The organism is Bradyrhizobium sp. Arg816 (assembly GCF_029989365.1).
Classification (GTDB): Bacteria; Pseudomonadota; Alphaproteobacteria; order Rhizobiales; family Xanthobacteraceae; genus Bradyrhizobium.
Genome location: NZ_JAPRAQ010000004.1, coordinates 173,015 through 400,275, shown reverse-complemented (window position 1 = coordinate 400,275; position 227,261 = coordinate 173,015). Strand labels below are relative to the sequence as shown.

Annotated in this window: 214 protein-coding genes, 2 tRNA genes and 2 pseudogenes (1 of these 218 cut by a window edge); 115 read left to right on the top strand and 103 right to left on the bottom strand. The window is 64.0% G+C overall.

Features of this window, described 5'->3' with window-relative positions; all coding sequences use genetic code 11:
* Window positions 1–53 precede the first annotated feature (53 nt).
* Both OWC48_RS13320 and OWC48_RS13315 read left to right on the top strand, forming a co-directional pair.
* Complete coding sequence (locus OWC48_RS13320; protein ID WP_282520396.1) at window positions 54–2,570, top strand: glycogen/starch/alpha-glucan phosphorylase; 2,517 nt, start codon at window positions 54–56, stop codon at window positions 2,568–2,570.
* A 230-nt stretch (window positions 2,571–2,800) separates the two neighbouring features.
* Window positions 2,801–3,616, top strand: coding sequence for an acyl-CoA thioesterase II (locus OWC48_RS13315; RefSeq protein WP_282520395.1), 816 nt, complete (start codon window positions 2,801–2,803; stop codon window positions 3,614–3,616).
* Window positions 3,617–3,826: 210 nt separating this feature from the next.
* On the opposite strand, the gene OWC48_RS13310 is transcribed toward OWC48_RS13315, so the two are convergent.
* The 3 genes from OWC48_RS13310 to OWC48_RS13300 all read right to left on the bottom strand — a co-directional run bounded on the left by OWC48_RS13310 (window position 3,827) and on the right by OWC48_RS13300 (window position 9,131).
* Window positions 3,827–5,443, bottom strand: a complete 1,617-nt coding sequence (locus tag OWC48_RS13310) for a phosphoenolpyruvate carboxykinase (protein WP_166345764.1) — start codon at window positions 5,441–5,443, stop codon at window positions 3,827–3,829.
* Between the two features lie 283 nt (window positions 5,444–5,726).
* Window positions 5,727–8,318 carry a CHAT domain-containing tetratricopeptide repeat protein gene (locus OWC48_RS13305; protein ID WP_282520394.1) on the bottom strand — a complete coding sequence of 864 codons (2,592 nt, stop codon included), beginning with the start codon at window positions 8,316–8,318 and terminating at the stop codon, window positions 5,727–5,729.
* 78 nt (window positions 8,319–8,396) lie between these two features.
* Window positions 8,397–9,131 (bottom strand): HugZ family protein, encoded by a 735-nt coding sequence (locus tag OWC48_RS13300; RefSeq protein ID WP_282520393.1) that lies wholly within the window; start codon window positions 9,129–9,131, stop codon window positions 8,397–8,399.
* 241 nt (window positions 9,132–9,372) lie between these two features.
* Here OWC48_RS13300 and OWC48_RS13295 point away from each other — a divergent pair, with 241 nt between their 5' ends.
* The 5 genes from OWC48_RS13295 (at window position 9,373) to OWC48_RS13275 (ending at window position 13,364) form a co-directional block, all read left to right on the top strand.
* Window positions 9,373–10,074 (top strand): response regulator transcription factor, encoded by a 702-nt coding sequence (locus OWC48_RS13295; RefSeq protein ID WP_038952081.1) that lies wholly within the window; start codon window positions 9,373–9,375, stop codon window positions 10,072–10,074.
* Between the two features lie 117 nt (window positions 10,075–10,191).
* A complete protein-coding gene (locus OWC48_RS13290) occupies window positions 10,192–11,994 on the top strand; it encodes a sensor histidine kinase (protein ID WP_282520392.1) in 1,803 nt (600 codons plus the stop codon).
* Window positions 11,991–12,515, top strand: a complete 525-nt coding sequence (locus OWC48_RS13285; protein ID WP_282520391.1) for an HPr kinase/phosphorylase — start codon at window positions 11,991–11,993, stop codon at window positions 12,513–12,515. The genes OWC48_RS13290 and OWC48_RS13285 overlap by 4 nt, the downstream gene beginning before the upstream one ends.
* Window positions 12,516–12,648: 133 nt before the next feature.
* Complete coding sequence (locus tag OWC48_RS13280) at window positions 12,649–13,050, top strand: PTS sugar transporter subunit IIA (RefSeq protein WP_007597752.1); 402 nt, start codon at window positions 12,649–12,651, stop codon at window positions 13,048–13,050.
* Window positions 13,047–13,364 carry an HPr family phosphocarrier protein gene (locus OWC48_RS13275; protein WP_014498546.1) on the top strand — a complete coding sequence of 106 codons (318 nt, stop codon included), beginning with the start codon at window positions 13,047–13,049 and terminating at the stop codon, window positions 13,362–13,364. Before OWC48_RS13280 ends, OWC48_RS13275 begins: the two co-directional genes overlap by 4 nt.
* 7 nt (window positions 13,365–13,371) lie before the next feature.
* On the opposite strand, the gene OWC48_RS13270 is transcribed toward OWC48_RS13275, so the two are convergent.
* On the bottom strand, window positions 13,372–14,997 hold the full coding sequence (locus tag OWC48_RS13270) for a glycosyltransferase family 39 protein (RefSeq protein WP_368860659.1): 1,626 nt from the start codon (window positions 14,995–14,997) through the stop codon (window positions 13,372–13,374).
* A 126-nt stretch (window positions 14,998–15,123) separates the two neighbouring features.
* On the opposite strand from OWC48_RS13270, the gene lepA reads away from it, so the two are divergent.
* A complete protein-coding gene (gene lepA, locus OWC48_RS13265; RefSeq protein WP_071916919.1) occupies window positions 15,124–16,935 on the top strand; it encodes a translation elongation factor 4 in 1,812 nt (603 codons plus the stop codon).
* 679 nt (window positions 16,936–17,614) lie between these two features.
* Here the strand turns inward: lepA and OWC48_RS13260 are convergent.
* The 3 genes from OWC48_RS13260 to OWC48_RS13250 all read right to left on the bottom strand — a co-directional run bounded on the left by OWC48_RS13260 (window position 17,615) and on the right by OWC48_RS13250 (window position 23,300).
* Window positions 17,615–19,192 carry a winged helix-turn-helix domain-containing tetratricopeptide repeat protein gene (locus OWC48_RS13260; RefSeq protein ID WP_282520389.1) on the bottom strand — a complete coding sequence of 526 codons (1,578 nt, stop codon included), beginning with the start codon at window positions 19,190–19,192 and terminating at the stop codon, window positions 17,615–17,617.
* A gap of 656 nt (window positions 19,193–19,848) precedes the next feature.
* Window positions 19,849–21,171: an epoxide hydrolase family protein gene (locus OWC48_RS13255; RefSeq protein WP_282520388.1), complete on the bottom strand. Its 1,323-nt coding sequence runs from the start codon at window positions 21,169–21,171 to the stop codon at window positions 19,849–19,851.
* Window positions 21,172–21,719: 548 nt separating this feature from the next.
* Window positions 21,720–23,300 (bottom strand): winged helix-turn-helix domain-containing protein, encoded by a 1,581-nt coding sequence (locus tag OWC48_RS13250; RefSeq protein ID WP_282520387.1) that lies wholly within the window; start codon window positions 23,298–23,300, stop codon window positions 21,720–21,722.
* Window positions 23,301–23,638: 338 nt separating this feature from the next.
* Here OWC48_RS13250 and OWC48_RS13245 point away from each other — a divergent pair, with 338 nt between their 5' ends.
* Window positions 23,639–24,643: an ABC transporter substrate-binding protein gene (locus tag OWC48_RS13245; protein WP_282520386.1), complete on the top strand. Its 1,005-nt coding sequence runs from the start codon at window positions 23,639–23,641 to the stop codon at window positions 24,641–24,643.
* A gap of 184 nt (window positions 24,644–24,827) precedes the next feature.
* Here the strand turns inward: OWC48_RS13245 and OWC48_RS13240 are convergent, their stop codons facing one another.
* The 3 genes from OWC48_RS13240 to OWC48_RS13230 all read right to left on the bottom strand — a co-directional run bounded on the left by OWC48_RS13240 (window position 24,828) and on the right by OWC48_RS13230 (window position 28,328).
* Window positions 24,828–25,364: a hypothetical protein gene (locus OWC48_RS13240; protein WP_282520385.1), complete on the bottom strand. Its 537-nt coding sequence runs from the start codon at window positions 25,362–25,364 to the stop codon at window positions 24,828–24,830.
* 754 nt (window positions 25,365–26,118) lie between these two features.
* On the bottom strand, window positions 26,119–26,337 hold the full coding sequence (locus tag OWC48_RS13235; protein ID WP_404979739.1) for a DUF1127 domain-containing protein: 219 nt from the start codon (window positions 26,335–26,337) through the stop codon (window positions 26,119–26,121).
* A 320-nt stretch (window positions 26,338–26,657) separates the two neighbouring features.
* Window positions 26,658–28,328, bottom strand: a complete 1,671-nt coding sequence (locus OWC48_RS13230; protein ID WP_282520384.1) for a glycosyl hydrolase family 17 protein — start codon at window positions 28,326–28,328, stop codon at window positions 26,658–26,660.
* Window positions 28,329–28,746: 418 nt separating this feature from the next.
* On the opposite strand from OWC48_RS13230, the gene OWC48_RS13225 reads away from it, so the two are divergent.
* Window positions 28,747–30,120 carry a (Fe-S)-binding protein gene (locus tag OWC48_RS13225; protein ID WP_282520383.1) on the top strand — a complete coding sequence of 458 codons (1,374 nt, stop codon included), beginning with the start codon at window positions 28,747–28,749 and terminating at the stop codon, window positions 30,118–30,120.
* 203 nt (window positions 30,121–30,323) lie between these two features.
* On the opposite strand, the gene OWC48_RS13220 is transcribed toward OWC48_RS13225, so the two are convergent.
* A complete protein-coding gene (locus tag OWC48_RS13220; RefSeq protein WP_282520382.1) occupies window positions 30,324–30,740 on the bottom strand; it encodes an SRPBCC family protein in 417 nt (138 codons plus the stop codon).
* Between the two features lie 308 nt (window positions 30,741–31,048).
* On the opposite strand from OWC48_RS13220, the gene OWC48_RS13215 reads away from it, so the two are divergent.
* Both OWC48_RS13215 and OWC48_RS13210 read left to right on the top strand, forming a co-directional pair.
* A complete protein-coding gene (locus OWC48_RS13215) occupies window positions 31,049–31,258 on the top strand; it encodes a hypothetical protein (protein ID WP_282520381.1) in 210 nt (69 codons plus the stop codon).
* 84 nt (window positions 31,259–31,342) lie between these two features.
* Window positions 31,343–31,633 (top strand): hypothetical protein, encoded by a 291-nt coding sequence (locus OWC48_RS13210; protein ID WP_282520380.1) that lies wholly within the window; start codon window positions 31,343–31,345, stop codon window positions 31,631–31,633.
* Between the two features lie 59 nt (window positions 31,634–31,692).
* On the opposite strand, the gene OWC48_RS13205 is transcribed toward OWC48_RS13210, so the two are convergent.
* From OWC48_RS13205 to OWC48_RS13195, 3 genes are read right to left on the bottom strand one after another with little or no spacing between them, the layout of a single operon-like run.
* Window positions 31,693–32,709: a methyltransferase gene (locus tag OWC48_RS13205; RefSeq protein WP_282520379.1), complete on the bottom strand. Its 1,017-nt coding sequence runs from the start codon at window positions 32,707–32,709 to the stop codon at window positions 31,693–31,695.
* Window positions 32,710–32,733: 24 nt separating this feature from the next.
* Entirely contained in the window at window positions 32,734–33,708 is a 975-nt protein-coding gene (locus OWC48_RS13200) for a tripartite tricarboxylate transporter substrate binding protein (RefSeq protein ID WP_282520378.1), read from the bottom strand.
* A gap of 46 nt (window positions 33,709–33,754) precedes the next feature.
* Window positions 33,755–34,672, bottom strand: coding sequence for a DUF1127 domain-containing protein (locus OWC48_RS13195; protein ID WP_306664289.1), 918 nt, complete (start codon window positions 34,670–34,672; stop codon window positions 33,755–33,757).
* Between the two features lie 417 nt (window positions 34,673–35,089).
* Here OWC48_RS13195 and OWC48_RS46895 point away from each other — a divergent pair, with 417 nt between their 5' ends.
* Window positions 35,090–36,205, top strand: coding sequence for a winged helix-turn-helix domain-containing protein (locus OWC48_RS46895; protein ID WP_306664288.1), 1,116 nt, complete (start codon window positions 35,090–35,092; stop codon window positions 36,203–36,205).
* A 159-nt stretch (window positions 36,206–36,364) separates the two neighbouring features.
* Window positions 36,365–37,585, top strand: a complete 1,221-nt coding sequence (locus OWC48_RS13185) for an MFS transporter (protein ID WP_282520377.1) — start codon at window positions 36,365–36,367, stop codon at window positions 37,583–37,585.
* 135 nt (window positions 37,586–37,720) lie between these two features.
* On the opposite strand, the gene OWC48_RS13180 is transcribed toward OWC48_RS13185, so the two are convergent.
* On the bottom strand, window positions 37,721–38,140 hold the full coding sequence (locus tag OWC48_RS13180; protein WP_282520376.1) for a RidA family protein: 420 nt from the start codon (window positions 38,138–38,140) through the stop codon (window positions 37,721–37,723).
* Between the two features lie 104 nt (window positions 38,141–38,244).
* Window positions 38,245–38,934: an aspartate/glutamate racemase family protein gene (locus OWC48_RS13175; RefSeq protein WP_282520375.1), complete on the bottom strand. Its 690-nt coding sequence runs from the start codon at window positions 38,932–38,934 to the stop codon at window positions 38,245–38,247.
* A gap of 251 nt (window positions 38,935–39,185) precedes the next feature.
* Between OWC48_RS13175 and OWC48_RS13170 the strand changes: the two genes are divergently transcribed.
* Window positions 39,186–40,337 (top strand): acyl-CoA dehydrogenase family protein, encoded by a 1,152-nt coding sequence (locus OWC48_RS13170; RefSeq protein WP_282520374.1) that lies wholly within the window; start codon window positions 39,186–39,188, stop codon window positions 40,335–40,337.
* 198 nt (window positions 40,338–40,535) lie between these two features.
* Here the strand turns inward: OWC48_RS13170 and OWC48_RS13165 are convergent, their stop codons facing one another.
* The gene (locus OWC48_RS13165; RefSeq protein WP_282520373.1) at window positions 40,536–42,695 is read right to left on the bottom strand and encodes an EAL domain-containing protein; all 2,160 of its coding nucleotides are present in this window, start codon (window positions 42,693–42,695) and stop codon (window positions 40,536–40,538) included.
* 161 nt (window positions 42,696–42,856) lie between these two features.
* The gene (locus OWC48_RS13160; protein ID WP_282520372.1) at window positions 42,857–43,006 is read right to left on the bottom strand and encodes a hypothetical protein; all 150 of its coding nucleotides are present in this window, start codon (window positions 43,004–43,006) and stop codon (window positions 42,857–42,859) included.
* 156 nt (window positions 43,007–43,162) lie between these two features.
* On the opposite strand from OWC48_RS13160, the gene mepA reads away from it, so the two are divergent.
* From mepA to modC, 5 genes are all read left to right on the top strand, one after another.
* The gene (gene mepA / locus OWC48_RS13155) at window positions 43,163–44,107 is read left to right on the top strand and encodes a penicillin-insensitive murein endopeptidase (protein WP_282520371.1); all 945 of its coding nucleotides are present in this window, start codon (window positions 43,163–43,165) and stop codon (window positions 44,105–44,107) included.
* 212 nt (window positions 44,108–44,319) lie between these two features.
* Window positions 44,320–44,823 carry a hypothetical protein gene (locus OWC48_RS13150; protein ID WP_282520370.1) on the top strand — a complete coding sequence of 168 codons (504 nt, stop codon included), beginning with the start codon at window positions 44,320–44,322 and terminating at the stop codon, window positions 44,821–44,823.
* A gap of 247 nt (window positions 44,824–45,070) precedes the next feature.
* Window positions 45,071–45,856, top strand: a complete 786-nt coding sequence (gene modA / locus OWC48_RS13145) for a molybdate ABC transporter substrate-binding protein (RefSeq protein WP_282520369.1) — start codon at window positions 45,071–45,073, stop codon at window positions 45,854–45,856.
* A gap of 19 nt (window positions 45,857–45,875) precedes the next feature.
* The gene (modB, locus tag OWC48_RS13140; protein WP_282520368.1) at window positions 45,876–46,571 is read left to right on the top strand and encodes a molybdate ABC transporter permease subunit; all 696 of its coding nucleotides are present in this window, start codon (window positions 45,876–45,878) and stop codon (window positions 46,569–46,571) included.
* Between the two features lie 2 nt (window positions 46,572–46,573).
* The gene (gene modC, locus OWC48_RS13135; RefSeq protein ID WP_282520367.1) at window positions 46,574–47,236 is read left to right on the top strand and encodes a molybdenum ABC transporter ATP-binding protein; all 663 of its coding nucleotides are present in this window, start codon (window positions 46,574–46,576) and stop codon (window positions 47,234–47,236) included.
* 145 nt (window positions 47,237–47,381) lie between these two features.
* On the opposite strand, the gene OWC48_RS13130 is transcribed toward modC, so the two are convergent.
* Window positions 47,382–49,175 carry a potassium/proton antiporter gene (locus OWC48_RS13130; protein ID WP_282520366.1) on the bottom strand — a complete coding sequence of 598 codons (1,794 nt, stop codon included), beginning with the start codon at window positions 49,173–49,175 and terminating at the stop codon, window positions 47,382–47,384.
* A 209-nt stretch (window positions 49,176–49,384) separates the two neighbouring features.
* Between OWC48_RS13130 and OWC48_RS13125 the strand changes: the two genes are divergently transcribed.
* Both OWC48_RS13125 and map read left to right on the top strand, forming a co-directional pair.
* The gene (locus OWC48_RS13125; protein WP_282520365.1) at window positions 49,385–50,701 is read left to right on the top strand and encodes a mechanosensitive ion channel family protein; all 1,317 of its coding nucleotides are present in this window, start codon (window positions 49,385–49,387) and stop codon (window positions 50,699–50,701) included.
* 107 nt (window positions 50,702–50,808) lie between these two features.
* On the top strand, window positions 50,809–51,627 hold the full coding sequence (gene map / locus OWC48_RS13120; RefSeq protein WP_014498584.1) for a type I methionyl aminopeptidase: 819 nt from the start codon (window positions 50,809–50,811) through the stop codon (window positions 51,625–51,627).
* Window positions 51,628–51,644: 17 nt separating this feature from the next.
* Here the strand turns inward: map and OWC48_RS13115 are convergent, their stop codons facing one another.
* Entirely contained in the window at window positions 51,645–52,253 is a 609-nt protein-coding gene (locus tag OWC48_RS13115; RefSeq protein ID WP_282520364.1) for a bifunctional transcriptional activator/DNA repair enzyme AdaA, read from the bottom strand.
* Window positions 52,254–52,386: 133 nt separating this feature from the next.
* On the opposite strand from OWC48_RS13115, the gene OWC48_RS13110 reads away from it, so the two are divergent.
* Window positions 52,387–53,325: a DMT family transporter gene (locus OWC48_RS13110; RefSeq protein ID WP_282520363.1), complete on the top strand. Its 939-nt coding sequence runs from the start codon at window positions 52,387–52,389 to the stop codon at window positions 53,323–53,325.
* A 50-nt stretch (window positions 53,326–53,375) separates the two neighbouring features.
* On the opposite strand, the gene OWC48_RS13105 is transcribed toward OWC48_RS13110, so the two are convergent.
* A complete protein-coding gene (locus OWC48_RS13105) occupies window positions 53,376–53,816 on the bottom strand; it encodes an antibiotic biosynthesis monooxygenase (RefSeq protein WP_282520362.1) in 441 nt (146 codons plus the stop codon).
* 309 nt (window positions 53,817–54,125) lie between these two features.
* Here OWC48_RS13105 and radC point away from each other — a divergent pair, with 309 nt between their 5' ends.
* The gene (gene radC, locus OWC48_RS13100; RefSeq protein ID WP_282520361.1) at window positions 54,126–54,839 is read left to right on the top strand and encodes a DNA repair protein RadC; all 714 of its coding nucleotides are present in this window, start codon (window positions 54,126–54,128) and stop codon (window positions 54,837–54,839) included.
* A 110-nt stretch (window positions 54,840–54,949) separates the two neighbouring features.
* Here the strand turns inward: radC and OWC48_RS13095 are convergent, their stop codons facing one another.
* A complete protein-coding gene (locus OWC48_RS13095; protein WP_282520360.1) occupies window positions 54,950–55,222 on the bottom strand; it encodes a hypothetical protein in 273 nt (90 codons plus the stop codon).
* Window positions 55,223–56,075: 853 nt separating this feature from the next.
* On the opposite strand from OWC48_RS13095, the gene OWC48_RS13090 reads away from it, so the two are divergent.
* Window positions 56,076–56,864 (top strand): DUF4239 domain-containing protein, encoded by a 789-nt coding sequence (locus OWC48_RS13090; RefSeq protein ID WP_282520359.1) that lies wholly within the window; start codon window positions 56,076–56,078, stop codon window positions 56,862–56,864.
* A gap of 26 nt (window positions 56,865–56,890) precedes the next feature.
* On the opposite strand, the gene OWC48_RS13085 is transcribed toward OWC48_RS13090, so the two are convergent.
* The 7 genes from OWC48_RS13085 to OWC48_RS13055 all read right to left on the bottom strand — a co-directional run bounded on the left by OWC48_RS13085 (window position 56,891) and on the right by OWC48_RS13055 (window position 65,050).
* Window positions 56,891–57,754, bottom strand: coding sequence for a hypothetical protein (locus OWC48_RS13085; RefSeq protein WP_282520358.1), 864 nt, complete (start codon window positions 57,752–57,754; stop codon window positions 56,891–56,893).
* A gap of 104 nt (window positions 57,755–57,858) precedes the next feature.
* Window positions 57,859–58,197: a glycine zipper domain-containing protein gene (locus tag OWC48_RS13080; RefSeq protein WP_404979737.1), complete on the bottom strand. Its 339-nt coding sequence runs from the start codon at window positions 58,195–58,197 to the stop codon at window positions 57,859–57,861.
* A 76-nt stretch (window positions 58,198–58,273) separates the two neighbouring features.
* Window positions 58,274–58,990 carry a hypothetical protein gene (locus OWC48_RS13075; protein ID WP_282520356.1) on the bottom strand — a complete coding sequence of 239 codons (717 nt, stop codon included), beginning with the start codon at window positions 58,988–58,990 and terminating at the stop codon, window positions 58,274–58,276.
* A gap of 143 nt (window positions 58,991–59,133) precedes the next feature.
* On the bottom strand, window positions 59,134–61,362 hold the full coding sequence (locus OWC48_RS13070; protein ID WP_282520355.1) for an HAD hydrolase-like protein: 2,229 nt from the start codon (window positions 61,360–61,362) through the stop codon (window positions 59,134–59,136).
* 61 nt (window positions 61,363–61,423) lie between these two features.
* Window positions 61,424–62,737: a hypothetical protein gene (locus tag OWC48_RS13065; RefSeq protein ID WP_282520354.1), complete on the bottom strand. Its 1,314-nt coding sequence runs from the start codon at window positions 62,735–62,737 to the stop codon at window positions 61,424–61,426.
* A gap of 11 nt (window positions 62,738–62,748) precedes the next feature.
* Window positions 62,749–64,419 (bottom strand): S8 family peptidase, encoded by a 1,671-nt coding sequence (locus OWC48_RS13060; protein ID WP_282520353.1) that lies wholly within the window; start codon window positions 64,417–64,419, stop codon window positions 62,749–62,751.
* Between the two features lie 256 nt (window positions 64,420–64,675).
* Window positions 64,676–65,050 carry a hypothetical protein gene (locus tag OWC48_RS13055; RefSeq protein ID WP_282520352.1) on the bottom strand — a complete coding sequence of 125 codons (375 nt, stop codon included), beginning with the start codon at window positions 65,048–65,050 and terminating at the stop codon, window positions 64,676–64,678.
* A 267-nt stretch (window positions 65,051–65,317) separates the two neighbouring features.
* On the opposite strand from OWC48_RS13055, the gene OWC48_RS13050 reads away from it, so the two are divergent.
* Complete coding sequence (locus OWC48_RS13050; RefSeq protein ID WP_282520351.1) at window positions 65,318–66,706, top strand: peptidoglycan-binding protein; 1,389 nt, start codon at window positions 65,318–65,320, stop codon at window positions 66,704–66,706.
* Between the two features lie 14 nt (window positions 66,707–66,720).
* Here OWC48_RS13050 and OWC48_RS13045 read toward each other — a convergent pair whose 3' ends face one another.
* The 7 genes from OWC48_RS13045 to OWC48_RS13015 all read right to left on the bottom strand — a co-directional run bounded on the left by OWC48_RS13045 (window position 66,721) and on the right by OWC48_RS13015 (window position 72,920).
* Entirely contained in the window at window positions 66,721–67,989 is a 1,269-nt protein-coding gene (locus tag OWC48_RS13045) for an RNA polymerase sigma factor (protein ID WP_282520350.1), read from the bottom strand.
* Window positions 67,990–68,020: 31 nt separating this feature from the next.
* Entirely contained in the window at window positions 68,021–68,440 is a 420-nt protein-coding gene (locus OWC48_RS13040; RefSeq protein ID WP_282520349.1) for a YciI family protein, read from the bottom strand.
* Between the two features lie 135 nt (window positions 68,441–68,575).
* Window positions 68,576–69,268 (bottom strand): AprI/Inh family metalloprotease inhibitor, encoded by a 693-nt coding sequence (locus OWC48_RS13035; protein WP_282520348.1) that lies wholly within the window; start codon window positions 69,266–69,268, stop codon window positions 68,576–68,578.
* A complete protein-coding gene (locus OWC48_RS13030; RefSeq protein WP_282520347.1) occupies window positions 69,268–70,257 on the bottom strand; it encodes a 2-hydroxyacid dehydrogenase in 990 nt (329 codons plus the stop codon). The genes OWC48_RS13035 and OWC48_RS13030 overlap by 1 nt, the downstream gene beginning before the upstream one ends.
* On the bottom strand, window positions 70,257–71,075 hold the full coding sequence (locus OWC48_RS13025) for an ABC transporter permease (RefSeq protein ID WP_038942786.1): 819 nt from the start codon (window positions 71,073–71,075) through the stop codon (window positions 70,257–70,259). Before OWC48_RS13025 ends, OWC48_RS13030 begins: the two co-directional genes overlap by 1 nt.
* Entirely contained in the window at window positions 71,072–71,887 is an 816-nt protein-coding gene (locus tag OWC48_RS13020; protein WP_282520346.1) for an ABC transporter ATP-binding protein, read from the bottom strand. The genes OWC48_RS13025 and OWC48_RS13020 overlap by 4 nt, the downstream gene beginning before the upstream one ends.
* A gap of 10 nt (window positions 71,888–71,897) precedes the next feature.
* Window positions 71,898–72,920: an ABC transporter substrate-binding protein gene (locus tag OWC48_RS13015; RefSeq protein ID WP_282520345.1), complete on the bottom strand. Its 1,023-nt coding sequence runs from the start codon at window positions 72,918–72,920 to the stop codon at window positions 71,898–71,900.
* A 138-nt stretch (window positions 72,921–73,058) separates the two neighbouring features.
* Here OWC48_RS13015 and OWC48_RS13010 point away from each other — a divergent pair, with 138 nt between their 5' ends.
* The 6 genes from OWC48_RS13010 (at window position 73,059) to OWC48_RS12985 (ending at window position 81,128) form a co-directional block, all read left to right on the top strand.
* Window positions 73,059–73,865 (top strand): creatininase family protein, encoded by an 807-nt coding sequence (locus OWC48_RS13010; protein WP_282520344.1) that lies wholly within the window; start codon window positions 73,059–73,061, stop codon window positions 73,863–73,865.
* Between the two features lie 139 nt (window positions 73,866–74,004).
* Complete coding sequence (locus OWC48_RS13005; protein ID WP_063980696.1) at window positions 74,005–74,268, top strand: hypothetical protein; 264 nt, start codon at window positions 74,005–74,007, stop codon at window positions 74,266–74,268.
* A gap of 433 nt (window positions 74,269–74,701) precedes the next feature.
* Complete coding sequence (locus OWC48_RS13000) at window positions 74,702–76,633, top strand: carbohydrate porin (RefSeq protein WP_282520343.1); 1,932 nt, start codon at window positions 74,702–74,704, stop codon at window positions 76,631–76,633.
* Window positions 76,634–76,661: 28 nt separating this feature from the next.
* Window positions 76,662–78,395 (top strand): ABC transporter permease subunit, encoded by a 1,734-nt coding sequence (locus OWC48_RS12995; protein ID WP_282520342.1) that lies wholly within the window; start codon window positions 76,662–76,664, stop codon window positions 78,393–78,395.
* A 13-nt stretch (window positions 78,396–78,408) separates the two neighbouring features.
* Window positions 78,409–79,722 (top strand): AAA-associated domain-containing protein, encoded by a 1,314-nt coding sequence (locus OWC48_RS12990; RefSeq protein ID WP_282520341.1) that lies wholly within the window; start codon window positions 78,409–78,411, stop codon window positions 79,720–79,722.
* Between the two features lie 110 nt (window positions 79,723–79,832).
* Window positions 79,833–81,128, top strand: a complete 1,296-nt coding sequence (locus tag OWC48_RS12985; protein WP_282520340.1) for a hemolysin family protein — start codon at window positions 79,833–79,835, stop codon at window positions 81,126–81,128.
* Between the two features lie 62 nt (window positions 81,129–81,190).
* On the opposite strand, the gene OWC48_RS12980 is transcribed toward OWC48_RS12985, so the two are convergent.
* From OWC48_RS12980 to OWC48_RS12965, 4 genes are all read right to left on the bottom strand, one after another.
* Window positions 81,191–81,430, bottom strand: a complete 240-nt coding sequence (locus OWC48_RS12980) for a PilZ domain-containing protein (protein ID WP_028159962.1) — start codon at window positions 81,428–81,430, stop codon at window positions 81,191–81,193.
* Window positions 81,431–81,532: 102 nt separating this feature from the next.
* On the bottom strand, window positions 81,533–83,158 hold the full coding sequence (locus OWC48_RS12975) for an FMN-binding glutamate synthase family protein (RefSeq protein ID WP_282520522.1): 1,626 nt from the start codon (window positions 83,156–83,158) through the stop codon (window positions 81,533–81,535).
* A 202-nt stretch (window positions 83,159–83,360) separates the two neighbouring features.
* On the bottom strand, window positions 83,361–84,230 hold the full coding sequence (locus OWC48_RS12970) for a patatin-like phospholipase family protein (protein WP_282520521.1): 870 nt from the start codon (window positions 84,228–84,230) through the stop codon (window positions 83,361–83,363).
* A 376-nt stretch (window positions 84,231–84,606) separates the two neighbouring features.
* Window positions 84,607–85,380, bottom strand: coding sequence for a ferredoxin--NADP reductase (locus tag OWC48_RS12965; protein ID WP_282520339.1), 774 nt, complete (start codon window positions 85,378–85,380; stop codon window positions 84,607–84,609).
* Window positions 85,381–85,754: 374 nt separating this feature from the next.
* On the opposite strand from OWC48_RS12965, the gene OWC48_RS12960 reads away from it, so the two are divergent.
* Window positions 85,755–86,687 carry a RimK family alpha-L-glutamate ligase gene (locus OWC48_RS12960; protein ID WP_282520338.1) on the top strand — a complete coding sequence of 311 codons (933 nt, stop codon included), beginning with the start codon at window positions 85,755–85,757 and terminating at the stop codon, window positions 86,685–86,687.
* Window positions 86,688–86,899: 212 nt separating this feature from the next.
* Here the strand turns inward: OWC48_RS12960 and OWC48_RS12955 are convergent, their stop codons facing one another.
* Window positions 86,900–87,820: an amino acid ABC transporter substrate-binding protein gene (locus OWC48_RS12955; RefSeq protein ID WP_282520337.1), complete on the bottom strand. Its 921-nt coding sequence runs from the start codon at window positions 87,818–87,820 to the stop codon at window positions 86,900–86,902.
* A 12-nt stretch (window positions 87,821–87,832) separates the two neighbouring features.
* The gene (locus tag OWC48_RS12950) at window positions 87,833–89,128 is read right to left on the bottom strand and encodes a dicarboxylate/amino acid:cation symporter (protein ID WP_282520336.1); all 1,296 of its coding nucleotides are present in this window, start codon (window positions 89,126–89,128) and stop codon (window positions 87,833–87,835) included.
* Between the two features lie 210 nt (window positions 89,129–89,338).
* Here OWC48_RS12950 and OWC48_RS12945 point away from each other — a divergent pair, with 210 nt between their 5' ends.
* The 5 genes from OWC48_RS12945 (at window position 89,339) to OWC48_RS12925 (ending at window position 94,665) form a co-directional block, all read left to right on the top strand.
* Window positions 89,339–90,340 carry an NADP-dependent oxidoreductase gene (locus OWC48_RS12945; RefSeq protein WP_247316385.1) on the top strand — a complete coding sequence of 334 codons (1,002 nt, stop codon included), beginning with the start codon at window positions 89,339–89,341 and terminating at the stop codon, window positions 90,338–90,340.
* Window positions 90,341–90,576: 236 nt separating this feature from the next.
* On the top strand, window positions 90,577–91,386 hold the full coding sequence (locus tag OWC48_RS12940; RefSeq protein ID WP_282520335.1) for a cysteine rich repeat-containing protein: 810 nt from the start codon (window positions 90,577–90,579) through the stop codon (window positions 91,384–91,386).
* Window positions 91,387–91,511: 125 nt separating this feature from the next.
* On the top strand, window positions 91,512–91,727 hold the full coding sequence (locus OWC48_RS12935) for a hypothetical protein (protein ID WP_282520334.1): 216 nt from the start codon (window positions 91,512–91,514) through the stop codon (window positions 91,725–91,727).
* 188 nt (window positions 91,728–91,915) lie between these two features.
* Window positions 91,916–93,055, top strand: a complete 1,140-nt coding sequence (locus OWC48_RS12930; protein WP_282520333.1) for an FAD-dependent monooxygenase — start codon at window positions 91,916–91,918, stop codon at window positions 93,053–93,055.
* Window positions 93,052–94,665, top strand: a complete 1,614-nt coding sequence (locus tag OWC48_RS12925; RefSeq protein WP_282520332.1) for a benzoate-CoA ligase family protein — start codon at window positions 93,052–93,054, stop codon at window positions 94,663–94,665. Before OWC48_RS12930 ends, OWC48_RS12925 begins: the two co-directional genes overlap by 4 nt.
* A 168-nt stretch (window positions 94,666–94,833) precedes the next feature.
* Here the strand turns inward: OWC48_RS12925 and OWC48_RS12920 are convergent, their stop codons facing one another.
* Window positions 94,834–95,346, bottom strand: a complete 513-nt coding sequence (locus OWC48_RS12920) for a MarR family winged helix-turn-helix transcriptional regulator (protein ID WP_282520331.1) — start codon at window positions 95,344–95,346, stop codon at window positions 94,834–94,836.
* A complete protein-coding gene (gene maiA, locus OWC48_RS12915) occupies window positions 95,336–95,968 on the bottom strand; it encodes a maleylacetoacetate isomerase (RefSeq protein ID WP_282520330.1) in 633 nt (210 codons plus the stop codon). Before maiA ends, OWC48_RS12920 begins: the two co-directional genes overlap by 11 nt.
* A 143-nt stretch (window positions 95,969–96,111) precedes the next feature.
* Between maiA and gtdA the strand changes: the two genes are divergently transcribed.
* A complete protein-coding gene (gene gtdA / locus OWC48_RS12910; protein WP_282520329.1) occupies window positions 96,112–97,152 on the top strand; it encodes a gentisate 1,2-dioxygenase in 1,041 nt (346 codons plus the stop codon).
* 108 nt (window positions 97,153–97,260) lie between these two features.
* On the opposite strand, the gene OWC48_RS12905 is transcribed toward gtdA, so the two are convergent.
* The 4 genes from OWC48_RS12905 to OWC48_RS12890 all read right to left on the bottom strand — a co-directional run bounded on the left by OWC48_RS12905 (window position 97,261) and on the right by OWC48_RS12890 (window position 101,549).
* Entirely contained in the window at window positions 97,261–98,079 is an 819-nt protein-coding gene (locus OWC48_RS12905; RefSeq protein WP_282520328.1) for an ABC transporter permease, read from the bottom strand.
* Window positions 98,072–98,845 (bottom strand): ABC transporter ATP-binding protein, encoded by a 774-nt coding sequence (locus OWC48_RS12900; protein ID WP_282520327.1) that lies wholly within the window; start codon window positions 98,843–98,845, stop codon window positions 98,072–98,074. The genes OWC48_RS12905 and OWC48_RS12900 overlap by 8 nt, the downstream gene beginning before the upstream one ends.
* Window positions 98,846–99,131: 286 nt before the next feature.
* Window positions 99,132–100,136, bottom strand: a complete 1,005-nt coding sequence (locus OWC48_RS12895) for an ABC transporter substrate-binding protein (RefSeq protein WP_282520326.1) — start codon at window positions 100,134–100,136, stop codon at window positions 99,132–99,134.
* Window positions 100,137–100,181: 45 nt separating this feature from the next.
* The gene (locus tag OWC48_RS12890; RefSeq protein ID WP_282520325.1) at window positions 100,182–101,549 is read right to left on the bottom strand and encodes an FAD-dependent oxidoreductase; all 1,368 of its coding nucleotides are present in this window, start codon (window positions 101,547–101,549) and stop codon (window positions 100,182–100,184) included.
* Between the two features lie 110 nt (window positions 101,550–101,659).
* Here OWC48_RS12890 and OWC48_RS12885 point away from each other — a divergent pair, with 110 nt between their 5' ends.
* A complete protein-coding gene (locus tag OWC48_RS12885) occupies window positions 101,660–102,544 on the top strand; it encodes a LysR family transcriptional regulator (RefSeq protein ID WP_282520324.1) in 885 nt (294 codons plus the stop codon).
* Between the two features lie 44 nt (window positions 102,545–102,588).
* Here the strand turns inward: OWC48_RS12885 and OWC48_RS12880 are convergent, their stop codons facing one another.
* Together OWC48_RS12880 and OWC48_RS12875 are read right to left on the bottom strand one after the other, a co-directional pair.
* On the bottom strand, window positions 102,589–104,625 hold the full coding sequence (locus tag OWC48_RS12880) for a methyl-accepting chemotaxis protein (RefSeq protein WP_282520323.1): 2,037 nt from the start codon (window positions 104,623–104,625) through the stop codon (window positions 102,589–102,591).
* A gap of 17 nt (window positions 104,626–104,642) precedes the next feature.
* A complete protein-coding gene (locus OWC48_RS12875) occupies window positions 104,643–105,632 on the bottom strand; it encodes a TRAP transporter substrate-binding protein (RefSeq protein ID WP_282520322.1) in 990 nt (329 codons plus the stop codon).
* 199 nt (window positions 105,633–105,831) lie between these two features.
* Here OWC48_RS12875 and OWC48_RS12870 point away from each other — a divergent pair, with 199 nt between their 5' ends.
* On the top strand, window positions 105,832–106,080 hold the full coding sequence (locus OWC48_RS12870; RefSeq protein ID WP_282520321.1) for a hypothetical protein: 249 nt from the start codon (window positions 105,832–105,834) through the stop codon (window positions 106,078–106,080).
* Between the two features lie 11 nt (window positions 106,081–106,091).
* Here OWC48_RS12870 and OWC48_RS12865 read toward each other — a convergent pair whose 3' ends face one another.
* Window positions 106,092–106,895, bottom strand: a complete 804-nt coding sequence (locus OWC48_RS12865) for an enoyl-CoA hydratase-related protein (RefSeq protein WP_282520320.1) — start codon at window positions 106,893–106,895, stop codon at window positions 106,092–106,094.
* Window positions 106,896–107,054: 159 nt separating this feature from the next.
* Here OWC48_RS12865 and OWC48_RS12860 point away from each other — a divergent pair, with 159 nt between their 5' ends.
* Entirely contained in the window at window positions 107,055–108,029 is a 975-nt protein-coding gene (locus tag OWC48_RS12860) for a ketopantoate reductase family protein (RefSeq protein WP_166353464.1), read from the top strand.
* 82 nt (window positions 108,030–108,111) lie between these two features.
* Here OWC48_RS12860 and OWC48_RS12855 read toward each other — a convergent pair whose 3' ends face one another.
* Window positions 108,112–108,789 carry an alpha/beta family hydrolase gene (locus OWC48_RS12855; RefSeq protein ID WP_282520318.1) on the bottom strand — a complete coding sequence of 226 codons (678 nt, stop codon included), beginning with the start codon at window positions 108,787–108,789 and terminating at the stop codon, window positions 108,112–108,114.
* 126 nt (window positions 108,790–108,915) lie between these two features.
* On the opposite strand from OWC48_RS12855, the gene OWC48_RS12850 reads away from it, so the two are divergent.
* Window positions 108,916–110,061, top strand: a complete 1,146-nt coding sequence (locus tag OWC48_RS12850; protein ID WP_282520520.1) for an acyl-CoA dehydrogenase family protein — start codon at window positions 108,916–108,918, stop codon at window positions 110,059–110,061.
* 21 nt (window positions 110,062–110,082) lie between these two features.
* On the opposite strand, the gene OWC48_RS12845 is transcribed toward OWC48_RS12850, so the two are convergent.
* Complete coding sequence (locus tag OWC48_RS12845) at window positions 110,083–111,063, bottom strand: helix-turn-helix domain-containing protein (protein ID WP_282520317.1); 981 nt, start codon at window positions 111,061–111,063, stop codon at window positions 110,083–110,085.
* Between the two features lie 159 nt (window positions 111,064–111,222).
* Here OWC48_RS12845 and OWC48_RS12840 point away from each other — a divergent pair, with 159 nt between their 5' ends.
* Window positions 111,223–111,948: an alpha/beta fold hydrolase gene (locus tag OWC48_RS12840; protein ID WP_282520316.1), complete on the top strand. Its 726-nt coding sequence runs from the start codon at window positions 111,223–111,225 to the stop codon at window positions 111,946–111,948.
* 198 nt (window positions 111,949–112,146) lie between these two features.
* Window positions 112,147–113,757, top strand: coding sequence for an ABC transporter substrate-binding protein (locus tag OWC48_RS12835; protein ID WP_282520315.1), 1,611 nt, complete (start codon window positions 112,147–112,149; stop codon window positions 113,755–113,757).
* 162 nt (window positions 113,758–113,919) lie between these two features.
* On the opposite strand, the gene OWC48_RS12830 is transcribed toward OWC48_RS12835, so the two are convergent.
* Window positions 113,920–115,059: an amidohydrolase/deacetylase family metallohydrolase gene (locus OWC48_RS12830; RefSeq protein WP_282520314.1), complete on the bottom strand. Its 1,140-nt coding sequence runs from the start codon at window positions 115,057–115,059 to the stop codon at window positions 113,920–113,922.
* 354 nt (window positions 115,060–115,413) lie between these two features.
* Between OWC48_RS12830 and OWC48_RS12825 the strand changes: the two genes are divergently transcribed.
* Both OWC48_RS12825 and OWC48_RS12820 read left to right on the top strand, forming a co-directional pair.
* Window positions 115,414–116,289, top strand: a complete 876-nt coding sequence (locus OWC48_RS12825) for a hypothetical protein (protein WP_282520313.1) — start codon at window positions 115,414–115,416, stop codon at window positions 116,287–116,289.
* Between the two features lie 69 nt (window positions 116,290–116,358).
* On the top strand, window positions 116,359–116,922 hold the full coding sequence (locus OWC48_RS12820; RefSeq protein ID WP_282520312.1) for a hypothetical protein: 564 nt from the start codon (window positions 116,359–116,361) through the stop codon (window positions 116,920–116,922).
* Here the strand turns inward: OWC48_RS12820 and OWC48_RS12815 are convergent.
* Window positions 116,885–119,665 carry a patatin-like phospholipase family protein gene (locus tag OWC48_RS12815; RefSeq protein ID WP_282520311.1) on the bottom strand — a complete coding sequence of 927 codons (2,781 nt, stop codon included), beginning with the start codon at window positions 119,663–119,665 and terminating at the stop codon, window positions 116,885–116,887. The two genes, OWC48_RS12820 and OWC48_RS12815, sit on opposite strands and share 38 nt — an antisense overlap.
* A gap of 632 nt (window positions 119,666–120,297) precedes the next feature.
* Between OWC48_RS12815 and OWC48_RS12810 the strand changes: the two genes are divergently transcribed.
* Together OWC48_RS12810 and OWC48_RS12805 are read left to right on the top strand one after the other, a co-directional pair.
* A complete protein-coding gene (locus OWC48_RS12810) occupies window positions 120,298–120,777 on the top strand; it encodes a hypothetical protein (protein ID WP_282520310.1) in 480 nt (159 codons plus the stop codon).
* Window positions 120,774–121,601: a hypothetical protein gene (locus OWC48_RS12805; protein ID WP_282520309.1), complete on the top strand. Its 828-nt coding sequence runs from the start codon at window positions 120,774–120,776 to the stop codon at window positions 121,599–121,601. Before OWC48_RS12810 ends, OWC48_RS12805 begins: the two co-directional genes overlap by 4 nt.
* 234 nt (window positions 121,602–121,835) lie before the next feature.
* Here the strand turns inward: OWC48_RS12805 and OWC48_RS12800 are convergent, their stop codons facing one another.
* Entirely contained in the window at window positions 121,836–122,015 is a 180-nt protein-coding gene (locus tag OWC48_RS12800; protein ID WP_282520308.1) for a hypothetical protein, read from the bottom strand.
* A 1,334-nt stretch (window positions 122,016–123,349) separates the two neighbouring features.
* On the opposite strand from OWC48_RS12800, the gene OWC48_RS12795 reads away from it, so the two are divergent.
* The 19 genes from OWC48_RS12795 to OWC48_RS12705 all read left to right on the top strand — a co-directional run bounded on the left by OWC48_RS12795 (window position 123,350) and on the right by OWC48_RS12705 (window position 136,546).
* Entirely contained in the window at window positions 123,350–124,039 is a 690-nt protein-coding gene (locus tag OWC48_RS12795; protein WP_282520307.1) for a recombinase family protein, read from the top strand.
* A gap of 34 nt (window positions 124,040–124,073) precedes the next feature.
* Window positions 124,074–124,565 (top strand): hypothetical protein, encoded by a 492-nt coding sequence (locus OWC48_RS12790; RefSeq protein ID WP_282520306.1) that lies wholly within the window; start codon window positions 124,074–124,076, stop codon window positions 124,563–124,565.
* Window positions 124,562–125,077: a hypothetical protein gene (locus tag OWC48_RS47045; protein ID WP_282520305.1), complete on the top strand. Its 516-nt coding sequence runs from the start codon at window positions 124,562–124,564 to the stop codon at window positions 125,075–125,077. Before OWC48_RS12790 ends, OWC48_RS47045 begins: the two co-directional genes overlap by 4 nt.
* Window positions 125,041–125,442 carry a DUF2934 domain-containing protein gene (locus tag OWC48_RS46890; protein WP_308776727.1) on the top strand — a complete coding sequence of 134 codons (402 nt, stop codon included), beginning with the start codon at window positions 125,041–125,043 and terminating at the stop codon, window positions 125,440–125,442. The genes OWC48_RS47045 and OWC48_RS46890 overlap by 37 nt, the downstream gene beginning before the upstream one ends.
* A gap of 286 nt (window positions 125,443–125,728) precedes the next feature.
* The gene (locus OWC48_RS12775; RefSeq protein ID WP_282520303.1) at window positions 125,729–126,094 is read left to right on the top strand and encodes a hypothetical protein; all 366 of its coding nucleotides are present in this window, start codon (window positions 125,729–125,731) and stop codon (window positions 126,092–126,094) included.
* 178 nt (window positions 126,095–126,272) lie between these two features.
* The gene (locus OWC48_RS12770) at window positions 126,273–128,021 is read left to right on the top strand and encodes a terminase TerL endonuclease subunit (RefSeq protein ID WP_282520302.1); all 1,749 of its coding nucleotides are present in this window, start codon (window positions 126,273–126,275) and stop codon (window positions 128,019–128,021) included.
* Entirely contained in the window at window positions 128,018–128,422 is a 405-nt protein-coding gene (locus tag OWC48_RS12765) for a hypothetical protein (RefSeq protein WP_282520301.1), read from the top strand. The genes OWC48_RS12770 and OWC48_RS12765 overlap by 4 nt, the downstream gene beginning before the upstream one ends.
* Entirely contained in the window at window positions 128,419–129,870 is a 1,452-nt protein-coding gene (locus OWC48_RS12760) for a phage portal protein (protein ID WP_282520300.1), read from the top strand. The genes OWC48_RS12765 and OWC48_RS12760 overlap by 4 nt, the downstream gene beginning before the upstream one ends.
* A gap of 13 nt (window positions 129,871–129,883) precedes the next feature.
* Entirely contained in the window at window positions 129,884–130,234 is a 351-nt protein-coding gene (locus OWC48_RS12755) for a hypothetical protein (protein ID WP_282520299.1), read from the top strand.
* Window positions 130,234–130,542 carry a hypothetical protein gene (locus OWC48_RS12750; protein WP_282520298.1) on the top strand — a complete coding sequence of 103 codons (309 nt, stop codon included), beginning with the start codon at window positions 130,234–130,236 and terminating at the stop codon, window positions 130,540–130,542. Before OWC48_RS12755 ends, OWC48_RS12750 begins: the two co-directional genes overlap by 1 nt.
* 579 nt (window positions 130,543–131,121) lie before the next feature.
* Window positions 131,122–132,306, top strand: coding sequence for a hypothetical protein (locus tag OWC48_RS12745; protein WP_282520297.1), 1,185 nt, complete (start codon window positions 131,122–131,124; stop codon window positions 132,304–132,306).
* Window positions 132,306–132,944: a hypothetical protein gene (locus OWC48_RS12740; protein WP_282520296.1), complete on the top strand. Its 639-nt coding sequence runs from the start codon at window positions 132,306–132,308 to the stop codon at window positions 132,942–132,944. Before OWC48_RS12745 ends, OWC48_RS12740 begins: the two co-directional genes overlap by 1 nt.
* Window positions 132,945–132,955: 11 nt before the next feature.
* A complete protein-coding gene (locus tag OWC48_RS12735) occupies window positions 132,956–133,225 on the top strand; it encodes a hypothetical protein (protein WP_282520295.1) in 270 nt (89 codons plus the stop codon).
* A gap of 209 nt (window positions 133,226–133,434) precedes the next feature.
* Complete coding sequence (locus tag OWC48_RS12730) at window positions 133,435–133,926, top strand: hypothetical protein (RefSeq protein ID WP_282520294.1); 492 nt, start codon at window positions 133,435–133,437, stop codon at window positions 133,924–133,926.
* A 264-nt stretch (window positions 133,927–134,190) separates the two neighbouring features.
* Window positions 134,191–134,367 (top strand): hypothetical protein, encoded by a 177-nt coding sequence (locus OWC48_RS12725; protein ID WP_282520293.1) that lies wholly within the window; start codon window positions 134,191–134,193, stop codon window positions 134,365–134,367.
* The gene (locus OWC48_RS12720) at window positions 134,364–134,567 is read left to right on the top strand and encodes a hypothetical protein (protein ID WP_282520292.1); all 204 of its coding nucleotides are present in this window, start codon (window positions 134,364–134,366) and stop codon (window positions 134,565–134,567) included. The genes OWC48_RS12725 and OWC48_RS12720 overlap by 4 nt, the downstream gene beginning before the upstream one ends.
* A complete protein-coding gene (locus OWC48_RS12715; protein WP_282520291.1) occupies window positions 134,558–135,229 on the top strand; it encodes a hypothetical protein in 672 nt (223 codons plus the stop codon). Before OWC48_RS12720 ends, OWC48_RS12715 begins: the two co-directional genes overlap by 10 nt.
* Before the next feature lie 10 nt (window positions 135,230–135,239).
* Complete coding sequence (locus OWC48_RS12710) at window positions 135,240–135,428, top strand: hypothetical protein (RefSeq protein WP_282520290.1); 189 nt, start codon at window positions 135,240–135,242, stop codon at window positions 135,426–135,428.
* Complete coding sequence (locus OWC48_RS12705) at window positions 135,425–136,546, top strand: hypothetical protein (RefSeq protein WP_282520289.1); 1,122 nt, start codon at window positions 135,425–135,427, stop codon at window positions 136,544–136,546. Before OWC48_RS12710 ends, OWC48_RS12705 begins: the two co-directional genes overlap by 4 nt.
* 13 nt (window positions 136,547–136,559) lie before the next feature.
* On the opposite strand, the gene OWC48_RS12700 is transcribed toward OWC48_RS12705, so the two are convergent.
* A tRNA-Arg gene (locus tag OWC48_RS12700) sits at window positions 136,560–136,636 on the bottom strand.
* A 142-nt stretch (window positions 136,637–136,778) separates the two neighbouring features.
* Here OWC48_RS12700 and OWC48_RS12695 point away from each other — a divergent pair.
* Window positions 136,779–137,132, top strand: a complete 354-nt coding sequence (locus OWC48_RS12695; RefSeq protein WP_282520288.1) for a VOC family protein — start codon at window positions 136,779–136,781, stop codon at window positions 137,130–137,132.
* A 124-nt stretch (window positions 137,133–137,256) separates the two neighbouring features.
* On the top strand, window positions 137,257–137,550 hold the full coding sequence (locus tag OWC48_RS12690; protein ID WP_282520287.1) for a GYD domain-containing protein: 294 nt from the start codon (window positions 137,257–137,259) through the stop codon (window positions 137,548–137,550).
* Window positions 137,551–137,619: 69 nt separating this feature from the next.
* Here the strand turns inward: OWC48_RS12690 and OWC48_RS12685 are convergent, their stop codons facing one another.
* The 5 genes from OWC48_RS12685 to OWC48_RS12665 all read right to left on the bottom strand — a co-directional run bounded on the left by OWC48_RS12685 (window position 137,620) and on the right by OWC48_RS12665 (window position 141,007).
* A complete protein-coding gene (locus OWC48_RS12685; RefSeq protein WP_282520286.1) occupies window positions 137,620–138,576 on the bottom strand; it encodes a tripartite tricarboxylate transporter substrate-binding protein in 957 nt (318 codons plus the stop codon).
* A gap of 47 nt (window positions 138,577–138,623) precedes the next feature.
* A complete protein-coding gene (locus tag OWC48_RS12680) occupies window positions 138,624–138,995 on the bottom strand; it encodes a dimethylsulfonioproprionate lyase family protein (protein WP_282520285.1) in 372 nt (123 codons plus the stop codon).
* A 25-nt stretch (window positions 138,996–139,020) separates the two neighbouring features.
* Window positions 139,021–139,659, bottom strand: a complete 639-nt coding sequence (locus OWC48_RS12675) for an RraA family protein (protein ID WP_282520284.1) — start codon at window positions 139,657–139,659, stop codon at window positions 139,021–139,023.
* A 23-nt stretch (window positions 139,660–139,682) separates the two neighbouring features.
* Window positions 139,683–139,826: a hypothetical protein gene (locus OWC48_RS12670; RefSeq protein WP_282520530.1), complete on the bottom strand. Its 144-nt coding sequence runs from the start codon at window positions 139,824–139,826 to the stop codon at window positions 139,683–139,685.
* 152 nt (window positions 139,827–139,978) lie between these two features.
* Window positions 139,979–141,007: an alpha/beta hydrolase gene (locus OWC48_RS12665; RefSeq protein WP_282520283.1), complete on the bottom strand. Its 1,029-nt coding sequence runs from the start codon at window positions 141,005–141,007 to the stop codon at window positions 139,979–139,981.
* Between the two features lie 209 nt (window positions 141,008–141,216).
* On the opposite strand from OWC48_RS12665, the gene OWC48_RS12660 reads away from it, so the two are divergent.
* Window positions 141,217–141,843, top strand: a complete 627-nt coding sequence (locus tag OWC48_RS12660) for a hypothetical protein (RefSeq protein ID WP_282520282.1) — start codon at window positions 141,217–141,219, stop codon at window positions 141,841–141,843.
* Between the two features lie 122 nt (window positions 141,844–141,965).
* On the opposite strand, the gene OWC48_RS12655 is transcribed toward OWC48_RS12660, so the two are convergent.
* A complete protein-coding gene (locus OWC48_RS12655; RefSeq protein WP_282520281.1) occupies window positions 141,966–142,181 on the bottom strand; it encodes a hypothetical protein in 216 nt (71 codons plus the stop codon).
* 18 nt (window positions 142,182–142,199) lie between these two features.
* Window positions 142,200–143,207 carry a 2-dehydropantoate 2-reductase gene (locus OWC48_RS12650; RefSeq protein WP_282520280.1) on the bottom strand — a complete coding sequence of 336 codons (1,008 nt, stop codon included), beginning with the start codon at window positions 143,205–143,207 and terminating at the stop codon, window positions 142,200–142,202.
* A 167-nt stretch (window positions 143,208–143,374) separates the two neighbouring features.
* Between OWC48_RS12650 and OWC48_RS12645 the strand changes: the two genes are divergently transcribed.
* Together OWC48_RS12645 and OWC48_RS12640 are read left to right on the top strand one after the other, a co-directional pair.
* Window positions 143,375–143,977 (top strand): YidB family protein, encoded by a 603-nt coding sequence (locus OWC48_RS12645; protein ID WP_282520279.1) that lies wholly within the window; start codon window positions 143,375–143,377, stop codon window positions 143,975–143,977.
* Window positions 143,978–144,019: 42 nt separating this feature from the next.
* Window positions 144,020–144,292, top strand: coding sequence for a GlsB/YeaQ/YmgE family stress response membrane protein (locus OWC48_RS12640; protein WP_083636342.1), 273 nt, complete (start codon window positions 144,020–144,022; stop codon window positions 144,290–144,292).
* A gap of 127 nt (window positions 144,293–144,419) precedes the next feature.
* On the opposite strand, the gene OWC48_RS12635 is transcribed toward OWC48_RS12640, so the two are convergent.
* The gene (locus OWC48_RS12635; protein WP_282520278.1) at window positions 144,420–145,205 is read right to left on the bottom strand and encodes an SDR family NAD(P)-dependent oxidoreductase; all 786 of its coding nucleotides are present in this window, start codon (window positions 145,203–145,205) and stop codon (window positions 144,420–144,422) included.
* Window positions 145,206–145,465: 260 nt separating this feature from the next.
* Between OWC48_RS12635 and OWC48_RS12630 the strand changes: the two genes are divergently transcribed.
* Genes OWC48_RS12630 through OWC48_RS12620 form a run of 3 tightly spaced genes read left to right on the top strand, consistent with a single transcriptional unit; the run spans window position 145,466 to window position 148,534 of the window.
* Entirely contained in the window at window positions 145,466–146,527 is a 1,062-nt protein-coding gene (locus tag OWC48_RS12630; protein ID WP_282520277.1) for an acyl-CoA dehydrogenase family protein, read from the top strand.
* 18 nt (window positions 146,528–146,545) lie between these two features.
* Entirely contained in the window at window positions 146,546–147,706 is a 1,161-nt protein-coding gene (locus OWC48_RS12625) for an acyl-CoA dehydrogenase family protein (RefSeq protein WP_007599295.1), read from the top strand.
* 15 nt (window positions 147,707–147,721) lie between these two features.
* Window positions 147,722–148,534 (top strand): enoyl-CoA hydratase/isomerase family protein, encoded by an 813-nt coding sequence (locus OWC48_RS12620; RefSeq protein WP_282520276.1) that lies wholly within the window; start codon window positions 147,722–147,724, stop codon window positions 148,532–148,534.
* Window positions 148,535–148,586: 52 nt separating this feature from the next.
* Here the strand turns inward: OWC48_RS12620 and OWC48_RS12615 are convergent, their stop codons facing one another.
* From OWC48_RS12615 to OWC48_RS12605, 3 genes and pseudogenes are all read right to left on the bottom strand, one after another.
* Complete coding sequence (locus OWC48_RS12615; protein WP_282520275.1) at window positions 148,587–149,336, bottom strand: hypothetical protein; 750 nt, start codon at window positions 149,334–149,336, stop codon at window positions 148,587–148,589.
* 2 nt (window positions 149,337–149,338) lie between these two features.
* Window positions 149,339–150,127: an enoyl-CoA hydratase gene (locus OWC48_RS12610; RefSeq protein ID WP_282520274.1), complete on the bottom strand. Its 789-nt coding sequence runs from the start codon at window positions 150,125–150,127 to the stop codon at window positions 149,339–149,341.
* Between the two features lie 133 nt (window positions 150,128–150,260).
* Window positions 150,261–151,468, bottom strand: a pseudogene (locus OWC48_RS12605) (ABC transporter substrate-binding protein).
* A gap of 367 nt (window positions 151,469–151,835) precedes the next feature.
* Here OWC48_RS12605 and OWC48_RS12600 point away from each other — a divergent pair.
* Both OWC48_RS12600 and OWC48_RS12595 read left to right on the top strand, forming a co-directional pair.
* Window positions 151,836–152,606 carry a thermonuclease family protein gene (locus OWC48_RS12600; protein ID WP_282520273.1) on the top strand — a complete coding sequence of 257 codons (771 nt, stop codon included), beginning with the start codon at window positions 151,836–151,838 and terminating at the stop codon, window positions 152,604–152,606.
* A 135-nt stretch (window positions 152,607–152,741) separates the two neighbouring features.
* Window positions 152,742–154,133 (top strand): M48 family metalloprotease, encoded by a 1,392-nt coding sequence (locus tag OWC48_RS12595; protein ID WP_282520519.1) that lies wholly within the window; start codon window positions 152,742–152,744, stop codon window positions 154,131–154,133.
* A gap of 113 nt (window positions 154,134–154,246) precedes the next feature.
* On the opposite strand, the gene OWC48_RS12590 is transcribed toward OWC48_RS12595, so the two are convergent.
* Entirely contained in the window at window positions 154,247–155,575 is a 1,329-nt protein-coding gene (locus OWC48_RS12590) for an MFS transporter (RefSeq protein WP_282520272.1), read from the bottom strand.
* Window positions 155,576–155,757: 182 nt separating this feature from the next.
* Between OWC48_RS12590 and cyoA the strand changes: the two genes are divergently transcribed.
* From cyoA to OWC48_RS12550, 8 genes are all read left to right on the top strand, one after another.
* Window positions 155,758–156,918, top strand: a complete 1,161-nt coding sequence (gene cyoA, locus OWC48_RS12585) for a ubiquinol oxidase subunit II (protein WP_282520271.1) — start codon at window positions 155,758–155,760, stop codon at window positions 156,916–156,918.
* 11 nt (window positions 156,919–156,929) lie between these two features.
* Entirely contained in the window at window positions 156,930–158,927 is a 1,998-nt protein-coding gene (cyoB, locus tag OWC48_RS12580; protein WP_282520270.1) for a cytochrome o ubiquinol oxidase subunit I, read from the top strand.
* Window positions 158,928–159,557 (top strand): cytochrome o ubiquinol oxidase subunit III, encoded by a 630-nt coding sequence (gene cyoC / locus OWC48_RS12575; protein WP_282520269.1) that lies wholly within the window; start codon window positions 158,928–158,930, stop codon window positions 159,555–159,557.
* Window positions 159,554–159,934: a cytochrome o ubiquinol oxidase subunit IV gene (gene cyoD / locus OWC48_RS12570; RefSeq protein WP_028151376.1), complete on the top strand. Its 381-nt coding sequence runs from the start codon at window positions 159,554–159,556 to the stop codon at window positions 159,932–159,934. Before cyoC ends, cyoD begins: the two co-directional genes overlap by 4 nt.
* Window positions 159,931–160,782, top strand: coding sequence for an SURF1 family protein (locus OWC48_RS12565; RefSeq protein WP_282520268.1), 852 nt, complete (start codon window positions 159,931–159,933; stop codon window positions 160,780–160,782). Before cyoD ends, OWC48_RS12565 begins: the two co-directional genes overlap by 4 nt.
* Window positions 160,754–162,133 carry an ATP-binding protein gene (locus OWC48_RS12560; protein WP_282520267.1) on the top strand — a complete coding sequence of 460 codons (1,380 nt, stop codon included), beginning with the start codon at window positions 160,754–160,756 and terminating at the stop codon, window positions 162,131–162,133. Before OWC48_RS12565 ends, OWC48_RS12560 begins: the two co-directional genes overlap by 29 nt.
* A complete protein-coding gene (locus OWC48_RS12555) occupies window positions 162,123–162,656 on the top strand; it encodes a response regulator transcription factor (protein ID WP_282520266.1) in 534 nt (177 codons plus the stop codon). Before OWC48_RS12560 ends, OWC48_RS12555 begins: the two co-directional genes overlap by 11 nt.
* A 140-nt stretch (window positions 162,657–162,796) precedes the next feature.
* The gene (locus OWC48_RS12550) at window positions 162,797–164,188 is read left to right on the top strand and encodes an adenylate/guanylate cyclase domain-containing protein (protein ID WP_282520518.1); all 1,392 of its coding nucleotides are present in this window, start codon (window positions 162,797–162,799) and stop codon (window positions 164,186–164,188) included.
* A gap of 83 nt (window positions 164,189–164,271) precedes the next feature.
* On the opposite strand, the gene OWC48_RS12545 is transcribed toward OWC48_RS12550, so the two are convergent.
* The 5 genes and pseudogenes from OWC48_RS12545 to OWC48_RS12525 form a co-directional block, all read right to left on the bottom strand.
* On the bottom strand, window positions 164,272–165,066 hold the full coding sequence (locus OWC48_RS12545) for a CarD family transcriptional regulator (protein WP_282520265.1): 795 nt from the start codon (window positions 165,064–165,066) through the stop codon (window positions 164,272–164,274).
* 344 nt (window positions 165,067–165,410) lie between these two features.
* The gene (gene fdxA / locus OWC48_RS12540; RefSeq protein WP_063980643.1) at window positions 165,411–165,749 is read right to left on the bottom strand and encodes a ferredoxin FdxA; all 339 of its coding nucleotides are present in this window, start codon (window positions 165,747–165,749) and stop codon (window positions 165,411–165,413) included.
* Between the two features lie 132 nt (window positions 165,750–165,881).
* Window positions 165,882–166,163: pseudogene (locus tag OWC48_RS12535) on the bottom strand (RNA-binding S4 domain-containing protein); the annotation flags it as partial.
* Between the two features lie 10 nt (window positions 166,164–166,173).
* Window positions 166,174–169,560 (bottom strand): helicase-related protein, encoded by a 3,387-nt coding sequence (locus OWC48_RS12530; protein ID WP_282520264.1) that lies wholly within the window; start codon window positions 169,558–169,560, stop codon window positions 166,174–166,176.
* A 780-nt stretch (window positions 169,561–170,340) separates the two neighbouring features.
* Window positions 170,341–171,231, bottom strand: coding sequence for a DUF3108 domain-containing protein (locus tag OWC48_RS12525; protein WP_282520263.1), 891 nt, complete (start codon window positions 171,229–171,231; stop codon window positions 170,341–170,343).
* Window positions 171,232–171,727: 496 nt separating this feature from the next.
* Here OWC48_RS12525 and rpmB point away from each other — a divergent pair, with 496 nt between their 5' ends.
* Window positions 171,728–172,039, top strand: a complete 312-nt coding sequence (gene rpmB / locus OWC48_RS12520; protein ID WP_063980641.1) for a 50S ribosomal protein L28 — start codon at window positions 171,728–171,730, stop codon at window positions 172,037–172,039.
* Between the two features lie 104 nt (window positions 172,040–172,143).
* Here the strand turns inward: rpmB and OWC48_RS12515 are convergent, their stop codons facing one another.
* Window positions 172,144–173,439, bottom strand: coding sequence for a beta family protein (locus OWC48_RS12515; RefSeq protein WP_282520262.1), 1,296 nt, complete (start codon window positions 173,437–173,439; stop codon window positions 172,144–172,146).
* Between OWC48_RS12515 and OWC48_RS12510 the strand changes: the two genes are divergently transcribed.
* The 3 genes from OWC48_RS12510 (at window position 173,425) to ftsZ (ending at window position 175,660) form a co-directional block, all read left to right on the top strand.
* Window positions 173,425–173,536: transfer RNA gene (locus tag OWC48_RS12510), tRNA-OTHER, on the top strand. The two genes, OWC48_RS12515 and OWC48_RS12510, sit on opposite strands and share 15 nt — an antisense overlap.
* A 238-nt stretch (window positions 173,537–173,774) precedes the next feature.
* Complete coding sequence (locus tag OWC48_RS12505; protein WP_282520261.1) at window positions 173,775–174,347, top strand: hypothetical protein; 573 nt, start codon at window positions 173,775–173,777, stop codon at window positions 174,345–174,347.
* Between the two features lie 59 nt (window positions 174,348–174,406).
* A complete protein-coding gene (ftsZ, locus tag OWC48_RS12500) occupies window positions 174,407–175,660 on the top strand; it encodes a cell division protein FtsZ (RefSeq protein WP_282520260.1) in 1,254 nt (417 codons plus the stop codon).
* A gap of 276 nt (window positions 175,661–175,936) precedes the next feature.
* On the opposite strand, the gene OWC48_RS12495 is transcribed toward ftsZ, so the two are convergent.
* A complete protein-coding gene (locus tag OWC48_RS12495) occupies window positions 175,937–176,575 on the bottom strand; it encodes a hypothetical protein (RefSeq protein WP_282520259.1) in 639 nt (212 codons plus the stop codon).
* A gap of 197 nt (window positions 176,576–176,772) precedes the next feature.
* Here OWC48_RS12495 and OWC48_RS12490 point away from each other — a divergent pair, with 197 nt between their 5' ends.
* On the top strand, window positions 176,773–178,149 hold the full coding sequence (locus OWC48_RS12490; RefSeq protein WP_282520258.1) for a DUF2235 domain-containing protein: 1,377 nt from the start codon (window positions 176,773–176,775) through the stop codon (window positions 178,147–178,149).
* 275 nt (window positions 178,150–178,424) lie between these two features.
* On the top strand, window positions 178,425–178,670 hold the full coding sequence (locus OWC48_RS12485; protein WP_282520257.1) for a PilZ domain-containing protein: 246 nt from the start codon (window positions 178,425–178,427) through the stop codon (window positions 178,668–178,670).
* Window positions 178,671–178,727: 57 nt separating this feature from the next.
* Here the strand turns inward: OWC48_RS12485 and OWC48_RS12480 are convergent, their stop codons facing one another.
* The 7 genes from OWC48_RS12480 to cobS all read right to left on the bottom strand — a co-directional run bounded on the left by OWC48_RS12480 (window position 178,728) and on the right by cobS (window position 185,669).
* Window positions 178,728–179,135, bottom strand: coding sequence for a hypothetical protein (locus OWC48_RS12480; protein ID WP_282520256.1), 408 nt, complete (start codon window positions 179,133–179,135; stop codon window positions 178,728–178,730).
* Window positions 179,136–179,250: 115 nt separating this feature from the next.
* Window positions 179,251–180,363 carry an NADH:flavin oxidoreductase/NADH oxidase gene (locus OWC48_RS12475; RefSeq protein ID WP_282520255.1) on the bottom strand — a complete coding sequence of 371 codons (1,113 nt, stop codon included), beginning with the start codon at window positions 180,361–180,363 and terminating at the stop codon, window positions 179,251–179,253.
* Between the two features lie 119 nt (window positions 180,364–180,482).
* Complete coding sequence (locus tag OWC48_RS12470; protein WP_282520254.1) at window positions 180,483–181,205, bottom strand: hypothetical protein; 723 nt, start codon at window positions 181,203–181,205, stop codon at window positions 180,483–180,485.
* A gap of 80 nt (window positions 181,206–181,285) precedes the next feature.
* Window positions 181,286–182,356 carry an esterase-like activity of phytase family protein gene (locus tag OWC48_RS12465; RefSeq protein ID WP_282520253.1) on the bottom strand — a complete coding sequence of 357 codons (1,071 nt, stop codon included), beginning with the start codon at window positions 182,354–182,356 and terminating at the stop codon, window positions 181,286–181,288.
* The gene (gene cobT / locus OWC48_RS12460) at window positions 182,353–184,260 is read right to left on the bottom strand and encodes a cobaltochelatase subunit CobT (RefSeq protein ID WP_014490393.1); all 1,908 of its coding nucleotides are present in this window, start codon (window positions 184,258–184,260) and stop codon (window positions 182,353–182,355) included. The genes OWC48_RS12465 and cobT overlap by 4 nt, the downstream gene beginning before the upstream one ends.
* Entirely contained in the window at window positions 184,257–184,667 is a 411-nt protein-coding gene (locus tag OWC48_RS12455) for a GNAT family N-acetyltransferase (RefSeq protein ID WP_282520252.1), read from the bottom strand. The genes cobT and OWC48_RS12455 overlap by 4 nt, the downstream gene beginning before the upstream one ends.
* A 3-nt stretch (window positions 184,668–184,670) precedes the next feature.
* Complete coding sequence (cobS, locus tag OWC48_RS12450; protein ID WP_282520251.1) at window positions 184,671–185,669, bottom strand: cobaltochelatase subunit CobS; 999 nt, start codon at window positions 185,667–185,669, stop codon at window positions 184,671–184,673.
* A gap of 298 nt (window positions 185,670–185,967) precedes the next feature.
* On the opposite strand from cobS, the gene OWC48_RS12445 reads away from it, so the two are divergent.
* Window positions 185,968–186,627, top strand: coding sequence for a DedA family protein (locus OWC48_RS12445; RefSeq protein WP_282520250.1), 660 nt, complete (start codon window positions 185,968–185,970; stop codon window positions 186,625–186,627).
* Window positions 186,628–186,810: 183 nt separating this feature from the next.
* Here the strand turns inward: OWC48_RS12445 and OWC48_RS12440 are convergent, their stop codons facing one another.
* The gene (locus OWC48_RS12440; RefSeq protein ID WP_282520249.1) at window positions 186,811–188,040 is read right to left on the bottom strand and encodes a citrate synthase family protein; all 1,230 of its coding nucleotides are present in this window, start codon (window positions 188,038–188,040) and stop codon (window positions 186,811–186,813) included.
* Window positions 188,041–188,119: 79 nt separating this feature from the next.
* Between OWC48_RS12440 and OWC48_RS12435 the strand changes: the two genes are divergently transcribed.
* Entirely contained in the window at window positions 188,120–189,223 is a 1,104-nt protein-coding gene (locus OWC48_RS12435) for a citrate synthase/methylcitrate synthase (RefSeq protein ID WP_282520248.1), read from the top strand.
* A 186-nt stretch (window positions 189,224–189,409) separates the two neighbouring features.
* Window positions 189,410–190,456, top strand: a complete 1,047-nt coding sequence (locus OWC48_RS12430) for a sensor histidine kinase (RefSeq protein WP_282520247.1) — start codon at window positions 189,410–189,412, stop codon at window positions 190,454–190,456.
* Here OWC48_RS12430 and OWC48_RS12425 read toward each other — a convergent pair.
* Window positions 190,453–191,085 carry a J domain-containing protein gene (locus tag OWC48_RS12425; RefSeq protein ID WP_014490400.1) on the bottom strand — a complete coding sequence of 211 codons (633 nt, stop codon included), beginning with the start codon at window positions 191,083–191,085 and terminating at the stop codon, window positions 190,453–190,455. The genes OWC48_RS12430 and OWC48_RS12425 overlap by 4 nt on opposite strands.
* 158 nt (window positions 191,086–191,243) lie before the next feature.
* Between OWC48_RS12425 and OWC48_RS12420 the strand changes: the two genes are divergently transcribed.
* On the top strand, window positions 191,244–191,513 hold the full coding sequence (locus tag OWC48_RS12420) for a BolA family protein (RefSeq protein ID WP_404979752.1): 270 nt from the start codon (window positions 191,244–191,246) through the stop codon (window positions 191,511–191,513).
* 118 nt (window positions 191,514–191,631) lie between these two features.
* Here the strand turns inward: OWC48_RS12420 and OWC48_RS12415 are convergent, their stop codons facing one another.
* The 3 genes from OWC48_RS12415 to OWC48_RS12405 form a co-directional block, all read right to left on the bottom strand.
* Window positions 191,632–192,936, bottom strand: a complete 1,305-nt coding sequence (locus OWC48_RS12415; protein ID WP_063980627.1) for an HlyC/CorC family transporter — start codon at window positions 192,934–192,936, stop codon at window positions 191,632–191,634.
* A gap of 87 nt (window positions 192,937–193,023) precedes the next feature.
* A complete protein-coding gene (aroB, locus tag OWC48_RS12410) occupies window positions 193,024–194,172 on the bottom strand; it encodes a 3-dehydroquinate synthase (protein WP_282520246.1) in 1,149 nt (382 codons plus the stop codon).
* The gene (locus OWC48_RS12405) at window positions 194,169–194,795 is read right to left on the bottom strand and encodes a shikimate kinase (protein WP_282520245.1); all 627 of its coding nucleotides are present in this window, start codon (window positions 194,793–194,795) and stop codon (window positions 194,169–194,171) included. The genes aroB and OWC48_RS12405 overlap by 4 nt, the downstream gene beginning before the upstream one ends.
* A 170-nt stretch (window positions 194,796–194,965) precedes the next feature.
* Between OWC48_RS12405 and OWC48_RS12400 the strand changes: the two genes are divergently transcribed.
* The 4 genes from OWC48_RS12400 to OWC48_RS12385 all read left to right on the top strand — a co-directional run bounded on the left by OWC48_RS12400 (window position 194,966) and on the right by OWC48_RS12385 (window position 199,291).
* On the top strand, window positions 194,966–195,112 hold the full coding sequence (locus OWC48_RS12400) for a hypothetical protein (protein WP_035730492.1): 147 nt from the start codon (window positions 194,966–194,968) through the stop codon (window positions 195,110–195,112).
* Between the two features lie 17 nt (window positions 195,113–195,129).
* On the top strand, window positions 195,130–196,086 hold the full coding sequence (gene xerD, locus OWC48_RS12395) for a site-specific tyrosine recombinase XerD (protein ID WP_282520244.1): 957 nt from the start codon (window positions 195,130–195,132) through the stop codon (window positions 196,084–196,086).
* A 272-nt stretch (window positions 196,087–196,358) separates the two neighbouring features.
* Entirely contained in the window at window positions 196,359–197,321 is a 963-nt protein-coding gene (locus tag OWC48_RS12390; RefSeq protein ID WP_282520243.1) for an acetyl-CoA carboxylase carboxyltransferase subunit alpha, read from the top strand.
* Between the two features lie 428 nt (window positions 197,322–197,749).
* Complete coding sequence (locus OWC48_RS12385; protein ID WP_282520242.1) at window positions 197,750–199,291, top strand: murein L,D-transpeptidase family protein; 1,542 nt, start codon at window positions 197,750–197,752, stop codon at window positions 199,289–199,291.
* A gap of 198 nt (window positions 199,292–199,489) precedes the next feature.
* Here the strand turns inward: OWC48_RS12385 and OWC48_RS12380 are convergent, their stop codons facing one another.
* The 7 genes from OWC48_RS12380 to OWC48_RS12350 all read right to left on the bottom strand — a co-directional run bounded on the left by OWC48_RS12380 (window position 199,490) and on the right by OWC48_RS12350 (window position 207,067).
* Complete coding sequence (locus tag OWC48_RS12380) at window positions 199,490–200,185, bottom strand: ABC transporter ATP-binding protein (RefSeq protein WP_282520241.1); 696 nt, start codon at window positions 200,183–200,185, stop codon at window positions 199,490–199,492.
* Window positions 200,178–200,912, bottom strand: a complete 735-nt coding sequence (locus OWC48_RS12375) for an ABC transporter ATP-binding protein (RefSeq protein ID WP_282520240.1) — start codon at window positions 200,910–200,912, stop codon at window positions 200,178–200,180. The genes OWC48_RS12380 and OWC48_RS12375 overlap by 8 nt, the downstream gene beginning before the upstream one ends.
* Window positions 200,899–202,032, bottom strand: a complete 1,134-nt coding sequence (locus tag OWC48_RS12370) for a branched-chain amino acid ABC transporter permease (RefSeq protein ID WP_282520239.1) — start codon at window positions 202,030–202,032, stop codon at window positions 200,899–200,901. Before OWC48_RS12370 ends, OWC48_RS12375 begins: the two co-directional genes overlap by 14 nt.
* 6 nt (window positions 202,033–202,038) lie before the next feature.
* Entirely contained in the window at window positions 202,039–203,256 is a 1,218-nt protein-coding gene (locus tag OWC48_RS12365; protein WP_282520238.1) for a substrate-binding protein, read from the bottom strand.
* Window positions 203,257–203,258: 2 nt separating this feature from the next.
* On the bottom strand, window positions 203,259–204,116 hold the full coding sequence (locus OWC48_RS12360; protein WP_282520237.1) for a branched-chain amino acid ABC transporter permease: 858 nt from the start codon (window positions 204,114–204,116) through the stop codon (window positions 203,259–203,261).
* 99 nt (window positions 204,117–204,215) lie between these two features.
* Complete coding sequence (locus OWC48_RS12355) at window positions 204,216–205,730, bottom strand: amidase (RefSeq protein WP_282520236.1); 1,515 nt, start codon at window positions 205,728–205,730, stop codon at window positions 204,216–204,218.
* Between the two features lie 152 nt (window positions 205,731–205,882).
* On the bottom strand, window positions 205,883–207,067 hold the full coding sequence (locus tag OWC48_RS12350) for a substrate-binding domain-containing protein (protein ID WP_282520235.1): 1,185 nt from the start codon (window positions 207,065–207,067) through the stop codon (window positions 205,883–205,885).
* Between the two features lie 179 nt (window positions 207,068–207,246).
* Here OWC48_RS12350 and OWC48_RS12345 point away from each other — a divergent pair, with 179 nt between their 5' ends.
* The gene (locus OWC48_RS12345) at window positions 207,247–207,681 is read left to right on the top strand and encodes a MarR family winged helix-turn-helix transcriptional regulator (RefSeq protein ID WP_014490415.1); all 435 of its coding nucleotides are present in this window, start codon (window positions 207,247–207,249) and stop codon (window positions 207,679–207,681) included.
* Window positions 207,682–207,810: 129 nt separating this feature from the next.
* On the opposite strand, the gene OWC48_RS12340 is transcribed toward OWC48_RS12345, so the two are convergent.
* On the bottom strand, window positions 207,811–208,788 hold the full coding sequence (locus OWC48_RS12340; RefSeq protein WP_282520234.1) for a hypothetical protein: 978 nt from the start codon (window positions 208,786–208,788) through the stop codon (window positions 207,811–207,813).
* A 1-nt stretch (window position 208,789) separates the two neighbouring features.
* Between OWC48_RS12340 and OWC48_RS12335 the strand changes: the two genes are divergently transcribed.
* The 5 genes from OWC48_RS12335 to OWC48_RS12315 all read left to right on the top strand — a co-directional run bounded on the left by OWC48_RS12335 (window position 208,790) and on the right by OWC48_RS12315 (window position 212,671).
* Window positions 208,790–209,761 (top strand): hypothetical protein, encoded by a 972-nt coding sequence (locus OWC48_RS12335; RefSeq protein ID WP_282520233.1) that lies wholly within the window; start codon window positions 208,790–208,792, stop codon window positions 209,759–209,761.
* 22 nt (window positions 209,762–209,783) lie between these two features.
* The gene (locus OWC48_RS12330; RefSeq protein WP_282520232.1) at window positions 209,784–210,236 is read left to right on the top strand and encodes a hypothetical protein; all 453 of its coding nucleotides are present in this window, start codon (window positions 209,784–209,786) and stop codon (window positions 210,234–210,236) included.
* A gap of 146 nt (window positions 210,237–210,382) precedes the next feature.
* Window positions 210,383–210,856 carry a hypothetical protein gene (locus OWC48_RS12325; protein ID WP_282520231.1) on the top strand — a complete coding sequence of 158 codons (474 nt, stop codon included), beginning with the start codon at window positions 210,383–210,385 and terminating at the stop codon, window positions 210,854–210,856.
* Between the two features lie 47 nt (window positions 210,857–210,903).
* Window positions 210,904–212,001, top strand: coding sequence for a tetratricopeptide repeat protein (locus OWC48_RS12320; protein ID WP_282520230.1), 1,098 nt, complete (start codon window positions 210,904–210,906; stop codon window positions 211,999–212,001).
* A gap of 13 nt (window positions 212,002–212,014) precedes the next feature.
* Window positions 212,015–212,671: a hypothetical protein gene (locus OWC48_RS12315; protein WP_282520229.1), complete on the top strand. Its 657-nt coding sequence runs from the start codon at window positions 212,015–212,017 to the stop codon at window positions 212,669–212,671.
* On the opposite strand, the gene OWC48_RS12310 is transcribed toward OWC48_RS12315, so the two are convergent.
* Together OWC48_RS12310 and secA are read right to left on the bottom strand one after the other, a co-directional pair.
* Window positions 212,654–213,166 (bottom strand): hypothetical protein, encoded by a 513-nt coding sequence (locus tag OWC48_RS12310; protein ID WP_282520228.1) that lies wholly within the window; start codon window positions 213,164–213,166, stop codon window positions 212,654–212,656. The two genes, OWC48_RS12315 and OWC48_RS12310, sit on opposite strands and share 18 nt — an antisense overlap.
* Before the next feature lie 69 nt (window positions 213,167–213,235).
* Window positions 213,236–216,076: a preprotein translocase subunit SecA gene (gene secA, locus OWC48_RS12305; protein WP_282520227.1), complete on the bottom strand. Its 2,841-nt coding sequence runs from the start codon at window positions 216,074–216,076 to the stop codon at window positions 213,236–213,238.
* Between the two features lie 354 nt (window positions 216,077–216,430).
* Here secA and OWC48_RS12300 point away from each other — a divergent pair, with 354 nt between their 5' ends.
* From OWC48_RS12300 to OWC48_RS12290, 3 genes are all read left to right on the top strand, one after another.
* Entirely contained in the window at window positions 216,431–217,351 is a 921-nt protein-coding gene (locus OWC48_RS12300) for a peptidylprolyl isomerase (protein WP_282520226.1), read from the top strand.
* 100 nt (window positions 217,352–217,451) lie between these two features.
* Complete coding sequence (gene argJ / locus OWC48_RS12295; RefSeq protein WP_282520225.1) at window positions 217,452–218,693, top strand: bifunctional glutamate N-acetyltransferase/amino-acid acetyltransferase ArgJ; 1,242 nt, start codon at window positions 217,452–217,454, stop codon at window positions 218,691–218,693.
* A 10-nt stretch (window positions 218,694–218,703) separates the two neighbouring features.
* Window positions 218,704–219,114 (top strand): (deoxy)nucleoside triphosphate pyrophosphohydrolase, encoded by a 411-nt coding sequence (locus OWC48_RS12290; protein WP_038959663.1) that lies wholly within the window; start codon window positions 218,704–218,706, stop codon window positions 219,112–219,114.
* 136 nt (window positions 219,115–219,250) lie between these two features.
* On the opposite strand, the gene OWC48_RS12285 is transcribed toward OWC48_RS12290, so the two are convergent.
* Window positions 219,251–220,117: a methyltransferase domain-containing protein gene (locus tag OWC48_RS12285; RefSeq protein ID WP_282520224.1), complete on the bottom strand. Its 867-nt coding sequence runs from the start codon at window positions 220,115–220,117 to the stop codon at window positions 219,251–219,253.
* A 95-nt stretch (window positions 220,118–220,212) separates the two neighbouring features.
* Between OWC48_RS12285 and OWC48_RS12280 the strand changes: the two genes are divergently transcribed.
* From OWC48_RS12280 to OWC48_RS12265, 4 genes are read left to right on the top strand one after another with little or no spacing between them, the layout of a single operon-like run.
* A complete protein-coding gene (locus OWC48_RS12280) occupies window positions 220,213–220,980 on the top strand; it encodes a ComF family protein (RefSeq protein WP_282520223.1) in 768 nt (255 codons plus the stop codon).
* A 35-nt stretch (window positions 220,981–221,015) separates the two neighbouring features.
* Entirely contained in the window at window positions 221,016–221,291 is a 276-nt protein-coding gene (grxC, locus tag OWC48_RS12275; RefSeq protein ID WP_071908487.1) for a glutaredoxin 3, read from the top strand.
* Complete coding sequence (locus OWC48_RS12270; RefSeq protein ID WP_282520222.1) at window positions 221,288–222,178, top strand: carbon-nitrogen hydrolase family protein; 891 nt, start codon at window positions 221,288–221,290, stop codon at window positions 222,176–222,178. Before grxC ends, OWC48_RS12270 begins: the two co-directional genes overlap by 4 nt.
* Window positions 222,175–222,657: a DUF1178 family protein gene (locus tag OWC48_RS12265; protein WP_071908489.1), complete on the top strand. Its 483-nt coding sequence runs from the start codon at window positions 222,175–222,177 to the stop codon at window positions 222,655–222,657. The genes OWC48_RS12270 and OWC48_RS12265 overlap by 4 nt, the downstream gene beginning before the upstream one ends.
* A 13-nt stretch (window positions 222,658–222,670) precedes the next feature.
* Here the strand turns inward: OWC48_RS12265 and OWC48_RS12260 are convergent, their stop codons facing one another.
* The 4 genes from OWC48_RS12260 to OWC48_RS12245 form a co-directional block, all read right to left on the bottom strand.
* A complete protein-coding gene (locus OWC48_RS12260) occupies window positions 222,671–223,570 on the bottom strand; it encodes an EamA family transporter (protein ID WP_282520221.1) in 900 nt (299 codons plus the stop codon).
* Between the two features lie 265 nt (window positions 223,571–223,835).
* Window positions 223,836–224,117 (bottom strand): GIY-YIG nuclease family protein, encoded by a 282-nt coding sequence (locus OWC48_RS12255; RefSeq protein WP_282520220.1) that lies wholly within the window; start codon window positions 224,115–224,117, stop codon window positions 223,836–223,838.
* 94 nt (window positions 224,118–224,211) lie between these two features.
* Window positions 224,212–224,985: a bifunctional 2-polyprenyl-6-hydroxyphenol methylase/3-demethylubiquinol 3-O-methyltransferase UbiG gene (gene ubiG, locus OWC48_RS12250; protein ID WP_282520219.1), complete on the bottom strand. Its 774-nt coding sequence runs from the start codon at window positions 224,983–224,985 to the stop codon at window positions 224,212–224,214.
* 14 nt (window positions 224,986–224,999) lie between these two features.
* Window positions 225,000–225,467, bottom strand: a complete 468-nt coding sequence (locus OWC48_RS12245; RefSeq protein WP_282520218.1) for a PH domain-containing protein — start codon at window positions 225,465–225,467, stop codon at window positions 225,000–225,002.
* Between the two features lie 173 nt (window positions 225,468–225,640).
* On the opposite strand from OWC48_RS12245, the gene OWC48_RS12240 reads away from it, so the two are divergent.
* Both OWC48_RS12240 and ptsP read left to right on the top strand, forming a co-directional pair.
* Window positions 225,641–226,897: an aspartate kinase gene (locus OWC48_RS12240; RefSeq protein ID WP_282520217.1), complete on the top strand. Its 1,257-nt coding sequence runs from the start codon at window positions 225,641–225,643 to the stop codon at window positions 226,895–226,897.
* Between the two features lie 288 nt (window positions 226,898–227,185).
* Window positions 227,186–227,261: the beginning of a phosphoenolpyruvate--protein phosphotransferase gene (gene ptsP, locus OWC48_RS12235; protein WP_282520216.1), read on the top strand. It continues 2,192 nt past the right edge of the window; 76 of the gene's 2,268 nt are visible here — the first part of the coding sequence; it begins with the start codon at window positions 227,186–227,188; its stop codon lies beyond the right edge, outside the window.

The window sequence follows — 227,261 nt, the reverse complement described above, 5'->3', positions numbered from 1 at the left end:
CGTGGCAAGACGCGTAGAGTTAGTGGTGTTCTCGCGACCAGGAAGTGACGGCCTTGCAAGATCAATCGTTCCAGCCAAGTTTGCCGGCCTCCAGCCAGCCCATCGACGAGCTCGCGCTGGCTGACGTCAAGGGCGCGATCCTGGCGAAGCTGCGCCTTGCCATCGGCAAGGATGCGGGCATGGCGACCAAGCACGACTGGTACCAGGCCGCAGCGCTCGCGCTGCGCGACCGCATCGTGCATCGCTGGCTCACGGCCGAGAAGCACAGCTACGATGCGGGACGCAAGCGCGTCTATTATCTCTCGCTCGAATTCCTGATCGGCCGTCTCTTCACCGACGCGCTGAACAACATGGGGCTGCTCAAGATCTTCGAGGTCGCGCTCGGCGATCTCGGCGTGTCGCTGCCTGAGCTCCGCAAATGCGAGCCGGATGCCGCGCTCGGCAATGGCGGCCTGGGACGGCTCGCCGCCTGCTTCATGGAGAGCATGGCCACGCTCTCGATCCCCGCGATCGGCTACGGCATCCGCTACGATTACGGCCTGTTCCGCCAGATCATCAATCAGGGCTGGCAGCAGGAATATCCGGACGAATGGCTGAGCTTCGGCAATCCCTGGGAATTGCAGCGGCCCGAGGTGATCTATCACGTCCATTTCGGCGGTGGCGTCGAGCATGTCGACGACAAGGGCCGCGACCGCGCAATCTGGCATCCGGCCGAGACCGTGCAGGCGATCGCCTATGACACGCCGATCGTCGGCTGGCGCGGCCAGCACGTCAACGCGCTCCGCCTGTGGTCGGCACGCTCGCCCGATCCGTTGAAGCTCGACGCCTTCAACAAGGGCGACTATGTCAGCGCCAGCGCCGAGCAGTCGCGCGCGGAAGCGATCTGCAAATTCCTCTATCCGAACGACGAGAGCCCGGCGGGACGCGAGCTGCGGCTGCGCCAGGAGTATTTCTTCGTCTCCGCCTCGCTGCAGGACCTGGTCAATCGCCACCTGACCTCCGACGGCCAGCTTCGCAGCCTCGCGATGAAGGTCGCGGTCCAGCTCAACGACACGCATCCGAGCCTCGCCGTCACCGAGCTGATGCGCATCCTGGTCGACCTGCACAATTTCCGCTGGGACGAGGCCTGGAAGATCACGGTCGCGACGCTGTCCTACACCAACCACACGCTGTTGCCCGAGGCGCTGGAGACCTGGCCGGTCGAACTGTTCGAACGGCTGTTGCCGCGCCATCTCGAGATCATCTACCGCATCAACGTGCAGCATCTCGCGCTGGCCGAAGCGCGCGCGCCCGGCGACATCGATTTCCGTGCCTCGGTTTCGCTGATCGACGAGAGGAGCGGACGCCGCGTGCGCATGGGCCAGCTCGCCTTCGTCGGCTCGCACCGCATCAACGGCGTCTCGGCGATGCATTCGGACCTGATGCGCGAGACCGTGTTCCACGATCTCAACCATCTCTATCCCGGCCGCATCACCAACAAGACCAACGGCATCACCTTCCGCCGCTGGCTGATGCTGGCGAATCCGAAGCTGACCGACCTCTTGCGCGAGACCTGCGGCGAAGCCGTGCTCGACGATCCGACCCAGCTCAGCCTGATCGAAGCCCGCGCCAGTGACGTCGAATTCCAGAAGAAGTTCCGCAGCGTCAAGCTTCACAACAAGACCGCGCTGGCACGCCTGATCGGCGAGCGGCTCGGCATCAAGGTCGATCCGACCGCGCTGTTCGACGTGCAGATCAAGCGCATTCACGAATACAAGCGCCAGCTCCTCAACGTCATCGAGACGGTCGCGCTGTACCAGTCGATCAAGGACGATCCGAACGGCAATTGGGTGCCGCGGGTGAAGATCTTCGCCGGCAAGGCGGCGGCGAGCTACCGCTACGCAAAATTGATCATCAAGCTGATCAACGACGTCGCGGAGGTCGTCAACAACGATCCCGCGATCGGCGGCAAGCTCAAGGTCGTCTTCCTGCCCGACTACAATGTCAGCCTCGCGGAGGTGATCATTCCCGCGGCCGACCTGTCCGAGCAGATCTCGACCGCCGGCATGGAGGCCTCCGGCACCGGCAACATGAAGCTGTCGCTGAACGGCGCCCTCACCATCGGCACGCTCGACGGCGCCAACATCGAGATCCGCGACCATGTCGGCGCGGAGAACATCGCGATCTTCGGCATGGAGGCCGGCGACGTGATGATCCGCCGCAAGCAGGGGCTGGACGCCTCCGACGTGATCCGCAATTCGCCAAAGCTCCAGCGCGCCATCAATGCGATCGGCACCGGCGAGTTCTCGCCCGGCGATCCCGGCCGCTTCGAATCCATCGCGCACGCGCTGCGCTATCTCGACCACTACATGGTCAGCGCCGATTTCGATTCCTATTACGAAGCGCAGCGCAGCGTCGACGCACGCTGGCAGGTGGCGCCGGCCTGGACGCGCGCCTCCATCCTCAATGTCGCGCGCATGGCCTGGTTCTCCTCGGACCGCACCATCCGCGAATATGCCGAGGAAATCTGGAACGTGCCGGTCAATCCGACCACGCCGTTGCTGCCGGATCTGCGCGACGTCGCGGGTTGATTTTTCCGTAGCGCGGACTTCCATTATCTGCGACGTCATTGAACAAGACGGTGCCGACTGTCATATGATGACCGTCAGCGCACACCGCTCGTCATTGCGAGGAGCGCAGCGACGAAGCAATCCAGACTTTTTCTGCGGAAGGACTCTGGATTGCTTCCGCCTTCGCCAAGGCTTCGGCGGACAAGTCGCTTCGCTCGCAATGACGAACGGGGAGACACCGAGGACCAACAATGCACGCCAAGCTCCCGCACCCGTTCGACGACGCCACCCGCATCAGCGCCGGTAACTCCAGCTGGCAGGGGCATACCAGCGACGACTACTGGGCCTTTGTCGGCCCGTTCGGCGGCGCCACGGCCGCGACCATCCTGCGTGCGCTGATCGACCATCCACAGCGTGCCGGCGATCCGCTGGCGCTGACCGTCAATTACTGCGCGCCGATCGCCAAGGGGCCGTTCGATCTGGACGTGCGGCTGGTGAAGGCCAATCGCTCCAGCCAGCACTGGAGCGTCGAACTGTCGCAGGGCGGCGGAGAGGTCGCAACGCTCGCCACCGCCGTGTTCGCCGAGCGCCGGCCCTCCTGGGAGCACAGGGTGGCGCAATATCCGGACGCCACGGCGTTCGAGGCAACGCTGCCCTTCCCCAAGATCGCGGCGTCCTGGGCCAACCAGTATGAATTCCGCTTCGTCGAGGGCGAGATGCGGATTGGCCCACCGCAGACCGAGCTCGCTGGCACCTATTCCAAGCTCTGGATTGGCGACCGCACGCCGCGCAAGCTCGACATGCTGTCGCTGATGTCGATGTCGGACGCCTTCTTCGGCCGCATCTTCCACGTCAGGCGCGAGCTGGTGCCGTTCGGCACGGTGTCGCTGACGACGTATTTTCATACCGACAGCGAGGAGCTCGCGGCCGAAGACATCACGCGCGTGCTCGCGACGGCCGATTCGAAAATCATGCACAAGAGCTATGCCGATCAGAATGCGGAGCTGTGGTCGCCGAACGGCAGGCTGCTCGCGACCACCACGCAAATCGCGTATTTCAAGGCGTGACTCTCTTCTCCCTCTCCCCGTTCTTACGGGGAGAGGGTTGGGGTGAGGGGCCGCTTCCGCGGGCCCGGTGAGAGACGGATTCGCGGAGAGTCCCCTCACCCGCCGCGCTACGCGCGTCGGCCTCTCCCCGCACGCGGGGAGAGGCGGAGATCCACAAACAAAAAGGGCGGCCTCGCGGCCGCCCTTTTGCATTTCGAATGATGCGAGCGATTACTCCGCCGCGAGCTTCACGTCCGGCGCGGCTGCGCGCACCTCGGCGTCGACCTGGGCTTCGAACTTGGCAAAGTTCTTCTGGAACATGCCGACCAGCGCGCGGGCGGTCTTGTCGAACTCGTCCTTGTCCTTCCAGGTGTTGACCGGGTTGAGGATCTCGGCCGGCACGCCTGGCAGCGCGGTCGGGACCGCGAAGCCGAAATATTTGTCGGTGCGGAATTCGACGTTGCGAAGCGAGCCGTCGAGCGCGGCGGTGAGCAGCGCGCGCGTCACCTTGATCGGCATGCGCGAGCCTGTGCCATACTTGCCGCCGGTCCAGCCGGTGTTGACCAGCCAGCAATCGACATTGTGCTGGGCGATCAGGTCGCGCAGCATGTTGCCGTAGACGCTCGGATCGAGCGGCAGGAACGGCGAGCCGAAGCAGGTCGAGAATTCCGGCTGCGGCTCGTTGCCGAGACCGCGCTCGGTGCCGGCGACCTTGGCGGTGTAGCCGGACAGGAAGTGATACATCGCCTGCGCCGGCGAGAGTTTTGCGATCGGCGGCAGTACGCCGAAGGCGTCGGCGGCGAGCATCACCACGTTCTTCGGCTGCGGCGCGCGGCCGGTGCGCGAAGCATTCGGGATGAAGTCGAGCGGATACGCGGAGCGCGTGTTCTCGGTCTTGGAGCCGTCGTCGAAATCGACTACGCGGGTATCCTCGTCGAGCACGCAGTTCTCGAGCACCGCGCCGAAGCGCGTCGATGCCGCGTAGATCTGGGGCTCGGCTTCCTGCGAGAGCTTGATGCACTTGGCGTAGCAGCCGCCTTCGAAGTTGAAGACGCCGTTCGGGCCCCAGCCATGCTCGTCGTCACCGATCAGCGTGCGGTTTGGATCGGCCGACAGCGTGGTCTTGCCGGTGCCTGATAGCCCGAAGAAGATCGCGGTGTCGCCATTGGCACCGACATTGGCCGAGCAGTGCATCGGCATCACGCCGCGCTCGGGCAGATAATAGTTCAGCGTGGTGAAGACCGACTTCTTCATCTCGCCGGCATAATAAGACCCGCCGATCAGGACGATCTTGCGGGCGAAATCGATCGCGACGACGTTCTCCGACTTGCAGCCGTGGCGTTTCGGATCGGCGCGGAAGCTCGGCATATCGATGATGGTGAGCTCCGGCGTGAAGCTCGGCAGCTCGACCGCCTCGGGGCGGATCAGCAGCGTACGGATGAACAGCGAGTGCCAGGCGAGCTCGGTGAAGACGCGGGTCTTGATCCGGTAGGCCGGATCGGCGCCGCCATAGAGATCCTGCGCGAACAGGCTCTTGCCTTCAGCGTGCTTGAGGAAGTCCTGGTAGAGCGTCTCGAACTGTTCGGCGGTGATCGACTGGTTGCCCGCCCACCACATCTTCTTGTCGGTGGTGGCGTCACGCACCGTGAACTTGTCCTTCGGGCTGCGACCGGTGAACTCACCGGTGTCGGCGCAAAGCGAACCGTCTGCCGACAGCACCGCCTCGCCCGCGGAAAGCGAGTATTGATAGAGTTGCGGCGCGCCGAGGTTCCAGTGAACCCGTTTGAGATTCTTTAAGCCGAATTTGTCGGCACCGAAGGCACCGTTGCGCACGCCCGTCTCTTGCACGAAAAATCCTCCTAGAACCCGCGACACTCAGCGCGACCAAGCTTTGGCGCCATCGCGGTCACCGTGAATTATAGGCCGTCCGGCCTCGGTTGAACGACGTAATAATGGTGAACGCTGGCGTTGCCAAGCCGATCCCGCAGGATTTGGTTTATTCAAGGACCGCGCCAAACGTCGCGCATGTCAGCTCTGAGCGAGCGCATCAAAAAAATACGAATGATCGCGCAACCAAATGCGCAATTCGGCGTTTCCTGTGGTTATTGCGACGCACAATCGCAGGGCCGTCCTATCGTACCTCGCCTTCGCCGATGAGCGCGAACGGGCCCCACATCGCGGGATAGGCGTTGCGCGGTGACGAGGTGTCATCGACGTACGTTAACATCGCGCGGCGCAAGGCTTCGGCACGGCCGATTTTTGGTTCGTTCTTGAGCAGTTCGAAAGTCGAAATGGTCAAGCGGGTGGCAGCTTCCGAATCCACGGCCCAATGCGAAACCAGCAGCGCGCGTGCACCCGCGTAGAAGAACGAGCGCGCCAGTCCCGACAGGGCCTCGGCGCCGGGCTTGTCGCCGGCGATGGTGTTACAGGCCGACAGCACAACCCAATCCGCGTTGAGCTTGAGCTGAGCGACTTCACTTGCCGTGAGCAAGCCGTCATCCAGCTCGGTCGGCCGATCGGGAATGGAGAGCGCAAGCGAGGGCTCGCCCAATCCCTTGATATCGCCGGCGACGAGACCGTGGGTGGCAAAGTAGATGATGCTGTATTGAGCAAGCGCTGCACGCTTCAGCGTCGTTTCGCTGGCATCGCGGCCGAGATGGATGTCGGCCTCGGCCGCGCCGACATCCTTGGCCACGGCGTTCAACTCGTCCGCGGTATCCGGCAGTTGCGGCAGCGCCTGCGCAAGCCGCGCGCGGTCGACGCCGGCACCGCGCCAAAAATCGCTATAGGCAATTGTTGCAATGTTGCGTGCGGCGACCTTGCCGCCTGCCGCGCGACGATCGGCCGGCCCTTCCAGCGCGGGATTGAACACGGGATCGCCAAAGCCGGTCATCGGCTTCACGCCCTGCTCCCGACGCGCGACGGCACGCAGCGATTTCAGGCTGACCACCGAGGGCAGCACCGACACCGCCTGACGCCGCAACAGCCAGGCGGCGCTGCGATAGCCTTCGAGCGTGTCCGGGATCGCGGCTTGCGGCGTCTCCGTGACGAGCAGATGAAACGGCAACGCCGTCAGCGCGGCCGACGGCACCACCAGCAGGTTGCGCTTGTCCTTCGTCAGCGCTTCGACCGGGCCGAGCAGCGCGACATAGAGCTCGTTGGCGAGCCCGAGATCGAACAATCCTGATTTGCCGGAGGCATCGCGCGCCTTGCCGACATCGAGCCCCTTGCGGAAGGCAGTCACCTTCTGCGTCAGCGCATCCGCGCCGAGAGGAATCTCCTTCCATTCGACGCCTTCGCGCGTGATCGCGACGACATAGCTCTGCTTGTCGACGACGGAGTAGAGCACCATCGCCTCGTCGGGCGACAGCAAGGGCTGGATATCCTTGACCGCCAGCGGCAGGGGGTTGGAGAGCGACGCGTAGTCGGGAAACTCGACCGCGAGCGTCTTCTGCAAGCCCGTGCGCTCGTTCGCTATCGCCGCGATCCGCACCCGGCTGCGCTGCTCGGCCGCGACGTCGCGCTGGGCCGATTGCTTCGACACCGCGGCGATGATCGCCTTGTCGAGCGCCTCGGACTCGGCCGCAAGATCCTGGTCCCGGCGCACGAGCTCGGCGAGCCGGTCGCTGCCGGCAGCAAGGCGCACGGCCAGCTTGTTCACGGCGGACGCGGCGGAGGATTGCGTGCCGCGCTGGATCGCGGCGAGCGCCTCGTCCAGCGCCTTGTCGTCAGCCAGCAGATATTGCTCTCGCGCGGCGAACAGAACCGGCAGCACGACGCGCAGCTGCGCGCGATTGCTCGCAAGCGTCTTTTCCGCGAGCGGCAGCGCGTCGGCGTTCCGCCCGGAGACGTAGAGGAAATAAGCGAGATTGCTGGTCGAGGTCGCGACATCAGGATGATCGGGACCGAGCGCACGTTCGCGGATCGACAGCGCACGGCGATACAGCGGCTCCGCATCGGCATAGCGCCGCTGGTGCTCGTAGAGACCGGCGAGATTGTTCAGCGAGCGCGCGACGTCGGGATGGTCCGGTCCCAGCACCTTTTCGCGGATCGCGAGCGAGCGCCTGATCGGCGCCTCGGCATCCGCATCGCGGTTGAGGTCGCGATCGAGCTGGCCGAGATTGTTCAGGAGCGTCGCGACCGCCGGATGCTCGGGGCCACCGGCCTTCTGGTAGATCGCAAGCGCGCGCTGAAACAACGGCTCGGCTTCGACCTGACGCTGCTGCTTGACATAGTATGTGGCGAGATTGTTGAGGGACTGACCGACGTCGGGATGCTCGCGCGACAGCGCCTTCTCACGAACGGCGAGCGCACGCTTGAACAGCGGCTCGGCCTCTGCAAAGCGGCTCTGCCTCTGATAAAGCGCGGCGAGATTGTTCAGCACCGGTGCGATCTCGACGCTGTCGAGACCGGTCCCCTTCTCCATCAGTGCAATGGCGCGCTTGTAGAGCGGCTCGGCCTGGTCGTCGTGACCCTGATCGGCGTAGATCTGCGCGAGGTTGTTGAGCGCGCCCGCGAGATCACGATTGTTGGTGGTCTTCTCGAGAGACGCCACCATGGCCTGCGCCAGCGGCAGCGCCTCCGAATATTTGCCGGCGCTTCGGAGTGCGTTGATCCGCGCGCTCTCCGCGGCGAGACCCTTCTGGGCAAAGCTGGGCGTGGCAAGCGATGCGGTGATCGCGAGCGCCAAACCCGCAACCAGCGTCAAACGACGGCGTCTCATGAACCCTCTCGCTGCCGACTTCGAACCATTACGGTCTTGGGTCGCAGCGATGGGGGGCGGCGTTCAAATTGTTGCGCGCTAGTCCACCTTCGCGCGCGCTTCGCCAGCAAGACGGACCAGCATCTTGCGCAGCGCCGTGCCGTCAGTTACCCGCTCCGGGAAGTCCAGCCGCAGCGCAGTCTGGCCATCCTGCATGTCGAGGCCTTCGGGGTCGCAGCCGGTGCAGCGCCAGTCGCCCTCCGCCGCGCCGAGGAGTTTTGTTGCATAGAGGCCCATGGCGTCGCGGTGGTCGGCATTCATGTGCGCGACCGCCCCCTCCTCGGCCGCCAGCAGATCCTCGGCGCCGGTAAGGTCCGTCAGGAACTGCTCGGGCTTGAGATCGACGATGCGGCCGAAGCCGGCCACCAGATGGGTTCCCGTGGGCCGAATTCTGAAGAAAGAGAAATCCTTAAACGAAACAAAGGCCTCGGCCGATGGATGGGCATTGAGATACCGCCGCTGGAGCAGATCCTTGTCGGCATCGGCCTGTTCCGCCCGGCCGGACAGCATGATTCGGGCGCCCTCCAGCGGATCGCCGGCCGCGCGTTCGTCCAGCATCAGGGAGACCCGGTGATCTGCCAGGATGTTCCTGGTGTGCACGGCGAGGCCCGAGATCAGCAGGATCGGCGAGCCGTCGGGGTGGCTCGCCAGATTGACCAGGGAGCAATAGGGATCGCCACTGCCGGCCATCAGCGTTGCCAGCGCCCCCTGGCGCGAGCGCCTGAGCAGCGATTTGGCGAGCGTTCCGGGGTCGAAATCGGGGGTCGGTTGCATCGGCTTTCTCGGGTCAGGTGGTTGCAAGGGAGGTCTTTTTTCGGGTAAACGGGGGTCAGGTTATGGGTCGAAACGCGGCGAATCTGCCGCGCTTCGTGGAACTTGGTCACACTTCAGCCCAGCTTGCATTGCTCGGTGACAAGGTTCGACCGCCGACTTCGGCACCCATGTATGCGGCGCATCAGTGGATTGCTCGCCGTTTCAAGCCACGACCCAAACGGAAAGCAGAAAGCAGAGGCTCATGCCCACAATCGCTTTGGTCGACGACGACCGCAACATTCTCACATCCGTCTCGATCGCGCTGGAGGCCGAAGGCTACCGCATCATGACTTACACCGACGGCGCCTCCGCGCTCGACGGCTTCCGCACCACCCAGCCCGATCTTGCCATTCTCGACATCAAGATGCCGCGCATGGACGGCATGGAAACGCTGCGCCGTCTCAGGCAGAAGTCCGACCTGCCGGTGATCTTCCTGACCTCCAAGGACGAAGAGATCGACGAACTGTTCGGCCTCAAGATGGGCGCCGACGACTTCATCCGCAAACCGTTCTCGCAGCGCCTGCTGGTCGAGCGTGTCAAGGCCGTGCTGCGCCGCTCGGCGCCGAAGGACCCGACCGTCGCGCCGAAGGAGAACGATGCCAAGGCGCTCGACCGCGGCCTGCTGCGCATGGACCCCGAACGGCACACCTGCACCTGGAAGAACGAGCCGGTGACGCTGACCGTCACCGAATTCCTGATCCTCCAGGCGCTGGCGACGCGGCCCGGCGTGGTGAAGAGCCGCAACGCGCTGATGGACGCCGCCTATGACGACCAGGTCTATGTCGACGACCGCACCATCGACAGCCACATCAAGCGGCTGCGCAAGAAGTTCAAGGTGACCGACAACGAGTTCGAGATGATCGAGACGCTCTACGGCGTCGGCTACCGCTTCAAGGAAGCCTGAGGCTCACGCGCCTTCACGAAAGACTGAGAGCATCGCCGGTTCTCGTTCCATCGGGACCGGGATGGCTCTAGGATGCGGGGACCCTTCGCACGAGATGTCCTAACGCGGGCGTAAGCATTGCTTGACCGAACGCAGCCTGACGAGAACCAGAACGCCGGGGATGTCGCATCCGACGGCGTTTCGGAGCACGTCGCCGACGACAAGCCGTCCGCGCAAGGCTGGCGACCGTTCTCCTGGCTGACGCGCGCCGGTCAGTATTTCTTCGCGCTCTCCTTCTCGAGCCTGACCCGCCGCATCGTCTCGCTCAACCTCGCCGGCCTCGTCGCGCTGGTCGCGAGCATTCTCTATCTCTCGCAGTTCCGCGCCGGCCTGATCGACGCGCGTGCGCAGAGTCTGCTGGTGCAGGCCGAGATCATCGCCGGTGCCATCGGAGCCTCGGCGACCGTGCAGACCAACGCGATCACGGTCGATCCTGACCGCCTGCTCGATCTGAAGCTCGGCGACAGCTATGGCGAATCCGACGATTATTCGGCGCTGAACTTCCCGATCAGCCCAGAGCGCGTCGCCCCCGTGCTGCGCACGCTGATCTCGCCGACCAAGACCCGCGCGCGGATATTCGATCCGAACGGGACGGTGCTGCTCGACAGCCGCGACCTCGAGAACGTGCTGATCTTCCCGTTGCCGCCGCCATCGCAGAAGCCCGGCGTGATCGAGCGCGGCCTGACCTCGGTGCGCCTCTGGATCAACCGCGGTGACCTGCCGCTGTATCGCGAGCTCGGGCGCGAGAACGGCAATGGCTACGCGGAAGTGGGCGACGCGCTCCAGGGCCAGAAACGTTCGATGGTGCGGGTCAATTCGCGCGGCGAGGTGATTGTATCGGTCGCAGTCCCCGTGCTGCGCTCGCGCGCCATCCACGGCGCCCTGATGCTGTCGACGCAGGGCGACGACATCGACCAGATGGTCACCGCCGAGCGCCTGGCGATCCTGAAGGTCGGCGGCGTCGCTGCCGCGGTCATGATCATGCTGTCGCTGCTGCTCGCCAGCACGATCGCAGGTCCGGTGCGCCGGCTCGCCGACAGCGCCGAGCGTGTCCGCCGCCGTATCAAGGCGCGCATCGAGATTCCCGACTTCACCCGGCGCCGCGACGAAATCGGTCACCTTTCCGGCGCCCTGCGCGACATGACCAGCGCGCTCTACAGCCGCATCGAGGCGATCGAGATGTTCGCCGCCGATGTCGCGCATGAACTGAAGAACCCGCTGACCTCGCTGCGCTCCGCGGTCGAGACGCTGCCGCTGGCGCGCAACGAGACCAGCCGCGCGCGCCTGCTCGAGGTGATCGAGCATGACGTCAAGCGGCTCGACCGCCTCATCTCCGACATCTCCGACGCCAGCCGGCTCGACGCCGAATTGCAGCGCCAGGATGCGGTCCGGGTCGACCTGCGCCGCCTGCTGACGACGCTCGTATCGGTCGCCAATGAAACCAAGCTCGGCCATGACGTCGCGGTCGAGACCCGCTACGAGGGCCGCAGCGCGACCGACGCGTTCTCCGTGACGGGCCACGATTCACGGCTCGGGCAGGTGGTCTCCAACCTGCTCTCCAACGCGCAGTCGTTCTCCGAGCCCGGCAGCAAGGTGCGCCTCACCTGCCGCCGCGTCCGCTCCGAGATCGAGATCGTGGTCGACGACGACGGCCCCGGCATCCGCGACGACGCGCTGGAGCGCATCTTCGAGCGCTTCTACACCGACCGTCCGCACCAGGGCTTTGGCCAGAACTCCGGCCTCGGCCTGTCGATCTCCAAGCAGATCGTCGATGCCCATGGCGGACGCATCTGGGCCGAGAACCGCCCGGGCCCGGCGGACGAGGACGGCGCGCCTACGGTTGTCGGCGCGCGTTTCGTGGTGCGGCTGCCGGCGCTATGAGCGGCGGTGGCCCCAGCGTTCACGCCTCCGCAGTCAAGGTCGGGACTCTGGCGGTGCTGATCCGCGGACCCTCAGGCTCCGGCAAGTCGCGCCTTGCCTTCGATTTGATCATGGCGGGGCGCGCCGGCGTGGTCGAAAGAGCCGTTCTGGTCGGCGATGACCGTGTCCATCTGGCGACAGTCGGCGATGAAATTGAAGTCCGCCCCGCGCCGCTGTTGGCCGGCCTGATCGAGATTCGGGGACTGGGAATCCGCCGCTGCGACTTCGTGGAGCATGCGACCGTCGGTCTCGTGGTCGATCTGGACGCCGCCGACGCGGAACGCCTGCCTGCGGCGGAATCGCTGAAAACAAGCATTTCTGGTGTCGAAATACCGCGAATCCCCGTCGGGCGCGACTATTCGCCCCTCCCTTTGGTTGTTGCGGCCTTGACCACTACCAAGAGTTCATCTTCCGTTAACCCTTCAGGCGATTGTTTGAAGGGAAATGGTAACCATATGAACCCCACTATCGCGACCGAATAGACCGGCGCAGCTCCCCTCATCCATCCGTCTAGATTCAGGGAGATACGCAACATCCCCTCTTGCGCGGGGGCTCTGGATGGTCAAAGTGGCGCGTTCGTGCGGTGCACCAAAAGCGCCCGCGAGGAGTTTTCCGATGATTGGTCTAGTACTTGTGACCCACGGGCGCCTTGCCGACGAATTCAAGGCAGCGCTTGAACATGTCATGGGCCCACAAAAGCAAATCGAAGCGATCACGATCGGTGCCGAAGATGATTCCGATCTCTGCCGAAGCGACATCATCGAGGCGGTCAACCGCGTCGATTCCGGCGACGGCGTTGCGATCCTCACCGACATGTTCGGCGGCACGCCGTCCAACCTTGCAATATCCTGCATGAGCCGGCCGAAGGTCGAGGTGCTCGCGGGCATCAACCTCCCCATGCTGGTGAAGCTTGCCAAGGTGCGCGAGGAGCGTCCGCTGCCCGACGCGATCGCGATGGCCCAGGAAGCGGGCCGCAAATACGTCACCATTGCCAGCCGCGTGCTCGCCGGCAAATGAGCGACGACGCGCCGCAAGCCGGGACGGGCGTGCCCGCGGGCGCGATCTCCAAGGAGCTCCTGATCATCAACAAGCGCGGCCTGCATGCGCGGGCTTCCGCGAAGTTCGTGCAGGCGGTCGAGCGCTTCGACGCGCAGGTGTGGGTGACGCGCGGCGGCGAGACCGTCGGCGGCACCTCGATCATGGGCCTGATGATGCTCGCCGCGGGTCCCGGCACGACGATCACGGTCGCCGCCGCCGGCACCGAAGCGGAAGCCGCGCTTGCGGCGATCACCGAGCTCGTTGAAAGCAAGTTCAACGAGGAAGGGATTTAATCCTCGGTCACTTCGCCGGCGGCGCGATGTAGATGTTCCAGCTCATCGCCGGGCCGGCCTTGCCGTGGGTGAAGCGGCGCGTCGTCATCACGATGCGCTCAGCGTTCGGCGCGATCTCCGCGACCCATTTCTCGAACGCCGGCAGGCGGCCATCGGTTGGATCGAACACGCCGATGAAGCCGTATTTCCTGGCATCGTCGCGCGACGTCAGCCCGGAATCCCAGGCTTCGAGCGGCATCAGCGCGGCCGGATGATCCGGGCTGTAGAACACCATCGGCTGGATCGACTCCATGGTGCCGGCGACGACCGCCCAACGCGAGCCGAAACGCGTGTGCCAGGCCTGCGTCAATTCATGCGCCAGCTCCGAGCGCGCGCCGTAGGTCGCCGTGTTGCCGGCATTGGCCGCCATCTCGCGCGCGGCGATCCAGGGCGAGGCGGCGAGCGTGGCGACACTGAGCACGAGCCAGATCGCGGCGATGTTGAACAGGGCCGCACTCTGCACCCGCAGCGCCGGAATCGCGACCAGCGCCAAGGGCACCAGGAAGAACAGCGAGATGCCCCAATCGGTCTTCATGTAGATGCTGAAGGCCAGCGCGCCGAGCGGCGGGCCGATCGCGACGATGATCTGGATGATCCAGACGTTCAACGCCTGCGCAACATTGACGCTCGCGTTGGCGCCGCGCCCCCAGGCGCGCGTGACGATGCGTATCGGTGCGCGCAGCAGCAGGGTGAACCAATGCGGCACCAGCGCCATTGCGAGCGCGGCCAGCGCCACCGGCAGCGCCAGCAGCGCGAAATTATGCAGGGCGTAGCCAGCCACGAGTTGATGGACCTGGCGGCTGTCATCGAGGCTGTAGGTATCGCCGGCATAGGTCAGCGGCACGAAATGCACGCCCGCAAGCCAGACGATGTGCGGGATCATCGCCACGGCCATCGTCGCAATCGCCACCCACGGCGCCGGCGACAGCAGGAATCGCAGCCGGTCGGGATGGATCAGCGCGGCAAGGCCGATGGCGCCGATCATGGTCAGCACCCAGTATTTGGTCATCAGCGCCAGCGCGCCGGCGAGCCCGAACCAGATGCCGGATTGCCAGGTCCGCTTCTCGAAGGCGTTGAGATAGGCGAGCACGAGCAGCGGCAGCGTGACGAGCTGGAGCAGGTCGGGGTTGTACTTGAAACCCTTGAAATTGAAGATCGGGTAGAGCGCGACCATCACCACGACCAGGAACGCGCGCCGCGCGTCCACGACGCGCAAGCTCAGCAGCCAGCAGATCACCATGCCGACGCCGACGGTCGCCATCGCCAGCGCATAGGTCGCCCAGTCCGCCGCCGGGAACACCTTGAACCAGAGGCCGGCGACCCAGCCCGACAGCGGCGGGTGCTTGCCGTAGCCCCAGAGGAATTGCTGGCCCCAGCCATAGGCTTCTGCGACGTCCATGTGAACGTCCTGCGCTGCCTTGAGATTGATCAGGATGAAGGTCCAGATCACCGCATGCAGGATGGCGAGCTGGATCACCAGCCAGAGCCGCGCTTCGGGGCGGATCGCGCAGGCGACCAGCCAGGCCCGGAAGCGGTTAAAGCTCACCCGGGCTTTTACGCGTGTTCGGGCGGAGGGGATCGAGGTCGTGGACATGAGCCTGGACATGGGCCGTTGCGTAGCGCGTTTTGGGCCCTCGTGGAATCAGCTTGGCGTGAAGAAAGGCCCTGAAAATACAGCAATATGGTTGCCGCACGGGGATGTGAGTGGTATCCCGCGCCCATGACGACCGTCCCCATTTCCAACATCCGCAATTTCTCCATCGTCGCCCATATCGACCATGGCAAGTCGACGCTGGCCGACCGCCTGATCCAGATGACCGGCGGCCTCACCGACCGCGAAATGGCGGGCAAGGAGCAGGTGCTCGATTCCATGGACATCGAGCGCGAGCGCGGCATCACCATCAAGGCGCAGACGGTGCGCCTCGCCTACCACGCCAAGGACGGCAAGGACTACATCTTCAACCTGATGGACACGCCCGGCCATGTCGACTTCGCCTACGAAGTCTCGCGGTCGCTGGCGGCCTGCGAGGGTTCCCTGCTGGTGGTCGACGCCAGCCAGGGCGTCGAAGCGCAGACGCTCGCCAACGTCTACCAGGCGCTCGACAACAATCACGAGATCGTCCCGGTCCTGAACAAGGTCGACCTTCCCGCGGCCGAACCCGAGAAGATCAAGCAGCAGATCGAGGACGTCATCGGCATCGATGCCTCCGACGCCGTGATGATCTCGGCCAAGACCGGCCTCGGCGTCCCCGACGTGCTGGAAGCCATCGTCACCCGCCTGCCGCCGCCGAAGGGCGACCGCGACGCGACCTTGAAGGCGCTGCTGGTCGACAGCTGGTACGACGTCTATCTCGGCGTGGTCGTGCTGATCCGCGTGGTCGACGGCGTCATGAAGAAGAACCAGCGCATCCGCATGATGGGCACGGGCGCGGCCTATGACGTCGAGCGCGTCGGCTTCTTCACCCCGAAGATGGAGCAGGTCGACGAACTCGGCCCCGGCGAGATCGGCTTCATCACCGCGGCGATCAAGGAAGTCGCCGACACCCGCGTCGGCGACACCATCACCGACGACAGGAAGCCCGTCACCGAAATGCTGCCGGGCTTCAAGCCGGCGATCCCGGTGGTGTTCTGCGGCCTGTTCCCGGCCGACGCCAATGACTTCGAAACGCTGCGCGGGGCGATGGGCAAGTTGCGCCTCAACGACGCGAGCTTCTCCTACGAGATGGAAACCTCGGCGGCGCTGGGCTTCGGCTTCCGCTGCGGCTTCCTCGGGCTGTTGCACCTCGAGATCATCCAGGAGCGGCTGTCGCGCGAATTCGACCTCAACCTGATCGCGACCGCGCCAAGCGTGATCTACAAGATGCACCTGACCGACGGCCAGGAGATCTCGATCCACAATCCCGTCGACATGCCCGACGTGGTCAAGATCGCCGATATCGAGGAGCCCTGGATCGAGGCCACCATCCTCACTCCAGACGAATATCTCGGCAGCGTTTTGAAGCTGTGCCAGGACCGCCGCGGCGCGCAGAAGGAGCTGACCTATGTCGGCTCCCGCGCCATGGTGAAGTACGATCTGCCGCTCAACGAAGTCGTGTTCGACTTCTACGACCGCCTGAAATCAGTCTCGAAAGGCTACGCCTCGTTCGACTATCACTTGACCGACTACAAGGTGGCCGATCTCGTCAAGATGCAGATCCTGGTCAACAACGAGCCGGTCGATGCGCTGTCGATGCTGGTGCATCGCACCCGCGCGGAGGGGCGCGGCCGCGCCATGGTCGAGAAGATGAAGGAGCTGATCCCGCCGCACATGTTCCAGATCCCGATCCAGGCGGCGATCGGCGGCAAGGTGATCGCGCGCGAGACGGTGCGCGCCCTGCGCAAGGACGTCACCGCCAAGTGCTACGGCGGCGACATCACGCGTAAGCGGAAACTTCTGGAGAAGCAGAAGGAAGGCAAGAAGAAGATGCGGCAGTTCGGCAAGGTCGACATCCCGCAGGAAGCCTTCATTGCCGCGCTGAAGGTGGACAGCTGAGGCGAATGCTCAGGCCACTCCGGACCCGACGAGATCGGGGGCCCGGCCCGGATATCCGGGGCCGACAAACAAGATTCGCGAAAACAACCCCATGCACAGTAGCCGGGCCCTTGTCGGCATTGGGCTTTTCCGATTTTACGAAATCTATTTGACCCGTCGGGCAAAACACCGGCAGAATGTCATCATGGCAGCGGGTGTGCAGCAGGCGTCCATCAAGACGCACCATCTCGACCGCCGACCGGTTGGCAACCTCTGAATTCGATATCCAGGCGCCATGTCGGTGACGGCTTGCGTCGGCTTCTGGCCCGTCAACCGACCTGCCAAGCACTGCTCCTCGAAGTCCGCTTTTGGCCGATTGTGTTGCAAAAGTCGAAAGTTGCAGGGCTCAAGAATTTTCGCGAAAATACTAAGCAGCGAGCGATCGCTGATTCGTATGACCTCAATCGCGTTACCGAAGTCGCCTGTGAATTTTGCGTTGGGCCGTGAGGTCCCTCGCATCTTGTACGCGAAACTCGCGCCCACGGCCCGTAGAATATTGGTCATCGGCGAAAATCGACTTTTGCAACAATATCGGCCCTTCGCGGACCTGAACCGCGGATCCGGTGATGTCCGCTCACAGTGGCAGAGCAGACCATCTACCATGGACCCGCCGACTTCCGAGCTTGACCCATCTGGGACATCACCCCTTGGGCACCCCGGCCATGCGCAGGCCCTCATAGGTACGCTCGCGCCCGGCGAGGTAAGTCGGATGGTCACCCAATGCGCCGGCGCGGAAGCGGCGGATGGTGAAATTTGGATTAAGCGTAAGCCCCGCTTGGACCGCGGACCGCGCCTCATCAAGCCGACCGAGATGCGCCAGCGCGGCGGCGAGAAAGAAATGCGTACGTGGATGATTTCGGTTGATCTCGACCGAGCGAAGAAACCGCACGACCGCCTCGTCGTCGGCCCCTATCTGCAGCTTGGCGAGGCCCGCGAACATCATCCAAACAAAGGCGTCCGTATCGCGAGGACTGAGGCGGAGTGCCTCTTGGACATGAGCCTCGGTCTCCGCGCCGCGACCAAGAAAATACTTAGCGTGACCGATCTCCCCGTGCGCGTTGGCCAAGTTTCGATCCAGCGCCAATGCCTGCTCGCAGTCAGCAATGCCTTGGACCGCGCGGTTGGTGAACATCTTGACGCGTCCCAGGAGCCAGTGGGCCCGCGCGTGCTGTGGAGCCAGCGACAGAGCCTTGATCAAGGCCGTCTCAGCCGCCGCGAAGCGTGCGGCCCGGTCATCGGCCAAAAAACTGGTACCAGTTGCTTCATCAACCTCCGCCATGGTGACCAGCGCCTCGACATTTTTGGGATCGAGCGCCAAGGCACGTTCAAAAAAGCCACGCGCCCGTGTCGTGTATTCGGCGGTCCTTCCCTTGTTAAAGCAAGCCATGCCTTGGAAATACAACTCCATCGCGTCGGGATGTAGCGAACGTTCCGCCCGTCTTGCCTCAGCCTCAACGAGTTGGGCGTCCAGCGAATTGGCGAGCCGCGACACGATTTCGTCTTGCATATCGAATAGATCGGCGATCGGCTTATCGAAGCGTTCGGCCCAAAGGTGATTACCGCTTTCGGTATCAACAAGTTGGACGTTGACCCGAAGCCGATTGCTGCTGCGCTGTACAGAGCCTTCCAGCACGTAGCGAACGTTCAATTCGCGACCGATTTGTTTGAGGTCAGCCGCCTTGCCCTTGTAGGTGAACGCGGTGTGTCGGCCAATGACGAACGAGCCGCTGATACGGGAGAGGTCCGTGGTCAGGCTCTCGGTCACACCATCGACGAAGTAGTCTTGCCCTTGATCGCCACTCAGGTTGGAGAACGGCAAGACAACGATGGAAAGGCGAGGCGGTGAAGTTAACGTGGGCGGGTTGTGGCTGTGCTCACTCAGGACGCCGAAGTGGGTTGCAGGCCCCCGCATTTCTTGGACCGAACCAATGAAGCGGAAGCCCTTGCGCGGCAAAGTTTTGATCAGGCGCTGCTCCTCGCCCGTGTCGCCAATGGCGCTGCGAGCGGCATTCAGACGGGTTGTCAGCGCGGAATCGGAAACGATACGTCCGTTCCAAACGGCGTTGATGAGGTCGTCTTTGCTAACGACGCGCTCCCTGTTGCGGATCAGGTAATCGAGCACGTCGAATACCTGCGGCGCGACGAAGACGACCTCGGCCCCGCGACGCAGCTCGCGCAGGCTGGTGTCGAATGTGTACTCCTCAAACAGATACCGCAAGCTGCCAATTCCTTGGGTGGCCGCCGACCGTCCAGCGTTTGAAACATCCTAGATGATCGGGTGCTGTAAGGCGATGTCGCCTGTTGGGCCCTTCGCGGACCTGAACCGCGGATCCGGTGATGTCCGCTCACAGTGGCAGAGCAGACCATCTACCATGGACCCGCCGACTTCCGAGCTTGACCCGAAGCTGACGATGGGCAGTGCACCGGCTGAGGGCAGCTTTTGGGTAGTGGGTCGGTTTGATTATGGCAGCCGGACGGGCTGGAAACGGGGCGACTCCAAGCGCATATTGATAGGATATGACGCGGAGCAACCCCGTGGCCTTGATCAGATGGGTGTTAGGCGCAGCCTTGGTTGGAATTACATTCGGTGGCTACCCCGCTAAATGGTGGTCCGCCTCCATTGCCGTCGCGCTCTGTGTCGCGGCTGCCTTTGCCCTTCACTTCGTCGCGCCCTAGTCCCCGCAACAAACTTGTTTCAGTTGACTTGAGCCGGACGTCCGCTGTTAGAATCTGCAGACATGCATTCCTGCCGCCTAGCCGGGCGAACTTCCTGTGCAAGACGCTGCCGAAGGTCGCCACGGAGATGGCGCGGTGTGCGCTGACCTACAATCTGACGCGCGTGCTCAACATCGTCGGCGTCGAGCCTCTGGTCCGTTATTTGCGCAATGATCGGAAGGCTGCGCATACCTCATCTGAAAACAGCTTCGGCTCCTCCCAGGCGGCGAAATGTCCGCCACGTTCGACCTCGCTGAAGTAGGCGAGGCCGGGATACATAATCTCGACCCAACTTCGGGGCGCAGCAAAGATTTCGCCGGGGAACGTCGTAAATCCCACGGGAACCGCGACCGCTGGAGGAGACTTGCCGGCCGCACGAATTGCGGCCTGTCCGGCCTCCCAGTACCACCGTGCGGCCGAGGCCCCAGTGCCCATCAGCCAGTACAGCGTGATGTTGTCGAGGATGCTGTCCCGGGTGAGACTGCCCGCGGGCATACCCTCCACGAACGCTCGGGAAATCTTGTAGTAGCTGTCCGTGTCATGGTCGAGCATCCAGCTCGCGAGCCCGAGGGGTGAATCCAGCAGGGAGTAGCCGATCGTCTGTGGCCGCGTCGACTGCTCCAGGAAGTAGCCAAAGCCACTCGCCCTAAACGTCGCGGCTGCCTTCTGCGCCGCGCGTTCCTTCTCGGATTCTGCGGGCAGCTTGTCGGACATTGCCGCCACACCCGCGAGCAAGTTGACGTGGATGCCGAGAAGTCCCTTGGGTGCCTGGCGCCCCATCGCATCCGTTACTGCGGCTCCTACGTCGCCACCCTGGGCGACGTAGCGCGTGTAGCCGAGGCGATCCATCAGCATCGCCCACGCACGCGCGATGCGGGCGGTTTCCCAGCCAAGTTCGGTCGGCTCACCCGAGAAGCCGTAGCCAGGCAAGGACGGCAGCACCAGGTGAAATGCATCGTCGGGAGTGCCACCATACTTGGTCGGGTCAGTCAGGGGACCGACGGTATCGAGGAGTTCGATGACCGAGCCAGGCCAGCCGTGCGTCGTGATCAGCGGCAGCGCGTTCTCATGCCGGGACTTGACGTGGATGAAATGGATCTTCACCCCGTCGATCACGGTCGTGAACTGTGGCAGCGCGTTCAGCCGTGCCTCGCACTTGCGCCAGTCATACTCAGTCGACCAGTAGCGGGCGAGCGCTCGCAGCGTCGCCAGCTGCACACCCTGCGACCGATCCTCAACGAGCTCTTTGGTGGGCCAGCGCGTGGACGCGAGGCGCCGGCGGAGATTAGCGAGGTCTTCACCCCGGACATTGATGCGGAAGGGAAGAATTGCGTCGGCTTTGGTCGTACCAAGCGGGGACCCTCCTTGCTTCGATTGCGCGCGTGCGGCGACGAAATGTATTGGAAGCAAGCTGACGGCACCAGTTGCTGCTGACCCTGCGAGGAGGCTTCGCCGGGTGGGTGAGGAGGAGATTGCAGTCATGTTCGGCCTCCTTGTCTACAAGCCCGCTCCTAGACCAGTGAACTGCGATGCGTCGGCCAGCTTCGAACTTTAAAAATGATTGCAGCTGTGCCTAGGGCCAAGCGTATGAGCGACTATTCGGATGATACTGCCCAGTGACCGTGCTACGAACGGTATATAACAGGGACCGTGCTACAAGCAGTATATAGTAGAATCCATCCACCATCTGATGACGTTGGGGGCAATATCTTTCGAAGAGATTGCCGCCTTGGGCTGCGCTGGGCCACCCAAGCGTTACGCATGGTCGCCTCAAATAAATGACGTCGAGTATTTGGAGACTCAATAGTCACCCGCTTTCCTAAGCGGCAGTGTCGCTTCGGGACTGATCTCAAGTATCGTGCAACGCGTTTTCGGTTCTGGCCCAAGCGGACCCAGCATGGGGCGCGCGGGAAGTCCGGTTCTGGCCCATCAGCGAAGTGGCGACACCTTTCATTGAGGTCCGCTTGGTGGGGCGGAGCGGACTGACTTTGCTCACTCTGAGTTCTTCGCCTTTTGCCTCATCGCCGGCATCACCCCTCCGGTACTCCGGCGATGTACAATCCCCTAACCAAGCGCCTGGCTCCTGCAACGAAATTCGCGTCGCCGCGCACTGGAACGTTTCTGACGCGACGGATCGTAAATGTTGGATCAAGTGCAAGTCCGGTTTTGGCGGCCACTTGCGCCTCGTCCGGCCTCCCAAGAAGCGCGAGCGCTGCAGCGTACCCGAAATGCAGCAGCGGATAGTTTCGGTTGGCCTCGATTCCTCGGGCACACCAAGCGGCCGCTTCAGCGTCTGCTGCGATCTGGAGCTTGGCAAAGCCCGCCGTATTCATCCATCGGAAGGCGGAGATATCGCGAGGGGAAAGGCGCAGTGCTTCGTTGACGTGGAACTCGGTATCCGCACCGCAACCCATATAAAATTTGGCCTGACCCATCATCTCGTGAGCGTCAGCCAAATTGCGATCCAGGGCCAAGGCTCGCTCGCACTCAGCCACGCCTTGGGCCGTCCGGTTCGTATAGATGAGCACCGTGGCCAAGGTGAAATGAGCCCAGGCATGGTCCGGAGCGAGGCGGAGCGCCTCCAGCACCATGGTCTCTGCCGCTGCCAAATACGGAGGCCCGTTGTCTTTCAAGAACGCCGCGACAAGCACTGTCTCGACCAACGCTCTCCAACTCATGGCGTCAACATTTTGCGGATCAGTCGCCAGAGCCCGTTCAAAAGAATTGCGGGCTTCTGTCAAATTCTCGAGTGTCACCCCCCTATTGCAAGAATGGCGGCCTTGGAAATAGAGATCCATGGCATCGGGATTCAACGTTCTCGCCGCGCGACGCGCCTCGGCCACGATGAGCTGGTTGTCTAAGGTCCGCGCAATCCTGGCTACGATTTCGTCCTGCATATCGAGCAGATCGGCGAACGGCTTGTCGAAGCGGTCGGCCCACAGATGATTGCCCGTCGTCGCGTCGATCAATTGAACATTCACCCGGAGACGATTATCACAACGCTGCACCGAGCCTTCAAGCGCGTAGCGAACATTCAACTCACGACCAATCTGCCTGACATCGACCGATTTGCCTTTGTAGGTGAACGCGGTGTGTTGGCCGATAACAAATGAGCCACTGATGCGTGACAAATCCGTGGTGAGGCTCCCGGTTACACCATCGACAAAGTAGTCCTGCTCGGGGGCGCTGCTGAGATTGACGAAGGGCAACACAACGATGGAAAGGCGAGGTGGTGAAAGCGACCTCTGTGCTGCATCATCGTTCTGCGCCACATCGCCAAGGGGGACGGTTATGGGCCTTTGCGCCTCCTGCACCGCGCCAACGAAGCGGAAACCCTTGCGGGGCATCGTCTTGATCAGGCGCTGTTTCTCGCCCGTGTCGCCAATTGCGCTGCGAGCTGCATTCATGCGCGTCGTGAGCGCGGCATCCGAGACGATGCGACCACTCCAGACAGCACCGAGGAGGTCGTCCTTGCTGACAACCCGCTCCCTGTTGCGAATGAGGTATAGGAGCAAGTCAAACGTTTGTGGCGCAGTCGCAATCAGCTCGGTTCCGCAGCGCAGCTCGCGCTGGTCCGTGTCCAATGCGTAATCCTCGAAGAGATAGCGCACGGCCGTCTTCTCCGCCCGATAGACCTCATTTCATCGCAAACACGCTCATCGCAGAACGACGCCAAGAATAGGCCGGAGACGAGAGAAAAGTAAGCTGTTCGTTCAGAGATGACCGACGGCGGCCGATATGGAGCGGCTAGGCACTTCCGCTCGTGCCCCATCGCTTCCGTTGACGCGGTGCAGCTATATCGGGTGATGGCGGCAGAGCGGAAGTTTGCCCCTGAGCGCCAAACCGACGCTTTTGACCCAACCCGGACATCGCAGAGCCACCTTTGATTTTCAGTATCGCCTCTTAGACGCTAAGATGCGTTGACCTAGACTCTAGCTAGGGGGCGAACATGAGGCGGCGTGCTTTTCTCGGTGCCGTTTGTGGTGCGGTAGCATTGCCGCGGCTGGCTGCGGCGGCGGAGAGCGCCAAGAAGAAACGTCTTGCTATTTTCGTGCCGTCAGAGCCGAGCGCGGACTGGCACGAGCTTAGCGGGAAAAGGTATCCTCGAGCCCTCTTCGCCGAGCTGCGACGGTTGGGACAGATCGAGGGACAAAACCTCAAAGTCGAAAGTTATGGACGAGAGCAAAACACGTCCGGCCTCGAGGCCTTGGCGATGGAAATCGTTAGCAGCAACCCGGACGTCATTCTCCTCGGTGGTCCTGGCGCACTCATCTTCAAAAAACTGACATCGCGTATTCCAATCGTAACAATAACTGCCGACCCCGTTCGACTGGGGATTGCCGAAAGTCTGGCTCGCCCGGGCGGAAATTTCACGGGAGCCAGCATCGACGCCGGTCCATCAATTCATGGAAAGCGGATTGCACTGCTGCGCGAAATCTTTCCTTCAATATCAAAACTTGGCTTGCTCGCTCTTCACATCCAATACAGCGGGCTCGTCAAGGGTTCGCCTATCCCCGCAGCGGCCCAGGAGGCTGGCCTACCTATCGCGGTGTCGCTACTGGATGTTGGTGCTCAAGAAAATGACTGGCGGGCAGCGATAGAGAGCCTTTCCGGCGAAGGCGCAAATGCAGTCATGGTGGTCGACTCCCCTGAAACTTTTCAAAACAGCGCTTTGATCGCCAAGTTGCTGACCGACGCGAGACTTCCGGCGATTTTCGCGTTCACCGAATCCGTCGAAGCCGGGGGCCTAATGGCCTACTCCTTTGATCTAGTCGAATTGTATAAGCGCGCTGCCAACAACATCGACGCAATTTTCCGCGGAGCAAAAGCTGGCGATATTCCATTCTACCAAGTGACCAAATTCGATCTGTCCATCAACTTGAAGACGGCCAGGCAGCTGGGCCTTTCCGTCTCTCCTGCACTCTCGGCCAGTGCCGACAAGGTCATCGAGTGAACAGGTCCGGTTATGGCCCGCGGGTGACATGCCGGTGCAGTCTGACGATTTCCGTTCACAGGGGTAGACCGGAAGAAAGCAGCACGCGGCCATAGCATACGCGATTGACCCGAAGGCGACATACGGCAAGCTTCAACTTCGGGACGTCAACCCCTATTGGCCAATGGTAGTTCGACCGCGAAGATTACTGAACCTGCCTCAAGTAGGCTTCAACCTCGCGCAGGTCGTTCTGCGGAGGAAATGACAGGAGAGCCTGGGACGGACTGCACCACGGATAGGGAAGCGAAGATAGCCAGCGCATCACGCCATCGAGTTCGGCGCCCGATAAGACTTTCATGACTTCAATGGTGATCACCAGCCTCACCACTTTTCCGTGCTCGTTGAAATGCCAGTCGTAACGCCCGCACCCAACGCGCAGCGGTTGCCCGCTGGCCTTAGCGGACATCCCCACCAACCAATGGCACTGAAAGCGCGCTCGGTCAGTCTCGGAAGGCTGCGACAGGCAGAACGTGTAGATGTTCTCGTATTCGATCCCAAAACGACGCACCAGAATTTCTTCCACGGCGTTCAAGCCGGAAGCCGTGTTGGGGAACGAAATGGCGTCGGTCTTGACCACCATTTCGAGTGCAACGTCTTCAGAGAACGCCTGCCTCATCAAGAACGGTCGGTTGCCGTCCTTGGCCAAGATGTAGGTTCTTACGGCTTCGGCAGGTGTGGGCATGGTGCCTCAGGCTAGCACACTCAGGCTACGAACGGGAATGTCCGCTTCTGACCCATCAGCGAAGTGGCGACACCTTTCATTGAGGTCCGCTTGCTGGGGTAGAGCGGACTGACTTTGCTCACTCTGAGTTCTTCGCATTTTGACCCAGACCGGACCACCCGTTCGCCGCGCAGGCATTGGGCTTAGGCTCGACTGGTCCTCGCGCTAGTTTGAAGGACCTCGTATTGCCAGACGGAGCGGTCGTCCCCATCGTATAGTGATCAGAAACCGCCAGCCACGAAAAGACCAGACTACTGGCGATTGCCGCGCTTGCGCCGCCTGCTTGGGCGGAAGGGCGCAATGGTCAAACGCGAGCCAGGGCGAGCCCCTGGTACGGTATTGCAATCATCCCTCGACCATGGCCGATGAGTGCCGGTCATGCCAGTCCCGTGGATTATCGAAGAGCTGATCTATGGCCAAAGGCATTCTTGTCATCGTTGCTATTCTCGCAATTTCTACTTCTGGCGCTTTGGCCGCACAGAGGACCCATCATGGCCACGCGTCGCCTGCGCCGTCGCCGAGCGAGGGGTCGAGGGGGCTGAGCCCATATGCTGTGGGCCCAGGTAATTCCAACGACCGCGACATGTACATCAAGAACCTGCGCGACTCCGGGTATAATCCGGAGAACAACTTCAACAGGTTCGGGAACGTGCAGGCAGTACCTTATGGGGGCGGCTAAACCTCGAATCCCCTTAACCCGGCCCGGCTGCCGTTGCTAGGCCCGCCAAAACGGCTTTTCGAACTCGTGCGCGATGTCGCTCCGGGAGACGCGGATATCGTGCAGGTCGGGCTCGGTCCAGCGTGCGAGTTCCCGGCGATCGCGATAACGCTGCCGCCAGAGATGAAGGGTCGCGCCAACGCTGGCCCAAACCTCGTAGAGGTTGACGAGAGCCTCGATATCAGCGGAGATCAGGCGTGTTGAAGCAAACTTCACAGCTTTATCTCCCCCTATAAGTTCGGGAGGACTGTATCGCTGTGCTACTGACAGCATACTGTCAGCAGCGGGTAGCATCTCTGGCCCGAGGAACGGAGATGCCCCGGCTTCGGCTGGCAATCACTTTGCGTCATGTCTTCTTGGGAAGTCCGATGTTGGCCCATCGCGACAATTGTGGGAGGCTTGCCGAGGTCCCCTGTCAGAGGCGGAGCGGACTTGATTTGCTCACGGCAGTATTACTGCTCGACACCCATACTTTGAGGAGCACTCCGAGTTCTTCGCATTTTGACCGAAAACGGAAGTCGGCCGGCCAGGTTTTCTCAAGCGCGCGCCCGCCACAGCGTAACCGCAAGCAGCATATAGGCGGCACAAGTCCACAGCGACTGCCAATTGGCCGGTCCTTCGCTCAGCGCCGCATAGATGGCTGCCACCAGGAATACGCCGGCAAATATCGCTTCCGCCATGGGGCGGATTCCTTTCTTCGGGCGATTGAGCTGCGTCATAGCCGCAAAAGGGACCGCCGCCATAGTGAGGGCCGCAAAGGGAAAATCCCTTTCGCGCGGGTCGAACATAAAGCCCAGCGCGGTCGCCGTGCCGATCACGATGGTTACGATCAGGATCAATCCGTGCATGATCGCCAGCCCCGATGGGGTCCGGTAGTCCTTCGGACCCAGCAATTCCAGAAATGTGGGCGGTGCGCGCCCGGACATCAAGGCGTTGGCGCCGAACAGCGGCGAGGCAGTTGCCGCCACCAGAAGTGCGCCCCACAGAAGCCAGCTGCCCGCGTCGTTGCTTTCATAGAACATCTTTTGAGCGGCCACTCCAAACAGGACTCCGGCGGTGGTTGCCGATATTCCGACCGCAAGCCATGAGACGAGCCGGGGCGGCGAGAGCTTCCGGCGCGAGGTCAGCCATGCAGCGCCGAACACCAGGATCGCGAGCGCCATTCCGCCGCTCATTTGCAGTTTCCAGAGCGGATAATTGCTGACGGGGATGCCGGGCGGATATTTCAGCGCGCGCTGCGCGGAATCGAATAAGCCCCACGATCCGCCGACGGTGCCCTCGAACTGATGCTTCCACAATTCATCATACGCCTCGAACAGGTTGACGCGGAAATGCTCGCGCCGGGCAAGATCGAGGACCTCAGAGATCACTCGCGCCTGATTGGTGCGCGATGGCAGCGCCGAATCGCGCATCCGCCCTTCGCTCGGCCAACCTGTTTCTCCAATCAGGATTTCCTTGCCCGGAAACGCCGACGCTACCTGCTTTCGGACGGCGTCGACGTGAGCAGCGGCAGATTTCGCCGGGACCGGGACATTTTCCCAATATGGCAGGATATGAACGGTGACGAAATCGACCGCGTCATCGAGCTCCCGATAGCGCAGCCAGTACTCCCAGACGTCGGAATAGGTGACGGGGACCGGCACTTGTGCCTTGACCGAGCGGATCAAGGCAGCAAGGTCGGAAGGCGTCATCTTCCGATGCAACAGAACCTCATTGCCGACCACGAGTGCGGTGATGGTTTCCGGATATTGCCGGGCGAGGCGTATGCCCGTGGATATCTGCGTCGCGTTCTTCTGTCGGTCCCTATCGAGCCAAATTCCCTGAATGACTTTCAGCCCCACCGTGGACGCAAGTTCGGGGATCTGATCGAGACCAAGATCCGTCGCATAGGTACGGATACAGTGGGTTATCCTGGCAAGTTGGGCGAGATCTTCCGCGATCTGGTCCCGCGGCACCGGTGTCGGCGACTCCGACGTTTGGTTGTTGCGGAAGGGCGCGTAGGATATGCATTGCAGTTTGGCATTCGGATCGATCGGTGCGCGCGCCAAGTTGATCGGTATGGCCAGCCACCACCACACCGCGGCGATCGCACCCAGGGATATGATGAGAAGCGCCAGAGGCGTGCGAGGCGAAATAGTTCGACCCTCCAACGTAGAGATCGTCGGTCCACCGGCATGTTGTCGTGACCCGACAACAACAGAAATCATCGTCCGCCGGTACCTGCCTGACCTGTGAAAGCTGGTGCCGGAGCGTCCGTGCCGCAAGAGGCGAGCCAACATCCAACGAGGGCCTTAGGGCTACCGCAGGGCGGGTAGAAATAATCTTCCCCATCTCCCGAGATGGCCTTCCGGGACCGGCAGCAGAGCGGCCTTGCTCTGGCGGTCGCCGTGCCGGCCAACGAACGTCGCCTGTCGGCCCGAATACGAAGTCCAGGTCGGTCACGGGTGGTCCGTTAGTAAGGGCACACCGACAGCGGGCTCACCCAGCGCGTAGCAGACGCGTTGCCTCGAAGGCGACAAATCCCGATTGCGGCCTGCTCGTGTACAGCCCGCCAATTGTGGGCTAGGTTCCGGCGCTGTCGTGTGCCGCACATAGCTGATCCTCCAGCAGGCCTGGGAGTTGGTCATGCAGCCGATGAACGAGGTCCCCTTCGAGACGTCCCTGGCTGAATATGCCGGAAACATGCTCGACGCCTGTACGCGATGCGGGAAATGCGTCGAGGCTTGTCCGAGTGTCGAGCCGGCCGGCATCTCGAGGACGACAAAGTCCGAAGACATCATCGGCGGCATTCTCGAACTGGTCCGTACCGGCAACGGCCCGGAAGCGTCGCGCAAATGGGCGCAGTCCTGCATGCGGAGCGGGGCATGCATCAAGGCGTGCGCCTATGGCGTCAATCCGCGCTTCCTGCTGAGCATGGCGCGGCTTGGCATCGCAAAGTCGGACAATGAGCTTGCCGAACGGCGCCGGCGGGGTGTCGAGAAGTACCGCGACGGCAGTCGTGGTGTGAACGTGCTTTCGCGCCTGCAACTCGACGCGGACGTGCTCGAACGACTGGGTCAGAGTTCGGCGTCGGTCGCCACGCCCGTTGAGACGCCGGATTTCGTGTTTTACACCGGCTGCAATGTGCTCAAGACGCCGCACATCGCCTTGCTTGCCCTCGATATCATGGACGCGCTCGGCGTCAGTTACCAGGTGATGGGCGGACCGAGCCATTGTTGCGGCATTCTCCAGCTCAAGTCTGGCGACGCAGAGATGGCCGGTCGCATGGGATCGAGTACGATGGAAAAGCTGTCGCACTCGAACTCGGGGCATGTGATCTCCTGGTGCCCGTCGTGCTACGTCCAGTACACGGAGACCATCCTGCCAACGGTGGAGCGACAGCAGGGGTCGCGCCCGTTCGAGATGAGCCCATTCATGCGCTTTCTCGACGACCGGCTGGCGCAGCTCAAGCCGCACCTTCAGCGCAGGGTCGAAATGCGGGTCGCGCTGCACAAGCATCCCGGCGTGGCCGGCGTCGTGGAAGCCGCCGCTGAAATCTTGACGGCGGTACCCGGTATCGAACTGATCGATCTGAACCAGCCGGCGGTGGGTTTGCAGAGCGTGGATGTCGGCGTGCTTCCAAACTTCAAGCGCGAATTGCAACTCATGGAGCTTGAGGCGGCGCGCGATGCAGGTGTCGATGCACTGGTCGCGGTCTATCATTCCGACCATCGCGAACTGTGCGCGCACGAGCGCGACTGGCCATTCCGTATCGTAAATATCCTTGAAGTGGTCGGCGAAAGCATGGGCCTGCATCGGCACGATCGCTACAAAGAGCTCAAGATCCTGCAGGACGCCGACCAGATCGTCGCCGACTGTAGCGACCTGATCGCAAAGCACTCGCTTGATCCCGGCAATGCGCGTGACATGGTGGTGAGGGTGTTGCTTGGCGACCAGCCGCTTCCCCTAAAGCGTGGCGCGCCCCCAGAGACGCGCGCGGGGGGTGTGGCGCCGTCGTAGCAGCTTGACGTCGCCTGTTGGCCCGTTGCGTCGGTGAGCGCAACGCAGCGGCATGTCCGGATCCCGGTGTAAACCGGAGGTCGCCGGCTGAGGGGTCTCACCCGAAGCCGGCTATTCCTTGACTGTTCAGTTTCCGTCAGATGCTCCGCGCGGAAAGCCGACGACGCCCGCCGGGGACATCCATCTCCTGCCCCCGCACGGCTTCACGACGTCTTCTGCTTCGCCTGCACGTGTTGTGCGAACTTGTCGAGGATGGCCTGCCAGCCGCCCTGCTGCTGCTCGACCGAGTGCGTCGTTTCAGCATCGAAGACGACGCGGACGACGACGCCCTTCGCCCCGGGCACGAACTCGACTTCGGCCTTGCGATCGCCGAATGCATATTCGATCAGCTTGTGTTCGACGATCGTCGTGTAAGTCCCGGCGAAGTCAAAGCCCATGCTGCCGTCCTTGGCCTCCATGCGCGACGAGAAGAGCCCGCCTTCGCGCAGGTCAACCGTCGCCTTGGTCGTATGCCAGTCGTCGGACGGGGCGTTCCACTCCACGATGTCAGCAGGTGTCGTATAGGCACGCCAGACCTGATCGATGGGGGCTGCGACGGTGGTTTCGACGGTAATCCTCATGAACATGAGCTCCTGGTTCGATTTTCGAGGTGACGGCATCACTGACGTGTGCGGGGTCGATCCAAGGACGATCGAGACTGGTCCATGCCGACACGGTCGAGCCGTCAAAGCGTTGAAAACACAAAAAAGTCAAAACGTCTGTTGGCCACCCACCAGCGGCCGCGAACAAATCGGGGATGAGGGTCACATTTGTCGGCTGGATCTAGAGCCCGCTGTTTCGATTGAACCCGACCCGGGCTCGACGACACTATCTCCCTGCGTCCTGAACCGCCCCGCCCATCCGTGGGCGATAAGGGGGAGTGTCTGTCATGCGAAAGCGAAACTGGCGATTGATTGCCGCGGGCTCGGTGCTGCTGGTGCTCGCCGTCCTGTTCTTCCTCTCGATGCGGGACATGACGCCGTGGTCCAATGATCCTGCCGCCCTGATGCGCACGGTCGGAGAGATCTCGGGCGCTGTCGGCGGCATCAGCCTCGTCATGATCGTCTTCGGTCTGATCGGCAGGAAAGCGCCGGTCTGACCAACGTCGTCCCGGAAGGCCCGACCACGGCGGTATCACGCCTGCGCGATGACAGGGAATAGCAGGTCCTCGATGCAAATCTGAATGTCTGAACCGCACATGCAGGGCGGGATGCATTTGGAGACACCTATGATCACCTCAAGGATGCTGATTGTGGTTACGATCGTATCGACGATGGGCGCAGCTTCGGCGCAACCCTTCCACCCGTCGCTGCCTGGAAAGGAAACGACCACCAGGCCGTGGACGGCCCCGGTCGGTCACCGCCAGCCCCACGCCTCCGACGTGCCTTCGGCAGGTTTGGGATCGCTGGAATTCCTCGACCAAGAGGATGCCAACGTCGATCGCAAGATCTCCGGCGTCTGCCGGGGCTGCTGATCGAAGCAGCGCCAAGGCCTGATGGGATCAGATTCGACTGCCGTCCCAACGGACGGCAGTCAGTGTCCGACCTTTCGGAATTCGACCAGGCTGAACGAGCCGATACCGCTGGTCCAGACAAAGGCGAAGCCGGCCAGGACGCCAAGCCTGCGGTACTCGGCTTCCGTCCGCTCGCGGCCGCCAGCTCCCCTCAGCATATTGAGGTCGCTCATGACGCAGGACCGGTCCTGAGTCTCGGTCGTCGCGGGTTCCGGCATGATCCGTTCGATCACGATCAACGTTCCGCTGGCCGGCAGCGCGTCCCGGCAGTTGCGCAGAATGAGCTCGCAACGATCGTCTTTCCAATTGTGCAGGATGCTCTTCATCAGGATCGTGTCGGCGCCGCCCGGGATCTTCTCGAAGAAACTGCCGGCGACGAACCGGCAGCGATCGGCGATGCCAAGCCGATCAAAATGCGCATACGCTCCTGCCTCGCAGCGCGCGAGGTCGAAGGCGATGCCCTCGAGATGCGGGTTGTGCTGGAGCACGCCGCCGATCAATTCGCCGGTACCGCCACCGAGATCCATGACAACGCGCGCGGTCGCGAAGTCGTGGGCCGCGACGATCCTTGGAACGATGCTCCGCGTCAGGCTGACCATCGCGGCGTTGAAGCGGCGGGTGAATTCCGGCGCATTGCTCGTCGCCGCATAGCGATCGTCGCCATCGCCGCGCAGCTCGCCCGCGCTCTTGCCCGAGCGAACCGACTCGACCAGTCCGATCCAGGATTGCGCGAGCATCTCGCCCTCGAAGAGAACCCAATCCTTGAAGGAGGGGTCGGCGGTCTCGTCGAGCTGCCGGCCGAGCTCGGTCATGGCAAAGCGGTCGCGGTCGGGCTGCCTGCACAGGCCAAGTGTCGTCAGGCCAACCAGCAATCTGCGCAGCGCGCTTTCATCGGCGGACACCAGCCGGGCGAGCTCGGCCACCGATTTCGCCTCATCGCCGATGGTCTCGGCGAGATTGAGCTTCGCCGCCGCATAGATCACCGCGGTGATGCGATGCGACTGCACGAGATCATGCACGGATGCCGGCCCGCTCATGTGTTGCCTCCTGTCAATGCTACTTCAATCGGTCGGGACGAACCCCGTTGCCTGCACGATCGCCTTCCACCGGTCGGATTCGGATGCGATCAGCCGGGCGAAGTCTTCCATGGCGATCGCGTCGGGCTCGACGGCCAGCTTTGCCATGCCGGCCTTGACCTCGTCAGTGCGCAAGGCCGCCTGGATCGCGGTGTTGAGCTTATCGACGATCGGCGCCGGCGTCTTCGCCGGAACGTAGAACGCAAACCATGTGAGGTCCTCGAGCGACGGATATCCGGCCTCCCGCACCGTCGGCACCGCCGGAACAAACGGGCTGCGGCGCGGTCCGGTGGTCGCCAGCGCGCGAAGATCGCCGGACTGGACGAGTCCGAGCGAGCTGCCGATCGGCATGACGGTCGCGGCAATCACGCCCTTGACCAGATCCTGAATCGCACCACCGCCCTGATAGGACACGTGAAGAAAATCGAAGCCAGCGGTGCGGCCCAGCATCGCACCGAGAAAATGCAGCGTGGTTCCGGCGCCCGGCGAGCCAAAGGTGGCTTGCTTCGGATTGGCGCGGCACCAGGCCACGAAGTCCGCCAGCGTCTTGACGTCGGCCGGTACCCTGGGACCGACCGTCAGCAAGGTCGGGGTCGAGGCGACAGTCGATACAGGTGTGAAATCCCGCGGATGGTATCTCAGCGTCTTGTAGACGTGCGGAAAGAACATCATGAAGCCGAGCGGCGCGAACAGCATGACCGACCCGTCGGCGTCGGCGCTCTTCACCGCCTCCACCGCGATGCGCCCGCCCGCGCCCGGCCGGGTCTCGACCACGATGGTTTCGGCATAGCCGCTCATCTGGCCGGCCACGAGCCGCGCCAACCCATCCTGCAGCCCGGGCGTGAAGCCGGTCAGGATATGCGCGGTTCTCGCGATCGGCTGCGCGAGAGCCCGCGGTGAAATATGCGTAGCGGCGAACGCGGCAGCGGCCGCCGAAAACACATCACGACGCGTGATCATCACCCGTCTCCCTGATCGAGCCCAGACCAAATGAGATCGCGGCATGCTACCTGGCCATCGCTGCGGTCTCCGGAGCCATGGATGTCTTGGGCCGCACGAACACGAAACGGGATATCGCAGATATCTGCGCGTCCTCACGGCCATCCTGGCCGATCAGGATGAGGCCTGCTCCGCCGTTCGCTACCGTCAGGACGACCGCTTCACCCGCCCACGTCCCGATGGGCTCCATCCCGATGGTGAGAAATTCACCGATCGGCTGGTCCAAATACTGGAGCCTCAGCTGGGGCGCGATTTCGGCGGGCGCCAGCGCAAGACCGAGCTGTTGCGCACGCAGATAGATCGACCGCAGCGAAGCCTCGCCTTGAAAGCCGAGCTCGGCAACCGACACGGCAACAAGCTCAACCTCCGCCCTCTTGCGACTTAGGGTAAAGGCCGGTCGAGCGAGTATCTCATCGGCCGCGTTTCCGAGGCCGCATCCCATTGCACTCATCGCGCTGCGAAGAGCGAAAGTATCCGTGAATGTTCCTATCCGGATCGTCTTCCACACCAGGATATCTGCAGCGGAGCTGACCGGAATCTCCGATCTGGGAGCCGGCGGATCGACCTTGACCGCCAGCTGTCTCCGCAAAACATCCTGCGCCGTGCATTGAGCCTCGGTGCGATTGACCGAAATCAAGCTGAAGAGGTTGACGAGCAACCAGATCGCAAGCGCACTAGCAATGCGCCAGGGTGCCGGACGATCGGGCTTTGCGCGGCCCTGCTGCAAGGCAATGTAATCAATCTCGGCGCGCGTCGCGCCGATATCCATCAGCTCCCGATCGCTGAGGGCACAGAGAGCGGTTTGTACCTTCAGCCGTCTTCGGCGCTTCTGCCATGCGCTCCAGACCCGCAGGAAAAGGCTGGTGGCTTGCTGCAGGGATGTGGCAGTCCGTCGCATCTGCGTAGAGCCGTAGATGATGCTCATCGGCGATTTCCCTTCCCTCTCCTGGTGGCAGGCTGTCAGGACTTCGCCGCGCACGCTTGACGTGCGGCTTACATTTTCCTTACCGACGGCTTATTTTTTTGGCCCAACCCGTGCAGAGGCAGCGTCATCCGGCGGATGTGTGTCTGCAGGAGTGGCAAGTTGCGCCATCTCATTGATGACTACATGCTCGACACAGATCGGGGAGCCATGGCTGATGCGCATTTTCTGGCGGGCCGCTATGACGCGGTAGCATCATGCGCTGCGAGAGCGGGCCTTCCGGAAAAGCACGGCTCTGCCACCCCCTGACGGGGTGGATCGATGTTCGCGGCTTACATTTTCGCGACCGAAGGCTTATTGTCTACGGATAATTGCCCCCGCGCCCTCGGAGGATAGAGGGCAGGCTTGGAGAATGGTGCCATGCGCTATTTCTTCGAGGACTGTGCGTTGGACACCGAGCGGCGCGAATTGCGGCGCGGGCTCGATGTGGTGCCCACGACACCCCAGGTTCTCGATCTGCTCGAACATCTGATCCGCAGCAGGGATCGCGTCGTCAGCAAGGACGATCTCGTCAACGCGATTTGGAATGGCCGGATCGTATCCGATGCGGCGCTGACGACCCGGCTGAACGCCGTCCGGCGCGCGATCGGTGACTCCGGTCAGCAACAACGTCTTATCAAGACATTTCCACGAAAGGGCTTTCGTTTCGTGGGCGCCGTGCACGATGAGGATCGGCAACCAGGAACCGCGGCAGCAGTTGCGGTCCCGGTTGCCGCTTCAAACGCTGTTGGCGAACGGCGATCCGCCGGCCGGCTGGAGGACCTCAGAGGCCGTTTCAGGCTCGTCGGCAGCGTGCTGGCGTCGGTCGCCGCCATCGGCGCAATTGCCGGTGGCGTTGCCGGATACTGGAATGCCTGGAAGACGGTCCGTACCGACGCACAACGGGAAGCTCAAAATATCCAGGCACAGCCGACAGTCAGGCCCGAGATCGCGCCTCGCCTCTCTCTCGTGGTGTTGCCTTTCGCCAGCCTCAACGACGGTCCGGCGCAGGACTCCTTTGCCGACTCCGTCTCGACAAGCTTGACGACTGACCTCGCGCGAACGCCCGCCACTCTCGTTGTTGGACGCGACACCGCCTTGACCTACAAGAAGAAGGTGATCGATTTGCAGCAGCTCGGGACGGATCTCCGCGTCCGCTGGGCCGTGCGGGGCGCGGTGAGACGCAACGGAGACCAGGTGCGGGTCAACGTATCTCTGACCGACCTTCAGACCGCCCGCGACATCTGGTCGGATCGGTTCGACGGCGACCTCGCAAACCTGGCCGTCCTGCAAGATACCATCGCGGCGCGGCTTCTCTGCGTCGCACACTTGCACCTCCGTCAATATGAGGAAGCCCTCCAACAGTGCAGCCGCTCCCTCAATATGACCGGCACGGATGTTGACGCCTATATGAGCCTGATCTCGGCTTACGGGTGGCCGGGGCAAATGGACCTGGCACGCGGGGGCAGCGAAACTGCGGCACAAAACACCTCCTAAGTCGACGTTGCGGCGGCCCATGGCGCGCGCCAATGCTCAAGGCGCCGCAAGGTAACGAGCTCTGTACCCGCGCATTGCGCGTAACCTTGCCCTCCGCCGACAGATGGGCCACCATCCCCGCGCGCACCATCAACAAGAGCAAAAGCGCAGAGGAAACGCATGAGCAAGCCGTCAGGGTTCGACTATGGCTGGGTCGTGGTCGCCGCGGGAGCGCTGATGACCTGCGTCGGCTTCGGCACGATGCTGTCGCTTGCGGTCTTCCTGCAGCCGATCTCCGAAGCGATGGGCTGGTCGCGCGCCGGCGTGTCGGCGGCGGCGACGCTGGATTTCCTCTGCATGGGCGTTGCCGCGTTCTTCTGGGGCACGCTGTCGGATCGATTTGGCACCCGCATCGTGGTGCTTGCCGGAAGCCTGCTGCTGGGCCTCGGTCTCGTCACCGCGAGCCAGGCGACCAGCCTGTGGCAATTCCAGCTGTTCTTCGGCGTGCTGATCGGCGTCGCCGCCGGCAGCTTCTACGCGCCGATGATGGCACTCGCGAGCGCCTGGATCGAAAAGAACCGCAGCCTCGCGGTGGCACTGGTCTCCGCCGGCATGGGCGTGTCGCCGGTGACGATCGCGCCGACCGCAAGCTGGCTGATCACGGCCTATGACTGGCGCACCGCGATGCTGGTGATCGGCATCGCCGCATGGGCGCTGCTGATCCCGGCCTGCTTCCTGGTGCGGCCGGCGCCGCAAGCGACTGGCCCGGCAAGCACCGACGCGGCACCGGCGATCGAGCTGACCGCGGCGCAGGCGCTGCGCACGCCGCAATTCATCGCGCTCGCAGCCGCGCATTTCGCCTGCTGCGCGGCGCATTCCGGTCCGATCTTCCACATGGTGTCCTATGCGATGGTGTGCGGCATCGCCCCGCTCACCGCGGTGACGGTCTACAGCGTCGCCGGCGTCTCAGGGCTCGGCGGACGGCTGCTGCTGGGCGCGGCTGCCGATCGCATCGGCGCCAAGCCCGTGCTGGTCGGCGGCCTGTTCGTGCAGGCGATGTGCATCGCGACCTATCTCGCGGTGGCGCAACTCGGCGAATTCTACGCGCTCTCGGTCGTGTTCGGCCTCGCCTATGGCGGGGTGATGCCGCTCTATGCGGTGCTGGTCCGCGAGTACTTCGGCGCGCGCATCATGGGCACCGTGTTCGGCGCGGTGTCGGCCTTTGCCAGCCTCGGCATGGCGCTCGGTCCATGGGCCGGCGGGCTCGTGTTCGACAATTTCCAGCAATACACATGGCTGCACGCCGGCTCCTTCGCGATCGGGCTCGCCGCCGTCGCGGTGGCGCTGAGTTTTCCGACAAGACGCAGGCAGCCGTTCGACCTTGGCCGCGCTGCGGCCTGACGAGGTCACGCAGGAACACACTGCAACGCTCAGGCCGCGACGCTCGAGCTGCTTCCGATGCAGGACGTCTGATGCCGCCGGTCCAAAATTCGTAGGATGGGCAGAGCGAAGCGAAGCCTATCCTGCGAACTGCCATCAGCCGCTTCGCGCAAGGAAAACCGCAGAAGGCTCCACCTCGATGAGGAACTCGTCCCTGGCGAGGCTTGGCACTCCAATCCAGGTGGTACACGGCGGGTTATCGCCGAACGCCGCTTTGAGAGCATCGCCGATGGCCTTGCCCTCGTGCATGTGGCTTTGCCTGATGTAGAGCCGCAATGCACCGACCTGATCGAGTTTCGCACCAACCGACGCCAGCGCAACGCCAAGATTTTCGAGGCTCTTGCCGAGTTGAAGACCGACGTCGCCGGCGCCAACGACGTTCTGATCTGCGTCCCAAGCAACCTGGCCGGACACATACACGATGTCACCGAACGGTGTGGGGACGGTAGCAACCTGCGCGAAACCGTAGCGCAAGCTATCGAAGATTCCGCTAGGAACATGCATCGTTCGGCTCATGAGAGCTCCCTTGGCCAGCCCGTCAGTCAGCGGACGCTGACACCAATAGAGCAGAAAGCCGGCAGGGAGAAAATCGACCTGTCGAGCGTCCGCCGGGACCACCCTCACCCGATCGCGAAATCGGCCGCCGTCTCCGCATGGATCGCCGTCGTGTCGAACGTCTCGACCGACGTGTCGTGCGCGCCGACCAGCATCGTGATCTCGGTGCAGCCGAGGATGATGCATTCGGCGCCCGCGGCGACGAGTGCGGCCATCACCTCCTGATAGCGGCGGCGCGAGGAAGCGGTGACGTTGCCGAGGCATAGCTCGTCGTAGATGATGCGGTTCACGTCAGCCCGCGCATCCGCCGGCGGAACGAGGACATCGAGGCCGTGGGCGCGCAGCCGGTCGATGTAGAAATCTTCCTCCATCGTGAATTTCGTGCCGAGAAGCCCGACTCGCCGGTATCCCCTTGACCGGATGCGTTCCGCCGTTGCGTCGCCGATGTGAATGAAGGGAATGGTCAGCTTCGCAACGATGTCGGGCGCAAGCTTGTGCATCGTGTTCGTGCACAGCACGATCGCGCGCGCACCGCCGCTTTCGAGCCGCCGCGCGACTTCGGCAAGGCTGGCCGCGGCCTCGTCCCAGCGGCCGGCATATTGCATCTCCTTGATCGCCTGGAAGTCGTAGGAATACATCAGCAACGGGGCCGAATGCAGCTTGCCGACGCGATCGCGGACGCGCTCGTTGATGAGCTTGTAGTAGAGCGCGGTGCTCTCCCAGCTCATGCCTCCGATCAGGCCAATCGTCTGCATTCCGGCATCTCCACAAATTGCGCGCGCAAATCGTAGACGAAGACGCCGACGCCCGCCATCGCGATCGAAGCGCAATCCGGGTTCGTCGCCACGGACATAAAGGCCCCGGATTTCGCGTCGCTCCATCCGGGCTACGAGGAATTGCAGGACCGGGATGCGGATCGCGCCCGCATGCGATCTTGATCCTCTCCGCCAAATGGCCCACCATCGCCTCTCTGACCGCTCACGACAGAAGGGGCGAGGAAACGCGCATGGACGCAACTCCCGGAGTTGACCTCGTCGAACGTGCCCGCGCCATCGCGCCGCTCATCGCGCGCGAGGCGGATGAGATCGAGCGCACCCGTCGACTGACGCCGGCTGTCGTCTCAGCACTGATTGAAAATGGGTTCTATCGCGCGCTGCTGCCGCAAAGCCTCGGCGGTGCGGAAGCCCCCATCGAAACCTTCATGCAGATGCTGGAGGAGATCGCGAAGGCAGATGCCTCGACGGCCTGGTGTCTCGGCCAATGCAGTGTCTGCGCCATGATCGCAGCCTCGCTCGACCACCACACCGCGCATGAGATCTTCAACACCGCGCCCGGCATTCTCGCCTGGGGCGCGATCGCGCATGAGGCGCGGGCAGTCGAGGGCGGCTATCGCGTCACGGCGCGCTGGGATTTCGCCTCGGGCTCGCGGCAGGCGAGCTGGCTGGGGGCGCATGTTCGCATCGTCGGAGCCGACGGGACGCCGCGGAAAAATGCCGACGGTTCGCCGGAGGTTCGCACTATCCTGTTTCCCGTTGCGAGCGCGGTGCTGCATGACGTCTGGCAGGCCATCGGCCTCGCCGGCACCGGCACGGATTCCTATGAGGTGAGCGACCTCTTCATCCCCGAGCGTTTCACAGCGTTTCGTGACGTGCCGTCCGCGCTACGCGAGACGGGCCCGCTCTACAGGATCGGCACCGGCTCGACCTTCAGTCTTGGCTTCGCCGCGGTCTCGTTGGGCGTCGCGCGCGCGACGCTGGATGCCGCCATCGCCTTGTCGCGGTCAAAGCACCAGTCGCTGGCAGCGAGCGCCATGCGCGACAACCAGGCGGTCCAGGGCCTGATCGGCCGCACCGAGGGGGACTTACGCGCTGCGCGCGCCTATCTCTATGCGACGGCGCATGCGATGTGGCACGACCTCTGCGCGACCGGCCAATTCAGCGCCGCACATCGCAGCGCCGTTCGCCTCGCCGCGACCTGGACCATCCATCAATCGGCCAAGGTGGTCGACACCGCCTATCACATGGCCGGCGCGACCGCCGTATTCCGCAACAATCCGTTCGAGCGGCGGTTTCGCGACATGCACGCCATCGCGCAGCAGATCCAGGCGCGGGATACGCATTATGAGGATGTGGGGAAGGCGATTTTGGCGGGCAACTGACACGGAGCGCCGATGCGCTCCCTCGCCCCGCCCTTCGCGGGGCCGCGACGAGCTTCGCTCGCGCTGAGAGGGTTAGGGTGAGGGCCTCTCTCCACAGATGAGATCATCGAGGGACCTGTACCCCCTCACCCGGAATCCGCGCTACGTGCGCATTCCGACCTCTCCCCGCAAGCGGGGCGAGGTAAGGGGCAGCCCGCCTTACGCCACCATCGCGGTCTCGCCGTCGATCCCGCGCTGGGCAGCGAGCAGGCTGATGATCTCGGCGTTGGGCCGGGCCTTGCTGAACAGAAAGCCCTGGCCCTCGTCGCAGCCCTCAGCGCGGAGGCAGCTCAATTCGGCTTCGGTCTCGACGCCCTCGGCGGTGATGGTGACGCCAAGGCCTTTGCCGAGGCTAACGATGGAGCGGATGATCGCCTGGGCCTCGCGGTTGGCGGCGAGATCGCGCACGAAGGACTGGTCGATCTTGATCTTGTCGAAGGGGAAGCTGCGCAGATAGCTGAGGCTGGAATAGCCGGTGCCGAAATCGTCCATCGAGATACGGACGCCGAGCGTGCGCAGCGCATGCAGCGTCGCCAGCACCTGCGCGCTTTTCTCCAGCAGCAGCGTCTCGGTGATTTCGAGCTCGAGCCGCCGCGGCGGCAGGCCGGAATGCTTCAGCGCGTCCGTGACCACCGAGAGCAGGTTGCCGCTGCGGAACTGAAGCGGCGACAGGTTCACGGCGACGCGGACATCGTCGGGCCAGGTCGCGGCGTCCAGGCACGCCCGGCGCAGCATCAGGCCGCCGAGCGGATTGATCAGGCCGGTTTCCTCGGCGACCGGAATGAACTCGGCCGGCGAGACCATGCCGCGCTCGGCATGCGGCCAGCGCACCAGCGCCTCGAAGCCGGTGATGCGGCCGCTCTGGAGGTCGACCAGCGGCTGGTAGTACGGCCGCAGCACGTCGTTCTGGATCGCGTCGCGCAGCTCGACCTCGATCTTGCGCCGGCTCTGTGCCTTGGCATCGAGCGCGGCCTCGAAGAACGCAAAAGTGCCACGCGCATCAGACTTGGCGCGCGACAGCGCCATGTCGGCGTTCTTGAGCAGCTTTTCGGAATCATCGCCGTCGCCGGGCGCCATCGCGATGCCGATGGAGGCGCCGATCACCACCGAATGGCCGTCGAGCAGATAGGGATCGGAGATGGCTTCCAGCAAGCGTTTTGCCAGCATCACCGCGTCCTCGGGCCGTGTCAGGCCGCTCTGGACGATGGCGAACTCGTCGGAGTTGAGCCGCGCCAGCGCGTCTTCCTCGCGCAAGGTCGAGCGCAGCCGCTTGGCGACGCCGCGCAGCAGCTTGTCGCCGACCGCGTGTCCCAGCGTGTCGTTGACCGCCTTGAAATTGTCCAGCCCCAGCATCAGCAGCGCGACCTTGTCGGAACTGCGCCGCATATGCAGCAGCATCTCGTCGACCTGCTGGCGCAGCAGATTGCGGTTCGGCAGGCCGGTCAGCCCGTCATGCTGGGCCATGAAGGCGAGCCGCGCCTCGGCGCGCTTGCGCTCGGTGATGTCCATCAGCGCGAGCAGCATCGCGGGCCGATCGGCATAGGTCAATTCGCGCGAATAGATCGCAAGGTCGATCAGCGCGCCGTCGGCCTTGACGTGCTTCCAGGTGCGCGCGGCCTGCTCCTCGCTGGACCGATCGGTGGTCCAGGGCGGCTCGCTGTCGAAAGCCTGCAACGAGCGGATCTTCAGCTTCTCGAACTCGGCGCGGCTATAGCCGTAATGGGAAATCGCGGCATCGTTGACGCCGAGGATGCGCTCGTCGTCGAGCGCACAGACGATCATGGGGACCGGATTGCCGTCGAACAGCAGGCGGAACGAGGCCTCGCGCTGCTTCAATTCGGTGATGTCGACGCGCAGGCCGACCACGCCGCCATCGTCGGTCAGCCGCTCGTCGATCAGGATGACGCGGCCGTCCGCGAGCATCTGCTCGTGGCGCGCGCCGGGCTGATAGAGCTTTTGCAGCCGCTCGGCGATCCACTCGTCCTCGTGGCCGGCCGCCTCGGGATAGTCGCCACGCGCGACGCCGATGCGCAGCGTGTCCTCGAGGCGCGCGCCTTCCGCGAACAGATCGGCGGTCTTGCTGTAGATCTCGGCGTATTTCCTGTTCCAGAGCACGTAACGGCCTTCGGCATCGAGAAACACGATGCCCTGCGGCAGGAGGTCGATGGCCTGGCGCAGGCGCTCATGGGATTTGCGGGCCTCGGCAATCGCGGCTTCCGCCTCGGCGCGGCTGCGCAGGAGTTCGTCGCGTTCGGAAACGGGTCGAGGCGCGCGCGCGAAGCGCGGCTTGCGCGGCTGTCGGCCAGCCCGGGCGAGCACGCCTGCCTTTCGCTTTGTTGTTTTTCGAGACCCCAAACTCAACTTGATCCGTCCCAGTCGCGCCAGTGGCCGCAAGTTTTGGGACAAGTGTCTGAAAAAAAAGTAATCTTGGGCGGCTTGTCGGTCGGTCGCACGGTCTGGTGGCCACAGGAAAACAGCCCTTATTGCCAATTTGCGAGGCGCGGCAGCGCCGCCGGGCGCGCCAAGCGCATCACGTCGTCGTCATCGAAGAACGCGATGGCGCAAAATTGCGCGCTGCCTTGAATCATTTCCGAGATCGCGCGCGAATGCATGCAGAAGGCAGCGAACACGCTTCCCACGCACGATTTTTGGTCAATGCACGAGAGGGTTATCGCGTCGTTAAAAATCGGCCGGCCGCGCGTAGGGAACTGCGACTTTCGCACAATATTTCGGCCGAAGGACTGTTTCTTAACCCTGACGCCGCGTTGGGCTATAAGAATGACAGCATGAGTCCCCGCCGCCTCGCCCCCCTCCTGCTTGTCATGACGTTCCTGACCGCCGGCGCCGCGCTGGCCCAGGACAAGGGCAGCGTCAACCCAAAACCGCTGCCGCCGCTCGCCAACCCAAACGATCCCAGCATCGGCGCCAAGGAGCTGTTCGCGCGAAAGCTGCTGCCGTCGAAGGGAACGGCTCATGTCATCGGCTCCTACACCAAGGGCTGTATCGGCGGCGCCCTGCAGATGCCGCTCAACGGCGACAATTGGCAGGTGATGCGGCTGTCGCGTAACCGCAATTACGGTCACCCCGACATGATCGCGCTGATCAAGCGGCTCGCGGCCAGGGCGCACAAGGACGCGGGATGGCCGGGCATTCTGGTCGGCGACATCGCCCAGCCGCGCGGCGGGCCCGCACTGTCAGGCCATGCCAGCCATCAAATTGGCCTGGATGCCGACATCTGGCTGACGCCGATGCCGGACCGCCGTTTGTCGCGCGAGGAGCGCGAGGACATGTCGGCGGTGATGATGGTGCGCCAGGACCGACTCGACATCGACCCCAAGGTGTTCACGCCTGCTCATGTGCTGGTGCTGCGCGACGCAGCGCAGGAGCCGGCAGTGCAGCGCATCTTCGTCAATCCCGCGATCAAGAAGGCGCTGTGCCGCGAGGCCAAGGGCGACCGCTCGTGGCTGTCGAAGATCCGGCCGTGGTGGGGACACGACTATCACTTCCACATCCGCATGCGCTGCCCGGCGGGCTCGGGCGAATGCGAAGGCCAGTCGTCGCAATCCGAGGACGAAGGCTGCAAGCCGTCCGACCTCGCCTATTGGTTCAGCGACGCCGTGCTGCATCCGAAGCCTCCGCCGGAGCCGCCGAAGCCAAAGCCGCCGATGACGCTGGCGCAGATGCCGGCGGCCTGCAAGGCGGTGCTGCATGCGGCGGATGCGAAGCCGTAGGGCGCGTTGGCGCAACCGTTGTCGTCCCGGGCTCGCGCTGCGCGCGCCCCGGGATGACGAACTAGTTGGTTGGTTCGCGCCGCCCAAATGCGCTAGGATTGGCCTGCCGCTCCGCCGTAAGCTGAGCGGCCCTGTCGGGATGCGCATCCCGCCGTTCGACAAGCCTGACCGCAAGCCCCGCATCTTTCGCGTGGCCAACGATGAGATTTGACATGCGCGTCCTCACCTTCCTCGCTGCGCTCACGCTCGGCGCGACCTCCGCTCTCGCTGCCGAGGAGCCCAGTGGCTGCGACAAGTTCAAATGGCCGATCGAGCGCGAGCGCGCCGCGCTCACCGCGCCGGTCCGCGCGAAGCTCGCCTCGGGGAGCGAGCAGACGGCGTTGCCCGCATCGGCCATCACGCTGGGGCTGGTGGCGCCCGCGGAGGCAAAACTGCCGACGCCGCCGGAGCGGGCGCCGAAGGACGGCACCTTTGCGGGCTTCACCAGCATCAAGGCGCCGAAGGCCGGGCTCTACACGATCAGCCTGTCCTCCGGAGCCTGGGTCGACGTGGTCCAGGACGGCCACTTCCTCAAGCCGGTGGCCTTCAGCGGCGCGACCGATTGCGACGGCATCCGCAAGACCATGAAATACGAGCTGTCGGCGCAACCCTTCGTGGTCCAGATCAGCGGCGCCAAGGACAATTCGCTCTCGATCGCGATCCTGCCGGCTCAATAGGCCGGATGCTATTGTTTGCACATGATCTTTTCGGAAAACCGCTGCACACTTTTCCGGATCATGCGTTAGACAAACGGTCGCCTTTGCCCTAAAGCCTCGGCCTGCTATCTTCGCAGCTGCGATATCCCCGCCGGCCGTAAGCCGTTGCGGGGCCACGTGGAACAGCGCTTCCGCCCGTCGCACGGCCTGACCCACCCAACGCAGTTGCGCGTGCGATTTTGCGCGCGAGCTCGCACGGAGCGCATCCATGATTCGTATTGCCGGACTTTTCACCGCTTTCGTCATCCTCGCGGGCGCGAGCCTCTCGCCTGCCGCCGCCGAGGACAAGACCATCACCGTGTTCGCCGCGGCGTCGATGAAGAACGCGCTGGACGAGATCGACGCCGCCTATACCGCCAAGACCGGCGTCAAGTTCAGCGTCAGCTATGCCGCAAGCTCGGTGCTCGCCAAGCAGATCGAGCAGGGCGCACCGGCCGACGTGTTCGTCTCCGCCGACACCGACTGGATGGACTACGCCATCTCCAAGAAGACCATCAACGAGCCGACCCGCGTCAATTTGCTCGGCAACAGCATCGTGCTGATCGCGCCGAAGGACTCCAAGATCGACAACGTCACGATCGCGCAGGGTTTTGACCTCGCCAAGCTCGCCGGCGACGGCAAGATCGCGACCGGCGACGTCAAGTCGGTGCCGGTCGGCAAATACGCCAAGGCCGCGCTCGAGAAGCTCGGTGCCTGGCAGGCCGCCGAGCCGAAATTCGCCATGGCCGAGAGCGTGCGCGCCGCGCTGACGCTGGTGGCCCGCGGCGAAGCCAATCTCGGCATCGTCTATTCCACCGACGCCAAGGTCGAGCCGGGCGTGAAGATCGTCGGCACCTTTCCGGCGGATTCGCATCCCGCGATCATCTATCCGGTTGCAGCAACGACCACCGCGAAGCCTGAGACCAACGACTATCTCGCCTTCCTGCGCTCCACCGCAGCCAAGACCATTCTTGAAAAGTACGGCTTCAAGTTCCTGGTTAGCCCCACGACTTAGTTTTGCAACCTGATTTTCCGTGCTCGAGATCTCTCCCGCCGAATGGACGGCGATCCTGCTTTCGCTCAGGGTCGCCGTCATCGCCACACTGGTCGCAACGCCATTCGGCATTGCGCTGGCATGGCTGCTTGCCCGCCATGACTTCTGGGGCAAGTCGTTTCTCGACGCGGTGGTGCATCTGCCGCTGGTGCTGCCGCCTGTCGTCACCGGCTACCTCCTGCTCCTCACCTTCGGTCGCAAGGGACTCGTCGGCGGCTTCCTGGCCGAATACCTCGGCATCGTCTTCGCGTTCCGCTGGACCGGCGCTGCGCTCGCATGCGGCGTGATGTCGTTTCCGCTGCTGGTGCGCCCGATGCGGCTGTCGATCGAGGCGATCGACCGCAGGCTCGAACAGGCCGCGGAAACGCTGGGCGCCGCGCCCTGGAAAGTCTTTTTTACGGTGACGCTGCCGCTGGCGCTGCCGGGCGTGCTCGCCGGCATGGTGCTCGGCTTCGCCAAGGCGATCGGCGAGTTCGGCGCGACCATCACCTTCGTCTCCAACATTCCCGGCGAGACCCAGACGATTTCCTCGGCGATCTATTCGCTGATCCAGACGCCCGATGGCGACGCGGCCGCGGGACGACTCGTGATCATCTCGATCGTGCTCGCAATGGGCGCGCTGATCGCCGCCGAATGGTTCGCCCGCCGCGCCACAAAACGCCTGCACGGGAACTGACCATGCTGCGCGTCGACATCGAAAAACAGCTCGGCGAATTCTCGCTCCAGGCAACCTTCACCAGCGAAGGCCGCGTCATCGGCCTGTTCGGCGCGTCGGGCGCCGGCAAGAGCTCGCTGGTCAACATGATCGCGGGCCTGCTGCGGCCCGACCGCGGCACCATCGTGATCGACGGCGAGACCGTCGACGATACCGCGGCCGGCATCCATGTGCCCACTTATCGCCGCCGCATTGGCTATGTATTCCAGGACGCGCGGCTGTTTCCGCATCTCAACGTGGCGCAGAATCTCGACTACGGCCGGCGCATGAACGGCCTCGCGCCTGATCCGGCCCAGCACAAGCGCATCATCGACCTGCTCGACATCGGCGCCCTGCTCGACCGCCGCCCCGGAAAACTCTCCGGCGGCGAACGCCAGCGCGTCGCGCTTGGGCGCGCGCTGCTGTCGAAGCCGCGCCTGCTGCTGCTCGACGAACCGCTCGGCGCGCTCGACGAGGGTCGCAAGCTCGAGATCCTGCCCTATCTGGTGCGGCTACGCGACGAGGCCAATGTCCCCATGGTCTATGTCAGCCACGACGTCGCCGAACTGCGCCAGCTCGCGACGCAGATCGTGATGCTGAAGCAGGGCCGCGTGACGTCGTTCGGCGGGGTGAAGGTGTTGACGTGAGCGGCTGAGGCCCTCCCCGTCATTGCGAGCGTAGCGAAGCAATCCAGAGTCTTTTCGCGGAGGCAGACTGGATTGCTTCGCTGCGCTCGCAATGACGAGCTTGCGGCCGCTCCGTCCCGCCAAACTGAAAACCGAGAGCGCGGCGCTAAACCCCCGCCACCGACGTCCACAAATCCGCGAGCTTGCGCCGCAGCGCCTGCCGGCGCGTCAGCGGCGCGGGCGTTTCCTCGTCCTCCGGCAGACGCAAGCCGACGACGTTGACGCGGCCGCCGGAGATCGAGCGTGCGACCAGCACGATCTCGTCCAGCGGCAGCTCGGCGCCCTCCTTCGGCGCGCGGTCGAGATGGACGTCGAAATAGTCGGCGAGGGTCAGCTTGCCGTCATCCTCGCCGACCTTCACGCCATAGATCTCGGCAAGCTCGGCCAGCGTGTGCTCGCCGGAGACCATGAAGTCGCCGAGCAGATGCGGATCCGGCGCCGAGCTCGGCTGCATGTCGACGAAGAAGCGGTCGAGCGACTCGGCCTTCTCCGGCGGGGCCAGCAGATAGATGTAGTCGCCGGGCGCGACCGGATCGGCTTCCGCCGGGGTCAAGATGTTCTCGTTGCGGATCACCAGCGTCGGCTTGGACCAGGACGGGATCAGACCGCGGCGGAAGTACAGGCTCTTGGGCCGCACCGGATAGCCGACGAGCTGCTGCTCGAGCTGGCCGGGCAGATCCAGCTCGACACGGCGCGGACCACGCTCGGCGCGCGGCAGCGCCACGTGCAGCTTGCGCGCGGCGGGCGCCAGCGTCCAGCCCTGCAGCAGCAGCGAGATGATGACGACGACGAAGGCGACGTCGAAATAGAGATAGGCCTTCGACAGGCCGACCAGCATCGGGATCGACGCCAGGAAGATCGCGACCGCGCCGCGCAGGCCGGTCCAGGCGATGAAGATCTTCTCGCGCCAGTTGAAGCGGAACGGCGCCAGGCACACGAACACCGCGACCGGCCGCGCGACCAGCATCAGGACGAAGGCGACGGCGACCGCCGGCAACGCGCTCGCGCCGAGCCGGCTCGGTGAAACCAGCAGGCCCAGCAGCACGAACATCACGATCTGCGCCAGCCAGGTCGCAGCATCCAGGAACGCCACCACGGAATTATGCGCGCGGGTCGGGCGGTTGCCGATGATGATGCCGGCGAGATAGACCGCGAGGAATCCGGAGGCGTGCATGATCTGCGAGCCGCCGAAGATCACCAGCGCGCCCGTGGTCACGAACGGCGCATGCAGGCCCTGCGGCAGCGCAACATGATTGAGCGCGACGACGACGAGGCGTCCCCCGACCACGCCGACGACGGCGCCCAGCACCGCCTCCTGGATGAACTCCATCGCCACGTGGCCCGCCGAGCTCGATCCCAGCGAGATGTATTCGACCAGCATCAAGGTGAGGAAGATCGCGAAGGGATCGTTGGTGCCGGATTCGGCCTCCAGCGTCGCGCCGACGCGCGGGCGCAGGCGCAGGCCCTGGGTGTGCACCAGCAGGAACACCGCGGCGGCGTCGGTCGAGGCCACGACGGCGCCGACCAGCAGCGATTCCGTCCAGTTGAGGTCGAGCGCGTATTTGGCGAACGGCGCCGTGATCAGCGCGGTCAGAAGCACTCCGACGGTCGCGAGCACAACGGAGGGCGCAAGCACGGTGCGGATGCTGGCAAAGCGCGTCTTCAGGCCGCCGTCGAACAGGATCAGGGCGAGCGCCACCGAGCCGACCAGATAGGTGGTGCGGACGTCGTCGAACTGAAGCTGCCCGGGGCCGGAATCGCCCGCGAGCATGCCGATGGCGAGGAAGACGAGCAGCAAGGGCGCGCCGAAGCGCAGAGCAAGCAGGCTCGACAGGATACCGGCCATGACGAGGACGGCGCCGAGCAATATGGCGAGGCTGACAGAGTCGAGGGAAGCCATCCACCTTCCGGGTACAAATCGCTGGAATTGCATCCTTATCGTCGGCAGACTCCCACGCCAACCCATTTTCTCCCGCTCGCGGCAATCTGCCCGTATTTTGCGGCCTTAACGCGCTTCACTTAGCGGTGTATCGATGGCCCGGCGGCGCCCGTTGTGGGATTCTGCGCTGCCCTCGAATCAACCCTCCCGCCTGCTTGCCGACGAGACCGATGGACATGGACCTCAAAGACTTCATGGAGTTCGTGCAGACCACCGCGCGCAGCGTCGGGGCGGAAATCTCCTCACCCTGGTTCTACCTGCAATTCGGCCTGATCCTGGCCGCGGCCGGCATCGCCTATGCCGCGGAAGCCGGGGTTCGCAACCGCATCGACATGACATCGCTGGCGATACACTGGCCGCTGCCGCTCCGGCACTTCGCCCGGGTGATGGTCTCCAGCGCCTCGACGGCGGTGTTCACCCTGATGGTGATCATCTCCCGCGTGGTGATGTATCACGCGACCTGGCCGAGCCGCAGCTATCTCCTGATGGTCGCAGCCAAGCTGGGACTGGCCTGGCTTGCGATCCGGCTCGTGACCTCGGTGCTGCGCAACGCCTTCATCGTCCAGCTGGTGTCGATCTCGGCGTGGTTCGTCGCGGCGCTGTCCATCATCGGACAGCTCGACACGACGGTCGACCTGCTCGATTCCTTTGCGATCGTGCTCGGCGGCCTGCGGCTGACGCCACTGCTGGTGATCAAGGCCGGCGCGCTCCTGCTCATCGCGCTCTGGGCCACCAACATTGCCAGCAATTTCGCCGAGAGCCGGATCAACTCGACCACCGATCTGACCCCCTCGGTGCAGGTGCTGCTGGTCAAGATCATCCGCATCGGGCTGCTGGCCATCGCAATCGTCATCGCGCTCGGCGCGGTCGGCATCGATCTCTCGGCGCTCGCGGTGTTCTCCGGCGCGGTCGGCGTCGGCATCGGTATCGGCCTCCAGAAGATCGTCGCCAACTTCATCTCGGGCATCATCCTGCTCGCGGACAAGTCGGTGAAGCCGGGCGACCTCGTCACCATCGGCGACAACACCGGGCGCATCAGCGCGATGAAGACGCGCTATATCTCCGTCGCCGCCGGCGACGGCCGCGAATTCCTGGTGCCGAACGAGGACCTGGTGACGCAGAAGGTCGTCAACTGGACCTATACCGACAAGAACACGCTGGTGAAGATCGCCTTCGGCACCAATTACGACGCCGACCCGCGGCTGGTTTGCAAGCTCGCCGCGGAGACCGCGGCCGCCCATCCCCGCGCGCAGAAGGGCAAGCCGCCGAACAGCATCCTGACCGAGTTCGCGGAAGCCGGGATGAAGTTCTCGCTGACCTTCTGGATCGCGGACCCCGACGGCATGGATGGCGTCAAGAGCGACGTGATGCTGGCGCTGTGGGAGGCCTTCAAGCGCGAGGGCATCCGGGTTCCCTATCCCGTCCGCGAGATTCGCGTCCGGGGCGGCGCCCTGCCGGTGGAAACCACCGTAGAAGTCCCGAATTAGGCCCTGTTTCGGGCGCAAGAGCCACGGCTGACTTGCATGAAGGCCCGTGATCATTAGATTATGGCCCTGAAATCAAGCCCTTCCGTCGACATCGAGACCAGCCCCGCATGAGCTACGTCGAAGCCTCCGATACCTCCCTGCGCAAGACCGGACAGATCAAGCTGCACGGGCCGAGCGCCTTTGCCGGCATGCACAAGGCGGGCGCGCTGGTGGCGAAGTGCCTCGACGAACTCACCGACATCGTCGGGCCCGGCGTGCCGACCGAGCGCATCGACCAGTTCGTCCGCGACTTCGCCTTCAGCCACGGCGCCTATCCGGCGACGCTGATGTATCGCGGCTATCGCTACTCGACCTGCACTTCGCTCAACCACGTGGTCTGCCACGGCATGCCCGGCGATCGTCCTTTGAAGGAAGGCGACATCGTCAACATCGACGTCACCTTCATCGTCGACGGCTGGTACGGCGATTCCAGCCGGATGTATGCGGTCGGCCCGATCGCGCGCAAGGCCGAGCGGCTGATCGAGGTGACGTATGAGGCGATGATGCGCGGCATCGCCGCGGTCAAGCCGGGCGCCACCACCGGCGACATCGGCCATGCCATCCAGAGCTTCGTCGAGCCGCAGGGCATGAGCGTGGTGCGCGATTTCTGCGGCCATGGCCTGGGGCGCATGTTCCACGACGAGCCGAACATCATCCATATCGGCCGGCCCGGCGAAGGCGTTCAGCTCAAGCCCGGCATGTTCTTCACCATCGAGCCGATGATCAATCTCGGCAAGCCGCACGTGAAGATCCTCTCCGACGGCTGGACCGCGGTGACCCGCGACCGCTCGCTGTCGGCGCAGTTCGAGCACTCCGTCGGCGTGACCGCGACGGGCGTCGAGATCTTCACGCTGTCGAAGCGGCACGGCGAGAAGCAGATCGGGTGACGGCCTGACTCGGCGTCCTAGTGGCGGCGCCGGAATGACGACGGCGGCCGCGTGTAGGTCGCGACAAATGCATCGTTGAATCTGCGAACGCTGCCGAAACCGGCGGCGAAGGCGATCTCCGCCAATGTCATGCTGGTCTGGTCGATCAGACGCTTGGCTTCCTGCACACGGCGGGTGGCGGCGATCTCGCTGGGGCTCGCACCGGCGTGGCGCATGAACAGGCGGAGCAGATGGCGCGGTCCGACTCCCAGGACTTCCGCAAGATCCATCATCGACGCGCGATCCAGGAATCCGTCATTGATCAGGCGCATCCCGCGCGCGACGGTGGTGGCCGTTCCCATCCAGGCCGGCGATCCCGGCGCAGTCTCGGGCCGGCAGCGCAGGCACGGGCGAAAGCCGGCGCGCTCGGCGGCAGCAGCGGTCGGGTAGAAGGTGACGTTCTCTGAGCGCGCCGGGCGAACCGGGCAGACCGGCCGGCAGTAAATCCTCGTCGAGCGAACACCTGAAAAGAACAGCCCGTCGAACGCGCGTGCCCGCGCCAGCCGCGCCCGGTCGCAGGTCTCCCAATCGAGATGCGGCGGCAGCGTCGGCTGCTGCGCGGAAACCTTGGCCAGGATTTTCGTCATGGCGGAATCATAGTTTCATCTGAACTCACCGAGTAGCTGGAATCGGACTCGATCGGGCGATGAGGTCCGAATTCAGCCAGCCTGCGCCGCCACGCCGGATCATGGTCCGGGTCCATCCCGGAGCAGATTCGCAATGCACACGCAGGCGCAACCAACGACGTCAGGACAAACCACGCACACGTTCGAGATCGGGCTTCTGCTGCTGCTCTCACTGATCTGGGGCAGCTCGTTCACGCTGATCAAGGTCGCAATCCCGACAATCCCGCCATGCACGATGGTCGCCGCGCGCGTGACGATCGCGGCCATTCTCCTGATCGCGATCGCTCGCGCTCAGGGGAACGCTTTTCCCGGTCGGGGACCGGTGTGGGCGGCTTTCTTCGTGCAGGGGCTGCTGCAAAGCGCGCTGCCGTTCACCCTGATCAGCTGGGGCGAGATGCACATCGCAAGCGGTCTCGCCGGCGTGCTCAATGCGACCCCGCCGATGTTCGTGCTCGCGATCGCGATGATGACCGGACGTGGGAGGCAGGCGATCACTGGCCGGAAGATCATCGGCGTCGCGCTTGGTCTTGCGGGCGTCGCGGTCACGATCGGCATCGATGCGCTGTCCGGATTGGGCACGACGGCCCCGCTGGCGCAGGCCGCCGTGCTCGGCGCAAGCCTCTGCTACGCGCTCGCACCGATATGGGGGCAGCGCTTCTCCGGCTTTCCCGCCACCGTCGCGGCGGCCGGCGCCATGAGCTGTGCCGCGATCCTCATGGTCCCTGCCGCACTCGTCCTCGAGCGACCCTGGACGCTGGCACCGACTTCGCACGCGGTCGCGGCCGTCATCAGCCTCGCGGTGGTCTGCACGGCCCTCGCGATGGTGATCTATTTCCGCTTGATCCGCACGCTCGGCCCACTCGGCACGACCAGCGGCAGCTATCTGCGCGCCGGCTTCGCGGTGGCGCTCGGCACGGCATGGCTCGGCGAACGCTTCACCTGGTCGGCCCTTGCAGGCATGACGCTCATTCTCGCCGGGGTCATCGCAATCACGATGCCCCTGCTGGCGCAGCAGCGTGGTCTCGAACCGTAAGAGCGTCCGCGGGGCGATCTTTGGGATCGCCCCCGAGTCGCCGTTGCAGATCAGGCGTGATTGACCTCGACGACCTCGCACAGGATCGTCTCGGCCTTCGACAGCGCCGCAAGGCTCTGGATGTACGGCGCAAATCGCGGATCCCGGCGAAAATTCTCGATGTCCCCTGCGCTTGCCCATTGCGAGTAGTTGATCGCACGCCGGCCCTCCTTGCTGGCGTGGACGCTGGACGAGATGAACCCGGGCTGCTTGCTGAAGAAGGTCTCGGTGCCTTCCTTCAGGAGTTGCACCAGCTTGTGCTGGTTGTCCGGCTCGACCGTGAAGACGTTGACGAGGGTCGTGACGTCGCTGCCGGTGCGAATGGTCGCTTCCATTTTTGCGCTCCTGGTCTGGCTGTGGGACGGCGCCGCCTGCGCGGCGAGCAAGACGCCGGCTCCGAGGCCGGTGGCAACGAAGGCACGACGCGACGGCTCAGGTCTGGTCCGGGACATTGATGTTCTCCTGTTGCGGAAGATCGGCTGGCCACTCGACCGGCCAACAGCGCTGAGACGAACGAGGCAGGAGGACGAAGACAGCTGGCGTGAATTTTTTTCCGACGGCTCATTCGCCCCGACCGTGGACGGCGCCGGGAATCTGGGCCGGCAACATCCTGACCGGCTCCCGGCGTTGCCGATGCGCGAACTCTGTTAGCCAGAGCGCGCCGAAAAACGCATGGCGAAAAAGGCATGGCCGGATTGGTAAGCCCGGGGCCAGACACTTCGTGGTTGCAAAACGCGCGCCGTACGGCATGGTTAGGCCTGATGCCCGCCAAGACCGACCACGACAAGGCCAAGCCCGAGGACGCGCCGCACTATCTCGGCCATCGCGAGCGGCTGCGCGAGCGCTTCTACAGCGCCGGCGCCGACGCCCTCAGCGACTATGAGCTGCTGGAGATGGCGCTGTTTCCGGCGCTGCCGCGGCGCGACACCAAGCCGCTGGCGAAGGCGCTGATCAAGACCTTTGGCTCGTTCGCCGAGGTCGTCCATGCCCCGGTGGCGCGCCTGCGCGAGGTCGACGGCATCGGCGAAGCCGCGATCCACCAGCTCAAGCTGATCGCCGCGGCAACGCACCGCGTCGCCAAGGGCGAGGTCAACAGCCGCAACGCGCTGTCGTCCTGGAACGAGGTGATCGATTATTGCCGCTCCAGCATGGCCTTTGCCGACAAGGAGCAATTCCGCCTGCTCTTCCTCGACAAGCGCAACCAGCTCATCGCCGACGAAGTGCAGCAGACCGGCACGGTCGACCACACCCCGGTCTATCCGCGCGAGGTCATCAAGCGCGCGCTCGAGCTTTCCGCGACCGCGCTGATCCTGGTGCACAACCACCCCTCAGGCGATCCCTCGCCCTCGCAGGCCGACATCCAGATGACGAAAGCGATCATCGACATCGCCAAGCCGCTGGGAATTGCCGTGCACGATCACATCATCGTGGGCAGAAGCGGGCATGCCAGCCTGAGGGGACTGAAGCTGATCTAAACGACGTCGCCTCTTGGGGGCTAAAGCGGACCTTACCAATCGCCTCGGCTAGGCAAGATGACAGGCCAGTCTCTCAGCGAGCTCGGCAGGGCGGGCCGATGATCACTTCCTTACGGCAGCGACCCTCTAAGGTCCGCGACACCAAAATCTACCGTGGCTCCGCCACCGTTCTCAGAAGTCGTCTGGGTGCGGGCCTCGCTGTGTGCTGGCACAGCGATGACCCGGTTGCCTTTCTTCTCCGCCAGTCCGACATTTCGAGCGAGGATCGCGCCAAGCAAAAGCATCGTGACCATCAGTCCGCTCACGGACGCAGTCACATAAACATTGGACCAATTGCGCATCACTACACCACCCATGCGCATCGCCCCGGCCCGATGCAACATGCGTCGTTGAGTCGTTAGGCGATTTGGTGGCGCGGCAGTGGCGTTCTGGAGTTCACCTCACTTGTTACGCGGTGGCGGCCACTCGTTGCAGGTTCGTGGCGAGCGGATTGCTTTGAGCAGCCTTTCCTGTGGACCGCCGCACTTCCATCACAGGAGGCAGCATCGACTCAGGCATACTCCGAAATTGCGCGGCTTGCTCTCCCGGCCGCGCGGATCTGGCCTGGAGCCCCGGCTGGTACGGTCGGGGCTCTCTTTGGAGCGGCTCTCTGAGACCGTTCAGCTTGGCCTCGGGCGGCGGTCTTCGTGCTGCCAGTCGCCTAAGCCACTGACCCGATCACTAGCTCCGTCAGAACTGCTGACGTTGCTATCCGCTTCCGGGATTTCAGCGCTGTTCGTCTGGATCAGAAATAGCTGTTTCTGCATCTCGACGAGGCGCGCGCGGCTATATTGCCAAGACCAAGGCCCACACCATTATTCCGCAGAATCCGCCAGCACCCAAAGAAGCAAGGAACTAGCATCGTTGTAATGGAAGACGGCGCCCGTTTACGAAATGAGCAAGCGGGCGCTATTTCCACTTACGGCGTCGCGAACGCCTCCAACAACGCCTTTGCTCCACTCAGGTCACGAGTGTCGAAGCCCTCGGTAAACCAGCCGTAGACCGGAGCGAGAAATTCTCAAAGGTCCTCATTCCGTCTCCCTTGATCGCGCCGCAGCCGCGCCGTGCCAATTGTTGCGCGCAGCTCAAATGACGACAATTCCGGGCTGTATCGTGGTTCGTCGTCGGCAAGAGCGGCCACGCCGGCCTGCGCGGATGCGGTTGATCTAAGGCTTCGAATCAAGTGACAACAGCGGCATGAGCGACTGGCTGCACAATCTGCCCGTGCCCGTGATGGCGCTGGTGATCTTCGGATTCACCTATCTCCTGGCCGCGGCCATCTTCGCGGGTATCGCGCTTGTCGCGACGGAGGAGCGCGCGAAGTCGCTGAAGGCGATCTCGCCGGGCATGCTGCCGGTGCTCGGCATCATCTTCGGCCTGTTCGTGGCCTTCATCGCGGCGCAGGTCTGGGGCGACAGCGACCGCGCCAGCGCCGCGGTGAGCCGCGAGGCCAGCGCGCTGCGCAGCGCCGTGCTGCTGGCGGCCGGCCTGCCGGCGGAGCAGGATGCGAGGCTGCGCGGTCTCGTCCGCGACTATGTCGGGCAGGCCGTCGCGGTGGAATGGCCGATGATGGCGCATCAGGAGGCCTCGCTGAAGGTGACGCCGCCGCCGCTCGCCGAAGCCCTGCAGATCGTCGTCGCGATGACGCCGCAAGGCCCGGGGCAGGCGAATGTCCAGCGCGAGCTCATCGCCGCGCTGGAGCAGGCGCTGGATGCGCGGCGGCAGCGGATCATCGTCAGCCTCGCCGCGGTGAACCCGGTCAAATGGTGGTGCCTGTATCTTCAGGCGGCCTGCGCGCTGCTGGTGATCGGCCTCGTTCATTGCGACAACCGGCTGGGATCGGCGATCGCGATGGGCCTGTTCGCCACCGGCGTCGCCACCTCCGTCCTGCTCATCGCCGCGCACGACCGGCCGTTCGCCGGCCAGATCTCGATCCAACCGGAGCCGCTGCTCCAGATCATGCCGGGGGAAGCCGGCAAGAGTTGAGCAGAGCGGCCGCCCGAGAGAGCACCTCACCGGACGAGCTGCCACCCCTTCGGCGTCCAGCGCAGCAGCGTGCCGGACAGCGGCTTCGGCGCGCGCGCCATGAGGTTCTTCGTCAGCGTCCGCAGCGCGTCGAGCGCGGCGCTACTGTCTTCGCTTGCATAGAGCACGAGATCGGCCGACGGCGCCGCGACGATCAGGACACCGCCCTGGGCTTGCGCGAGCGGCGCCCAGCTGTCGACCAGCGCGAGCCGGCTGGTCTGATAATAATCCCCCGTCAGCGTGCCGAATTGTCCTGACGGGACCGCTTTTGCGACCGTCGTGAGCGGCTTCACGCTGCTGCGCAGATTGGCGATGGCGACGTCGAAGACCTGGTCCTGCGTCAAGGCGAGCGCGGCACGATCCCTGTCGTTGAACACCCTGACCGCGCGCGGCGAATCCAGCACCGGGACGATCACCAGCCCCTCCGCCAGGGGCCGCGTCAGCGCCGGGCCGCGCGCGTCGACCTCCCGAAGCGCCTGCCGCATGTAATCCGCCGAGCGCACGACCACGCGAAGGGCTGCTCGGGTCGGCGGATCGTTCCGGCTGCTCGCCGTTGCCTTGACGCCGCTGACATAGGCGCCGATCTCCCTGGCGCAGCCGCCGGTATTGGCCTTGCAGAAGGCGTAGATGCGGTCGAGGTTGGTTTGCAGAGGGCCGACCGACAGCGTCAGCGGTCCCTTGATCACGACCGGGGTGTCACGAATCTCGGCGCGGATGCGCTCGGCCACGAAAGCGGTAAACGCGGGTTCGTCGGCTGGAATCTGCTGCGCCCGGGCAGCCCCGGCTCCGACGAGATCGCCGGCCACGATCGCGGCGATCAGCCACCGGCATATGCGAGATCGGATGCTCATGCGAACCACCGGCTCGGGAGAGCGGCTCGCCGGCCGATACTCACCCCTCCGCGTCCAATCGAATGCCGGCCGCCATCGATCCTGCGACGCCAGCGGCTGATCGATCAATAGCAATAGCGTTGGCTGACCCGGACGTAATAGCCGTCGGGACGCTGCATGTAGCAGCCGCGCTGATAGGCGTAGTAGCCGGAGCGGCGGCGCTCGCCCTCGGAGGCGATCGCAGCGCCCGTGCCGGCACCGACGACCGCGCCGATTGCGGCGCCGCGTCCGCCGCCGATCGCGCCGCCGAGAATCGCCCCGCCGACACCGCCGATGATCGCGCCGCCGATGGCATCCTGAGCCGCGACCTCATGCGCCGGCATCGCCATCGCGACCGTCAGACATGCAGCGATTCCAGCGGCTCGAAGCATCTGTGATTCTCCTATCCGAGGACCGGTCATCATAGCCGCCGCGGGCCATTCAAACCAGAACAATCGCCAATGGACGGGTGAGCCGCCTTTGCCCGCGGAAGAATGCCGCCTAACCACATGGGGTCAGATGCTGCTCCAACGTCCTCATGTAGCGAAGGGCGAGGCTACGCGTATGCGCGATCTCCACGACGAAGCCTCGATCTCTGCAGGCGGCCTTGTCGTTCATCAGATCGACAAGCTCGGGAGAACGAAAGACCGTTTCGTCGTACCAGGAGAAGAACTCGGTATTTGCAAGCTGGTCGGCTTCACCCAAGCCCAGCGTCCGGGCGTGATTTCGCGCCGTATTGGCTGCATAGGCGAAGCAACATTCGACGAAGTTGGCTTCATCCTGGGTGATGAGGAAGGATCTGGTTTGCAAGTCGGGCAGCAGCCATTCCGTCATCTCCACGGAACCGGCCTCAATCGCCGCGCATCGCTTGCGCAGCCCCTTGGGGCCAGTGACGAACTCCGCAAGCGTCGGCCGTGGGGGTGCCATTCGGGCCAAACGTCCCGGCTCGCGCTCGCAGATGTATTTTCGCCACGCCCAGCGCTTGAGCGGCGGCGCGGCGAGATATATAGCCTCGGTGAAAACACCGAGATGAACCACGAAGACCGGCCGATGCAGAACCGCAACCGGCGGCTTGTAGGGTCCTTCGACAATGCGCAGCTCGAAATCGACCGCTCGCGCGTTGCAGATGTCGGTCCATCTTTCGCGCAGCTCGGCAAGGGGCTGACCGGCAGCGCGATTCATCTCCGCGACGAAAACAAAGGCGTCGAAATCCACCATCAATCCGGGCGTCGATGGATATTGACCGCTGGTGTTTCCGATGAAGGCGACATCGATGCACGCCGGATGCATCGCATAGGCACGAAACGAGTCCTTGAGATCGGCGATGATGCCAACGAGATCATTCCGTGCCGACCCGGACATCACCATCTCCGCTGGTTGGCAACGCCATCGTCATCCCCGGCGCGACGTCCCTCGCTGCCGATCGAGACCGCAATCAGATCCTCGATCTGATTGACGAGGATATTGTCGACATGGGCCGGCAATGCCGCGGGGCCGACCGCATCGAGCTCCTCGTTGACTTTCCGGACCAGGCTGGCCACCTTTGGATCGGAATACGTCACTCCCAGGTTGGCCATCATCTTCGCTTTGCATTGCGCGGCGATTCCACCCGCTTGCTTGAGAATGACGACCGGGATCGACCGCTCCAGCGCCATGTTGATCTCGATCTCCGTCCCGGATGGTCCTCCGTCGCGTGACGACCCGCCCATGGCGACGAGTATGTCGAGCTCGCTGATAAATCGCTCCCGCATACGACCGAAATCAGCGTCAGCACGGCCGGCACCTTCGTCAGACACCACCACCGCCGGGGCGGTGCGACTGAATTGGGTGCTGCCGCGTCTGCGCAGATAGAATCGCGCGGCGTTCGCATTTCCCTCGAAGGCCGCCTCGACCACGGGAACCCCCACGCCGGGGCCATGTCCGGACGTCACCCGGAAGTCGCGCTGCACCAGAGCCCGTCCCATCCGTAAACATAGCGCCTCGATGTCTGACGTCTTGATTGTTCCGCCATCGAGCACACCATCCGGCACCAGCACACCCTTCTCCTGCTTGGCGGTGCCGCTGAACCCCACAATCGGCCTGATTGCGATCACGGCAATCTGCCGCACCCAGCGCTCGATGTCGGAATACTCCTTGAACAGGTGCGTCTCGATGCGCATGCGCTTCATGTTCTCGACATACATGGCCTCGACGATCCGATCAGCAGGATGCTCGGCGGCCTTCACCAGAAGGTGGTGCCAGAAACGGGTGCGTGGGACCGCCTTGGCGGCGCTGGACAGTAGGCGGCGCAAGGCCGGATCGGTGAACGAGGTGCCGACGAACACGATGGCGCTGCTGCGATAGTCGTCCTCGAACAGGCGCCATATCTCGCGCCGGTGGCGTTCAGCCAGATCGAACTGCTCCTCCAGAAAAACGAGATCCCATTCGAGATCAATCGCGTATTTGGCGTGCTCGAAGTCTCCGTTCATCTTGACGATCAGATGGCTGTTGGCAAAGTTCTCCATCAGGGTGCCGTCGTCCCTCACGACGGAGTGCGGGAAGTTGCCGCTTGCCAGCGCGGCTTCGAACAATTGATCGTAGTTGGTGGTCCAGATCCGGGACGCACCCGACCGCATCATCGCATAATGATAGGCGTTCGGCCGTTTTTGCTTGCGCTGCATAAAGCTCTGCTTGAAGCGGTCATAGACATCTTGCGCCCGCGCCGATTCGGCGGCGACCAGTTGAAGCAGCTGCGGCAGGCTGTATGTCGTTTGACCTGCCCACAGGCTCATTTTCAACTGTTGCAGGATTGGAAAGTAATGATCATCCCAGCCACCGATGCCGGATTGCACGGACACCCCGGCGCCCGCGTAGAATACCAGGCGATCGACACGGATAGCGCCCTTCAGAGTGGATGGCATATTCCGATGCGACGCGAGTTGCGAGGCAGGCGTGTCGCGCAGAACAGCCTCAAGGTCGGCAACGTTGCGTAGCAAGGCACGACAGCCGGTGTAGGCCCGACTGCTCGGCTCGCCTGTCCAGGCGGCGTGGTAGTATGTGACGCCCGTGCCCGCGGTGACGTCAAAGTCGCGGTCCGAATCGCCAACGTAGACCAGTTCATTCGGCGCCACGCTCAACTTTCCGGCCAGGGCCCGAACCGCCGCAGGATCCGGCTTTTGGCCCAACGGCGCATCTTTTCCCCAGATCTCGTCCATGAAGCCGTGCAGACCGAGATGGGTTACCAGTTCGACGAGTTCGGCCGTCGCGCGCGACGAGAGTATTGCACATTTGATGTCGCGCGCCTTGAGATCCTGAAGCAGCAGTTGAATCCCGCTGACGACCTTTCCCTGACGCTCACCGGCCTTGAGCGTCTCGCGATAGAAATCGCAGATGTCCGCAAGGTTCGCGGTCGCGGCGGGAATGTCGGCGTACGCAAGCGCGATCAACGCATTGGGACCGTAAAGCGGCAAAGTATTGGCCGAAATGTCGGGCCGCCCGGTCGAAGCCTCAAACCGATCGAAAGTCCTTGCAAGCGCTTTTTGGCTTGCATCGCGGCCGTCGAAGATCGGCCCGTCGAAATCAAAGATGACACCCCGCAACGATATCGGCATGTGACACGCGACCTTCGCGAATGACTATGTACAAAATGCTATGGCCTCTCTCTCGGCAAGATCATGCCTGGATTACACTGGCCAGGAGTTTCCCGACGATCGGATTGGTGACGTTGTTGTGGGCGTCCGATTGAGCGGTCTTCATGATGTATTGGTCGGCCAGGAACGTGTTGATCTTGCCTCGCTTGGGCGCGAACTGCTGGGTGGCGTTATCGGGCTCGCTCACGCCCGGCTCGAGTTTCTGCGGCCCGTTTGCCCCCATCGCGCCGAACTCGTCGCTGGCATCGCCGACGCCTTGCGTGGTGTCACGGGAAAAGCGCGAAGCGATCGCATAGGCAAGCGTACACGCAAGGTCGTTGTGGGTGTGCGTGAACACGATGGGACCTGTGGGCTTGCCGACCACTTTCGGAAATGCTCCGGCGACCTGATGGGACAGGGCATTGTGGGAATAGGCCCCCTGCAGGATCGTGAGCGAAAATAGCTCCAGATTCGGAACCGCATCCCAGCGATTGGCCGCCGCCGTGACCAAACGTCCGCCAAAGCTGTGGCCGACCAGATGCAGCCGAACCGCATGCGAAGGCGTGAGCTTTCGAAGAACATTATCGGTGAGGCTGACGCCGACGACGCCAGCACGCTTTTTCATCTCATAATAGGTGAGCTGGTTGAGGAAGCGGCCGACAGCGGCGCGCGCGCCGGTGAACAAGCCATGCACGGCACTGCTGAGACCCATGGCACCGCCGACCTTCGGAGCGAGCTTCAGCACGGGAGGCGTGGTAAGGCTGCCGAGCAAAAACTGTGCTTCGGTGCGATCTGCGGCGGCGCGCGCAACCCGGGTTGCGTCAACCCGGAGTTCCTTGTCGGGCGAGTGTGCATCCACCTGCACCGCTGCTGCGGCATGCTTGGCGAGATCGTGCGAGGCGTCGGGATTCAAGTGCTGGGCAGCGGTGCGCGCCGCGGCGATGGTCTGCGCCGCGGACGGGCCCAGGAAACTGGCGAAGTCCGCCAATACCGCGTCGAACTCCTGCTGAGGCAGGTCTGAGACCGAAGCACCTCCGGAAGCGGAAAGCGTGCCTTGCGTGCCCACATCCGTGATCGCGGCGGCATCGAAGTCGGTTTGAAACGCCTTGGCAGGCCACAGCACGCCGGCGACGACGATCTTGTCCGCGCGGCCAGCCGGCATATTGCCGACGGCGTTGGCCCAGAGCGTCCCGTACAGCTTCGCCGCATCGTTCCTGTCGTTCTTCCAGCCATGGGACATCACCACCAGGTCCTCGATTCCTGGCTTGCTGAGCAATGCCGTGAGCTGCGCTACGACGCCCGCGTCAATTGCACCATTCTCGTCAAACTCCAGCCAAATCGACGGAACATCGCTCATAGGCGTCCTCCCTAAACGGATTGCAAAGCGCGCAGCAGATCGAGCAAGCCGGCCCCCTGGAATTCTGGTCGACGCTTTATATTGGTCGCAGCCGCGACGAAGATTTCCTTCACCTGTTCGGGCTGCCCCAGGAATTCGCTGCGGACCGACAGGAAGGCCGCGATCGCGCCAGAGACGTGGGGAGCGGCCATGCTGGTTCCGGAATCCTCTCGGAACAAGGCTTCGGTCGCAGCAACATTGTTCATCAAAGCGCAGGAGACGATGCGCTCGCCCGGCGCGACCAGATCGGGCTTCATCCGGCCATCCGAGGTCGGGCCCTTGGCCGAGAAGAACGAAACACCGAACGTGTGGGGCATGTCGCGATGGGTCGACCCCACCGTAATGGCAAGACTCGCATTGCCGGGATCTGCGATCGTCCCCATGTGTGCCGCGCGCTCGGCCGCCCCGTAATAGCCGCTGACGACACCGTACCCACCATTGCCAGCCGCGACGACCACGCAGACCCCCGAGTGCACAAGGCGGTCGACCTCGACGCAAAGAGGGCTCTGCCCGGCTGCAAACCATTCGGGATCGAACGGATAGCCGAGGCTGAGATTCACGCCGTGAATCTTCAGGCTTCGTCCGTTGTCGTTGCAGCGCTGAATATATCCGAGCGCGGCCAGCAGGCTGCTGAGATCGCCCGATTGACCATCGGTGAGCACTTTCAGACTGACGAGCTTGCAGTCGCGCGCCAATCCCGCGATCGGCTGCTTATGCTCGGTAGGGACCGGGCTGACGTTCCCTTTGCTGTCCCGCACCTCTGCCTTGATGCTTATCTTGATAATTGCTGTCTCGATCCCGGGCAGGTTGTCCTGCGTGCGGCATGTCAGACCGGCAATGATGCCGGCGACATGTGTACCATGCCCGTCCTGATCGGTCAGGGCTGCGGCCTGCGACGCATCGGAATCCGGATATTGCTTCGTGAAATCCTTGTGCAGGAGTCCATCCGGGAGCTTGGTGGTTTCGAGCGATCGAAAGTGTGGATGAGTTGCGTCGATGCCCGTATCGGCGACCGCCCAGACGATCCCCTTCCCGCTCGCTTGAAAGGTGTTGAACGCCGCGTCGCATTTGATCGTTCGTACCGAATCGTAGACGCAACGCTTAATCTCGTGATCTCGCCAGATCTTGTAGATCAGGGCAATCGGCTTCGCAGCCACTGGCGACGATTCGGGACTGCTCACATCCGCCGGCTTGCAATCCGATAGCTTGCCGATCGTCTTGCTGGTCAGCATTGCGAAAACGTAGTTATCCGTCCACATCGACTTCTCGATGTCAATATTGTCGGCCGGATCGAACATGGCGATCAGCGACGCATCGAAGCGGGCCGCCGCAGGCGCGAGCGCGGGAACAAGCTTCATCTGGACCGAGGGGTCCGCCAGGCCGCGCGCCTTGCTGTAGGCCCACAGCAAGACAAGCCGGGCGCCGCCGATCCCGCCCGAGAAGCTCCGGTTGAATTCGATGATCACCTTGAACGTGGGCTCCGCAGCAGCGGCCTTTGCTGCGGTCCTCCTCTTCGCACCGCCGTCCATGACCGCCAGCAGATCGGGCGCGATCGAAGTCTTGGTCAAGACCCGTCCTACATCGCCCGCACTGGCCTTTGTCTCGCTAGCTTGTGTCTCGCTCGCCGGCTTCTTGCGCACCATACGGAAACTGCTCCCGCATCCAGACACGTGCTCGGATCACATCGAAACGCACGGGTTAAAATACATTGGGCTTCCGGCTTCGGCGACCGAAAGCAACCACCGCTAATATCAATTCAAATATCGGCATGTCGCTGGGCTCAACATCCCGTCACGACACACGTTACAATTGCACGGACGTCAGATCCATTCAATCCCGTTTTCGAGAACGAACGCCCTGGCGACAGGCAATTTGAATTCAGGACGGAGCCGTCCAGCGTCAAGCTTCGATCCAGCGCTGCACGGCCTCGGCGGTGTCCGCCGGCGTGGAGTTGAAGCAGATCGCGGCGTCGGGCGCCAGGCAATGGACGAGGTTGAGCACCTTCTCGAACAGCAGCAGGCGCTCTTTCGGCTCGCGCAGCCCCGCGCCGATCACGATGCAGTCGAAGCGCTCGTCACGCAATGCGGCCGTGACGCCGGCTTCGGCGGTCGCGTCCAGATCGATCAGGCAGCTCGTGACCTCGTAGCCGAGATCACGCAGGCGCAGCAATTGCGCTTCGATATAATGGCGCACGAGCTCCGGCGTGAGTTGCGGAAATGCGCTGTAATCCGCATTGCCGGGTTCGATGCCGATCGCGAGGACGCGCTTGGCCATGCAGGGCTCCCTACCGCATCGTCTAAAATGCTAACGGACGAACGACCATGCCGGTTCCCTCACTGGCAGTTGGCGCCGCCGGCGATGGCGCGGGTCTGGTCCTGCGGCGCATTTTCCCGCCCAAGCTGTAAGCCATTTCACATGCGCCGGGCCGGCAACCTGCCACATTTGCCGAAGATCACGTTGGAGTCACCCCCGATCACGGCATCTGGTCCATATCTGACTTGCACGAAATTTCGATAATTCATCAATTTTCGGGAGCGGAAGATGGTCTCATTCGAGAGTTTGAAAAGCGAGTACGAGCGGAATTGGGCCAGTCTCGAGATCCGGCCTTCGCGCCTCGCCGACGCGAATGGAGTCGCGCGCAAGGCGATCAACGGCAAGGCGACCTATCAGCAGATCGAGCGGTTGACCGGAGTGCCCTGGTACTTTGTTGCGCTCTGCCATTACCGCGAATCCAACTTCGATTTCGACACCTATCTCGGCAACGGCGAAACGCTTCATCGCGTGACGACCATCGTTCCGAAAGGGCGCGGCCCCTTTGCCACGTTCGTGGACGGCGCCGTGGACGCGTTCAGAATCGAGAACTTCATCGGCGCCCACGACTGGAGTATCGCGCGGATCCTGTTCCGGCTCGAGGCGTTCAACGGCTTCGGTTATCACGCCAAGGGCTGCAATTCGCCCTACCTCTATGGCGGTTCGACACTGTACGGCCCGCCCGAGGCGAGGGCGGGCAAATTCGTCCGCGACCACGTGTTCGACCCGAACCACGTCGATTCCCAGCTCGGCACGGCGGTGATCCTGCATGCGATGATGTCGCTCGATTCCTCGATCACCCTCGACGGTAGCCCGCAATTCGCCGACCGCACCGAGCCCGAGGACGATGCGGCGTCGACGATTGCTCTGATGCAACAGGCGTTGAACAAGCTCGGCGCCAATCCGCCGCTCGCCGAGGACGGCATCAGCGGACCGAAGACCGGGGCCGCGGTCTCGCAGTTTCAGCAGCAGAACGGCCTGAGGGATACCGGGCTTCTCGACGCGGCCACGGTCGCGGCGCTCACGCGTGCAACGCAGGCGGGAGGCTCCGTGCCGAGCGGCGATATTTCCAAGATCCTGAAGCGGCTGGAAGACCTCGCACAGCTGCTGCGACCGGCAGCCGGCGGCGTAACACCGGGACCGACGACACCGGGCAACACGCTGCCCGCCACCAACGATCCGATCAGCCTGTTCGAACGGCTCTTCTCCCTCATCAACAAGACGGCGCCCGTGCCAGGACAGGTCACCCCGACCAACCCGGCCCCCGTCGATCAGTTGAAGCAGGTCGTCGACCTGCTCAGCACCCTGCTCAACAAGGACGGCAAGCCGGTGCTCGGCCAGGTCAACGGCGCGCTCGGCGAGACCATCGGCAAGCTGCTCGACGGCAAGAAGACGGCACTCGGCATCGGCGGCTCGGTGCTCACTGCGCTGCTCTCTTCGGTGACCGCGAGCCCGAATGCAGGCGGTATTGCCGGACTGCTCGGAACGATCGTATCGGCGGTGCCGGGCCTCGGCCAGTTCGCGATGCCGATCTCGCTCGCGCTCACGGCCTGGGGCGTGCTCGGCAAGTTCGAGAAGTGGGCGCAAGGCACCGCGCCGCCGCCCAAGGCTACGACGTAGCGCCGTTTGCGTCTTCAGCCGTCGGCATCGGCAATAGCTGCCGCACGCCGCTCCATCAACACGCGCTCGCGCGCATTGTTCGCGAGACGTGCAGCGGTCTCGAACGATAGTCGCGCCTCGGCGAAGCGGCCGAGCTTCTCCAGGAGGTCGCCGCGGACAGAATGGAGATGGTGGTAAGCCGCGAGCGCCGGTTCGTCCGCGATCATGTCCACGAGATCGAGACCGGCCTGCGGCCCATCGGCCATGCCAAGCGCGACCGCCCGGTTGAGCTCGATCACCGGCGAGCGCACCAGCGCCGCAAGCTGGCCATAGAGCTCGGCGATGCGGCGCCAGTCGGTGGCAGCGGCCGTCTCCGCCGTCGCGTGACATGCGACGATCGCGGCCTGCAGCGTGTAGAACCGGCCGGCACCACCGAGCTCGCGCGCGCGATCGAGCGCGCGAAGGCCGCCGCCAATCTGGCGCCGGTCCCAGAGCCTGCGGTCCTGGTCCATGAGCAGGATGGGCTCGCCATCGATGCCCGTGCGCGCCTGCTTCCGCGCGGCGTTCAGCTCCATCAGCGCCATCAGGCCGTGGACCTCGGGCTCGAGAGGCGCGAGCCCGACCAGCACCCGCCCCATGCGCAGGGCCTCGTCGCAGAGCTGCGGCCGCAGCCACTCCTCGCCGCCTGAGGCCAAATACCCCTCGTTAAAGATGAGATAGACGACCTCGAGCACCGAGGCGAGACGCTCCGAAAGCGCCTCGCCGCTCGGGATCTCGTAGCTCAGGCCCGACCGCGACAGCGTGCGCTTGGCGCGGACGATGCGCTGGGCGATGGTTGTCTCCGTGACCAGGAAGGCGCGCGCGATCTCGTCGGTGGTCAGGCCGCAGATCATACGCAATGCCAGCGCCGCGCGGGCGTGCCGCGGCAGCAGCGGGTGACAGGCCGTGAAGATCAGCCGCAACCATTCGTCACCGATATCGTCGTCGAGGGCGGCGTCGAAATCCGGCATCGCGTCCTGCTCCTGCATCAGCTCGTGCATCAGCAGGTCCTGCTTGCGGGTGAGCATTTTTGCCCGGCGCAGATGATCGAGCCCGCGGCGCTTGGCCGTCGCAACCAGCCAGGCGCCGGGATTGTCCGGCACCCCGCTGAGCGGCCACGCTTCCAGCGCTGCGACCAGTGCGTCCTGGGTCAATTCCTCGGCCAGCGGCACGTCCCGCAGCATGCGCGACAGCGTGGCGATCAGCCGCGGCTGCGCGACGCGCCAGGTTGCGCGGATGACGCGATCGATGTCGGCGGTCGTCATTGCCGCCGACGGAGACGAGCGGCCTCAGCCATCAGGCGTGAGCTGCCGCCCCTGAACGCGCGTCGACCTCGCAGGCCACGTCTACGCCCGGCGTAGCGAATGCCCGCAATTCGCACGTCCCTTCCCAGCCCGGCATGTGGTCGAGGTGCAACTGCATGAATTCCCTGGCCATCGCCAGGGCCTCGTCCTTGTCGCGCAATTCGAAAATGGCATAACCGCCGATCACCTCCTTGGCCTCCACGAACGGGCCGTCGATGACGCTGAGCTCGCCGTCCGCGACATACACCCGCGCACCGGTCGCAAGCGGCATCAGGCCCCCAGTGTCGAGCATCCGACCGGCCTTGATCTCCCGTTCGGAAATCCTCTGCATCGCCTCCGCCAGCGCCGGGGACGGGGCCGGGGACGCGGCCGAAACGTGCTTCGGGGAGGTGACGATGTACATGAAGCGCATGCAAAACTCCTGTTGAGGCGAGACGCGGCCAGTTTGGCCCCGAAATCAGCTCGCTATTGGGATGACGATCCAGCCCACGCCGGATCGACATGAAAAATTATGGGCGACGGAAAAATTGCGAGGCCGGACGGACGCCTACTGCCGCAGCATGATCAGGGGATCGGCGGTATCGGGGACGCGCCGCCATTGCGCGTTGTCGTCGGCCTCGAACTGCCAGGCCTCGCCTGATTTCGACATCAGGACGATCTGGCCGCGATCGAGCCGCCATTGCGCCGGATTGAACTGAGCAATCGCCGGATCGCATTTCGGCTTGACGAAGACCTGGAAATTGTCCGGGCCGGCTTCCGTGTTGGTCAGCGTCAGCCCGCACACCGGCTGGCCGTTGCCGCGCACCATCGACCAGTCGCCGATCATCTGGTCCATCGACTTGGCCATCGAGCGGGCTGCGGCGAGGTCCTGGAGGATGTAGACGCCCTCGCCCTGCCGCAGGCCTTCGAAGATGCCGGCCTCGACCTCGGTGAAGTCGATCACGGCTTCACCGGTCGCGTCCTGCAAACGAACGATGTCGAGGCCCCTGACGCTCCAGGCGACGATGTCCTTCGTAAAGGGCAGCGTGGTCTTGCAGGCCGGCTCCAGCTCCAGCTTGAACCCCTGCGCCGCGGCATCGCCTTTCATCGTGACGACGCAGGTCTTGCTGCGCTCGGTGGTCGAGAGCTCCCACTGCCCGGGCATCGTCTTCTTCAGGGTCGTCGCATCCTGCGCATGCGCGATGCCGATCGCGGCCACGCAGGCCGCGACGGCGAATGCAACGACCCGAAGACCTCTCATCAGCGCCCCTTGAACGGCGTTTCCGCAACCGGCGTCAACGGCGCCTTGCCGGCGAACCAGGACTTGAGGTTGTCGACCACGAGCTGATCCATCGCGTTGCGCGTCACCACCGACGCCGAGCCGATATGCGGCAGCAGCACGACGTTCTGCATGGACTTGAGCTCGTCCGGCACGCTCGGCTCGGCCGCGAACACGTCGAGACCGGCGGCGAGGATGGTGCCGGACTTGAGCGCCTGGACCAGCGCCGCCTCGTCGACCACCGAACCGCGGGCCACGTTGACCAGCACGCCGCGCGGACCGAGCGCCTTCAGCACCTCGGCATTGATCATCTTGTTGGTCGAGGCGCCGCCGGGCACGATCACCATCAGCGTGTCCACCGCCTTCGCCATCTCGATCAGATCGGGATAGTGCTTGTAGGAGACGTCCTTCGACGGATTGCGGGAGTGGTAGACCACCGGCACCAGCGAGGCATCGAGCCGGCGCGCGATGGCCTGGCCGATTCGGCCCATGCCGACGATGCCGACCTTGCGGTCGCGCAGCGAGCCGACGCTGAGCGGATAGTTCTGCGTCTGCCAGAGGCCGGAGCGGACGTAGCGGTCGGCCTTGATGAACTCACGCACGGTGGAGATCAGAAGGCCCATCGCGACGTCGGCGACCTCCTCGGTCAGCACGTCGGGCGTGTTGGTGACGATGATGTTGTGCTCGGCCGCGTATTTGGCGTCGACGTGGTCGTAGCCGACGCCGAAGCTCGCCACCATCTCCAGCTTGGGCAGCTGCGACAGCGAATCCTTGTCGGCGCGCACCGTGTGATAGGTCACCGCCACGCCGCGGATTTTTTCGCGGATCGCCGGCGTCAGCCGCTCGAGATCGCCCCGTGTCTCCGCCTTGTGCACGACGAAATGATCGGAAAAACCGTTGTCGAGAATTGGCCGCACCGGCCCATAGATCAGAAGGTCGATCTTTTCGGACGAAATCGAACCGGCAGTCATCAGTTTTCCTTTCCAAGCGCGCTCTCGTGCCAGCGCCGTAAAACGAGATGGGAAACTAGCGCCAGCACCCCATAGATGACAATCCCGGCCAGCGACAACAGCAGCAGCGCTGCGAACATGCGGGGTATGTTCAATCGATAGCCGGATTCGGCGATCCTGTAGGCGAGCCCGGAGCCGGCGCCGGCCGTTCCGGCCGCAATCTCAGCCACGACCGCGCCGATCAGCGACAGGCCGCCGGCAATGCGCAGGCCGCCGAGGATATAGGGCAGCGCCGCTGGCAGCTTCAGGAAGCGCAGGGTTTGCGGCGGCGAGGCGCCATAGAGCTGGAACAGGCCGGCGAGGTTGCGATCGACCGAATTCAGCCCGAGCGTGGTGTTGGACAGCACCGGGAAAAAGGCAACGATGAAGGCGCAGACGACGACCGCGGTCTGCTGCTCCAGATAGATCAGAAGCAGCGGTGCAATCGCGATGACAGGAGTCACCTGGAGGACGATTGCATAGGGGAATAGCGAATATTCTACCCATTTCGACTGGTTGAACAGCAGTGCCAGCGCGATGCCGCCGATGCTGGCGGCGACAAAACCTTCGAGCGTGGTCAGCAGCGTGGTCGCGAGCGATTGTGACAGCACCGCCCAGTCCTTGATCAGCGTCAGGAAGATGACGGAGGGCGCCGGCAGAACGTAAGGCGGGATGTCCTTGATGCGGACGACCAGTTCCCAGGCCGCGAGTCCGGCTGCGAACACGATGACGGGAAGCACGAAGCGCATCGCGCGTTGCGCGCCGGATGGTTTTGCGGTGACGGCAGCTTGCGCGTTCATAGCGTCGACCGCCCAGAATAGGACGGCGCCAGCGCGGCCGACACGTTCCGGCAATAATTGGAATAGGCGGCCGAGGTCCGAAACGCCTCACCGCGCGGCTCGACCGTCTCGATGCGGATATCGGCCTGGATGCGGCCGGGCCGCGCGGTCATGACCACGACCCGCTGCGACAGATAGACGGATTCGAACACCGAATGGGTGACGAAGATGACGGTCTTGCCCAGGGCTCGCCACAGCGCAAGCAGGTCGTTGTTGAGGCGAAAGCGCGTGATCTCGTCGAGCGCGGCGAACGGCTCATCCATCAGGAGGATATCAGGGTCGGTGACCAGCGCACGCGCCAGCGACACCCGCATCTTCATGCCGCCGGAGAGCTCGCGCGGGAAAGCATCGGCGAAATCGGCAAGACCCACGCTGGCCAACGCCTCATCGGCCCGCGCGCGCGCCTCCGGCTTCGGAACGCCTGCGAGCCTCAAGGGCAGCCGCACATTCTCGCGCACGCTGGTCCACGGCATCAGCGTCGGCTCCTGGAACACGAAGCCGATGCCATGACCCGGCAGCACATCGCCCTCGTGGCGCGCCACCCGCACGATGCCGGACGATGGCGCGCTGAGCTCTGCGATCAGGCGCAGCGCAGTGGACTTGCCGCAACCGGACGGGCCCAGCAGCGAGATGAACTCGCCCTTGCGAACGGCAAGGTCGAGCGGGCCGAGCGCCATGACGCCATTGTCATACGCCTTCGTCACGCCGCGCAGGCTGACGGCGAGAGCCGTCAGGCCGGCCTCGACCCCGGACGAGCTTTTGGCGGATGACATGAATCTTGCGCTACGGCTTGCTCGGGCGCAGCTCGACGCCGACGCCCTTGTTGACGAAGCGCAGCGTATAGGACTTGCGGAAGTCGAGATCCGCCTTCACGACGCCGGCCTTCACCATCTTGTTGAAGAACGACGTGTAGCGCTCGTCGCTCATCGCGCCGATGCCGTTCTTCAAGGACTCGCCGGAATCGACGATGCCGTATTCCTTCATCTTGGCGACGGAATAGGCGAGCAGCTCGTCGGTCATCTCCGGGTTGAGCTGCTTGATCATGGCATTGCCCGCGGAATTGTCGCGGTAGATGTAATTGTACCAGCCGACCATGGAGGCATCGACGAAGCGCTGCACCAGGTCCGGCTTCTTCTCGATCATGTCGCGGCGCGTCTCGATCAGGGTCGAATAGGTGTTGAAGCCGTAATCGGCAAGCAGCAGCACATTCGGCTTGAAGCCGGCGGCCTTCTCCACCGCGAAGGGCTCGGAGGTGACGTAGCCCTGCATCGCGCTCTTGGGGTTGGCGATGAAAGGCTGCGGATTGAAATTGTAGGGACGAACGTTCTTCTCGTTGAAGCCGTATTCGGACTTCAGCCACTGGAAGTAGCTGGTCATGCCCTCCTTGGAGACGAACAAGGTCAGCGGCTTGAGATCCTCGACCTTGGCGACCTTGGCGTCCGGCTGCGTCAGCATCACCTGCGGATCCTTCTGGAAGACCGCTGCGATGGTGACGACGGGGACGCCATTCGCCACCGCATCGAACGACATCAGCGTGTTCGCGGCCATGAAGAAATCGATCTTGCCGGCGATCAGCAGCATTCGGTTGTTTTCGTTCGGACCGCCGGGAACGATGGTGACGTCGAGCCCGTATTTCTTGTAGGTGCCGTCGGCGACCGCCTGGAAGAAACCGCCATGCTCGGCCTCGGCGACCCAGTTGGTGCCGAAGGTGACCTTGTCCAGCGTCTCGGCACGCGCCGGCGCAAGAGAGACGCAAGCGGCCATCAAGCCCGCCGTTAACGCTCGCCGCAAATGAGAGGGGGTCATGATGGCACTCCGTCGATCGTGGCTGGCCGATGTGAAGGCAACGCGATAAAACCGCATGACATTCGGGGACGCGAGCCGGCCAGGCCCGCGTCCCCTGATACCCCAAATTACGTGACAAATTCGGGCAAAGAAACCTTGATGACGCCGTCCCGCGACTGGATCGACATCAACTGGGCCAATACAGGTCCTGCAGGCGTGTCGCGCTGGATCGCGGTGCTGCCGCTGGCGGCGACCGAGCAGCACGGCCCGCATTTGCCGCTCGAGACCGACGTGCTGATCGCGGACGCGTATCTCGCGCGCGTGCGCGAGCTGTTGCCCGCAAATGTTCCGGCGACGTTCCTGCCCGTTGAACCGGTCGGGATTTCCACCGAGCATATCGACTTTCCGGGCACACAGACGCTGCCGAACGAGGTGGCGCTGAAGAGATGGACCGCAATCGGCGAGGACGTCGCGCGGCGCGGCGTGAAGAAGCTCGTCATCATCACCAGCCATGGCGGCAACAGCGCGGCAATGATGCTGGTCGCACAGGATCTGCGCGCGCATCACAAGCTCTTTGTGGTGACGACGTCATGGTCGCGGCTGTCGGGCGCGGACAAACTGTTCCCGGCCGACGAGGTGCGCCACGGCATCCATGGCGGCGCCGTCGAGACGTCGATCATGCTGGCACGCTATCCAGGTCAGGTGCGCAAGGATGCGATCGCGGATTTTCCCGCGAGCAGCATCGCGATGGAGAAGCAATATCGCTGGCTGTCGACGCAGCGGCCCGCGCCGTTCGCCTGGCAGGCGCAGGATCTCCACACGAGCGGCGCGATCGGCAATGCGACGCTGGCTGTCCCCGAGAAGGGTGAGCAGCTGATTGATCAGGGCGCGCGCGCCTTTTGCGAGCTGCTGGCCGAGGTCGATAACTTCGACGTGAACAGGCTCGCCAAAGGGCCTCTCGGTTAGCTCGCATCCGACTGAAATCATTCAGGAAACAGCCGGCCTGCACGCCCGCTCTTGCGGGATTCGAACCGGACGCGACAAGCCTCCGTCCAACTGGGCACGCGGGCCACAACGGACCGCCTCAACCCGGATGGAGTTTCACATGTCGATCAAGACCAGGATTGCCGCCGTCGCGCTCGCTGCCCTCGCCGTCACCGGCAGCATCGTGTCCACCACCTCTTCGGCCGAAGCCAAGCAGCCCGGCTGGGTCTGGGGTGTGGGTGCCGGCATCGCCACCGCCGCCGTCGTCGGCTCCGCGATCGCCGCCAGCAACGACCCCTATTACTACGGCTATCACCGCTGCGGCTGGGTCGCCCAGTACAACGCCTTCGGCCAGTACGTCGGCCGCGTTCGTACTTGCTACTGATTTGAGGACCTGAGGCCGATCTCACGTGGATCCTGCGTCCGACACGGGCGCCTCATCCACCCCGTGTCGTGCCCCCGACCCGCCCGGCTGTCCCCCCGGGCGGGTCACCCATTTCTGCCATCGGGAATTTGTTGCAGCTCCGTCACACAAGAGTGCGAACCATCGCCTGCGGCATTCCGTGCCAGTTGCTATTGCGAATTAATCGCAATAAGGTTCGCAACAAGCACAGGGGCTTGGGAAGAAATCGCGTCGAATCGGGATCGCCTGGTCCGATCGCGCGAACAACCAAGACTTGGTGACAGGGTCGCCGCGAATCTGCAGGGATATCGCGGCGAATGGGACACATTCGCGTTTGGGGGCGTGCGTTTTGACGTTGAGAGGTCACCGTTACAGGTATTTGCGAACGGCCGCGGCGATTGCCTCGGGCGTGCTGATGCTTCCCGATGCAGGCTTTGCCGCCGATCTGCCGCTGAAGGCACCGGCGCTGAAAGCGGTCTATGACTGGACTGGTCTCTATATCGGCGCGCATGCCGGCTACAGCCGTGGCTCGTCCAGCTTCACGCTGAACGACGGCACCGCGATCAACGGCAACGGCGTCTTCAGCGGCATGATCGGCGGCGTGCAGGCCGGCTACAACTACCGGCTCAACTCCGGCTGGCTCGTCGGCGTCGAAGGCGATTTTTCGTTTCCCAATTACATCACCTCCAACTCGATCGTTTCCTTCCTCGCGACACCTGCCAACACGGTCATCCAGCAGTGGGACTATACCGCGAGCCTGCGCGGCCGCGTCGGCTACACCAGCGGGCCGTGGCTCGTCTATGCCACCGGCGGCTTTGCGTGGATGGGCGAGCGCTATTTCGACAAGCCGGTCGCGGGCGACGTACCGAAAATCCTGAACACGCGGCCCGGCTGGATCGCCGGCGCTGGCATCGAATACGGCTTCGCGCCGCACTGGAGCGCGCGGCTCGAATATCTCTACAGCCGCTTCGACGGCGCCCACGTCGCCTTCTCCACGGGCGCCCAATACACGTCTTCATCGCTCGACTTCCAGTCGGTCAGGCTCGGCCTCAACCGCAAGGTCGATTGGCCGGGCATGCCGAGCTACGACCCGAAGAGCTCTTTGATCGACACGGAATCGGATCGCTGGGAGATTCACGGCCAGAGCACCTATCTGCCGCAGGGCTATCCGTCGTTCCCCGCTCTCTACAGCGGAACGAACTCGCTCTCGCCTTCAACCCAGGCCAAGGCGACGTGGAGCAACAGCCTGTTCCTGAACGCACGGCTATGGGACGGCGGCGAGGTCTACTACAATCCCGAACTGCTCCAGGGATTTGGGCTGAACGACACGGTGGGCGCGGCAGGCTTCCCCAACGGCGAAGCGCAGAAATCGAACTTCCCCTATCCGCATTACAACACCTCGCGGCTGTTCGTGCGCCAGACGTTCGGCTTTGGCGGCGAGCAGGAAGAGCTCGCGAGCGGCCAGTTGCAGCTTGCGCAGAAGGTCGACGTGTCCAGGCTCACGGTGCAGGCCGGCAAGTTCGCGGTGATCGACGTGTTCGATGGAAACGCCTATGCCAAGGATACCCGCAAGGACTTCATGAACTGGTCGCTGTGGGCGCCGGGCGCCTTCGACTATTCCGCCGACAAGGTCGGTCTCACCTATGGCGTCACCGCCGAGCTCAACCAGAAGCAATGGGCGCTGCGCGGCGGCTATTTCCTGATGGTCGCGGAGTCCAATTCGAATCATTTCGACACCAGGGTCGGGGAACGCGGTCAGTACGCGATCGAGCTGGAGACGCGGTTTTCGCTGCTCGGCCAACCCGGCAAGCTCAGGACCATGGGCTGGGTCGACAGCGCCAACATGGGCAGCTTCCGCGAGACGCTGGACAATCCTGCGCTCAATCTCGACATCGCGCAGACGCGCCGCGGTCGCCTCAAGGTCGGCTACGTCGTCAACCTCGAGCAGGCGATCACAGAGGATATCGGGCTGTTCGGCCGCTGGAGCTGGAACGACGGCAAGACCGAAACGCTCGCCTTCACCGACATCAACAGCAGCCTGGCCGGCGGACTGTCGATCAAGGGCACGAAATGGGGCCGGCCTGACGACGTCGTCGGCATCGGCGGCGCGGTCAATGCCATCTCGCAGGATTATCGCGACTTCCTGGCCGCCGGCGGCCTCGGTGTTCTCATCGGCGACGGCGCTCTCAACTACCGCAAGGAGCGCATCCTTGAGGCCTATTATGCCTATTCGGTGAACAAGAACGTCACGCTGACCGCGGACTATCAATTGATCACAAACCCGGCCTATAACGCCGACCGCGGGCCGGTCTCGATCTTCTCGGGCCGCCTGCACGCAGAGTTCTAGCCCAAAATTCCAGCCCAAGGGCGGGCCGATGAAGCCGAGAGATATCCGCACGGGCGCGATCGGCCGGGCGCTACTTCCCAATGTCTGGGACGTCGCGGCGCTGATCCTCGTCATCGGCGCCATGGTGCTGATCGTCTATGGCGGCAAGCAGACCGTCGGGCCGCTGTCCGAGCTGGAGCGCACGCCGGTCTCGCTCGATCCGGCAAACCTGCCGCTCTACGCCTTGCGCACCACGTTGCGGATGCTGCTTGCGATGGTGTGCTCGACGGTCTTCACCTTCGTCTACGCTGCAATTGCCGCCAAGAGCCGGCGTGCGGAGCTGGTCATGATCCCGCTGCTGGATATCCTCCAGTCGGTGCCGATCCTCGGCTTCCTCACCTTCACTGTCGTCTTCTTCATGAATCTGTTTCCGGGCCAGGTGCTGGGCGCCGAGCTCGCCTCCGTGTTTGCGATCTTCACCAGCCAGGCCTGGAACATGACGTTCAGCATGTACCAGTCGATGCGCAACGTGCCGAAGGACCTCGAGGAGGCCACGCAAAGCTTCCATTTGTCCGGCTGGCAGCGCTTCTGGCGCCTCGACGTGCCGTTCGCGATGCCGGGACTGATCTGGAATGCGATGATGTCGATGTCGGGTGGCTGGTTCTTCGTGGTCGCCTCGGAAGCGATCACCGTCGGCACGACCACGGTGACGCTGCCGGGGATCGGCTCCTATGTCGCGCTGGCGATCCAGCAGCAGGATTTGCCGGCGATCCTTTACGCCCTCCTGGCGATGCTGCTCGTGATCATCGCCTATGATCAGCTGCTGTTCCGCCCCATCGTCGCCTGGGCCGACAAATTCCGCTTCGAGCAGACCGCCTCAGGCGAGACGCCGGCCTCCTGGATGCTCGACCTGTTCCGCCGAACCCGGGCGCTGCGTGCGCTGACCCTTCCTTTCGCGGCGCTGAGCCGCGCCATCTCGAACCTGCGCATTCCGCTGCCGAAGCTGCCGCCCGCGGCAGCAAGCAACGGCCAGACCTCACGTCTCGTCGATACGGTCTGGATCGCATTGATCCTCGCCGGCACGGCCTATGCCGCTTGGCTGACCTATCGCTACCTCTCGGCCAGTCTCGGAATGTCCGACGTTCTCGTCGTCATCAGGGACGGGCTCATCACGTTGTTGCGCGTCGCCGTCCTGATCAGCCTCGCCACGCTGGTCTGGGTGCCGGTCGGAGTCTGGATCGGCCTTCGCCCGAAACTGGCCGAACGGATTCAGCCGCTGGCGCAGTTTCTGGCGGCCTTCCCGGCCAATCTCGCCTTCCCCGTCTTTGTCGTCGCCATTGTCAGCTTCAAGCTCAATCCAGACATCTGGCTGAGCCCGCTGATGATCCTGGGCACACAATGGTACATCCTGTTCAACGTGATCGCGGGCGCCAGCGCCTTTCCGACCGATCTGCGCGAAGCAGCCGGCAGCTTCCATCTCCGGGGATGGCGGTGGTGGTTCAAGGCGATCCTGCCCGGCATCTTTCCTTATTACATCACCGGCGCGATCACCGCGTCCGGCGGCTCCTGGAATGCGTCGATCGTCGCGGAGGTCGCAAGCTGGGGTGATACGCATCTGAAGGCCACCGGGCTCGGCGCCTATATTGCTTCCGCAACGGAAGCCGGCGATTTCCCGCGCGTAGTGCTCGGAATTGCCACGATGTGCATCCTGGTGACGTTGTTCAATCGTCTGGTCTGGCGGCCGCTCTATGCCTTCGGCGAGCGTCGCCTGCGGCTCGGCTGACGAGGAGACCATCATGCTCGATCAACCCTCTGCGCTCATCGACATCCGCGGCGTCTGCCGATCCTTCCCGAAAGGCAGTGGCGAACAGCTCCTGGTGCTGGACAAGGTCGACCTGACGATCCGCTCGGGCGAGATCGTCGGCCTGCTCGGCCGATCCGGCTCCGGCAAGTCCACCTTGCTGCGGATCATCGCCGGCCTGGTCAGCCCGTCTGCGGGACAGGCGACCTGTCGCGGCGAGACCATCGTCGGGCCACCGAACGGCGTCGCCATGGTGTTCCAGTCATTCGCGTTGTTTCCCTGGCTGACCGTGCTCCAGAACGTCGAGCTCGGACTCGAAGCGCTGGGCGTCGATGCCACCGAGCGCCACAAGCGCGCCCTTGCTGCGATCGACTTGATCGGCCTTGACGGATTTGAGTCCGCCTTCCCGAAGGAACTGTCGGGTGGCATGCGCCAGCGCGTCGGCTTCGCCCGCGCGCTGGTGGTGCATCCGGACCTCCTGCTGATGGACGAGCCGTTCTCGGCACTCGACGTCCTCACGGCCGAGACGCTGCGCACAGATCTGATCGACCTCTGGATCGAGGGCCGGTTGCCGATCAAATCAATCCTGATGGTGACGCACAATATCGAGGAGGCGGTCCTGATGTGCGATCGCATCCTGGTGTTCTCATCCAATCCAGGGCGTGTCGCCGCCGAGATCAAGGTCGACATGCCGCATCCGCGCAACCGGCTCGATCCCCATTTCCGGCAGCTCGTCGACAACATCTACGCGCGCATGACCCAACGCGCCGAACCGAAGGCGCCCCCCGTCGAAGGCATCCTGGGCTCCGGTGTCGGCATGACCCTGCACCACGTATCGTCCAACGTGCTGTCGGGCCTGATCGAGACGCTGGCGGGGCCGCCCTATCACGGACATGCCGACCTGCCCGTGCTCGCAAGCCAGCTCCAGCTCGAGGCCGACGAGATCCTCCACCTCGGTGAGTCCCTGCAACTTCTGCGCTTCGCCCAGCTGAGCGAAGGCGACCTGATGCTCACCGACACGGGCAAGCGATTTGCCCATCTCGAAACCGACGCACGCAAGAAGCTGTTCGCCGAACATCTCGTCACTTACGTGCCGGTGATGGGATTGATTCGCCGCGTGCTCGACGAACGTCCCTCCCATACCGCTCCCGCGGCACGGTTCCGCAACGAGCTCGAAGACTACATGTCCGAGGACTATGCGGACGAGACGCTCAGGACCGTGGTGTCCTGGGGACGTTATGGCGAGCTGTTCGCGTATGATGAGCAGTCGGAGACGTTTAGCCTCGAAAACCCGGGCGAGAGCGCTTGATCCTGCCTGCGGCAATTTGGTCGGGAACCGGACAAATTGTGCATCGAGTTCATATATAAGGGGCTTGGTCCGGCGCTCGCCGGGTCAAGTATCCCTTTTCCTTGCGCACAATGTTGTCCGTCGAAATCATCATCGTCGTCGTCCTGATCGTCATTAACGGCCTGTTGTCCATGTCCGAGCTGGCCGTGGTCTCGTCCCGCCCGGCCAGGCTATCGCTGCTCGCGGCAAAGGGTGTGCGCGGCGCCGAGCGGGCGCTGACGCTGGCGGCCGATCCCGGAAAGTTCCTCTCGACGGTGCAGATCGGCATTACGCTGGTCGGCGTGCTCTCCGGCGCGTTCTCCGGCGCGACGCTCGGACAGCGGCTGACGCAATGGCTGGTCGAGCTCGGCCTGTCCTCAGGGATCGCCGACATCGTCGGCGTCGGCATCGTCGTCACGCTCATCACCTACGCCACCCTGATCGTCGGCGAGCTGGTGCCGAAGCAGGTGGCGCTGCGCGATCCCGAGAGCATCGCGGTCAAGGTTGCGCCCGCGATGCACGTTCTGGCGCGGATCTCGCTGCCGCTCGTCTTCCTGCTCGATCTCTCCGGCAGGCTGATCCTCACGCTGCTCGGCCGTGGCGGCAAGGCCGAGGAGAAGGTCTCGGAGGACGAGATCCATCACCTCGTCAGCGAAGCCGAGAACGCGGGCGTGCTGGAGTCGGGCGAAAAGGAGATGATCGCGGGCGTCATGCGGCTCGGCGACCGGCCGGTCGGCGCGATCATGACGCCGCGCACGGAGGTCAACGAGATCGATCTGAACGATGCGCCGGAGGCCATTCAAGCAATCATCGCGAAGAGCCCGCATTCGCGCTTTCCCGTCTCGGACGGCGATCGCGACAAGCCGATCGGGGTGCTCCAGGCCAAGGACCTGCTGGTCGCCTACATGAACGAGCGCACGCCGGATCTGCGAGCGCTGGTGCGCGAGGCGCCCGGCATTCCGGCATCAGCCGACGCCCGCGACGTGCTGGCGATCCTGAAAGCCGCTCCGGTTCATGTCGGCCTGGTCTACGACGAATACGGCGCCTTCGAGGGTATCGTGACGACGGCTGACATTCTGGAATCGATCGTCGGCGCGTTCCATTCCGAGGAGGGACCGCCGGAGCCGGCCTATGTCAGGCGCGATGACGGCTCGCTGCTGGTCTCCGGCTGGATGCCGGTCGACGAGTTCGGCGAGTTGCTCGGCATCGAGCTGCCGCCGCACCGCTACAACACGGTGGCGGGCCTCGTGCTGCAACAGTTCAGCGTGCTGCCCAATGTCGGCGATGCCTTCGACTTCGCCGGCTGGCATATCGAGGTGGTCGATCTCGACGGCCGGAGGATCGACAAAATTCTGGCGGGCCGGTTGAGTGAGGTCGAGACGGGGTGATTGCGCACCCAACCCTCCACCCGTCGTCCCGGACAAGCGCGCGCCGATCAAGCGCAGACCGCTCACCCGAACCGCACCCCGATCCGCTTCTCCTTGCGCCAGACGACCGTGCAGGCGAGATGCGTTCCGTCGGCCTGGATGACCAGAGTGAACCGCTCGGGGATACCGACCGGACTGGTGACATCGAGCGCGGCGCCGGTGTCGGAGAAATTGCGGACGGTGCAGTCGATCGCGCCGCCGCCGAACTCGATGGTTCCGGCTTTCAGCACGCGGTGCCTGGCTTTGTCGCGTCGCTCGTCCATGGGGCTAATCTACACCCCAAGCTGACACAGACGTTAAAACACAACCACGATCCCCGATGAATTTTCACCGCCGCAGGATGCGGCGGCGTCATGCGGTGGCCCCTACGGGGCCGGCTGGAACGTCTCCGCCCGCGCCATCTGCCAGGCTTGACGGAAGCGCGGATCTTCGGTGCCTTCGAGCAGCTCGCGCGGACGCAGCGACGGATAGAGCTGCGCAAAAGATCGCACCTGGGTGGTCGATGTCCGCTGGCTGAAATGGATCGGGCGCAGCTGCTGCGGATGTTCGAGACCAGCCGCGGCGATCAGCTCGGTGAGCGAGTGCAGCGTGGCGTGGTGATAATTATGCACGCGGTCGATCTTGAGCGGCACGTAGAGCGCGCGCGCACGCGTCGGGTCCTGGGTCGCAACGCCGGTCGGGCAGCGGTCGGTGTGGCAGCTCAGCGACTGGATGCAGCCGAGCGAGAACATGAAGCCGCGCGCCGAGTTGCAATAGTCGGCGCCAATCGCCATCGCGCGCGCCATGTCGAAGGCGGTCGCGATCTTGCCGGACGCGCCGATCCTGATGCGGTCGCGCGCATTGATGCCGACCAGCGCGTTGTGGACGAAATTGACGCCCTCGCGCATCGGCATGCCCAGATGGTCCATGAACTCCAGCGGCGCGGCGCCGGTGCCGCCTTCATTGCCGTCGACGACGATGAAATCAGGATAGATGCCGGTCTCCAGCATCGCCTTGCAGATCGCCAGGAATTCCCAGGGGTGGCCGATGCACAGCTTGAAGCCGGCCGGCTTGCCGCCGGACAAGCGTCGCATCTCGGCGAGGAACTGCATCATGCCAACGGGCGTGGAGAAAGCGCGGTGCGAGGCCGGCGAGATGCAGTCCTCGCCCATCGTGACGCCGCGGATTTTTGAGATCTCCTCCGACACCTTCGCAGCCGGCAGCACGCCGCCATGGCCGGGCTTGGCGCCCTGGCTGATCTTGAGCTCGACCATCTTGATCTGGTCCTGGCTCGCGACGCGCGCGAACGCCTCCGGATCGAACGTGCCGTCGAGATGACGGCAACCGAAATAGCCGGAGCCGATCTCCCAGATGATGTCGCCGCCCATCTCGCGGTGGTAGGGGCTGAAGCCGCCCTCGCCCGTGTCATGCGCGAAGCCGCCCTTCCTGGCGCCGGCATTGAGTGCGCGCACGGCGTTCGGGCTGAGCGCGCCGAAGCTCATCGCCGAGATGTTGAACACCGATGCCGAATATGGCTTTGCGCAATCGGGGCCGCCGATGGTGACGCGAAACTTCTCCTCGGCGTGCGTCTTCGGCGAAACCGAGTGATGCATCCACTCATAGCCCTCGCGGTAGACGTCCTCCTGGGTGCCGAACGGACGCTTGTCGAGCTCCATCTTGGCGCGCTGATAGACCACCGCGCGGATGTCGCGCGAGAACGGCATGCCGTCCTTCTCGCTCTCGAAGAAGTACTGCCGCATCTCCGGGCGGATTTCTTCCAGCAGGAAGCGGATGTGCGCCGAGATCGGGTAGTTGCGCAGAACCGCATGGCCCTTCTGCATGAGGTCGCGGACGCCGAGCAGCGTCAGCGCGCCAAAGATCAGGATCGGGATCAGCAGGATATCGAAGATCTTGCCATCGGCGAGGCCGATGCCGATCAGCAGCGCGGTGACGACCGCGCAGATGGTCAGCACGATGAAGCGCGGCGAGAACGGCAGCAGCAGGGTTTCCATCAGCCCTTCGGCCGAAGCTTGCGTCTTGTTATCGTTGGCCACGACCACATCCCTCTCGTCAGTCTGACGGGGCATGATACGCCCGCGCCACGTCCACAGATATGACGCGGACCCTGCCTTGAGGCTACCGAATCCGGATGCCGCAAATCAATCCATCCCGCGGCGGGCTTCGCAGTGCAATAGATTCAAATGAAATGACAAATCAGTGACCATGAGGCTGCGCCTCGTGCGGAATGACGCCGTGCTGCTCGAGGCCGCCTCGCGCCAGCCAGGCATCGGTGCTCGCGACCGCGCGCTCGATATGGTCGTCGGTCCGCGAAAAATCGTAGGGCGATCCCACCAGCGGACAGAGCGGCGGCACCACGACATATTCGATGTCGGACGCCAACCCCTCGAGCTCCGCCACCAATTGCCGGGCGATGAGCAGCGTCAGCGCATGCAGGGCATTGGCAACCGCGCCCACCGGCGGATCCTTCACCGCGCAGGCGTGCCCGGTCGGCAGCACGACCAGCCGTTTTGCGCCTTTCTGGATCGCGACCCGGACCGGGGTGTTCGAGGAGAGCGCACCGTCGGCCAGGAAGCGATTGCGGTAATAGACCGGCGAGAAGGCGCCCGGGATTGCGGTGGACGCCAGGATCGCATCCACCGCCGAGCCCTCCGACAGCACGACGCTCTCGCCGGAGACGAAATCGGTGGTGACGATGTGCACAGGCAGCACTGCATCCTCGAGGTTGCGGTAGGGCAGATGATCCTCGACCAGCTTGCGGATGCCGTCATGGGGAATCAGGAAATCGCGCCGCCACATGAAGCCGGCGAGGCTTCGCCAGGTGACCGGAAAGACGTCGTGGCGCTTGAGGCCGCGCCAGAGCGCTTCAAGCCAGAGCAAGCCCTTGAGGGTGGGGTCGCCGGCATAATAGGCGCCGTTGATGGCGCCGACGCTGGAGCCGACCACGAGATCGGGGACGACCCCGTGGCTCGCCAGAGAATGCATCATCCCGACCTGGATCGCCCCGAAGCTGCCGCCGCCCGCCAGCACGAAGGCGGTCGGTTTCGGCGGACCATGGTCGATCACGGACAAGATTTGCGCAGCTCCCCGAGCTCTCGCATTGCAACATCGCGGCGAGATTTTGGCGCGAGCCTATAACAAGGGGCGCGCGAGACGCGCCAATAACAAAGTCGGGGGAGGATGGTGAGGGACGTGCGTGGCTGGCGAGTGTGTGAGAGGCGAGATGGCAGCCCCACACTCAACTGTCGTCCCCGCAAACGCAGGGGACCCATAACCACAGGGAGAAGTTGTCGCGCGAAGCTCTCAACCACGAGTCGTCGCCAAACCACTTCCTGTGGTTATGGGTCCCGGGTTCGCGCTTCCGCCTTCGCTCTTCGAGCTACGGCGGACAAGTCGCGCACCCCAGGACGACACCTGTGGTGTGGCAAAAGCCGAACGGCGCTTACCGCTCGACGAACGCCTTCTCGATCACGAAATGGCCGGGCCTGTTGCCGGAGCCCTCGATGAAATCGCGGCCTTCGAACATCACCTTCAGCTCTTCCAGCATCGCCGGGCTGCCGCACATCATGATGCGGTCGGTTTCGATGTCGAGCGGGCCCTGTCCGATATCGTTGAAGATCTGCTCGGAGCTGATGAGGTCGGTGATGCGGCCGCGGTTCTTGAACGGCTCGCGGGTCACGGTCGGATAGTAGATCAGCTTGTCCGCCAGCAGCTCCCCGAACAGCTCGTCCTCGCGCAAGGAGGCAACCAGCTTCTCGCCATAGGCAAGCTCGGAGACCTGACGGCAGCCATGCACCAGCACGATGCTGTCGAACTGGTCGTAGACCTCGGGGTCCTTGATCAGGCTGGCGAAGGGCGCGAGACCGGTGCCGGTCGAGAGCAGCATCAGCCGCTTGCCGGGAATGAGGTTGTCGGTGATCAGCGTGCCGGTCGCCTTGCGGCCGACCAGGATGGTGTCGCCTTCCTTGATCTTCTGCAGGCGCGAGGTCAGCGGACCGTCCTGAACCTTGATCGAGAAGAACTCGAGCTCTTCCTCGTGGTTGGCGCTCGCCATGCTGTAGGCGCGCAGCAGCGGACGGCCGTCGACCTCGAGGCCGATCATCGCGAACTGGCCGTTCTGGAAGCGGAAGCCGGTGTCGCGCGTGGCGCGGAAGCTGAACAGCGTGTCGGTCCAGTGCTGGACGGAAAGAACCTTCTCTCGGTAAAACGCGCTCATGATTTTCGATATTCCGAATAATTGCGGTTTTAGGGCAAAAGCGTTGCCCGGCCCCTGAAAGCGGGGCGGACACCATTGCCATGGCGGAGGATTTCGCGTGTGTGATCTACGCCATTGAGGCCAATAATCAACCTCGTTCCGGATGCAATTGATGCCGCTCAGACCGGCATTTGCGGCGGAAATGGTCACATCATTAATGAATCTGCTGCCGGGCATGCGCGGCGGGCAATTTCTTTTCCCTTCAGGGCCTGATTGCAGCACTTAATTTCCGTCGCGCTCGCGAGAATTTCATTAAGAATAGCTCTGACTTTCACCCCGGTTTGGCGCCGTTTCCCGCATTTTTGCGGCTTTTTGCGACAGGAACGACTGAACACATGGCAAGCGGCGAGCGGATCTTCGTCCAGGCGATCAGGCGCTATTGCGCGACCCATGGCATCGCGCTCGATGTCCGCGCCGGCGGCTGGCTGCTCGCGATGCGCCGCCGCGCGAAGCGCCACTTCGCGTTCGGCTACGACATCGGCCTCAACAGCGCCATCGCGCACCGCCTCGCCAACGACAAATCGGCCACTGCCGAGGTGCTGGCGCTTGAGGGCGTACCATGCGTTCCGCATCGCCTCTTCCTCAACCCTAGCATGGGCGCGCACGTTGCAGGGCCCGATTGGCAGCAGGCGATGCTGGCGCTGCTCAGGCAGAATCCGCAAGGCGTCGTGGTGAAGCCGAACGAGGGCACGTCCGGACGCGGGGTGTTCAAGGTGACGGGCCGCGACGCGCTCGATCGTGCCGTGACCGAGGTGTTTTCTTCGAGCCTCGGTCTCGTGATCGCGCCCTATGTCGAGATCGAGGACGAGGTCCGCGTCATCCTGCTCGATGGCCAGCCGATGTTCGTCTACCGCAAGGAGCGCCCGCAGGTCGTCGGCGACGGCGTGCACACCTTGCGTGAGCTGGCGACCGCGGCGGGACATGACGGGGCGCTCTCCGAGCTCGGTACGCGCGAGGTGAACGCCATTGTCCCGAAGGGCGAGCAGCGCATCCTGAACTGGCGGCACAATCTCGATGCGGGTGCTCGGCCGGTGCTGATGGAGGACGGCGAGGTCCGGGCGGCCTGCGCAAAACTCGCCGGAGAAGCCGCCGACGCCATCGGCATCACCTTCGCATCGATCGACGTGGTCCGTGTCGATGGCGCCTGGCGGGTGCTGGAAATCAATTCCGGCGTGATGATGGAAGCGCTGGCGAAGCTGCATCCGGAGCTGGTGCAGGCGACGTACGACGCGGCGCTGGATCGGGTGTTTGGGAACGAAGCGCAATAGCCGCGGCGAAGATCCCCACCCTCCCCTGGAGGGGTCCGGGACGAGCGTAGCTCGCCCGTGGGTCGCTGTGCATGGAGCGAAGCGGAATGCGCAGCGGGGTGGGGTGACAGTCTCTCCATCGAAGCAGTGCCCGCGTGGAGAGATCACCCCACCCCGCTCGCGCTACGCGCGATCGACCCTCCCCCTCCAGGGCAGGGTAAGAGAAACCGCCGCTAATTATTCGCGCTCGCGGAATCGTCCATCGCCTTGAAGGCTTCCTCCAGTTGCAGCGAGATCGGCACGTTCAGGCGTTCGCCGGTGGGCAGCCGCGCGGTGAACCATTTGTTGTAGAGCGGAACGAGATCGCGATTGGAGCCGAGCTTGCGGAAGGTGCGGTCGACCACCGCCGACAGTTGCGGCTCGCCCTTCCTGAACATGATGCCGTAGGGATCGTAGGACAAGTAGTCGCCGGTGACGCGGAACTTGTCCTGCGCCTTGTGCCGCGCGATCAGCCCCGAAAGCAGGATGTCGTCGGTCGCGAACGCATCGGCCTTGCCGTCGACGAGCATCTGGTACGACTGCTCGTGATCCGGCGACGTGACGATGTTCAGCCCCAACGAGGACTTCTTGTCGGCCGCCTGGATCGCCTGCTCGTTGGTGGTGCCCTTCGTCACCACGATGGTCTTGCCCTTCAAGTCGGTCAGCGACTGGACCTTTGATGCCTTCGGCACCATCAGCTTGGTGCCGGCGACGAACATCAAAGGCGAGAACGCGACGCGCTTGCCGCGCTCGGCATTGGCGGTGGTCGAGCCGCATTCCAGGTCGATCTTGTTCTGGAGCACGGCATCGATGCGGTCGTCCGAGGTGACCTTGACGTAATCGATCTTCAGATCGGGATCGTCGACCTCGACGCCGATCTCCTCGACGATGGCCTCGCAGAGCTCGAGGCTGTAGCCGATCGGGCGGCCGGACTGGTCGAGGAAGGAGAACGGCGGCGAGCTCTCGCGATAGCCGAGCCGCACGGTATGCCTGTTCTTGATGGCCGACAGCGTCGGGCTAAGCCCTTCGCTGCCGCCGGTCTGGGCGGAGGCGCCGGTTGCCAGCAGGCACGCCGCCAGCAACAGGCCACCCGATATCGCCGTTGAAAGGCGCATGACGCACTCCCGTCAATGGCCGGCCATCGCGGGCAGTTCGCCCGGAACCATGTCCGGCGTCGTCGCTTCGCCGGGTCCGAGTTCGTGCTCGGGCCCGAGCTCACCTTCCCACTTCGCGACCACGGCAGTCGCGAGCGAATTGCCGATGACATTGGTGGCGCTGCGTCCCATGTCGAGGAACGTGTCGATGCCCATGATCATCAGCAGGCCTGCCTCGGGGATGCCGAACTGCGACAGCGTCGAGGCGATCACCACGAGGGATGCGCGCGGCACGCCGGCAACGCCCTTGGAGGTGATCATCAACGTCGCGAGCATCGCCAGCTGCGTCGCGAGCGACATCTCGATGTGGTAGGTCTGCGCGATGAAGATGCTCGCGAAGGTGCAGTACATCATCGTGCCGTCGAGATTGAAGGAGTAACCGAGCGGCAGCACGAAGCTCGAGATCCGCGACGACGCGCCGAACTTGGTCAACCCCTCCAGCGTCTTCGGATAGGCCGCTTCCGAGCTCGCGGTGGAGAACGCGATCATTAGGGGTTCGCGGATCAGCTTCAGCAGATGGCTGTATCGCGGCCCGATCACGATGAAGCCGACGATCATCAGGATGCCCCACAGGATCCCAAGCGCGAGATAGAAGCCGCCCATGAAGACGACGAGCTTCCACAGCACGCCGAGGCCGTTCTTGGCGACGGTGGCCGTGATGGCGGCCCATACCGCGAGCGGGGCGAACAGCATCACATAGCTCGTCACCTTGAGCATGATGTGAGCGACGTCGTCGATCATTGCCAGGATCGGCTTCGATCGTTCGGGCATCGAGCCCATCGCCACCGAGAAGAACACGGCGAAGATCACGATCTGCAGGATCTCGTTCTGCGCCATGGCGTCGGCGATCGAGGTCGGGATCAGATGGGTCAGGAATTTTTCGATCGAGAAGGCCGAGACCGGCAAGCCGGTCGATTGCCCCGCCTGCGGCAGCGTGCCGGGGAAGTTCGCGCCGGGCTGGAGCAGATTGACCATGACGAGGCCGAGCAGCAGCGACACGAAGGACGCGCTGATGAACCAGCCCATGGTCTTGGCGAAGATGCGCCCGAGCCGCGCGCCGCTGCCCATATGCGCGATGCCACCGACCAGGGTCGCGAACACCAGCGGCGCGATGATCATCTTGATCAGGCGCAGGAACATCATGGCGATCAGGTTGATGGAGGAAGCCCATTCGGCTCTGGTGTCGGGCAGGAAGTTGAAGATCGCCGCCCCCATGACGATGCCCAGCACCATCGCGGCCAGAATGTATTGCGTAAACCTGTTCGACATCGCTTACCCCCACCTACACCGGCGCTTCATGATGTCGCAGATATGACGACGACGCAACACGCTTGGCGTGCGCGCGCGATGGCCGGATGTTCCCGTTGCGAAACGGGGCGGCGCGATCTAGCCTTCATGCAGCGCACAACGAATGCGGCTTGCACGTTTTCTTTGCGGCGGCTGCATCAATAATCGTCAAGCAAACGAAGAGGAAACGCCATGAGCAGCAGCATCAATCGCCAGATTCTTCTGGTCGAAAAGCCCAGCGGCAAGCTCGGTGCCGAGCACTTCAAGATGGTCGAGGGTGCGATGCCGGAGCCGAAGGACGGCGAGGCCTTGCTGCAGGTGCGTTACATCTCGCTCGACGCCGCCAACCGCGCCTGGATGCATGGCGCGACCTATCGCTCCGCGGTCGAGGCCAACAGCGTGATGGCCGGCGGCGGCATCGCCGAGGTCGTCAGCTCGAAGGCGCCGGGGCTAGCTGCCGGCGACATCGTGTTCGGCGACACCGGCTGGCAGGAGTTTGCCGCGGTGCCGGCAAAGCATCTCACGAAAATGCCGAAGCTGGAGCCGATGACGCATCTGCTCAGCGTGTTCGGCATCGCCGGCCTCACCGCCTATTTCGGCCTGCTGGAGGTCGGCAAGCCGAAAGAGGGCGAGACCGTCGTGGTGTCCGCGGCGGCGGGCTCGGTCGGCTCGATCGTCGGGCAGATCGCCAAGATCAGGGGATGTCGCGTGATCGGCATCGCCGGCGGTGCGGACAAGTGCAACTGGCTGACCTCCGAGCTCGGCTTCGATGCCGCCGTCGACTACAAGGACGGCGCGGTGTTCAAGGCCCTGCGCGCGGCCGCGCCAAAAGGCATCGACGTCTATTTCGACAATGTCGGCGGCGACATTCTGGAAGCCTGCCTGCCGCAGATGAACAATTACGGCCGCATCGCCTGCTGCGGCGCGATCTCGCAATATGACGGCGCCCCCGCAGCGCACGGCCCGCGCGGCGTGCCCGGCCTGATCGTGGTGAAGCGGCTGGTCATGCAGGGCTTCATCGTGATGGACTACATGAAGGAGAGCCAGCGCGCGCTCGCCGACCTCCAGGGCTGGGTCGCATCCGGCAAGCTGAAGGTGCAGGAGGACATCATCGACGGATTGGAGAACACGCCGAAGGCGCTGATCGGGTTGCTCGCGGGAGAGAACCGCGGCAAGCGCATGGTCAAGCTCTGACGACGCATTGTTTGAGCATGATCTCCGCGTAAACGCATTCCGCGTTTATCGCGAGGGAAAATCGCTGCACACTTTTTCGGATCATGCTCTAGTTGCGTCGCAATCGCGCCGGTATAATCTACTTGCGGTAGAGGTCGAAGCGGCCAATGATGCTGCACGCGGCATCACCCGCAATGATTGCTTGCATTACATTTGAAAATCGTCGGCGTTACCGACAGGGCAGGGAATTTACCCAAATGTTCAACACGTTGAAACATGCATCAACGCGTCGCGCGCTGCTGGCGGCAACGCTGTTCGCAACTGCAACAGGCGCATTCGCGCAAGCGCCGACCGAGGCTCAGAAGAGCGCCATCCGCTCCGCATGCCGCTCAGACTTCATGGCGCACTGCGCGAGCGTCACGCCCGGCGGCGTGGAAGCGTATCAATGTCTCCAGAAGAACATGTCCAGCCTGTCATCGGGATGCCAGACCGCCGTTCGCGCGGTCGAGCCCGCTGCGGCGCCGAAGACTGAAGCTGCGCCCGCCAAGTCTGAACCGGCAAAGACCGAAGCGGCCCCCGCCGCCGGGGCGAAGCCCGCCGCCGCAGCCGCTCCGAAAGCGGCGGCGTCAAAGCAGCCGAGCAGCACGCAGATTGCCGCGGTCAAGAGCGCGTGCCGCGCCGATTATCCCAAGGTGTGCGCCAGCGTGCCGCCGGGCGGCGCCCCCGCCCTCGAATGCCTCGAGAAGAACAAGGCCAAGGTTTCGCCGGCCTGCGAGAAGGCGGTGAGCGCCGCAACCGGTGGCGGCGGCGCCGCTGCGACGGCAGCGCCTGCGGGCGCAGCTCCAGCGGCGGCGGCTCCGGCGGCGGCGCCGGCCGTGATCGCTCTGCGCCCGCTGCGGCCGCGCGAAGAGCTGTTCATCGTGCGCTCGGCCTGCGGTTCCGACATCCGCACGCTCTGCGCCGGCGTCGCGCCGGGCGGGGGCCGCATCGTGCAATGCATCTCCAGCAATGCCGCGTCACTGTCGCCCGCCTGCAAGGACGTGCTGGCGCCATTCGCGGCGCGATAAGCGACGCGCGATTGCGCGCCAAGGGCGCGACCACGATCGGCCGCGCGAATGAATTTTCGCGCGCCTGCCGCGACAAATCCTTTGCCAGTAACCGATTTCGATCACGACAAGACCGGGAGGAAGACATGCGTTCATTTCTGCTTAGTGCTTCCGCGCTCCTCGCCTTCGGCGCGAGCATGACCTTTGAGTCGACCGATGCCAACGCGGTGGTGTGCGCCCGCGGCGTCTACCGCGCCGGCTGTGCCGGGCCGAATGCGGCCGTCGTGGTGCGTAAGCCGGTTCCCGCGGTCCGCTGTACCAGGGTGCTGGTGAACGGCGTCTACGTGAAGCGCTGCGTCTGACCCCGGATGGCCAAGCCCGCGCGGTTTGGCTATGGTTCGCAACGCCACTGCTTCGGACACGCGCCAGGTGCGTGTCCGGGAGTAAGCTTCGACGCGCCTCGCCTTCGATAATTCCGCTGGCGTGGACGGCCGGAGCACATTAGTCTACCCCTAGATAGTAAGTATACTGTCAATTAGGGAGGCAGACGTTGCGGATCGCCGTGATTGGCGGGGGGCCCGGTGGGCTCTATTTCGCCTATCTCTGGAAGAAGCGTCACCCCGAGGATCAAGTCGACCTGTTCGAACAGAACCCGGCCGACGCGACCTGGGGCTTTGGCGTCGTGTTCTCCGATCAGGCTCTGGAATTCCTGCGCGCCGACGACCCCGAAACGGTCGACGCAATCGCGCCGCACATGGAGAGCTGGGAGAACATCACGCTCAACCTTCACGGCGACAGCGTCGCCATCGACGGCGTCGGCTTCTCCTCGATCGGCAGGCTGGAGCTGTTGCAGTTCCTCCAGCAGCGCGCGCTCGACGCCGGCGTCACGCCGCGCTTCGACACGCCGGTCCACGCCATCGACCAGCTCAACGGCCACGACCTGATCGTCGCGGCCGACGGGCTGAACTCGCTGGTGCGGCGCGCCTATGAGGGCGATTTCGGCACGTCGCTGTCCTACTCCTCCAACAAGTTCGTCTGGTACGGGACCTCGAAGCGCTTCGACACGCTGTCGCAGACCTTCGTGAAGACCGATCGCGGCGCCTTCAATGCCCATCACTATCGCTACTCCCCGACCATGAGCACCTTCCTGGTCGAATGCGACCACGCGACATGGCAGGCCTATGGCTTCGCCTACAAGGATGCCGAGCAGTCCAAGGGCGTCTGCGAGGAGGTCTTTGCCGACACGCTGGGCGGCCACTGCCTGGTCTCCAACAAATCGGTCTGGCGCAACTTTCCCTGGGTCTGGAACGAGCACTGGTCGTTCAAGAACATGGTGCTGCTCGGCGACGCCCTGCACTCGGCGCATTTCTCCATCGGCTCGGGGACGCGGCTCGCGATCGAGGACGCCATTGCGCTGGTCAAGGCGCTGGAATCGGATGCGCATCTGTCGACCGCGCTGCATCGTTACCAGGCGGCGCGAAAGCCGGTGGTGCAGAAGCTCGTCAATGCTGCGCGCACCTCGGCCTTCTGGTACGAGCACTTCGCCCAGCACATGCAGCTCGGCCTGATGGACTTCGCCTACAGCTACATCACCCGCTCCGGCCGCATCGACGACCCCCGGCTGCGCGCGATGTCGCCCGCCTTCATGACGCTCTACGAGGCCGAGAAGAACGGCGGAGATGCCGCATGAGCAGCGAGATTCGCGACCAGGTGCCCGCCGACAGCCCGGGCGCTCGCGAAATCGGCTTTGCCATTCCGCAAACCTACAATGCCAGCCGCGTGCTGTTCGACCAGCTCGCCAAGGGCCGCGGCGACAAGCCCGCGCTGATCGGGCCCGCGGGGACGCGCAGCTATGCCGAGCTTTGCGCGGAAGCTTGCCGCTGGGGCAACGGTTTCGCCTCGCTCGGCCTGAAGCGCGGCGACCGCGTGCTGCTGTTCCTCGACGATACCCCGGCCTATCCCGCCGCATTCTTCGGCGCGGTGCGCGCCGGCTTCGTGCCGCTCCTGATCAACACGCTGACGCCGCCGGACCTGCTGCAATTCTATCTCGCCGATTCCGGCGCGGCGGTCGCGGTGGCGGATGCCGAATTCGCGACGCGCTTCGATGCGGAGGCCTGCAAGGCGACCTGCCTGCGCACGCTGATCGTCGTCAACGGGCAAGCGCGCGACCACGCCGCGCCTGCGGCGATCGCGGCGCCCGGCTGGCTCGCGCAGTTCCCGGCCGAGCTCGCGGAAGCGGATACCCATCGCGACGAGATGGCGTTCTGGATGTACTCCTCCGGCTCGACCGGCCGGCCCAAGGGCATCGTGCATCTCCAGCACGACATGGCCTACAGCGATGCCGCCTTTGCGCAGAGCGTGTTGAAGCTGACGCCCGGCGACATCTGCTTCTCGGTGCCGAAGATCTTCTTCGCCTACGGTTTCGGCAACTCCGTCACCTTCCCGTTCTCCGCAGGTGCCGCGACGCTGCTGCTGCCGGGCCAGCCGAAGCCTGCATCGATCTTTGCCGCGATCGAGCAATACAAGCCGACGGTCTTCTTCGGCCTGCCGACGCTGTACACCTCACTGACCAAGGCGGAGGGAGCAGACAAGACCAACTTCTCGTCGCTGCGCATGTCGCTTTCGGCGGCCGAGGTTTTGTCTGCGGACGTTTTCAACGGCTGGAAGACTCTCACCGGCCTCGAGATCGTCGAAGGCCTCGGCTCGACCGAGGTGCTGCACATTTATCTTTCCAATCGCCCCGAGCAGAAGAAGCTCGGCGCCGCCGGCCTGCGCGTGCCTGGCTACGAGGTCGCACTGCGCGACAAGGGCGGCCGCGACGTCGCCGACGACGAGGAAGGCATTTTGTGGGTGCGCGGCGATTCCAACACGCCGCTGTACTGGAACCGGCCGGACAAATCCGCCGAGACCATCCGCGAGGGCGGTTGGATCTACACCGGTGACCGTTTCGTCCGCGATGCCGACGGCTTCCACTTCTTCCGCGGCCGTGCCGACGACCTCATCAAGATCTCAGGCCAGTGGGTCTACCCGCTGGAGGTCGAGCTGTGCCTCGCCGACCACCCCGACATCCGCGAATGCGCGGTGTTCGCCGCCGAGCTGCCGGACCGGCGCATGACGCTGAAGGCCGTGGTGGTGATGAACGACCGCGCGACCGATCAGAATGAGGCGACGCGGCGGCTACAGGATTACGTCAAGGGCAAGCTGCTTCCTTACAAATATCCGCGCGAGGTGATTTTTATCGACGAGCTGCCGAAGACGGGAACGGGGAAGATCGACCGGCAGGCGCTATTGCGGATGTAGCAATCCCAAACTCGCTGTCATCGCCCGCGGAGGCGGGCGATCCAGTATTCCAGAGGCGGTTGTGATTGAGCCGGGAGGCCGCGGCGTACTGGATTCCCCGCCTTCGCGGGGAATGACAGTTGAGACTGGGGCAACGGCGTCACTACACACGAGAGACGCCACACCCCCTCACCCACCCTTCCCCAGATGCTCCAGCGCATCCTCGGCGCGCAGCGGCACGCGCGAGGCCTCGTTGTTGAGGTCGACGAGCTGGACCAAAAGCCCCATCAGCGTCTTGCGGTCGGCGGGTTTCAGCGGCTCCAGCATCCGCGCCTGGGCCCGCTCGACGGCGGGGATGATCTCGCGCAGGATCGCCGCGCCTGATTTCGTCAGATAGAGCAGCTTGATCCGCTTGTCTTCGGGGGCCGGCTTGCGCTCGATGAAATCCTTGGCCTGCAGCCGCTCGATCACGCTGCCGAGCGTGGAGCGGTCGAAGGCGATCACCGCCGACAGCCGTGTCGCGTCGATGCCGGGATGGGTGTGGATCGCGATCAGTGCGGCATATTGCACCGGCGTGAGATCGAACGCCTTGCACTCCTCCATGAAGATCGAGACAGCGATCTGCTGCATGCGCCGGAACAGATAGCCCGGCGCGGCGTAGACCGCGTCGATCGTGATCGGAGGGGCGGGCTTACTCGGCATCGGGCTGCTGCTCCGGCGCGGCGTTTGCGAAGGCCGGCAACCCCTTTGCCGCAGCTTCCGCCTTCAGCAGCCGCGGATAGGCAGCGACATCGACCCCGAAACGGCGGGCATTGGCGAGCTGCGGCACCAGGCAGAGATCGGCGAGCGTCGGCGCATCGCCGAAGCAGAACGGCCCCGGCTCGTCCTTGATCAGCGTCTCGCAGGCCGACAGCCCCTCGCGGTTGACCCAGGCCGCCCAGTCCTGGACCTTCTCCTCGGCCAGGCCGAGCTCGCGCAGCCGCGCCAGCACCTTCAGGTTCTGCACCGGGTGGGTGTCGCAGGCGATCGCCAGCGCGAACGCCCTCACCTTCGCGCGCCGCAACGGATCCTTCGGCAGCAGCGGCGGATTGGGATGCGTCTCGTCGAGCCATTCGATGATGGCGACCGATTGGGTCAGCGCCACTCCCGCATCGTTCTCCAGCGTCGGCACCAACCCTTGCGGATTGATGGCGAGATAGGCGGGCGCACATTGCTCGCCCTTGCGAAGATGATGCGGCAGGTGCTGGGCGCCGAGGCCCTTGAGGTTCAGCGCGATCCGCACCCGATAGGCGGCGCTGGAGCGGAAATAGCCGTGCAGCTTCATCGGAACCCTCCCTTTCATTTTCCGTCATTCCGGGGCTCGCAAAGCGAGAGCCGGAATGACGACCTTGTATGTCGTTCGTCACGTTGACGCTACCTAGATCGTCAGTATACTGTCAATTAACAAAACGATCGGGAGCAGCAACCATGGAAGCCGTGACCAAGACGCCGGAACGCGAGGCGTTCTACCGGAAGATCGACGGCGAAAATCTCACCGCGCTGTGGACGGTGATGAGCGATTTGATCACGCCGGAGCCGAAGAGCGGCTGCCGCCCGCATCTATGGAAATTCGAAATCATCCGCGACTACATGACGGAGGCCGGCAAGCTGATCACGGCCAAGGAAGCCGAGCGGCGCGTGCTGGTGCTGGAGAACCCCGGCCTGCGCGGCCAGTCGAAAATCACGACCTCGCTCTATGCCGGCGTGCAGATGGTGGTGCCCGGCGACGTCGCGCCCGCCCACCGGCACAGCCAGTCGGCGCTGCGCTTCGTGCTCGAAGGCAAGGGCGCCCACACCGCGGTGGACGGTGAGCGCACCGCGATGGAGCCCGGCGATTTCATCATCACGCCGTCGATGACCTGGCACGATCATTCCAACGAGACCACTGAGCCGATGTTCTGGCTCGACGGCCTCGACATCCCGCTGGTGCAGTTCTTCGACTGCTCCTTTGCGGAAGGCTCCAAGGAAGACCAGCAGAAGATCACCAGGCCCGCCGGCGATAGCTTTGCGCGCTACGGCCACAATCTGCTGCCGGTCGACGCGAAGCGATCGTCCAAGACCTCACCGATCTTCAGCTATCCCTATGCCTACACCCGCGAGGCGCTGGAGAAAGCCCGCGCGAGCCAGGAGTGGGACGCCTGCCACGGATTGAAGCTGAAATTCAGCAACCCCGAGACCGGCGATTTCGCAATGCCGACCATCGGCACCTTCATCCAGTTGCTGCCGAAGGGTTTCAAGACCGCACGCTACCGCGCGACCGATGCGACCGTGTTCTGTCCGATCGAGGGCAAGGGACGCAGCCGTATTGGCGATGCCGTTTTCGAATGGGGCCCGCGTGATCTGTTCGTGGTGCCGAGCTGGCAATGGGTGACGCACGAGGCCGAAGACGACGCCGTGCTGTTCAGCTTCTCGGATCGCCCGGTGCAGCAGAAGCTGGATCTGTTTCGCGAGGATCGCGGCAACGCGTGAGGCTCTCGTAGGGTGGGCAAAGGCGCAACGCGCCGTGCCCACGTCTTCTCATGAAGGAATGGTGGGCACGCTTACGCTTTGCCCACCCTACGGCTGCGGTGATTGTGGCTACCGCCAGTGCAACAACCGCGTCTCCAGCCAGCCAATCACCTTCCCGACCACAAGCCCGAACACCGACAGGATCACCACGCCCGCGAGCAGCTGATCCGTCTGCATCAGATTGCCGGCCTGAAGCACAAAGGCGCCGATGCCGTACTGGGCGCCGATCATCTCGGCGCTGACGACGAGCAGCAGCGCGACGGACGCGGTGATGCGGAAGCCGGCGAGGATGGCGGGCAGCGCGCCGGGCCAGATCACCTTGCGCACGATGGTGGCGAAGGGAACGTTGAAACTCTGCGCCATGCGGATGAGGTTGCGCGGCACCGCATCGACGCCGCTATAGACCGAGATCGCGGTCGAGAAGAACACGCCGAGCGCAATGGTGGCGATCTTCGGCTCTTCGCCGATGCCGAGCCAGAGAATGAGCAATGGCAGCAGCGCGATCTTCGGGATCGGGAACAGCGCCGAGATGAAGGTGATGCCGACGCTGCGCGCAAGCCGCGACAAGCCGATGGCAAAGCCGACCGCGACGCCGGCCGCTGTTCCCAGCACCCAGCCGACGCCGATGCGCAGCAGCGAGGCCGAGAGATGCTGCCAGAGCGCGCCTGACATCGCGAGCTGGTAGATCGCGCGCGCGATCGCAGCCGGCGCCGGCAGGAACAGCGGATTGACGAGCCCGGCGCTGCCGGCCGCCTGCCAGATCGCAATGACGAGGGCGAGCGCGATCCAGCCGCCGAAACGGCTGCTCGCGGGCACGAAGCCGGCGCCGCGAAAACGGACGCGCCGCGTCGTGTCGTCCTTCGCAGACGTCCCCGCGCGATCAAGCATGCTGGACCTCGCGCTCGGCGTCGATCGCCTCGTTGCGGATCAGCGACCAGATCTGGTTCTGAAGCGCCAGCAGCTTTTCACGCGCAGCGATCTCGCCGCGCTCGGTGCGCGTCATCGGTACGGTCACGACCTCTCGAATGCGGCCCGGCCGCCGCGACAGGACCACGATGCGGTCGGCGAGCCGTGCGGCCTCCTCGAGATTGTGGGTGACATAGACCGCGCCCATGCCGCCATCGGCGAGCAGGCGGACAAAGTCTTCCATCAGCAATTCGCGGGTCTGCGAATCCAGCGCCGAGAGCGGTTCGTCCATCAGCAGGATGGCGGGCTTGACCGCAAGCGCGCGCGAAATGCCGACGCGCTGGCGCATACCGCCGGAAAGCTGCTTCGGATAGGTTGTGCGGAAGTCGGTCAGGCCGGTGCGGCGCAAGGCGTCGTCGACCAGCGCGCGGCGCTGGGCCGCCGAAAGCTGCGTGTGCAGCAACGGGAATTCGACATTCTCCTCCACCGTCGCCCAGGGCAGCAGCGCGAAATCCTGGAACACGAAGGTCAGCGGATTGAGGCTGTCCGCCGGCGGGGCCCCGCGCAGCTCGGGCGCGCCGGACGTCGGCTGCAACAGCCCGCCGAGGATCGACAGCAGCGTGCTCTTGCCGCAGCCGGACGGACCGACGATCGCCACCACCTCGCCGGCACCGACGGTGAAGGAAACGTCGTCGAGCACGGCGAGGTCGCCGAAGCGATGGCTGATGTGGTTGGCGATCAGGTCCATGCGACGAGCCCGCTTTTTTCACCCTCCCCTGGAGGGGGAGGGTCGGTTCGTATTGAGCGAAGCGAAATGCGGGCCGGGGTGGGGTGACGGACTATCCGCAATGATACTGACAGTGGATAGGCGCGAACCCTTCGCGAGTGGTTAGAGCGAACGACGGAGAGATCGCCGCTGTGGCTCACCCCGCCCCGCTCGCTCCGGACGATGCTGCGCATCGCCGGTACGATCGACCCTCCCCCTCCAGGGGAGGGTGGCAGATCGCCTGCCGCACCAATCCACATTGTTAGCATCAATCCGCCTTCACAAAATCCTTGGCGATGATCGTGTTCGCATCAAAGCCCTTGTCGGCAAAGCCCTGCTCCTGCAGCCATTTGATCTGGTTGTCGACGTTCTTGACGTCGAGCTTGCCGTCGGGATCGATATAGGCGCAATTGCCGACCACCTGCTCGACCGGCAAATTGGTGTATTTGGCGATGATCTCCAGCAGCGGCTTTGTCTTGTCGTTGATGGGCGCGACGCCGTCCTTCATTGCGGCGAGGATGACGTCGTGATATTCGCGGTCGGCTTTCGCGAGCACGCCGAGAAATTTCGTCACCAGCACCTTGTTGGTCAGCGTCTTGGGCGAAGCGAACACCGCACCCAATTGCCAGGGCGTCTCGTCGCCGACCCATCCCAAAAACTTCGCGCCGCCCTCGTCCATCAGCTTTCGCGCGGTGGAGATCGGCAGCAGCGCCGCATCCACGGTTTCGCCCTTCAGGGCGGCCGCCGCGTTCGACAGCGATTGCAGCGGCACGATCTTCACGTCGGCGAGCCTGAAACCGTATTTGTCGGCGAGCAGCCCCAGCGAATAGTGAAAGGACGAGCCAACCTGCGTCATCGCCACACGCTTGCCCGCGAGGTCTTTCGGCGTCTTCAGCCCGGCGGCATAGGCGTTGTTGCTGGCGAAATAGCCGATCAGGGGATAACCGGCCTTCTCGCGGCTCATGCCGCCGATCACTTTCAGCGTGCCTTTGCCGGCGAGATTGTAGAGACCCGCCGTGAAGGCGGTGACACCGAAATCGATGTCGCCCGAGGTGGTCGCGACCGCGATCGGCTGCGCCGCATCGAAGAACTTCAGCTCGACATCGAGACCGGCCTCGCGGAAATAGCCCTTGTCCTGCGCAATGAAGACGGGCGCGGACGACGACAGGCGGAGCACGCCGACCCTGGCCTTCAGCGCGTCTTCGGCCCGGGCCGCGCCCAGCGCTGTGATCGTCATCAGGCCAGCCAGTGCGAGCCGCACAATCCCGATCATCCCGTTTCCTCCGTCGTCGTTCTCTCGGTCGTAATGTTACAACCGTCACAATCCTTCGGGCACGGGCTGGTCCCGCCCGATGAAGGCGCCCTGTTGTTTCAACGTTTCCTGCAATTTTTCAATGGGGATGTCGCGCGGGATGCGGTTTCCTGAGAGCGCGAGCGCGGCGGCGGAACCGGCGGCCTCGCCCATCACGAAACAGGCACCGGAAACCCGCGCCGCCGACTGGCCCTCATGGGTCATCGAGGCGCAGCGGCCGGCGACGAGGAGATTGTCGACGCCCTCGGGCACCAGCATCCGGTAAGGCAGCTCGTTATAGCCGCGCGATTCCGGGATTGGCGGGAACGTGAAGACGACATCGCCGGGAACATGGGCCTCGATCGGCCAGCCATTGACGCCGATCGAATCCGCGAACGAGGCGCAGCCGAGCACATCCTCGCCGCTGAGCTGGTAGCCGCCCTTGATGCGACGGGTCTCGCGGATGCCGAGCTGCGGCGGCAAATCGACGATGTAGGATTTTTCAAAACCCGGCACGCTGCTGCGCAGGAACTCGAATGCGGCCAGCGCCTGCTTGCGGCCCTCGATCTCGCCGCGGGTGAGGTCGTCGGGCTCGATGCCGTTGATGGCATGGCCGTCCTCGCGCGCCACTTGCGTGAAATTCACCCGCCATTCGATGCCTGATTTCTGCGGCCGCACGATCGCGCTCTTGCGCGGGAATGTGTGGGTGCCGGCGGCGATCGCCTTCTCCATCAATTGCGGGATGGTTCGCCAGGCATCGCCCGCCTTCTCGGGATCGATGCCGTTGAGACGAAGCATCATCGAGGGGTACATCGGATGGCCGTGCTCATCGCCGACCTCGAACGGCGCCCCGGCCCAGACCGCGAGGTCGCCGTCGCCGGAGCAATCGATGAAGATCTCGGCGCGGACCGCCTGCCGTCCGGCCTTGGTTTCGACCATCAGCGCATCGATGCGGCTGTTATCGCCCATCACGACACCGGCACCGAGCGCATGGAAGAGGATGTGCACCTTGTGGCTGGCGAGCAGCTCGTCGGCCGCGATCTTGTAGGCCGCGGTGTCATAGGCCTGGGCGAAGACCTTGCCGAGGATCAAATGCGGCGCGTTGAGGCCGTTCAAATGATCAATCCGCGCCAGCAGATCGGACGCCATGCCCTGCACCAGCCGGTGGGCCTGGCCGTAGACATTGCCATGCAGGCCGCAGAAATTGGTGACGCCGGCAGCCGTGCCCATGCCGCCGAGGAAGCCGTAGCGCTCGATCAGCAGCGTCTTTCGTCCCGCGCGCGCCGCTGACGCCGCCGCCACGATGCCGGCCGGCCCGCCGCCGAGAACGACGACTTCATATTCGCCGTAGAGCGGCACCTGGCGTGCCGGTTCTTCGATCATCATGGCCCGCATGCGCGTCCGCTCCCAAAATCTCTTGCTTGAAGCCGACTATGAATTAACGCTAGGCGAGCTACAATCCACCAAAATACGCGATCAGCTTTCTCGAATCGAGAAAGGTCGACATGGACATCCTGGTAAACCTTCAGGCGTTCCTCGCCACCGCCGACGCAGCCGGTTTCTCCGCCGCTGCGCGAAAGCTCAATGTCTCGACCTCGGTCGTGGCCAAGCGCGTCACACAACTGGAGGCGCGGATCGATACGCCGCTGTTTCACCGCTCGACCCGGCAATTGCGTCTGACCGACGCCGGCCAGCGCTACGTCCATCGCGCGCGCGGCGTCGTCACCGATGCCACCGACCTGCTCTCCCGCATGGGCGAGAAGGGACACGATCTCGTCGATCACCTCCGCATCAAGGCGCCGACCTCGCTCACCGTGGCGCGCCTTGCCGACGCCTTCAGTGCCTTCCAGACGCAGAACCCGCGATTGAAACTCGAGATCGTGCTGATCGATCGCCCGGTCGATCCCGTCACCGAAGGCTTTGACATCGCCATCGGCGCCTTCCCTCATTCCTTCGGCGGCGTGGTCGACGAGCCGCTGTGTCCGCTGAAGCGGCTGCTGTGCGCCTCACCGGCCTATTTGAAGAAGCACGGCGCGCCAAAGCACCCGCGCGACCTGGTCGACCATCGCTGTCTCAGCTTTCTGCCGACGGGACCTGAGTGGATCTTCGACGGCCCGCGCGGGCGCATCAGCATCCAGGTCAGCCCGCTGCTCTCCTCCAACGAGGGCCATGTGCTGGCGCGTAGCGCGATCGCCGGCAACGGCATCGCGCTGATCTCCCATTATCTCGTGGCGGATGCCCTGCGCGACGGTACGCTCAAGCCGGTGCTGCGCGACTTTCCAATCCCCGAGCTGTGGGTCAAGGCTGCGATCCCCGAGCGGCGGCGCAACGCCGCCGCGGTGCAGGCTCTCTTGCGCGAATTGAAGAGCGCGCTGCTACCGGTGCTGTAAGGCCGCCTCGTTCGCCCCCCGTGGCGTCGCCGGCTTCTCCGGGTTCAGGCCGCCGAGCGGATGGTGTGGAGGAAATCGTCGACGTTCGACCTCATCGAATCCGCCTGCTGCTTCAGGGCGGCTGCGACCGTAAGGGCGGCTTCGGCGCCGGCGTCGGTCTCGCCCGCCACGGCGCGCACCTGCCCGATTTCCTGCGTCACCGCCGTGGTGCCGTTGGCCGCCTCTTCGACATTGCGCGCGATTTCGCCCGTGGCCGCGCCCTGCTCTTCGACGGCCGCGGCAATCGCCGTGGCGATGTCGGCCATTTCCTTGACGGTGGAGCCGAATTGCTTGATCGCCTGAACCGATTGGCCGGTCGCACTCTGGATCGTCGCGATCTGGCTGGCGATCTGCTCGGTCGCCTGCGCCGTCTGGGTGGCGAGACTCTTGACCTCGCTGGCGACGATCGCGAAGCCCCGGCCGGCGTCGCCGGCGCGCGCCGCTTCGATGGTCGCGTTCAGCGCCAGCAAATTGGTCTGGCTGGCGATCGCCTGGATCAGCTGAATGATGGTGCCGATCTTCTCAGCCGCATCCGACAGCCCATGCATCAATTCGGAGGTACGGTTGGTCTCGTCGGTCGCCCGGCTCGAGACCGCGACGGAGCGGTGGACCTGGCTCGAGATTTCACGGATCGAGGCCGCGAGCTGCTGGGTGGCGGAGGCGACGGTCTGCACATTCATCGATGCCTGCTCGGCGCGGGTGGCGACAGCTTCGGCGAGCCCGCGTCCGCGTTCGGCGACCTTCGCCAACTCCTCGGCGCTGCGCCCCATGTCGTCGGCACGACCGCCGACACCGGAAATGACCCCCTGCATGCCCTGCTCGAAGCGGCCGGCAAGATCCGACATCATGCGGGCGCGGTCGGCCTCGCTGGCTTCGCGCTGTGCCGTCGCCTCACCTTCCATGCGGCGAACCGCCAGCGCGTTTTCGCGGAACACCTCGACGGCGCGTGCCATGCGGCCGATTTCGTCGCGCGAGTCACCGCCCGGAATCGGCTCATCGAGCTCGCCCGCCGCCAGCGATTGCATCCGGTCGGTCATGCCGCGAATCGGACCCGACACGCTGGCGCCGATCAGCCACGCCAACACCGCTCCCAGCAGCAGCGCGCCGGCCGCGGTCGCGATGACGGTCTGCTTGGTCTGATCGACCGCTGCCGCGGTCTTGTCGCCCTGCTCGGCGCGCACGGTGCCGAGCTTCGCGTTGATCTTGTTGACGTGGTCGTCGATTGCCGCACTGGCCTTCTTCAATTCGGCCTGCCTGGCGCGCAGATCGGCGGCCACCTTGATGACCTCGTCCAGCGCGGCCGCGTCGGCCGTGATCGCAGTCTTGAGCGCTGCGACCAGCGCCTTCAGTTTGGCGTCGTTCGCCCCCGCCAGCTCAGCCTCGGTGTCCGCGATCGCCAGCTGGGCGTAGGACAACGCCTGCTTGGCGTCGTCGGCATCGCCCGTCGACAAAGTGGAGCCATAGCGCATCACGGTGATCCGCAGTGCGTCAACGACGCCGGCCAGGCGCATCGGGTTGACCAGCCGTTCCGCGTCCTCGGACCGGTTGGCGAGCGCAACCTGGATGCCGCTGACATTAAGGCCGGCGGCTGCACCATGGGCGTCGGTTTTCGTGGTCGCGGCGCGCAGCCGATCCGCCGCCTCCGCTGCCGCGGTGAACGACGAACGATAGGTTTCCAGCGCGGTCTTGACCGGGCCGATGCCTTCTGAGATCGCTTGCAGCTTGCCGAACTGCCGGTCGACCTGATCGGCCAGTTTGCCGACGCCGTCGATCGCCTTGGCCGCGGCATCCTTGTCGCCGACGTTCCAGGTTCGGATGAATTTCTCGACCGCCGAGTTCGCCTCCAGAAGCGCGGCCCGCGCCTGTGACATGCCGGCGTCGCCGGCAGCGCTGGTCACGAGCTCATTGACCGTTCCGCCGATCCGCTCGACCTGGACCATGGCGAAGCCCGCGAGCAGGACCAGAAAGCTGAGAACCAGCGCGAAGCCGCCAAACACGCGCGGACGAACGCCGACCCGGGACATCATGTGCGATAATTTCATGGCAAATCCGAAATTCTTCAACGCGTGGACCGGATGGCGGCGAGCAGATCCTTGCCAAACCGCTTCTCGAATTCCTGATCGAGCGGCTTGACCGCGTCGACGAAGGGCTGGCGGTCGAATGTCTCGATCACGTCCATGCCGCCGCTACGCACCTGCTCGAGCGATGCGGCATCGAGCTTGGCCTGCCAGGTCACCTCCGCACCCTCCTTCGCCAGCGCGATCAGCATGGCCTGGTCGGCCGGCGGAAGCTGTTCGAACATGGCACGGTTGGCGACGAACGCGATCGGCGCGAAGAAGTGACCGGTCAGCGTGAGGTATTTCTGGACTTCGTAAAGCCGGGAGCCGGCGATGGTCGGCACCGGATTTTCCTGCCCATCGAGCCGGCCGTCCTTCAGCGCGGTATAGACCAGCGGAAATTCCATCGGGACCACTTCGGCGCCGAGCGCCTTGAATGTCATCTGGTAGATCTCGTTCGGAATGACGCGAATCTTGAGACCTTTGATATCCTCGGGCGTGCGAACCGGCCGTTTGGAATTGGTGACGTTGCGAAATCCCTGTCGGCCGATCGCCAGCAGCGTCAGCCCCTTGTCGGCGAATTTAGTGGCGATTGCCGCGCCGGCCGGACCTTGCGCCACGGCCTTCGCGTGGGCTGTGTCGCGGAACAGGAAGGGAATGTCGAACACGCCAAGTTCGGGGACGACCGAACTGACCACAGACCCCGACAGCACCGCCATATCGACCGAGCCGGCCCGGGTCGCCGCCAGGATGGCGTTCTCGCTGCCGAGCGCGTTGGTGGCGCGCTGGTCGATCACGATGCGCTTGCCGGCCGATGCCACCAGCTTCTGGCGAAACTCATCGGCCCCGAGCTGCTGCGGGCTCCCCAGCTGGGAATTGAACGCCAGAGAGATCAATCGCGGTGAAGCGGCAGCCGGTTGCAGAACCAGCAGCCCTGCCGCCGCGGCGACGATCGATCCGGCTTTCCAAAGTCCCAAAACTTGTCTGTGCATTCGACACCGTGGCGTGACAATTGTCGTAACCCTAATGCCCGGGAATGATTGAACCCTTAAGGAAGGCCCCGCGGTATTACGGAGATTAGCCTCGATCCGCCGCCGACGAGATTCGGGACAGAGGTCCGATGCAGATGGTATCGGATTGCTGTGGGATAATGAGTGGTTCGAGAGAATGACGATGGGATCAAGAATACAAATGGCAGCCGCCATCGCGATCGGCATCATGGGCGGCACGGTCCCGGCCCGCGCCGAGGTCGCGCAATGCCGGTTCATCCAGGCCAAGCCGGAGCGCGAAGCGTGCTACCAACGTCAGGAAGCCGCGCTGGCCGCCAAGCGCAAGCCGGAGCCCAGCGCGGAAAGCAAGACGCTCGAATCGATGCGCCAGATGCGGCAGGACGACGATGCCGTCTATCGCAGCATCAACAACATCTGCCGCGGCTGCTGAACGATAGAGGCTCAGCCTTTACCGCCACCCCAACTCGCCGCGCGCTTCTCGGCGAACGACGCCAGTCCTTCCACCGCCTCCGCGCTCTGGCGCTTGAGCGAATGCAGGTGCACGAGCCGCTTGTAGGCGGCATCGTCCACCGCCATCCCGCCAAACGAGCTCTCCAGCGCGAGCCGCTTGGTCTCGGCCATCGCCTCCGGTCCGTTGGCAAGGAGCTGCTCGACCACTTTGGCGCCGGCGGCTTCGAGGTCGGCGAGCGGGACGACCTCGTGGACGAGGCCGATGCGGCGGGCATCTTCGGCGCCGAAACGTTCGCCCGTCAGCGCGTAGCGGCGGACTTGCCGTACACTAATGGCATCGCAAAGCTGCGGGATGATGATCGCGGCGGTCAGGCCCCAGCGCACCTCCGTGATCGAGAACAGCGCATTGTCCGCCGCGATCACGACGTCGCAGGCGGCAATCACGCCGGTGCCGCCGCCAAAACAGCCGCCCTGCACCAGCGCGACGGTCGGGATCGGCAAGGTATTAAGCCGCTGCACGGCTTCGAAGGTCGCACGCGACGCCGCCTCGTTGGCCTCGGTCGATTGCGGCCGCACGCCGTTGATCCATTTGAGGTCCGCGCCGGCCTGGAAATGCTTGCCATTGCCCCGGAGCACGACGACGCGAAGGTTGGGCTTCCTGCCGAGATCGTCCATGGCCGCGAGCACGCCTGCGATCAATGCGCCGTCATAGGCATTGTTCACTTCGGGCCGGTTCAACGTGACGGTCGCAACCCCACGCTCATCGAGGGTCCACAGGACGGGGTTGGCAGTCATCGGCGATCCTCCGGTCATCTTGTTTGCCGCCCACTATGGCTGAGGCAACTCATCCCGATCCATATCTTTCCGGCGTAGGGCGGCCGCGTCCATCGCATGGCGGCTTGTGTCATGCTGCTGCCGGGCGTCATCAAGGGATCAGGGACGGGACATCACACCATGCGCATCTGCATTTTCGGCGCGGGCGCCGTCGGCAGCCATATCGCGGTCAGGCTGGCCCGCGCCGGCCATGAGGTCTCGTGCGTGATGCGCGGCGCCCATCTGGAGGCGGTCCGCGCCAATGGCCTGAAGCTGCGCGTCGGCGATTCCGAGGTCACCGCCAAGGTGAACGCCTCCGGCGATGCGGCCCAGCTCGGCCCGCAGGACGTCGTGATCAGCACGCTCAAGGCGACCGCGCTGACGGGGCTGGTCGCCAGCATCAAACCGCTGCTCCAGGACGACACCGCGATCGTCTTTGCGCAGAACGGTATTCCCTGGTGGTACGGCATCGGCCTGCCGCCACGGCATCCGACGCCGCCCGACATTTCCTTCCTCGACCCCGGCGGTCGCTTGCGCGCATGCATCCCGAAAGAGCGGATCGTCGGCGGCGTCGTCTTCTCCTCCAACGAGGTGACCGCGCCCGGCGTGGTGCAGAACCTGACGCCGGACCGTAACCGCCTGCTGATCGGCGAATGCGACGACCGCAATTGCGAGCGCATCACCAGGCTTCGCGGCGTTCTCAACGATGCACGGCTGGAATCGCCGCCGGTGGCGGAGATCCGCGAGGCGATCTGGTCAAAGCTCCTGACCAACATGTCACTGTCGGTGCTGTGCCTGCTCACCGGCCAGACCGCGCGCGGCGTGCGTGACGACCCGGCCTTTGCCGAGGTCATTCCGCGCATGCTGAACGAGGCCAACGACATCGCGCAGCACTTCATCCCCGAGGTCAAGCGCGTGACGCGCAGCGGCCCCGCCCCCAACCACAAGCCGTCGCTGCTCCAGGATTACGAGCTCGGCCGCGCCATGGAGATCGACGTGCTGGTGAAGGCGCCCGCCGCCTTCGCCCGCACCGCCGGCCTGTCGACGCCGACGCTCGACCTGATCGCCGCGCTGGCGATCCAGAAGGCGCGCGACAAGGGGCTTTATTCGGCGTGAAGCGCGATGCGCTTCACGTTATTTTTGGAGCATGATCTTTCTCGGAAAACCGCTGCGCACTTTTCCGGATCATGCTTGAGCCTCAGGTGAGCGCGTCGATCCACGCCGTCAGCGTATCGAGCACCTCTGTGAGCGCCTCTTCGTTAGTGCGGCCGGATTTCTTCAGCACCGCGAAGGAGTGATCGCCGCCGGCGACCTCGTGCAGCGTCGCTTTCGGGCCGAGTGCATCGATCACGGGCTTGAGGAGGCCGAGATCGGCAAGCCCGTCGCGCGTGCCTTGTAGGAACAGCATCGGGATCTCGACATGGGCCAGATGCTCGGCGCGCTCCGTCGACGGCTTTTTGTCGGCGTGCAGGGGAAAGCCGAGGAAGGCGAGCCCTTTGACATGAGGCAGCGGCGCCTTGGACTGCGTCTGCGAGGTCATGCGCCCGCCAAACGACTTTCCGCCGGCAACGAGCTTCAAGCCGGGGCAGAGCCGGCTTGCGTCCTCGACTGCCGCGCGGATAGTGGCGTGGGCGACCGCTGGCTGGTCAGGACGGCCCTGCTTGTTTTCCATGTAGGGAAAATTGAAGCGGAACGTCGCGATGCCACGATCCGCGAGGCCGTCCGCAATCTTGTCCATCGATGCATGCCGCATCCCTGCGCCGGCGCCGTGCGCGAGCACGTAGCAGGCGCGCGCCTTGGCCGGCTGCGTCAGGATCGCCGAGACCGTGCCGATGCGCTCGATGTCGAGCTTGAGCTCTTGAGTTTTGGTCGCCACAATCAGCCACCCTGACAGACGCGTTTCCGGCCGCCTTGGTAGCGTCACCGGCGCAGCCTGAAAACACAATAATTGCCGCCGCCGACCAGCCTACCAAGTCGGAAAGCCGAATTGACCGAGGTGACCATGTCCTACCGCTCCTCCTGGATGACCGAAGAGCTCGAGATCTTCCGCGACCAGTTCCGGAAATATCTGGCCAAGGATCTGGCACCGCATGCCGAGAAATGGCGCGAGCAGAAGATGGTCGACCGCTTCGCCTGGCGCGGGCTCGGCGAGATGGGCGCGCTGCTGGCGAGCGTGCCGGAGGAATATGGCGGCCTGGGCGCCACCTTCGCCTATGACGCCGCCGTGCTCGACGACCTCGAAAGCACGGTGCCGGAGCTCACCACCGGCGTCTCCGTGCACAGCGCCATCGTCGCGCACTACATCCTCAATTACGGCTCGGAGGAGCAGAGGAAGCGCTGGCTGCCGAAGATGGCTTCCGGCGAGATGGTCGGTGCCATCGCCATGACCGAGCCCGGCACCGGCTCGGACCTGCAGGCCGTCAAGACCACCGCGAAAAAGCAGGGCAATTCCTACGTGATCAACGGCCAGAAGACTTTCATTACCAACGGCCAGGCTGCCGATCTCGTCGTCGTGGTCGCGCGCACCGGCGATGTGGGTGCCAAGGGCATTTCGCTGATCGTGGTCGAGACATCAGGCGCGGAGGGCTACAAGCGCGGGCGCAACCTCGACAAGATCGGCCTGCACGCCTCCGACACGTCAGAACTGTTCTTCGACAATGTCACGGTGCCGCCGGAAAACCTGCTCGGCAAGGAGGAAGGCCAGGGCTTTGTGCAGCTGATGCAGCAATTGCCGCAGGAACGCCTCGCGCTCGCGGTCGGCGCCGTCGCCTCGATGGAGCGAGCCGTAAAACTCACCACCGAGTACACCAAGGAGCGGAAGGCGTTCGGCAAGCCGCTGATGGACTTCCAGAACACCGCCTTCACGCTCGCCGAGCGCAAGACCGAAGCGATGATCGCGCGCGTCTTCGTCGACTGGTGCATCGAGCGCCTCGTCGCCAAGGACCTCGACACCGTCACGGCGTCGATGGCGAAATATTGGTGCTCGGACAAGCAGGTCCAGACCGCCGATGAATGCCTCCAGCTGTTCGGCGGCTACGGTTACATGCAGGAATATCCGATCTCGCGCATCTTCATCGATTCCCGCATCCAGAAGATCTATGGCGGCACCAACGAGATCATGAAGCTGCTGATCGCCAGATCTTTATAGATCAAGACGCTGTAGCTCCGTTCATCGCGCACGCCAATCGCGTGGGCGGCAGCCGAAGCGCTGCTTGAAGCGCCGCGCGAAGTGGGAGAGATCGGAGAAACCCCAGTCGAAGGCGATGGCGCCGATCGCGCGGCCGCCCGATGCCGGATCCTTCAGGTCGGCCGCCGCGCCCACGAGGCGGCGATCCATCACATAGTCCGAAAATGTCGTGCCGGAGCGTTCGAACAGCTTGTGCACATAGCGCTCGCTGATGCCGACGGCGCCGGCGACTGCCGCGACCGTCAGTCCCGGCTCGCGCAGCCGCTCGTGAATGGCGCGGCGCAGCGCCAGCACGGTCGCGTCCGCAAAGCTTGCGGCTTCCGCCGTCTGCGCCCGCGAGCGGCGCGACAGGCTGAGCGCAACGAGATCGAGCAGCACGTCGAACAGCCGAATGCTGTCCTCTTCCGCCATCCGCAATGCGCCGGCGTTGAGGGAGCGTGCGGTCTCGACGATGAGGTGACCGACATGGGGATCGTCGGAGACGCGCTCGGCCCTGAAATCGAACGACGGCGGCAGCCGGTCGCGTAAGGCGCGCGATGGCACCCAGAACGAAGCGACCTCCAGCGTCGGACCGCGATCGTGCAGCAGCGTCACCTCGCGGTCGCTGTCGACGATGCCGACCTGGCCGCGCGACAGGCTGACCTCGCTGTCGCCCTGGAGCATGCGGCAGCGCCCGGCGAGCTTGAAGTTGAGATAGAAGCAGCTCTCGGTCGATGCCGCGATATCGGCGCACGAGCGATGCACGGTGTGCTCGGGAAAGACCACGCGATTGATGGCGCCGGTGCCGATCTTGATGGCCTCGACCTTGGCCGGAAAGCGCGAGGTCGTCGCCGATTCCGGCGTCAGGCTCATGAAGGCCCGGCAGATCGCCTCGCGATAGTAGGAGAACTGCTCCTCCGGCCGCGTTCCGCCGGTATCCCAGACCAGATGCCGGGGCCGGCTTTCGGAATTGAGCTGCTCCATCAGTTCGCTCCGAGACCAATCCGGTTCAGCGTCAGACAAGCGGAAAATGGTCCGCCGGTTCACACTTCGCACAACAAAGAATTGTCCGCCGCGCCTCGCCAGCGCCGCAAAAGACCCAATTCGTACCGATCTAACCACATCCTGCGGAGGAGCCACAACATGTCGACCTACGTTCTCGTTCACGGCGCCTGGCACACCGGTGCCGAGTTCGAGCCTGTCGCGGCCCCGATCCGCGCCCATGGCCACCAGGTCTACACGCCGACGATCAAGGGCAACCGTCCGGGCGACGCCAAGACGACCGGGCTGAAGGACGCGATCCAGTCGATCGCCGACTATCTCGCCGAAAACAATCTGAAGGACATCGTCCTGCTCGGCCATTCATATGGCGGCATGATCATCACCGGCGTCGCCGACCTCGCGCCCGAGCGCATCCGCCGCCTGGTCTATTGGAACGCCTTCGTGCCGAACAACGGCGAATGCCTCAACGACATGGTGCCGCCGCACTTTATCAGGCTGTTCGATGCCATCGCGGCCGAACGAGGCGACAGCTCTGTGGTGTTGCCCTTCCCGATCTGGCGCGAAGTCTTCATCAACGATGCCGATCTCGAGACCGCGCAGCGCGCCTATGACGTGCTCAACCCGCATCCGTTCGCGACTTTCACCGACAAGATCGCGCTCAAGACCAATCCGGCGGAGATGCCGCTGGCAAAGTCCTACATCAACTGCACCGAGGACATCGCGATGCCGCACAGCCATCCCTGGCATCCGCGGCTCTCGGAGAAGCTCGGTCTGTTCCGTCTGGTGCAGGTGCCGGGAAGCCACGAATTGTGCTTCTCCGATCCGGCGCGCCTCGCCAAGGCGATCATGGAGGCGGGGCGCGACTGACGCGCGTCCGTCAGAAGCGAGACGACTTCTGGCGATTGCTCGTACCGCCGGCCTCGGCGGCACAGCCCTTGCTTGTCCGCTAACGAATCCAGATCGGTAGAAGCAACCCCTGCTTGTCACGCGTGGCTCCCCGCCATACGCTGCCCATGTTCGGCAACCGCCATCTGGTTTCGTTTTGCGTCAAGTCAGGAGAAGCGAATGGTTCACGTCTCGCGACGGAAACTGCTTCAGCTTGCGGCTGTTGCGCCATCGACACTTCCTCTGGCCTGGACGTCGGTTGTATCTGCCGCGACCGGAAAGAAGACCCTGAGCGCGGTGATGCAATCGGACCTTCGCGTCACCGACCCTGGCTTCACGACAGCCATCATCACCCGCGACCATGGCTACATGGTCTACGATACGCTGCTCGGCATCGATTCCAGCTTCAAGGTGCAGCCGCAGATGGCCGACTGGACGGTGTCCGCGGACAAGCTGACCTACACCTTCACCTTGCGCGACGGCCTGAAGTGGCATGATGGCGCACCGGTGACGGCGGAAGACTGCGTCGCCTCGCTGAAGCGCTGGGGTACGAGCGTCGACGGCATGGCGCGCAAGCTGATGGATTTTACGGCCGCCATCGAAGCATCAGATGCCAAGACCATCGTCTTCAAGCTGAAGGAGCCCTATGGCCTCGTGCTGGAAACGATCGCCAAGCCGTCGGCCGTTGTCGCCTTCATGATGCCCAAGCGGCTTGCGGAGACCCCGATCACCAAGCAGATTCCCGAGCAGATCGGCTCCGGCCCGTTCAGATTCGTCGCGGCCGAATTCCAGCCCGGCGTGAAGGCCGTCTACGAAAAGAACACCGACTATGCGCCGCGCAAGGAGCCGGCCGAATGGACCTCGGGCGGCAAGGTGGCCAAGGTCGACCGGGTCGAGTGGATCACGATGCCGGACGCGCAGACCGCGCTCAACGCGCTGCAGTCAGGCGATGTCGATTTCGTCGAGACGCCGCCGTTCGACATGCTGCCCGCGCTCGAGTCCAATCCGGACATCAACGTATCCATCCTGAACAAGTTCGGCTTCCAGTCGTTCGGCCGGATGAATTTTCTGCATCCGCCATTCGACAATGTGAAGATCCGCCGCGCCGCGATGCTGGCGATCAACCAGAAGGACGTGCTCGACGCACAAATCGGCAATCCCAAATACTACAAGCTGTGCGGCGCGTTCTTCATCTGCGACACGCCGCTCGCGAGCGACGAGGGTGGCGAGACCCTGATCAAGGGCAATGGCCTGGCACAGGCGAAGAAGGCCCTGGCCGAGTCCGGCTATGACGGCACGCCCGTGGTGATCCTGGCGCCGACCGACCAGATCCTGCTGAAGGCGCAGCCGGTCGTGGTCGCGCAGCTGTTGCGCGACGCCGGCTTCAAGGTCGATCTGCAGGCGATGGACTGGCAGACCGTGGTCACCCGCCGGGCAATCCAGAAGCCGCCGAAGGAAGGCGGCTGGAACATGTTCTTCACCTACCAGGGCGCCGCCGACTCCTTGAACCCGCTGGTCAACGTGCCGATGGGCGGCAAGGGCACGAGTGGTGGCTGGTACGGCTGGTCCGAGGACCCCAAGCTCGAGGAGTTGCGCGATTCCTTTGCCCGCGCGACCTCGCCCGAGGAGCGCAGGAAGATCGCGCTTGAGGTGCAGAAGGAGGCCTACGACCAGGTGATCTACGTCCCGCTCGGCCAGTTCCAGGCGCCGAGCGCCTGGCGCAAATCGCTCACCGGCGTGATCGACGGCCCGGCGACGCCGATGTTCTGGAATGTGGACAAGAACGAGTAGCCTGTTCTCCCTCTCCCCGTTCTTACGGGGAGAGGGTTGGGGTGAGGGCTGCTTCCGCAAACGCGGTGACAGCGAGACTCGTGGAGAGTCCCCCTCACCCGGATCGCATCTTGCGATGCGATCCGACCTCTCCCCGCAAGCGGGGCGAGGTGAAGATTCCGGCTATTTCGGATGCCACCAGCGGCCACCGATCACGACGCCTTCGGAGACGATCTTGCGATCGCCGATCAGGTGCTCGCCGACGACGTCCTCATAGTCGAACTGGCCCTGCCTGACCGTAACAAGCGTGGCGTCGCCGACGCAGCCGGGCTTGAGGCTGCCGAGCTCGGGACGCCGCAGCGCCATCGCCGCGTTCACCGTCGAGGCCGCGATCACGTCCGACAGCTCCATGCCCATGCACAAGAACTTCGACATGGTCGTGACCTGGTCGAAGGCCGGGCCGTCGATGCAGAGCTGATGGATGTCGGAGGAGATGGTGTCGGGATAGAAGCCGTTGGCGAGCATCGCGCGCGCGGTCTTGAAGGCGAACGAGCCCTTGCCGTGGCCGATGTCGAACAGCACGCCGCGCTCGCGCGCGTCCAGCACCGCCTTCTTCACCGTGCCCTGCGCGGTCGCCGGCGTATTGGGGAAGGGGCGGAACGCATGGGTCAGCACGTCGCCCGGACGCAGGCGGCCCAGCACCTCCTCGTAGCTCGGCGGCGGATGGTCGATATGCGCCATCAGCGGCATGCCGACCTCGTTCGCGACCTCGAGCGCGATGTCGAGCGGCACGATCCCCGACGTTCCCGAGGAGTGCAGCCCCACGCGCACCTTGATGCCGACGATGAGGTCGCGGTTGGCATCGGCCACCTTGGCCGCCTCGATCGGATTCATCAGCCGCAACTCCTCGCTCTCGCCGACCATGATCCGGTGCGAGAAGCCGAAGATGCCGGCATGCGAGACGTGCAGATAGGCGAGGATGCGGACCTGGCTCGGCTCGATCACATGCTTGCGGAAGCCCGCGAAATTGCCGGGACCGGCGCTGCCGGTATCGACCGCCGTGGTGACGCCGGAGAGGCGGCAGAATTCCTCGGCGTCGATGCCGAGCGAGGTGCCGCCCCAATAGACATGGGTGTGCAGATCGATCAGCCCCGGCGTCACGATGTAACGCGAGACGTCGCGCACATCGGTGCCCGGATCGGCCTTGAGCCCGGTCCCGACGGCGGCGACCTTGCCGCCGGCAAAGGCGATGTCCGTCACGGCATCGAGCTTCTGGGACGGGTCGACCACACGGCCGCCGCGCAGGATCAAGTCGAAAGGCATTGTTATCTCCGACAACGTGGCACGCAACTGGTGGACGTCAGTCGGGCCGGTGGCTCATTGCCTATATCAGCGCGTACCCCGGCGAAGCAAACAGCTCGCGCCATGACATCGCTCAATCGCGTTTTCCGAGGGCAGCCGCAACGAAGCTGGCATGGTCGGACCGGCCAAGGCGCGTGATCCCCCTGGCGTCGCGCTGGTGGTTGCGTTCCGTGCGTGGAGCAATCATAGTGACACCTGTTTTCTTTCGCCAATTGCTCTTTTTTGCACGACATGTGCCGCATTTCGCCGGGATCGGCATCACAACAAATCACCGGTCTAAACAAGTCGCTGGCCTGAAATGAGGTGCCTGTCGCCATGACGAAGATCTCGAAGATCCTGTCGCTGCCCTTGTTTTCGATTGCACTGGTCTGGCTTGCCTCGACGGGCATGTCCCGCGCCGACGACTATTCCTGCGATGCCGTTGCCGGGCTGCTCACCGCCAGCGCCGAGCAGGAATTGTTTTACTGGAGTCCCGACAGAGCTTGGAAGGCGGTGCCGGCCGACGGTCTCGCGTTGACGACATCCGAAGCCAGGTTGATCTATGTCACAAGGGAACTGTTCTCGAACGAGCCGAGATCGGGCGCGATCGTCGTCAAGACTGGCCGGACCATTGCGAGCGGCGCGATCGATCCCGAACCCATCCGCAAGCGGATCAGCCTCAATCGCCTGAGGCAGGAGGAGTTTGAAAGGTGCCAAAGGCCGCGCGACTTGCCGTCATTCCAGGGCTCGGTCTCGGCGCTCGAATATGACTGGCATCACGATTACGGCTATGACGCGAGCGACAACAACGACGGTTACCGCCTGACCCAATTCCACACCGGTTATGCCGGCCGGCGTGACCGATGCAAGGAGACCGACAACACCACATTCGATGCACCCCTGCGCTGGGACTGGCGCAGCAACAGATCCCAATTTTCCTTCGACCCGAGCGTCGTGAGGGGCGGCTTCAACAGCCAGATCATGGCCGGGCTGCATCCCAGGGGCGCCACGGCGGTCGGATCGGTCGGGCTTGCCGATCAGCGCGTCGAAATCATCAAATACCGCACCAATGCCCAGAATGTGGCCTGCATCCCCGTCAGGGTAAAGCTCACCGGCGCCAACTTCTTCATTCGTATCAATGACTTGGAAGGAGCACCGGGCGGCACCCGACTGATCCGCGCGGACGAACTTTCGCGCCAATTGAAGCGTTAATTCGTCGTTAGCCATGCTTGCCTAGAATTCTTGCTGGCGTGGTGTACGGTGTGGCCGAGGATCGCGACGATGGCAAACGGACTGGCAATGACATCGGCGAGCCATCGCGGCTCCGAGGGAAGCCATGACACACGTGGCCTGCCGTCACCCGTTTCCGCGATGCTCAACATAGGTTTGCTGCTCGCGGGTTGCGTCGCCTTTGTCCTCGCCAAGTCCATCACCACACACGGCCGGGTCCACATCGACGACGTCGAGTACCTGCTCGTCGGCGTCATACCGCCTGCGCTTCTCTATGGACTGTCCCTCGCCGCTGACCGGCTCATTCCCGACGCCGGCAAGGATTCCATTGCGCGAAGGCTCCTCACGACATGGCTGCTTACGCTCGCCGCGTTCTGCCTCGGCAAAGAGCTTCATGTCTATGAAGCCCTGAGGAGCGTGGTCGAAGCGGCCGCCGGGATCGGCCGCGACGGGGCCGAGTTCGCCATGGCGTTCCTGCTCGCCAGCCTCGCCTCGATGACGACGATGACCGGCTTCGTGTCGAGAGCGCCTGAGAAGCGTAGTGCCATCGCAGTCAGCCTGGCGTCTCTCGTCGCGATCAGCGTGATGATGCACCTGCTGCTTTTGCCGCGCTGAGCTTCAGGTAGTTCAACCAGATCTTGTCCTGAGTCGGGAAGCCATTGGCTCCCGCGAGCTTCAGCTCTTTGATCATCAGCGCAGCGCTGCGGAAACCGAGATCACGATAGGCTTCGAACTGCGTCGGATCGAAGAATTGATCCAGCGTGGTCTGATGTGGGAAATCCGGATTGCCGGCGCGGTATCCCGAGGTCGTGAAATCGAGATCCCGGATCAACGTCGCCTTCAGATAGATGACGATGCCCGGCGGCGATCCGTCTTCGTACTCGACGCGTCCCACGACGTAGGGCGCCTGCGCGAAATGCGCGCCGGCGGGGTAGCCCACGGCCTTGTCGACCGGCACGAGACGATCGACGCCGAGGCCGGCGGGGAACGTCAAGGTCGCCTTGAAGTCCTCCTTGATGCGAACCGCAGCCGATACCAGCGCCGGCAGCGCGATGGTCGCGTCCGCTTCGCCGTCGATCAGGATGATGACGCCGAGCTTGCGCCGCACCAGTTCATAGAGCCCGAGATTCTCGAAGTTTCCGCCGTCCGAGATTTCGATGAAAGCGCTTGTCCGCGCGTGGCCGAAGCCGAACAGGCCGGCCGTCAGCGTCGGGCTCCAGTAAAGCGGCGTGCGCCGCCGCTTGCCCTTGCGCCCGGGATTGCCGACCCAGATGCCGAGCCGCATGTTGAGGATGGTCATCACTGCGGAGACGAGGCGATCGCGAGTCAAGCCGGTGCCGATATAGCCCGCGTTCGAATTGACCGCCGCGCCGGATGCAGCCATGGCCGTCGCGAGCGTGAGCGGACCGTAGCGCCTGGAATAGGATTCGGCGTCTTCCCAGCCCGTCGAGCGCGAGCCGACGTAGAAGGGAGACATGATGAAATTCTCTCCGCCCCTGCTGACGATCTTCGGGTCCTTATCTCTGACGATGCGTCCGAACGTGTTGATGATCGGATAGGGGACCGGCCCCACGGTATGGGTCGCCCTGGAAAAAGAAGTCCGGAGATCGAAGACATTGAGGCTATCGGCCACGGGCGAATAGGTGGACCAGCCCTCGGCGACAGCCACCGGTGACGGCATGAAGGCTTCCATGAGCCGATCACGGTAGAAGCGATGCAGTCCGACCTGGTTGACGTTGGCGAGAAAGCAGAGAAGAAGTGCGATCGGCAGCGAAAGCACCGCACCGTAACCAATCGCAGCCTTGGACATTTCGACGATCGGCTCCCGGCTTCCCAGGACGTCGAACACGAAGACTGCGCCCATGTAGGTGACCGTCAGCGTGCCGTAGAGAAAGATGCCCGCCCCAAGGGGCGGAAAGACGCGGCCCGCTATGCCCTCATCAACTTTCCTGGCAACAGAGAAATATCCGTAAAGCGCTGAGGCCGCGCCGCTGAGGATCGCGAATAGCGCAGCAAATGCGACCGCGGGTCCACCGGCCGCGCCGGCGGCGAGGCTTGCCGCTTTCGCACCGGAAGCCCCGTCCGGCTGCGCGCAACTGTCTGCCGCATTCGCAGAACAGGTTGCCGCCTGAGACGGTTTGGCCGCCGTTGAGGCCTGCTTTGCGCTTTCATCCGCCTTGTGGACGGCCCAGTACGGCAGCACGGGCAGCGAGCCGATGACCAGGACGACGACGCCGACCTTGAACATGAAACCAAACCATTGCTCGAGCGTCCGCCGCCACCAGTAGCTGCCGCTGATGCGACGCACCCTGGCGAACTGATCGAAGCAGAACCTGATCACGAGGAACAAGCCGATCAGCACCGACAGGACGACGAAAGGAGCTGTCGTGATGCTGATGAGATGCCGGTACAGCACCGGCGGCCCGAACATCATGACGAGGCCGAACAAAGCGAGTAAGACACTCCTGACGCTCGGCCGATTGGTCGAACGAGTCTCGCTGGGAACTCTGGTAAGAAGAGCAAAGACCAGCGACGCCAGGACGAAGCCGACGACGATAAACACGTAGAGTGCAAGCGCCGTCGCATAAAGCGGCGGCAGCGCGAACTTGCACGACATGATCTTGTCGTCACACGTCCATCTGAAATACTGACGGTAGGAAGGGTCCGGTTCGGACAACCAGGAGGGCAGTTTTTGCGCTCCCAGCAAAGCCAGTTCATTCGCGCCGTGAATGAGCAGGAACAGTCCGAGCAGCAGCGGCAGCCACACGATCAGGCTGATCAGCAACGTCCTCAGGACGACATAGATGCCGGACAAGGCGGTTATCCCGTCGCCGGGCGTCAGATAGTTGCCGTGATTTCGGAGAAACGCGAGGTTGCGCTTCTGGATCTCGCTGTCCTGGATTTTGGGATCGGAGAGGTGACTGCAACCATAGGGAAAACTGGCCGCGTCGGCGCCGTAGGTTTCAGGCGGCGCAGTCGATTTGCCCGCAAGCTGCGCCTCGGCGGCTTCATCCAAGCGGGCCTTGCTCCACCACCATTGCAACGACGAGCCGATATAGCCGCCGCCCGACACGGAGGACATGTAGTCGATCTTGGTAAGCAGCCGGTGCGCAACCAGCGCCTGCAACGCGCCGAGGCTGAAGGTCGCGGAGCGAATACCGCCGCCTGACAGACCTATGCCCTTCCAGTCGCGATTCTCGTCGTCCTCCGACCTCTGGTCGTGAGCCCAAGTGAGATTTTCCTGCTCGCGTGTCAGGACGTCCTTTTCATGCAGCTCTTCGAGCGTAGCCGCCTTTTTCTCGACGATCGCGGGCAAGGAGGCGGTACTGGAAGATGCGGTCATGGGCAAATCGGCCATGGGGCAATTCTCGAAATGCAGACGCGAAGGACAATGCACCACGCTAACCACGGCCACCCGTGATTGCAACCTAGGCAGGAAGGAATTCCACGCACCACTTCATTGCACACCCGGGATATGTCCCAGCGCACCGCGGCACTTGTCGAGCGTCACCGCGCTCGCGGCGCGACGGCTTGCTCCCGGAGATGTCTTGGGTCAGGCAGCTGGCGATCCCGGCATAACGAACATCACAGCCTGAATCAACGTCTTACGTTGTCTCAGCAGCGTAACGGCCTTGTTGAAGCGTAAAGGCTTTTAAGCGGATTGTCTCAGGTAGAGGAGCGGCCCCGAATTGTTTTCGGATTCGCGAATTGACTGATCAATCACCAGATACCGTGTGCGCTTTCGCAGAGCGCTCGACCAAACCAAGGAGACCACCGATGACCAGCAGCAAGATGCCGTCCAAACCACCGAACAACGGGAAAAACTATGTCACCGCAAATGAAAGGCGGCGGCGTCAAGAATGACGCCGCCGCCAATGTAGTCGCCGACAGCTCCTCGCCAGAAGCTACCGTCAAACCAAATAATCCGAAGAGCCGTACCCCGCAAGAGGTAGCGCAAGCACCAGCCGCACAAAATGCGGAAGTGCTGCGATGACAACGCAGAAGCTACCGCGCCGCTCGCGCGCGACCACCGCCAAGGTCGACGCCGGCAAGCTCGGCAAGCTGTTACGGCTCGCGCTGAGCTCCGACCAGCCCGGCGAGATCACCGCGGCGGTGGGCGCGCTCAGGCGCGCCATGTGCGCTGCCGGCCTGGATCTGCACCAGCTCGCCGATGCCGCGGAGCGCGGCTTGCAGCCACAGCAGCAGCCGCTACAGCAAGGCCAGCGTGGATCATGGGGTCCGCCTGCGCCGTCTCTCAACGACTGGAACAGCATGGCGTGGTGGTGCTTCCATCGCCGCTACCACCTCGCCGTTCATCAGCGCGAGCTAGTCGAGGACCTTCTCTTAGGTCGTGGGGAGGGTTTCGATGATGGCCAGATTTGCAGCTGGGCCATTAGCGAGCTGCGCGCCATGGTCGAGCGCGTGCGGGCCGAGCTGCGCTCCACCTCAGTTTCCGAGGTGGAGCGATGAAAGACTACCTACTGAGGCCGGATCGCGAGCGTCAGCCGATGCCGCGCATGCATTGGCGCTGGATCCGACGCCGCAAGGATCTCGCCGCCATCTTCGAGGAGCGCTGCGCGGGATGTTTTCCCGATGACGATGCCGGTCGCGATTATGCCGTGCAGTTGGTCAACCACATGATCAGGTTAGTCCCCAACGGGGTGGCCGCCGCGCGGGCCAACGCGCGGCTGCACGCTCCGTGGCTCACCGTGGAAGAGCTCGACGACCTCATAGCGTCGGCGCTGGAGTCTCTGGAGCATCCTCCTATCTCCGCGGCAAAGCTGGGCAAGACGCTCCGCCTCACCGCCGATGAGGTGGAGCGACGTGGCATCACCACAATCACGGCCCACGACCATGGTGCCGAGGAGACCCGTAAGCGGCAACGCGAATGGGCTGAGAAGGACAGGCGCGCGAAGGGCGCCAAGTCCCGCGAGGAGTACGAGGCTCAGTCCAAGAGCCGTACCGAGCCATGGTTAGCGCTGAACATGAGCCGCCCGACCTATTACCGGAAACTCAAGGCTAGCGAGATTCCGAATGAGACAAGTCCGTCGACGCACTATCGTGCTATGGAGGGATGCAACGTCGATGCACCTGTCTCACGGCTACCGTGCGCGATGATCCGCGCCAGCGCGATCGATCTCACGGGTATCGATCTGGCGCGGTTCGGCATCGTTGCCATCAGCGTCATGAGCAACAGCCGTGTCATCCGACATTGGCACGCCGGCAGGCCCATGAGCGCGGCGCCTCAAGCGTCCGCGCGGGCACGCCAGTCTCTCGAAGGCCCGACTGTTTGATGGACGCGCTCCGCGGGCGGCGTGGATGGTGAGACCTGCATTCGCGGCCGGTACCGTCCGACCTCATGCAGTCGGACTCGTTACGCGGCCCGCGCCTGCGGCGGGCTCTGCCGTTCCGCGTGTCACCACCGGGTCCTTACTGGGACAATTGGGACAAGCTGGGACATGTCCCGTGGATGTCCCATATGTCCCAAGCGCCTGGCGGCCCTAATTCATCTTGCGACTTAGGCGGCCTTATTCCGTAGATGGCAAGACGGCTACACGGCGATCGCGGTCCCAGACTTCAATCGCGACGCCATCCACATACTGCCTGGCTTCGGCGATGGCCGCGTCGTCATCTTCGCAACTGACGATCACGGCCGCTTCTAGGATATGGCCTTCTTTGTCCACCCGGTAGAGGCGATATTCCGCCATTGTCGACTCGTCGGCCCCGTTTCGATAGGCGATTTTTTACTCACCGCTCGCTCGTTGGCAATGACTTTTGTCAAACGGGAAGCCTGCCGAACCCGCCCGAAAGCGGCAACTATATGCGGCTGCTTGCTGCCGAGTTTTCCCAACACCGCGGGCTCTGTCATTAACCTTTGTTTTCTTATTTCGACCCATTTTAGCGGAGGAACAATTGCCCCTTTGCTTAGTTTTCCCGGTGCCCTTCGCCCCAAGGGCAGCCCGACTGAACGGCCCCAGCTCCTTCCCCTCACCCCCGCGAGCTGGGGCCTCTTCGTTCAGCCCGCTCTCCGACTGAGCCGGTCTTCCGTTCATAGCAACTTCGAGCTGAAGGGCAGCGGCAGCGAGTTCGGCCGCGGGCTCAAATACGCCGTCAATTGCGGCTGGTTATCGAAACACGAAAGCGGCACGTATGTGAAGCTGCTCGGACCTGGAGAGGACCTTCTCGCTCGATAGGAGCCGCCACAAGTGCCGTGCTGCGCGGCACAAGAATAAAAGGGCCACTGCTTTGTACAGCGGCCCTCACGCCCGGTTTAGGGGAAGGAGCGGACGGTTCAGACGCCCCTTCAAATCTACCTCGGAAGAGTTACATCGGGCACACTTTTGAGGGACTTGCCCCGGCACACACCGGACAGAATAGTAACTGCAGGATGAAGGTCGACCTCAACCGCAGGCGCGACCACAGGGCAACCAAATGAATAGGATAGTGGATGAAAGTGATGCGCCGGATGAGCGTCACGAACTCTCCCACCTAATTTTTCGCCTAGCGTTCACTGCGATGGCGGGTGTCGCCGCCTTGGTGTTTGCCTCAATCGCATGGTCGGTCTGGCACACTGTCGCGCTCTTCATTGCCTGGATGTTCGGATAAGTGGCGACAACCCGTGCCCGCACACACATCCGCGCCCCGGATTTTTTTCCTAGCGGACCAGCATGACCGCAATGGCGGCCACGAAGCCGACCACCAGCAGGCTGCCGGCGGTGACCGAGATCCAGTCGATGTGATGAAGATGAAGCCGCATGGTTTGACCCCGTGAGGCGCCGCCGCTGCCGCTCGGGGCAAAGCGGTTTAGGCGGCGGCGCGCTGGGCGCGGTTGAAGTCCGCGCTCTCCATCTAAACGTCCGCCGGGCCGGTGCCGTTCCTAGATCGGAACGCCTATCTTTAAGCGCCCCGCCGTCACCCGCGAATCGCGCCGTTTTAACCGGCGCGCGGCCATTGAGACCGCGCGTAGAAGCTTCTTGACTGCCGCGGTGATGCTGTTACGAATACCTCAACGAGCGTTGACGTGTTTGTAACGAGGCGAACCATGGCTCAAAACAACGGGAAGTTCGTCGCTTACTATCGAGTCTCAACTGGCCGCCAAGGCAAGAGCGGCCTTGGCCTGGATGCGCAACGCGAAGCCGTGAAGGCCTATCTCAACGGGGGCGACTGGCAAATCATCGACGAACACACGGAGGTCGAGTCCGGCAAACGGTCCGATCGGCCCGCGCTCGAGCAGGCGCTGGCAGCGGCGCGGCTGCACCGGGCCTCCTTGGTGGTCTCCAAGGTCGATCGCCTGACGCGATCGGTCGCCTTCCTGTCGCGCCTACTCGAGGCAGGCGTCGACGTCCGATTTGCTGATCTGCCGGCGATCGAGGGGGCCACGGGCCGATTTCTCCTCCAGCAGATGGTGGCAGTGGCTGAGCTGGAGGCCGGCATGATCTCCGCCAGAACGAAAGCCGCGCTGGCCGCCGCAAAGAAGCGCGGCAAGAAGCTCGGCGGCAACCGCGGCGTTACACCAGGCCGAAAGATGCAGGAAGCTTCCAGGAAGGCGCTGCATGCGCGCTCCGCAGCGAGGGCTGCAGATATCGGCCCGACAATCCGCCAGCTTCAGGCGGCCGGTGCAACGAGCCTGCGGGCCATTGCAGATGGGCTCAATAGCCTGGGCATTCCCACGGCCCGCGGCAACGGCGCCTGGTCCGCCGTGCAAGTTGCACGAGTGCTTGAGCGCATCTAAGCTCTGGCGCGAGTAGTCGGGGTTGGGAATCGCAATGAAAAAGGTGCTCTTGATCTTGTTCGCGGCTTTGGTCGGAGTGGCCACGCTCTCAGGGTTCATTGGAGACAGTGAGCGTCGCGAGAAGATCGACAAGGCTACCACGCCTGAGCAACTCGCGGCGGCTCTCGTGGATAGCGGCAGGCTGCAGGTGACCCTCGACAAGGGGGTGCTGGTGATCAACCGCACGGTCGATTCCGTTCTGACGGCCGGTACTGCCGTCAGCGGCTTCAACATCAATACCGCGCGGTTGGTCCCGGCGGTATTCGCCAAATTCCCGCAAGTCGATTCAATCGTTTTCCGGGAGAGCGGACCATTTCGCGACATCCGCGGCAATGAATCGACGCAGGAAATGCTGCGGATCTCGTTCATGAAGGCTGACGCCAATCAGATCCATTGGGACCGGATCAATTACGACGACCTTCCCAAGCTCGGTGAACATTACTGGATGCATCCCGGATTGCGACGCGCGCTGGAGCCCTCGCGGTGAGCTATGAAAGCCGGCGCCGGGCTCCGCTTCATTTCGAGGCGCGCGCATCTAACGCGCTGTACTGTGCTCGCGTGCTGAGCGAGACGCCCACGCCCGGTACGTACGAAGGCTTCGCGCGAGAGGCGTCGCTCGCCCTAGAGCTGATCGTCAAGGCGGTGATCGCGCAACGTCTCGAGGTCGGAGAGGATCTCGGGGACATCACCAGAGTGCCCGCCAATCACAACGTTCCTCAGCTCTGGGCCAGTGCGAAGCTGCCGCAGCTCGCGTCTGATGATTACGGCCGGCTGGTGCGCGCCCGCGTGAACCTGATGTGGGCCGGCAGATATCCAGCACCGAACAAGGATGAGCACGGCGACCGCGATGAGGCGGACCTATGGGAGCATGCCTATGCGCGCCTGCCGAACCTATCGCTGTTCCGCAAGCCAGTTTCATTCGGCTACGAGGACGTCCGTCGCATCCATTCGATCGCGCGCGAATGCTTCTGGGAACTACGACACGTCCGCGGCTTATAACTGTTGGGGCCCCAGCCGATAGGTTGGTCCCCAACCGGTGTAGGAAAACTCGCAAAATCTATTGCGATGATCGGACGACGACAGGCATAATTTCCTGGATAGTTTGGACGGACCCAACTGCGATGGAAAAACTTTCAAAAGCAGATCAGATCTTGCCTAGCCGGGCAGCTGGCTACATCCGCGGTGAGATCACCGCAACTCCATTGGAGCTTGTGAAAGAAATTAGGAGGGGACTATTTAACCGCTTGCGGCATAGACAGATCAGTGACCGCGCTTACGAGCTCTGGGAGCAAGGCGGCCGGCCTATGACGGGGCGCGACCTAGATTTTTGGCTGGCGGCAGAGCGAGAGATCGATGCGCGATAGCCAAAGCTAGATACTCGAAACCCATAATCCACCCGCCAGCGCGCCACGCCCGTGCGTTGGTGCGCCTCTACTGGGACCTGCTAGCGCGCCCTCTGGCGCGCGCCCGTGCGTTGGCGCGCCTCGGCCGGCCTTCGACAGCGGCCGGACGGAAGGCCCCTCTCCAGGGCCGCGTGGAGGCCGCCTTCGGCCACACCTGATAAACGGAACCTTCCTCCGAAGATGCACGAATTACGTGCAAAATCAATGACTTATTGACATTCCTATCGTTCGGCATATTTTAGAACGTATGACGAACGAAGCCACCATAGCCACGCCCGTCCCGAAGTCTCGCGGCTGGAGGCGTTACCAGGAACTGCGCCGGCAAGACGCCGCCGACAAGATCGAGATCATGCGCGGCTTGCTCGATGGCCTCGGTAGGCCGTCGACGATGGCCGATAGGATCGCGGCCGAGCAGATCGCCTCGCTGGTCATTTGGGCCCGCGTTCTGGAGCGGCGCGGCGCGCTGAAGGCCGCCGCAGAAGTCCGCGACCAAATCACCCGCACGCAGCGTGCCAATAACTTCAAGCCCCAACCCGCGGTACCGCAGAAGCCGAGCGGCGACGACTTCCTGGAAGAGATGCAGACCTGTGCCACGCCGCAGGAGGCCGAGTGATGTACTCGTCCCGCGAGCTCGACCTCCGTCAAACCGGTCTCACTCTGCAAGAGATCGCAGATCGTCTAGGCATCTCACGGCTCGACGTGTTCCGCGCCCTCGAGCATAGCGGCGCGATCGTTAGCTGCGCAAGCGGTCGCTTCAACCGTGCGGGACGGCCCCAATGAGTCGTCCCGATGTGATCGCCTTCATCACCTCGGTGCTGCGCGATCCGGCGACCGGTCGACCCTTCGAGCTGTTGCCCGCCGAGATCTCCTTCCTCGAGCATGCCTTCAACCTCGATGAGACCAGCCGGGCGATCTATCCGGAGTTGACATACTCGGCGCCCAAGAAATCAGGCAAAACCGCCTTCGCTGCCATCCTGACCCTGACCGCAACGCTGCTTTACGGCGGCAAGAACGCCGAGGCGATCTGCTGCGCAAACGATCTTGAGCAGTCGCAGAGCAGAGTCTTCTCGGCAATCGAGGCCATCGTGAAGGCCAGTCCCAGGCTCAAGGACCGCGCCAAGATCACCAAGAGCGAGCTCTTCTTTCCCGACGTCAGCGCCTCGATCAAGGCCATCGCAAGCGATGCGGCCGGTGCGGCCGGTGCCAACCCGGTGATCTCGGTCGGCGACGAGCTCTGGGGCTTCACGACCGAGTCTTCTCGGCGGCTTTGGGATGAATTGGTGCCACCGCCGACACGGCGGGCCGCATGGCGTCTCGTCACGACGTATGCCGGTTACAGTGGCGAGTCCTTGCTGTTGGAGGAGCTCTACAAAGCCGGCACCGCTCAGCCGCTAATCGGTCCTGATCTATATGCAGGCGAAGGTCGGTTGACGTTCTGGACCCACAAGCCGGTGGCGCCATGGCAGGATGACCGTTGGTTGGCGCAAATGCGCAGCAGCATGCGGCCGAACGCCTTCGCAAGGATCATCGAAAATCGCTGGGTTGCGTCGGAGTCGGCCTTTGTTGATCTCGCCATGTGGGACCGTTGCGTCGATCCTGGTCTCCGTCCTCTGCAATCTGATTGCGGTCTCCCGGTTTTCATTGGCGTCGACGCCTCGCTGAAAAGAGACTCCACGGCTATTATCGCCGTTACCGGCGACGGTGATCGTGTCCGCCTAGTGTCTCATAAGGTATTCCAGCCGTCGCCTGACCGACCGCTAGATTTTGAGGAGACAATCGAGGCGGAGATCGTGAATTTGTGCAGCCGCTTCGATGTGCAGGCGATCAGATACGACCCTTGGCAAATGGCATCGGTAGCGCAGCGCCTGATCAAGCGTGGCGTGCCGATGCAGGAATACCCGCAGACATCGGGCAACCTCACCGATAGCTCCAGCAACCTCTATGAACTGATCAAGGGCGAAAACCTTGCAGTCTATCCCGATGAGGCGATGCGCACCTCGATCTCGCAGGCCATCGCAATCGAAACGCCGCGTGGCTGGCGGATCGCCAAGGAAAAGCAGAAGCACAAGATCGATGTTGTTGTGGCGCTCGCGATGGCGAGTCTAGCCGCGGTCAAGCAGGAGATGATGCCGGGATTTGGCGTCTTTGAATTTTACCGACGCGCCAGCGAGACGGCGACCACGGTGCCGCTCGTCGCCGATATGATCAGGGTCGTCTGGCCGCAGGACCAGGCGGCGCCGAGTCATCTCGAAGTCGGAGGCACCCCCTATCTGGTGAAGGCCGAGAGCGGCGCGTTCGTCTTCTACGTCACGAAAGATCATGCTCGCCAGCTGCTCAAGGGTCCGTTTTCGTCCGCTGCTCTCATCGCCGCCAATACGGATGTCGCCGCCGGTCTTGAGCCACTGCCGCGCGAGACGGCTATGCTTCAGCCGATGCGACCGCCGTCGATCGATGAGTATGTCATGCAGGTTCAAGCCGCGCGGGGCTACGAAACGCGGAAGACGCTCGAAATGCTGCAACGATCTAGGAGCTGGCGATGACCACGATCGCGGAGCTTCGGAGCATCGAGACTTCGATCTTGCTCTACGACACCAAGGACCGCATCGCCCTTCGACGTGACCAGTTGGAGCGATGGTACCGCAAAGAATGCGCAGTCATTCCGAGACGGGCGCGGCTCGTTTCAGAATTGATGGGCGGGTGCGAAGCATCGCGGATGCCGATCAGCACCGAGGAGTTATTGCCGGCGAAGGCACGCGCCGCCGCAATGCTGCAACGCTACGGCGCTCCGTTGCCCGCGGCCGCGATCGAGTTACAGGACACCATCGATCTGGCGAATGACTACTACCGTTGCCAGAACGAGCTCTCCGCGCTGGAGCGACGCTCCTCCGATGCAGGCCTCCGGCCAAGACCTGCCAAGCCGGTACGGAGGGATCTGCATTGATAGACGATGTCAACAAGGCCCTGATGACGTCGCGAGGATCGGCACGCGATCTGTCACCCTACACTGTGAACGTGAGCTATGCCGGTGGCGGCGCGAATTGGTTCGGGCCGCTCCAACCGATGCGGCCCGTGGCGCCGCCGGAGGTCGCCGGCCGCGCCTTTGACTACCCAACCGGCTACAACCTCAACACGACACCGCGGCCATATGAGGCGGTGACGTTCGAAATGCTGCGCTCGCTCGCAGACAACTGCGACCTGCTTCGCGTTGTCATCGAGAGAAAAAAGGATCAAATTTGTCGGCTGCCGTGGATCATTCGCGCCCGACACGATGGGCCCGCACACCGCAGACCGAAGCCGTCAGCGTTGCCAGCCGCACAGCGTGAGCGCATCCGGGCCTTGGAGGCATTCTTCCGTGAGCCGGACTACCTCACGCCCTTCAGTACTTGGATGAGGAGCCTGCTCGAGGATCTCCTCGTCATCGATGCCCCGTCGCTGTACTGCCAGCGCGACAGCCTCGGCCGTCTGATCAGGCTTCAGGTCACCGACGGCTCGACCATCAAGAGGATCATTGATCCCCACGGACGGACACCGGAGCCGCGCCTCTGGGATGATGGCGCGGACGCGTCCTCACAGAGGTATGTCATCCAGGGGAATGTCGCGTTTCCTGCAGCCTATCAGCAATTACTTCACGGCTTGCCGGCGGCGAATCTCACGGTGCGGGACTTGGTCTACCGGCCGATGAACCTGCGACCAGGTCACGTCTTCGGCTTCTCGCCGACGGAGCAGATACTCCGCACGGTCAACATCGCAATCCGGCGCGCGCAGTATCAGTGCGAGTACTATGACAGCGGAAATCAACCAGAGTCGCTGTTTTCGTTACCGGCGAGCTGGACTCCGGACCAGGTGCAGAGATTTCAGGACTATTGGGATAACCTCTACAGCGGTAATCTAGCGATGCGTCGCCGGATGAAATTCCTCGCCGCTGACAACGGGAAGAATTCTTACATTCCGATCAAGGAGCCCGCGCTGACTAACGAGATGGACGCGTGGCTAGCGCGTGTCGTTTGCCTAGCATTCTCATACCCCGTCTCAGCGCTCGCGCAACAGGTGAATCACGCTACGGCTCAGCAGGCTGAGCGGACCGCTGAAGAGGAAGGCGTCGAGCCGACCAAGCAATGGTTCTCTGATCTTGCGAACGACGTCATCCGGAGTGAGACCGGCTTCGACGATGTTGAGTTTGCCTGGGTCGAAGAGACCGAAGTCGATCAAAAGCGGCAGGCCGAGATTCTAACCTCGTTCGTCGACAGCGGCGTTCTCACCATTGATGAAGCCCGCGAGCGCATCGGCGAAGAGCCCAGCACCGATCCGATGGCGAAGGTCTTGGCAGTCAAAACTGCGACTGGCCGCGTACCGATCACCAGTCAGCGCAACAGCAGTGCGTCAACCTGAATAGGAGGACTTCATGCACATCACACATAGAATGGTCTTCGATCGTGCGCGAGAACTCGCGAAGGCCAATGTCGTTGACAAGGTCGGCGAGGAATTTGTCGAGGGGAAGGACTTTTTCGCGCTTGCGCGTAGGCAGCTCGAGCAAGAGCTGTTCGCAAGTAAGATGGACCGCGCGGCGGAGCCGACCGAGCTGCGGAAGCGGCAAGAGGATGATCCAGGCCTGCTCAAGGCCGTGCTGGCCAGTGCATTCCGGCACAGCCCAGGGACCGGCGACATGATGCCCGCCGATGTCGCGATCAGTGATGAAGAGCTGCGGAAGCGCGGCGACGCAGCCCGCGCTGGGCGGGGCTTGAGTCGCCGCTGATGCCGAAAACCGCCAACGACCCGCTGTTCGCGACCCAGCGGGATCCGATGTCCTCGGGGCGCCATGCCAAGGCCGTTACGCCGAGCGACAGCGCGGACCTGTCCGACGTGACGTCGAATCTGATCATTACCGTCGGCACCGGTGGGACCGGAATCGCGGTGATATTTGCCGACGATCCTGACAGCGGACCGGTCACGATTCCGCTCGGGGTAGGCACCTTTCAGCTCCATATGCAGGTGCGACGCGTCATGGCGACCAACACGGTCCTCGGCGCCGCTCCCAATGGCATCGTTGCGACCTGGGGTTAGTCGCTGAAGAAAACGTCGGCGCTTTTGAAAAAGGAGATATCCTGTGACAATTCGAATGTTAGCCACCCCGGACGCTGCCAAACAAGCCAACTCGAATGGAATGGTGCTCATACCCGGTCCGCCGCTTCCCACGCAGCGAGCCTATGCTTCGACTGTAGGAGTAACGATAGATCTCCCGGGAGATATCACAAATGGATACGTCGCGAATGGAGATGCCGCGGCGCTCGCCACTCGGGGTTTCATTGTGGTTGGCACTGTCGGTCCAACCACGGCGAGGCCCCAATATCCACGCGCCGGCGACCGCCACATCGATCTTACGCTGAGTGCAGAGGTGGTCTACGACGGTGCCACCTGGAGAAATCCGGTGACGGGCGCGGCGGTGTGACTTGGATCGCGACCACGCTGTTTTCAATGGGCAGCGGTGTCGCGTCGGCGGCGGCGTCTGATCTCCCTTTCGCCGCCGCCACACAAGTTTCAAGCGAGCGCGGACTATCCACCCGCGCCGCTGGAGGGAGCCGGCGAGGCCAGCGGCGGACGTAACCGCGGCCTCGTGCGGCGACCCATTTGTGAGGTGGTGTGATGGACGCATATAGGATCGGTGTATCAATCGCTCTCGCGAACAACGTCTCGCCAGTGCTCGCGGTCATAAGTCGGGATCTGCTTGGCATTAAGGCGCCCATCAACCAGATCACCCGAGCCTTCGAGGCGTGGAAACCGGCGCTGCTCGGCGCCGTCGGCGTCATCGCCGGCGCCGAGATGATCCGCGGCCTCGCCACCATCGCCAAGCACGGCGAGAAAATCCTTGATCAGCAAGACAAGCTGATGCGCGCTGGTCTCACCACGAACGAGGTGATCGGCCTGCAGGCTTCATATTACGAACGTATCGCCAAGGTGGTGCCGACGTCGACAGCCAGCGAGTTCCTCAAGACTACCAACGAATTGCGGGCGGTCACCGGCTCGACGGAGGAGGCCGCAGCCTTGGCGCCCAAGGCCATGATGGTCGACACCCTGTTATCGAACTCGCTCGGCCGCGAGACGCATGGCGAGTACTACAAGCTCCTCCGCTCTGCTGAGATGAAAGGCATCTCCACCGACCCGGCCAAGCTGGAGCAGTTCACTGACCAGGCATTCCGGATGATCACCGCATTCGGCGGCAAGCTCACCGCCGAAGATTTCCAGACGATCGCGAGGCGTGGCGGCACGGCCTTTATGAACGCGAAGCCGGAATCGATCGGCCCGATCGGCGTGCTAGGCGCCGATCTCGGCGGGTCAGCCGCGGGCACCACGCTACAGACTTTGCAACAGCTCCAGATGGGCGCTACCACGCTCACCAAGCAGCAAGCAGCAGTGATGTCGCAGCTTGGCCTGCTCGACATGTCGAAGGCGGTCCAGACCGGCTTCGGTGGCAGTCGAATGCAGCTGGCGCCCGGCGCCATTAAGGGGTCGCTTGACTACGTCGGCGATCTGCCTGGGTGGATTAAAAACGTAGTCTATCCCGCCCTGGCGAAGGCGTCGGGCGGCGACGAGGGCGTCCTCCAGAATTTGATCGCAAAGCTCAGTCCAAACCGCAACGCCGCGAAACTCGTAGAGATGTTCGGCAACCCCAAGTTTTTGGAACAGCAGAAAAAGGACTTGGGGCTTGCGGGACAGATCGAGTCTATTCCTGATGCTTACCGGCACTTCACCGAGCGAAATCCGACCGGCGTGAAGAAGGCATTCGGTGAGCAGTATGAATCGATGCTGCAGGCGATGGGGCGCCGCTGATGCAAGCAGCGCTGCCATCGATGCGCGCCATTACTGAAATGTTCACCGCTATAGGCAACATCGCCAATCGCAACGCGGGGACGGTCGGGGCCGTCATCGGTGTCGTGGAAGAGATCGGATCGCTCCTCTACAACATCGACAGCGCCGTCGCGGGCAAAATCGCGTCGATTACGGGTATCACCGGGATGTTCGATTTGCTCGGCAAGGTGCCTTGGGAAACGATCCATACAGGCCTCGCATCGTTCAACGCAGGCCTCAACGGGCTCGCATCGACGGCCTGGCAGGGCATCGTCGAGATGTTCGACGGCATCAAGAACGCGATCTCGTCGTTCGTCAGCTGGCTCTCCACCGTCGCCGGCAAGATCGGCTGGATGTTTGGCTTCGGCGGCGAGAAGGTCCCCGGCATCGAGGATCACTCGCCGAAGCGCGATCCGACGAAGCACCCGATGATGTTTGTGCCCGGCACCAGCCAGCCAAAGGCGCAGCCGATCTCGTTCTCGCTCAATGTCGATGGCATGACCTTGGCGCAGGCCGTCGTCGACAAGCTGGAGCAACTTTACACATATCCAACCGGCGCCCCGTCGCCGGATGGCGTCGGGCGACACTTCGCCGGCGATCATAACTTCGCTGATGTTTGAGGGAGTAAACAATGGGCTTGAAACGACGCGACCGCGAACGTCGCGCGATCGTCGAGGTCGCTGATGCGCTGATCGCGGCCACTATCAACGACCGATCGACAACCGACGCCGCCGTTTTCGCGCAGAAGTATCTTGGGACATTCGCTGTCGCGCTCGGCGAGGCCTGCGAGCGGCATAGCCTTGATGCCGCCGGCGCTCAGCGCGTGTACGACGGCGTTCCCGCCGAGTTATCACGCCGCGAGCGCGCCGCCGCCGAGCTAGCGGACCACTTCGGTAGATGACTCAACGTCTCAAATCACATCCGCTCAGACCGATTTTCTCAGCACCTTCGGAAATTCATATGCACTCAAATGGTGCATATTATGAACTTGCAACTTTCTGATTGACGGCAGCCCATGTACGGGCGCACGATCGTGCGACGCTCGATGAGCGGCGGGCCAGCCAGGCGCGGCACGCCTGGCCGGCCCTAACCCAAGACACGGAGGAGACCATGTCTAAGGCTGCCACCAAGACTATCATCGCATCGAGTTGTTCCCAACAATATCAGAACGCTGACCGGGCTGAGCTTCTCAGTTACGGTCGCGCCACCGGTCGCTTTAATGACGACAATGCCCCGTGGACCTTCAAGTTCGAATTGTCAGGTGATGGTAAAAGCACCGCCGTCGACCTCACCAACGACGCCGCGATAACTCAGGCAATGATGATCATCGGTTTTGCGGCTGAGCTTCGATTGCTGAGCAAGGTGGAAATGGGCTTGCTGCAACGTATCGTCGCCCGGGGTGTGATCGACGACCGCCAACATCAGCTTATTGAAAAATACAATGCCGGAGAGATCAGCAAGCAGGACTTGAAGCGCCTGGAGCGGGAGGCCCGCCATGGATCGTGCTGGCCGACACGGACGCTCGACGACTTGGAGAGGGAGATGGTGCCGCTTTTGCAGATCGCTAAGCGACGGCAAGGCGCCGGCATCGCCGCGCGCTGATCCTCATCGGCATCGACAACCAAAGGCCCGCCACAACGGCGGGCCTTTTCCGTTTTTCATCATCACTCTTTCGAGAGAAAAATCTTGGTAATACTCGCCATCGCCTCCCCAAAACTCTCAATCGAAATTCCGCAACAGAATCAACAAAAAGCTGCACCGAAAAGGTGCATGATTTCAATTGGTTATAAGGAACGGTGCCCCTAGTTTGCCATCATCACATTTCCATATCTCTGGATGTTTTTGGATCGGTGTGGAGTTTTTAGGATGGAGAGATCTGAAACCGTCAAGATGCTGATCAGCGTCACGCCAGAAATCCGAGCGTGGATTGAGCGAGAGGCAAAGAGCGACGATCGCACGCTAAGCAGCGTGGTCAGCAGGGCTCTGCGTTCGCAAATGGCGGTGCGCTTGGACCGCGAGCAGCCGAAGGAGGTTGCGCGATGACCGCCGACGAAGCCCAACTCATCATGCTCAGCGCCGAGATAGATAGGCGCTATCAGGCAGGCGAACCGCTGCTCGATACGATCATGCCCAATGGCAAGCGGCTCGGCGACTGCACAGGCAGGGATGTCGCCATGTTCGCCGAGCAGTTCAACACGCTCGCAAAGGCATGCGCTGAGAAGGCGGTGCGGCGATGGCCGTAGCATTCGACACCTTCGGTCACACCGGCAACGGCGGCTCCTCCACCACCTCGTATTCGAGCGCCAGCGTCATCACGGTCGGCTCCGGGTCCAACCGCGCGCTGGTGGTCTTCTTGATGTTCGTCTTTGCCGGTGGCTCAGGCTTGCCGACCGGCATCAGCGTCACCTGGAACGGCGTCTCGATGACTCCGATAACAGGGGCCACATTTTCCGACGTCACGGCTGGGACGTCGATCATCGCTTATGGGCTGGTCAATCCGGCCAGCGGGGCCAATACGCTGGCGGCCTCATGGACCGGTGCCCGGTTCGCCAGCGTCGGCGCGATCTCGTTCACTGGCGTCGACCAGACCGGCGGTGCGACCTCGTTCGCCCATGGCGCCGGCAACCACGGCAACGCCGGCGGCAACGCCACCGTCACCGTCACCAGCGCCACCGGCAACATCACGGCGGCGGCCTACACCAATGACGGCGGCAGCTCCTTCACCGCCACCTCGGCGACGCAGGATTTCGTCGATGCGACTTCCGACTGCGCCATGAACCACACCGCCGGCTCGGCCAGCAACACCATGACCGCGACACAGGGCAGCACCAACTGGGTTGCCGCGGGCGTCGATGTCGTGGCGGCGGCCGCGGCCGACGTGCTGATGGGCCAGATCGTGATGTAAGGCCAGATCTATGTCTCGCGGCCGCCAGCACTTCCGCCAGTCCGACCTAGCCAAAGCCATCAAGGCTGTGGTGGCGGCCGGCCTGCCGGTCGCGCGGGTCGAGGTCTCCCCGGAAGGGCGACTCATCGTCATTGCCGGCAAGCCGGGGGAGGGGCAGGATGCCGGCACCGAGGTGAACGAGTGGGATGCGGTGAAATGATTAAGCACAGACTCCCCAAGCATGTGCAGGCCTATGTCACGCCATGGGGCAAGCAGGTCTATTACCTTCGGAAGCCGGGGTGCCCCAAGATCAGGATTAAAGTTGTCGATGATGTCCCGCCATGGTCCCCGGTGTTCATGGCCGCGCTGGAGTCGGCCGGGGAGAAATTGAGTGACGACGCGAAGCAGATTGTCAATCGCCCGCCTGTTGCCGGCACCGTCAATGCCGCGCTGGTCAGCTATTACGACAGCACCACATTCAAGGATGGCCTCGGCAAAACGACCCAACAGAACCGCCGCGCCATCCTGGAACGCCTGATCCGCGCGGAGCACGGCGACAAGCGCACACACATGATGCACGCGAAGGCTATGCAGGCGATCGTATCGAAGCTGAAGCCGAACGCGCAGCGCAATTTCTTGAGGGCGATGAGTCACTTTGTAAAATACTGCATCAGCCTCGGATTGATGACGACAGATCCATTGTCGACGTTGACGCTAACCGACAGGCCGAAGTCGAAGGGCTTCCATGCCTGGACCGATGACGAGATCGAGCAATACCGCAAGCGGCATCCCGCCGGCACCAAGGCGCGGCTTGCGCTCGAAGTGATCTTGCAGACCGGTCACGCTCGCAGCGATGTCGTCCGAATGGGCGATCAATTCGTCAAGAATGGCAGGCTCTCGATGTCGCGAAAGAAGACCGGCACCGAGTTCTCGATCCAGTTGCTTCCCGAGCTTGTTGCCGAGCTTGCGCTTCATCGTCATGACGGCGCCGTCGCCTCGATGTTGTGGCTCACCAGCGAGCACGGCACGCCGTTCGGCTCGGCTGCAGTGTTCGGCAATTGGTTTGCTGCTCAGTGCAGGCAAGCCGGTGTCCCGGGCCGAGCACACGGTTTGCGCAAGGCCAGCGCGATCAGGCACGCTTTGCACGGCGCCACCGCGCATGAACTCATGGCTTGGCACGGTTGGAAGACGATCGGAGAAGCGCAGGAATACGTCGAGCAGGCGAACAAGATGAAGCTCGCCGACAATGCCGCCGCGAAGCTCATTTCAGGAACAAAGATTGTCTCAGTGGCCGACCCGCTGAGCCAAATCGGCGAAAAACGTAAAGGATATCAATAGGGATTTGAAGATGTGGCGATCCCGGCATGACTCGAACATGCGACCTACGGTTTAGGAAACCGCCGCTCTATCCGGCTGAGCTACGGGACCGCGGAACCCGCTGGTACGGGTTCGATCCCGTCATAGCAGAGCAAAATGCGGTTCGCCAGCCGTCAGGCGGGCCGGATCATCGTCAACCTGAACAGGGCGGCAATACAATCGCTTCCAGGCCCCTCTCGGCGGAGCAGATCACATGATCGAAAGCATCAGCGCCATCACGCTGGGCACGCATGACATGGGGCGCTCCGTGCACTTCTACCGGTCGCTGGGGTTCGAGCTCCTGTATGGCGGCGAAACCGCCGCATTCACCAGCTTTCGCGCCGGCACCGGCTATCTCAACCTGACGGCGCAGCCGGACGACAAGCGCTGGTCCTGGTGGGGCCGCATCATCTTCCACGTCGCCGATGTCGACGGGATCTACGAGCGCGCACGCGCCGCCGGATGGCAGCCGTCGACCACGCCGCGCGATGCAGAATGGGGTGAGCGCTACTTCCATCTCACCGACCCCGACGGCCATGAGCTCAGTTTCGCGCGGCCGTTGTCCTGACCGAACAAGTCACACCCGCTGACGTTCCCAACACGCAAGTAGCGCTGTCTCAGCCGCCGTGGCAAGCTCTGCGCGGTTGCCTCAAGCGAGAATTGGATCTGGGTTCTAACCAGGGAGGACGACCATGGTAACCTATGTCGTGCTGGCGAACTTCACTGATCAGGGAGTCCGCAACATCAAGGACTCGCCGAAGCGGGCCGACGCCTTCAAGGAGATGGCCAAAACGTTCGGCGTGACCGTGAAAGAGATCGTCTGGACGCAGGGACGATATGACGTTGTAACCGTTCTCGAGGCTCCAGATGAGGCTGCCGCGATGTCGCTCAGCCTTAGTCTCAGCGCACTCGGCAATGTCCGCACCGAAACGCTGCGCGCGTTTTCGGCGACAGATATGACAAAGATCGTCGGCAAGATGCTCTGACGCTCAAGCCCGCGCGAGCGCACCGGACTTGGCACCGAACCTGGGATGGCAATCCCGGGCATGGGCTTTTCATGCCTTGATATTGTTGTCCTTCACCACCTTACCCCAATAGGCGACCTGCTTGTCGAAGAAGGTCTTGAATGCGGCGCCGTCCTGGAGCAGCAGCGTCATCTGCTGGGTTTCCTTGAGCTGGGCGGCGGTCGCGGGCTCGCTCAGGATCTCCCTGGACGCCGTCGCCATGGCCGCAACGACATCCGGCGGCGTGCCCGCGGGCGCAAAGATGCCCCACCAGGCGAGCGTCTCGAAGTCCGGAAAGCCCGCCTCGATCGCAGTCGGCGTATCCGGCAACGCCGGCAGGCGCTCGCGGCCGAGTTGCAGGATCGGCCGCAGCATGTTGGTGCCGAGCTGAGCCGAGACCAACGCCGCCGATCCCGCGATCAGATCGACATGGCCGCCGAGCACGTCGTTCATCGCCGGGCCGCCGCCGCGATAGGGCACGTGCATGATCTCGACGCCGGCCTTGGTGCCGAGCACCGTCATGGCGAGATGGCCGAGCGTGCCGATGCCGACGGAGGCATATTTCACCGCGCCGGGCGTCGCCTTGCAGGCGGCGACCACGTCGGCAAAGCTCTTGTAGGGACGGCCGGCGCCGGCGGCGATCACATAAGGCGCGGTGCCCACCAGCAGCACCGGCATCAGCTCGCGCTCGACATCGACCGGCGGCTTGTCGAGGATGGACGGGATCACCGCGTGGGAATCGAAGGTGACCAGGAACGTCGAGCCGTCCGGCGGGCTCTTGGCGACTTGCGCGGCCCCGAGCGCGCCGGCGGCGCCCGACTTGTTCTCGACCACGACGATGCGGTTGAGCTTTGTCTGCAGATTTGCCTGCAACAGCCGCGCCATCGCATCGGTCGATCCGCCCGGCGGAAACGGCACGACCAGAGTAATCTTGCCGGCCTGCGCGAGCGCTGGCGCGATTGCGAGAATAACGGGCGCTGCCAGCAGCGTGCGTCGCGTGATCGTCATGGTCCCCTCCCCTTTGGTTTTGCGCCCGGCCTTATGCTCTTTGGCGCCTAGGTCGTGCCGAAGCCCGACCCCGCTTTTTTGTATTCTGGCCGTGGTGGACTGAAAATGTCCAGCACGCGGGCCCCATCGGGGCCGGCGCGCATCGTGTGCGGCACGTTGCCGGGCGTGCGCCAAAAATCGCCCTTCTTCACCGGAATTTCCTCATCACCCTGGACGCGGATGGCGGAGCCGTCGAGCAGCACGCCCCATTGCTCCTCGGGATGATGATGCAGCGTGCCCTGCGCATGCGGGGCCAGCGTCACCACCGAAAGCATCGCTTGCTCGCCGGAGAAGATGCGCGTGGTGACCCCCGCCGCGAGCTCGCGAAGCAGCCCGTCGCTGGCATCGTCGATATTGTGGAATTCGTCCTTCTGGCTCACGTCACTTTCCCTTCGTTTTCTCTGATCAGGATTTGCCGTAAGCCCCCTGGTAGCGGCCCTCGCGGATCGCCTTCATGGTCTCCTCCTCGCGCGCGACCTGGGCGCGGACGGCTTCCAGCAGCGCCGCGGCGCCGGCGACGGGGAACGAGACCACGCCGTCCTCATCGCCGACCACGATGTCGCCGGGCGAGATCACGCTGCCGCCGATCGTCACGGGCACGTTGATCTCGCCGGGGCCGTTCTTGTAGGGGCCGCGATGGATCACCGCGCGGGCGTAGCAGGGAAAGTCGTCAGCGGCGAAGGCGGCGACATCGCGGATCGCGCCGTCGATGACATAGCCTTCGGCTTTGCGCCACTGCGCGATGTTCTTCATGATCTCGCCGACCAGCGCGCGGGTCTCGTCGCCACCGCCGTCGACCACGATGACGTCGCCGGGGCCGACCAGTTCAAGTGCGCGGTGGATGGCGAGATTGTCGCCGGGACGGGTGCGCACGGTGAAGGCCGTCCCCACCAGCTTGCCGCCGCGATGATAGGGTTTCAGCCCCACCGCGCCCGGCAACCGGGCGAGATTGTCTGAAATGACCGAGGTCGGCGCGCCGCGAAAACCCTCGATGATCTCGGCCGGCGGCTTCGGCACGCTGTTCGCTGCGATGGTGATCGTCATGTCTCAGTCCTTCTGTATTCTTTTTATTCGGCGTGCGCCCGCGCCTTCGCCGGCCAAATCCGGAAAGCGCGCCCTTCCTTCATCCACGCCGCGCGCTCGTCGCGCAACAGGGTGCGGCGAACTTTTCCGGAATCATCGCGCGGCGGGGCGCTGACGAGCAGCAGCATCAGGCGTTTCCACTTCTTCTTGGCGTCGTCCCAGGATGAGGACGTCGCGAGACGAAGTGTAACAGCCGGAGCCAACGCTTCAAGGGATCTGCCTTCAAGGGATCTGGCTTCAAGGCATCGGCCTTCAAGGTGCCGCCTTCAATGCATCGGCATCAGCGCTCGGCCTCGCAGCCCGGAATATCGAACAGCGCCGCGAGGCCGCATTTCGAGGTCAGCATCTTGTCGCCGTCATGGCCGACGCCGGCGACGTCCCAGACCCGGTGATTGGGCGTGCCGCGGTCGCGCCTGGCCATCGCATCCGCATAAGCGTGGCCGCGGGCGTAGCGCGTGGGACCTTGCGCCTCGGCCATGCAGCTCTTGTCCAGCGCGGAGTGCTTCGGATTGGTGTCGAGCGTGCCGAGCAGATAGATCACCTCGCGCTCGACATAGCGCTGCTCCAGCGCGGCCGGCGTTGCGTTCGCAAGATAGAGCGGACGCCCGTCCATGCCGTATTTCCAATTGTTGTAGCCCGGGCAGGATGCGGCGATCGCCGGCACGGGCCGCGTGTTGCTGAAATAAGCGTAGGAGGAGGGATTGGCGACGACGTAGCGGACATCGATATGCTGGCGCGACAGCGCCGCCTCGCCTTTGCCGGCGATGGCATAGCGTTGCGCGACCTGGCCACCGCCGGAATGGCCGGCAACGACGACCTGCTTCAGATTCGGGAAGATACGCCGGTCCGAGAGTTTGGCGAGGATCGCATCGAGCGCATCGAAGGACGAGACCGGATTCGGCGCCAGCGCGGCGTCGCCGCCCTCCCATCCCTCCAGCGACCAGCGCAGCGTATCCGCGGGCAGCTTGTGCGCGTCGATATCGATCTCCGCCAGAAACTGCGGGACGATCATCAGCGCGCTCTTGCCGTCGTCGCCCGCCGCAACCTGCGCAGTATGGGCCGACATGTAATATTCGTCGGCATTGCGCAGGCGTCCGTGCAGCACGATGATGGCACGCGAGATCGCCGGCAGCGGCAGCGACCAGTCGCTGGAGAGATAGAGCGGCAGCATTCCCTGGCCGCTGACCGAGAGCCGCGCGTCGGCGATCGCCCTCACCGGCCTGCGGTTGGGCGCTTCCTCGTCCGCTGCGAACGCATGGCTGGAAATGAACGCCAATGTGATTGCGGCGAGACGGGCCAACGCTCTCATGACGGATATTCCCCTTCGAATTCAAACCAATAAAAGTCTAAGCCGATCATGGGCTGCGCGGCTGTGACTCCCGCGCCACGTCAAGCAAAAAATGTCAGCATTCCAGCCATGAAATTCCCGAGTTCCACGGGTGACAAGCCGGCGATAAAGGGGCAAAAATCGGACCCGACTCAGTTCGGGTTGAGTTTTGTAAGGAATGCTCCTGTAGAATGTCGGACGTAGTTGCATCGCGTCGTGCGGCGCTTGTCGTTGCCGCAGCAGGATTTTTTCTGCTGACGCCGTTGCATGCCCATGCCCAATGGTGGAAGCGCGCGCCCGTCGATTTCGAGGAATGCGCCGACGCCGCCGAGAAGGCGGCGAACAAGACCGAGAAGACGGCTGCGCTTGCCGATTGCAACGCCAAGTTCGCCGGCCGCCGCAAGCCAGGCGGCGGATATTCCTATTACGATTTCCTCCAGGACCGCACCTTCGACATCGCAGGTCCCAATCCGACGCCGGAGGAGCAGAAGAGGATCGACGAATCCTACACCGCCTACCTGGCAAATCAGCGCCGCAGCAATGAAGCGGCCCAAGTCGCCGCGCGCCAGCAACGCGAGCAGCGCGAGCAGCAGGAACAGCAAGCGCGGCAGCAGCAGGTCGCGCTGCGAACCGAGGTCGAGCGCGTGCCCGTCCCGGTCGAGCGGCCCAAGGTGCAGCAGTCCGTCAGCCCGCGACCGAAGGGCCCGCCCTGCACCAAGGGCTCGTTCTCCTGCGAATGGCCGCGGCTATCGGAAAGCTTGAGCGATCTGAAGAAGCTGTTCACCCCGGCGCCAAGCAAGCCGGCAAAGAAGGGCTGAGTCGCGGCTTCAGCCGTCATTGCGAGCGTAGCGAAGCAATCCAGAGTCTTTCCGCGGAGGGATTCCGGATTGCTTCGCTGCGCTCGCAATGACGAGTTGGATGGATATTCGTGCCCCCATCCTCAGTTCGGATGCTTCTTCTTGACGCGCTTGGGTGCGGGCACCGATTGACTCCCCGGCGCCGTTGTCGTCGGCGAAGCACTCAACGCCTTGCGACTCTCCTGCAATCGCGCGTCATAGCCGGGAGAGTTCATCACCGTCGGCGGCCTGGCGTGCGTGAGCGTCGATGCGCCGCAGAGCGCGGCCAGCGCGAGACCGATCGCCAAACAACGCCTCATCGCGTTCCTCCTTAGCACTCAGGCCGCTCCGCGGATCTGCTGCGGCGTCAGCCGCGGCGGACCATTGCCTGCCGCCTCCGCCTGCTTGATCAGCGCAACAATGCGGCGCATCAGCGGCACGTCGACATTGTTCTGCTCGGCGAGTGCGATGACTGCGCCCTGGAGATAGTCGATCTCGGTCTTGCGGCCCTGCTTCAGGTCCTGCCACATCGAGGAGCGCGCCTCGGGATCGATCTTCATCGTGCGCCCCAGGATCGCATTGAAGATCACATCGGGCAGTCTCAGCAGGGTCGGCGTCCACCTCAGCGGGATCGGCGTCGCCGAGACCGGCGCGATGCCGGCGGCCTTCATCGCAGCCACGCCTTCGGCCATCTGGTCGGCGAACAGTTTTCGCCAGTCACGGTTCGCCAGTTGCGCGGCGAGCGGCATGTCGGACAACGCGCTGAGCGCATTGTTCAAATTGATGATCAGCTTGCCCCATTGCACGCCGGTGATGTCACGGCTTGCGCGCATGGCGAGGCCGGGCACCGACAGCGAGGCGGCCGTATTCGCCTCATCCTCGCCGACATGGATGTCGCCGGACGTCGAGCGGTGGAAGCGTCCCTCGCCCATCGCGATCACGTTGAACGGCACCATGCCGGCGAGCACGCGCCGGCCGCCGAGCCGCTCGCGCAGAACCGCGACATTGCCGACGCCGTTCTGCAGGGAGACGATGACGGCGTCCTGCGGCGCGTGCCGGGCAATCTGGTCCGCGACATCGGCGGTGTCGGCGCTCTTCACCGTGACCAGCACGATGCCGGCGCTGTGGAAGATCGCGGGATCCTCCGACAGCGCGAGCTGGCCCGCGCCGAGCTTCTGCTCGGAGCCGTCGAAATCGGTCAGCCGCAGGCCGAACCGCTCGATCTCGGTTTTGACCCGCGGCCGCACCAGCAGCGCGACGCGGCGCCCTCCGGCCGCCAGTTGGCCTCCGACGAAACAGCCGATGGCGCCCGCGCCGGCCACCACGATCGGTCGATCCGCAACCACCTGACCTTGCTCCCTTGAATGACGCGCCCTCGATAGCAGAGGCAACGCCGGCTGCCCATTGGTTGCGGTGCATTCGCCTTGTAACCGTCATGAGAGCCTCATATGTTTTTGCCCCGGGGGCTGTCACCGGCGAGAACTCGCCGACGAGAACGCCAAAGGAGAGCACCATGGGTCTACTCGACGTCCTCAACGGCATGCAGAACGGCCCCCGCGGCCCGAGCACGCCCAGCTCCGAGAATTCCTCCGGCGGCATGTCGCCGATGACCATGGCGCTGCTCGGCCTGATTGCCTGGAAGGCCTTCAAGCATCTGACGGCAGGCCAGCCCGAAGCAGCGCCAGCATCGCAGCAGCGCTCGCCGCTGCCGCCTCCGACGCCTGTCAATACGGGCAGTAGCGCTGTTCCCGGCGGCCCCGGTGGTAGCGGCGGCCTCAGCGATCTGCTCAAGGGCGGCCTCGGCGGCCTGCTCGCGGGCGGCGCCGCCGGCACCGTGCTGAGCGGCGGTCTCGGCGATCTCCTCAACCAGCTCCAGCAGGGCGGCCATGGCGAGACCGCGAGCACCTGGGTCGGCAAGGGCGAGAACAAGGCGATCGCGCCCGGCGATCTCGCCAATGCGCTCGGCGCCGACCAGATCGAAAGCCTGTCCTCCCAGAGCGGCCTGTCGCGCGAGGAACTGCTCTCCGGTCTCAGCCAGTATCTGCCAAAGGTGATCGACCACCTGACGCCGGACGGACGGCTGCCGACCGAGAACGAACTCTCGGGCAGACTTTAATCGAACTTTGATCGACGCATTCTCGGGAAGGGGAGCACTGACATGAGCATGGGCGGCCTGTTGTGGATCATCGTCGTCGGCTTCATCGCCGGCCTCATCGCGCGCTGGCTGGCGCCGGGACCGAACAACCCGAGCGGCTTCATCCTCACCACCATCCTGGGCATTGCGGGTGCGTTTCTCGCCACCTTCGTCGGCCAGGCGATCGGGCACTATAGCCCCGACCAGGGCGCCGGCTTCATCATGGCCACGATCGGGGCGGTGGTGGTGCTCTTCATTTGGCACCGGCTGGTCGCGAGCGGCGTGATAAAAGGATAGCGGTGCGGGACGTCGGGCACGACGCCGCCCTCGCACTCCGTCATTGCGAGGAGCCCTTGCGACGAAGCAATCCAGATTGTCCGCGCGGACGCTCTCTGGATTGCTTCGCTTCGCTCGCAATGGCGAATTAAGTTATCAAATGCATCCCCGCATCCATGCGCACGACTTCGCCGGTCATGTTGCTCGACGCCGGCGTTGCCAGGAAGCAGACCAGCTGCGCGATGTCATTGGCGGATGATGCGACCTTGAGCGGCACCTTCGCCACCACGCTGTCGCGCACCTGCTTGGCGCCGGCCTCGCCGCGGCCCTTGGTGAACCAGGGCGTGTCGATATAGCCGGGGCACACCGTGTTGACGCGGATCAGCGGCGCCAGTGCACGTGACAGCGACAACGTCATCGTGTTGAGCGCGCCCTTGCTCGCAGCATAGGCGATCGACGAGCCGACGCCGCTGATGCCGGCAACCGAGGACACGTTGACCACGGCGGACGGCCGCTCCGAAGCCTTCGCGCCGGCCTCGAGCAGGCTGCGCGCCGCGCGCACCATCTGGAACGGGCCGATGGTGTTGACGCCGTACAAGCGCTGGAAATCTTCAGCCGACAATCCATCGAGATCGGCATGCGCGACATGCTTGGTGATGCCGGCATTGTTGACGAGCACGTCGAGCCGGCCCCAGCCGCTGGCTGCCGCGACGATCTTGCGGCAATCCTCGTCGCGCGAGACGTCGCCCTGCGCGACCAGAACTTCCGGAGAGCCCGCCTTGCGGCAGAGTTCGGCGGTGGCCTCGGCTTCCTTCTGGCTCGAGGAATAGTTGATGACGAGCCGCGCCCCGCTCCGCGCGAGAATTTCCGCGGTCGCAGCACCAAGTCCGGATGCGGACCCCGTCACGATTGCGCACAGACTGTCTTTTGCCATCCGGATTTCCTTCCCCTTGATTGAATGCAAGCCTTAAGCAGCTGGCCCTATTTAGCGAGTTTGCCGCGCCCTGCAAATCGAGCAAACTCCGCTAAGCGGAATTAGTCCATAGCAGCTCTTGCGCCCATGCCGGAGCCGCAGATGGGCCTGCGATCAACGCTTGTCAGGGCCATGGCTTTTTCGGATCATCGGGCGCAAGAAGAGACCGCGCGCCGCACCGACTGGACGGAACGCGCCAATGGCAAAACACGGGGAACGCTGTGGCGGAGAGTGACAATATCGTCGTCGAGACCGCGGAGAAAATCTTCGCCGATCTCGCCGATCCGCAGACCATCAACAACGACAAGAAGGGTTCGTGGCAGGCGCCGCTGTGGCAGGCGCTGAGCGAAGCCGGCTTGCCTCTGTCCTGGGTGCCCGACGATCTCGGCGGCTCCGGCGCCAGCCTTGCCGACGGTTTTGCGCTGCTGAACGCCGCCGGCCGCTTCGCGGTCGCGGTTCCCCTGGCCGAGACCATGCTGGCGGGCTGGTTGCTTGCGCAGGCGAAAATCGCTTCACCGGAAGGCGAGATGACGGTGCTGCCGGCCTCGCCGAAGGATCGCATCACGCTCGATGCCGACGGCGCGCTCTCGGGCCGCGCCCGCGGCGTGCCCTTTGCCAAGGCGGCGAAGCACTTTGCGGTGCTGGCGCACGGCAAGGATGGGATCTCGATTGCCTTGGTCGAAGCGAGCAGGGGCCGGATCGACTCCGGACTCAACCTCGGCTACGACCACAGCGATACCGTGACGCTCGACAAGGTCCAGCCCGTCGCCGTCAAGCCCGCGAAGGGCTTCGACCAGACCACGCTCATGCTGATGGGCGGCGTCGCGCGCAGCCTTCAGATCGCGGGCGCGCTGGAAGCGATGCTCGACATCTCCGTGCGCTATTCCAACGAGCGCGTCGCATTCGAGAAGAAGATCTCGAAGTTTCAGGCCGTGCAGCACAATCTCGCCCGTCTCGCCGGCGAATCCGCTGCCGCGCTTGCGGCCGCAACATCCGCGGCCGACGCCATCGCGAACGCAAAGTCATTCGACGACGAGGTCTATCTCGAAGCCGCCTCGGCAAAGATCCGCTGCGCGGAAGCCGCGGAGAAAGGCGGCGCCATCGCGCATCAGGTGCACGGCGCCATCGGCTTCACCAGCGAGCACATCCTGCACCGCTTTTCGCTACGGGCGCTGGCCTGGCGCGACGATTTCGGCTCGGAGAGTCACTGGGCCGTCGAGCTCGGCAAGCTGGTCGCAAACCGCGGCGCCGACGAATTGTGGCCGCTCGTGGCTTCGCGCTGATCAGGGGACGAGACAACAATGACCGCTGCCCTCCGTTTCGATCCGATCCGCCTGCCCGAGAAGTGCGAGCAATTGCGCAAGGAAGTGCGCGCCTTCCTCGCCGAGGAAATCGCGGCCGGCACCTTCGATCCGCACAAGCCCAACCGCGAAGACACCGACGCGCCGGAATTTTCCCGCCGGGTCGGCGCCAAGGGCTGGCTGGGCATGACCTGGCCGAAAAAATATGGCGGCCAGGAGCGCTCCTTCCTCGAGCGCTACGTGGTGACCGAGGAAATGCGCGTCGCCAACGCGCCGACGCGGCGTTTCTTCGTCGCTGACCGCCAGAGCGGGCCGGTGCTGATCAAATACGCGCCCGAGCATATCAAGATGGATATCCTGCCGCGCATCTGCCGAGGCGAGATCTGCTTTGCCATCGGCATGAGCGAGCCGAACTCCGGCTCCGATCTGTTCGCGGCGAAGACGCGCGCGACCAAGACCGACGGCGGCTATCTCATCAACGGCACCAAGATCTGGACCTCGTCGGCGCACATTGCCGACTACATGATCGCGATCTTCCGGACCTCGCAGCCGACCAAGGAAAACCGCCGTCACGGCCTGACGCAGTTTCTGGTCAAGATGAAGCAGCCGGGTATCCGAGTGAACCCGATCGGCCAGATCACCGGCCAGTACGAGTTCAACGAGGTCGTCTTCACCGACTTCTTCGTGCCCGATGATCACGTGCTCGGCGAAGTCGACGGCGCCTGGAAGCAGGCGACGAGCGAGCTCGCCTATGAGCGTTCCGGCCCCGAGCGTTTTCTGGAGACCTATTACGTGCTGACAGAGCTGGTGCGCGCGGTCGGCCCCAACCCGGACACGCGCAGCGCCGAGGGCATCGGCCGGCTCGTGGCGCAGCTCCACACCATGCGGCGCATGTCGGTCTCGGTTGCGGGCATGCTGCAGGCCGGCAAGGAGCCGGTCGTGGAGGCGTCCATCGTCAAGGACATCGGCACGGTCTGGGAGCAGCAGCTTCCGCACCGCGTGCGCGATCTCGCCGCCTTCGTCGAGGAGACCGCGACCAACCGCGAGACGCTGGAGCGGCAACTCGACTTCGCCATCAAGACCGCACCGAAACTCACCATCCAGGGCGGCACCACCGAGGTGCTGCGCGGCATCATCGCGCGCGGACTTGGGCTCCGCTAAACTTTCGAGGACATCATGAGCACCTACAAAGATATCGGCGTCGAGAAAATTGGCCACGTCGGCACCATCGAGATCCGCCGCCCGCCGCTGAACTTCTTCGACATCTCGCTGATCAACCAGATCGCGGATGCGCTCGACGAGTTCGATCGCGACATCGAGATCCGCGCATCCGTGCTGTCGGCGCAAGGCAAGGCATTCTGTGCCGGCGCCAATTTTGGCGATCCGGCGCGGCAAGCGCAGGAAGCGCGCGAGGCCGAGAAGAAGGGCGACCCGGCCGACAACCTCGGCCCGATCAACCATCTCTACATCCAGGCCGTGCGCATCTTCCGCGCCAAGAAGCCGATCGTCGCCGCGGTGCAGGGCGCAGCCATTGGCGGCGGACTTGGTCTCGCAGTGTCGGCCGACTTCCGCGTCACCTGCCCGGAAGCGCGCTTCTCCGCGAACTTCACCCGGCTCGGTTTCCATCCCGGCTTCGGCCTGACCGTGACGCTGCCCGAGCTGATCGGCAAGAACAACGCCGAGCTGATGTTCTACACCAGCCGCCGCGTCACCGGCGAAGAGGCCGTCAAGTGGGGCCTCGCCAACGAGCTGGTGCCGCAGGACCAGGTGAAGGCAGGCGCGATGAAGCTCGCCGCCGAGATCGCCGAATGCTCCCCGCTCGGCCTCCTCTCCACCCGCGCCACGATGCGCGCCAACCTCGCCGACCGCGTGATGGCCGCGACCAACCACGAACTCGGCGAGCAGACGCGCTTGCGGGCGACGGAAGACTTCAAGGAAGGCGTCAAGGCCACCGAAGAGCGCCGCGCGGCGAATTTTAGGGGAAGGTAGTCTCTTTCTTCCTTCTCCCCTTGTTGTGGGAGAAGGAAGCACGGGCCGGCTTTCAGCTTACGCGGAACGTCACCCCGCCGAGCAAAAACTCATTGCCCGCCACCGCGAGCCCCTTTGCCTTCGCGGCATGCAGCACGCTCGCGACATCCGCCACCTGAAACTCCAGCGCGCTCATGATCTCGCTCGCGCCCCTCACGAAACGGAAGGCGGCATTGGGCATTTTCAATTCGGCATCGCCACAAGGCGCGACCCCGATGATCTTCCCCCAATGTTCTGCGAGCCCCCGCGGATCCGGGCTCTGCATCTCAACGCCCGTCAGCGCCAGCGTCACATCCTTGCGGATGAACTTTTGCCAATCCGGCCCCGCGGGCGGATACGGCCCCAGAATATCGTCGCTGCCTTTTGTATGGTTGAACTCGATGAAGGCGGCGCGGCAGTCGCGCGGGTGGAGCTGCACGCCGTGATAGGGCGCGTGGTCGATCACGTTGGCGGTGCGCACGCCCATCGCATTGGCGTTGCGGCCGCGTTCATCCGGATCGTTGCAGCAGAAGATCGCCATATAGCCGCCGCGGCCGCCGGTCTTCTCGATGAAGCGGCCGGCGGTGGTGCCGCCCTTGAACGGCGCGACCACCTCCAGCAAGATCGTGTCGACCGGAAGCAGCGCGTTCTCCAGGCCGTATTTGGCAACATTGCCATCGCGGTAGCAGACGTCGAGGCCCATGATCCCGGCGATGTCGGCGACCACAGGCGCGAGCTGCGGCGCGACGAGGCAGATCTGCCGGAGCCGCATATAGGGCGCCATCGTCATGCGCCCCTGAAGGTCGGCTTGCGCTTTTCGACAAAGGCCTTGGCGGCTTCCTTGTGGTCCTCGGTGTCGCTGCAACGGGTGTGATGGATCGCCTCGCCGTCGAAGCAATCTTCCAGCGCCAGATGCTCGGCGTTGTTGATGTTGCGCTTGATGAAGCCGAGCGCGATCGATGGGCCCTGCGCCAGCGACAGCGCGAGCTCGTGCGCGGCTGTGTCGATCTCGGCGTCGGGCACCACCTTCGTCACCATCCCGATCGCATGCGCCTCCTTCGCGGTGAGCACCGGCGACATCAGATAGAGCTCGCGCGCCCGCGCGCTGCCGAGCAGCTGCGTCAGGAAATAGGTTCCGCCATAATCGCCGGAGAAGCCGACCTTGGCGAAGGCGGTCGTGATCTTGCAGGATTCGCTCGCGATGCGCAGGTCGCAGGACAGCGCCATCGAAAGGCCGGCGCCGGCTGCAGCGCCGTCGAGCTGCGCCACCACGGGCTTCGGCATCTGGTGCAGGATGCGCGATACTTCCATGCCGCGGCGCAGGTTCGCCATTTTCACTTCGAACGGCAGCGGCGCACGGCCTGCCGCCATCGACTTGACGTCGCCGCCGACGCAGAACGAGCCGCCTGCGCCTTTGAACAACACCGCGCGCACCTCGGGATCGTCAGCCGCGCGCCGCGCGGCCTCGACCAGCCCCGCGACCATGTCGGGATTGAGCGCGTTCTTCCGCTCGGGACGATTCATCGTGATGGTGAGCAGTCCGCCTTCGAGCTTTTGCAGGACCATGTCGTTCATGGGACGCCTCCCTTGTTATTTTGCTCTGTCGATCGCCACACTCGTCATTGCGAGCGAAGCGAAGCAATCCAGGAATGCTTCGGCGGAGACGATTTGGATTGCTTCGTCACTTCGTTCCTCGCAATGACGAGGCTTATTTCTTCACCAGCGGGCAGCGCGACTGCTCCAGCGACTGGAACGCCTCGTTGCCGGGCACGGTGGCGAGCAGCTTGTAGTCGTCCCAGCGGCCCTTGGATTCCGACGGCTTCTTGACCTCGAACAGGTACATGTCGTGGATCATGCGGCCGTCCTCGCGGATCTTGCCGTTCTTGGCGAAGAAGTCGTTGATCGGTGTCTCCTTCATCACCTTGATGACCGCGGCCGAGTCGGTCGTGCCCGCGGCCTTCACGGCCTTCAAATAGTGCGTGACGGACGAATAGACGCCGGCCTGCGCCGAGGTCGGCGGCCGCTTCATGCGTTCGGTGAATCGCTTCGAAAATGCGCGCGTGTCATCGTTGAGGTCCCAGTAGAAGGCTTCCGCCAGCAGCAGGCCCTGCGCGGTCTCCAGTTCGATCGAGTCGATGTCGGTGACAAAGGCGAGCAGCGGCGAGACTTTCTGGCCGCCCTTGGTGATGCCGAATTCGGCCGCCTGCTTGATGGCGTTGACGGTATCGCCGCCGGCGTTGGCAAGGCCAATCACCTTGGCTTTGGACGCTTGAGCCTGGAGCAGGAACGACGAAAAATCCGAGGTGTTGAGCGGATGGCGCACGGCGCCGAGCACCTTGCCGCCGGTCTTGGTGACGACGGCGCTGGTGTCCTTCTCCAGGTCCTGGCCGAAGGCGTAGTCGGCGGTGAGGAAGAACCAGCTGTCGAGGCCGGACTTCACGGCGGCAAGACCGGTCACGTTGGCCTGGCCGTAAGTGTCGAACACGTAGTGAATGGTGTAGGGACCGCAGGCCTCGTTGGTGAGACGGATCGAGCCCGGGCCGTTGAACATGATGATCTTGTTGCGCGCTTCGCGATCTCGCCGGCGGCAAGCGCAGTGGCCGAGGCCGCGACATCGTAGATCATCTCGACGCCCTGGTTGTCGAGCATGTCGCGGGCGATGTTGGCGGACAGGTCAGCCTTGTTGAGATGGTCGGCTGCGAGCACCTGGATCTTGCGTCCCAGCACCTCGCCGCCAAAATCTTCGACGGCCATCTTGGCCGCGGTCTCGCTGCCGGGGCCGGTGATGTCGGCATACAGGCTCGACATGTCGAGGATGCCGCCGATCTTCAGCGGCGGCTTGTCCTGGGCCTGCGCGGCGGCGCTCGCACTCAGCGCAAACGCTGCGGCAAAAATGCCCGACAAAATATGCTTCATCGAAAAAGACCTCCCTTATCGCGCCGTACTCTGATGGCGGCTTGGTTATTGCTCTTGGTTGAAGCTGTTGCCGCAATCATGCCGCATGCGCGAAAGCACAGCAAGCGCGAGGGATGATGCGGCAGCACGATTGCCGCGCATGTTTTCCGCAAAGCGGAATGAAAATTGAACCGCACCTGCTTCCACGCGTCATTGCGAGCGCAGCGAAGCAATCCAGACTGTCGCCGTGTAAAGACGCTGGATTGCTTCGCTGCGCTCGCAATGACGGAGTGTGAGGCAGAAGCGAAGTGTCACACGTCGACTGCCCCCTTCGTCATTCGCCGCGTTTGGGTTAAAGCTAAAGCGCAACGCAACCTCTCCGGGTCATGTGACGCAACGGCTTCACCTCATCGTCGCATTTCTTCTCGCCGCGGCTCACACTGCGTTCGCCGCGCCGTGCCAATTCGAGACTCAGGGCGAAGGCCGCGTCGCGGCGATGGTCGATGCCCGCAGCGTGCGTCTCGATGACGGCCGCGAAGTCCGCCTCACCGGAATCGAGCCGACCGCGACGACGAAGCAGGCACTGACCTCGCTGCTCGTCGGCCGCGACGTGAGTCTGCGGAGCGCGGACGACACGCCCGACCGCTACGGCCGCCAAGCTGCGTTCATATTTGCCGGCGACAGCGGCATCTCCGTGCAGGCCGTGCTGCTCGCCCAGGGCGACGCCCTCGTCTCCGCCGAGATCGCGGACAAGGACTGCGCGGCAGCCCTGATGGCGGCGGAGACCGAGGCACGGCGCCAAAAAAAGGGCAACTGGGCTGACCCGTCGGCCATAAAAAACGCGGAAAGTCCGGACGATATTTTGGCGGGGATCGGGCGCTTTATGGTGGTCGAGGGCAAAGTCCTGTCGGTCCGGCAAGCTGGGACAATGACCTACCTCAACTTCGGATGGAACTGGACACGCGGCTTTGCCGTGACTATTTCAAAGCGCACGCAACCCGCGTTCGAAAACGCCGGGATTACTCTTAAGTCCCTGGAAAATCGACGCATTCGCGTCCGGGGCTGGGTCGAGGGGAATACAGGGCCGCGCATCGATGTGCGCCTTGCGGGACAGATCGAGTTGCTGGGCGCAAACGAGCCGACAGGGGTAAGGCCCTAATAAAGGGCCAGGCACGGGTTGAGCGACGTGAATGGGGTGCTAGAACGGCACGTATCGAGTGAACGCCGCCGCCTGCGGGCTGCGCCGGCCGCGCTGTGCCTCGTGCTGGGCTCAGCCCTTGCCGGTTGCGGCGACATGAACCGGTTCCAGACCGCGGCGGCCCCGCCGACCGTGGCGATGCCCAAGCCGAAACCGGCCGTCGCGCAGACCCCCGCCACCGAAAAAGAGCACGAGCGCATCCTGGCGAGCTACGGCGGCACCTACGACGACCCCAGGCTCGAATCGCTGGTCAGCAAGACCGTCGACCGGCTCGTCGCGGCGTCCGACCGCCCCGACCAGGGCTATAAGGTCACCATTCTCAATTCCGGCGCCGTGAACGCGTTCGCGCTGCCGAACGGCCAGCTCTATGTCACCCGCGGACTTCTTGCGCTTGCGAGCGATACTTCGGAATTGTCCTCCGTGCTCAGCCACGAGATGGCGCATGTGCTGTCCAAGCACGCCGCGATGCGCGAGGACCAGGCGCGCCAGGCCGCGATCGTCACCCGCGTCGTCACCGACATGAGCAACGATCCAGATCTCACCGCGCTTGCGCTGGCCAAGACCAAGCTCACCATGGCGAGCTTTTCGCGCAACCAGGAGTTCGAGGCCGACGGCATCGGCGTCGGCCTTTCCGCCAAGGCACATTTCGATCCCTATGGTGCCGCCCGCTTCCTCTCGGCGATGGAGCGCAATGCCGAGCTCAAGGTCGGCAAGACCTCGCTCGATCCACGCGCGCAGGATTTCACCTCGTCGCATCCGGCCACCCCCGAGCGCGTGCAGAATGCGCAGACCATCGCGCGGCAATATGCGGCGCCCGAGGGCGCCGAGCGCGACCGCGAGACCTACCTCGCCGCGATCGACAACCTCGTCTATGGCGAAGATCCCAGCGAAGGTTTTGTGCGCGGCCGGCGTTTCCTGCACCCGAAACTCGGCTTCACCTTCCAGGCGCCGGACAATTTCACGCTCGACAACACCGCGCAGGCGGTGATCGGCGTGCGCGACGGCGGCTCGCAGGCGATGCGCTTCGACGTCGTGAGGGTGCCGGCCGAGCAGTCGCTCGGCGATTACCTGAATTCCGGCTGGATGGAGGGCGTCGAGAAGGCCTCCATCGAAGACATCACCATCAACGGCTTTCCGGCCGCGTCCGCCACCGCCAAGGGCGATCAGTGGCAGTTCAAGGTCTATGCGTTGCGCTTCGGCAGCGACGTCTATCGCTTCATCTTCGCGACACGGCAGAAATCGACCGAGAGCGAGCGCAACGCGCGCGAGACCGTCAATTCATTCCGCCGCCTGACGCTCGACGAGATCCAGGCCGCGCGCCCGCTGCGCATCAAGGTCATCACCGTGCAGCCCGGCGACACCGTGGAATCGCTCTCCCACCGCATGGCCGGTGTCGATCATCCCGCCGAACGCTTCCGCGTGCTCAATGGGCTCGATCGCACCGCGCAGGTGAAGGTACGGGATCGCGTGAAGGTCGTAGCGGATTGATGCTGCCGTAGGGTGGGCAAAGCGAAGCGTGCCCACCATTCCCTAACGCAATCGTTGAGAGATGGTGGGCACGGCGCTACGCGCCTTTGCCCACCCTACCAGCTCCGCGCTGATTAAGCGCCCGCGTCCATGTCGCCCGCCTCGCGCTGGCCGCTGAGCCAGAGTGCGAGCAGGGTCCAGAACGCGCCTGACAGCAGATACGCACCCGACGCGATGACGCCGAGATTGGTGGCGAGCAGCAGCGCCACCAACGGCGCGAAGCCGGCACCGAACAACCAGGCCATATCCGAGGTCAGCGCGGAAGCCGTGTAGCGGTACGCCTGCCGGAAGTTCGAGGCGATCGCGCCCGAGGACTGGCCGAAGGAGAGACCCAGCAGGATGAAACCGATCACCATGTAGATGGTCTCACCGAACGCGCCGGCATCGAGCAGCTGCGGAGCAAAACCGCTGTAGATCGCGATCGCAATGGCCGATCCCATCAGCAGCGATTTGCGGCCGACGCGGTCGGCGATGATGCCGGAGGCCACGATCGCCGCGACGCCGAACACGGCGGCGACGATCTCGATGATCAGGAAGCGCACCGGGCTTTCGCGGGTGAACAGGAACACCCAGGACAGCGGAAACACCGTGACCATGTGGAACAGCGCGAAGCTCGCCAGCGGCGCGAATGCACCGAGCATGATGTTCTGGCCTTCGCGCGCGACGGTCTCGGAGATACGCGCGGGCTGCAGTTCGCGGGTCTCGAACAACGAAGAATATTCTTCCGTCGTCACCATGCGCAGGCGCGCGAACAGCGCCACGACGTTGATGGCGAAGGCGACGAAGAACGGATAGCGCCAGCCCCAGTCGAAGAAGTCGTCGGCCGAGAGGTTACCGGCGAAATAGGCGAACAGCGCGCTCGCCACGATCAACCCGAGCGGCGCGCCGAGCTGCGGAACCATCGCATACCAGCCGCGCTTGGACGGTGGCGCGTTCAGGGCCAGCAGCGAAGCCATGCCGTCCCAGGCGCCGCCCCAGGCCAGACCCTGCGCGATCCGCGCCAGCGCCAGCAGCCAGATCGCGGCAACGCCGATGTCGTGATAGCCGGGCAGGAACGCGAGCGCGACCGTGGCGGTGCCGAGCAGAAACAGCGCCGAGACCAGCTTGGCCGTTTTGCCGTATTCGCGGTCGACCGTCATGAAAATGACGGTTCCGATCGGCCGGGCCACGAAGGCCAGCGCGAAGATCATGAAGGAATAGAGGGTGCCGGTCAGCTCGCTCGTGAACGGGAACACCAGGCGCGGGAATACGATCACCGAGGCGATCGCGTAGACGAAGAAGTCGAAGAATTCCGAGGTGCGGCCGATGATGACGCCGATGGCGATCTCGCCGGGACTGGCCTGGTCGTGGCCGTGCTCGCCCGAGTGGATATCCGCCATTGCGGGGGTCTGTGCCGTCGCCATTCGTGCGCCCTTAACGTCCTGAAAACCAAAGCCGACCGCCCGGCGGGGCGCCAGGCAATCCGCCCCTGTGTGACCCAACATTTCGCACTGCAACATTGGACAAATTGTCCAATGTCCGGATTGCTGCGCCGCAGCTACCCCTTGGGCCCGCAAAGGAAACTCATTCTCATAAGGCTCGGCCCGTGTCCCGTCTCAAGATCCTGGCGCTGCTACCTCTGGCAGCTGCGCTCAGCGGCTGCAACTACGTCGTGCTGGCGCCTGCCGGCGATATCGCAGCGCAACAGCGCGACCTCGTCATCATCTCCACCGTCCTGATGCTCCTGATCGTCGTCCCCGTGATGGCGCTGACGGTGCTGTTCGCGTGGCGCTATCGCCAGTCCAACACCTCGGCCCGCTACGAGCCGGATTGGGACCACTCGACCAAGCTCGAGCTGGTGATCTGGTCGGCGCCGCTGCTGATCATCATCTGCCTGGGCGCGCTGACCTGGATGGGCACGCATCTGCTCGACCCCTACCGCACGCTCGGCCGCATCAAAGCGGAGCAGGCCGTGGACCAGTCCAAGGCCCCGCTCGAGGTCGACGTCGTCGCGCTCGACTGGAAGTGGCTCTTCATCTATCCGGACTACGGCATCGCCACCGTCAACGACCTCGCTGCTCCGGTCGATCGTCCGATCAAATTCCGCATCACCGCCTCTTCGGTGATGAACTCGTTCTATATCCCCGCGCTCGCCGGCCAGATCTACGCGATGCCGGGCATGGAGACGAAGCTCCACGCCGTGGTGAACCATCCCGGCACCTATAAGGGCTTTTCGGCGAACTACAGCGGCGCCGGCTTCTCCGGCATGCACTTCAACTTCCAGGGCCTCGACGACAAGGGCTTTGATGCCTGGATCGCCAGCGCCAAGTCCGCCGGTGGCTCGCTCGGCCGCGCCGAATATCTCCAGTTGGAGAAGCCCAGCCAGAACGAGCCGGTGCGCCGCTACGGCACCATCGATTCCGATCTCTACCGCCTGATCCTCAACATGTGCGTCGAGACGGGCAAGATGTGCCAGAGCGAGATGATGGCGATCGACGCCAAGGGCGGCAACGGCCATGAGGGCCTGAACAACACCCTGCCGCTCGCCTACGACAAGTACGCCCGCCGCGGCAGCCCGCTCGGGCCGGAGCCGACCTTCGTCGCCGGCACCTGCACGCCCGATGCGCCGCAGGGCAAGACCACCGCCTCCATCACGGCCCCCACTGACACCGCGCCGCTGCTCGGCGCCGGCCTGAGGCGGCCGACGTTCACGCCGCTGAAGTCCTCGTCCTTCTTCCTCGGACAACGTCCGAAGTCAGACTCCTAAAGAGATCCCGCATGTCTCCTGATCTTCTCAAGCTCATCTTCGGCCGGCTCGGCCTCGAATCGCTGCCGCTGCACGAGCCGATCGTCGTCGGCACCTTCGCGGTGGTCGCGCTCGGCGGCGCCACGCTGCTCGCCGGCCTCACCTATTTCCGCCTGTGGGGCTACCTCTGGCGCGAATGGTTCACCACGGTGGACCACAAGCGCATCGGCATCATGTACATGATCCTCGGCATCGTGATGCTGCTGCGCGGCTTCGCGGACGCGCTAATGATGCGTGGCCAGCAGATGCTCGCGTTCAACGGCTCCGAAGGCTATCTCAACGCCCATCACTACGACCAGGTCTTCACCGCCCACGGCGTGATCATGATCTTCTTCGTGGCGATGCCGCTGGTCACGGGCCTGATGAACTATGTCGTGCCGCTCCAGATCGGCGCACGCGACGTGTCGTTCCCGTTCCTGAACAATTTCAGCTTCTGGATGACGGTCGGCGGCGCGGTGCTGGTGATGGCCTCGCTGTTCATCGGCGAATTCGCCCGCACCGGCTGGCTGGCTTATCCGCCGTTGTCGAACATCGGCTACAGTCCTGATGTCGGCGTCGACTATTACATCTGGGCGCTGCAGGTCGCCGGCGTCGGCACGACGTTATCCGGCATCAACCTGATCTGTACCATCGTCAAGTTGCGGTGCCCCGGCATGACCATGATGAAGATGCCGGTCTTCACCTGGACCTCGCTCTGCACCAACATCCTGATCGTCGCCTCCTTCCCCGTTCTGACCGTCGTGCTCGCGCTGCTCTCGCTCGATCGCTACGTCGGCACCAACTTCTTCACGAACGATTTCGGCGGCAGCCCGATGATGTACGTGAACCTGATCTGGATCTGGGGCCATCCCGAGGTCTACATCCTGGTTCTCCCCGCCTTCGGCGTCTTCTCGGAGGTCACCTCGACCTTCTCGGGCAAGCGCCTGTTCGGCTACACCTCGATGGTCTACGCCACGGTGGTCATCACCATCCTGTCGTACCTGGTCTGGCTGCACCACTTCTTCACGATGGGCTCCGGCGCCAGCGTCAACTCGTTCTTCGGCATCACCACGATGATCATCTCGATCCCGACGGGCGCGAAGATGTTCAACTGGCTGTTCACGATGTATCGCGGCCGTATCCGCTACGAGCTGCCGATGTTGTGGACGATCGCGTTCATGCTGACCTTCGTGCTCGGCGGCATGACCGGCGTGCTGCTGGCGGTGCCGCCGGCCGACTTCGTTCTGCACAACAGCCTGTTCCTGATCGCGCATTTCCACAACGTGATCATCGGCGGCGTGGTGTTCGGCGCCTTTGCCGGCATCAATTACTGGTTCCCGAAGGCGTTCGGCTTCAAGCTCGATGTGTTCTGGGGCAAGCTGTCGTTCTGGTTCTGGGTCGTCGGCTTCTACCTCGCCTTCATGCCGCTCTACGTGCTCGGCCTGATGGGCGTGACCCGCCGCCTGCGCGTGTTCGACGATCCCAGCCTCCAGATCTGGTTCGTCATCGCCGCGATCGGCGCCTTCCTCGTCTTCCTCGGCATCCTCTGCATGCTGATGCAGTTCGCGGTCTCTTTCCTCAAGCGCGAGCAGCTCAAGGACGTCACCGGCGATCCCTGGGATGCGCGCACTCTGGAATGGGCGACCTCCTCACCCCCGCCGGACTACAACTTCGCTTTCACCCCCGTCGTTCACGACAATGACGCGTGGTGGGACATGAAGAAGCGCGGCTACCAGCGTCCGCTCACCGGGTTCAGGCCGATCCACATGCCCAGCAGCACCGGCACCGGCATCATCCTCGCCGGCTTCGCCACCGCAATGGGATTTGGCCTGATCTGGTACATCTGGTGGCTGGCGGCTGGGAGCTTCATCGCGATGCTCGTCGTCGGGATCGGTCACACCTTCAACTATCACCGCGACTTCGACATTCCGGCTGAAGACGTCATCCGGACCGAGGACGCGCGTACCAAACTGCTCGCCGGAGCCAAGTAAATGACTGTCTCTGTCAATCCCGCCCAGACCGGCGAGCCGATGTTCTACCTCGCCGACGAACACCCGCATCCCGAAGGCTACAGCACCTCGCTCGGCTTCTGGATCTACCTGATGAGCGACTGTCTCATCTTCGCGATGCTGTTCGCCGCCTTCGGCGTGCTCGGCGGCAACTACGCCGCCGGTCCCGCCCCGAAGGACCTGTTCGAGCTGCCGCTGGTCGCCGTGAACACCTCGATGCTGCTGCTGTCGTCGATCACCTATGGCTTTGCCATGCTGACGATGCAGCAGAACAAGATCGCCCAGACCCAGATGTGGCTGGCGATCACCGGCCTGTTCGGCCTCGCCTTCATCGGCATCGAGCTCTCCGAGTTCGCCCACATGATCCATGAAGGCGCGACGCCCCAGCGCAGCGCCTTCCTGTCCGCCTTCTTCACCCTGGTTGGCACCCACGGCCTGCACGTCTCCTGCGGCCTGATCTGGCTGGTGACGTTGATGGTGCAGGTCTGGAAGTTCGGCCTGATCGAAGCCAACCGCCGCCGCCTGATGTGCCTGTCGATGTTCTGGCACTTCCTCGATGTGGTCTGGATCGGCGTCTTCACCTTCGTCTATCTCCTGGGAGTTCTGCGATGAACACCGATACCCACGCCGCTCACGCGGGCGACCATCACCACGACGACGGCCACGCGCACAGCACGTTCTCGGGCTACATGCTCGGCTTCGTGCTCTCGGTCGTGCTGACCGCGATCCCGTTCTGGCTGGTGATGAGCGGCGCGCTGCCGAGCAAGCAGATCACCGCGCTGGTCATCATGGCCTTCGCGGTCGTGCAGATCGTCGTGCACATGATCTACTTCCTGCACATGAACACCAAGTCCGAGAACGGCTGGAGCATGATGGCACTGATCTTCACCATCGTCATGGTGGTGATCGCGCTGTCCGGGTCGCTGTGGGTGATGAACCACCTCAACAGCAACATGATGCCGATGCACGAGATGACGGGAATGAAGTGAGCGAGATCCGGACCGTGACGAGCAAGGCGGATGGGGCGCGCGGCAAGGCTGCGCGCTTCCCGTCTCTGTGGCTCACGGCCCTCGCGCTCACCGCCTTTGCTGTTCTGATCGCGCTCGGCGTCTGGCAGATCGAACGGCGCACCTGGAAATTGGCGCTGATCGACCGCGTCGAGCAGCGCGTCCATGCCCCGGCCCAGCCGATCCCGTCGCCCGCGGCCTGGCCGGCCGTCTCCACCGCAAGCGACGAATACAGGCACGTCAGCGTCACCGGCCGCTTCCTGCATGACCGCGAGACACTGGTTCAGGCCGTGACCGAGGAAGGCCCCGGCTATTGGGTGCTGACGCCGCTTCAGCGCGGCGACGGCGCGCTGGTCCTGGTCAATCGCGGCTTCGTGCCGTCCGAGCGGCGCGACGCATCGACGCGCCAGAGCGGCAATCCGGACGGCCAGGTCGAGATCACGGGCCTGCTCCGCATGACCGAGCCGCAAGGCGGTTTTCTCAGGAACAACGTGCCCCAGCACAACCGCTGGTATTCGCGGGATGTCGCCGCGATTGCGGCAGCGCGCGGCCTCCATGAGGTCGCGCCCTTCTTCATCGATGCAGACGCCGGATCACTTTCCGGCAGCGGCCCGATCGGCGGATTGACCGTGATCCGCTTTCCCAATAACCACCTGATCTACGCGCTGACGTGGTTTGCTCTGGCTTTCATGCTGGCGGGTAAACTTTTCGTCACATTCGGTGGCGGGCTGTTCCGCCGCAAGCGCTTCGTCCACGAACCGGCCGGCGGCTCGGATGCCTCCGCCCGCAGGACGGGATCAGATGCTGGAACGATCGTCGAATCTACCTGACGACGGAATGACGCATGACGCCGTCACACTGCAATCGCAGGCGGACGCGCGCAGCGAGCTGATCGGCGTTGCGCCGACCGACGACGAGACCAACCGCAAGAACATGGCGCTGCTGATCCAGCTGCGCTGGACCGCGGTGGTCGGCCAGATCGTGACCATCGGCGGCGTGCATTTTGGCCTGGGTATTCCCCTGCCATTGGAACGGATGGGCGCGGTGATCGGCGCGCTGGTGCTGCTCAACGTCTCCAGCCTCGTCTGGGTGCGCCATCGCGCAGCGATCACCAACAACGAGCTGCTGGTCGCCTTGATGCTCGACGTCGTCGCGCTGACCGCGCAGCTCTACCTCAGCGGCGGCGCCACCAATCCCTTCACCTCGCTGTTCCTGCTCCAGGTCACCCTGGGCGCGGTGCTGCTTAATGCCCGCTCTACCTGGTCGCTGGTCGCACTGACCTGCGCGAGTTTCATCTGGCTGACCATGGCCTACCGGCCGCTCGACCTGCCGCCTAACCCGATCAGCGAGGCCTACAGTCTCACCGTAACAGGCATGCTGCTGGGCTTCGTCCTCAACGCCGTGCTGCTGGTCGTGTTCGTCACCCGCATCAACAGGAATTTGCGCGAGCGCGATGCGCATCTGGCGGCGCTGCGCCAGCATGCGGCCGAGCAGGACCACATCGTCCGCATGGGCCTGCTCGCCTCCGGCGCGGCGCATGAGCTCGGCACGCCGCTGGCCTCGCTGTCGGTCATCCTCAGCGACTGGCGCCGCATGCCCGATCTCGCCGCCGATCAGGAACTTGCCGAGGATCTCGCGGAGATGGAAACCTCTCTGCAACGCTGCAAGACCATCGTGACGGGCATCCTGGTGTCGGCGGGCGAGGCGCGCGGCGAAGGCTCCTCGCCGACGACGGTGACGGCCTTCGTCACCGCGCTGGTGGACGAGTGGCGCGACGCGCGCTCGGCGCGCACGCTCTATTTCGTCAACACGTTCGGCGAGGACGTCGCGATCGTCTCGGACATCGCGCTGAAGCAGGTGATCTTCAACGTGCTCGACAATGCCTATGAGGTCTCGCGCGAATGGGTGGAGCTGCTGGCCGAGCGCGAGGGCGACAATCTCGTGCTGTCGATCAGCGATCGCGGCCCGGGCTTCGCGCCGGAGATGCTGGCGCAGCTCGGAAAACCCTATCACTCGAGCAAGGGCCGCGCCGGCGGCGGGCTCGGCCTGTTCCTGGTGGTGAACGTCGTGCGCAAGCTCGGCGGCAGCGTGACCGCCGAGAACCACAGGAAGCGCGGCGCCACCGTCCGCCTGACGCTGCCGCTCGCAACGCTCGCGATCGGAGGGAAGTTTGACGCCTGACCGTTCGCTCATCGTCGTCGAGGACGATGCCGGCTTCGCGCGCACGCTGAGACGCTCGTTCGAGCGCCGCGGCTACGACGTCGTCCTCGCAGCTTCGATCGAAGAGGTGCGGAAGGTGCTGGAGGAGCGATCCTTCGGACACGCAGTGGTCGATCTCAAGCTCGGCGGCGCCTCGGGCCTCGCCTGCGTCGAGCTGCTGCACACGCACGATCCGGAGATGCTGATCGTGGTGCTGACCGGCTTTGCCAGCATCTCCACGGCCGTCGAGGCGATCAAGCTTGGCGCCTGCCACTACCTGGCAAAGCCGTCGAACACCGACGATATCGAAGCCGCCTTCAACAGGGCCGAAGGCAACGCCGAAGTCGCACTCGATGCACGGCCGACATCGATCAAGACGCTGGAATGGGAGCGCATCCACCAGACGCTGATCGAGACCGATTTCAACATCTCGGAAGCGGCACGAAGGCTGGGCATGCACCGGCGCACGCTGGCAAGGAAGCTCGAGAAGCGGCCGGTGAAGTGAGCGGTTCGCTGCGCGGGTGGAAAACACTCACCCGAGCTGATGACCTCGCGGCCATGCATCACTAGACTGAAGATCGGTTGCGGCGGCTGACAGCCGTCGTCGTGCTGCAACGGCCCAAGCGAGGAGACCGCCCCGTGACAATGCTCGTCGAGCGCCGCGAATCGTCTGCCGAGCCTTCGCGCGCGCGCAGCCAGCGCGAGACCGAAACCGTCCAGTTCGCGCAGGCCGCACTCGCATCCGCCAAGCAGGAGGGCCTGCAACTGGCCGTGCGGGCGCGCTATGTCGCGCTTGCCATCATCGCTTGCCTGCTGCCGGCCATCAACCCGGCATGGGAGCAGCTCTACTACGTGGCGCTGCTGGGCCTGTTCGCACTGATCGGCTGGGCCCAGGTCAGGGTTGGGCGGGTCGGCGTGTCGCGGTCGGAATTGGCGCTTTTGTTCTGCGACCTGGCGCTGCTCACATTCGTCATCGTCGTCCCGAACCCCTTCGGCACGACGCACTGGCCGGTGGCGATGCAGTACCATTTCGGCAACTTCATCTACTTCTTCGTGCTGCTCTCGGGCGCCACGCTGGCCTATTCCTGGCGAACCGTGGTTGCGGTCGGGACATGGACCGCAGCGCTCTGGGTGATCGGCATAGCCTGGGTGTGGTGGCAACCTGATCGCGATCCCGCACTGACCGCCCGCATTGCGGACGCGGTGGGCAGCGATCACAGGCTGTTCGCGCTGATCTCGCCCGCTGCGATCGGATTCGGCATCCGCATCCAGGAAATCGTCGTCTTCATGATCGTCGCCGTGACGCTGGCGCTCGCCGTCCGCCGCAGCAACGATCTGCTGATCCGGCATGCCGCGGTGGAACGGGAGCGCGGCAATCTTGCGCGCTACTTTTCACCCAACGTCGTGACGGAATTGTCGAAGCACGACGAGCCACTGAAACAGGTGCGCACGCAGGACGTCGCGGTGCTGTTCGTGGATATCGTCGGCTTCACGGCCTTTGCCGATGCGCGCACCCCGGAGGAGGTGGTGCGGACGTTGCGCGAATTCCACGGATTGATGGAGCAGGAGGTTTTCCGTCACGACGGCACGTTGGACAAATATCTGGGTGACGGATTGATGGCGACATTCGGCACGCCCTTCGCCGGCACGCGCGACGCCAGCAACGCGCTGCGCTGTGCCCAGGCCATGATCGCGGCGGCGGACAGGTGGAGCGCGCAGCGAAGAGCATCCGGTGAGCCGCCGATGCACGTCAGCTTTGGCCTGCATTACGGGCCGGTGGTGCTCGGCGACATCGGGCACACCTGTCTGGAATTTGCCGTGATCGGCGCGACCGTCAACGCAGCAAGCCGTCTCGAAGCGCTGACGCGCACGCTCGACTGCGCGCTGGTGGCAAGCCACGATCTCGTCAGCCGCGCCATGCTGGAGCTCGGCAGCACAGCCGAGACATTTGCATCGTTGATCGCGCTGGATCCCCAAGCGATCCGCGGGCTCGAGCGGCCGATCGCGATCTGGACCCAGCCGCGCGCGGCGCCGTAGGGCAAGGCTCGACCGCCGTTGCATCAGAAACGAAAAGCCCGGCCAAGCAGCCGGGCTTTTGATCTCTTGCCTTGACGACGCGCTTAGGCGGCCTCGTCGGCGACGGTGGTGTCGTCGCCATCGGTATCGTCGGTCTCGCCCTCGGCATCCGCCTCGCCTTCAGCGGCTTCCGCCTTGGCGCCGGTACGACGCGGGCTCTTGGCGAGCTGGGCCTCGATCTCCTTGACCGCTTCGGTCTCGGTCGAGTGCTGCACAACCGCGATCTCGCGGGAGAGACGATCGAGCGCCGCTTCATAGAGTTGGCGTTCAGAGTAAGACTGCTCGGGCTGCGACTCGGAACGGTAGAGGTCGCGCACGACTTCGGCGATCGCGACGATGTCGCCCGAATTGATCTTTGCTTCGTATTCCTGGGCGCGGCGCGACCACATGGTGCGCTTGACGCGGGCGCGGCCCTTCAGCGTCTCCAGCGCCTTCTTCACCAGCGCGGGGTCGGACAGCTTGCGCATGCCGACGTTGGCGACCTTGGCGGTCGGCACGCGCAGCGTCATCTTGTCCTTGATGAAATTGATGACGAACAGCTCGAGCTTCGCACCGGCGATCTCCTGCTCCTCGATGGCCAGGATCTGGCCGACGCCGTGAGCGGGATAGACCACGAATTCGTTGGCCTTGAAGCCCTGACGCTGGGTCACGACCTTCTTTTCCTCGACCTTCGGCGCAGCAGCCGCCGGCTTCACGACCGGCTTGGCAGCGACAGGAGCCTTGGCAGGAGCAGCAGCAACGGGAGCCTTCGGCGCGGCCGGCTTGACAGCGGGAGCCTTGGCAGCAGCAGGCTTGGCAACGGTCGCTTTCGCGGCCGGTTTGGCAGTCTTGTTAGGCATTGCGCTTCTTTTGTTCTTCGAGGACTTTGCAGCCGGTGCCTTCGTCGCGGTCCGACCCTTGGATGCGCTACGGCTGGCCGCGGCGACTTTTTTGGCCTCCTTATGGGAAGCCCTCGCTGAAGTACTCTTTTTACGCGTTTTCTGTGACACAGCCTGCGCGCGGAAACTGCCACGCCCCTGTTCGACATTTGGTTTCACGGGAACCCAACGGGGCCAACGGGGCTGACGGGGTTCGGCTTAATGTGCCCAATATAGCACATTTCCCGCAAAAATCAATGATTTAGGGACTTTTGTGACTGGTTTTCGGCGCCGACGAAGGTATTAGGGTTAAGTTTGGGCGAGAATTAGTCTCCCGAGCCTGGGTTCGGAGAAAAATATTTCTCGAACTTGCCTTCCTGGCCGTCGAATTCCTTCGCGTCGGGGGGTGATTCTTTCTTCTGGGTGATGTTCGGCCAGCTTTTGGCGTAGTCGGCATTGACCTGGAGCCACTTTTCCAGGCCCGGTTCCGTGTCCGGCTTGATGGCGTCGGCTGGGCATTCCGGCTCGCACACGCCGCAGTCGATGCATTCGTCAGGATGGATGACGAGCATGTTCTCGCCCTCGTAGAAACAGTCGACCGGGCAGACCTCGACGCAGTCGGTGTACTTGCACTTGATGCAGGCTTCAGTGACGACGTAAGTCATCCAACGCTCCGAAAAGCTCTTTTAAAAGTCGCGGCTTGCGTAGCGCGGATGGCCCGGCGCCGCAAGGTCGGGAACGGCCGATCATGACGGCTTTACGCGTTTGATCGACCAAGAAATGAATTCAAAGCGCAATTAATTGCGCTGAGAACTTTGATTGCCTTCGCTCAGCTCCTCGTAGAGCACGCGGGCCGAGGCGGCATCGCCGCGGCGCTCGTTGAAAGCGGTTACTTTCAGCACGCGCACGGTGCGATCGAGCGCGATGGTGATCACGTCGCCGATCTTGATCGCATGGCCCGGCGACTTCTCGCGTGTGCCGTTGATGCGAACGTGGCCGGACTCAACGAGCTCGGCCGCGGAGGTGCGCGCCTTCACCACCCGCGCGTGCCACAGCCATTTGTCGAGACGCTGCCGCTCGGTCGTGGGATCACTCCTTGCGACCGGACAGCTGCTCTTTCAGCGCAGCAAGCTTTGCGAAGGGCGAGTTCGGATCGGCCGGACGATCGCGCTCGCGCGGGTTGGCGCTCGAGGCGTAGGGGCGCAGCGAGGGACCGCCCTGGCGGTCGCGGCCCTTGTCGCGGTCACGACCGCGATTGTCGCGGCCCTTGTCCCGATCTCCGCCGAACTTGCCCTTGTTGCGATCGCGATCCTTGTTGTCGCGATCCTTGCCCTCGAAGCGGCGGTTCCTGTCGTCGCGCCCCTCTGGACGCGGCGCGCCTTCGGCGCCACCTTCGCGCGGCTTGCGGAAATCTCTGCCGCCATCGCGGCGATGACCGCCGTGACGATGACGCTCGCCGCGCTTCTCGCCGTCAGCGGCTTGCGCTGCTTCGCCTTCCGCTGGTGCAACACCCGCCTCGGCGCCCGCCTGCGGGCGCTGATTGTGGTGACGCTGGTGGCGATGACGCTCGTGGCGCGGCTTGCGATCCTCGTGGCGGCCGCCGGGGCGCCAGACCTCGACGAGTTCGGGCTCGGCAGGCGCAGCGGCAGCCTCGACGGGCGCGGCCGCATCGGCGGATGCAGCGGCTTCCGTTGCAGCAGCCTCGGCGGGGGCGGCCTCCACAGCCTCGGTGGGTGCAGCAGCAGCCTCTTCCGCCGGCGGCGCGATGCCGGGGGCATCCTCGGGCGTGACGGGGGCATCAGGCGATGCTTCGAGCGCCGGCTCCTCGTGCGCGGGCTCGTCGTGCTGCTCCATGCCGGGCGCGTCTTCGACGGTGACTGGCTCGGCGGCAGCTTCGATCGCGGTGTCCGCGGTTGTCGCAGCATCGTCGGTCGCAGTCGGTTCCGTCGGAGCCTCCGCGCTGGCTTCGGCCGCCGGCGTCTCGACGGCAGCAGCCACCGGCTTCGGCGGCAGCGGCGCACGCTTCTCCATGCGATAGCCGAGCGCGCGCAGCACCGAGGCGAAATCCTCGCCGGCCGAGCCGGTGAGCGAGGTCATCGCCTGCGTCACCACAAAGCTGCGGCCGTCGAACGCGCCGGCAGGCTTTTCGCCGGGCGAGTTCTCGCGCCAGGCCAGCGCCGGGCGGATCAGGTCGGCGAGCCGCTCCAGGATGTCGACGCGCACGGCGCGCTCGCCGGCCTGCTTGTAGCCGAGCACGCGATAGGCATCGCGCGGCAGCTGCTTGTCGACCGGGAACGAGGTGCGGCCCGAAGATGCCAGATGCTGCGCGCCCGAGAGCGACGACAGATCGACATTGTCCTGCTTCAGCGCCCACAGCAGTGCGGCCAGCGCACGGCCGGCGGGCTTCAGCAGGCCGGGGAAATAGATGTGATAGGCCCCGAAGCGGACGCCGTATTTGCGCAACACGGCACGCGAGGGCTGGTCGAGATCCTTCAGCTCGTTGGCGATCTTGGGACGCTCGAGCACGCCGAGCGCCTCGACCAGCTGATAGGCGATGCCGCGGGCAATGCCGGTGACGTCCTCGGCCTTCGAGAGCTCGAACATCGGCCCGAGCAGCTTTTCGATATGCGTCTTGAGCCAGAGCTCGAGCCGGGCCTGCACCTTCTCACGCGGGCTACCGGTGAGGCGCTCGTCGGAGATGATGCGGATGCGCGGCTGCAGCGCCTCCTCCGCGGCAGACAGGCGCGCCACGGCATCGCCGGTCCAGCGGATGGTGCCTTCCGAGGTCAGCACGAACTGATCGTCCGGCGCATTGCCCAGTTTTTCGGCGCGCGCGTTGATCTCGCCGGCGAGCACCGCTTGCGCTGCAGCCTGCAAGGCTTTCGCATCGGAGCCTGCTTCCGCTGCATCCGGTGCAAAGGTGAAGCCATCGAGGCGGCCGATGACATGGCCTTCGACGATGACTTCGCCGGTCTTGCCGATTTCAGTATTCAAGCTCGTGTTCTCCCGCAGGCGGCGCATCAATACACTGGTCCGGCGATCAACGAAACGCTCAGTCAAGCGTTCATGGAGCGCATCCGATAATTTATTTTCGACCTCCCGCGCGATCCCCTGCCAGCGTTCGAGGTCCCGCAGCCAGTCCGGGCGGTTGGCGACGAAGGTCCAGGTGCGAATTTGCGCGATCCGGGCCGACAGCGTGTCGATGTCGCCGTCGATGCGGTCGGCCTGGTCGACCTGGGCCGCGAACCAGGAATCGGGGATGCAGCCCTTCTGCATCAGGAACCCGTACAGCGTGGTGACGAGCTCGGCATGGGCGGCCGGCGACAGTTTTCGGTAATCGGGGACCTGGCAGGCCTCCCACAGCCGTTCCACCGCCGCCTTGCCATGCGCGATATCGCGCACCTCGACGTCGCGGGCGGCGTGATCGAGCACGCGCATGTCCTCGGCGATCGGCGCGCGCGTCAGCGCCTCATGGCCGGGCGACTGGTTCAGCGACACCTGGAGCGCGCCGAGGGAGGCGAAATCCAGCTTCGCATTGCGCCATTGCAGCATCTTCACGTTGTCGAAGGTGTGGTTCTGCAGCGCGTTGACGAGCTCGGGCTCGAACGGGGCGCAGCGGCCCGTCGTCCCGAAGGTGCCGTTGCGCGTGGCGCGGCCCGCACGGCCGGCGATCTGCGCGAATTCGGCCGGCGTCAGGCGGCGGAACTGGTAGCCGTCGAATTTGCGGTCGGAGGCGAAGGCGACGTGGTCGACGTCGAGATTGAGGCCCATGCCGACGGCGTCGGTGGCGACGAGGTAGTCGACGTCGCCGTTCTGGAACATCTCCACCTGCGCATTGCGCGTGCGGGGCGAGAGCGATCCCAGCACCACGGCCGCGCCGCCATGCTGGCGGCGGATCAGCTCGGCGATGGCGTAGACCTCGTCGGCCGAGAAGGCGACGATGGCGGTGCGGCGCGGCTGGCGCGTGATCTTGCGGTCGCCGGCGAATTCCAGCTGCGACAGGCGCGGCCGCGTGATCATGGACACGCCGGGCAGCAGCCGCTCGATGATCGGGCGCATCGTGGCGGCGCCCAGCAGCAGCGTCTCGTCGCGGCCGCGGCGGTTGAGGATGCGGTCGGTGAAGACGTGGCCGCGTTCGAGATCGGAGGCGATCTGGACTTCGTCGACGGCAAGGAAAGAGACGTCGAGGTCGCGCGGCATCGCCTCGACGGTGGAGACCCAATAGCGCGGGTTCTTCGGCTTGATCTTCTCCTCGCCGGTCACGAGCGCGACGGCCTCGCTGCCGACCCTGGCTGCGATCTTGTTGTAGACCTCGCGCGCGAGCAGCCGCAGCGGCAGCCCGATCACGCCAGAGGGATGCGCGAGCATCCGCTCGATGGCGAGATGGGTCTTGCCGGTGTTGGTCGGCCCGAGCACCGCAGTGACGCCCGCGCCGGGTGCGCGCTCGGAGGCGAAGGGGGAGGAGGAGAAGGCCATGTCTGGGGATTAGGTAGTGGCGATTTGGGCGAATGTCAGTGCTGTTTTGGGGTGTGTTGAGGGCTGTGAGGTGTCAGCCATGTCTCCGAACGCTACCCTGCAGCCAGGCATTCCGCTGTCATGCCCCGGCTCGACCGGGGCATCCAGTACGCCGCGGCCTGCCCGCTCGACCACAGCCGCCTCGGCGTACTGGATCGCCCGGTCAAGCCGGGCGATGACACCAAGCGTGTGGGAGCGCGCTCCCCAAACCTCGCGCAACTGTCTCACTTTGCGACGCTTTTCCCGTTGGCCTTAAGCTTCGGAACGACTCTAGAACGAATCGCGGCCGAATCGCTGACTCCCGCTGAAGTCCTGTTCCGTTCACGCCACATGTCGCGGGACTCTTATTGGCTGTGCACTAGATGGAGTTTTGCCCTGCCGCACAAGCGGCGTTTCGATGACTGGTTCCTTAAAATTGGGGACGGCGCGGAGTCGAATCAGAATCGGAGAGGAGTCAAATGGATTCCGGACCAGAGGGCGCCAAACTCATTTTCGCGAAAACAACCCCATGCACAGTAGAAACGGGTGGCGCGGTAATGGTGGGGCGGCGATGGGTAAGGTGTTGATGCGGCGGGCTTTCTTACCCTCCCCTGGAGGGGGAGGGTCGTGACGCATGGAGCGAAGCGAAATGCGGCGCGGGGTGGGGTGATCTCTCCCCTCGAACAGTGCCCGTGGGGAGAGATCACCCCACCCCGCTCGCGCTGCGCGCGATCGACCCTCCCCCTCCAGGGGAGGGTAAGATCACTGCGTCTTGGCGACCTTTGGCGGCTGGGCTGAGGTGATGAAGCTGGTCGCTTCCAGCATGGCCGGGCCGAGCGGCGTTGGCACCTTCAGCCAGAACGGAACCAGGATGCGCGTGCCTGCCACCGGTGCGAACGCGATCTCGATGTTGCGCTGGGCGGCGAGGTATTTGATCACGGGGCGATCGGGGATGTAGCCCGCCACGGGGACGAAATAGAGCGCGCAGACCACGACCGGGCCCCTGTAGCCCTTCTCGGCCTTCACGCTCTCCATGCGCTTGAAATCGAGCTTGAGATCGTAGCGCATGCGGCCGTCGAACACCGGCGCGGCGTTGCGGCAGGCATCCGGCGTCACGGGGTCGCCGGTGCCGGGCACGCGCAGCAGCGAGGCCGTCATCGGGTCCCAGACGCCGCGGCGATGCGCGTCGGTGACGACGATGCGGTCGGCATCAACAGGCGGCTCCGGCACGATGCCGAACTCCTTCACATTCCCCTTGTCGAGCGTGATGTGGATCTGTTCGGTCTTCTTCGAGGTGGTGGTGGAGGCCTGGTAGCCGGTCGCGACCAGCGCGCCGTTGACCACCCTGCCTTGCGAGGCGCCGGTGCCGGACCCGCCCGCGAAGGATTTCAGCAGCCCCGCGGTGCCGCCGGAGGCCGCGGCCGCGAACACGTCGTCCCCGATGTCGATGTTCCAGGCGCCCTTGCCGACCGGAATGCCCGCCAGCGTCGCCTCATACTGCGCCTCGAGCTTGCCCTGCGCCGCCACGGGCTCCGCCCCCCACGCGACGACGAGCCCGCAAAGGGCCGCGAAGGCAAGCCGGCCGGCGGAGCGCGGACCGACTGAGCGCGGGCTGACCGAGCCTTGGGGCCAAAGTCGTGGTGATGCGAGCACGAAACAATCCAATCGGGGCGCGAACGGTTGTTACTTAAGCCAAAAACCGCCGCAAACAATGCGTCCGGGCGTCAAGGCTTGCGGAACTCCACCTGACGTTTCGGGGGTGAATACGCCCTTTATGTGATGGTAAGGCACTTCAATCATTGCCGTTTTGGTGATCGGGGATGGTAAGGTCGTGCCACTTATTCCCCTGTCATGCCCCGGCTTGACCGGGGCATCCAGTACGCCGCCGCCCTTCGGCTCCAGCCGCGCCGCTGGTGGAATACTGGATCGCCCGGTCAGGCCGGGCGATGACACCTGATATGAGGCCTGAGATCCCGGGTTCGCGCTCGCGCGCGCCCCGGGACGACGGGCCAAAAACGGCCCGTCGCCTTGACGTCCCGCCCCTTCCCCCCTATACGTCCGCCCGCTCCCTGCAAGGACACAGAATTAGCCCCCGTGGCGCCCAGAATGGCGGCCGCAAATCGTTGGGGGACAGAAGAGGATTTCTACCATGTCTCGCCGCTGCGAACTGACGGCCAAGGGCCCCCTCGTCGGCCACAAGGTCAGCCACTCCAACATCAAGACCAAGCGCCGCTTCCTGCCGAACCTCGTCAACGTGACGTTCATCAGCGAAGCGCTCGGCCGCAACGTGCGCCTGCGCGTCTCCACCAACGCGGTCAAGAGCGTCGACCACAATGGCGGCCTCGACCCCTTCCTGCTCAAGGCCAAGGCCGACGTCCTGTCGCCGCGCGCCCTCGAGCTGAAGCGCGCCATCCAGAAGAAGGTCGGCCCGACGGCCGCGCCGGCGAAGAAGGCCAGCTAATCCAATTTTGAAATCGGGCGGGGGCTAAGTCGCGTGGCGTAGTCTTAGCCAGTAGAGTTGCGTTGCGGCCGGATCGAAAGATCCGGCCGTTTTTGTTTTTGGTCTCAGCGCGTTTCCGATTTGCGAGCACTAGAAGAAACCTCAATCGCAAAAAGGTCACCCTGCGTGGGAGGAGCGCTGACGTGCTGAAGCTCCAGTACCCGCGACAAACCGTAGATCTCGGCTATTCGCTCCCCGTTAGACGTCAGGTGGTGATCAGTCGATGCCCAGCGCCACTTCGCGGCATTCCCTGTCGATGCGGTCCTCCTGTGAAGACCGTCTATGTAGGAGTCGCCCTGACTGTAAGCTGGACCAGCATAGAACGCCTGCGAAGTCAGTAGATCAGCCACAGGGAAAATCGCCTCATACCCATGAGGCTTCTTTACGGAAGTCCCTTTCGCAATTGCATACATCCGGGGCGTCGAATACCGGAGGTGAGCTGACGGCGTTCGTCTCTGAGGCTTTTGGATTGGTGACGTATCCAGCGCGTAGTCCCCATACATCGGGGTTCTCAAGAGCCCTTTGGGGTTGGAGATCAACTTCTCATAGAGCGACAAATCCGTCCGTGGATATTCCTTCACCTGCCCCGAGTGTAACTTAGCCGCGGCAGGAAAAGAGCTCAGAGCGATCGCAAACCCTTTCCAATGGTGGAGAAAGGGGAAGTCCGCAATCTGATCAGCGATCAACTCAACGAACTCATCTTGCATCTCACCGACGGACGTTTCGAGCGTCTTGAAGTCGAGCACTAAAAGAGAACGCGAGGCACCACAGCCGAGATCGTCCAGCATCGCTCTCAAGTCGGATTGAAAAGTCGGGCTATCCAAGTGCGTCGCTTCAACACGAACACAAATTGGAAATTCCGGATGCCATTCAACGAAGCGTCGGCAAGCCTTCCGATACGTAACTGAGTGGCTAAGAGAAATAGCAGGACAAGCTGCGACGCCTGCGAGCCTGGCTCGTTCTAAGAGCTCGGTTAGCGGATGCCGCGTCAATCCCTCTTTATGCAATTCGTCATCGATGTGGCCAGCGTCAACAAAAGCGATCTGATCACCCCAGACCTCGCGTAAACGACGTCCAAATAGCTTGATGTGTTCGGTTGGCGTTAGGGGCCGCTGCTTTTCGTGATCAAAGTCACCCGCTGGTGGCATCTCGAATAACACATGCAACCGGCTGGGACTCCGGCGATAAGTTGCCAAGGCTGCGCGCTCGCCCTGCTTCCATCGCATAATGACGAAGAGGTCGCTGTGGCGAGACACGTCACCTACGACCTGACGCCTCTCATCGAGAAGCTGCAGCCGTGGGGGGAGGAACGCATCGCCGAGAAACACGCTCGGCGCGAGCAGAAACGCAGTGTAGCTCAACAGGAGAGAGCACCCGGTTACGACAGCCTTCTTTGATTCGCGGTCTGTAGGAGGTTGACCGGGGAGGTTGCAGGTTCGAGTCCTGCCGCTGCGCCCAACTTTATTATTTGGCTCGGATACGCGCGGACTAACGCGCGTATCCGATTTCAATTGGGGCCGCCCGAATGCGCCTTATCTAGCGGCCCTCGTCGGCAAGCGTCTTGCCTGCGCAAGACGGACAAGACACAGCCCCTCGCGCGTTAACCGTCCGTTAACCAACGCAGCCTAGCCTGCGGTAATCGTCCAGCCATCATTAGCTCGAAATGCCTTCCCGGTTTGCTCCAGGAGAAGCGCCGATGTGCGTTGCGTTGTTGACGTATGCCGATCTCAGTGCCCGGCTCAATATCTCGCGCGAGGCCGCTCGTGCCCTGGCGAGACGTCGCCGCTTGCCGCGCTCGCGGGCGGAGGACGGCAAGGCCCTGGTGAGCGTTGATCTCGCCGAACTCCGCTACACGCCCCGCCCGCGACGGGCCCGCCGGGCGGACCACGTCGATGCCCCCCTGGCAAAGATCGAGACATTGGATTCCTGTTCTGACGCGTTTTCCTTGCGCGAATCGGTACCCACTTCGCTCGAAAACGCTATGGAGACCGAAGCATTCAAGGCGGAGATCGCGCGGCTCGAAGATGTCGCCGCCGCCTACAGGGCAGTGTTCGAGCGCGAGCGCGAACGTGCCGATCGCCTGGCCGTCGAGCTGCTGCAGGCGGCCGCCGAGACGGCGGCAGCCAATGCGTGGGCGGCACGACTGGAAGACGAAGTGGCGGACTTACGGACCGGTCGCCAGGCTGGCGGCACGACCGCCGGAGCCGCGCGTCGATTGGGACATCTGGCCGCGGCCATCGTGGGCGCAGACCGCGCGGCTCGCAGATAGCACTCGAACCCTTCTCCATCCCGGCCTGCCGGAGCAATCGCGAGGACAGAATGACTGGCATGACCGATATTCACGAGATGAAGGCCCGCATTGTCGTGTTCGGAGTCGGCGGCGCCGGCGGCAATGCCGTCAACAACATGATCACATCCGGGCTGCAGGGGGTCGACTTCGTCGTCGCCAATACCGACGCGCAGGCGCTTGCGATGTCGAAGGCGCCGCGCCTGATCCAGCTGGGCACCCAGGTCACCGCAGGCCTCGGCGCCGGCTCGCAGCCCGAACTCGGACGCGCCGCAGCCGAGGAGGTCATCGATACGATCCGCGATCAGTTGACCGGCGCGCACATGGTGTTCGTGACGGCCGGCATGGGCGGCGGCACTGGCACCGGGGCCGCACCCATCATCGCCAGGACCGCGCGCGAGCTCGGCATCCTCACGATCGGCGTGGTCACCAAGCCATTCTATTTCGAGGGCCAGCGCCGCATGCGCTTTGCCGAAGCCGGCATCGAGGAGCTGCTGACGACGGTCGACACCCTGCTGATCATCCCGAACCAGAACCTGTTCCGGGTGGCCAGCGCGAAGACCACATTCGCCGATGCCTTTGCCCTTGCCGACCAGGTGCTTTACTCGGGCGTGGCCTGCATCAGCGACCTCATCGTCAAGGAAGGCCTGATCAATCTCGATTTTGCCGACGTTCTCTCCGTGATGCGGGAGAAGGGCAAGGCCATGATGGGACGGGGCGAGGCTTCCGGCGAGAAACGCGTGCTCGCCGCCGCCGTGGCCGCCATTTCCAATCCGTTGATCGAGAACCCCTCGATCAAGCGCGCCAGCGGCCTCATCATCTCCATCACCGGCGGCAAGGATCTCATGCTGTACGAGGTCGACGAAGCCGCGACGCGGATTCGCGACGAGGCCGACCCGGACGCCAACATCATCGTCGGCGCGTCGTTCGACGAAAGCCTCGAAGGCATCGTCCGCGTCTCGGTGGTGGCGACCGGGATCGACAATGTCGACCCGGCACTCCTGGCGCGACCGGCGGAAACTCCGCTCACGCAACTCGCCGGCAGGCTGCGCGACGACAGCCGCCGCATCGCCGATCGCATCGAGCAGCGCAGTGCGCCGCTTCCGCAGGTGGAAAGCCCGCCGCTCCGCCCGGCGGCCGGCCGACCCGCGGGGCAACCGGCAAGGCCCGATCCGGAATATGCCCGCCGCGCAGCTCAACAGCCGCTCGATCCTTACGGCCGCACGTCTCCGCGCAATATAGCCGACGAAGACCTTCTCGACATCCCGGCCTTCCTGCGCCGCTCGGCAAACTGAGCGCGATACCGCCAGAGCGTCATGGCCGGGCGTAGCCGTCTGAAGGACGGCGTCGCTTCGCTCGCCTATGTCCCGGCCATCCACGCCTTTCCCAAGGCACGGAGAACGTGGATGCCCGGGACAAGCCCGGGCATGACGACCTCGTGTAAATCTTCATATGCGATTGCCCTCCGCTTGTGGGGGAAGGCTACGCGCCGCAAAACGCGTCCTCATCCTGAGGAGCCCGCCGAAGGCGGGCGTCTCGAAGGATGGGCCGCAAGGAACCAACCGCCGCGTTCACGCTGCCGTGCTGCGCGGGGTCTCCGCTGATTCCTTTTTCTCCGGCTCCTTGTCGCGAGACAGCCATGCCGGGAAGCGAAGCAGGCGATCGATGCTGTCTTTTGATGGCTCGATGGGCGGCACGATGGGCGCTTCATTGGCCGAACGCGGGAGGTCCAGCACGGCCTGTCCTGCCCGCACCGCATCCGCGCGCTGATCGAGTTCGCGCAACAGGGGATCAAGCACGCTGTCGATTTCGGTCGCCACCGACACGATGAAACTATTGAGATCGCGGGCCTCGGGCACGACGGCCGAGGCCGACTCGATCGCCCTGGAGAGACCATCGACGACCGGTGCAAACGCGCCGGCGGCTTGCTTGATTCGCGTTCTTATCGCGTCGATTTCGCCCAGGACGCGATCACGCTCCCGCCTGGTCTTCTCTTCCGAAAGGCGGGCTTCGATTTCGGCGATCTGAGCCGTGAGAGTCGTGGCTTCGGATGCGAGTGCGTCGCGTCGCAGGCGCGCACGATCGAGATCGCGGCTGAGATTGTCCACTAGATCGTCCTTCCCGAACATGGTTTTGCTCCGTAGGACAGCCGTAACGCGAACCGCCGGCCCGATCAGCGCATGAAAGGCTGGATCGGCCAAAACAGGCATCAATTTCGGTCGCGTCATATGGGCCGACATGGTGACCCCCCATTGTCCACATTAGGCGACGGCATGGTTAACAAGCGGTTAATGTCAACAGATGATGGAGCAATGAGGCACCATGCCACTGATGCCGACTTCGTCTCCTCGCTGCCATCCGTTTTCGCTATACTCGTCCCGGTAGCATCACCGGGAGGGGCTGACCTGTGCAGCACGACGACCAGCACAAACCCAAAACCGAGCCGAAAAACCTCGTCATCTGCTGTGACGGCACCGGCAACGAGATCTCGGAGAACATCTCCAACGTCCTGAAGCTCTATCGCTGCCTGCGCAAGACCGACAAGACGCAGCCGCGGCAGATGGTGTTTTACGATCCGGGCGTCGGCACGGTGACGGAGCCTTCGACGTGGCACCGGCTCAAGGCCAACGTCAATCTCGTGCTGGGGCTCGCCACCGGCTACGGGCTCGATGACAACGTGCTCTCAGCCTATTGCTTCCTGGTCGAGCATTACGCGCCGGGCGACCGCATCTACCTGTTCGGCTTCTCGCGCGGCGCCTATACCGTGCGGGTGCTGGCGGGGCTGATCCACAAAATTGGTCTGATCTCGCCGGAGCAGGCGAACCTCGCAGGCTCCGGCCTCGTCGCCTACAAGCAATATTCCGGCACCGGGCGCGGCAACGACATCGAGGACCTCAAGGATGTCGCCTTCGACGAGAGCGGGCCGCTGCCGAAGGACGAATTCGACCTCGCGGCACAATTCGCGCGCATCACCTCGACGCGCTGGCCGACCATCCACTTCATCGGGGTCTGGGACACGGTGGCGAGCGTGATCGTGCCGCGGCGCGACAATTTCTTCTTCGTGTTCAGCCTGGAGGAGCTCGCCTTCACGCTGCGCAATCCGAGCGTCAAAATCTTCCGGCAGGCGATCGCGATCGACGAGCGGCGCTGCATGTTCCGCCTGAAAGAGTATGAGGAGCCGCAGGAATATTGGCGCAACCGCTATGTGCCCGACGAGAAGAAGGAGCCGCAGGACATTTTGCAGGTTTGGTTCGCCGGCGTGCATTGCGACGTCGGCGGCGGCTATCCGGAAGCCGAAAGCGGCGAGTCCAAATATCCGCTGATCTGGATGATCGAGGAAGCCGCGAAGGCCGGGCTGAACTTCAACCCGCGCACCGTGAACCAGCTCGCCTGGGGCATCCAGCGCAAGAACTCGCCGTTCAGGTATGTCGAGCCTGAATACACCGGCAAGGTGGGCGAGCTGCACAATTCGATGACGGCGCTCTGGCGCGTGCTGGAATATCTGCCGAAGAGCGCGAAGTACAAGGAATGGCCGGAGCGGAAGGTTTTCCTGGGCTTCTACATCCCCGATTGCGAGCCGCGCGTGATCCCCGAAGGCGCCCATGTGCACGAGAGCGTGCTGAAGCGGATGGCGGTGGAGCCGGGCTACCGGCCGGTGAACTTGCCGAAGGATTATGTGACCGTGCCGATGCCGGTGAGGCCGCATGCTGAAGCCGCTCCGGACTCGCTGCCACCCTCCCCTGGAGGGGGAGGGTCGGCTCATATTGAGCACAGCGAAATATGAGACGGGGTGGGGTGAAGGTCTCTCCACCTCCAACACTGCCCGTGTTGAGAGATCACCCCACCCCGCTCGCGCTACGCGCGATCGACCCACGAGCGAGCTTCGCTCGTCTCGGCCCCCTCCAGGGGAGGGTGGGCACCCCGCTACCGGCGCTTTCTCCGTTCGCTGCTACTTTTCATTAAAATTCTCAGGCCGGCCTTAGTCGGATCGCATCAACTCTTTTCCATCATGTCGCTCAAGACCACCCGCGCCGTCCGCGGAATTGGAGGAGAGTGCCAATGCATCCGCGCCGACATGCCCGCGTGAAACCTTCCGGGCTGGTGTCCCGCCAGGCCAAGATCATCACCGACCCGCGCGCGCCGGTGATCCCCTGCACGCTGATCGACTATTCGCCCGGCGGCGCCTGCGTCGATCTCGGCGGGCAGGTGACTATCCCCGACAGGTTCGAGCTGCTCCACGTCAACACCAAGAAGCGCTGTCGCATCGCCTGGAAGCGCGGCTCGCGGATCGGCGTGGTGTTTTAGGGAAAATAACGAGCCGCTTGCTTACCCTCCCCTGGAGGGGGAGGGTAAGAAAGAAAGCTACGCCCGCATCCTGGCTTTCGTGCCGGCGACGATCTGCATGGCGACGCCGGCGACCCAGCCGAACAGAGCGAGCCAGGTCCACGCCAAATGCGGCTCGAGGCGCAGCACGATGACGGCGACGGAGGCGAGCGCGGTGAGCGTGGCGCAGAGCGTGCCGGCGGCGCTCAGGAATTCCGCGGCGTCGATGGCGCTGTGGGCATCGTCGAACGGCAGCTGCGGCGTGTCGATGCCGAGATAGAAGCCGACGAAGCCGAGCAGCATCATCATCAGCAGAAAACCCTGCGTGGTGAGCGGGGCGATCGCAGATCCCACATAGGCGCCGACGAACAACCCGCACGCCGCGCCTGCCATCGCGAGGCCCACGCGTTCGAACACGTGGGCAGTCTTGCGAACACGAAACCGCATGGCGGGCCTCCGTGAGGAGTTGAACGCGCAGAGGTTAGGCCAGTTTTGCGGAGCGTGGAAGGTGAGGAGAGTTACGGATGCGTGAGGGCGCGGGACTTGGGCGTGCGGCGCCGCCCTACCTCGCCCCGAACGTGGTCTTGCCGAACAGCGCCTTTTGCGTCGACGGCTGCGAGCGCCAGTATTGCGGCGGGGCTTCGACTTCGCCGCCGAGTTCGGCCGCGGCGTGCCAGCCCCAGCGGGGATCGTAGAGCAAGCTGCGGCCGAGCGCGACCATGTCGGCCTTGCCGGATGCCACGATCTCCTCGGCGTGTTTGGCTTCGGTGATCAGGCCGACGGCGATGGTGGGCAATCCGGTCTCGCGCTTGATGGCCTCGGCAAACTGCACCTGATAGCCGGGGCCGAGCGGGATCTTCTGCAGCGGCGAGACGCCGCCGGAGGAGGCATCGATCCAGTCGACGCCGCGCGCCTTCAGCGCGTTGGCGAACGTGATGGTCTGCGCCAGATCCCAGCCGCCCTCGACCCAGTCGGTCGACGACACCCGCATGCCGACCGGCTTGTCGTGCGGGAAGACCGCGCGCACCGCGTCGTAGATCTCCAGCGGAAAGCGCATGCGGTTCTCGAGCGAGCCGCCATACTCGTCGGTGCGCCTGTTCGAGATCGGCGAGAGGAACTGATGCATGAGATAGCCGTGCGCGCCGTGCAGCTCGATCGCGTCGATGCCGAGCCGGGCCGCGCGCTTCGCACTGTCGACGAAGGCGTCGCGGATGCGCTTCAGGCCCGCGGCATCGAGCGCCAGCGGCGCGGCCTCGCCCTCCTTGTGCGGCAACGCCGACGGCGCCACCGTCTGCCAGCCGCCCGCACTCTGCGGAATGAGCTGGCCGCCGTCCCAGGGCCGCGCGCTGGAGGCCTTGCGGCCGGCATGGGCGAGCTGCATCGCGATGGCCGTCGAGGAATGCTTGCGCACGGAGGTGAGGATCTGCTTCAGCGCGGCCTCGCAAGCGTCGCTGTAGAGCCCGAGACAGCCCGGCGTGATGCGCCCGATCGCCTCGACATGGGTCGCCTCGATGCAGAACATCGACGCGCCCGACAGCGCGAGGTTGTTGATGTGGGTGAAATGCCAGTCGGTGGCGACGCCGTCGTCGGCCGAATATTGGCACATCGGCGACACGACAACGCGGTTCTTCAGCGTCAGGCCGCGCAGCTTGATCGGGGAAAACAGGGCGCTCATGCGGGGAGTTCCGGGGGATGGAGGGATGGAAGCGATTGCATGAAGTTTAGTAGGCGAATCGCGAATTGCCAGTTGCGCAGGCGGCATGGCCGCAGGCCGGGCCATGCATTGCGGGCGCGCTAATCCACGTCCTGGAACTTCCCCGGCTGCGGCTTGCCCATGCGGATCTTGCCATCGGGCATCAGCTCGCCATCGGCCTCCGCCGAGAACTGGATCGTATTGCCGCCGCCGTCGCGCTTCGACGCCTTGCCGAGCGGGCCGAGTTTATCGGCGAGGACAGTGTCGTCTTCCACGAACACACGATACTCGGTGAGGTGGAAGCGGCGCGGCGACAGCCAAGTCAGCGCCGGCACGGAGGTGCGCATGTCGCCGTCATTGGCGCGATCGACGGTGCGGCTGGTCGCGTCGCGGAACAGGTCCGGCCCGTCGAGCAGCTTCGCGCGGTTGCCGTCGATAGCATAGATGTTCAGCGTGACGATGTGGCGCTCGCTGCGGAACGACACCGCGACGGTGCGCGAGTCCGGCGACCAGGCGGCGTGGAAGGCATCCGGCGCCGAGTCCAGAATGTTGTCGTCGTCAACATTGTCGAGCGTCATCAGCCGGCGATGGCCGGGCTCAGCCATCAGGTAGATGCGAAAGCCTTCGCTCCCGGACTCGCCGCCGCCATGGGCTGCGACGGACAGCTTCCCGTTCGGCGCGCGGCCGCCCTGGATGATGGCGTATTCGTTCTTTCCATACCGATGCTCGGCCGTGGCGAAGGCCGGCGAGGATGCAGCGAGCGTGAGGGCAAGGGCGAGGATGGCGCGGCGGAGGGGCATGATGTTGTGTCGCAGGACGGGCATTGCACGTTCATCCTCGGAAGGTGTGGATTGACGACCCCGGCAACGTCAAGCCGAAAGGCCAGCGCCTGTGAGGACGAGCCCTACTCCATCAGCGTGAACTGCAGCAGCAGCGTGCGCTGGAGCATCGAGAAATTGTCGTCCGACACCATCGTCAGCACCGTCTCGCCTTCGGGGGTGACGTGGGCGTCGATGCCTTCCATGTTGTCGACCTCGTGGCCGAGATCGGCGGCGAACAGCGCGGGGCCGTCGACCAGCGCGCCCGGCGCGATCGATTTCAGGGGGATCGACCGAATGCGGATGTTGATACCGGTGAACCAGGAGAATTTGCGCTCGAGGATGAGAAGCTCGCCGGACGGCAGCAGCACGGCGTCGCTGATGTCGAATTTTTCGGTGCGGCGGACGCTGAACTGGCCGGGCGACGGACCGCCGATCAGGAACGCGACCAGATTGCCGTCGGCGTCGAGCCCGCGCTCGGAGAAGGCGACCAGGGTGCCCGCCAGCGGCTGGCCTTTCGGCACGACGACCATCGCTTCGAGCCCCTTGTTGGAGGGCAGCTTCCGCAGGGCGGGCGGCGTCGGCAACACCTCGCCGCGGGCGCGCGTGCCGCCTTTCGCAAAATCAAAGCGCAGGATCTGGTTGACGCGTTCGAGTCCGACATAAACGACATTACCGTCGCGCGCGAGCGACTCGGTGTCGTACCAGAACCGCTTCTCCGTGATCGGCCGGCCCTCGGAATTGAGCATCGGGGACGCCTCGACATCGTCGAGCCCGATCATCTTGCCGCCGGAATAGCGGATGCTGCCGGTGAACCAGCCGCCCTGGTCGGAGAGCGCGAGGAAGCGCTCGCCCTTCGCATCGAGCCGGATGCCGGACAGGCCGCCGAAGCCGCGATAGGGCGAGGTCAGCACCAGGCCGCTGCGATATTGCAGCTGACCGAAGCGCACGCGCGAGCGGTCGCGCGGCTCGAAATTGGGAATCGGCCGCGCGTTCACCTCGACGCTGACAGGCTCGGTGACGGCGTGCTCGATCTGCGCGGCGCGCGGCGGCGGCTCTGTCGTCGGCTGCGCTTGCGCCAGTCGGGCGAGTGCGAGAGTGGAAAATCCCGCCGCCGCGTGGCCAAGAAAGCTGCGGCGGGACGATTGCGTGCTCACGAATGCAATTTGCGCCGCGGGCGACCGGCCTGATGCGTGGGCGCGGTGTTGGTCTCGCTGAACAGCTCGGCGAGCTTCTCGGTGATGGCACCGCCGAGCTCTTCGGCATCCACGATCGTCACCGCGCGGCGATAGTAGCGCGTCACGTCATGGCCGATGCCGATCGCGATCAGCTCGACCGGCGAGCGGGTCTCGATCTCCTCGATGATGTGGCGCAGGTGCCGCTCGAGATAGTTGCCGGGATTGACCGACAGCGTGGAATCGTCGACCGGCGCACCATCGGAGATCATCATCAGGATCTTGCGCTGCTCGGGCCGGCCGAGCAGGCGCTTGTGCGCCCAGTCCAGCGCCTCGCCGTCGATGTTCTCCTTCAGCAGCCCCTCACGCATCATCAGGCCGAGGTTCTTGCGCGCGCGGCGCCAGGGGGCATCCGCCGACTTGTAGATGATGTGGCGGAGATCGTTGAGGCGGCCGGGATTGGCCGGCTTGCCGGCGGCAAGCCACGCCTCGCGCGATTGCCCGCCCTTCCAGGCGCGCGTGGTGAAGCCGAGGATCTCGACCTTGACGCCGCAACGCTCCAGCGTGCGCGCCAGGATGTCGGCGCAGGTCGCGGCGACCGTGATCGGGCGGCCGCGCATCGAGCCGGAATTGTCGAGCAGCAGCGTCACCACGGTGTCGCGGAACGTCGCCTCCTTCTCGTGCATGAAGGAGAGCGGGTGATAGGGATCGGTCACCACGCGCGACAGCCGCGCCGGATCCAGAATGCCCTCTTCGAGGTCGAAGTCCCAGGCGCGGTTCTGCTGCGCCATCAAGCGCCTCTGAAGGCGGTTGGCGAGGCGGGCGACGATGCCCTGCAGATGCGCGAGCTGCTTGTCGAGATAGGCGCGCAGGCGCTCCAGCTCGTCATGGTCGCAGAGGTCTTCGGCCGCGATGACCTCGTCGAATTTCGGCGCGAAGGCGTGATATTCCGGCCCGCGCGGCTCGTTCTTGCCGTGCGCGTTCGGACGCGTCGCCTCGCCCGGGGTCTCGTCGTCGCCGAGCTCACCGTCGTCGAACGTGTCGGAGGTCGAGGCCTGCGCGCTTTCCATCGCGCTCTCGCTCATCTCCTCGCTGGAGGCCTGCGCCTGGTCGGCGCTCATCTCCTGCGCGGCATCGGAATCGGGCGAGCCCTCGGCGCCGGACTGATCGTTGTCGCCGTCGCGGTTCTCCTCGTCGTCGTCATTGTCTTCGCTGTCGGCGCTGCGCTCGTCGCCGAGCTCGAGCGCGGTCAACAGGTCATGCACGGCGTCGCCGAACCTGGTCTGGTCCTCGACCAGGCCATCGAGCCGGTCGAGCCGCTTGCCGATCTTGTCCTCGAGAATGGGCCGCCAGAGATCGACCATCTTCTTCGCCGCAGTGGGCGGCGCCATGCCGGTCAGGCGCTCGCGCACCAGCATCGCCAGCGCATCCGCCAGCGGCGCATCGGCACGGTCGGTGATTTCGTCGAACTTGCCGCGATGGAAATGATCGTCGAGCATCGCGCTGAGGTTTTTCGCAACGCCCGCCATGCGGCGCGCGCCGATCGCCTCGACGCGGGCCTGCTCGACAGCCTCGAACACGCCGCGCGCCTGCGGATTGCCGGGCATCAGCTTGCGATGCAGCTTTGCATCGTGGCAGGCGATCTTGAGCGCGATGGAATCGGCGTGGCCGCGCACGATCGCAGCGTCACGTTTTGTCATTTTTCGCGCCGGCTCCGGCAGCCGCGCTTTGCCCGGCGCCAGACCGGGGCGCTCGGCCGCAAAACTGACCTCGAGCTCGGGCGACTTCGCGATCGCCTTCAGGCAGGAGGCCACCGAGCGCTTGAACGGCTCGGTCGGGGCTTCCTTGGTGTTACGGAATTTGGAATTGGATGATGATGTGCTCATAGCGACTTCGTAAACGAATGGCGCGTCACGCCGCCGGGATAGCCCTTGAGGGTGCCGAACTCCTCGTACCCTTGGGAACGATAGAAGCCCGGCGCCTGGAAACTCATCGTATCGACATGGGCCTGGACCGCGCCCTGCCGTCTTGCCTCGTCCTCGATCGCTGCGATCAGCTTCGTCCCAGAACCCTTGCCGCGCTGCTTCTGGTCGATCCAAAAATACTGGATGAACAGAACCGTGCCCCAGAGGTGTCCGACGACGCCGCCGACGATCTTGCCGCGATCTTTCAGCGAGACCGCGATGCTCTTGACCTTCTGCTTCCCGAACTGCTCGTCGTTATAGGCGCCGAGCCCGGCGAGCACAGCCTTCTTGGTGGTCCCAATGGTGCGCTCGACGGTGATGTTCGGCATGGTCTAGCTGAGCGCCACGTTGACCGCCGATTCCGGCAGCTCCGCGTTGAAGCAGCGCTGGTAGAACTCGGCGACCAGGGGACGCTCGAGCTCGTCGCACTTGTTGAGGAAGGTGACCCGGAACGCGAAGCCGATATCGCCGAAGATATCGGCGTTCTCGGCCCAGGTGATCACCGTGCGCGGGCTCATCACCGTCGACAGATCGCCATTGGCGAAGGCGTTGCGGGTGAGATCGGCGAGGCGAACCATCTTGTTGACGATGTCGCGGCCCTCCTGGGTGCGATAGTGCTTGGCCTTGGCCAGCACGATCTCCACTTCCTCGTCGTGGCTGAGATAGTTCAGCGTGGTGACGATCGACCAGCGGTCCATCTGGCCCTGGTTGATCTGCTGGGTGCCGTGATAGAGGCCCGAGGTGTCGCCGAGGCCGACCGTGTTGGCGGTCGAGAACAGGCGAAACGCCGGGTGCGGCTTGATCACCTTGTTCTGGTCGAGCAGCGTCAGGCGGCCGGAGACCTCCAGCACGCGCTGGATCACGAACATCACGTCGGGGCGGCCGGCGTCGTATTCGTCGAACACCAGCGCGACGTTGTTCTGGAGCGCCCAGGGCAGGATGCCGTCGCGGAATTCGGTGACCTGCTTGCCGTCGCGGACCACGATCGAGTCCTTGCCGACGAGGTCGATACGGCTGATGTGGCTGTCGAGGTTGACGCGCACGCAGGGCCAGTTCAGGCGCGCGGCGACCTGCTCGATATGGGTGGATTTACCGGTGCCGTGATAGCCGGTGACCATCACGCGGCGATTGCGGGCAAAGCCGGCGAGAATGGCGAGCGTGGTGGCGCGGTCGAAGCGGTAGTCGGAATCGACTTCGGGCACATGAGGATCGACTTCGGAATAGGCCGGGACTTCGAGATCGCTGTCGATCCCGAACACCTGGCGCACCGACACCTTCATGTCGGGCAAACCGGAAACTTCCTCAACTTTGGACAGGGCGGCGGTCGTCATCAATCCTCCGAGGCCCCGGGCGGTCCCGAGACCAGTTATTTGCACGTTGGCTGCGGCTGGGTGCGGTTGCGAACCTATCAGAGACAACGTGCCGGCAGAAGCCCGCGCCCCAATCAAAGTTCCATTGTCTTTTCATTTAGATAGGCAAGGAACGCGATTTTTGGAGGGCTGCCTTGCGAATCACGCTCGAATTTCGGGCGGGAGGCGTGGCCTGCCCACGCGAATGGCACTTTTACCGCGTGCGACTACTTATGTAGGGTCCGAACCCCCGGTGCTCCAGCCCCCCACGAAAGACGACGTGACGTCCTTTCTCGATCCCCTCATCTCCTTCGTTTCGGCCCATGCGTGGCTGGCCTATCTGACCCTGTTCCTGGCGGCGCTGCTCGAAGCCGTCCCGGTGGTGGGGTCGGTGATCCCCGGCTCGACCATCATTCTGGCGCTGAGCGCGCTGGTTCCAGGCGGGGAATTGAAGCTCCAATGGGTGCTGCTGGCGGCGGCAATCGGCGCCGTGCTTGGCGACGGCTCGGCCTACTGGATCGGGCACCGGCAGCAGCGCGAGATCCTCAACACCTGGCCCCTGACCAAATATCCGCGCGTGGTCGCGGAGAGCGAAAGCTTCTTCCACCGCTTCGGCACCTGGGCCGTGTTCTTTGCCCGCTTCGTGCCGCCGATCCGCGCTTTCGTGCCGGTGACAGCCGGGGCGCTCGGCATGGCGCCGGCAAAATTCTATGCGGTGAACATCCCGGCGATCCTGGTCTGGGCGCCAGCACATGTGCTGCCGGGCGTGCTGGCGGTGTCGGCGTTTCACCAATATTTCGGGGTGCCGCACCACGGGCATCCGTTCAAGCACATCTGGATTTTGATGGTGGTGGCCGTGGCGATCATCGGCGGCCTTGGCATCTGGTACTACCGCCGCCGGCAGAACGGCCTCGTCGCGACGTCCAAGCCGCGGGCTTAGTTCTTACCCTCCCCTGGAGGGGGAGGGTCGATCGCGCGAAGCGCGAGCGGGGTGGGGTGATCTCTCCACTCGAACAGTGCCCGTGTGGAGAGATCACCCCTCCCCGTCGCCCGCTTCGCTGCGCTCAACGTGCGCCGACCCTCCCCCTCCAGGGGAGGGTGACAGCGCACCTCGCCGCCCCTCTCAGCTCTTCAACTCCACCGCCACCACCCTTCGCCCCGGGGCCGGCCCCACATACCTTGCGCGCGGGCGGATCAGCTTGCCGAACTGCAATTGCTCGCTGGCGTGCGCGATCCAGCCGACGCTGCGGGCCATCGCGAACAGCGCGAGCTCGCTGCCTAAGGGCAGGCGCAGCGCGTGCACGAGGACGGCGAGCGCGTAGTCGATATTGACGAGCTCGCCGGTCGCCTCGACGATCCGCTCCGGCACTTCGCGCGTGAATTTGCGCGGTGCGCCGGCACGCGCCAGCGCGTTCAGCAGCGACTGCGCGCGGGGATCGCCGCGCTTGTAGACGCCGTGGCCGAAGCCGGCAAAGCGCTCACCCAAGGCGACGCGCTCGCGAACCATCGGGGCGACATCGCGATCGACCAGTGCCTTGACGAGCTGCGAGGCCAGCACGCCGGCGCCACCATGCTTCGGCCCTTTCAACGCGGCGAGGCCGGCTATGACGGAGTCATAGAGGTTGAGGCCGGTCGATGCCGCGCAGCGCGCGGTGAAGGTCGAGGCGTTCAATTCATGATCGGCGAGCAGCACCAGCGCGCGGCGGATGAGGTCGGGCGCGTGCTTGTTGTCGGGCGCCCAGGCCTTCGCGATCTGCTGGTGCAGCGGCTCGGACGACGGCTCGGCATTGAGCATGGTCGCAACCAGGAGCCGGACAATGCGCCCGCCGACCATCGCGCGGCCGTCGGGCGCGCGGGTGAATGCACGCGCGTCCGCGCTGGTCGCAAGCGCCAGCACCGCGATGGCACGGTCGATCGGCGCGGCGCGGCGCGCGGCCTCTGCGATCGCGCGCATCTCGTCGGAGATATGGGGCTGATTGTCCGGCGTGAAGGGATCGACGTCGGAGACGTCCCACAGCAGCGTCGCCGTGTGCTCCAGCGTGTCGTTCTCGGCGAGATCGACGCAATTGACGCCGCGGTAGATCGCGCCCTCCTCGGTGATGGTCGAGATCTCCGTGTCCATGACCGGCAGGTCGGCATCGAAGCTGCGCAAGCCGCGCGGCTCCGGCGACGGCACCCGGCGCTCCTTGAGGGCGCGGACGTCCTCGGCCCGGTAGCGGTTTTTTCGCGAATCCGGCGTCGGCTCGGAGCGGATCAGGCCACGGCTGACATAGGCGTAGAGGGTGGCCGGCGAGATCGCGAGCTCGGCGGCAGCTTCCCGGGCCGACAGATAGAGCTCCTCGGAATTATTCATATTGATTTATGTAATCAAGATTGATCAATCTGTCGAGAGGCCTGATTTTCTCCTGGTGCAGTGCAAAGGAGATTGGGTCATGAACATCCACCTCACCAAAAGCCAGATCGGGCTGGACGGCGTTCCCGCGGCCGAGACCGTGCTGAGCCATGTCGATGGCGAGCGCGGCGAGCTGATCATCGCCGGCGAGCATGTCGGTACCCTCGCAAGCCAGTCGAGCTTCGAGGGCGTCACCGCCCGGCTCTGGAATGGCGCGAGCAAGACCACGCTGAGCGAAGCCAATGTGCGGGCGAGCCTCGGTGCCGCGCGCGAGCGGGCCTTCGCGCGGCTGGACGAGCTGCTGCCGGCGACGCACGGCATGGGTATCGTCGACGGGTTCCGCGCGGCGGTCGCAGGACTTCGCGCCGAGCACGGGCTCGAGCATGAAGCGACCATCGTCGGCGCCTTTCCGGTGATCGCAGGCGCGCTGGTCCGGCGCACCAAGGGGCTCGATCCGATCGCGCCCGATCCGAACGCGAGCCACGGCGCCGATACGCTTCGCATGCTGCATGGGCGCGCGCCTGCAACGCGCGAGGTCACCGCGCTGGACGCCTATCTCGTCACCGCCAGCGACCACGGCATGAACGCCTCGACCTTCACCGCGCGCGTGGTGGCCTCGACGCAGGCCGATCTGTTTGCCGCAGTGACCGCCGGCTATTGCGCGCTCACGGGCCCCTTGCACGGCGGCGCGCCGGAGCCGGTGCTGGAAATGCTCGACGCGATCGGTTCGCGCGAGCGAATCCAGCCGTGGGTGGATGCGGCGCTGGCGCGCGGCGAGCGGATGATGGGCTTTGGCCACCGCGTCTATCGCGTCCGCGATCCGCGCGCCGACGTGCTCAAGACCGCGGTCGAGGCGCTGGCGTCCAATGGCACCGATCTGCCGTTTGCCGGCGAGGTCGAGGCCTATATCCGCAGCGCGCTGCGCAAGAAAAATCCGGACCGGCCGCTGGAGACGAATGTCGAGTTCTTTACCGCGATCCTGCTCGATGCGCTCGCGATTCCACGGCAGGCTTTCACGCCGATCTTCGCGGTGGCGCGTAGCGCAGGATGGACCGCGCATGCGCGCGAGCAGCAGCGGACGGGGCGGTTGATCCGGCCGAGTTCGTCCTATGTGGGGGAAATGCCGAAGGCTTCCGGCGAATAGGGCAGAAGGGCACGACAGCCGGGCCGTTCACTGCGCTGTCGTGCCTCGCCCGGACGCACGATGAGACGGCAGAGCCGTCGCGCGAGATCGTGATTGCGGGAACGCGCGCACGGTCCGGGGCGACGACCTTGGAACATCTCAGGGTCTGGGGACTTAACCGTGTGCCCCCTCGGATCAGGATTTCCAATGCTGGACTTGTTTGGACAATCGGACGAGGCGAGGATTGGCGAGATCGCCGCCGGCTATGCCGCCAGCCGGACCCAGACCAGCACGGATTCTGAAAGACGATTCCGCGACTTGCTGCAGGCTCTGCCGGCCGCGATCTACACAACCGACGCGGAAGGCTGCATCACCTTCTTCAATCGCGCCTGCATCGATTTTGCCGGACGCACGCCGAAGATCGGCGAGATGTGGTGCGTGACCTGGAAACTCTATCTGCCCGACGGCACGGCGCTTCCCCACGCTGAATGCCCGATGGCCATCGCGCTCAAGCAGAACCGGCCAGTGCGCGACGTCGAGGCCGTGGCCGAGCGGCCGGACGGCTCCCGGATCTGCTTCATGCCCTATCCGACGCCGCTGCGCGACGAACGCGGCCGGTTGGTCGGCGCGGTGAACATGCTGGTCGACATCACGGCTCGCAAGCAGGCCGAGCAGAGGATGATGCTCCTCACCTCCGAGGTCGATCATCGTTCCAACAACCTGCTCGCAGTGGCTCAGGCGATGCTGCGGCTGACGAAGGCGGATACCGCAGAAGAGTTCCAGACCGCGTTTGCAGGCCGGCTCAGCGCGCTTGCCAACGTGCAGAGGCTGTTCTCGGCTTCGCGTTGGACCGGCGCAAATCTGAAGACCATCGTCGAGGAGGAACTCCGGCCGTACGCATGCCGGGACGGCGAGCGGATCAAAATCGCGGGAGACGACGTCCGCCTGCCGCCCACGCTGGCCCAGTCGATCGCAGTCGCGCTGCATGAGCTCGCCACCAACGCCGCCAAATATGGCGCGCTGTCGAGGCCTTCGGGCAGGTTGGAGATCAGCTGGGAGACCAATGGTGCAGAACCTCTCGTGCTGCACTGGTCGGAGAGCGGCGGTCCTCGGGTCAACGAGGCGCCGACGCGCAAGGGCTTTGGAATCGGCGCGGTCGACGGCATCATCCGGACCTTGCGCGGAACCATTACCCGGCAATGGAGGCCGGAAGGACTGGTTTGCGAACTGTCCTTCCCGGAAGGCGTAGCCTAGGCCTCGCGGACCACCGTCTTCAAATAATTATACGCCTTGATGATCTCGATCAGGCGGTCTTCGGTCGACCGGTCGCCGCCGTTGGCGTCGGGGTGGTGCTGCTTGACCAGCGCCTTGTACTTGCTCTTGACGTCGGCGAGCGTGGAATCGGGGCCGAGGCCCATGACCTGGAGCGCCTTGCGCTCGGCGTTCATCACCTTGCGCGTCTCGGCCTTGGGCTCGGCCTGCGGACCCTTCCGCCAGCCCGCGCGGCCGTTGATCTCACTGAACATGCTGAACGGATCGGACGCCATGTCGATCTCGGCTTCCGCGCCCTTCTTGCCGCCATTGGCGCCCATCTTCCAGGTCGGGCGGTGGCCGGTCAGCGCATCCTTCTGGTAGCGCGCGACGGCATCGGCATTCATGCCGGAGAAGAAATTGTAGTTCTGGTTGTACTCGCGCACGTGGTTCAAGCAGAAGTGCCAGTACTCGCGCTGGTTCTCGCGGCCCTTCGGCGCACGGTGCGCGCCCTTGTTCTGACACCCGGCCCATTCGCAGTTGACCACGGCGTCGCGCGGCTTCACTTCCGGCTGCTTGCCTTTCGGCTTGACCCGGATGGAGTCGAAGAACTTTGATGAATCGATCGGCATGACTGACTTTGACTACGCAATGCAAAAACCTTCAAGTCTTGACATTGCAATTAGCTGGGAACCCGCAGCCGAAGTTTCACTCCGGCGTCTTCGAGGTACGGCCGCCGCAGGCGGCCTATGCAATTGACGGAGTGCGGCCGCACGCTTTAATGGCACTCATGGTTATGAAAGACACTATCAGCAACAAGTTGCAGGAAGCTTTCACGCCGGAAAGCCTGCAGGTTGTCGACGAGTCACATTTGCATGAGGGCCACGCCGGCCATCGACCGAGCGGCGAGACGCACTTTCGCGTCTATATCGTGTCTCAGGCCTTCAAAGGGAAGAGCCGGGTCGATCGCCACCGCATGATAAATTCGGCGCTGGCCGCGGAACTCTCAGGCAGCGTGCACGCGCTCGCGATCCACGCGCAGGCGCCGGAGGAAGGATAACGGCTGTCATGCCCCGCGAAGGCGGGCATCCAGTAATCCGAGACGGCGCAGCTGGAATCGAACTGCCGCGGCGTACTGGATCGCCCGCCTTCGCGGGCGATGACACCTGTTGTGACGGCTAGAACGACGTCCCCGCCCTTCTCGGCTTGGCTTCCTCCATCTCCGCGTCACGCGGCACCGGTGAAATACGGAGCGCGGTGATGCGGTTGCGTTCGCGGCGGAGGACGCGGAAACGGAAACCGTGGAACGTGAAACTCTGGCCGCGGTCGGGGATCGAGCGCGCCTCGTGAATGACGAGGCCGGCGACCGTCGTTGCCTCTTCATCGGGCAGGTGCCAGTCCATGGCGCGATTGAGATCGCGGATCGGCACCGAGCCGTCGACCACGACCGAGCCGTCCGGCTGGGCGCGCACGCCGGCGACCACGACGTCGTGCTCGTCGGAGATGTCGCCGACGATCTCTTCCAAAATGTCTTCCAGCGTCACGAGACCTTCAACCTCGCCGTATTCGTCGACGACGAGGGCGAAATGGGTCTTTCGGCGCCGGAACGCCTTGAGCTGCTCGGAGACCGGGCGCATTTCCGGCACGAACCAAGGCGGCAATGCGATGGTGGAGACGTCGATGCGCGAGGTGTCACCGTCGGATGCACGGATTGCGCGCAACAAATCCTTGGCGTGAAGCACGCCGATGATGTTTTCCGGCTTCTCGCGCCACAGCGGAATGCGGGTGTACTCGGTCGCCAGCACCTCGCGCACCAGTTCCTCCGGCGGCAGGTCGGCATTGATCATCATCATCTCGGTGCGGTGGATCATGACGTCGGAAACCTGGAGTTCGCGCAGATCGAGCAGGCCGCCGAGCATGTCGCGGTCCTGCTTCTCGACCTTGCCCTCGTGGTGCAGCAGGTCGACGGCGCCGCGCAGGCGCTCGGTCGGCGACAGGATCGCCTGATGCTCGCCCGCCAAACCAAACAAGCGCATCAACAGGCGGACGATGACCTCGACGATCCGCAGCAGCGGTCCCAGCACGTACATCGTCAGCCGCATCGGGCGGGCGACCGCAAGCGCCATGCGGTCGGGCGCGTTGATGGCGATGGTCTTCGGCAGCACCTCCGCGAAGATCACGACCAGTGCCGTCATCACGCCGGTGGCATAGAGCACGCCGACATCGCCGAACCAGGCCGTGAAGATGCTGGTGGCGAGCGCGGACGCGCTGATATTGGCGATGTTGTTGCCGAGCAGCAGCGCGCCGATCAGGCGCTCGCGCATGTCGAGCAGCTGCGAGACGACATCGGCGTCGTGGTTACCCTGCTTGGAGAGCCGCAGCATGCTGGCGCGCGAGGCGCCGGTCAGCGCGGTCTCGCTCGCGGCGAAGAAGCCCGAGACGAGCAGGCAGAGAATGACGATGGTGAATCCGAGCCAGTCCATGCACCACTCTGGTTTTTTGCTTTGACGCGTTTTCGCGAACCGGTACCCACTTCGCTCGAAAACGCCTTAGCGCCGTTCAGCCGCGCATCAAGCCTTCTGCGCGAGCTTCTCTTTGAGGAAATCGCGCACAGGCGCCGGCTCGACGTCCTTCGCGATCACGGCGCGCCCGACCGCCTCCAGCAGGATGAAGGTGAGCTTGCCGCGCTTGACCTTCTTGTCCTGCGCCATCAGCGCCATCAGCGCGTCGGCGTCGGCAAGTCCTTCCTGCGCGAAACCGGCGATGTCCTGCAGTCGCGTCGGCAGGCCGGCCTCGATGAGGTGACGCTCGACGCGCGCGGCATCGGCCTCGCCGAGCACGCCAAGCTTCGCCGAGAACTGCGCCGCCAGCGTCATGCCGATCGAAACACCCTCGCCATGGAAGAGGCGATCGGAGAAACCGGTCGCGGCTTCCAGAGCGTGACCAAAGGTATGGCCGAGATTGAGCAGCGCGCGCTCGCCGGTCTCGCGCTCATCGCGCGAGACGACGCCGGCCTTGGCGCGGCACGAGGTCGCGATCGCGTGCTCGCGCGCCGAGCCGCCCTTGAAGATATCGGAATGGTTCTTCTCCAGCCAGGTGAAGAAGGCTTCGTCGCCGAGCACACCGTATTTGGCGACCTCGGCATAGCCGGCGCGAAACTGCCGCGGCGACAGCGTGTCGAGCACGGCGGTGTCGGCAATGACCAGCAGCGGTTGGTGGAAGGCGCCGAGCAGATTTTTGCCCTGCGGCGAGTTGATGCCGGTCTTGCCGCCGACGGAGGAATCGACCTGCGCCAGCAGCGAGGTCGGCACCTGCACGAAATCGACGCCGCGGCGCAGAATCGCGGCCGCAAAGCCGGCGAGATCGCCGACCACGCCGCCGCCGAGCGCGATGACGAGATCGTTGCGCTCGATCTTCGCGGCGATCAGGGCCTCGCTGACCTTTTCGAGGCCGGCATAGGTTTTGGAGATCTCGCCTTCCTCGACCACGATGCGCGAGGTCGGAATGCCGGCAGACGCGAGCGACGCTTCGGTCGGCTCGAGCCAGTGTTTTGCGACGGTGCGATCGGTGACGATCGCCGTACGCACGCCGGGCCGCAAGCGCGCGACCCGCTCGCCGAGCGAGGCCAGCACGCCGCGGCCGATGACGATGTCATAGGCGCGATCGCCGAGCGCGACGTCGACGTTGACTGGATCGGAATGTTTCAACGGCGCAGTCATCGTACGGCACTCGCAACGTCGGCAGGTGATTGGGCGGCTTGTTCGCCGCGGAGATGGGCGCGCAGCGTCTCGATGCATTCCTCGACGATCTTGTCGTGCGGCACGTCGCGCGAGGCGATGGTGAGATCGGCATGGCCGTAGATCGGCTCGCGCTCGGTGAGCAGGCGCGTCACGGTTCCTTCGGGATCGGCGGTCTGGAGCAGCGGGCGATCGGCGCGGCGGCGCACCCGGCGCATGATGACGTCAGGGTCGGCCTTGAGCCAGATCGAGACCGCCTTGGCCGCAATGCGGTTGCGCGTCTCCTCGCGCATGAAGGCACCGCCGCCGGTCGCCAGCACGATCGGCTCGCCGTCGAGCAGGCGCGCGATCACCCGCGCCTCGCCATCCCGGAAATACGGCTCGCCATGGCGCTCGAAAATCTCCGGTATGGTCATGCCGGCATGAGCGATCTCGATCTCGGTGTCGGCGTCAACGAAGGGCAGCTTGAGCCGGGCCGCCATGCGGCGGCCGATGGTGGATTTGCCCACCCCCATCATGCCGACGAGCACGATCGAGCGCGTCCCGAGCGCCGACAGGATTTCGGCCTCAGGGGCAGCTTGTATCGGCAACGCGGCGTCGGGCATAAATCTCGCTCTGGGTCTCGCTCGATCTGCCGCCGGAGGCGGCATGCTTTGGCCACCTATACGACCCCCTCGGGGCCCTCGCCAGAGGACTCTTGCCACGAAACGGCGAACATGTTGGATGATTTCATTGGTTAATTTGGACGCCTGAGACCCTCCCGAGACCTTGCCCGATGCCCAGCCTGTTCCGCTTCCTGACGGTCGTCGCCGTGCTCGCCGGCATCGTCTATGGCGTGGTCTTCGCGCTGGCGAACTTCGTGAGCCCGAAGTCGCGGGAAATGACGGTGACGATCCCGCCGGATAAATTTCTCAAGAAATAGGAGCTAGCCTCCAGGGCATGCGCGTACAGCCCTCAGACAGCAAGCTCACCGGCCTGTTCCTCGACATGCTCGCGGCGGAACAGGGCGCCGGCCCCAATACGCTCGATGCCTACCGCCGCGACCTCACCGATTTCTCGGAATTTTTGGGCCGCGGCGGGCACAGCTTTGCCGACGCCGAGACGCAGATCCTGCGCGATTACCTCGCCGATCTCGACAGCCGCGGCTTCAAATCCACCAGCGTCGCGCGGCGGCTGTCGGCGATGCGGCATCTCTACCGCTTTCTCCTGAACGAGCGCATCCGCACCGAGGATCCCGCGGCAATCCTGTCCGGCCCCAAGCGCGGCCGAGGCCTGCCGAAGGTGCTGTCGATCGCGGATGTCGACCGCATGCTCCGCCGCGCCAAGGAATTGAGCGAGGCGGCGGATGCCTCGCCCTCGAAGCAGCTGCGCGCGTTACGGCTCTATTGCCTGCTCGAGGTGCTCTACGCCACGGGCCTGCGCGTCTCCGAGCTGGTGGCGCTGCCGCGCTCCGCGGCCAAACGCGACGCCCGCATGATCGTGGTGCGCGGCAAGGGCAACAAGGAACGCCTGGTGCCGCTCAACGAGGCCTCACGGCAGGCGATGGCGGATTATCTCGCGGCGACGGAAGCGGCAAAGGCCGACAAGAAGAACAGCGTGGCCGCCTCGAAATGGCTGTTCCCATCGTTCGGCGAGAGCGGGCATCTGACGCGGCAGCATTTCGCCCGCGACCTGAAGGAGCTCGCGGTCGCCTCGGGGCTGCAGGCCCGGCTGGTCTCCCCGCACGTGCTGCGCCACGCCTTTGCCAGCCACCTCCTGCACAACGGCGCGGATCTGCGCATCGTGCAGACCCTGCTCGGCCACACCGACATCTCCACGACCCAGATCTACACCCATGTGGTCGAGGAGCGCCTGAAGAGCCTAGTGCGCGACCTGCACCCGCTGGCGGAGAAGTAGTTCTCTTGTAGCCCGGATGGAGCGCAGCGTAATCCGGGGCTCTGGCGTCACGGAAAGACTTTCCCGGATTGCGCTTCGCTCCATCCGGGCTACCGGCAACCCATGAAACCGCCTTGACTTCGGCCACATCTCCGCAGAAAGAGCCGTGGCCTCACGCATGATTTGGCGGGCTGCTTCCAAGCCCACAAGCCAACTCATTGAAGAAGCTACATTTCTTTCCACCGATCCAAACCTGCTTCGACGCCCCGCCCCGTCCCCGCTATATTGAGTTGATGCCAGATCACATGCGCAGCTATCTCGACTTCGAAAAGCCGGTCGCCGAGCTCGACTCCAAGGTCGACGAGCTGCGGACGCTTGCGGCCTCGGGCACTGACATCTCCGAGGAGATCGGGAAGATCGAGGACAAGGCGGCGCAGGCGCTGGCCGACCTCTATCTGAACCTGACGCCGTGGCAGAAGACGCTGGTCGCGCGACACCCGCAGCGGCCGCATTTCAACGACTTCATCAAGGGCCTGATCACCGAATTCACCCCGCTCGCGGGCGACCGCAAGTTCGGCGAGGACGAGGCGCTGGTTGCCGGCTTCGGCCGCTTCCGCGGTGAGGCCATCTGCGTGATGGGCCAGGAAAAGGGCGATTCCACCGAGAGTCGCATCCGGCACAATTTCGGCATGGCGCGGCCCGAGGGCTATCGCAAATGCGTGCGGCTGATGGAGATGGCCGAGCGGTTCGGCCTGCCCGTGCTGTCGCTCGCCGATTCCGCCGGCGCCTATCCCGGCATCGGCGCCGAAGAGCGCGGCCAGGCCGAGGCGATCGCGCGCTCGACCGACGCCTGCATGGCGCTGACCGTGCCCAACGTCGCCATCATCACCGGCGAAGGCATGTCGGGCGGCGCCATCGCCATCACCACCGCCAACAAGGTCTTGATGCTGGAGCACGCGATCTACAGCGTGATCTCGCCCGAGGCCGCCTCCTCGATCCTTTGGCGCGACGGCTCCAAGGCGCAGGAAGCCGCCAACAACATGAAGATCACCGCGCAGGACATGCTGCGCTTCGGGGTGATCGACAGCATCCTGAAGGAGCCGGTCGGCGGCGCCCACCGCGACCCCGCCGCCATGATCGCCACCACGGGCGATGCCATCGCCAAGGCGTTTGACGAGATGCGTGGCCTGGACGGCGACACCATCCGCAAGCAGCGGCGGCAGAAATTCCTCGATATCGGCCGGAAACTGGGCTGATTCGGCCGTTTTCGGTGCCGTAGGGTGGGCAAAGGCGCGAAGCGCCGTGCCCACCAGCCGGTCGGACGGCAGAGAATGGTGGGCACGCTTCGCTTTGCCCACCCTACGAGACCTCCAGTAACTCCCCGTTAACCCTTTTTTTGCCCAAATCAGCGATCTCTGTCCTGATTGGGCCGAAAGGCCCAAGTACGGCCCAAAGTCGCGTCCATTTAGTCTTCGTTGACCATGCCACTGGGCCAACGGGCTCGTGATCCCAGCTCGGGTTGCGACCACATGACCCAGAGGTTAGAATTTTAATCAATGGCTTCAGGGCACAAGCGCTGGAGCGTGGTTCGAAAAAGCCCGTCACGACGGGTCCGGATCTCCGGTCGGATCATGCTTCGAGATTGGGGTTCGCGCTGCTTGCCCGGCACGGTGTGGGGTCCATCTTGATTTCTCGTTCGCTTGCTCGCGCGCTTTTGGCTTCGGTCGCGCTGCTGACGGCCAGTGTTCTGCTGGCCGGCTGCGATACCGACCAGGTTTCGCTCGCGACCAACGCCAAGGCCAACCAGCCGGTGCCGCCAAAGCTTCTCGCCGCGATGGTCGAGAAGAACATGGACCTGCAATCGCCGATCCTGGTCCGTCTGTTCAAGCAGGAGGCCGAGCTCGAGGTCTGGAAGCAGGCCCGCAACGGCCAGTTCGCGCTGCTCAAGACCTATCCGATCTGCCGCTGGTCGGGCGATCTCGGTCCGAAGGTGCGCGAAGGCGACCGCCAGGCGCCGGAAGGATTCTACTCGATCAATCCGGGCCAGATGAATCCGCAGTCGGCCTATTACCTGTCGTTCAACACGGGTTACCCGAACGCCTTCGACAAGGCTTTGGGCCGCAGCGGCTCGCAGTTGATGGTGCACGGCGATTGTTCGTCGCGCGGCTGCTACGCGATGACGGACGAGCAGATCGCGGAGATCTATTCGCTTGGCCGCGAGTCGTTCTTCGGTGGCCAGAAGGCGTTCCAGCTCCAGGCCTATCCGTTCAAGATGACGCCGGTGAACATGGCCAAGCACCGGAACAACCCGAACATGCCGTTCTGGAAGATGATCAAGGAAGGCTATGATCATTTCGAGGTGACGCGGCAGGAGCCGAAGGTCGATTTCTGCGAGAAGAAGTACGTCTTCGACGCAGCCAAGACGCCCGACGCCAAGCGCGATCCGGTGTTCGACGCCTCCGCGAAGTGCCCGGCCTACGTCATCCCCGAGGACATCGCCAGCGCGGTGCGCGAGAAGGATGCGCGCGACCAGGTCGAGTACAACAAGCTCGTCGCCAAGGGCACGCCGATGGCGCGCATGAACACCGGCATCGATGGCGGCATGAACAAGATTTTTGCCTCGAAGATTCCGGAGGGATCGACCGGCCTGTCGGAGAATGCCGAAGGCTCGACCCTGGAGATGCTGGCGATGGCGAAGGCGCCGGGCACGATCCCCGGACACGTCAATCCGCCCAAGCCCAATCTCGATGCGGTCGCCGCCGCTCCCGCGAACCAGGAGCCGGTCGTCGCCGTCAGCGCGCCCGCCGCCAATACCCGCGTCGCCGCAGCCGCTCCGGCTGAAAAATCTGGCGGCTTCTTCTCCAACCTCGGTCGCAAGATGGGCATGGGCACCGCCGACACGACGGCAACCACGCCTCCGCCGCAGGCGACCGCCTCCGTGGCTCCGGCCGCTGCGCCCACAACGCCGCCCACCGCGACGTCGAGGCTGAAGGCCGCAGTGACGAGGTTCGTGCCCGGCCGCGACACGTCCAAGGACACACCGAAGCCAGCCGTCGCCGCCGCCAAGCCCGCCGAACCGGTGAAGCCGGATACGCGGCTTGCGGCGACGCGTCCGGCGCTGAAGCCGTCGGTGAGCGATGGTGCGGGTGAAGCGACGCAGATCATGGGCGCCGCGCCGGTGGTGTCGTCGAACTCGTTCGACAGCCGCTTTGGGGCGGTGAAGTAAGGCGGCGCTCAGGTCTTCCCCGACCGACAACCTCTCACCGTCACCCTGAGGCGCTCGCGCAGCGAGCCTCAAAGGGCGACGGCCCAGCTGCGGCAGCGGGGCCGCTCATCCTTCGAGGCTCGCTACGCTCGCACCTCAGGATGACGGAACCGGCAAAGCGCCGCGGTGAGATATAGCTGCAGAGCGAGTGGCGAGTCCCTACGGTGCCAGATACCGCATCAGCTCCGGATTGCCCCTCACCTCGCCCGCCTGCCCTTGCAGCGCGACTCTGCCGCGGTCCAACACATAGGCGTAATCGGCGACGCGCAGCGCGAGGTCGAGGTGCTGCTCGACGATGATGACGGCGATGCTCTTCGCGAGCTCGATCAGGCGCTCGGTGATCTCCTCGATCACGCCGATCCAGACGCCTTCGGTCGGCTCGTCCAGTAACAACAGCTTTGGATCGCCCAGCATGGCGCGGCCGATGGCGAGCATCTTGCGCTCGCCGCCGGAGAGGGTGCCGGCGGGCTGGTCGAGGCGCTGGCCGAGTTTCGGGAAGATGGTCAGCACATGGTCGACCGCGTCGGCCTTCTTGCTGGCGAGCGAGCCGACCGCGAGATTGTCGCGCACCGACAGGCGCGCGAACACCGAGTGCTCCTGCGGGACGTAGCCGATGCCGGCGCGCACGCGCTCCTGGGTCGCGCGACGGCTGATGTCGCGTCCATCGAAGGCGACCTCGCCCTTCCATGCCGGCAGCTCGCCGACGATGGTCTTCATCAGCGTGGTCTTGCCGGCGCCATTGCGGCCGAGCACGGCAACGCCGCCGCGCCAGGGAATGCCGAGGGTGACGTCGAACAGGACCTGGCTGCGGCCATAGCCCGCGTCGAGATGCTTGATGTCCAAAAATTCAGGCACGGCGCAGATAGATCTCCTGAACGGATTTGTTGGCCTGGATCTCCGACACGGTGCCCGATGCCAGCACCTTGCCCTGGTCGAGCACAGTCAACCGATCACAGATGTCGCGGATGAAATCGAGGTCGTGCTCGACGATAACGAGCGAGCAATGTTTCTTGATCGGCTGCAGCAATTCACCGGTGACGCGGCGCTCCTCCAGGCTCATGCCGCCGGTCGGCTCGTCCAGCAGCAGCAGTTTTGGCTTACCGGCGAGCGCCATCGCAATCTCCAGCCATTGCTGCTGGCCGTGCGACAATGCGGCCGCCGCGTCGAAGGCGCGATCGGCCAGCCGAAACTGTGTCAGCATGGTCATGACCTGGTCGTGCAGCGCGCCCCGCGTGCGCGAGAACACGAGATCGAACAGCGAGGACTGCGCCTGCAGCGCGAGCAGGATGTTGTCGTAGAGCGTCAGCGTCGGCAGCACGCTGGTGATCTGGAATTTCAGGCTCATGCCGGCCCGGGCCCGTTCGGTCGGCGTGAACGCGGTGATGTCGGTGTTGACGAAGGAGACTTTGCCTTGGGTCGGCACCTCGGCTCCCGCAATGCACTTCATCAGCGTGCTCTTGCCGGAGCCGTTCGGTCCGATCAGGCCGTGAAACTCGTTCTCGCCGACGGTGAGCGCGGCGCCGTCGAGCGCGGTGAGCTTGCCAAAAATCTTCTTGATATCGGCGGCTTCAAGGAGCGGCATTGCGCTTCTCCTTCTCAGTCTGCTTCTCGGTCTTCCTCTCGGTCTCCTTGGGCCTGGCACCAAAGCTGCCGACCCGTTCGCGCTCGCCGAGCACAAAACTGATCAGGCCAAGCGGCCGGAACAGGATCACGAGCAGCAGCAGCAGACCGAGGATGATCGGCCAGATCTCGCGATAATTGTCGGAGAGCCAGAAGCTGACGCCCTCGACGATCACGGTGCCGATGACGGCGCCGATCAACGTTCCGGAGCCGCCGAACAGCACATAGAGCACCACCTGCGTCGAGACGACGACGCCGACCATGTTGGGCCAGACGAAACCTTCATGGAAAGCATAAAGGCTGCCGGCAAGACCTGCGATGGCGCCGCCGATCGCGAAGATGATCGCCTTGAGATGCTGCGCCTTGTAGCCGAAGAAGGCGATGCGCTGCTCGTTCTCACGCAGGCCTGCGAGCGCCAGCCCGAATTGCGAGCGCACCAGGAATCTGCAGAGCAGATAAACGACGACGAGGATGCCGAGCACGAGATAGTAGAAAGCCGGGCCTTCAGTAAATTCGTAGCCGCCGAGCGACATCGGCGCGATCGAGGGGATGCCGTTCTGGCCTCCGAGATAGTACCAGCCGCGCGCAAGGCGATCGGCGGCGTAGGAGCCGGTCAGCGTGCCCAGCGACACGAAGATGACGCTGGAGGGATGCCGTCCGAGCAGCAGGAAGCCGCCGAGCAGCAGCGCGAAGGTGAGGCCGATGATCGTGCCGGCAGGGAGGACCAGGAGGATGTTGGTGATATCGAGGTCGCGCGCGAGCAGCGCGACGCCATAGCCGGCCGAGCCGAAGAACAGGGCCTGGCCGAAGCTCATGATGCCGGCATAGCCCCAGACCAGATCGAACGACAACGCGAACAGCGCGAGGATGATCACGCGGGTCGCGAACACCGTGAGGTAGTCCTGCAGCACCAACGGCGCGAGCAGCGCCGCGACGAGCACGACGCCCTCCACGATCGGCAGGACCTTTCGCCCTGCCTTGACCTGTTCCTTGGCCTGTCCCGCTGCCACGCGTTCAGCCATCGCATCGTCCGCTTCGTCGCCGGCGATGGCTTCTCTTACCACACTCATCGACTTCGGCATTCCGCCTCAGCATTCCTTGGGATCGACGAGCCCGTCGCTGCGTCCGACGATCTCGTAGTTCCCGCCCTTGGCGACCGCAGTGTACATCTTCATCTTGCAGTGCCGCTTGCCCGGCACCATCTCGGCCGGTCCGCCCGGGCCTTCGGCGATCTTGGCGTGATCAAGCGCGGCGGCAACCGAGTCGCGATCGACCTTGCCGGCTTCCTTCACGGCCGCTTCCCACAACTTGAGGCCGCGATAGGTGCCGGTCGCGGCACTGCCGGCCGCGAACAGGAAGTTGCCGGGAAAGTCCTTCTCGTAGGCTGCCTGGATCTTGGCGTCGAACGGGTTCTCCTTGGTCAGCACCTTGAAATAGTCGAGACAGCTTGCGAGCCCCTCGATCTCGGCGGCCTGGTTGATGTTGAGCGTGTTCTCGTCATAGTAGACGCAGGCCAGGCGCCCGCCGTTCTTGAGGAAGCCAGCTTCATAGAGCTGTTTGAAGAACGGGCCGACGCCCGGCGGAATGACCGTGTTGAAGACGACGTCGACCTTGTTGGAGACGATCCGGTTGACGGTCGCGGAGAAATCGACCTGGTCGAGCGGGTAATATTCCTCGAAGACGACCTCGCCGCCGTTCTGCTCGATCACCTTGCGGGCGTAGACGTTGAGCGTATGCGGCCAGACATAGTTGGCGCTCGGCAGCGCGAACTTCTTGCCGCCGTTCTTGATCAGCCAGGGGATGAACTCGTCACATTGCTGCGCCGGCGTCGGCCCGGTGCAGAACAGATAGGGCGTGCACTCCTTGCCTTCGTAGAGCTGCGGATAGATGTAGAGCGTCTTGCCGCGCGCCACGATCGGGTCCTTGATCGCGTTGCGCATCGATGAGGTGATGCCGCCCAGCACCATGTCGACCTTGTCGCGCTGGATCAGTTTTCGGACGTTGCCGACCGCGACGGATTCGTTCGAGGCGGTGTCCTCGATATAGAGCTCGAGCGGACGGCCGAGCAGACCACCGGCCGTATTGATCTCCTTGATCACCATCTTGGCGACATTGGCGTCGGCATTGCCGGCATAGGCGATCGGGCCGGTGAGATCGGTTGCGATGCCGACCTTGATCGGGCCTTCCGCCGCATTGGCCCACGGCGCCGGAACCACCCAGCTGCCGACGCCGGTCGCGACCGCGCCGGTGGTAAAGGCAAGATTGGAGAGGAAGCGGCGGCGCGAAAGCTCAGTACGATCGAACATGACTAAACCCCTTTTCCAGCGATGAGGCCCTGCGGCCGAAATTTGATGAAGACAATGGCGAGCACGAAGACGAGGACGTCGGCGACGACGGGCGCCATCACCCATGGCAGCGCGGCACTGAGGGTGCCGATGACGCCGGCGCCCGCCACCGGTCCGATGAAGGAGCCGACGCCGCCGACCATCACCGCGACAAAGCCCTGGATCAGGAAGCGCAGGCCGAGATCGGCGTACAGGCTGAACACCGGGACGATCAGCGCGCCGGCAAGGCCGGCGAGCGCGGAGCCGAACGCAAACGTGGCGCCGTACATCAAGGGCGTGGAAATGCCTGAGGCCCGCGCCAGCGAGGGATTTTCCAGGGTGGCGCGCATGCGCAGGCCAAAGCTCGTGCGCGACAGCAGGAGGTAGCAGCCCGCCATCACCAGGAGCGTGATGACGATGATGGTGAAGCGCCAGGCCGAGATGTGCGTGGCGCCGATATCGATCGAGCCGCCGATCGGCTCGGGCACGGTGAGATAGAAGCCGCCGATCAGGCCGCGCACCGATTCGCGGATGATCAGGCCGAGCGCATAGGTGCCGAGCATCGCCACGATCGGCGCGGCGTAGAAGCGGCGGATGATCAGCGCCTCCAGCACGAAGCCGAGCGCACCGACCACGAAGGGCGCCGCGACCATGCCGGCCCAGATCGGCAGGCCCTTGGCGTAGGCGAGATAGGTGATGTAGGCCCCGAGCAGGACGAACTCGCCCTGCGCGAAGTTGAAGATGCCCATCATGCTGGCGATGATTCCGAGCCCCAGCACGATCAGGACAATGATCGCGCCGAAGCTCAGGATCTCGAACGCCGCGACGAACGCGTTAGCCATGCGATAGATTCTTGTTTTGACGCGTTTTCTCGACGCGAACCGGTATCCACTTCGCTCGAAAACGCTCTGGTCTTCCGTCCGTCTGCATGAATTCCCCGCTCACATCTTCTTCCAGTCGCCGATCTGCTCGAAGGCATGGGCGGCGCGGTAGATGGTGGATTCCTCGAACATGCGGCCGACCAGCATCAGGCCGACGGGTAGGCCGTCGACCATGCCGCAGGGCAGCGACATCGCGGGATGATGGGTGATGTCGAACGGCGCGGTGTTGGAGATCATCTCCAGCGCGCGGGCGACATAGTCCTCGCGGCTGGCGGTGGGCTCCGGCAGCTTCGTCGCCTTCATCGGCGTGGTCGGCAGCAGCAGCAGGTCGTATGCGCCGAACGCCTTGTCATAGGCCGCGGTCAGGCGGCGCGAGATGTTGAGGGCCTTGCCGTAATAGCGGGGACCGAAGCTATTGTTGATGTAAGTCCCGAGCATCAGGAACAGTTTTGTCGTCTCCGACAGCGAATCCGCCTGCCGGCGCCAGCCGCGATGGAAGTCCATCAGCGAGGTCGAATAGAGGTCGCCGCGGCTGAGCCCGTAGCCGTCGCCATACATCATGGTCTGGGTCATGCCCTCGGTACCGATCGGGGTCCAGATCGCCGGGCCCGCGAGATGCATCGGGATCGAGACGGTCTCGACGGTGGCGCCGAGATCCTTGAAACGTTTTGCCGCCTCGCGGACGCTTTCGTTCACCGCGGCCTCCGCGTTCGCCTGCTCAAAACCTTCCTTGAGGATGCCGATCTTCATGCCCTTGACGCCCTGGCCGAGCGCCTTGGTGTAGTCCTCGACCTTCGGTGCCTTGATGCGGGGATCGTAGCCGTCGTCGCCGGCGAGCACTTCGAGCAGCAGCGCATTGTCGGCGACGGTCGCCGTCATCGGACCGGTGTGATCGACGAAGATCTCGATCGGCATGATGCCGGTGTAGGGGACGAGGCCCCAGGTCGGCTTCATGCCGTAGGTGCCGCAGAACGAGGACGGCATGCGGATCGAGCCGCCCTGGTCGCCGCCGATCGCCATGTCGACCTCGCCGAGCGCGACCACGACGCCACTGCCCGAGGACGAGCCACCGGCCGAATAGCCCATCTTGTGCGGATTATGCACGGCACCGACCGCGCCGGTGTGGCTGCCGCCGGACATGCAGAAGGATTCGCAATGCACTTTTCCGGCGATCTCGGCGCCGGCATCGAGCATGCGCGTGACGATGGTGGCGTCGAAATCGGGGACATAGCCTTCGAGCGTCGCGGAACCATTCATCATGGGCACGCCGGCGAGCATGATGTTGTCCTTCAGCGCGACGGTCTTGCCCTTCAGCTTGCCGCTCGCCGCACCCTTCACGGTCGACTTGCGGTACCAGGCGTTGCGCGGGTTCTCCTCGGGCGAGGGCCGATAGCCCGGCGTGCGGGGATATTTGACCTCCGGCACTTCATCCGGCATCGCGCCGACGAGATTATAGGCTTCGATCGACCCCTGCATCAGGCCGCGGAACGAGGCGACGTCAGCATCAGTCAGCGAAAGGCCGCACTGCTTGGCGACGTCGAGAAGTTGGGCAGGCGTGGGAAGGACAACTGTCACGGCGCTCTCCTGAAGTTTCTTGGTACGGTCCCTGCGCGCGGCCGCGATTGGCGCGACGCGCCCAGCGGCCTTGGCTGAAACATTCAAAGCGGAAATATTTTCCTTTTCAAGTATTATTTTGAAATGCGGCTGTCCGGATCGCCGCAGCAGGCTCAGACCGGCTTGATCAGCTTGAAGTCGAGGCCGTCGGCCTCGGCGAGATACATCTGCATGCGGGCGTGGCCGTTGCGAACGACAACCGGTCCGCGCGCGCCGCCGTAAACGATGTTGCGGCCCGCCGCGAGCATGGGCGCCATGGACAGCGAACCTGCCTTTTTCGCCACGGCTTCGAGGAAACGCAGGCCTTCATAGCTGGACTGGCCAAGCGAGCCGATCGGCGGGGCGTTCGGCCCGAACATCGCGCGATAGCGGATCTGGAAGTCGTCATTGGCCCGCGAGCCGATACCCGAGAAATAGCCGGAGGCGCAGAACATGTTCTCGCTGTTGTCGGCGCCGATGCCGAGCAGCACCGTCTCGTCCATGGCCCCCGCCAGCCGCAGCGTCGTGGCGCCGAGGCCGCATTCGCCGAAGGCACGATTGAAGGTGACGCTGTCGGTGCCGATCAGCGAGATCAGCACGACATCGGGCCGCGCGGCACGGATGCGCGCCAGGTGCGGCTCGTGATTGTCCTCGCCGAGGGGGACGAACTCCTCGCCGACGACGTGGCCTCCGGTTTCCCTGATGTAGTTCTTCACGGCGCGGTGCGACTGCCAGGGCCAGACGTAATCGCTGCCGATCAGATACCAGCGCGACGCCTTCTTGACGTCGGCAAGCCAGTGGATCGACGGCCGGCTCTGCCAGCGCGGCGTCTCGCCGATCGCCATCACGCCGGGCGTGCGCTCGCCGCCTTCGTAGACCGGCGTATAGATGTAGGGGATGCGATGACGCGTGGTGACGTCGCGCAAGCCGACGCGGACCGCGCTGGTGTGCAGCCCGACGATGAGATCGACTTCGTCGAACGCGATCGCCTGCTCGGCGCGGTTCAGCACCTCGTCGAGCGGGCCGCCGGCGTCGTAGATCGACAGCTCGATCTCGCGGCCGAGGATGCCGCCGCGCTTGTTGATCTCGGCAACGGCGAGCTGCGCGCTGTTGGTCGCGCAGGGGCCCCACACCCCCGGCGATCCCGTGCAGCAGATGAAGCCGCCGATGCGCAGCTTGTTCGCGCCACGCCGCCTGCGGAAGGCATGATCGCCCGGCGACAGCGAGCTATCGGCTCCCGACGACGACAGATTCCTCAGCAGCAAGGACGGCGGCATCGCCGGACTGCCGTGAGCCGGGAAGTTTACCGTCGCGCGCACGCCAACTCCTGTCTGGCACCAGACCTGAAAGCACAATGAGCAGGCGGCCGCGGCATCCGCCCTTTTGTTAGGCAAACATCCTATTTTGAAAATATTGAATATTCAACAATTGAAGTGCATATAGATGCAGCATTGATTGCAAGACATTCACTCATTTGGGTCAAGACGAAGTCTTAGCCGTGGCAAAACCGAACTCCCCGATCACCGAACACCTCGCCTACCTGCTGGCGCAAGCCAACCGGGAGATCAACCGGCAGCTGGAACTGCGCCTCAGCAAGGAAGGCGTTCCCGTCGAGCAGTGGCGCATCCTTAAGGTGTTGTCGGACGGCGATGGCCACTCGATGGGCGAACTCGCAGACGCGGTGCTGCTCAATCATCCGACGCTGACCAAGATGATCGACCGCATGGTCTCCGACACGCTGGTCTATCGCGTGCAGGACCCGAACGACCGCCGCAAGGTTTTGATGTTCATCTCCGACCGCGGCAAGGTGCTGTGCAAGAAGCTCAACTCGCTCGCAGTGGACCAGGAGGAGCACATCCTGGAGAGCTACGGCGACAAGTCGACGAGCGAATTGAAGCGGCTGCTGGAGAGTTTGATCGACAGCTCGAATTGAGTGGAATTTCACGCAAGGGAAGCGCTGAGGCGGCTGGTCCGGTCACGGACCCCGCCTTGAGGCACCATTCCATTTCCTGACTGAGGCCGCCCCGCCGAGGTAAAGCCGCCTCATGCGCTGCATCCTGGTTCAATCGCATGTGTCCTGACCGCAAGCCGCCTTGGCACTGTCGTAGAGGCGGCAGACAGGCGATTTGAACGAAGATTCCCAACCCTTGAGCTCCGCGGGCGAAGGTCGTTGCGCATAGTCATATCCTTCGGGAACGACGGTGCGGAGAGACTTCGAAAGCGAAGTGACGTTACAATCCGATTCGGAGCGACGTTCGATTTCGACCACTCCCGAGTGCTTCTGGATATAATAGAGCGGGCCACCATCCCTGGATTTGTACCCTCCCTCGACGCCCTTGTAAGTGTGGCTCCAGTTGATCGCGAAGGACGCCGCCGACGTTCGACAATCCGCTTCGATCAAGGCCACTGTATCAGCGCCGTCAGTCTTCGCTCGGATGACACGCTTTTCGTTGGCTGCGCAGCTCACTTTGTTCTCGAGCAAGCTGAAGCGATAACCATCGCCCAGTATCCCGAGGTAGAAAGTCTCGGTTGCGCATGGCGATTTGAAGTCCACCTTGCCGTTCTTGGTAAAAGTCGTGCAGCCGGTAACCGTGATTTTGGCCCACTTGCTGACTGGCGGGGCTTGGGCAGATAGCGTGGACGCAAGCAGCAAATACAGTACGCCAGCGACCGTCGCCCGGCGCCAAAGACGCCGCAGCGCAGCAATGTTGAAAACGGGATCGCGCACGGGCGCATGCTTCATACCGATCTTTCCTTTTCCAAAGCGATCAAGCATCATCAGTATCGTTAGCGGCGCATAACCCGTTGGGTTAAGCGCCGCCGAATCTATTGCAATATCGCTGGCATTTTGGCTGGGGTCACGCAGAACTGTCCAGGACCTCTTCGTGAGGGCGTCAGCGACCGGCGACCTGGATGGGTGGCACGTGAAAGGGACGTTCGAATTGAAACGATGGGTTCTGATCGCCGTCCTGGCGGTCGCCGCCGGCGCAGCACGTTCGGAGACGCTCCAGCAGAAGTTCGGACCCAACTGGTCCTGCAAGATGATCTCTGCGGAGCTCGATTCCCTGTATCGAAACTGCCTCGATTGCGAAAGGCAGCACCTGGATTTCGTCCAGACGTCCAAGAACAACGGCGTGTGCGCCACGCCGAATTCGCTGCGTGACAAAGTCGACGAGCTTCAGGGCAAGAAACCCGCGGTTCCGCCCGATATCGCCAGAGACCAGGAGCGCCAGAAGCAGATTCAGGATCAGGTCAATGCCAAGGAATCCGCGATCCTGGAAAAGATGCGCAGCGACCGCCTCAGGCAGGCACCCGAATCGGGCGTGAGCGGATCGAGCCGGGCACCGGGCGACAAGAGCGCCGACGAACTCGCCAGGCTGAACGCGGAGATGCAGGCCATCGAAGCGAGGCAGAAGGACGACGACAGGCGCCGGACCGAGCGGGAAGCCGCAAAGCTCGAGATGGAAATGCGGCAGATGGAATCAGATGCGAAGCGGCCCTCCCCGCGCCCGGCAGAAGCTGCGTCGAGCGATTTCGGTCCGAACGTCGTCGTCTTCGCTCTGAGAAGCAGCTACAAGTTCCGGATCCAGGCAAGCTTCTACTCGCAGGGCCGCAATCATGAATGGCCGGGCGGAGGCGAAGCCTACGCTTTGAACGATTCGCAGCTGCACAAGTATCGTTTGAGCTGTCAGCCCGGCGAGAAAATCTGCTTTGGGGCTTGGGCGACGGGTAGCGCCAGCCCCTACTGGGGCGTTGGTCCGGACGACAAGCATGGTTGCGAGGACTGCTGCGCCACCTGCGGTAGCACCACGGTCCACGGCCACAACCTGGTCTACACCGGCGGCGGCGAGAGCTCCTCGAGCGGCATCAGCGCCGCCGATCTGCTGGGCGCGGCGATCGGGATTGCAGGGATCGCGGCCGGGAGCAGCGGCTCGGCAAATCGGGCCACGCCCCGCTATTCACCAGGACCACCTCCACGAAATCGCGAGAGCGGCGTATCGGGCGGACGCTGAAGCCTGCCGCGAAACTGCGAGATTGAAGGCGGACGACATGAGCTTTAACCGCGTCCGGCCCATCCTTTATCTAGCTGCTTTTGCCGCGTCTGCGCTCGGATCGATCGGCCAGGCTGCGGGCAGTCCCGTCGATCCACCGATCGGCGCCCGCATTGTCGAACTCATGCAGACATACGGGCCGCCTGATCATATCACGGGGGCAAGCGGCGGCGGCCAAATCTATCAGTGGCGGCTCAAGGCCACGACCGCTTCCGAACGGCCCGACGACGATGGCGCGCGCCTCGAAGATTTCTTCTGCGACGTGACCGCGACCGTCGGGCCGGGCGGAAGGGTGAAGGGCTTTCGGGCCGAGCCCGCGAATGTCGGCGCCGGCGTTCTGGCTTCCGCCGGCGCGTTCGGCCCCCTGTGCAGGCAATCATTCGGCCTGAAGCCGAGCCGAATAAGGCATGACAACCCAAGCGTGATGCGCCGCTAACCAAATGAGTCGCTCTCGTCGTCAGCCCCCCAATCAATTGGTCGCCGATGGACAAACCGAGCCTCGTCAGCAAAGCTCCGAAATTCATATCCCGCACAGGCCGATCCACGATGTCACAGGCTCGCCAGCCACTCTCAATTGCCCTGATGGCGTTGTTCTTCCTTTTGTTGCTTTCCGCCCTCGGCCGGGCCGACGGCTGGAAGCTTGAATTCGATTCACGCAAGCTTCCCTCGCTGAGTTATGCGGAAAACGGAGCGATGATGTTCCAGCTCGGGTGCGGCCGCGCGTTCGGGCTGCACGCCAAATATCCGGGCACGGCAAAGAAGGCCGGCAAAGCTTCCATCGCCATAGGCAGGGTTCGTGCTCGCGTGACGCTGCATGGTGAGTTTGAAGAGCCTGAAGGCGCGGACCAAACGAGTTTCGTGCAATGGGACCTCGGCTTTTCCCGGCAGGATCCGGAGCTGTTCGGCAAGCGATGGCAGAAGGCGCAGTCACGCCTGCTGGACGTGATCGAGCGCGCGGACCCGTTGATCATTTCGCAGGGACCGAACAGCTATCGACTGCCGCGCATCGACGCCGCGAACTGGCGATCCGCCATCGAGAAGTGCGGCGGCGCATAGAACCCGAGACTTCACCCTCCAAGGCCGTTGCTTTCATGACATCTCACATGGTCGACAAACATCTCGTCCACATTGCGGGACTCGAGAAGAAGTTCGGCGCGGCGAGCGAGGAGGTCGCAGTGGCGCTCGACACGCTCGCCGGCCTGATCTGCCAATATGAGGAATCGGAGGACGCGGTCCCCTATTTCGAGCGCTGCCTCGCGATTCGGGAGACGCTGCGCGGACCCGCGTCGATCCTGCCCTGGATTGACGGGTGGCTCGGCCAGCGCCACCCCATGAGCTTCAAGGCGCGCGAGCCGTTCCTGCTGAAGCGGCTCGACATCATGGCGAGCACGCAGGGGGAATTCGATCGGCGCATCAGCGACCAATGCGACTCGCTTGCTTCGATCTATCTCAATCTCAATCGGCTGGCGGATGCACGAAGGCTGCTCGAACGCAGCCTCGCGATCAAGGAACGTTTGAAAGGCGCCCACAGCGCAGACGTCGTGCCGACGCTCGGAACCCTGATCGATATCTGCCTTCGCGAACGCAAGCGGGAGCAGGCCGACCGCTATCTCGAGCAACATCTCGATGCGATGGACGCCGCCTTTGGCGAGACCACCAAGGAGGCGGCCGCGGCGATGGTCCCGCTCGCGGTGACGCTGATCTCATCGAGCCAATTCGAGCGGCCGCGCTACGAGCCGGAAGGCATCCGCAGGGCACGCGTGCTGTTCGAGGCGGCTCTCACGATCTACGAGGAGCAATCCGGTCCGGACAGCGTGGAGGTCCAACGAACGTTGGAGAGGATTTCGCGCGCATGCCTGGAAAGCGGCCAGTTTCACCACGCCGCCCCTCTCCTCAAGCGCCTGCTGTCGATCTGCGAGCGCATCTACGGTGACGATGCCGCGGCTCTGCTCTGGATTCTCAGCGAGCTCGCGCATGGCTATGCCGATGCCGGATCGATGGAGGCTGAGCCATTGCTGGAGCGCAGCCACGACGTGCTGCGCCGTTTCCTCGACGCCGGCAAACCGACCGTCCGGCAAGAGATCAGGGATTTGGCAGGGGACAAGCAGGTGCTCTACCGCGGTCGCGGCAATCTCGTCGAGCGACTCGTCCGTACATCGGAGATGGTTCGCGGCATCACGAGGAAACGATGGGGCGCATAGAGGAACATTCAGGATGACCAGCTACGACACCAAGAGGCTGCGCTGCTATTGCTGCGGCAAGACGTCCGAGCAGACCATCCTGATGAGCACGAACTCGTTCGGCTCACCCGACCTCGATCAACGATCGGCCGGAATGGAGCGCTCCACAATCGACACTTGGCTGCAGGAGTGCCCGTTTTGCGGCTACGTGGCCTTCGATCTCGAGAAGGGAGACGAACGCGCAATGACCTTCGTCGAGACCGCCGAATTCCGCGCCGCCTCGACCGATCCCTCGCCCGATCCGGTGGAGCGGCGTTTTCTGGCCCGCGCCGCCTTCGACGTGCACTGCGGCGACCGGCGGGCGGCGTTCCTGAGTACGCTCTCTGCGGCCTGGGTCGCCGACGACCGGAAGGCGCTATCGGAGGCGACCGCGTTGCGCCTCAAGGCCGCTGCACATCTAGCAGGACACAGGATCAGGTCGATGGACACACGGTTGCTGCTGCTCGACGTGCTGAGGCGAGCGTCGAGCTGGGAGGCCGCGGATGCGTTGACAACCGAGCTGATCGCGGAAGAGCTCGAGCATCCTTTCGCCGAGATCGTGTCGTTTCATCGGGAGCGGATCGAGGCAAAGGACAATGGCCGCTACACGATTGCAGAGGCTCTCGCGGGTAAATCAAAAGCAGCTGGATGAGTCGTCGCCACGGCAAGCTGCTTTGTACCGCGCCGCGGATTCCCAAGGCTTGCCCTCCATTCCCATCATTCCGAAATTGGCCACCTGGCTCCGGTTATCCGGCGGTTGTCCGCCAGCATTTGCTGGTAACGGGCAAAGTACTCCTTCGTGCCGTCGCAAATGTCCCTTTTCAAAATCCCGCAGTGCCTGGAGAGAATTTCGGAGCAGCGTTCGAGTTCGCTCCTCCAGACGGCGATCAATCTCGTCTTCAGCAACATCGTAGTTTGTCCGAAACTTCCAATCGGTGCCTTGGTGGCGAACGGAAAGGGTCAGCCTGTTACCCTTCATCGCCATTCGGGTGTATCGGCCAGCCGCGTTCGCACTCACGAGAGACAACTCGTCGGCCGAGCCGGCCGGGCAACCGATCGATATGGGGAAGAATCGTTCTGCATCGACCTCGGCAGATGCTGAGACCGCCATCGCCAACAAGACAGCGAGCGCTGTCAGCGACGTCAAGGGAGTTATCCACTTAAGGCCGTCGTGACGAATCTGCATCATCACGACAGCCACCGTTCGCCAGCGCCCTTACGCGTACCGCCCGTGACAGTGCTTGTACTTCTTGCCTGAGCCACACGGGCAATCCTCGTTGCGGCCGACCTTGCCCCAGCTTGCCGGGTTCTTCGGATCGCGAAGAGCTGCATCGGAAGCCTGCGCACCGAGCGTGACGCTGGCGAGCGCCATTTCGTCCTCGCCGGTGTTCGGGTCGAACTTGTGCGCTTCCATCTGCGGCAGGACAGGAGCTTCCTGCTCCGGCGGGACGATCTCGACGCGCATCAGCTGCGCCGTGACGGCCTCGCGCAGATGCGCGCTCATCTCCTGGAAGAGATTGAAGGCCTCGGTCTTGTACTCCTGCAACGGATCGCGCTGGCCGTAGCCACGCAGGCCGATGACCTGGCGCAGATGGTCGAGCATGATCAGATGCTCGCGCCAGAGATGGTCGAGCGTCTGGAGCAAAATGGTCTTCTCGACGTAACGCATCACGTCGGGACCCCATTGCCCGACCTTGGCCGCCATGTGCTCCTCGGCTTTGGTCTCGATGCGGGTGAGCAGCTCCTCGTCGGCGATGCCCTCTTCCTTGGCCCAGTCGTCGACCGGCAGGTCGAGATCGAGCACGCGCTTCAGCTCTTCCTTCAGGCCGGCCACGTCCCACTGCTCGGCATAGGCATGCTCGGGCACGTGCTTGGCGACGAGATCGTCGATGAAGGCGTGCCGCATGTCGGAGATCGTCTCGGCGACGCTCTCGTCCTTCATCAGGTCGACGCGCTGGTCGAAGATCACCTTGCGCTGGTCGTTCTGGACGTTGTCGAACTTGAGCAGGTTCTTGCGGATGTCGAAGTTGCGCGCCTCGACCTTCTGCTGCGCCTTCTCCAGCGCCTTGTTGATCCAGGGATGGATGATCGCCTCGCCTTCCTTGAGGCCGAGACGCTGCAGCATGCTGTCGAGGCGATCCGAGCCGAAGATGCGCATCAGATCGTCTTCCAGCGACAGGAAGAACTTCGAGCGGCCGGGGTCGCCCTGACGGCCGGAACGGCCGCGCAGCTGGTTGTCGATGCGGCGGGATTCGTGACGCTCGGATCCCATGATGTAGAGGCCGCCGGGCTTCTTCACGGTCTTGGCGGGCTTGCTACCCTTCGCCGGCTCGATCTCGACCTCTTCCTCGGCCTTCAGCACGATGTCGCGGAAGTGCTCGATGTCGGCCTTGATCTGCTCGATCTTCTTCGCCTTCTCGGCCTCGTCCTCGATGCCCGCAGTCTCCTGCTGGATCCGCATCTCGAGCGAGCCGCCGAGCTTGATGTCGGTACCGCGGCCGGCCATGTTGGTGGCGATCGTGATCGCGCCGGGCACGCCGGCTTCCGCGACGATATAGGCTTCCTGCTCGTGGAAGCGCGCGTTCAGCACCGCGAACAGCTTTGCCGGCTTGCCGGCGCGGGCCGCGGCGTACAGCTTCTGCATCGAGTTCTCGTTGCCGAAATCGATCTGCCGGTAGCCGTGCTTCTTGAGGTATTCGGCGATCACTTCCGATTTTTCGATCGAGGCGGTGCCGACCAGCACCGGCTGCAGCCGCGCATTGGCGCGCTCGATCTCGGCCAGGATCGCGGCGTATTTCTCGTTCTGGGTGCGATAGACCTCGTCGTCCTCGTCCAGACGGGCGACTGCGAGGTTGGTCGGGATTTCCACGACCTCGAGCTTGTAGATGTCGAACAATTCGTCGGCTTCGGTCAGCGCCGTGCCGGTCATGCCGGCGAGCTTTTCGTACATCCGGAAATAGTTCTGGAAGGTGATCGAGGCCAGCGTCTGGTTTTCCGGCTGGACCTGGACATGCTCCTTGGCTTCAAGCGCCTGGTGCAGGCCTTCCGAATAGCGCCGGCCGGCCATCATGCGTCCGGTGAACTCGTCGATGATGACGACCTCGTCGTCGCGGACGATGTAGTCCTTGTCGCGCGTGAACAGGGTGTGGGCGCGCAGCGCCTGGTTGATGTGGTGCACGACGGAAACGTTCTCGACGTCGTAGAGCGACTCGCCCTTGAGCTGGCCGGCGTCGCGCAGCAACGTCTCGATCTTCTCCATGCCGCCTTCGGTCAGCGTCACCGTACGCTGCTTCTCGTCGACCTCGTAATCGGTCTTGTCGAGCTTGGGCAGGAAGCCGTCGATGGTATTGTAGAAGTCCGAACGGTCGTCGAGCGGGCCGGAGATGATCAGCGGCGTGCGCGCTTCGTCGATCAGGATGGAGTCGACCTCGTCGACGATGGCGTAGAAGTGCGGCCGCTGGACCATGTCCTCGAGCCGGTACTTCATGTTGTCGCGCAGATAGTCGAAGCCGTATTCGTTGTTGGTGCCGTAGGTGATGTCACAGGCATAGGCCGTCTTGCGCTCGGCATCGTCCAGGCCGTGCACGATCACGCCGGTGGTCATGCCGAGGAAGCCGTAGATCTGACCCATCCAGCCGGAGTCGCGGCGGGCGAGGTAGTCGTTGACGGTGACGACGTGGACGCCTTTGCCCGCGAGCGCGTTGAGGTACACCGCGAGCGTTGCGACCAGCGTCTTGCCTTCGCCGGTCTTCATCTCGGCGATGTCGCCCTCGTGCAGCACGATGCCGCCGATCAGCTGCACGTCGAAATGCCGCTGGCCGAGCGTGCGCTTGGCGGCTTCGCGCACGGTGGCGAAGGCCGGCACCAGCAGATCGTCGAGCGTCTTGCCCTCGGCGAGCTGCTTCTTGAATTCGGCGGTACGGGCCTTCAGCGCCTCGTCGGAGAGTTTCGAAACCTCCGGCTCCAGCGCGTTGATCGCGTTGACGCGGGACTGGTATCCCTTCACCCGCCGGTCGTTGGCGGAGCCGAAAAACTTGCGGGCGAGCGCGCCGATCATGCCTAGTTCCTGTGTTCGCGATTCAACCGCGTTGCAGCCAAGAAGTTGTCACCCCCCTGCCTATCAACTCACCGTGACGCCTGATGGCGCCAGAGCCCGGACTGCGGGGGGTCATCCGCCATATGGGTGGGAATTGGGCAAGTCTGGGTTCAACGGCCAAAAACGCAGCAAAATAAACGCCATCGCCATGGTCGCGACCGGGCAGAGATATGGCCCGGTCAGGGCCTTGTCAACGGCGGGCGCATTGCGGCTAATTCATCATTTTGACAGACTTTTCGCGTTGCCAAGGCCCCCTGAATTAGGCGAGTGTCCGCCCGCTTCGAGCAGCCCCCTGCTTCAACAAAAGGATTTTCCATGACCACCTCGTTCCCGGTAACCAAAACCGGCCTGCGCTTCGGCCTCGCCACCGCCCTCGTGGGCTGCCTTGCGCTGGCGCTGATCGCGGGTCCCGGCCGGGCCGCCGACGATCCGGTGCTGGCGAAGGTCAATGGCGCGGAAATCAAGAAGAGCGACGTCGCCATGGCCGAGGAGGAACTCGGGGCGAGCCTCGCCCAGATGGACCCGGCGACCAAGGACGAGAACGTCCTGTCCTTCCTGATCGACATGAAAATCGTCAGCAAGGCTGCCGAGGACAAGAAGGTTGCCGACAGCGAGGAGTTCAAGAAGCGCCTGGCGTTCGCCCGCAACCGCCTGCTGATGGATAGCCTGCTCGCCAACGAGGGCAAGGCCGCCAACACCCCCGACGCCATGAAGAAGGTCTATGAGGAGGCCTCCAAGCAGATCACCGGCGAGCAGGAGGTACGCGCCCGCCACATCCTGGTCGAGACCGAGGACGAGGCCAAGGCGGTGAAGGCCGAGCTCGACAAGGGCGCCGATTTCGCCGAGCTCGCCAAGAAGAAGTCCAAGGATCCGGGCTCCGCCGATGGCGGCGACCTCGGCTTCTTCACCAAGGAGCAGATGGTGCCGGAATTCTCGGCCGTGGCCTTCGCGCTGGAGCCAGGCAAGATCTCCGATCCCGTGAAGTCGCAGTTCGGCTGGCACATCATCAAGGTCGAGGAAAAGCGCAGCCGCAAGGCGCCGGACTTCGAGCAGGTCAAGGCCCAGATCGAGAGCTACGTCACCCGCAAGGCCCAGGCCGACTTCGTCGCCAAGCTCCGCACTGAAGCCAAGGTCGAGCGGCTGGACCAGCCCGCGGCGGATGCCAAGCCGGATGCCAAGCCGGCCGACCCTGCCAAGCCGTCCGACAGCAAGATGGCGCCCCCCGCGAAGAAGTAAGAATTCGCTGTCACTTCGCGGACGCCAATAGTATCTAACGTCGCAATGGCCGGGCAAATGCCCGGCCATCTGCATATCCAGACCTCACCAAGGCGCCCCGATGTCCTCCTCCGTCTCCCCGCTCGCCCCCAAAACTGTCCCCGACATGCCCGTGATCGCGGGTGTCCGTCTTGCGACGGCCGAAGCCGGCATCCGCTACAAGAACCGCACCGACGTGCTGCTGGCGGTGATGGACAAGGGCACCGCGGTCGCGGGCGTCTTCACCAGGTCGAAATGCCCCTCCGCACCGGTGGAATGGTGCCGCGCCAAGCTGAAGGGCGGCAAGGCGCGCGCGCTGGTGGTGAATTCCGGCAACGCCAATGCCTTCACCGGTAAGACCGGCCGCAGCTCCACCGCACTGACCGCGAAGATCGCGGCCAAGGCGGTCGGATGCAGCGAGGGTGAGATCTTCCTGGCCTCGACCGGCGTGATCGGCGAGCCGCTGGACGCGACCAAGTTCGACGGTGTGCTTGGCCGGCTGGCCGAGACGGCCGAGTCCGGCGACTATCTCGCCGCGGCCAAGGCGATCATGACCACCGACACCTTCCCGAAGGTCGCGACCGCGACCGTCAAGCTCGGCAAGGCCAAGGTTACCATCAACGGCATGGCCAAGGGCGCCGGCATGATCGCCCCCGACATGGCGACGATGCTGTCCTTCATCTTCACCGACGCGCCGATCGCGCCGGCCGCCCTGCAAGCGCTGCTCAAGGCCGGCGTCGAGGACACCTTCAACGCGGTGACGATCGACGGCGACACCTCGACCTCGGACACGCTGCTGGCCTTCGCCACCGGCGCCGCCGCCGAGCACGGCGCGCCAAAGATCAGCCGGGCCAGCGATCCCCGCCTGAAGGCCTTCGTCAAGGCCTTCAACCAGGTGCTCGCCAATCTCTCCGAGCAGGTCGCCCGCGACGGCGAAGGCGCGCGAAAGCTGGTCGAGATCACCGTCGAGGGCGCCAAGACCAAGGCCTCGGCGCGCAAGATCGCGATGTCGATTGCCAACTCGCCGCTGGTCAAGACCGCAATCGCCGGCGAGGACGCCAATTGGGGCCGCGTGGTGATGGCGGTCGGCAAGGCCGGCGAGCCGGCCGATCGCGACAAGCTCTCGATCTCCTTCAACGGCATCCGCGTCGCCAAGAGCGGCACGCGCGATCCGTCCTATGACGAGAAGCAGGTGTCGGAGGCGATGAAGGCGCCGGAGATCGCGATCAAGGTCTCGCTCGGCCTCGGCAAGGGCCGCGACCGCGTGCTGACCTGCGACCTCACCAAGGAATATGTCGCGATCAACGGGGACTACAGGTCTTAAGCGGACGCCGATGGCCGATCTCAAACTGACACTGGTGGTGGCCTGCGCGCTCGTCGACGCCGACAAGCGCGTCCTGATCGCGCAGCGCCCGGAGGGCAAGACGCTTGCGGGCCTCTGGGAATTCCCCGGCGGCAAGCTCGAGCCCGGCGAGCGGCCGGAGCAGAGCCTGATCCGCGAGCTGCATGAAGAGCTCGGCATCACCGTCGCCGAACCGTGCCTGGCGCCGCTGACCTTTGCGAGCTACGGCTACGAGACCTTTCACCTGCTGATGCCGCTTTACATCTGCCGGCGCTGGGAGGGGCTGGTCACCCCGCGCGAAGGCCAGACCCTGGCCTGGGTCCGCGCCAACAAGCTGCGCGACTACCCGATGCCGCCCGCGGACATCCCGCTGATCCCGCATCTCATTGATTTGCTGATGTGAGGCCGGACCTCATCCTGAGGAGCGCGGCACGCGCGTCTCGAAGGATGGCCACACGGCAACAGCAGGGCCTGCATGGTTCTCGCGGCGATGCGAAGCATCGTCCGCTAGGCGCTGACGCGCCTCCTCACCATGAGGATTACTCTTTCCCCGCCTTCTTCACCGCCTCCGCCAGGCTCGCTTTCGCCGACCCCGGCTTGAGCGGCTGCTGCTGGCTCGCATGCGGGGCCCAGCCGGAGAGCCAGATGATGTCGAATGTCGCACGGATGCGGCCGTCGGCATCGGCAAAGCGTTCGGCGTAGATTTCGGCCATGCGCAGCAGCGTCGCGCGGGGCGTCGGCGTGCGCCGCCGCTCGATCAGCACATTGGCCGCGCCCATGCGGCGGAGATCCTGCATCAGCGCAAACGCATTGGCGTAGCGCACCACGACACGGTCGACATCGGTGACCGGAAGCGCAAAGCCTGCGCGCTGCAACAGCGCGCCGATGTCGCGCAAATCCGCGAACGGGGCCACGCGCGGCGACACGCCGCCCTCGCATTCGGCCTCCGCCGCGGCAAAGGCCTGCCGCAGCTCCGTTAAACTGTCGCCTCCGATCATCGCGGCGAGCAGCAGACCATCGGGCTTCAGCGCACGGCGGATCTGCGCGAACACGCCCGGCAGGTCGTTGACGAATTGCAGCGCCAGCGCCGAGACGACGAGGTCGAGACTTTCCGGGGCAAAGGGCAGTTTTTCCGCGCCCGCTTCGTCGAGCGCGATCCGCCGAAGTGATGGCGGCCCCGTGAGCCCCTCTCCGGGCGTCCAGAGATCGGCCGCAGCATGAAACTCCCGCATCACGGCGGCCAGCCGGTCGGTCATGTCCTCTGCAACGCGATCGAGCAGGAATGTCGCCTTGCCCTGCGCATGTGCGCGCCGCTGCCGCGCATGCAGCAATGCGCGATCGAACAGAGCGGGCGGGATTTGCGGGTTCTGGGCCATGCCGCTGGTTACGCCGATCACGACCGCCATGGCAATCTCCTCTCTCGTGTCCCGGACGCGCAGCAGCGCTCTTAGCGCTGCTGCGCTGCGTCCGGGGCACGAGACTGAGTCACTTGAGTGCGCCGTTGCGTGCCGCGTGGACGGCCGGCCGCCACGTGCTGTCACGCGCCGCACGGCTCGCGCTTGACATTGCGCTGCCGACGCTGTGCGTGTCCTGCCGCGAGCCGGTCGATGGCGAGGGCGTCTGCGCGGCCTGCTGGGCGCGGCTGTCGTTCATCGAACGGCCCTATTGCCCGCGGCTCGGCATTCCCTTCGTCTATGATCCCGGCCCCGAGATGCTGTCGATGGAGGCGATCGCGAGCCCGCCGGCCTACCAGCGTGCACGCGCGGCGGTGCGCTATGACGACGTCGCGCGCACGCTGGTGCATGCGCTGAAATACCAGGACCGTACCGATCTGGCGCCGGCCATGGGCCGCTGGATGGCGCGCGCGGGCGCCGAACTGCTCACCGGAGCCGACATGCTGGTGCCCGTTCCCCTGCATTGGCGCCGGGCATGGCGCCGCCGCTACAACCAGTCCGGGGCGCTGGCGCGCATCATCGCGCGGCAGAGCGGTGTCAGGGTGCGCGGCGACGTGCTGCGCCGGGTGCGCGCGACCGAGCAGCAGATCGGCCTGTCGCGGACCCAGCGCGCCACCAATGTGCAGGGCGCATTTCAGGTATCCCCCGACCGCCAGGCGGACATCCAGGGCCGTCGCATCGTCCTGATCGACGATGTCCTGACCTCGGGGGCGACGCTGGACGCCTGTGCGCGAGCCCTGCTCCGTGCCAAGGCGGCCCAGGTGGACGTGCTGGTCTTCGCCCGGGTTGTCGAGAGCGGCCCCCGTCCCATATAATTCAATGACTTCATGACATGAGAGCGCCAGACGACATGACCGACGCTGTCGAAATCTACACCAGGCCGGGCTGTGGCTATTGTTCCGCCGCCAAATCGCTGCTGACCCGCAAGAAGGCGACCTTCACGGAGTTCGACATCGCCAAGAACCCGTCCTGGCGCGAAGAGATGTACGACCGCGCCGGCGGGGGCTCGACTTTCCCGCAGATCTGGATCGGCGGAACCCATGTCGGCGGTTGCGACGAGCTCTATGCGCTCGACCGCGAGGGCAAGCTCGACGGCCTGCTCGAAAGCGTAAAGGCGGTGTCATGAGCCAGGATCAAGCTCAAGATCGCACCTTCACCGCCGCGATGGTGCAGATGCGCACCGGCCTGATGCCGGAGCCCAGCCTCGCGCAGGCCACCAGGCTGATCCGGCAGGCTGCGGCCGATGGCGCCGACTACGTGCAGACGCCCGAAGTCAGCAATATGATGCAGCTCAACCGCACGGCGCTGTTCGAGCACCTCCAGAGCGAAGAGGACGACACCTCGCTGAGGGCCTATCGCGCGCTCGCGGCCGAGCTGAAGATCCACATCCATGTCGGATCGCTGGCGCTGCGCTTCTCGCCGGAGAAGGCGGTCAATCGGTCCTTCCTGATCGGGCCCGAGGGCAATGTGCTCGCGAGCTACGACAAGATCCACATGTTCGACATCGAGTTGCCGGACGGCGAGAGCTATCGCGAATCCGCCAACTACCAGCCGGGCGAGACCGCCGTGATCTCCGACCTGCCCTGGGGCCGCGTCGGGCTGACGATCTGCTACGACGTGCGCTTCCCCGCGCTCTACCGCGCGCTGGCCGAGAGCGGCGCGTATTTCATCACCGTGCCCTCGGCCTTCACCCGCAAGACCGGCGAGGCGCACTGGCACATCCTGCTGCGCTCACGCGCGATCGAGACCGGCTGCTTCATCTTCGCGGCGGCGCAGGCCGGCCTGCACGAGAACAAGCGCGAGACCTATGGTCACTCGCTGATCATCGACCCCTGGGGCGAGATCCTCGCCGAGGGCGATGTCGAGCCCGGCATCATCATGGCCAAGATCGACCCGGCCAAGGTCGAGACCGCCCGCCGCGCGATCCCCTCGCTCCAGCACGGCCGCCGCTTCGGCGTCGCCGATCCCAAGGCCGGGCCGGACCATCTCCACCTCGTGCGGGGATCGGCATGATCCGCTACGCGCTCCACTGCGACCAAAGCCACGCATTCGAAAGCTGGTTCCAGAGCTCGTCGGCTTATGATTCGCAGGTGAAGCGCAAGCTCGTGACTTGCCCGATCTGCGGCTCGGCCAAGGTCGAGAAGGCGATCATGGCCCCGCGGATCATCGGCAAGAAGGGCCGCGGACGGGCGACGCCGCCGCCGGAGCCGGCCTCAACGCCAGCGCCCGAGGCTGCGCCGTCGGGACCGACCTCGCTGATGATGGCGCAGGAGCGCGAGTTGCGCGCCAAGCTCAAGGAGCTGCGCGATCACATCGTCAAGCACGCCGACAATGTCGGCGAGCGCTTTGCGAACGAAGCCCGCGCGATGCATTACGGCGACAAGGAGCACCGCCCGATCTATGGCGAGGCTTCGCCCGACGAGGCCAAGTCGCTGATCGACGAAGGCATCGAGGTGTCACCGCTGCCGACGCTGCCGGAAGACCGGAACTGACGCGCGAAGCGCGTCAGACTCCCACCAGCAACGCGACTCCAACCACGATCAGCGCGATACCAAAGATCTCGCGCGGCGCGATCGGCTGCTTGAACGAGTAGTACGCCACGCCTTGCGCGAACAGCACCTCGATCAAAGCGAGCGTGCGGACATTGGCGGCGGCCGTCAGCGCGAAAGCCAGGAACCAGAACTGCGAGGCGAAGGCGCCCATGAAGCCGGCGAGCAGCGACGGCTTCCACAATCCCAGGATCGACTGGAGCACCTTTGGCGCGCGCCAGAGCAGATAGATGGTCAGGATCAGCGTCTGCACGAACAGGCCGAGCACCAGTGTGAACGACGCCGCCGTCACGAAGGAGACGTCAGGCACGTTGATGATGGCGCCGCGGAAGCCAACGGCTGAGAGCGCGAACGCCGCGGCTGCAACGAGGCCCGTGATGGTCGGCCTCAATTCCGCAAAGCTCTTCTCGCCGCCGGGCCGAAGTGCGGTGATGACGACGCCGACGGTCGCGATCACGATCGCCAATACCTTCAGCCAGGTCAGATGATCGCCGAGGAACACGAAGCCGAAAATCGCGGTCTGGATCGCCTCGGTCTTCAGGTAGGCCGTCGTCACCACGAAGGAGCGATCGTTCATCGCGAGCAGCATCAGCCCGGTGGCGACGATCTGGCTGAGCGCCCCGAGCAGCAGCCAGGGCCAGAACACGGTCGGCGGCATGCCGAGGTGATCACCGGTTGCCACCAGCACCACGCCCAGAAACAGCAGCGAGAACGGGAAGCCGAACAGGAAGCGGATATTGGTCGCGCCCCAGGTCCCCAGCGGCTTCGTCAGCGACCGCTGCATCGCATTGCGCGCGACCTGGCCGAGCGCAGCAATGACGGTAAAGGGAATCCAGAGGCTGGCGATGGTGAGCATGGGTGGAAATGAGGCGGAGGGCTGAAGACTTTGGCCAACCTGCCGTTAGCGGCGAAGCAGGTCAATCACGCCCAGATCATAGGAGCGATGCTCACGCAACAAATTCGGTGTCGTCCCTGCGAACGCAGGGACCCATACCCCCAGGGAGAAGTGTGGCGAAGACTGCCGACCCGCACGTCTACCACCGCGCCGCTACCGACAGATTCCGCGGTATGGGTCCCTGCGTTCGCAGGGACGACAGCACTTGCTTGGCAACATCACACCGTCAAACCAGCAGATCGCCCAGGTCACGCCACTCGGGATTTTCCCGCTCGATCAGTTCGATCTTCCAGTCGCGTTTCCAGCGTTTCAGCTGCTTTTCGCGGGCAATCGCCTCTTCCGCTCGCTCGAAAGCCTCGGTGTAGACGAGCCGGTACACGTCGTAACGCTTAACGAATTTCGAGCCCTTGCCGGTCCGGTGCTCTTCCAACCGCTTCTGGAGCGAGTTGGTGATGCCGATGTAGAGCGTTCCGTGGTGGCGGCTGGCGAGGATGTAGACGTAGTACATGCTCGGGGCGCCTGTCTTAATTAGATCGGCCGGTGGTTATGGGTCCCTGCGTTCGCAGGGACGACACCTGCCCGTGAGTGACCAGCTCGGAACATCACACCATCCCTTCCGCCACGACCATGTAGTTCACGTCCATGTCGGAGGAGAGGGTCCATTTGTCGGCGAAGGGTGAGTAGACGACGCCGGTCTGCTCGGTGATGACGAGACGGTTGTCCAAAAGATACTTCGCCAGCTCGTCGGGGGTGACGAACTTGTTCCATTCGTGGGTGCCGCGCGGCAGCCAGCGCAGGACATATTCGGCGCCGACGATGGCGAGCGCAAAGCTCTTCCAGTTCCGGTTCAGCGTCGAGACCACCATCAGCCCGTTCGGCTTCAGCATCGCCGCGCAGCGCTTCAGGAAAACGCCGACATCGACGACGTGCTCGACCACTTCCATCGCCAGCACGATGTCGAAGCGCTCGCGCGGGTCGATCTCCTCGACCGTGGTGCAGCGGTAATCGATCGACAGATGGCTCTTGTCGGCATGCAGCTTCGCGGCGGCAATGTTGCTGACCGAGGGATCGACGCCGATGACCTGGGCACCGAGGCGCGACAGCGGCTCGCACAACAGGCCGGCGCCGCAGCCGATGTCGAGCACGCGCAGGCCGCCGAGGCAGTTGAGGCTGCGCACATTGCGCTCGAACTTGCGGCAGGCGGCGTCGCGGATGTAGCCGAGCCGTAGCGGGTTGATCCGGTGCAGCGGCGCCATCTTGCCGTTGGGATCCCACCACTCGGCCGAAAGTTTCGAGAATTTCGCGATCTCGGCGGCGTCGACGGTCGAGCCCGGCTGCGGGCTTGCGGTTGCGGAAGTATTTTGCTGCATGCTCATGGTTAGGCGCGGTCCTACCGCGTGGTGATCGAACTACGGAAGGCGAGCGGCGAGTCGACGGTCGTGATCTTTTCGATCCCCTCGCCAACGCCGCGAATCGTCACGTCGCCGTAGTTGAGAATACGTCCAAGAATCGACTGATCGACATCGACACTCTCGACCTTGTCCAGCGCCATTTCAAAGGTCCGGCGCTTGATGAACCCCGTCTTGTGCACAACCCGCAAGTTGGTGACGTCGGTCTCGGTCGTGAAGCGATGGAACCAGCCCTTGATGGTCCAGTAAAGGGCGGCCAGAGCTACGACGCCGGCGGCTATGAGGCACAGCACCCTGAGGCCATCGGCGGTGGCCTGCGGCATCAGGACGAGAAAGGCGAGAGCCACGATCCAGGCCACGATGGCCGGAAAATAGAAGATCCAGTGCGCATTGGTCGAATACAGCACCCGCTCGCCCGGTTGCAGGATCTCGTCGATATAACGCGCCATGATCTCGGTTAACCCATACCCCCAAGCCCAACCTTAGGCCGGACCTTACCCTGCCCCCGCAGGAACCCGCTTGCCCCCGGCCCCGCCGCTATGTATACGCGCGGTCGGTGTCCGCAGGCATTGCCTCGCGCGGGTCACCATACTGATCCTTATGAGGGAATGCACGCGTCGTCATGAGCCGCCTCGTGATGAAATTCGGCGGCACGTCCGTCGCCAATATCGAACGTATCCGCAACGTCGCACGCCATGTGAAGCGTGAGGTCGACGCCGGCCATGAAGTGGCCGTGGTCGTCTCGGCGATGTCCGGCAAAACCAACGAGCTGGTGGCCTGGTGCACCGAGGCCTCGCCGATGCACGACGCGCGCGAATACGACGCCGTGGTCGCCTCCGGCGAACAGGTGACGTCGGGCCTGCTCGCCATCGTGCTTCAGAGCATGGGCATCCAGGCCCGCTCCTGGCAGGGCTGGCAGATCCCGATCAAGACCAGCGACGCCCATGCCTCGGCCCGGATCGAGGACATCGACGGCAGCGAGATCATCAAGCGCTTCCGGGATCGCAAGGAAGTCGCGGTCATCGCCGGCTTCCAGGGCATCAACCCCGAAACGAATCGCATCACCACGCTCGGCCGCGGCGGCTCCGACACCTCGGCCGTGGCGATCGCCGCCGCCGTCAAGGCCGACCGCTGCGACATCTACACCGACGTCGACGGCGTCTACACCACCGACCCGCGAATCGTGCCGAAGGCCCGCCGCCTCGACAAGATCGCGTTCGAAGACATGCTGGAACTGGCCTCCCAGGGCGCAAAAGTGCTCCAGGTCCGCTCGGTGGAACTCGGCATGGTCCACAACATGCCGATCTTCGTCCGCTCGAGCTTCGACAAGCCCGAGGATATCGACCCGCATGCCAACCAGCCGCCCGGCACGCTGATCTGCAGCGAGGAGGAGATCATGGAAAGCCACGTCGTCACCGGCATCGCCTTTTCGAAGGACGAGGCCCAGATCTCGGTACGCCAGATCGAGGACAAGCCCGGCGTGGCAGCGTCGATCTTCGGCCCGCTGGCGGATGCCAATATCAACGTCGACATGATCGTTCAGAACGTCTCCGAGGACGGCAAGACCACCGATCTCACCTTCACGGTGCCGGCGGCCGACTACACCCGCGCCAAGGACACGATCACGGCCGCCAAGGGCAAGATCGGCTATGCCCGGCTCGATACCGCCACCGATGTCGCCAAGATATCGGTAATCGGCAGCGGCATGCGCAGCCATGCCGGTGTCGCCGCCCAGGCGTTCTCGGCCCTCGCCGGACGGAATATCAACATCCGGGCCATTACAACCTCCGAGATCAAATTCTCGGTTTTGATCGACACCGCCTATACCGAGCTTGCGGTGCGCACCCTGCATACGCTTTACGGTCTCGATCAGGCCTAGACGAATTTTCTCTTAGCGGCCGCAGCAAACGCGAAGGTGTACACACCTTCGCGTTTGGCAGGCGTTTTGCTTGGCAAAACAAGCCCCAATTCGCTATAGGGCGAAGAGGGTGGGCTGCCGCAGACTGTGTCCCAGTTCAGGCGGCGCTGATTCGGTGTAAGCACTAAATCTTGAGTAGATTTGTGTTTGTGCCTGCGCCGGACGAACAATTTGGTTGTTTTTCTGGAAATTTGGGCCAGCCGCCGGCCGATACCGCCGGGCCAGGCAGACGGAGGAGATTGACGGTTCATGCGGAGCGCGTCGGGAGGTCCCCGCGTCTTGTTGAGACGGCTCCGCGAAACCATGGCGGAGCAGGTCTCGGCCC

Coding starts and splice junctions, on each gene's coding strand:
- OWC48_RS13315 (WP_282520395.1), top strand. CDS start 2,801: ATGCACGCCAAGCTCCCGCACCCGTTCGACGACGCCACCCGCATCAGC.
- OWC48_RS13305 (WP_282520394.1), bottom strand. CDS start 8,318: ATGAGACGCCGTCGTTTGACGCTGGTTGCGGGTTTGGCGCTCGCGATC.
- OWC48_RS13300 (WP_282520393.1), bottom strand. CDS start 9,131: ATGCAACCGACCCCCGATTTCGACCCCGGAACGCTCGCCAAATCGCTG.
- OWC48_RS13295 (WP_038952081.1), top strand. CDS start 9,373: ATGCCCACAATCGCTTTGGTCGACGACGACCGCAACATTCTCACATCC.
- OWC48_RS13285 (WP_282520391.1), top strand. CDS start 11,991: ATGAGCGGCGGTGGCCCCAGCGTTCACGCCTCCGCAGTCAAGGTCGGG.
- OWC48_RS13280 (WP_007597752.1), top strand. CDS start 12,649: ATGATTGGTCTAGTACTTGTGACCCACGGGCGCCTTGCCGACGAATTC.
- OWC48_RS13275 (WP_014498546.1), top strand. CDS start 13,047: ATGAGCGACGACGCGCCGCAAGCCGGGACGGGCGTGCCCGCGGGCGCG.
- OWC48_RS13270 (WP_368860659.1), bottom strand. CDS start 14,997: ATGTCCACGACCTCGATCCCCTCCGCCCGAACACGCGTAAAAGCCCGG.
- lepA (WP_071916919.1), top strand. CDS start 15,124: ATGACGACCGTCCCCATTTCCAACATCCGCAATTTCTCCATCGTCGCC.
- OWC48_RS13255 (WP_282520388.1), bottom strand. CDS start 21,171: ATGACTGCAATCTCCTCCTCACCCACCCGGCGAAGCCTCCTCGCAGGG.
- OWC48_RS13245 (WP_282520386.1), top strand. CDS start 23,639: ATGAGGCGGCGTGCTTTTCTCGGTGCCGTTTGTGGTGCGGTAGCATTG.
- OWC48_RS13240 (WP_282520385.1), bottom strand. CDS start 25,364: ATGCCCACACCTGCCGAAGCCGTAAGAACCTACATCTTGGCCAAGGAC.
- OWC48_RS13230 (WP_282520384.1), bottom strand. CDS start 28,328: ATGATTTCTGTTGTTGTCGGGTCACGACAACATGCCGGTGGACCGACG.
- OWC48_RS13225 (WP_282520383.1), top strand. CDS start 28,747: ATGCAGCCGATGAACGAGGTCCCCTTCGAGACGTCCCTGGCTGAATAT.
- OWC48_RS13220 (WP_282520382.1), bottom strand. CDS start 30,740: ATGAGGATTACCGTCGAAACCACCGTCGCAGCCCCCATCGATCAGGTC.
- OWC48_RS13215 (WP_282520381.1), top strand. CDS start 31,049: ATGCGAAAGCGAAACTGGCGATTGATTGCCGCGGGCTCGGTGCTGCTG.
- OWC48_RS13210 (WP_282520380.1), top strand. CDS start 31,343: ATGTCTGAACCGCACATGCAGGGCGGGATGCATTTGGAGACACCTATG.
- OWC48_RS13205 (WP_282520379.1), bottom strand. CDS start 32,709: ATGAGCGGGCCGGCATCCGTGCATGATCTCGTGCAGTCGCATCGCATC.
- OWC48_RS13200 (WP_282520378.1), bottom strand. CDS start 33,708: ATGATCACGCGTCGTGATGTGTTTTCGGCGGCCGCTGCCGCGTTCGCC.
- OWC48_RS13195 (WP_306664289.1), bottom strand. CDS start 34,672: ATGAGCATCATCTACGGCTCTACGCAGATGCGACGGACTGCCACATCC.
- OWC48_RS46895 (WP_306664288.1), top strand. CDS start 35,090: ATGCGCTATTTCTTCGAGGACTGTGCGTTGGACACCGAGCGGCGCGAA.
- OWC48_RS13185 (WP_282520377.1), top strand. CDS start 36,365: ATGAGCAAGCCGTCAGGGTTCGACTATGGCTGGGTCGTGGTCGCCGCG.
- OWC48_RS13180 (WP_282520376.1), bottom strand. CDS start 38,140: ATGAGCCGAACGATGCATGTTCCTAGCGGAATCTTCGATAGCTTGCGC.
- OWC48_RS13175 (WP_282520375.1), bottom strand. CDS start 38,934: ATGCAGACGATTGGCCTGATCGGAGGCATGAGCTGGGAGAGCACCGCG.
- OWC48_RS13170 (WP_282520374.1), top strand. CDS start 39,186: ATGGACGCAACTCCCGGAGTTGACCTCGTCGAACGTGCCCGCGCCATC.
- mepA (WP_282520371.1), top strand. CDS start 43,163: ATGAGTCCCCGCCGCCTCGCCCCCCTCCTGCTTGTCATGACGTTCCTG.
- OWC48_RS13150 (WP_282520370.1), top strand. CDS start 44,320: ATGCGCGTCCTCACCTTCCTCGCTGCGCTCACGCTCGGCGCGACCTCC.
- modA (WP_282520369.1), top strand. CDS start 45,071: ATGATTCGTATTGCCGGACTTTTCACCGCTTTCGTCATCCTCGCGGGC.
- modC (WP_282520367.1), top strand. CDS start 46,574: ATGCTGCGCGTCGACATCGAAAAACAGCTCGGCGAATTCTCGCTCCAG.
- OWC48_RS13130 (WP_282520366.1), bottom strand. CDS start 49,175: ATGGCTTCCCTCGACTCTGTCAGCCTCGCCATATTGCTCGGCGCCGTC.
- OWC48_RS13125 (WP_282520365.1), top strand. CDS start 49,385: ATGGACATGGACCTCAAAGACTTCATGGAGTTCGTGCAGACCACCGCG.
- map (WP_014498584.1), top strand. CDS start 50,809: ATGAGCTACGTCGAAGCCTCCGATACCTCCCTGCGCAAGACCGGACAG.
- OWC48_RS13115 (WP_282520364.1), bottom strand. CDS start 52,253: ATGACGAAAATCCTGGCCAAGGTTTCCGCGCAGCAGCCGACGCTGCCG.
- OWC48_RS13110 (WP_282520363.1), top strand. CDS start 52,387: ATGCACACGCAGGCGCAACCAACGACGTCAGGACAAACCACGCACACG.
- OWC48_RS13105 (WP_282520362.1), bottom strand. CDS start 53,816: ATGTCCCGGACCAGACCTGAGCCGTCGCGTCGTGCCTTCGTTGCCACC.
- radC (WP_282520361.1), top strand. CDS start 54,126: ATGCCCGCCAAGACCGACCACGACAAGGCCAAGCCCGAGGACGCGCCG.
- OWC48_RS13095 (WP_282520360.1), bottom strand. CDS start 55,222: ATGTTGCATCGGGCCGGGGCGATGCGCATGGGTGGTGTAGTGATGCGC.
- OWC48_RS13090 (WP_282520359.1), top strand. CDS start 56,076: ATGAGCGACTGGCTGCACAATCTGCCCGTGCCCGTGATGGCGCTGGTG.
- OWC48_RS13085 (WP_282520358.1), bottom strand. CDS start 57,754: ATGAGCATCCGATCTCGCATATGCCGGTGGCTGATCGCCGCGATCGTG.
- OWC48_RS13080 (WP_404979737.1), bottom strand. CDS start 58,197: ATGATGACCGGTCCTCGGATAGGAGAATCACAGATGCTTCGAGCCGCT.
- OWC48_RS13075 (WP_282520356.1), bottom strand. CDS start 58,990: ATGGTGGATTTCGACGCCTTTGTTTTCGTCGCGGAGATGAATCGCGCT.
- OWC48_RS13070 (WP_282520355.1), bottom strand. CDS start 61,362: ATGCCGATATCGTTGCGGGGTGTCATCTTTGATTTCGACGGGCCGATC.
- OWC48_RS13065 (WP_282520354.1), bottom strand. CDS start 62,737: ATGAGCGATGTTCCGTCGATTTGGCTGGAGTTTGACGAGAATGGTGCA.
- OWC48_RS13060 (WP_282520353.1), bottom strand. CDS start 64,419: ATGGTGCGCAAGAAGCCGGCGAGCGAGACACAAGCTAGCGAGACAAAG.
- OWC48_RS13055 (WP_282520352.1), bottom strand. CDS start 65,050: ATGGCCAAGCGCGTCCTCGCGATCGGCATCGAACCCGGCAATGCGGAT.
- OWC48_RS13050 (WP_282520351.1), top strand. CDS start 65,318: ATGGTCTCATTCGAGAGTTTGAAAAGCGAGTACGAGCGGAATTGGGCC.
- OWC48_RS13045 (WP_282520350.1), bottom strand. CDS start 67,989: ATGACGACCGCCGACATCGATCGCGTCATCCGCGCAACCTGGCGCGTC.
- OWC48_RS13040 (WP_282520349.1), bottom strand. CDS start 68,440: ATGCGCTTCATGTACATCGTCACCTCCCCGAAGCACGTTTCGGCCGCG.
- OWC48_RS13035 (WP_282520348.1), bottom strand. CDS start 69,268: ATGAGAGGTCTTCGGGTCGTTGCATTCGCCGTCGCGGCCTGCGTGGCC.
- OWC48_RS13030 (WP_282520347.1), bottom strand. CDS start 70,257: ATGACTGCCGGTTCGATTTCGTCCGAAAAGATCGACCTTCTGATCTAT.
- OWC48_RS13025 (WP_038942786.1), bottom strand. CDS start 71,075: ATGAACGCGCAAGCTGCCGTCACCGCAAAACCATCCGGCGCGCAACGC.
- OWC48_RS13020 (WP_282520346.1), bottom strand. CDS start 71,887: ATGTCATCCGCCAAAAGCTCGTCCGGGGTCGAGGCCGGCCTGACGGCT.
- OWC48_RS13015 (WP_282520345.1), bottom strand. CDS start 72,920: ATGACCCCCTCTCATTTGCGGCGAGCGTTAACGGCGGGCTTGATGGCC.
- OWC48_RS13010 (WP_282520344.1), top strand. CDS start 73,059: ATGACGCCGTCCCGCGACTGGATCGACATCAACTGGGCCAATACAGGT.
- OWC48_RS13005 (WP_063980696.1), top strand. CDS start 74,005: ATGTCGATCAAGACCAGGATTGCCGCCGTCGCGCTCGCTGCCCTCGCC.
- OWC48_RS13000 (WP_282520343.1), top strand. CDS start 74,702: ATGCTTCCCGATGCAGGCTTTGCCGCCGATCTGCCGCTGAAGGCACCG.
- OWC48_RS12995 (WP_282520342.1), top strand. CDS start 76,662: ATGAAGCCGAGAGATATCCGCACGGGCGCGATCGGCCGGGCGCTACTT.
- OWC48_RS12990 (WP_282520341.1), top strand. CDS start 78,409: ATGCTCGATCAACCCTCTGCGCTCATCGACATCCGCGGCGTCTGCCGA.
- OWC48_RS12985 (WP_282520340.1), top strand. CDS start 79,833: ATGTTGTCCGTCGAAATCATCATCGTCGTCGTCCTGATCGTCATTAAC.
- OWC48_RS12980 (WP_028159962.1), bottom strand. CDS start 81,430: ATGGACGAGCGACGCGACAAAGCCAGGCACCGCGTGCTGAAAGCCGGA.
- OWC48_RS12975 (WP_282520522.1), bottom strand. CDS start 83,158: ATGGAAACCCTGCTGCTGCCGTTCTCGCCGCGCTTCATCGTGCTGACC.
- OWC48_RS12965 (WP_282520339.1), bottom strand. CDS start 85,380: ATGAGCGCGTTTTACCGAGAGAAGGTTCTTTCCGTCCAGCACTGGACC.
- OWC48_RS12960 (WP_282520338.1), top strand. CDS start 85,755: ATGGCAAGCGGCGAGCGGATCTTCGTCCAGGCGATCAGGCGCTATTGC.
- OWC48_RS12955 (WP_282520337.1), bottom strand. CDS start 87,820: ATGCGCCTTTCAACGGCGATATCGGGTGGCCTGTTGCTGGCGGCGTGC.
- OWC48_RS12950 (WP_282520336.1), bottom strand. CDS start 89,128: ATGTCGAACAGGTTTACGCAATACATTCTGGCCGCGATGGTGCTGGGC.
- OWC48_RS12945 (WP_247316385.1), top strand. CDS start 89,339: ATGAGCAGCAGCATCAATCGCCAGATTCTTCTGGTCGAAAAGCCCAGC.
- OWC48_RS12940 (WP_282520335.1), top strand. CDS start 90,577: ATGTTCAACACGTTGAAACATGCATCAACGCGTCGCGCGCTGCTGGCG.
- OWC48_RS12935 (WP_282520334.1), top strand. CDS start 91,512: ATGCGTTCATTTCTGCTTAGTGCTTCCGCGCTCCTCGCCTTCGGCGCG.
- OWC48_RS12925 (WP_282520332.1), top strand. CDS start 93,052: ATGAGCAGCGAGATTCGCGACCAGGTGCCCGCCGACAGCCCGGGCGCT.
- OWC48_RS12920 (WP_282520331.1), bottom strand. CDS start 95,346: ATGCCGAGTAAGCCCGCCCCTCCGATCACGATCGACGCGGTCTACGCC.
- maiA (WP_282520330.1), bottom strand. CDS start 95,968: ATGAAGCTGCACGGCTATTTCCGCTCCAGCGCCGCCTATCGGGTGCGG.
- gtdA (WP_282520329.1), top strand. CDS start 96,112: ATGGAAGCCGTGACCAAGACGCCGGAACGCGAGGCGTTCTACCGGAAG.
- OWC48_RS12905 (WP_282520328.1), bottom strand. CDS start 98,079: ATGCTTGATCGCGCGGGGACGTCTGCGAAGGACGACACGACGCGGCGC.
- OWC48_RS12900 (WP_282520327.1), bottom strand. CDS start 98,845: ATGGACCTGATCGCCAACCACATCAGCCATCGCTTCGGCGACCTCGCC.
- OWC48_RS12895 (WP_282520326.1), bottom strand. CDS start 100,136: ATGATCGGGATTGTGCGGCTCGCACTGGCTGGCCTGATGACGATCACA.
- OWC48_RS12890 (WP_282520325.1), bottom strand. CDS start 101,549: ATGCGGGCCATGATGATCGAAGAACCGGCACGCCAGGTGCCGCTCTAC.
- OWC48_RS12885 (WP_282520324.1), top strand. CDS start 101,660: ATGGACATCCTGGTAAACCTTCAGGCGTTCCTCGCCACCGCCGACGCA.
- OWC48_RS12880 (WP_282520323.1), bottom strand. CDS start 104,625: ATGAAATTATCGCACATGATGTCCCGGGTCGGCGTTCGTCCGCGCGTG.
- OWC48_RS12875 (WP_282520322.1), bottom strand. CDS start 105,632: ATGCACAGACAAGTTTTGGGACTTTGGAAAGCCGGATCGATCGTCGCC.
- OWC48_RS12870 (WP_282520321.1), top strand. CDS start 105,832: ATGGCAGCCGCCATCGCGATCGGCATCATGGGCGGCACGGTCCCGGCC.
- OWC48_RS12865 (WP_282520320.1), bottom strand. CDS start 106,895: ATGACTGCCAACCCCGTCCTGTGGACCCTCGATGAGCGTGGGGTTGCG.
- OWC48_RS12860 (WP_166353464.1), top strand. CDS start 107,055: ATGCGCATCTGCATTTTCGGCGCGGGCGCCGTCGGCAGCCATATCGCG.
- OWC48_RS12850 (WP_282520520.1), top strand. CDS start 108,916: ATGTCCTACCGCTCCTCCTGGATGACCGAAGAGCTCGAGATCTTCCGC.
- OWC48_RS12845 (WP_282520317.1), bottom strand. CDS start 111,063: ATGGAGCAGCTCAATTCCGAAAGCCGGCCCCGGCATCTGGTCTGGGAT.
- OWC48_RS12840 (WP_282520316.1), top strand. CDS start 111,223: ATGTCGACCTACGTTCTCGTTCACGGCGCCTGGCACACCGGTGCCGAG.
- OWC48_RS12835 (WP_282520315.1), top strand. CDS start 112,147: ATGGTTCACGTCTCGCGACGGAAACTGCTTCAGCTTGCGGCTGTTGCG.
- OWC48_RS12830 (WP_282520314.1), bottom strand. CDS start 115,059: ATGCCTTTCGACTTGATCCTGCGCGGCGGCCGTGTGGTCGACCCGTCC.
- OWC48_RS12825 (WP_282520313.1), top strand. CDS start 115,414: ATGACGAAGATCTCGAAGATCCTGTCGCTGCCCTTGTTTTCGATTGCA.
- OWC48_RS12820 (WP_282520312.1), top strand. CDS start 116,359: ATGGCAAACGGACTGGCAATGACATCGGCGAGCCATCGCGGCTCCGAG.
- OWC48_RS12815 (WP_282520311.1), bottom strand. CDS start 119,665: ATGGCCGATTTGCCCATGACCGCATCTTCCAGTACCGCCTCCTTGCCC.
- OWC48_RS12810 (WP_282520310.1), top strand. CDS start 120,298: ATGACAACGCAGAAGCTACCGCGCCGCTCGCGCGCGACCACCGCCAAG.
- OWC48_RS12805 (WP_282520309.1), top strand. CDS start 120,774: ATGAAAGACTACCTACTGAGGCCGGATCGCGAGCGTCAGCCGATGCCG.
- OWC48_RS12800 (WP_282520308.1), bottom strand. CDS start 122,015: ATGGCGGAATATCGCCTCTACCGGGTGGACAAAGAAGGCCATATCCTA.
- OWC48_RS12795 (WP_282520307.1), top strand. CDS start 123,350: ATGGCTCAAAACAACGGGAAGTTCGTCGCTTACTATCGAGTCTCAACT.
- OWC48_RS12790 (WP_282520306.1), top strand. CDS start 124,074: ATGAAAAAGGTGCTCTTGATCTTGTTCGCGGCTTTGGTCGGAGTGGCC.
- OWC48_RS46890 (WP_308776727.1), top strand. CDS start 125,041: ATGCTTCTGGGAACTACGACACGTCCGCGGCTTATAACTGTTGGGGCC.
- OWC48_RS12775 (WP_282520303.1), top strand. CDS start 125,729: ATGACGAACGAAGCCACCATAGCCACGCCCGTCCCGAAGTCTCGCGGC.
- OWC48_RS12765 (WP_282520301.1), top strand. CDS start 128,018: ATGACCACGATCGCGGAGCTTCGGAGCATCGAGACTTCGATCTTGCTC.
- OWC48_RS12755 (WP_282520299.1), top strand. CDS start 129,884: ATGCACATCACACATAGAATGGTCTTCGATCGTGCGCGAGAACTCGCG.
- OWC48_RS12750 (WP_282520298.1), top strand. CDS start 130,234: ATGCCGAAAACCGCCAACGACCCGCTGTTCGCGACCCAGCGGGATCCG.
- OWC48_RS12745 (WP_282520297.1), top strand. CDS start 131,122: ATGGACGCATATAGGATCGGTGTATCAATCGCTCTCGCGAACAACGTC.
- OWC48_RS12740 (WP_282520296.1), top strand. CDS start 132,306: ATGCAAGCAGCGCTGCCATCGATGCGCGCCATTACTGAAATGTTCACC.
- OWC48_RS12735 (WP_282520295.1), top strand. CDS start 132,956: ATGGGCTTGAAACGACGCGACCGCGAACGTCGCGCGATCGTCGAGGTC.
- OWC48_RS12730 (WP_282520294.1), top strand. CDS start 133,435: ATGTCTAAGGCTGCCACCAAGACTATCATCGCATCGAGTTGTTCCCAA.
- OWC48_RS12725 (WP_282520293.1), top strand. CDS start 134,191: ATGGAGAGATCTGAAACCGTCAAGATGCTGATCAGCGTCACGCCAGAA.
- OWC48_RS12720 (WP_282520292.1), top strand. CDS start 134,364: ATGACCGCCGACGAAGCCCAACTCATCATGCTCAGCGCCGAGATAGAT.
- OWC48_RS12715 (WP_282520291.1), top strand. CDS start 134,558: ATGGCCGTAGCATTCGACACCTTCGGTCACACCGGCAACGGCGGCTCC.
- OWC48_RS12710 (WP_282520290.1), top strand. CDS start 135,240: ATGTCTCGCGGCCGCCAGCACTTCCGCCAGTCCGACCTAGCCAAAGCC.
- OWC48_RS12705 (WP_282520289.1), top strand. CDS start 135,425: ATGATTAAGCACAGACTCCCCAAGCATGTGCAGGCCTATGTCACGCCA.
- OWC48_RS12695 (WP_282520288.1), top strand. CDS start 136,779: ATGATCGAAAGCATCAGCGCCATCACGCTGGGCACGCATGACATGGGG.
- OWC48_RS12690 (WP_282520287.1), top strand. CDS start 137,257: ATGGTAACCTATGTCGTGCTGGCGAACTTCACTGATCAGGGAGTCCGC.
- OWC48_RS12685 (WP_282520286.1), bottom strand. CDS start 138,576: ATGACGATCACGCGACGCACGCTGCTGGCAGCGCCCGTTATTCTCGCA.
- OWC48_RS12675 (WP_282520284.1), bottom strand. CDS start 139,659: ATGACGATCACCATCGCAGCGAACAGCGTGCCGAAGCCGCCGGCCGAG.
- OWC48_RS12670 (WP_282520530.1), bottom strand. CDS start 139,826: ATGCTGCTGCTCGTCAGCGCCCCGCCGCGCGATGATTCCGGAAAAGTT.
- OWC48_RS12665 (WP_282520283.1), bottom strand. CDS start 141,007: ATGAGAGCGTTGGCCCGTCTCGCCGCAATCACATTGGCGTTCATTTCC.
- OWC48_RS12660 (WP_282520282.1), top strand. CDS start 141,217: ATGTCGGACGTAGTTGCATCGCGTCGTGCGGCGCTTGTCGTTGCCGCA.
- OWC48_RS12655 (WP_282520281.1), bottom strand. CDS start 142,181: ATGAGGCGTTGTTTGGCGATCGGTCTCGCGCTGGCCGCGCTCTGCGGC.
- OWC48_RS12645 (WP_282520279.1), top strand. CDS start 143,375: ATGGGTCTACTCGACGTCCTCAACGGCATGCAGAACGGCCCCCGCGGC.
- OWC48_RS12640 (WP_083636342.1), top strand. CDS start 144,020: ATGAGCATGGGCGGCCTGTTGTGGATCATCGTCGTCGGCTTCATCGCC.
- OWC48_RS12635 (WP_282520278.1), bottom strand. CDS start 145,205: ATGGCAAAAGACAGTCTGTGCGCAATCGTGACGGGGTCCGCATCCGGA.
- OWC48_RS12625 (WP_007599295.1), top strand. CDS start 146,546: ATGACCGCTGCCCTCCGTTTCGATCCGATCCGCCTGCCCGAGAAGTGC.
- OWC48_RS12620 (WP_282520276.1), top strand. CDS start 147,722: ATGAGCACCTACAAAGATATCGGCGTCGAGAAAATTGGCCACGTCGGC.
- OWC48_RS12615 (WP_282520275.1), bottom strand. CDS start 149,336: ATGGCGCCCTATATGCGGCTCCGGCAGATCTGCCTCGTCGCGCCGCAG.
- OWC48_RS12610 (WP_282520274.1), bottom strand. CDS start 150,127: ATGAACGACATGGTCCTGCAAAAGCTCGAAGGCGGACTGCTCACCATC.
- OWC48_RS12595 (WP_282520519.1), top strand. CDS start 152,742: ATGAACCGGTTCCAGACCGCGGCGGCCCCGCCGACCGTGGCGATGCCC.
- OWC48_RS12590 (WP_282520272.1), bottom strand. CDS start 155,575: ATGGCGACGGCACAGACCCCCGCAATGGCGGATATCCACTCGGGCGAG.
- cyoB (WP_282520270.1), top strand. CDS start 156,930: ATGTCTCCTGATCTTCTCAAGCTCATCTTCGGCCGGCTCGGCCTCGAA.
- cyoC (WP_282520269.1), top strand. CDS start 158,928: ATGACTGTCTCTGTCAATCCCGCCCAGACCGGCGAGCCGATGTTCTAC.
- cyoD (WP_028151376.1), top strand. CDS start 159,554: ATGAACACCGATACCCACGCCGCTCACGCGGGCGACCATCACCACGAC.
- OWC48_RS12560 (WP_282520267.1), top strand. CDS start 160,754: ATGCTGGAACGATCGTCGAATCTACCTGACGACGGAATGACGCATGAC.
- OWC48_RS12550 (WP_282520518.1), top strand. CDS start 162,797: ATGCTCGTCGAGCGCCGCGAATCGTCTGCCGAGCCTTCGCGCGCGCGC.
- OWC48_RS12545 (WP_282520265.1), bottom strand. CDS start 165,066: ATGCCTAACAAGACTGCCAAACCGGCCGCGAAAGCGACCGTTGCCAAG.
- fdxA (WP_063980643.1), bottom strand. CDS start 165,749: ATGACTTACGTCGTCACTGAAGCCTGCATCAAGTGCAAGTACACCGAC.
- OWC48_RS12530 (WP_282520264.1), bottom strand. CDS start 169,560: ATGGCCTTCTCCTCCTCCCCCTTCGCCTCCGAGCGCGCACCCGGCGCG.
- rpmB (WP_063980641.1), top strand. CDS start 171,728: ATGTCTCGCCGCTGCGAACTGACGGCCAAGGGCCCCCTCGTCGGCCAC.
- OWC48_RS12505 (WP_282520261.1), top strand. CDS start 173,775: ATGTGCGTTGCGTTGTTGACGTATGCCGATCTCAGTGCCCGGCTCAAT.
- ftsZ (WP_282520260.1), top strand. CDS start 174,407: ATGACCGATATTCACGAGATGAAGGCCCGCATTGTCGTGTTCGGAGTC.
- OWC48_RS12495 (WP_282520259.1), bottom strand. CDS start 176,575: ATGCCTGTTTTGGCCGATCCAGCCTTTCATGCGCTGATCGGGCCGGCG.
- OWC48_RS12485 (WP_282520257.1), top strand. CDS start 178,425: ATGCATCCGCGCCGACATGCCCGCGTGAAACCTTCCGGGCTGGTGTCC.
- OWC48_RS12480 (WP_282520256.1), bottom strand. CDS start 179,135: ATGCGGTTTCGTGTTCGCAAGACTGCCCACGTGTTCGAACGCGTGGGC.
- OWC48_RS12475 (WP_282520255.1), bottom strand. CDS start 180,363: ATGAGCGCCCTGTTTTCCCCGATCAAGCTGCGCGGCCTGACGCTGAAG.
- OWC48_RS12470 (WP_282520254.1), bottom strand. CDS start 181,205: ATGCCCGTCCTGCGACACAACATCATGCCCCTCCGCCGCGCCATCCTC.
- cobT (WP_014490393.1), bottom strand. CDS start 184,260: ATGAGCACATCATCATCCAATTCCAAATTCCGTAACACCAAGGAAGCC.
- OWC48_RS12455 (WP_282520252.1), bottom strand. CDS start 184,667: ATGCCGAACATCACCGTCGAGCGCACCATTGGGACCACCAAGAAGGCT.
- cobS (WP_282520251.1), bottom strand. CDS start 185,669: ATGACGACCGCCGCCCTGTCCAAAGTTGAGGAAGTTTCCGGTTTGCCC.
- OWC48_RS12440 (WP_282520249.1), bottom strand. CDS start 188,040: ATGAATAATTCCGAGGAGCTCTATCTGTCGGCCCGGGAAGCTGCCGCC.
- OWC48_RS12435 (WP_282520248.1), top strand. CDS start 188,120: ATGAACATCCACCTCACCAAAAGCCAGATCGGGCTGGACGGCGTTCCC.
- OWC48_RS12430 (WP_282520247.1), top strand. CDS start 189,410: ATGCTGGACTTGTTTGGACAATCGGACGAGGCGAGGATTGGCGAGATC.
- OWC48_RS12425 (WP_014490400.1), bottom strand. CDS start 191,085: ATGCCGATCGATTCATCAAAGTTCTTCGACTCCATCCGGGTCAAGCCG.
- OWC48_RS12420 (WP_404979752.1), top strand. CDS start 191,244: ATGGTTATGAAAGACACTATCAGCAACAAGTTGCAGGAAGCTTTCACG.
- OWC48_RS12415 (WP_063980627.1), bottom strand. CDS start 192,936: ATGGACTGGCTCGGATTCACCATCGTCATTCTCTGCCTGCTCGTCTCG.
- aroB (WP_282520246.1), bottom strand. CDS start 194,172: ATGACTGCGCCGTTGAAACATTCCGATCCAGTCAACGTCGACGTCGCG.
- OWC48_RS12405 (WP_282520245.1), bottom strand. CDS start 194,795: ATGCCCGACGCCGCGTTGCCGATACAAGCTGCCCCTGAGGCCGAAATC.
- OWC48_RS12400 (WP_035730492.1), top strand. CDS start 194,966: ATGCCCAGCCTGTTCCGCTTCCTGACGGTCGTCGCCGTGCTCGCCGGC.
- xerD (WP_282520244.1), top strand. CDS start 195,130: ATGCGCGTACAGCCCTCAGACAGCAAGCTCACCGGCCTGTTCCTCGAC.
- OWC48_RS12390 (WP_282520243.1), top strand. CDS start 196,359: ATGCCAGATCACATGCGCAGCTATCTCGACTTCGAAAAGCCGGTCGCC.
- OWC48_RS12375 (WP_282520240.1), bottom strand. CDS start 200,912: ATGCCGCTCCTTGAAGCCGCCGATATCAAGAAGATTTTTGGCAAGCTC.
- OWC48_RS12370 (WP_282520239.1), bottom strand. CDS start 202,032: ATGCCGAAGTCGATGAGTGTGGTAAGAGAAGCCATCGCCGGCGACGAA.
- OWC48_RS12365 (WP_282520238.1), bottom strand. CDS start 203,256: ATGTTCGATCGTACTGAGCTTTCGCGCCGCCGCTTCCTCTCCAATCTT.
- OWC48_RS12360 (WP_282520237.1), bottom strand. CDS start 204,116: ATGGCTAACGCGTTCGTCGCGGCGTTCGAGATCCTGAGCTTCGGCGCG.
- OWC48_RS12335 (WP_282520233.1), top strand. CDS start 208,790: ATGATCTCTGCGGAGCTCGATTCCCTGTATCGAAACTGCCTCGATTGC.
- OWC48_RS12325 (WP_282520231.1), top strand. CDS start 210,383: ATGGCGTTGTTCTTCCTTTTGTTGCTTTCCGCCCTCGGCCGGGCCGAC.
- OWC48_RS12320 (WP_282520230.1), top strand. CDS start 210,904: ATGGTCGACAAACATCTCGTCCACATTGCGGGACTCGAGAAGAAGTTC.
- OWC48_RS12315 (WP_282520229.1), top strand. CDS start 212,015: ATGACCAGCTACGACACCAAGAGGCTGCGCTGCTATTGCTGCGGCAAG.
- secA (WP_282520227.1), bottom strand. CDS start 216,076: ATGATCGGCGCGCTCGCCCGCAAGTTTTTCGGCTCCGCCAACGACCGG.
- OWC48_RS12300 (WP_282520226.1), top strand. CDS start 216,431: ATGACCACCTCGTTCCCGGTAACCAAAACCGGCCTGCGCTTCGGCCTC.
- argJ (WP_282520225.1), top strand. CDS start 217,452: ATGTCCTCCTCCGTCTCCCCGCTCGCCCCCAAAACTGTCCCCGACATG.
- OWC48_RS12290 (WP_038959663.1), top strand. CDS start 218,704: ATGGCCGATCTCAAACTGACACTGGTGGTGGCCTGCGCGCTCGTCGAC.
- OWC48_RS12285 (WP_282520224.1), bottom strand. CDS start 220,117: ATGGCGGTCGTGATCGGCGTAACCAGCGGCATGGCCCAGAACCCGCAA.
- grxC (WP_071908487.1), top strand. CDS start 221,016: ATGACCGACGCTGTCGAAATCTACACCAGGCCGGGCTGTGGCTATTGT.
- OWC48_RS12270 (WP_282520222.1), top strand. CDS start 221,288: ATGAGCCAGGATCAAGCTCAAGATCGCACCTTCACCGCCGCGATGGTG.
- OWC48_RS12265 (WP_071908489.1), top strand. CDS start 222,175: ATGATCCGCTACGCGCTCCACTGCGACCAAAGCCACGCATTCGAAAGC.
- OWC48_RS12260 (WP_282520221.1), bottom strand. CDS start 223,570: ATGCTCACCATCGCCAGCCTCTGGATTCCCTTTACCGTCATTGCTGCG.
- OWC48_RS12255 (WP_282520220.1), bottom strand. CDS start 224,117: ATGTACTACGTCTACATCCTCGCCAGCCGCCACCACGGAACGCTCTAC.
- ubiG (WP_282520219.1), bottom strand. CDS start 224,985: ATGAGCATGCAGCAAAATACTTCCGCAACCGCAAGCCCGCAGCCGGGC.
- OWC48_RS12245 (WP_282520218.1), bottom strand. CDS start 225,467: ATGGCGCGTTATATCGACGAGATCCTGCAACCGGGCGAGCGGGTGCTG.
- OWC48_RS12240 (WP_282520217.1), top strand. CDS start 225,641: ATGAGCCGCCTCGTGATGAAATTCGGCGGCACGTCCGTCGCCAATATC.